The organism is Citrobacter sp. MGH106 (assembly GCF_001037495.1).
In the GTDB taxonomy this organism is placed as follows: Bacteria; Pseudomonadota; Gammaproteobacteria; order Enterobacterales; family Enterobacteriaceae; genus Citrobacter; species Citrobacter murliniae.
The window spans coordinates 2,281,403-2,512,088 of record NZ_KQ089822.1 but is presented as its reverse complement, the minus strand read 5'-3'; the positions used below and the strand labels follow the sequence as shown (position 1 = coordinate 2,512,088).

General features: G+C 50.2%; 218 protein-coding genes, 2 tRNA genes, 1 other RNA gene, 7 pseudogenes and 1 other annotated feature (1 of these 229 only partly in view). Of the genes and pseudogenes, 120 read left to right on the top strand and 108 right to left on the bottom strand.

Going from position 1 to position 230,686, the window contains the following annotated elements; all coding sequences use genetic code 11:
- A protein-coding gene (gene yeaG, locus SK36_RS11850; protein ID WP_045441971.1) for a protein kinase YeaG crosses the window boundary here: on the bottom strand, nucleotides 1-345 show its beginning. The gene continues 1,590 nt to the left of window position 1, outside the view; 345 of the gene's 1,935 nt are visible here — the first part of the coding sequence; its start codon is at nucleotides 343-345; its stop codon lies beyond the left edge, outside the window.
- 433 nt (nucleotides 346-778) lie between these two features.
- On the opposite strand from yeaG, the gene SK36_RS11845 reads away from it, so the two are divergent.
- Nucleotides 779-1,522 (top strand): MipA/OmpV family protein, encoded by a 744-nt coding sequence (locus tag SK36_RS11845; RefSeq protein ID WP_048221617.1) that lies wholly within the window; start codon nucleotides 779-781, stop codon nucleotides 1,520-1,522.
- Nucleotides 1,523-1,813: 291 nt separating this feature from the next.
- Nucleotides 1,814-2,668, top strand: coding sequence for an aldo/keto reductase (locus tag SK36_RS11840; RefSeq protein WP_048221616.1), 855 nt, complete (start codon nucleotides 1,814-1,816; stop codon nucleotides 2,666-2,668).
- A gap of 58 nt (nucleotides 2,669-2,726) precedes the next feature.
- Here the strand turns inward: SK36_RS11840 and SK36_RS11835 are convergent, their stop codons facing one another.
- Together SK36_RS11835 and gapA are read right to left on the bottom strand one after the other, a co-directional pair.
- On the bottom strand, nucleotides 2,727-3,611 hold the full coding sequence (locus tag SK36_RS11835) for a D-hexose-6-phosphate mutarotase (protein ID WP_048221615.1): 885 nt from the start codon (nucleotides 3,609-3,611) through the stop codon (nucleotides 2,727-2,729).
- Nucleotides 3,612-3,879: 268 nt separating this feature from the next.
- Entirely contained in the window at nucleotides 3,880-4,875 is a 996-nt protein-coding gene (gene gapA / locus SK36_RS11830; protein WP_045441983.1) for a glyceraldehyde-3-phosphate dehydrogenase, read from the bottom strand.
- A 341-nt stretch (nucleotides 4,876-5,216) separates the two neighbouring features.
- Here gapA and msrB point away from each other — a divergent pair, with 341 nt between their 5' ends.
- The gene (gene msrB / locus SK36_RS11825; protein ID WP_045441986.1) at nucleotides 5,217-5,630 is read left to right on the top strand and encodes a peptide-methionine (R)-S-oxide reductase MsrB; all 414 of its coding nucleotides are present in this window, start codon (nucleotides 5,217-5,219) and stop codon (nucleotides 5,628-5,630) included.
- A gap of 41 nt (nucleotides 5,631-5,671) precedes the next feature.
- The gene (locus SK36_RS11820; RefSeq protein ID WP_045441989.1) at nucleotides 5,672-5,947 is read left to right on the top strand and encodes a YeaC family protein; all 276 of its coding nucleotides are present in this window, start codon (nucleotides 5,672-5,674) and stop codon (nucleotides 5,945-5,947) included.
- A 43-nt stretch (nucleotides 5,948-5,990) separates the two neighbouring features.
- Here SK36_RS11820 and yajD read toward each other — a convergent pair whose 3' ends face one another.
- The 5 genes from yajD to sppA form a co-directional block, all read right to left on the bottom strand.
- Complete coding sequence (gene yajD, locus SK36_RS11815; RefSeq protein ID WP_003832478.1) at nucleotides 5,991-6,335, bottom strand: HNH nuclease YajD; 345 nt, start codon at nucleotides 6,333-6,335, stop codon at nucleotides 5,991-5,993.
- 97 nt (nucleotides 6,336-6,432) lie between these two features.
- Nucleotides 6,433-7,686, bottom strand: a complete 1,254-nt coding sequence (locus SK36_RS11810) for a chitinase ChiD (RefSeq protein ID WP_048221614.1) — start codon at nucleotides 7,684-7,686, stop codon at nucleotides 6,433-6,435.
- Between the two features lie 232 nt (nucleotides 7,687-7,918).
- The gene (gene pncA / locus SK36_RS11805) at nucleotides 7,919-8,557 is read right to left on the bottom strand and encodes a bifunctional nicotinamidase/pyrazinamidase (protein ID WP_048221613.1); all 639 of its coding nucleotides are present in this window, start codon (nucleotides 8,555-8,557) and stop codon (nucleotides 7,919-7,921) included.
- A gap of 14 nt (nucleotides 8,558-8,571) precedes the next feature.
- Nucleotides 8,572-9,588 carry an asparaginase gene (ansA, locus tag SK36_RS11800; RefSeq protein ID WP_048221612.1) on the bottom strand — a complete coding sequence of 339 codons (1,017 nt, stop codon included), beginning with the start codon at nucleotides 9,586-9,588 and terminating at the stop codon, nucleotides 8,572-8,574.
- 57 nt (nucleotides 9,589-9,645) lie between these two features.
- Entirely contained in the window at nucleotides 9,646-11,502 is a 1,857-nt protein-coding gene (gene sppA, locus SK36_RS11795) for a signal peptide peptidase SppA (RefSeq protein WP_048221611.1), read from the bottom strand.
- A gap of 175 nt (nucleotides 11,503-11,677) precedes the next feature.
- Between sppA and SK36_RS11790 the strand changes: the two genes are divergently transcribed.
- The 3 genes from SK36_RS11790 (at nucleotide 11,678) to topB (ending at nucleotide 15,343) form a co-directional block, all read left to right on the top strand.
- Nucleotides 11,678-12,229, top strand: a complete 552-nt coding sequence (locus SK36_RS11790; RefSeq protein ID WP_048221610.1) for an NAD(P)H nitroreductase — start codon at nucleotides 11,678-11,680, stop codon at nucleotides 12,227-12,229.
- A gap of 116 nt (nucleotides 12,230-12,345) precedes the next feature.
- Nucleotides 12,346-13,389 (top strand): selenide, water dikinase SelD, encoded by a 1,044-nt coding sequence (gene selD / locus SK36_RS11785; RefSeq protein ID WP_045442004.1) that lies wholly within the window; start codon nucleotides 12,346-12,348, stop codon nucleotides 13,387-13,389.
- Nucleotides 13,390-13,393: 4 nt separating this feature from the next.
- Nucleotides 13,394-15,343, top strand: a complete 1,950-nt coding sequence (gene topB / locus SK36_RS11780) for a DNA topoisomerase III (RefSeq protein ID WP_045442006.1) — start codon at nucleotides 13,394-13,396, stop codon at nucleotides 15,341-15,343.
- A gap of 39 nt (nucleotides 15,344-15,382) precedes the next feature.
- Here topB and gdhA read toward each other — a convergent pair whose 3' ends face one another.
- Complete coding sequence (gdhA, locus tag SK36_RS11775; protein ID WP_045442009.1) at nucleotides 15,383-16,726, bottom strand: NADP-specific glutamate dehydrogenase; 1,344 nt, start codon at nucleotides 16,724-16,726, stop codon at nucleotides 15,383-15,385.
- A 237-nt stretch (nucleotides 16,727-16,963) separates the two neighbouring features.
- Between gdhA and SK36_RS11770 the strand changes: the two genes are divergently transcribed.
- Complete coding sequence (locus SK36_RS11770; protein ID WP_045442011.1) at nucleotides 16,964-17,239, top strand: YnjH family protein; 276 nt, start codon at nucleotides 16,964-16,966, stop codon at nucleotides 17,237-17,239.
- Here the strand turns inward: SK36_RS11770 and SK36_RS11765 are convergent.
- Nucleotides 17,199-17,615 (bottom strand): pyrimidine (deoxy)nucleoside triphosphate diphosphatase, encoded by a 417-nt coding sequence (locus tag SK36_RS11765; protein WP_136345532.1) that lies wholly within the window; start codon nucleotides 17,613-17,615, stop codon nucleotides 17,199-17,201. The genes SK36_RS11770 and SK36_RS11765 overlap by 41 nt on opposite strands.
- 76 nt (nucleotides 17,616-17,691) lie before the next feature.
- Between SK36_RS11765 and SK36_RS11760 the strand changes: the two genes are divergently transcribed.
- Together SK36_RS11760 and SK36_RS11755 are read left to right on the top strand one after the other, a co-directional pair.
- Nucleotides 17,692-18,261, top strand: a complete 570-nt coding sequence (locus SK36_RS11760) for a carboxymuconolactone decarboxylase family protein (protein WP_045442014.1) — start codon at nucleotides 17,692-17,694, stop codon at nucleotides 18,259-18,261.
- Nucleotides 18,254-18,877 carry a CDP-alcohol phosphatidyltransferase family protein gene (locus SK36_RS11755; RefSeq protein ID WP_045442017.1) on the top strand — a complete coding sequence of 208 codons (624 nt, stop codon included), beginning with the start codon at nucleotides 18,254-18,256 and terminating at the stop codon, nucleotides 18,875-18,877. Before SK36_RS11760 ends, SK36_RS11755 begins: the two co-directional genes overlap by 8 nt.
- Before the next feature lie 7 nt (nucleotides 18,878-18,884).
- Here the strand turns inward: SK36_RS11755 and SK36_RS11750 are convergent, their stop codons facing one another.
- From SK36_RS11750 to xthA, 7 genes are all read right to left on the bottom strand, one after another.
- Nucleotides 18,885-20,192 carry a sulfurtransferase gene (locus SK36_RS11750; RefSeq protein WP_048222712.1) on the bottom strand — a complete coding sequence of 436 codons (1,308 nt, stop codon included), beginning with the start codon at nucleotides 20,190-20,192 and terminating at the stop codon, nucleotides 18,885-18,887.
- 87 nt (nucleotides 20,193-20,279) lie between these two features.
- Nucleotides 20,280-20,912 carry an ATP-binding cassette domain-containing protein gene (locus SK36_RS11745; RefSeq protein WP_045442020.1) on the bottom strand — a complete coding sequence of 211 codons (633 nt, stop codon included), beginning with the start codon at nucleotides 20,910-20,912 and terminating at the stop codon, nucleotides 20,280-20,282.
- Nucleotides 20,912-22,447, bottom strand: a complete 1,536-nt coding sequence (locus tag SK36_RS11740; RefSeq protein ID WP_048221609.1) for an ABC transporter permease family protein — start codon at nucleotides 22,445-22,447, stop codon at nucleotides 20,912-20,914. Before SK36_RS11740 ends, SK36_RS11745 begins: the two co-directional genes overlap by 1 nt.
- The gene (locus tag SK36_RS11735) at nucleotides 22,420-23,589 is read right to left on the bottom strand and encodes an ABC transporter substrate-binding protein (RefSeq protein WP_048221608.1); all 1,170 of its coding nucleotides are present in this window, start codon (nucleotides 23,587-23,589) and stop codon (nucleotides 22,420-22,422) included. The genes SK36_RS11740 and SK36_RS11735 overlap by 28 nt, the downstream gene beginning before the upstream one ends.
- Nucleotides 23,590-23,621: 32 nt before the next feature.
- Nucleotides 23,622-24,329, bottom strand: a complete 708-nt coding sequence (locus SK36_RS11730; RefSeq protein ID WP_413814480.1) for a TVP38/TMEM64 family protein — start codon at nucleotides 24,327-24,329, stop codon at nucleotides 23,622-23,624.
- Complete coding sequence (locus SK36_RS11725; RefSeq protein ID WP_197086140.1) at nucleotides 24,329-25,000, bottom strand: TVP38/TMEM64 family protein; 672 nt, start codon at nucleotides 24,998-25,000, stop codon at nucleotides 24,329-24,331. The genes SK36_RS11730 and SK36_RS11725 overlap by 1 nt, the downstream gene beginning before the upstream one ends.
- Before the next feature lie 210 nt (nucleotides 25,001-25,210).
- The gene (gene xthA, locus SK36_RS11720) at nucleotides 25,211-26,017 is read right to left on the bottom strand and encodes an exodeoxyribonuclease III (protein ID WP_045442034.1); all 807 of its coding nucleotides are present in this window, start codon (nucleotides 26,015-26,017) and stop codon (nucleotides 25,211-25,213) included.
- Between the two features lie 444 nt (nucleotides 26,018-26,461).
- Here xthA and astC point away from each other — a divergent pair, with 444 nt between their 5' ends.
- From astC to ves, 7 genes are all read left to right on the top strand, one after another.
- Nucleotides 26,462-27,682, top strand: a complete 1,221-nt coding sequence (gene astC / locus SK36_RS11715) for a succinylornithine/acetylornithine transaminase (protein ID WP_045442036.1) — start codon at nucleotides 26,462-26,464, stop codon at nucleotides 27,680-27,682.
- Nucleotides 27,679-28,713, top strand: a complete 1,035-nt coding sequence (gene astA / locus SK36_RS11710) for an arginine N-succinyltransferase (RefSeq protein ID WP_045442043.1) — start codon at nucleotides 27,679-27,681, stop codon at nucleotides 28,711-28,713. The genes astC and astA overlap by 4 nt, the downstream gene beginning before the upstream one ends.
- Entirely contained in the window at nucleotides 28,710-30,188 is a 1,479-nt protein-coding gene (gene astD, locus SK36_RS11705) for a succinylglutamate-semialdehyde dehydrogenase (RefSeq protein ID WP_048221605.1), read from the top strand. The genes astA and astD overlap by 4 nt, the downstream gene beginning before the upstream one ends.
- Entirely contained in the window at nucleotides 30,185-31,516 is a 1,332-nt protein-coding gene (gene astB / locus SK36_RS11700) for an N-succinylarginine dihydrolase (protein WP_048221604.1), read from the top strand. Before astD ends, astB begins: the two co-directional genes overlap by 4 nt.
- Before the next feature lie 3 nt (nucleotides 31,517-31,519).
- A complete protein-coding gene (gene astE, locus SK36_RS11695) occupies nucleotides 31,520-32,485 on the top strand; it encodes a succinylglutamate desuccinylase (protein WP_048221603.1) in 966 nt (321 codons plus the stop codon).
- Nucleotides 32,486-32,851: 366 nt separating this feature from the next.
- The gene (spy, locus tag SK36_RS11690) at nucleotides 32,852-33,337 is read left to right on the top strand and encodes an ATP-independent periplasmic protein-refolding chaperone Spy (protein ID WP_048221602.1); all 486 of its coding nucleotides are present in this window, start codon (nucleotides 32,852-32,854) and stop codon (nucleotides 33,335-33,337) included.
- Nucleotides 33,338-33,679: 342 nt separating this feature from the next.
- Nucleotides 33,680-34,255 (top strand): environmental stress-induced protein Ves, encoded by a 576-nt coding sequence (ves, locus tag SK36_RS11685; RefSeq protein ID WP_045442055.1) that lies wholly within the window; start codon nucleotides 33,680-33,682, stop codon nucleotides 34,253-34,255.
- Here ves and cho read toward each other — a convergent pair.
- The gene (gene cho / locus SK36_RS11680; RefSeq protein WP_048221601.1) at nucleotides 34,215-35,102 is read right to left on the bottom strand and encodes an excinuclease Cho; all 888 of its coding nucleotides are present in this window, start codon (nucleotides 35,100-35,102) and stop codon (nucleotides 34,215-34,217) included. The genes ves and cho overlap by 41 nt on opposite strands.
- 139 nt (nucleotides 35,103-35,241) lie before the next feature.
- Nucleotides 35,242-36,072 carry an ammonia-dependent NAD(+) synthetase gene (nadE, locus tag SK36_RS11675; RefSeq protein WP_048221600.1) on the bottom strand — a complete coding sequence of 277 codons (831 nt, stop codon included), beginning with the start codon at nucleotides 36,070-36,072 and terminating at the stop codon, nucleotides 35,242-35,244.
- 336 nt (nucleotides 36,073-36,408) lie between these two features.
- Here nadE and osmE point away from each other — a divergent pair, with 336 nt between their 5' ends.
- From osmE to cedA, 8 genes are all read left to right on the top strand, one after another.
- Nucleotides 36,409-36,750: an osmotically-inducible lipoprotein OsmE gene (gene osmE, locus SK36_RS11670; protein ID WP_045442064.1), complete on the top strand. Its 342-nt coding sequence runs from the start codon at nucleotides 36,409-36,411 to the stop codon at nucleotides 36,748-36,750.
- Between the two features lie 298 nt (nucleotides 36,751-37,048).
- On the top strand, nucleotides 37,049-37,369 hold the full coding sequence (gene chbB, locus SK36_RS11665) for a PTS N,N'-diacetylchitobiose transporter subunit IIB (RefSeq protein ID WP_003832547.1): 321 nt from the start codon (nucleotides 37,049-37,051) through the stop codon (nucleotides 37,367-37,369).
- A gap of 86 nt (nucleotides 37,370-37,455) precedes the next feature.
- Nucleotides 37,456-38,814 (top strand): PTS N,N'-diacetylchitobiose transporter subunit IIC, encoded by a 1,359-nt coding sequence (chbC, locus tag SK36_RS11660; protein ID WP_045442068.1) that lies wholly within the window; start codon nucleotides 37,456-37,458, stop codon nucleotides 38,812-38,814.
- A gap of 54 nt (nucleotides 38,815-38,868) precedes the next feature.
- On the top strand, nucleotides 38,869-39,216 hold the full coding sequence (gene chbA / locus SK36_RS11655; RefSeq protein ID WP_045442078.1) for a PTS N,N'-diacetylchitobiose transporter subunit IIA: 348 nt from the start codon (nucleotides 38,869-38,871) through the stop codon (nucleotides 39,214-39,216).
- 10 nt (nucleotides 39,217-39,226) lie between these two features.
- Nucleotides 39,227-40,069 (top strand): transcriptional regulator ChbR, encoded by an 843-nt coding sequence (gene chbR, locus SK36_RS11650; RefSeq protein ID WP_136345518.1) that lies wholly within the window; start codon nucleotides 39,227-39,229, stop codon nucleotides 40,067-40,069.
- Nucleotides 40,070-40,191: 122 nt separating this feature from the next.
- The gene (locus SK36_RS11645) at nucleotides 40,192-41,547 is read left to right on the top strand and encodes a 6-phospho-beta-glucosidase (protein ID WP_048221599.1); all 1,356 of its coding nucleotides are present in this window, start codon (nucleotides 40,192-40,194) and stop codon (nucleotides 41,545-41,547) included.
- Nucleotides 41,548-41,559: 12 nt separating this feature from the next.
- Nucleotides 41,560-42,318, top strand: a complete 759-nt coding sequence (gene chbG, locus SK36_RS11640; RefSeq protein ID WP_045442084.1) for a chitin disaccharide deacetylase — start codon at nucleotides 41,560-41,562, stop codon at nucleotides 42,316-42,318.
- A 166-nt stretch (nucleotides 42,319-42,484) separates the two neighbouring features.
- Nucleotides 42,485-42,748, top strand: coding sequence for a cell division activator CedA (gene cedA / locus SK36_RS11635; RefSeq protein ID WP_075261779.1), 264 nt, complete (start codon nucleotides 42,485-42,487; stop codon nucleotides 42,746-42,748).
- 63 nt (nucleotides 42,749-42,811) lie between these two features.
- On the opposite strand, the gene tcyP is transcribed toward cedA, so the two are convergent.
- From tcyP to hxpB, 3 genes are all read right to left on the bottom strand, one after another.
- Nucleotides 42,812-44,203 (bottom strand): cystine/sulfocysteine:cation symporter, encoded by a 1,392-nt coding sequence (tcyP, locus tag SK36_RS11630; RefSeq protein WP_048221597.1) that lies wholly within the window; start codon nucleotides 44,201-44,203, stop codon nucleotides 42,812-42,814.
- Between the two features lie 135 nt (nucleotides 44,204-44,338).
- A complete protein-coding gene (locus tag SK36_RS11625; RefSeq protein WP_136345517.1) occupies nucleotides 44,339-44,938 on the bottom strand; it encodes a metal-dependent hydrolase in 600 nt (199 codons plus the stop codon).
- Nucleotides 44,939-45,083: 145 nt separating this feature from the next.
- On the bottom strand, nucleotides 45,084-45,752 hold the full coding sequence (gene hxpB, locus SK36_RS11620; protein WP_045442101.1) for a hexitol phosphatase HxpB: 669 nt from the start codon (nucleotides 45,750-45,752) through the stop codon (nucleotides 45,084-45,086).
- 169 nt (nucleotides 45,753-45,921) lie between these two features.
- On the opposite strand from hxpB, the gene SK36_RS11615 reads away from it, so the two are divergent.
- On the top strand, nucleotides 45,922-46,458 hold the full coding sequence (locus SK36_RS11615; protein WP_048221596.1) for a YniB family protein: 537 nt from the start codon (nucleotides 45,922-45,924) through the stop codon (nucleotides 46,456-46,458).
- Nucleotides 46,459-46,533: 75 nt separating this feature from the next.
- On the opposite strand, the gene SK36_RS11610 is transcribed toward SK36_RS11615, so the two are convergent.
- Together SK36_RS11610 and pfkB are read right to left on the bottom strand one after the other, a co-directional pair.
- Nucleotides 46,534-47,394 (bottom strand): fructosamine kinase family protein, encoded by an 861-nt coding sequence (locus SK36_RS11610; RefSeq protein WP_048221595.1) that lies wholly within the window; start codon nucleotides 47,392-47,394, stop codon nucleotides 46,534-46,536.
- Nucleotides 47,395-47,664: 270 nt separating this feature from the next.
- Nucleotides 47,665-48,594 carry a 6-phosphofructokinase II gene (gene pfkB, locus SK36_RS11605; RefSeq protein WP_048221594.1) on the bottom strand — a complete coding sequence of 310 codons (930 nt, stop codon included), beginning with the start codon at nucleotides 48,592-48,594 and terminating at the stop codon, nucleotides 47,665-47,667.
- 287 nt (nucleotides 48,595-48,881) lie between these two features.
- Here pfkB and SK36_RS11600 point away from each other — a divergent pair, with 287 nt between their 5' ends.
- Nucleotides 48,882-49,640 (top strand): DUF481 domain-containing protein, encoded by a 759-nt coding sequence (locus tag SK36_RS11600; RefSeq protein WP_045442110.1) that lies wholly within the window; start codon nucleotides 48,882-48,884, stop codon nucleotides 49,638-49,640.
- A 132-nt stretch (nucleotides 49,641-49,772) separates the two neighbouring features.
- On the opposite strand, the gene yniD is transcribed toward SK36_RS11600, so the two are convergent.
- A complete protein-coding gene (gene yniD / locus SK36_RS24705) occupies nucleotides 49,773-49,880 on the bottom strand; it encodes a small membrane protein YniD (RefSeq protein ID WP_136345516.1) in 108 nt (35 codons plus the stop codon).
- 305 nt (nucleotides 49,881-50,185) lie between these two features.
- Here yniD and thrS point away from each other — a divergent pair, with 305 nt between their 5' ends.
- The 14 genes from thrS (at nucleotide 50,186) to selO (ending at nucleotide 63,121) form a co-directional block, all read left to right on the top strand.
- Nucleotides 50,186-52,114 (top strand): threonine--tRNA ligase, encoded by a 1,929-nt coding sequence (gene thrS, locus SK36_RS11595; RefSeq protein ID WP_048221593.1) that lies wholly within the window; start codon nucleotides 50,186-50,188, stop codon nucleotides 52,112-52,114.
- A gap of 3 nt (nucleotides 52,115-52,117) precedes the next feature.
- Entirely contained in the window at nucleotides 52,118-52,660 is a 543-nt protein-coding gene (gene infC / locus SK36_RS11590; protein WP_071828920.1) for a translation initiation factor IF-3, read from the top strand.
- Nucleotides 52,661-52,756: 96 nt separating this feature from the next.
- The gene (gene rpmI / locus SK36_RS11585; protein ID WP_003030583.1) at nucleotides 52,757-52,954 is read left to right on the top strand and encodes a 50S ribosomal protein L35; all 198 of its coding nucleotides are present in this window, start codon (nucleotides 52,757-52,759) and stop codon (nucleotides 52,952-52,954) included.
- A 55-nt stretch (nucleotides 52,955-53,009) separates the two neighbouring features.
- Entirely contained in the window at nucleotides 53,010-53,366 is a 357-nt protein-coding gene (rplT, locus tag SK36_RS11580; RefSeq protein ID WP_045442118.1) for a 50S ribosomal protein L20, read from the top strand.
- Nucleotides 53,367-53,486: 120 nt separating this feature from the next.
- Nucleotides 53,487-53,611, top strand: a sequence feature (Phe leader region).
- On the top strand, nucleotides 53,492-53,536 hold the full coding sequence (gene pheM, locus SK36_RS24875) for a pheST operon leader peptide PheM (protein ID WP_001386830.1): 45 nt from the start codon (nucleotides 53,492-53,494) through the stop codon (nucleotides 53,534-53,536). Its footprint overlaps the feature before it by 45 nt.
- Before the next feature lie 165 nt (nucleotides 53,612-53,776).
- Nucleotides 53,777-54,760, top strand: coding sequence for a phenylalanine--tRNA ligase subunit alpha (gene pheS, locus SK36_RS11575; RefSeq protein WP_045442121.1), 984 nt, complete (start codon nucleotides 53,777-53,779; stop codon nucleotides 54,758-54,760).
- Between the two features lie 15 nt (nucleotides 54,761-54,775).
- The gene (gene pheT, locus SK36_RS11570; RefSeq protein WP_048221592.1) at nucleotides 54,776-57,163 is read left to right on the top strand and encodes a phenylalanine--tRNA ligase subunit beta; all 2,388 of its coding nucleotides are present in this window, start codon (nucleotides 54,776-54,778) and stop codon (nucleotides 57,161-57,163) included.
- 4 nt (nucleotides 57,164-57,167) lie between these two features.
- Nucleotides 57,168-57,467: an integration host factor subunit alpha gene (gene ihfA / locus SK36_RS11565; protein WP_003030571.1), complete on the top strand. Its 300-nt coding sequence runs from the start codon at nucleotides 57,168-57,170 to the stop codon at nucleotides 57,465-57,467.
- 222 nt (nucleotides 57,468-57,689) lie between these two features.
- The gene (gene btuC, locus SK36_RS11560) at nucleotides 57,690-58,670 is read left to right on the top strand and encodes a vitamin B12 ABC transporter permease BtuC (protein ID WP_045442126.1); all 981 of its coding nucleotides are present in this window, start codon (nucleotides 57,690-57,692) and stop codon (nucleotides 58,668-58,670) included.
- Nucleotides 58,671-58,744: 74 nt separating this feature from the next.
- Complete coding sequence (locus tag SK36_RS11555) at nucleotides 58,745-59,296, top strand: glutathione peroxidase (protein ID WP_048221591.1); 552 nt, start codon at nucleotides 58,745-58,747, stop codon at nucleotides 59,294-59,296.
- Complete coding sequence (btuD, locus tag SK36_RS11550; protein WP_045442133.1) at nucleotides 59,296-60,045, top strand: vitamin B12 ABC transporter ATP-binding protein BtuD; 750 nt, start codon at nucleotides 59,296-59,298, stop codon at nucleotides 60,043-60,045. Before SK36_RS11555 ends, btuD begins: the two co-directional genes overlap by 1 nt.
- Before the next feature lie 77 nt (nucleotides 60,046-60,122).
- Nucleotides 60,123-60,587 carry a C40 family peptidase gene (locus SK36_RS11545; protein WP_045442137.1) on the top strand — a complete coding sequence of 155 codons (465 nt, stop codon included), beginning with the start codon at nucleotides 60,123-60,125 and terminating at the stop codon, nucleotides 60,585-60,587.
- A gap of 316 nt (nucleotides 60,588-60,903) precedes the next feature.
- The gene (locus SK36_RS11540; protein ID WP_048221590.1) at nucleotides 60,904-61,617 is read left to right on the top strand and encodes an EAL domain-containing protein; all 714 of its coding nucleotides are present in this window, start codon (nucleotides 60,904-60,906) and stop codon (nucleotides 61,615-61,617) included.
- Nucleotides 61,618-61,678: 61 nt separating this feature from the next.
- Nucleotides 61,679-63,121 (top strand): protein adenylyltransferase SelO, encoded by a 1,443-nt coding sequence (gene selO, locus SK36_RS11535; protein WP_048221589.1) that lies wholly within the window; start codon nucleotides 61,679-61,681, stop codon nucleotides 63,119-63,121.
- On the opposite strand, the gene SK36_RS11530 is transcribed toward selO, so the two are convergent.
- From SK36_RS11530 to ppsR, 8 genes are all read right to left on the bottom strand, one after another.
- Nucleotides 63,118-63,897, bottom strand: a complete 780-nt coding sequence (locus tag SK36_RS11530; protein WP_048221588.1) for a heme ABC transporter ATP-binding protein — start codon at nucleotides 63,895-63,897, stop codon at nucleotides 63,118-63,120. The two genes, selO and SK36_RS11530, sit on opposite strands and share 4 nt — an antisense overlap.
- On the bottom strand, nucleotides 63,890-64,882 hold the full coding sequence (locus SK36_RS11525) for a FecCD family ABC transporter permease (RefSeq protein ID WP_045442149.1): 993 nt from the start codon (nucleotides 64,880-64,882) through the stop codon (nucleotides 63,890-63,892). Before SK36_RS11525 ends, SK36_RS11530 begins: the two co-directional genes overlap by 8 nt.
- Nucleotides 64,882-65,703, bottom strand: a complete 822-nt coding sequence (locus SK36_RS11520) for a heme/hemin ABC transporter substrate-binding protein (RefSeq protein WP_045442151.1) — start codon at nucleotides 65,701-65,703, stop codon at nucleotides 64,882-64,884. The genes SK36_RS11525 and SK36_RS11520 overlap by 1 nt, the downstream gene beginning before the upstream one ends.
- A complete protein-coding gene (chuS, locus tag SK36_RS11515) occupies nucleotides 65,700-66,731 on the bottom strand; it encodes a hematinate-forming heme oxygenase ChuS (RefSeq protein ID WP_048221587.1) in 1,032 nt (343 codons plus the stop codon). The genes SK36_RS11520 and chuS overlap by 4 nt, the downstream gene beginning before the upstream one ends.
- A 47-nt stretch (nucleotides 66,732-66,778) precedes the next feature.
- Nucleotides 66,779-68,764, bottom strand: coding sequence for a TonB-dependent hemoglobin/transferrin/lactoferrin family receptor (locus tag SK36_RS11510; RefSeq protein ID WP_045442155.1), 1,986 nt, complete (start codon nucleotides 68,762-68,764; stop codon nucleotides 66,779-66,781).
- Between the two features lie 74 nt (nucleotides 68,765-68,838).
- A complete protein-coding gene (gene hemP / locus SK36_RS23670; protein ID WP_071828921.1) occupies nucleotides 68,839-69,027 on the bottom strand; it encodes a hemin uptake protein HemP in 189 nt (62 codons plus the stop codon).
- 169 nt (nucleotides 69,028-69,196) lie between these two features.
- Nucleotides 69,197-70,243 (bottom strand): 3-deoxy-7-phosphoheptulonate synthase AroH, encoded by a 1,047-nt coding sequence (gene aroH / locus SK36_RS11505; RefSeq protein WP_045442157.1) that lies wholly within the window; start codon nucleotides 70,241-70,243, stop codon nucleotides 69,197-69,199.
- 126 nt (nucleotides 70,244-70,369) lie between these two features.
- Nucleotides 70,370-71,203 (bottom strand): posphoenolpyruvate synthetase regulatory kinase/phosphorylase PpsR, encoded by an 834-nt coding sequence (gene ppsR, locus SK36_RS11500; RefSeq protein WP_045442159.1) that lies wholly within the window; start codon nucleotides 71,201-71,203, stop codon nucleotides 70,370-70,372.
- A 329-nt stretch (nucleotides 71,204-71,532) separates the two neighbouring features.
- On the opposite strand from ppsR, the gene ppsA reads away from it, so the two are divergent.
- A complete protein-coding gene (ppsA, locus tag SK36_RS11495) occupies nucleotides 71,533-73,911 on the top strand; it encodes a phosphoenolpyruvate synthase (RefSeq protein ID WP_045442162.1) in 2,379 nt (792 codons plus the stop codon).
- A 52-nt stretch (nucleotides 73,912-73,963) separates the two neighbouring features.
- On the opposite strand, the gene fadK is transcribed toward ppsA, so the two are convergent.
- The 5 genes from fadK to SK36_RS11470 form a co-directional block, all read right to left on the bottom strand.
- Nucleotides 73,964-75,601, bottom strand: a complete 1,638-nt coding sequence (fadK, locus tag SK36_RS11490) for a medium-chain fatty-acid--CoA ligase (RefSeq protein WP_048221586.1) — start codon at nucleotides 75,599-75,601, stop codon at nucleotides 73,964-73,966.
- 81 nt (nucleotides 75,602-75,682) lie between these two features.
- Entirely contained in the window at nucleotides 75,683-75,976 is a 294-nt protein-coding gene (locus SK36_RS11485) for a ferredoxin family protein (RefSeq protein WP_048221585.1), read from the bottom strand.
- Nucleotides 75,973-77,262: an FAD-dependent oxidoreductase gene (locus SK36_RS11480; RefSeq protein WP_045442169.1), complete on the bottom strand. Its 1,290-nt coding sequence runs from the start codon at nucleotides 77,260-77,262 to the stop codon at nucleotides 75,973-75,975. The genes SK36_RS11485 and SK36_RS11480 overlap by 4 nt, the downstream gene beginning before the upstream one ends.
- Nucleotides 77,263-77,318: 56 nt before the next feature.
- Nucleotides 77,319-78,254 (bottom strand): electron transfer flavoprotein subunit alpha, encoded by a 936-nt coding sequence (locus SK36_RS11475; protein WP_048221584.1) that lies wholly within the window; start codon nucleotides 78,252-78,254, stop codon nucleotides 77,319-77,321.
- 21 nt (nucleotides 78,255-78,275) lie between these two features.
- Nucleotides 78,276-79,040, bottom strand: a complete 765-nt coding sequence (locus SK36_RS11470; RefSeq protein ID WP_048221583.1) for an electron transfer flavoprotein — start codon at nucleotides 79,038-79,040, stop codon at nucleotides 78,276-78,278.
- Between the two features lie 508 nt (nucleotides 79,041-79,548).
- Here SK36_RS11470 and SK36_RS11465 point away from each other — a divergent pair.
- Nucleotides 79,549-80,439, top strand: a complete 891-nt coding sequence (locus SK36_RS11465; RefSeq protein ID WP_045442176.1) for an AraC family transcriptional regulator — start codon at nucleotides 79,549-79,551, stop codon at nucleotides 80,437-80,439.
- Between the two features lie 54 nt (nucleotides 80,440-80,493).
- Here SK36_RS11465 and SK36_RS11460 read toward each other — a convergent pair whose 3' ends face one another.
- From SK36_RS11460 to ydiK, 9 genes are all read right to left on the bottom strand, one after another.
- A complete protein-coding gene (locus SK36_RS11460; protein WP_045442178.1) occupies nucleotides 80,494-81,645 on the bottom strand; it encodes an acyl-CoA dehydrogenase in 1,152 nt (383 codons plus the stop codon).
- 13 nt (nucleotides 81,646-81,658) lie between these two features.
- Nucleotides 81,659-83,254, bottom strand: a complete 1,596-nt coding sequence (locus SK36_RS11455) for an acyl CoA:acetate/3-ketoacid CoA transferase (RefSeq protein WP_045442181.1) — start codon at nucleotides 83,252-83,254, stop codon at nucleotides 81,659-81,661.
- 278 nt (nucleotides 83,255-83,532) lie between these two features.
- On the bottom strand, nucleotides 83,533-84,291 hold the full coding sequence (aroD, locus tag SK36_RS11450; protein ID WP_048221582.1) for a type I 3-dehydroquinate dehydratase: 759 nt from the start codon (nucleotides 84,289-84,291) through the stop codon (nucleotides 83,533-83,535).
- A gap of 35 nt (nucleotides 84,292-84,326) precedes the next feature.
- Nucleotides 84,327-85,193 (bottom strand): quinate/shikimate dehydrogenase, encoded by an 867-nt coding sequence (ydiB, locus tag SK36_RS11445; RefSeq protein ID WP_048221581.1) that lies wholly within the window; start codon nucleotides 85,191-85,193, stop codon nucleotides 84,327-84,329.
- 21 nt (nucleotides 85,194-85,214) lie between these two features.
- A complete protein-coding gene (locus SK36_RS11440; RefSeq protein ID WP_048221580.1) occupies nucleotides 85,215-86,450 on the bottom strand; it encodes an MFS transporter in 1,236 nt (411 codons plus the stop codon).
- 241 nt (nucleotides 86,451-86,691) lie between these two features.
- Nucleotides 86,692-87,912, bottom strand: coding sequence for an MFS transporter (locus tag SK36_RS11435; RefSeq protein ID WP_048221579.1), 1,221 nt, complete (start codon nucleotides 87,910-87,912; stop codon nucleotides 86,692-86,694).
- A gap of 143 nt (nucleotides 87,913-88,055) precedes the next feature.
- Nucleotides 88,056-88,412, bottom strand: coding sequence for a YdiL family protein (locus tag SK36_RS11430; protein WP_045442192.1), 357 nt, complete (start codon nucleotides 88,410-88,412; stop codon nucleotides 88,056-88,058).
- A 195-nt stretch (nucleotides 88,413-88,607) separates the two neighbouring features.
- Nucleotides 88,608-88,715, bottom strand: an RNA gene (rprA, locus tag SK36_RS23665) — antisense sRNA RprA.
- A gap of 184 nt (nucleotides 88,716-88,899) precedes the next feature.
- The gene (gene ydiK, locus SK36_RS11425) at nucleotides 88,900-90,009 is read right to left on the bottom strand and encodes an AI-2E family transporter YdiK (protein WP_045442195.1); all 1,110 of its coding nucleotides are present in this window, start codon (nucleotides 90,007-90,009) and stop codon (nucleotides 88,900-88,902) included.
- Nucleotides 90,010-90,220: 211 nt separating this feature from the next.
- Here ydiK and ydiJ point away from each other — a divergent pair, with 211 nt between their 5' ends.
- The 3 genes from ydiJ (at nucleotide 90,221) to SK36_RS11410 (ending at nucleotide 93,950) form a co-directional block, all read left to right on the top strand.
- On the top strand, nucleotides 90,221-93,277 hold the full coding sequence (gene ydiJ, locus SK36_RS11420; protein ID WP_048221578.1) for a D-2-hydroxyglutarate dehydrogenase YdiJ: 3,057 nt from the start codon (nucleotides 90,221-90,223) through the stop codon (nucleotides 93,275-93,277).
- Nucleotides 93,274-93,684: a 1,4-dihydroxy-2-naphthoyl-CoA hydrolase gene (menI, locus tag SK36_RS11415; protein WP_045442199.1), complete on the top strand. Its 411-nt coding sequence runs from the start codon at nucleotides 93,274-93,276 to the stop codon at nucleotides 93,682-93,684. The genes ydiJ and menI overlap by 4 nt, the downstream gene beginning before the upstream one ends.
- A 77-nt stretch (nucleotides 93,685-93,761) precedes the next feature.
- Nucleotides 93,762-93,950, top strand: coding sequence for a YdiH family protein (locus SK36_RS11410; RefSeq protein WP_045449579.1), 189 nt, complete (start codon nucleotides 93,762-93,764; stop codon nucleotides 93,948-93,950).
- Nucleotides 93,951-94,017: 67 nt separating this feature from the next.
- Here the strand turns inward: SK36_RS11410 and SK36_RS11405 are convergent, their stop codons facing one another.
- The gene (locus SK36_RS11405) at nucleotides 94,018-94,869 is read right to left on the bottom strand and encodes a Vmh family MBL fold metallo-hydrolase (protein WP_048221577.1); all 852 of its coding nucleotides are present in this window, start codon (nucleotides 94,867-94,869) and stop codon (nucleotides 94,018-94,020) included.
- 124 nt (nucleotides 94,870-94,993) lie between these two features.
- Here SK36_RS11405 and SK36_RS11400 point away from each other — a divergent pair, with 124 nt between their 5' ends.
- From SK36_RS11400 to ldtE, 8 genes are all read left to right on the top strand, one after another.
- Entirely contained in the window at nucleotides 94,994-95,869 is an 876-nt protein-coding gene (locus SK36_RS11400) for a LysR family transcriptional regulator (protein WP_048221576.1), read from the top strand.
- A 475-nt stretch (nucleotides 95,870-96,344) separates the two neighbouring features.
- Nucleotides 96,345-96,713 (top strand): Fe-S cluster assembly scaffold SufA, encoded by a 369-nt coding sequence (gene sufA, locus SK36_RS11395; RefSeq protein ID WP_048221575.1) that lies wholly within the window; start codon nucleotides 96,345-96,347, stop codon nucleotides 96,711-96,713.
- Between the two features lie 8 nt (nucleotides 96,714-96,721).
- Complete coding sequence (gene sufB / locus SK36_RS11390; RefSeq protein WP_045442211.1) at nucleotides 96,722-98,209, top strand: Fe-S cluster assembly protein SufB; 1,488 nt, start codon at nucleotides 96,722-96,724, stop codon at nucleotides 98,207-98,209.
- A 16-nt stretch (nucleotides 98,210-98,225) separates the two neighbouring features.
- On the top strand, nucleotides 98,226-98,972 hold the full coding sequence (gene sufC, locus SK36_RS11385; RefSeq protein ID WP_045442214.1) for a Fe-S cluster assembly ATPase SufC: 747 nt from the start codon (nucleotides 98,226-98,228) through the stop codon (nucleotides 98,970-98,972).
- Nucleotides 98,947-100,218 carry a Fe-S cluster assembly protein SufD gene (gene sufD, locus SK36_RS11380; protein WP_048221574.1) on the top strand — a complete coding sequence of 424 codons (1,272 nt, stop codon included), beginning with the start codon at nucleotides 98,947-98,949 and terminating at the stop codon, nucleotides 100,216-100,218. The genes sufC and sufD overlap by 26 nt, the downstream gene beginning before the upstream one ends.
- On the top strand, nucleotides 100,215-101,435 hold the full coding sequence (gene sufS, locus SK36_RS11375; RefSeq protein ID WP_045442219.1) for a cysteine desulfurase SufS: 1,221 nt from the start codon (nucleotides 100,215-100,217) through the stop codon (nucleotides 101,433-101,435). Before sufD ends, sufS begins: the two co-directional genes overlap by 4 nt.
- A 12-nt stretch (nucleotides 101,436-101,447) precedes the next feature.
- Nucleotides 101,448-101,864, top strand: a complete 417-nt coding sequence (gene sufE, locus SK36_RS11370) for a cysteine desulfuration protein SufE (RefSeq protein ID WP_045442222.1) — start codon at nucleotides 101,448-101,450, stop codon at nucleotides 101,862-101,864.
- A gap of 123 nt (nucleotides 101,865-101,987) precedes the next feature.
- Entirely contained in the window at nucleotides 101,988-102,992 is a 1,005-nt protein-coding gene (gene ldtE / locus SK36_RS11365; protein ID WP_048221573.1) for a L,D-transpeptidase LdtE, read from the top strand.
- 70 nt (nucleotides 102,993-103,062) lie between these two features.
- On the opposite strand, the gene lpp is transcribed toward ldtE, so the two are convergent.
- The 3 genes from lpp to ynhH form a co-directional block, all read right to left on the bottom strand.
- Entirely contained in the window at nucleotides 103,063-103,299 is a 237-nt protein-coding gene (lpp, locus tag SK36_RS11360) for a murein lipoprotein Lpp (RefSeq protein WP_003029373.1), read from the bottom strand.
- A 309-nt stretch (nucleotides 103,300-103,608) separates the two neighbouring features.
- The gene (gene pykF / locus SK36_RS11355; protein ID WP_045442228.1) at nucleotides 103,609-105,021 is read right to left on the bottom strand and encodes a pyruvate kinase PykF; all 1,413 of its coding nucleotides are present in this window, start codon (nucleotides 105,019-105,021) and stop codon (nucleotides 103,609-103,611) included.
- A 7-nt stretch (nucleotides 105,022-105,028) separates the two neighbouring features.
- Nucleotides 105,029-105,259, bottom strand: coding sequence for a protein YnhH (gene ynhH, locus SK36_RS25255; RefSeq protein ID WP_420808585.1), 231 nt, complete (start codon nucleotides 105,257-105,259; stop codon nucleotides 105,029-105,031).
- Here ynhH and SK36_RS11350 point away from each other — a divergent pair.
- The 4 genes from SK36_RS11350 (at nucleotide 105,206) to SK36_RS11335 (ending at nucleotide 108,114) form a co-directional block, all read left to right on the top strand.
- Complete coding sequence (locus SK36_RS11350; protein ID WP_048221572.1) at nucleotides 105,206-105,442, top strand: hypothetical protein; 237 nt, start codon at nucleotides 105,206-105,208, stop codon at nucleotides 105,440-105,442. The genes ynhH and SK36_RS11350 overlap by 54 nt on opposite strands.
- Nucleotides 105,443-105,596: 154 nt before the next feature.
- Nucleotides 105,597-106,619, top strand: a complete 1,023-nt coding sequence (locus SK36_RS11345) for a methionine ABC transporter ATP-binding protein (RefSeq protein WP_045442234.1) — start codon at nucleotides 105,597-105,599, stop codon at nucleotides 106,617-106,619.
- Entirely contained in the window at nucleotides 106,612-107,280 is a 669-nt protein-coding gene (locus SK36_RS11340) for a methionine ABC transporter permease (protein WP_048221571.1), read from the top strand. Before SK36_RS11345 ends, SK36_RS11340 begins: the two co-directional genes overlap by 8 nt.
- Before the next feature lie 21 nt (nucleotides 107,281-107,301).
- Entirely contained in the window at nucleotides 107,302-108,114 is an 813-nt protein-coding gene (locus SK36_RS11335; protein ID WP_045442239.1) for a MetQ/NlpA family ABC transporter substrate-binding protein, read from the top strand.
- Nucleotides 108,115-108,157: 43 nt separating this feature from the next.
- On the opposite strand, the gene ttrA is transcribed toward SK36_RS11335, so the two are convergent.
- The 3 genes from ttrA to ttrB are packed head-to-tail and all read right to left on the bottom strand — an operon-like array spanning nucleotide 108,158 to nucleotide 112,973.
- The gene (gene ttrA / locus SK36_RS11330) at nucleotides 108,158-111,223 is read right to left on the bottom strand and encodes a tetrathionate reductase subunit TtrA (protein ID WP_048221570.1); all 3,066 of its coding nucleotides are present in this window, start codon (nucleotides 111,221-111,223) and stop codon (nucleotides 108,158-108,160) included.
- Entirely contained in the window at nucleotides 111,216-112,238 is a 1,023-nt protein-coding gene (gene ttrC / locus SK36_RS11325; RefSeq protein WP_048221569.1) for a tetrathionate reductase subunit TtrC, read from the bottom strand. The genes ttrA and ttrC overlap by 8 nt, the downstream gene beginning before the upstream one ends.
- Nucleotides 112,239-112,973 (bottom strand): tetrathionate reductase subunit TtrB, encoded by a 735-nt coding sequence (gene ttrB / locus SK36_RS11320; protein ID WP_048221568.1) that lies wholly within the window; start codon nucleotides 112,971-112,973, stop codon nucleotides 112,239-112,241. It abuts the gene before it with no gap.
- 179 nt (nucleotides 112,974-113,152) lie between these two features.
- Here ttrB and ttrS point away from each other — a divergent pair, with 179 nt between their 5' ends.
- The 9 genes from ttrS (at nucleotide 113,153) to ydhT (ending at nucleotide 122,145) form a co-directional block, all read left to right on the top strand.
- Complete coding sequence (ttrS, locus tag SK36_RS11315) at nucleotides 113,153-114,934, top strand: tetrathionate respiration histidine kinase TtrS (RefSeq protein WP_048221567.1); 1,782 nt, start codon at nucleotides 113,153-113,155, stop codon at nucleotides 114,932-114,934.
- Complete coding sequence (gene ttrR, locus SK36_RS11310; RefSeq protein ID WP_048221566.1) at nucleotides 114,909-115,493, top strand: tetrathionate respiration response regulator TtrR; 585 nt, start codon at nucleotides 114,909-114,911, stop codon at nucleotides 115,491-115,493. Before ttrS ends, ttrR begins: the two co-directional genes overlap by 26 nt.
- A 92-nt stretch (nucleotides 115,494-115,585) precedes the next feature.
- Nucleotides 115,586-115,795 (top strand): fumarate hydratase FumD, encoded by a 210-nt coding sequence (gene fumD / locus SK36_RS11305; protein WP_003029345.1) that lies wholly within the window; start codon nucleotides 115,586-115,588, stop codon nucleotides 115,793-115,795.
- A gap of 481 nt (nucleotides 115,796-116,276) precedes the next feature.
- Entirely contained in the window at nucleotides 116,277-116,903 is a 627-nt protein-coding gene (locus tag SK36_RS11300; RefSeq protein WP_003029338.1) for a ferredoxin-like protein, read from the top strand.
- 120 nt (nucleotides 116,904-117,023) lie between these two features.
- On the top strand, nucleotides 117,024-119,126 hold the full coding sequence (locus SK36_RS11295; protein ID WP_048221565.1) for an aldehyde ferredoxin oxidoreductase: 2,103 nt from the start codon (nucleotides 117,024-117,026) through the stop codon (nucleotides 119,124-119,126).
- A 10-nt stretch (nucleotides 119,127-119,136) separates the two neighbouring features.
- Entirely contained in the window at nucleotides 119,137-119,814 is a 678-nt protein-coding gene (locus SK36_RS11290; protein ID WP_048221564.1) for a YdhW family putative oxidoreductase system protein, read from the top strand.
- Nucleotides 119,815-119,878: 64 nt separating this feature from the next.
- Nucleotides 119,879-120,547 carry a 4Fe-4S dicluster domain-containing protein gene (locus SK36_RS11285; RefSeq protein WP_045442282.1) on the top strand — a complete coding sequence of 223 codons (669 nt, stop codon included), beginning with the start codon at nucleotides 119,879-119,881 and terminating at the stop codon, nucleotides 120,545-120,547.
- Nucleotides 120,544-121,329 (top strand): thiosulfate reductase cytochrome B subunit, encoded by a 786-nt coding sequence (gene phsC, locus SK36_RS11280; protein ID WP_045442284.1) that lies wholly within the window; start codon nucleotides 120,544-120,546, stop codon nucleotides 121,327-121,329. The genes SK36_RS11285 and phsC overlap by 4 nt, the downstream gene beginning before the upstream one ends.
- A gap of 3 nt (nucleotides 121,330-121,332) precedes the next feature.
- Nucleotides 121,333-122,145, top strand: a complete 813-nt coding sequence (gene ydhT / locus SK36_RS11275) for a protein YdhT (RefSeq protein ID WP_048221563.1) — start codon at nucleotides 121,333-121,335, stop codon at nucleotides 122,143-122,145.
- Nucleotides 122,146-122,154: 9 nt separating this feature from the next.
- Here the strand turns inward: ydhT and SK36_RS11270 are convergent, their stop codons facing one another.
- Genes SK36_RS11270 through SK36_RS11255 form a run of 4 tightly spaced genes read right to left on the bottom strand, consistent with a single transcriptional unit; the run spans nucleotide 122,155 to nucleotide 125,260 of the window.
- Nucleotides 122,155-122,832, bottom strand: coding sequence for an amino acid ABC transporter permease (locus tag SK36_RS11270; RefSeq protein ID WP_045442290.1), 678 nt, complete (start codon nucleotides 122,830-122,832; stop codon nucleotides 122,155-122,157).
- Nucleotides 122,822-123,607 (bottom strand): amino acid ABC transporter permease, encoded by a 786-nt coding sequence (locus SK36_RS11265; protein ID WP_048221562.1) that lies wholly within the window; start codon nucleotides 123,605-123,607, stop codon nucleotides 122,822-122,824. The genes SK36_RS11270 and SK36_RS11265 overlap by 11 nt, the downstream gene beginning before the upstream one ends.
- A complete protein-coding gene (locus SK36_RS11260; RefSeq protein ID WP_048221561.1) occupies nucleotides 123,607-124,425 on the bottom strand; it encodes an amino acid ABC transporter ATP-binding protein in 819 nt (272 codons plus the stop codon). The genes SK36_RS11265 and SK36_RS11260 overlap by 1 nt, the downstream gene beginning before the upstream one ends.
- Nucleotide 124,426: 1 nt before the next feature.
- Entirely contained in the window at nucleotides 124,427-125,260 is an 834-nt protein-coding gene (locus tag SK36_RS11255) for an ABC transporter substrate-binding protein (RefSeq protein WP_048221560.1), read from the bottom strand.
- 248 nt (nucleotides 125,261-125,508) lie between these two features.
- Between SK36_RS11255 and SK36_RS11250 the strand changes: the two genes are divergently transcribed.
- The gene (locus tag SK36_RS11250) at nucleotides 125,509-125,688 is read left to right on the top strand and encodes a hypothetical protein (protein WP_045442302.1); all 180 of its coding nucleotides are present in this window, start codon (nucleotides 125,509-125,511) and stop codon (nucleotides 125,686-125,688) included.
- Between the two features lie 180 nt (nucleotides 125,689-125,868).
- Here the strand turns inward: SK36_RS11250 and SK36_RS24695 are convergent, their stop codons facing one another.
- Nucleotides 125,869-126,009: a hypothetical protein gene (locus SK36_RS24695; RefSeq protein ID WP_003832695.1), complete on the bottom strand. Its 141-nt coding sequence runs from the start codon at nucleotides 126,007-126,009 to the stop codon at nucleotides 125,869-125,871.
- A 247-nt stretch (nucleotides 126,010-126,256) separates the two neighbouring features.
- Here SK36_RS24695 and SK36_RS11245 point away from each other — a divergent pair.
- Nucleotides 126,257-127,737: pseudogene (locus SK36_RS11245) on the top strand (APC family permease).
- A gap of 20 nt (nucleotides 127,738-127,757) precedes the next feature.
- Here the strand turns inward: SK36_RS11245 and SK36_RS11240 are convergent.
- Nucleotides 127,758-128,456: a cache domain-containing protein gene (locus SK36_RS11240; protein WP_045442326.1), complete on the bottom strand. Its 699-nt coding sequence runs from the start codon at nucleotides 128,454-128,456 to the stop codon at nucleotides 127,758-127,760.
- A 24-nt stretch (nucleotides 128,457-128,480) separates the two neighbouring features.
- Nucleotides 128,481-129,206 (bottom strand): FadR/GntR family transcriptional regulator, encoded by a 726-nt coding sequence (locus SK36_RS11235; RefSeq protein ID WP_048221559.1) that lies wholly within the window; start codon nucleotides 129,204-129,206, stop codon nucleotides 128,481-128,483.
- Between the two features lie 292 nt (nucleotides 129,207-129,498).
- Here SK36_RS11235 and SK36_RS11230 point away from each other — a divergent pair, with 292 nt between their 5' ends.
- The 4 genes from SK36_RS11230 to SK36_RS11215 all read left to right on the top strand — a co-directional run bounded on the left by SK36_RS11230 (nucleotide 129,499) and on the right by SK36_RS11215 (nucleotide 134,575).
- Nucleotides 129,499-130,926, top strand: a complete 1,428-nt coding sequence (locus SK36_RS11230; RefSeq protein WP_048221558.1) for a gamma-aminobutyraldehyde dehydrogenase — start codon at nucleotides 129,499-129,501, stop codon at nucleotides 130,924-130,926.
- An 11-nt stretch (nucleotides 130,927-130,937) separates the two neighbouring features.
- Nucleotides 130,938-131,411, top strand: a complete 474-nt coding sequence (locus tag SK36_RS11225; protein WP_082138877.1) for an ester cyclase — start codon at nucleotides 130,938-130,940, stop codon at nucleotides 131,409-131,411.
- 80 nt (nucleotides 131,412-131,491) lie between these two features.
- Nucleotides 131,492-133,384 (top strand): flavin monoamine oxidase family protein, encoded by a 1,893-nt coding sequence (locus SK36_RS11220; protein WP_048221556.1) that lies wholly within the window; start codon nucleotides 131,492-131,494, stop codon nucleotides 133,382-133,384.
- Between the two features lie 3 nt (nucleotides 133,385-133,387).
- The gene (locus SK36_RS11215; RefSeq protein ID WP_048221555.1) at nucleotides 133,388-134,575 is read left to right on the top strand and encodes a c-type cytochrome; all 1,188 of its coding nucleotides are present in this window, start codon (nucleotides 133,388-133,390) and stop codon (nucleotides 134,573-134,575) included.
- 53 nt (nucleotides 134,576-134,628) lie between these two features.
- Here the strand turns inward: SK36_RS11215 and pdxR are convergent, their stop codons facing one another.
- Entirely contained in the window at nucleotides 134,629-136,101 is a 1,473-nt protein-coding gene (gene pdxR, locus SK36_RS11210) for a MocR-like pyridoxine biosynthesis transcription factor PdxR (RefSeq protein ID WP_048221554.1), read from the bottom strand.
- Between the two features lie 106 nt (nucleotides 136,102-136,207).
- Here pdxR and puuE point away from each other — a divergent pair, with 106 nt between their 5' ends.
- The 4 genes from puuE (at nucleotide 136,208) to SK36_RS11190 (ending at nucleotide 140,486) form a co-directional block, all read left to right on the top strand.
- Nucleotides 136,208-137,473 carry a 4-aminobutyrate transaminase gene (gene puuE, locus SK36_RS11205; RefSeq protein WP_048221553.1) on the top strand — a complete coding sequence of 422 codons (1,266 nt, stop codon included), beginning with the start codon at nucleotides 136,208-136,210 and terminating at the stop codon, nucleotides 137,471-137,473.
- Nucleotides 137,474-137,690: 217 nt separating this feature from the next.
- Complete coding sequence (locus SK36_RS11200) at nucleotides 137,691-138,746, top strand: ABC transporter substrate-binding protein (protein WP_048221552.1); 1,056 nt, start codon at nucleotides 137,691-137,693, stop codon at nucleotides 138,744-138,746.
- The gene (locus SK36_RS11195) at nucleotides 138,733-139,737 is read left to right on the top strand and encodes a FecCD family ABC transporter permease (RefSeq protein WP_048221551.1); all 1,005 of its coding nucleotides are present in this window, start codon (nucleotides 138,733-138,735) and stop codon (nucleotides 139,735-139,737) included. The genes SK36_RS11200 and SK36_RS11195 overlap by 14 nt, the downstream gene beginning before the upstream one ends.
- Nucleotides 139,734-140,486 carry an ABC transporter ATP-binding protein gene (locus tag SK36_RS11190; RefSeq protein WP_048221550.1) on the top strand — a complete coding sequence of 251 codons (753 nt, stop codon included), beginning with the start codon at nucleotides 139,734-139,736 and terminating at the stop codon, nucleotides 140,484-140,486. The genes SK36_RS11195 and SK36_RS11190 overlap by 4 nt, the downstream gene beginning before the upstream one ends.
- Here SK36_RS11190 and SK36_RS11185 read toward each other — a convergent pair.
- The 3 genes from SK36_RS11185 to SK36_RS11175 form a co-directional block, all read right to left on the bottom strand.
- Entirely contained in the window at nucleotides 140,455-141,195 is a 741-nt protein-coding gene (locus tag SK36_RS11185) for a substrate-binding domain-containing protein (protein WP_048221549.1), read from the bottom strand. The two genes, SK36_RS11190 and SK36_RS11185, sit on opposite strands and share 32 nt — an antisense overlap.
- 100 nt (nucleotides 141,196-141,295) lie before the next feature.
- On the bottom strand, nucleotides 141,296-142,903 hold the full coding sequence (locus tag SK36_RS11180) for an FAD-NAD(P)-binding protein (RefSeq protein ID WP_048221548.1): 1,608 nt from the start codon (nucleotides 142,901-142,903) through the stop codon (nucleotides 141,296-141,298).
- A 98-nt stretch (nucleotides 142,904-143,001) separates the two neighbouring features.
- Nucleotides 143,002-144,525 carry an EAL domain-containing protein gene (locus SK36_RS11175; protein ID WP_045442358.1) on the bottom strand — a complete coding sequence of 508 codons (1,524 nt, stop codon included), beginning with the start codon at nucleotides 144,523-144,525 and terminating at the stop codon, nucleotides 143,002-143,004.
- A 269-nt stretch (nucleotides 144,526-144,794) separates the two neighbouring features.
- Between SK36_RS11175 and dgcJ the strand changes: the two genes are divergently transcribed.
- The 9 genes from dgcJ to arsC all read left to right on the top strand — a co-directional run bounded on the left by dgcJ (nucleotide 144,795) and on the right by arsC (nucleotide 162,094).
- Complete coding sequence (gene dgcJ / locus SK36_RS11170) at nucleotides 144,795-146,312, top strand: diguanylate cyclase DgcJ (RefSeq protein WP_223306986.1); 1,518 nt, start codon at nucleotides 144,795-144,797, stop codon at nucleotides 146,310-146,312.
- Nucleotides 146,313-146,448: 136 nt separating this feature from the next.
- The gene (locus SK36_RS11165; protein WP_048221547.1) at nucleotides 146,449-147,471 is read left to right on the top strand and encodes a hypothetical protein; all 1,023 of its coding nucleotides are present in this window, start codon (nucleotides 146,449-146,451) and stop codon (nucleotides 147,469-147,471) included.
- Between the two features lie 421 nt (nucleotides 147,472-147,892).
- Nucleotides 147,893-155,539, top strand: coding sequence for a retention module-containing protein (locus SK36_RS24690; protein ID WP_053069240.1), 7,647 nt, complete (start codon nucleotides 147,893-147,895; stop codon nucleotides 155,537-155,539).
- A gap of 2 nt (nucleotides 155,540-155,541) precedes the next feature.
- The gene (locus SK36_RS11155) at nucleotides 155,542-157,617 is read left to right on the top strand and encodes an Ig-like domain-containing protein (protein WP_048221546.1); all 2,076 of its coding nucleotides are present in this window, start codon (nucleotides 155,542-155,544) and stop codon (nucleotides 157,615-157,617) included.
- A 161-nt stretch (nucleotides 157,618-157,778) separates the two neighbouring features.
- Nucleotides 157,779-158,132, top strand: coding sequence for an As(III)-sensing metalloregulatory transcriptional repressor ArsR (arsR, locus tag SK36_RS11150; protein ID WP_045449582.1), 354 nt, complete (start codon nucleotides 157,779-157,781; stop codon nucleotides 158,130-158,132).
- Nucleotides 158,133-158,179: 47 nt separating this feature from the next.
- A complete protein-coding gene (gene arsD, locus SK36_RS11145; protein ID WP_045442366.1) occupies nucleotides 158,180-158,542 on the top strand; it encodes an arsenite efflux transporter metallochaperone ArsD in 363 nt (120 codons plus the stop codon).
- 17 nt (nucleotides 158,543-158,559) lie between these two features.
- Entirely contained in the window at nucleotides 158,560-160,311 is a 1,752-nt protein-coding gene (arsA, locus tag SK36_RS11140) for an arsenical pump-driving ATPase (RefSeq protein WP_048221545.1), read from the top strand.
- 46 nt (nucleotides 160,312-160,357) lie between these two features.
- Entirely contained in the window at nucleotides 160,358-161,647 is a 1,290-nt protein-coding gene (locus tag SK36_RS11135; RefSeq protein ID WP_048221544.1) for an arsenic transporter, read from the top strand.
- A 12-nt stretch (nucleotides 161,648-161,659) separates the two neighbouring features.
- Nucleotides 161,660-162,094 (top strand): glutaredoxin-dependent arsenate reductase, encoded by a 435-nt coding sequence (gene arsC, locus SK36_RS11130; RefSeq protein ID WP_048221543.1) that lies wholly within the window; start codon nucleotides 161,660-161,662, stop codon nucleotides 162,092-162,094.
- A gap of 166 nt (nucleotides 162,095-162,260) precedes the next feature.
- Here the strand turns inward: arsC and SK36_RS11125 are convergent.
- The 7 genes from SK36_RS11125 to SK36_RS11095 all read right to left on the bottom strand — a co-directional run bounded on the left by SK36_RS11125 (nucleotide 162,261) and on the right by SK36_RS11095 (nucleotide 165,707).
- Nucleotides 162,261-162,337, bottom strand: a tRNA-Val gene (locus SK36_RS11125).
- A gap of 12 nt (nucleotides 162,338-162,349) precedes the next feature.
- Nucleotides 162,350-162,426 (bottom strand) — tRNA-Val (locus SK36_RS11120).
- Nucleotides 162,427-162,603: 177 nt separating this feature from the next.
- A complete protein-coding gene (locus SK36_RS11115; protein WP_048221542.1) occupies nucleotides 162,604-163,116 on the bottom strand; it encodes a GNAT family N-acetyltransferase in 513 nt (170 codons plus the stop codon).
- A 139-nt stretch (nucleotides 163,117-163,255) separates the two neighbouring features.
- Nucleotides 163,256-163,573, bottom strand: coding sequence for a quaternary ammonium compound efflux SMR transporter SugE (gene sugE / locus SK36_RS11110; protein ID WP_048221541.1), 318 nt, complete (start codon nucleotides 163,571-163,573; stop codon nucleotides 163,256-163,258).
- A 148-nt stretch (nucleotides 163,574-163,721) separates the two neighbouring features.
- Nucleotides 163,722-163,922 (bottom strand): hypothetical protein, encoded by a 201-nt coding sequence (locus tag SK36_RS11105; protein WP_048221540.1) that lies wholly within the window; start codon nucleotides 163,920-163,922, stop codon nucleotides 163,722-163,724.
- Nucleotides 163,923-164,054: 132 nt separating this feature from the next.
- A complete protein-coding gene (ndhC, locus tag SK36_RS11100) occupies nucleotides 164,055-164,462 on the bottom strand; it encodes an NADH-quinone oxidoreductase subunit A (protein WP_048221539.1) in 408 nt (135 codons plus the stop codon).
- A gap of 900 nt (nucleotides 164,463-165,362) precedes the next feature.
- Nucleotides 165,363-165,707, bottom strand: coding sequence for a DUF1294 domain-containing protein (locus SK36_RS11095; RefSeq protein ID WP_048222706.1), 345 nt, complete (start codon nucleotides 165,705-165,707; stop codon nucleotides 165,363-165,365).
- Between the two features lie 164 nt (nucleotides 165,708-165,871).
- Here SK36_RS11095 and SK36_RS11090 point away from each other — a divergent pair, with 164 nt between their 5' ends.
- Nucleotides 165,872-166,171 (top strand): hypothetical protein, encoded by a 300-nt coding sequence (locus SK36_RS11090; protein WP_048221538.1) that lies wholly within the window; start codon nucleotides 165,872-165,874, stop codon nucleotides 166,169-166,171.
- A 186-nt stretch (nucleotides 166,172-166,357) separates the two neighbouring features.
- Here SK36_RS11090 and SK36_RS11085 read toward each other — a convergent pair whose 3' ends face one another.
- The 3 genes and pseudogenes from SK36_RS11085 to SK36_RS11070 form a co-directional block, all read right to left on the bottom strand.
- Nucleotides 166,358-166,933, bottom strand: coding sequence for a hypothetical protein (locus SK36_RS11085; RefSeq protein WP_045442383.1), 576 nt, complete (start codon nucleotides 166,931-166,933; stop codon nucleotides 166,358-166,360).
- Between the two features lie 360 nt (nucleotides 166,934-167,293).
- Nucleotides 167,294-168,933 (bottom strand): annotated as a pseudogene (locus tag SK36_RS25050) (methyltransferase domain-containing protein).
- A 7-nt stretch (nucleotides 168,934-168,940) separates the two neighbouring features.
- Nucleotides 168,941-169,198, bottom strand: coding sequence for a YjhX family toxin (locus SK36_RS11070; protein ID WP_048221535.1), 258 nt, complete (start codon nucleotides 169,196-169,198; stop codon nucleotides 168,941-168,943).
- Between the two features lie 546 nt (nucleotides 169,199-169,744).
- Here SK36_RS11070 and SK36_RS11065 point away from each other — a divergent pair.
- The gene (locus SK36_RS11065) at nucleotides 169,745-170,197 is read left to right on the top strand and encodes an SgcJ/EcaC family oxidoreductase (protein WP_045442394.1); all 453 of its coding nucleotides are present in this window, start codon (nucleotides 169,745-169,747) and stop codon (nucleotides 170,195-170,197) included.
- Between the two features lie 731 nt (nucleotides 170,198-170,928).
- On the opposite strand, the gene SK36_RS11055 is transcribed toward SK36_RS11065, so the two are convergent.
- Entirely contained in the window at nucleotides 170,929-171,312 is a 384-nt protein-coding gene (locus SK36_RS11055) for a cupin domain-containing protein (RefSeq protein WP_048221534.1), read from the bottom strand.
- A gap of 223 nt (nucleotides 171,313-171,535) precedes the next feature.
- On the opposite strand from SK36_RS11055, the gene SK36_RS23660 reads away from it, so the two are divergent.
- Entirely contained in the window at nucleotides 171,536-171,727 is a 192-nt protein-coding gene (locus tag SK36_RS23660; protein ID WP_045442408.1) for a hypothetical protein, read from the top strand.
- Between the two features lie 68 nt (nucleotides 171,728-171,795).
- The gene (locus tag SK36_RS11050; protein WP_048221533.1) at nucleotides 171,796-172,836 is read left to right on the top strand and encodes a hypothetical protein; all 1,041 of its coding nucleotides are present in this window, start codon (nucleotides 171,796-171,798) and stop codon (nucleotides 172,834-172,836) included.
- A 22-nt stretch (nucleotides 172,837-172,858) separates the two neighbouring features.
- Here the strand turns inward: SK36_RS11050 and fos are convergent, their stop codons facing one another.
- From fos to SK36_RS11025, 5 genes are all read right to left on the bottom strand, one after another.
- Nucleotides 172,859-173,257 (bottom strand): fosfomycin resistance glutathione transferase, encoded by a 399-nt coding sequence (fos, locus tag SK36_RS11045; RefSeq protein WP_045442412.1) that lies wholly within the window; start codon nucleotides 173,255-173,257, stop codon nucleotides 172,859-172,861.
- 31 nt (nucleotides 173,258-173,288) lie between these two features.
- Nucleotides 173,289-175,073 (bottom strand): diguanylate cyclase, encoded by a 1,785-nt coding sequence (locus SK36_RS11040; RefSeq protein WP_048221532.1) that lies wholly within the window; start codon nucleotides 175,071-175,073, stop codon nucleotides 173,289-173,291.
- Between the two features lie 117 nt (nucleotides 175,074-175,190).
- A complete protein-coding gene (locus tag SK36_RS11035) occupies nucleotides 175,191-176,300 on the bottom strand; it encodes an AI-2E family transporter (RefSeq protein WP_048221531.1) in 1,110 nt (369 codons plus the stop codon).
- 177 nt (nucleotides 176,301-176,477) lie between these two features.
- Nucleotides 176,478-177,539, bottom strand: a complete 1,062-nt coding sequence (locus tag SK36_RS11030; protein WP_048222703.1) for an FUSC family protein — start codon at nucleotides 177,537-177,539, stop codon at nucleotides 176,478-176,480.
- 509 nt (nucleotides 177,540-178,048) lie between these two features.
- A complete protein-coding gene (locus SK36_RS11025) occupies nucleotides 178,049-178,339 on the bottom strand; it encodes a Bor family protein (protein WP_048221530.1) in 291 nt (96 codons plus the stop codon).
- Between the two features lie 295 nt (nucleotides 178,340-178,634).
- On the opposite strand from SK36_RS11025, the gene SK36_RS11020 reads away from it, so the two are divergent.
- Complete coding sequence (locus SK36_RS11020; protein WP_048221529.1) at nucleotides 178,635-179,333, top strand: RluA family pseudouridine synthase; 699 nt, start codon at nucleotides 178,635-178,637, stop codon at nucleotides 179,331-179,333.
- A 42-nt stretch (nucleotides 179,334-179,375) separates the two neighbouring features.
- Here the strand turns inward: SK36_RS11020 and mdtK are convergent, their stop codons facing one another.
- A complete protein-coding gene (gene mdtK / locus SK36_RS11015; protein WP_045442423.1) occupies nucleotides 179,376-180,749 on the bottom strand; it encodes an MdtK family multidrug efflux MATE transporter in 1,374 nt (457 codons plus the stop codon).
- A 335-nt stretch (nucleotides 180,750-181,084) separates the two neighbouring features.
- Between mdtK and SK36_RS11010 the strand changes: the two genes are divergently transcribed.
- On the top strand, nucleotides 181,085-181,732 hold the full coding sequence (locus SK36_RS11010) for a riboflavin synthase (protein WP_048221528.1): 648 nt from the start codon (nucleotides 181,085-181,087) through the stop codon (nucleotides 181,730-181,732).
- Between the two features lie 42 nt (nucleotides 181,733-181,774).
- On the opposite strand, the gene cfa is transcribed toward SK36_RS11010, so the two are convergent.
- Both cfa and punC read right to left on the bottom strand, forming a co-directional pair.
- Nucleotides 181,775-182,923: a cyclopropane fatty acyl phospholipid synthase gene (cfa, locus tag SK36_RS11005; RefSeq protein ID WP_048221527.1), complete on the bottom strand. Its 1,149-nt coding sequence runs from the start codon at nucleotides 182,921-182,923 to the stop codon at nucleotides 181,775-181,777.
- A 285-nt stretch (nucleotides 182,924-183,208) separates the two neighbouring features.
- Complete coding sequence (punC, locus tag SK36_RS11000; protein ID WP_048221526.1) at nucleotides 183,209-184,414, bottom strand: purine nucleoside transporter PunC; 1,206 nt, start codon at nucleotides 184,412-184,414, stop codon at nucleotides 183,209-183,211.
- Between the two features lie 112 nt (nucleotides 184,415-184,526).
- On the opposite strand from punC, the gene punR reads away from it, so the two are divergent.
- Complete coding sequence (gene punR, locus SK36_RS10995) at nucleotides 184,527-185,450, top strand: DNA-binding transcriptional activator PunR (RefSeq protein ID WP_045442431.1); 924 nt, start codon at nucleotides 184,527-184,529, stop codon at nucleotides 185,448-185,450.
- Between the two features lie 5 nt (nucleotides 185,451-185,455).
- Here the strand turns inward: punR and purR are convergent, their stop codons facing one another.
- Nucleotides 185,456-186,481: an HTH-type transcriptional repressor PurR gene (gene purR / locus SK36_RS10990; RefSeq protein ID WP_003832757.1), complete on the bottom strand. Its 1,026-nt coding sequence runs from the start codon at nucleotides 186,479-186,481 to the stop codon at nucleotides 185,456-185,458.
- 297 nt (nucleotides 186,482-186,778) lie between these two features.
- Between purR and cydH the strand changes: the two genes are divergently transcribed.
- On the top strand, nucleotides 186,779-186,868 hold the full coding sequence (gene cydH, locus SK36_RS24685) for a cytochrome bd-I accessory subunit CydH (protein ID WP_072036634.1): 90 nt from the start codon (nucleotides 186,779-186,781) through the stop codon (nucleotides 186,866-186,868).
- A 177-nt stretch (nucleotides 186,869-187,045) separates the two neighbouring features.
- The gene (locus tag SK36_RS10985) at nucleotides 187,046-188,215 is read left to right on the top strand and encodes an MFS transporter (RefSeq protein WP_048221525.1); all 1,170 of its coding nucleotides are present in this window, start codon (nucleotides 187,046-187,048) and stop codon (nucleotides 188,213-188,215) included.
- 40 nt (nucleotides 188,216-188,255) lie between these two features.
- Here SK36_RS10985 and sodB read toward each other — a convergent pair whose 3' ends face one another.
- Both sodB and SK36_RS10975 read right to left on the bottom strand, forming a co-directional pair.
- A complete protein-coding gene (gene sodB / locus SK36_RS10980; RefSeq protein WP_048221524.1) occupies nucleotides 188,256-188,837 on the bottom strand; it encodes a superoxide dismutase [Fe] in 582 nt (193 codons plus the stop codon).
- A gap of 127 nt (nucleotides 188,838-188,964) precedes the next feature.
- Nucleotides 188,965-189,792, bottom strand: a complete 828-nt coding sequence (locus tag SK36_RS10975; RefSeq protein WP_048221523.1) for a C40 family peptidase — start codon at nucleotides 189,790-189,792, stop codon at nucleotides 188,965-188,967.
- 333 nt (nucleotides 189,793-190,125) lie between these two features.
- Between SK36_RS10975 and grxD the strand changes: the two genes are divergently transcribed.
- A complete protein-coding gene (grxD, locus tag SK36_RS10970; protein WP_045442441.1) occupies nucleotides 190,126-190,473 on the top strand; it encodes a monothiol glutaredoxin 4 in 348 nt (115 codons plus the stop codon).
- Nucleotides 190,474-190,683: 210 nt separating this feature from the next.
- Here grxD and tpx read toward each other — a convergent pair whose 3' ends face one another.
- Nucleotides 190,684-191,190, bottom strand: a complete 507-nt coding sequence (gene tpx / locus SK36_RS10965; RefSeq protein ID WP_045442444.1) for a thiol peroxidase — start codon at nucleotides 191,188-191,190, stop codon at nucleotides 190,684-190,686.
- A 114-nt stretch (nucleotides 191,191-191,304) separates the two neighbouring features.
- On the opposite strand from tpx, the gene ycjG reads away from it, so the two are divergent.
- On the top strand, nucleotides 191,305-192,270 hold the full coding sequence (gene ycjG / locus SK36_RS10960) for an L-Ala-D/L-Glu epimerase (protein WP_048221522.1): 966 nt from the start codon (nucleotides 191,305-191,307) through the stop codon (nucleotides 192,268-192,270).
- Here the strand turns inward: ycjG and mpaA are convergent.
- On the bottom strand, nucleotides 192,245-192,973 hold the full coding sequence (gene mpaA, locus SK36_RS10955) for a murein tripeptide amidase MpaA (RefSeq protein ID WP_045442451.1): 729 nt from the start codon (nucleotides 192,971-192,973) through the stop codon (nucleotides 192,245-192,247). The two genes, ycjG and mpaA, sit on opposite strands and share 26 nt — an antisense overlap.
- Nucleotides 192,974-193,157: 184 nt before the next feature.
- Between mpaA and mppA the strand changes: the two genes are divergently transcribed.
- The 7 genes and pseudogenes from mppA to SK36_RS10930 form a co-directional block, all read left to right on the top strand.
- On the top strand, nucleotides 193,158-194,771 hold the full coding sequence (gene mppA, locus SK36_RS10950; protein WP_045442453.1) for a murein tripeptide ABC transporter substrate-binding protein MppA: 1,614 nt from the start codon (nucleotides 193,158-193,160) through the stop codon (nucleotides 194,769-194,771).
- A gap of 701 nt (nucleotides 194,772-195,472) precedes the next feature.
- On the top strand, nucleotides 195,473-197,701 hold the full coding sequence (locus tag SK36_RS25140; RefSeq protein ID WP_053069239.1) for an autotransporter outer membrane beta-barrel domain-containing protein: 2,229 nt from the start codon (nucleotides 195,473-195,475) through the stop codon (nucleotides 197,699-197,701).
- Between the two features lie 267 nt (nucleotides 197,702-197,968).
- Nucleotides 197,969-198,067, top strand: a pseudogene (locus SK36_RS25250) (bacteriophage antitermination protein Q); the annotation flags it as partial.
- Nucleotides 198,068-198,069: 2 nt separating this feature from the next.
- Nucleotides 198,070-198,304: pseudogene (locus SK36_RS23650) on the top strand (bacteriophage antitermination protein Q); the annotation flags it as partial.
- Between the two features lie 259 nt (nucleotides 198,305-198,563).
- Nucleotides 198,564-199,097 carry a hypothetical protein gene (locus tag SK36_RS10935; protein WP_136345581.1) on the top strand — a complete coding sequence of 178 codons (534 nt, stop codon included), beginning with the start codon at nucleotides 198,564-198,566 and terminating at the stop codon, nucleotides 199,095-199,097.
- Between the two features lie 676 nt (nucleotides 199,098-199,773).
- Entirely contained in the window at nucleotides 199,774-200,022 is a 249-nt protein-coding gene (locus tag SK36_RS25160; protein WP_075261778.1) for an HP1 family phage holin, read from the top strand.
- A gap of 75 nt (nucleotides 200,023-200,097) precedes the next feature.
- Nucleotides 200,098-200,381, top strand: a pseudogene (locus tag SK36_RS10930) (terminase small subunit); the annotation flags it as partial.
- 45 nt (nucleotides 200,382-200,426) lie between these two features.
- On the opposite strand, the gene SK36_RS10925 reads toward SK36_RS10930, so the two are convergent.
- Nucleotides 200,427-200,990 carry a MarR family winged helix-turn-helix transcriptional regulator gene (locus tag SK36_RS10925; protein WP_045442471.1) on the bottom strand — a complete coding sequence of 188 codons (564 nt, stop codon included), beginning with the start codon at nucleotides 200,988-200,990 and terminating at the stop codon, nucleotides 200,427-200,429.
- A 116-nt stretch (nucleotides 200,991-201,106) separates the two neighbouring features.
- Between SK36_RS10925 and SK36_RS10920 the strand changes: the two genes are divergently transcribed.
- On the top strand, nucleotides 201,107-201,337 hold the full coding sequence (locus SK36_RS10920) for a glutaredoxin family protein (protein WP_045442474.1): 231 nt from the start codon (nucleotides 201,107-201,109) through the stop codon (nucleotides 201,335-201,337).
- Between the two features lie 121 nt (nucleotides 201,338-201,458).
- Here the strand turns inward: SK36_RS10920 and SK36_RS10915 are convergent, their stop codons facing one another.
- Complete coding sequence (locus SK36_RS10915; protein ID WP_048221521.1) at nucleotides 201,459-202,229, bottom strand: DeoR/GlpR family DNA-binding transcription regulator; 771 nt, start codon at nucleotides 202,227-202,229, stop codon at nucleotides 201,459-201,461.
- Between the two features lie 122 nt (nucleotides 202,230-202,351).
- Here SK36_RS10915 and SK36_RS10910 point away from each other — a divergent pair.
- Nucleotides 202,352-202,735, top strand: a pseudogene (locus SK36_RS10910) (VOC family protein).
- Nucleotides 202,736-202,895: 160 nt separating this feature from the next.
- Here the strand turns inward: SK36_RS10910 and SK36_RS10905 are convergent.
- Complete coding sequence (locus SK36_RS10905; RefSeq protein ID WP_045442480.1) at nucleotides 202,896-203,927, bottom strand: mechanosensitive ion channel family protein; 1,032 nt, start codon at nucleotides 203,925-203,927, stop codon at nucleotides 202,896-202,898.
- A gap of 249 nt (nucleotides 203,928-204,176) precedes the next feature.
- Between SK36_RS10905 and SK36_RS10900 the strand changes: the two genes are divergently transcribed.
- The gene (locus tag SK36_RS10900; protein WP_045442483.1) at nucleotides 204,177-204,437 is read left to right on the top strand and encodes a DUF2534 family protein; all 261 of its coding nucleotides are present in this window, start codon (nucleotides 204,177-204,179) and stop codon (nucleotides 204,435-204,437) included.
- A gap of 48 nt (nucleotides 204,438-204,485) precedes the next feature.
- Here the strand turns inward: SK36_RS10900 and uspE are convergent, their stop codons facing one another.
- Nucleotides 204,486-205,436, bottom strand: a complete 951-nt coding sequence (gene uspE / locus SK36_RS10895; RefSeq protein WP_005126626.1) for a universal stress protein UspE — start codon at nucleotides 205,434-205,436, stop codon at nucleotides 204,486-204,488.
- Nucleotides 205,437-205,785: 349 nt separating this feature from the next.
- On the opposite strand from uspE, the gene pspE reads away from it, so the two are divergent.
- From pspE to tyrR, 4 genes are all read left to right on the top strand, one after another.
- Nucleotides 205,786-206,103 carry a thiosulfate sulfurtransferase PspE gene (gene pspE, locus SK36_RS10890; protein ID WP_048221520.1) on the top strand — a complete coding sequence of 106 codons (318 nt, stop codon included), beginning with the start codon at nucleotides 205,786-205,788 and terminating at the stop codon, nucleotides 206,101-206,103.
- Nucleotides 206,104-206,249: 146 nt separating this feature from the next.
- On the top strand, nucleotides 206,250-207,647 hold the full coding sequence (locus tag SK36_RS10885) for a YcjX family GTP-binding protein (RefSeq protein WP_048222698.1): 1,398 nt from the start codon (nucleotides 206,250-206,252) through the stop codon (nucleotides 207,645-207,647).
- Nucleotides 207,644-208,705, top strand: a complete 1,062-nt coding sequence (locus tag SK36_RS10880; protein ID WP_048221519.1) for a YcjF family protein — start codon at nucleotides 207,644-207,646, stop codon at nucleotides 208,703-208,705. Before SK36_RS10885 ends, SK36_RS10880 begins: the two co-directional genes overlap by 4 nt.
- Nucleotides 208,706-208,851: 146 nt before the next feature.
- A complete protein-coding gene (gene tyrR / locus SK36_RS10875) occupies nucleotides 208,852-210,396 on the top strand; it encodes a transcriptional regulator TyrR (RefSeq protein ID WP_048221518.1) in 1,545 nt (514 codons plus the stop codon).
- 149 nt (nucleotides 210,397-210,545) lie between these two features.
- Here the strand turns inward: tyrR and rnt are convergent, their stop codons facing one another.
- From rnt to SK36_RS10855, 4 genes are all read right to left on the bottom strand, one after another.
- Nucleotides 210,546-211,193 (bottom strand): ribonuclease T, encoded by a 648-nt coding sequence (gene rnt, locus SK36_RS10870; protein ID WP_045442497.1) that lies wholly within the window; start codon nucleotides 211,191-211,193, stop codon nucleotides 210,546-210,548.
- Between the two features lie 94 nt (nucleotides 211,194-211,287).
- A complete protein-coding gene (gloA, locus tag SK36_RS10865; protein WP_045442499.1) occupies nucleotides 211,288-211,695 on the bottom strand; it encodes a lactoylglutathione lyase in 408 nt (135 codons plus the stop codon).
- Nucleotides 211,696-211,849: 154 nt separating this feature from the next.
- The gene (locus tag SK36_RS10860; RefSeq protein ID WP_048221517.1) at nucleotides 211,850-212,947 is read right to left on the bottom strand and encodes an alkene reductase; all 1,098 of its coding nucleotides are present in this window, start codon (nucleotides 212,945-212,947) and stop codon (nucleotides 211,850-211,852) included.
- Nucleotides 212,948-213,005: 58 nt separating this feature from the next.
- Nucleotides 213,006-213,605 (bottom strand): TetR/AcrR family transcriptional regulator, encoded by a 600-nt coding sequence (locus SK36_RS10855; RefSeq protein WP_045442505.1) that lies wholly within the window; start codon nucleotides 213,603-213,605, stop codon nucleotides 213,006-213,008.
- Nucleotides 213,606-213,706: 101 nt separating this feature from the next.
- On the opposite strand from SK36_RS10855, the gene SK36_RS10850 reads away from it, so the two are divergent.
- The 3 genes from SK36_RS10850 to sodC all read left to right on the top strand — a co-directional run bounded on the left by SK36_RS10850 (nucleotide 213,707) and on the right by sodC (nucleotide 215,496).
- Nucleotides 213,707-213,946: a DUF1289 domain-containing protein gene (locus SK36_RS10850; RefSeq protein WP_045442508.1), complete on the top strand. Its 240-nt coding sequence runs from the start codon at nucleotides 213,707-213,709 to the stop codon at nucleotides 213,944-213,946.
- Between the two features lie 50 nt (nucleotides 213,947-213,996).
- On the top strand, nucleotides 213,997-214,893 hold the full coding sequence (locus tag SK36_RS10845) for an aldo/keto reductase (RefSeq protein WP_048221516.1): 897 nt from the start codon (nucleotides 213,997-213,999) through the stop codon (nucleotides 214,891-214,893).
- Nucleotides 214,894-214,974: 81 nt separating this feature from the next.
- On the top strand, nucleotides 214,975-215,496 hold the full coding sequence (sodC, locus tag SK36_RS10840; protein ID WP_045442513.1) for a superoxide dismutase [Cu-Zn] SodC: 522 nt from the start codon (nucleotides 214,975-214,977) through the stop codon (nucleotides 215,494-215,496).
- On the opposite strand, the pseudogene SK36_RS10835 reads toward sodC, so the two are convergent.
- From SK36_RS10835 to SK36_RS10825, 3 genes and pseudogenes are all read right to left on the bottom strand, one after another.
- Nucleotides 215,439-217,512, bottom strand: a pseudogene (locus SK36_RS10835) (FUSC family protein). The gene sodC and the pseudogene SK36_RS10835 sit on opposite strands and share 58 nt — an antisense overlap.
- On the bottom strand, nucleotides 217,509-218,372 hold the full coding sequence (locus SK36_RS10830; protein WP_048221514.1) for an efflux RND transporter periplasmic adaptor subunit: 864 nt from the start codon (nucleotides 218,370-218,372) through the stop codon (nucleotides 217,509-217,511). Before SK36_RS10830 ends, SK36_RS10835 begins: the two are co-directional and overlap by 4 nt.
- Before the next feature lie 2 nt (nucleotides 218,373-218,374).
- Nucleotides 218,375-218,611, bottom strand: a complete 237-nt coding sequence (locus SK36_RS10825) for a DUF1656 domain-containing protein (protein ID WP_045442519.1) — start codon at nucleotides 218,609-218,611, stop codon at nucleotides 218,375-218,377.
- A 192-nt stretch (nucleotides 218,612-218,803) separates the two neighbouring features.
- On the opposite strand from SK36_RS10825, the gene slyA reads away from it, so the two are divergent.
- The gene (gene slyA / locus SK36_RS10820; protein ID WP_019076732.1) at nucleotides 218,804-219,244 is read left to right on the top strand and encodes a transcriptional regulator SlyA; all 441 of its coding nucleotides are present in this window, start codon (nucleotides 218,804-218,806) and stop codon (nucleotides 219,242-219,244) included.
- A 46-nt stretch (nucleotides 219,245-219,290) separates the two neighbouring features.
- Here slyA and slyB read toward each other — a convergent pair whose 3' ends face one another.
- A complete protein-coding gene (gene slyB, locus SK36_RS10815; RefSeq protein WP_045442526.1) occupies nucleotides 219,291-219,758 on the bottom strand; it encodes an outer membrane lipoprotein SlyB in 468 nt (155 codons plus the stop codon).
- Nucleotides 219,759-220,032: 274 nt separating this feature from the next.
- Between slyB and anmK the strand changes: the two genes are divergently transcribed.
- The 5 genes from anmK to pdxY all read left to right on the top strand — a co-directional run bounded on the left by anmK (nucleotide 220,033) and on the right by pdxY (nucleotide 224,613).
- On the top strand, nucleotides 220,033-221,154 hold the full coding sequence (anmK, locus tag SK36_RS10810) for an anhydro-N-acetylmuramic acid kinase (protein ID WP_048221513.1): 1,122 nt from the start codon (nucleotides 220,033-220,035) through the stop codon (nucleotides 221,152-221,154).
- Between the two features lie 87 nt (nucleotides 221,155-221,241).
- Nucleotides 221,242-221,571, top strand: coding sequence for a C-type lysozyme inhibitor (gene mliC / locus SK36_RS10805; protein ID WP_136345584.1), 330 nt, complete (start codon nucleotides 221,242-221,244; stop codon nucleotides 221,569-221,571).
- 59 nt (nucleotides 221,572-221,630) lie between these two features.
- Nucleotides 221,631-222,287, top strand: a complete 657-nt coding sequence (pdxH, locus tag SK36_RS10800; RefSeq protein WP_045442541.1) for a pyridoxamine 5'-phosphate oxidase — start codon at nucleotides 221,631-221,633, stop codon at nucleotides 222,285-222,287.
- Nucleotides 222,288-222,413: 126 nt separating this feature from the next.
- Complete coding sequence (gene tyrS, locus SK36_RS10795; RefSeq protein WP_045442543.1) at nucleotides 222,414-223,688, top strand: tyrosine--tRNA ligase; 1,275 nt, start codon at nucleotides 222,414-222,416, stop codon at nucleotides 223,686-223,688.
- A gap of 64 nt (nucleotides 223,689-223,752) precedes the next feature.
- Nucleotides 223,753-224,613 (top strand): pyridoxal kinase PdxY, encoded by an 861-nt coding sequence (pdxY, locus tag SK36_RS10790; protein WP_048221512.1) that lies wholly within the window; start codon nucleotides 223,753-223,755, stop codon nucleotides 224,611-224,613.
- A 41-nt stretch (nucleotides 224,614-224,654) separates the two neighbouring features.
- On the opposite strand, the gene gstA is transcribed toward pdxY, so the two are convergent.
- From gstA to SK36_RS25035, 7 genes are all read right to left on the bottom strand, one after another.
- Nucleotides 224,655-225,260, bottom strand: coding sequence for a glutathione transferase GstA (gstA, locus tag SK36_RS10785; protein WP_045442550.1), 606 nt, complete (start codon nucleotides 225,258-225,260; stop codon nucleotides 224,655-224,657).
- 105 nt (nucleotides 225,261-225,365) lie between these two features.
- Nucleotides 225,366-226,871: a dipeptide/tripeptide permease DtpA gene (gene dtpA, locus SK36_RS10780; RefSeq protein ID WP_048221511.1), complete on the bottom strand. Its 1,506-nt coding sequence runs from the start codon at nucleotides 226,869-226,871 to the stop codon at nucleotides 225,366-225,368.
- Nucleotides 226,872-227,483: 612 nt separating this feature from the next.
- Nucleotides 227,484-228,119, bottom strand: a complete 636-nt coding sequence (gene nth / locus SK36_RS10775) for an endonuclease III (protein WP_045442555.1) — start codon at nucleotides 228,117-228,119, stop codon at nucleotides 227,484-227,486.
- Nucleotides 228,119-228,811, bottom strand: a complete 693-nt coding sequence (locus tag SK36_RS10770) for an electron transport complex subunit E (protein WP_045442557.1) — start codon at nucleotides 228,809-228,811, stop codon at nucleotides 228,119-228,121. Before SK36_RS10770 ends, nth begins: the two co-directional genes overlap by 1 nt.
- A 3-nt stretch (nucleotides 228,812-228,814) precedes the next feature.
- A complete protein-coding gene (gene rsxG / locus SK36_RS10765; protein WP_048221510.1) occupies nucleotides 228,815-229,435 on the bottom strand; it encodes an electron transport complex subunit RsxG in 621 nt (206 codons plus the stop codon).
- Nucleotides 229,436-229,444: 9 nt separating this feature from the next.
- Nucleotides 229,445-230,497, bottom strand: a complete 1,053-nt coding sequence (rsxD, locus tag SK36_RS10760) for an electron transport complex subunit RsxD (RefSeq protein ID WP_048221509.1) — start codon at nucleotides 230,495-230,497, stop codon at nucleotides 229,445-229,447.
- The coding region (locus SK36_RS25035; protein WP_048222820.1) for a hypothetical protein at nucleotides 230,498-230,686 on the bottom strand (189 nt) is incomplete at its 5' end.

Below are 230,686 nucleotides of genomic sequence, written 5' to 3'. Positions count from 1 at the left end.
CCCACCCCCAACAGGCCCCAACAGATACAAAATCTGTTTCTTCTCTTCCAGCCCCTGAGCCGCGTGTTTCAGATAAGAGACAATCTGTTCAATCGCGTCTTCCATGCCGTAAAACTCTTCAAACGCGGGATAACGAGCGATCACCCGGTTAGAAAAGAGTCGAGAAAGTCGAGGTTCATGGGCAGTATCGACCATGACAGGCTCACCAATAGCCATTAATAGCCGCTCTGCCGCGTTGGCATAAGCACTGCGATCTTGCCGACAAGTGGTAAGAAACTCCTGCAGCGTGAACTCTTCGTCCTTGGCAGCTTCATAACGCTGGCGATAGTGATCGAATATATTCATGGTATGCCGTCCTTTCGTTTTTTAGCACATGTTAAGAGCCGTTCATATGAATAGTAGAGGCCCCTGAAGAGGTAAACTGAACGACGTCGCTGCTGAAGAAATAAGCAACTCTCATGCCATTTTGGTGGTCAGGAGATCAACGTATTCGGTGATACACCTTCTAAAATTAAGCGTAGATGGCATTTGCAAAACTTGCCTGTGTGCGCAAACGAATTTCAATGGCATATCAATAACTCATCAGCAAAAAAAGCACATCTTATGTAAAGAAATAGGGTTGGATTCATGCGGTATTCATCGTTCTGCAAGCAAAATGTCATCACTCGCAGAGAAATTAGGGGGTTACATTACGTGGCTAATACGTAAAATAGTTGGGCTGTAACGTAATGACGGTTACACTTCTGTTGCTATACATTTGAATAAGGAATTATGGATTGTGACCAAACTCAAACTTCTGGCACTTGGCGTGCTTATCGCCACTTCCTCTGTTGCGCAAGCAGAAAGCAACCTGACGCTGGGCGCAGGCGTTGGTGTGGTTGAACACCCCTACAAAGATTATGATACTGACGTTTATCCCGTTCCTGTCGTGACCTACGAAAGCGAGAACTTCTGGTTCCGTGGTCTGGGCGGTGGCTACTACCTATGGAATGACAACACAGATAAATTATCAGTCATGGCGTACTGGTCGCCAATGTACTTTAAGCCGGGCGACAGCGATGACAGCCGCCTGCGCAGCCTTGATAAGCGTAAGAGCACCATGATGGCTGGTCTGTCTTACGTTCACAATACGCAATATGGTTTCCTGCGCACCAGCCTGGCGGGAGACACGCTGGACAACAGTAATGGTATCGTATGGGATCTGGCGTGGTTGTACCGTTACACCAAAGGTGGTCTGACGCTGACACCAGGTATTGGTGTTGAGTGGAACAGCGAAAACCAGAACGATTACTACTACGGTGTATCGCGTCACGAATCTTCCCGCAGTGGTTTGCGCAGCTACGATCCTAACAGCAGCTGGAACCCGTACCTTGAATTAAGCGCAAACTACAATTTCCTTGGCGACTGGAGCATGTACGCCACTGCGCGTTATACCCGTCTGTCTGATGAAATTACCGACAGCCCGATGGTGGACAAATCCTGGACGGGTCTGATCTCAACCGGTATTACTTATAAATTCTGATTTCACTAAATGAAGAACAGATGATTACATGGAAGCCCGCAGAAATGCGGGCTTTTTGTTTTATCACCATGGGTAAGCTTCGATACTTATTTTTAAACGAGGAAAGTTGTCTTTTATTCACTGCGCGTGAATCACACTATTAACGCATATTCTGTATCTGGCTGCAGACATCTTGTCACTCATGATCCGCGTAAAAATCAGTCCAAACTATGATGGTGCAATTTGTGCACCATTACAGGACACACCCGCGTTGTTTTGCTTTACTGTGGTGCATAAACACAGGAGGGTGTGATGACAAACAAGCAGGTGATTTTTGCTCAGCAGATTGCGCTTCCAGCTATCGGGCAGGGTACATGGTATATGGGCGAGAATGCCAGCCGCCGTCGTGATGAAGTAAATGCGCTGCGGGCAGGGCTGGATCTTGGTTTACAGCTTATTGATACGGCCGAAATGTACGCTGATGGTGCAGCGGAAGAAATCGTTGGCGAGGCATTGACGGGGCGACGCGAACATGCGTTTTTAGTGTCAAAAGTTTACCCATGGAATGCGGGCGGCCAAAAAATGATTGCGGCCTGTGAAGGGAGTCTGCGTCGGCTGAACACTGACTATCTGGATCTCTATTTATTGCACTGGATGGGGGATTACTCATTTGAAGAGACCGTGAGTGCAATGGAAACATTGATTGCGCAGGGGAAAATCCGTCGCTGGGGAGTCTCTAATCTAGATTACGATGACATGCAGGCGTTATGGCAGGTTACGGGTGGGCAACAGTGTGCCACTAATCAGGTGCTGTATCATGTGGCATCGCGGGGTATTGAATATGATTTACTCCCCTGGTGTCAGCAACAGCAGATGCCGGTCATGGCCTACAGCCCGCTGGCCCAGGCAGGGCGTTTACGCAGTGATGTGCTCACGAACACCGTGGTTAACGATATCGCGAGAGCTCGCAATGTCAGCGCCGCTCAGATTTTGCTGGCGTGGGTTATTCGTCATCAGGGGGTAGTGGCGATTCCAAAAGCGGCAAACGTGGCACATGTGGAGCAGAATGCAGCCGCGCTCGCGATTACGCTATCCGCCGACGAGCTGAAATTGCTGGATAAGGCATATCCTGCCCCGAAAGGTAAAACTGCGTTGGATATGGCCTGATTTTACCGGATGGTTGTCCGCACACTTTTTCGGTCAATCATCCGGTATTAATTATCGCTTATCGTTTAGCAACACGAATAGTTTGTGCCAGACGAGAAGGTTTCTCTGCCGTTGTTTTCTGCGTTTCGGTGGCATAAGCAGTTTCTACGCAAACAAACGTTTTGTAACCATCATCCGGCATATCTCCCATGCTGACAGACAGCGCCGGGCCTGGGTTCCAGCCGACTACATTCAGATGGTGGTGATGCACAACGTCGATATTGCGGTTCAGTGAATCATCGTGAATGACGCTGCATGCTTCCGGGTTCAGATACACACGATCGGTACGGTCCGGGAACGTCTGGATACCATCAGCCAGTACATCTTCTTTTGCATCGTTAACTTTATCGATCAGGCGGTCGCCAAGGCCACTTACTTTCACCGCTGCGATATCTCCTACATTAAAGTAGGTGTGGAGTGCAGAAGTGGTTTCAAACTCACCATGGGCTTCCAGCTCGATCTCACAGGTTTTACCCACTTTGAAGCGTGCTAACAGCGTAAACTCATGCGGCCAAAGCTGACGCGTTTCAGCATTGCCTTGCAATTCAAATGTCAGAACAGCGCCGTTGTCATCTTCATTGTGCGCTTTCAGCGTCCAGGGCAGGTTACGGGCAAAGCCGTGAGAAGGTAGACCCTGCTGGGCAGCCGGACCGAACCACGGCCAGCAAATTGGAACACCGCCACGCAATGCGACGCCCGTCTTAAACGGTGTGTTGTTGCTGAGCCAGAGGACTTCTTCTTCGCCGTTTGGTTTCCAGGAGAGGAGATGAGCGCCCTGCAGCGCGAAAGAGGCTTTAACCTGCGGGTGATCGACAACAATGATTTCAAGATCATCAAGCTGGCGACGAGAGAGGACAGGGGTAATTTGCTCGATTACCGGAAGTGCAAAAATTTTATTAATCATTACGCAATCCTTTTTTACCCTGAATAATTCGAATTACAGGAAGTGGCAAGTGAACGACAAATTCGTCAGGAACGAATTTGAACAACCGAAGGCAACCTTCGGCCAGGACATGAATGCCCCTGATTCATCCCGATGAGCTTACTGTTGTAAGCGAACAGGGGGAGATAACGTAGCCAACACACCTGCAAGTTGAAGTATGGCGGGTATATCTTCAGGCAAAAAAAAGAGCGACCTGAGTCGCTCTTACAGATTACTGTCTCATCTCAACTTATTTGGAGATGTGAGCAATCAGATCCAGAACCTTGTTGGAGTAACCGGTTTCGTTGTCGTACCAGGATACCAGTTTCACGAAGTTGTCGTTCAGTGCGATACCAGCTTTAGCATCGAACACAGAAGTGCAAACTTCACCGTTGAAATCGGTAGAAACAACGTCGTCTTCGGTGTAACCCAGAACGCCTTTCATCGGGCCTTCGGAAGCAGCTTTGATTGCTTTCTTAATTTCTTCGTAAGAAGCAGCTTTTTCCAGACGTACGGTCAGGTCAACAACGGATACGTTCGGAGTAGGAACGCGGAACGCCATACCAGTCAGTTTGCCATTCAGTTCTGGCAGTACTTTACCTACAGCTTTAGCAGCGCCGGTAGAGGACGGGATGATGTTCTGAGCTGCGCCACGGCCGCCGCGCCAGTCTTTGTGAGACGGGCCATCAACGGTTTTCTGAGTAGCGGTGGTTGCGTGAACGGTAGTCATCAGACCTTCGATAATGCCGAAGTTGTCGTTGATAACTTTAGCCAGCGGAGCCAGGCAGTTAGTGGTGCAGGATGCGTTAGAAACGATGTCCTGACCTTCGTATTTGTCAAAGTTAGCGCCTTTAACAAACATCGGAGTGTTATCTTTGGACGGACCAGTCAGAACCACTTTTTTCGCGCCAGCAGTGATGTGCTTACGAGCGGTTTCGTCTGTCAGGAACAGGCCAGTAGCTTCAGCTACTACGTCAACACCAACTTCGTCCCATTTCAGGTTAGCCGGATCACGTTCAGCGGTAACACGGATTTTTTTACCGTTTACGATCAGATGACCGTCTTTCACTTCAACGGAACCGTTGAAACGGCCGTGAGTGGAGTCATATTTCAGCATGTAAGCCATGTAGTCAGCGTCTAACAGGTCGTTGATTGCAACGATCTCGATGTCAGAGCGTTCTTGAGCAGCACGGAAAACAATGCGACCGATACGGCCAAAACCGTTGATACCTACTTTGATAGTCATATATTCCACCAGCTATTTGTTAGTGAATAAAAGGTTGCCTGTAAAATTACAAAAACCTTACGCAGCGTCAAGCGGAATCGTGTCAATCATTGCGACAAATCAATCTGCTGCCTAAGCTTTGCGCAACTGACTCGCCTCACTCTTCCTTTGGGCTTGAAACCACATGGGGGCGGCGGCCCGAATTTTAAAGGGCAATCAAGATAAAAACGTGATTGTGATCACGATTAACAGGCTGCCATTTCGCAAGTATCAAGTTTAGAACAAAAGTTCGCACTACGGTGTTAATGTTTTGTTAGAATCTGTCTCGCGATGTGAGTATAGATAAAGTGAGATGTGAGCAAATGGCTAATCAACCTTCTCCAGAAGAACTGAAAAAAAATTTGTCCGAAATGCAGTTCTACGTGACGCAAAATCATGGGACAGAACCGCCATTTACCGGGCGTTTGCTGCACAATAAGCGTGATGGCGTCTACCATTGCCTGATCTGCGACAAACCGCTGTTTCGTTCAGATACTAAATACGATTCCGGCTGCGGTTGGCCCAGTTTTTACGAGCCTGTTAGCGAAGAGGCCATTCGTTACATAAAAGATACGTCACACGGTATGCAGCGCATCGAAATCCGCTGCGGAAACTGTGATGCACACCTCGGACATGTCTTCCCTGATGGTCCAAAACCTACCGGGGAACGTTACTGCGTAAATTCGGCGTCTTTGAACTTCACCGATGATGAAAATGGTGAACAAATCAAAGGCTGAGGAAACGATTCAGCAAATTATTCTACGGGAATGGATTTAACATGAATCTTGATGAGATGATCAACAGCATGACGCCGGAAGTGTATCAGCGCTTATCTACTGCCGTTGAGCTGGGAAAATGGCCGGATGGCGTCGCGCTGACGGCAGAACAAAAAGAGAACAGTTTGCAGTTGGTGATGCTATGGCAGGCACGCCACAATGTTGATGCGCAACATATGACTATCGACACGAAGGGTGAGATGGTGATGAAGAGTAAGCAACAGCTGAAAGTTGAGTTTGGTATTACGCCAGAGCCCATTGCGACGTTCAAATCCTGAGTCACAGGCCCGGTAGCACATCACGCCGGGCCTGCTGTATTTGTTATTTCTTGTTCATCATCGCTTTAAGATCGGCAAACGGGTTATATTTCGCTTCGCCGACAGCCTTCTGCGCATCTTCTCCGGCAACCACCGTTGAACCATACTGGTCCGCTTCCGTATATTTGGAATGCTCGTGATCGTGACAATACAGGCACAACATTTCCCAGTTGCTACCATCTTCCGGGTTATTGGAGTGATCGTGATCGATATGGTGCACTGTCAATTCACGCAGGTTGGAATAGACAAACTCACGGGAACAGCGTCCGCAAACCCAGGGGAAGAGTTTAAGTGCCTTTTCCCGGTATCCGACTTCCAGACGGGCATAATTTTTAGGGATAAAAGCCATAACGCTTCATGCCTCCTGTAGAAAATAAAAAGCCGCACCAGAGCAGCCTGGTGCAGCGGATTATGATAATCATAACCTATTGTGCCAGGCGTTGGGATCAGTGTTTAATCCCTAACGACTCGGCCAGCTGCTTCGCTAACTGATTTTTATCATCTGCGCCGTACTCCCAGAACATAGCCCCTCCCAACCCCTTGCTCTTGATATAGTCCGCTTTGATGGCGACCGAACGCGGGTTTTCAAAAGAGAGGGCGAAAAGTGCTTTACCGTTGGCAGACTGTACTGACAACCACGGCACTTTGGCCTCATCATCCCAATGCTGACTAAAGCGCTTTTGTGGATCGTTGATTAACTTAGCCACGATATCGTTGTACTTCACATAGGTATCTTTGCTCAGATCAACCCCCAACGATTTGAACAACTCAATGTGTTGTGGTTCGAAGTAGGGTTGGGTTGCCGGATTTTTCTGGGCATCAGGTTTGCTCCAGTCAATACCAGGTTCGATGGCGCGTTTTGGTACCCGGCCGTAGAAGCCAATCCCGAGATTCATCTGACCTGGTTTTAATCCTGCGGCGAGATAGTTATTGACCACAAAATCGGCGCTGTATTTATCTGCTGCAGCCACCGTTGGCCACTGGGTCGAATCATACAGGTTTGAGTTGAAGTACTGAGTACCGTAAGCCATGTCGTAGGTCATCAGGTTGATATAATCGAGCAACGGGGCAATCGCTTTCACATCTACCCAGCTTTTCGGACTTTCAGCGTTCGCTCCGACGGCGATAGTGACCAGCTTATTATGGCCAAATGTGGCGCGTAGCTCTTTCAGTAACGCGGTAAAGTTATCGCGGTCAGCCGGTTGGCTTTCGACCAGCCCCCATGCGCCGTTGACCGGATATTCCCAGTCGAGATCGATGCCATCCAGGCCATATTTCTCAACAATCGCCTGTGCAGACTGAATAAACACCGTGCGGGATTCCTGCGTAGCCGCCGCGCCAGAAAATCCGCGCGCCCCCCAACCCCCAACAGAAAGCAGAACTTTAAGGTTTGGGTTTTGCTTGCGTAGCACCGGAATTTTTTGCAAATCAGCCTGTACTTTTTCTGACAGCCAAATCTGGTGTAGCTTGCTGGCGTCTTTCAGGGCGTCATTGGTTTCGTCTTTTTCATTGTTGTAGACAAGACCAAACGAATAGTTGAGATGGGTTATCTGGCGGACATCCAGCTTATTGATATCACCGCCAGGGCCGGCAGTAACATCGCCACCGCCGTTAAAGTAGCCGACAGACATCAGGGAGTTTGCGGAAACAACGCTTGCACAAAGCAGGGGTAATGCTGCCAACAAAGGCAATAGTTTCATCGGTGTTCCTCTTTGACATTTAAAAAAGCAAACACGCCACGCCAGTGGGTGGCGAAAAAAACAGCTCTTGCAGACTAACAGTTTAAAAAAAGGAAAAATGCGAAGCTGTTCACGCCATGCTGGCGAAGCGGCGAAAGCGATGTGTCGGGTCTCGCGGGGATACCAGAGAAGGCCGAGAGGGGAAGTTAATAGGGGACCTGGTGACGACATAAGTTCCGCCACCAGGCATGGTTTAACGCTGGGTTTCTTCCCAGTCTGCCAGCGTGTACAGCGTTGCACCCGCTGCCGCCATTTCCATAAAAGCATGCGCGCTATCTTGCGGCTGAATGTTCACACCACGACAGCCATCAGTAATGATGTTGACGGTATAGCCAAGATCCAGCGCATCAAGAACAGTAAATTTAACGCAATAATCAGTTGCCAGGCCCATGATGATGAGTTCAGCAATACGATTCTCCAGTAGCCACGCATTCAGCGCAGTTGCCTGTCGACGGCCGTTATCAAAAAACGCGCTGTAGCTGTCGACCAGCGGGTTCTCGCCCTTACAAAAGGTCTTATTAATTGCGAGTTGGTTCAGCAACGGATGCAGGGCTGCACCCTCAGTATTCTGAACACAGTGATCCGGCCAGAATGTCTGCGGCAGACCGTCAAGTTGTCCCTGACTGTAGGGCGTGACATGATGCTGGCTGGCAAAACTACCGTGATTTGCCGGGTGCCAGTCCAGACTGGCACCTATCACGTCACCACGCGATGTACACCAGTCAATAAGACGATTGGCGACATCCACGGTGCTATCTCCCTCAGGGACGGCGAGAGCACCGCCTGCACAAAAGTCGTTTTGTAAGTCAACCAGCAGTAATGCTCTGGCCATTATCGTTTACTCCTCTATTCGTCCGGCGTGAGCTCACCACGCAGGTTTTGCGTCATCGCCGTGCGAATGGCCTGCGTATCCAGCCCCTGGCTCAGCAAGTAATGCAGCTTGGTGAGCGTTGCTTCAACGGTCATATCTGCGCCACCAATAACCCCGGCATGCGCCAGCGCATTCCCCGTTGCGTAACCGCCCATATTCACCTTGCCGGACATACACTGGGTGAGGTTAACCACCACAATGCCACGCGAACTCGCATCTTCAAGCTCTTTCAGGAACTCTTTATTTTGCGGCGCATTACCCACACCGTAGGAGCGAAGAATTAATGCTTTTACCGGTTGGCGCAGGAAATTGCGCACCACGTCAGCGGAAATGCCAGGGTAAATAGTGACGACGCCAATCGGCTGCGGGGTGATAGGGTGAACAATCAGTTCGCCTGCCCCGTGTGGCGCTGGTGGCGTTCCCAGGCGGCGGATATGGATCCCGGCTTCCAGCAACGGGGCAAGGTTTGGTGAGGCGAAGGCGTCAAAACCGTCGGCATGGGCTTTGGTTGTACGGTTACCGCGAAACAGTCGATTGTTGAAAAACAGGGTAACTTCGTTGATTGGGTAATTCGCTGCGACGTATAGCGCATTCAGCAAATTGATTTGTCCGTCAGAACGAAGCTCTGCCAGCGGTATTTGTGACCCTGTCACAATTACCGGTTTACCCAGATTCTCCAGCATAAAAGAGAGCGCTGAGGCAGTAAACGCCATGGTGTCGGTGCCATGAAGGATCACAAAACCATCGTAATCGTCGTAGTGCGTTTTAATGTCTTCAGCAATATGCTGCCAGTCTTCTGGCGTCATATCGGATGAATCCATCAGCGGGACGTATTCGTGGATAGTGAAATCAGGCATCTCGGGGCGGTGGAATTCAGGCATCAATGCCAGTTGGCGCTGAAGATGGCCGGAGACCGGAATATAACCTTGTTCTGAGCGCTGCATACCAATAGTACCGCCGGTATAGGCAACGTAAATCGATTTCTTCTGCATGACTTTTTCTTCTGTCTCAAAGAAAAACCCCTCTTCATCCCGAAGAGGGGTCAAGAGTTAGCGAACGTTGGCGCAGGTCAGACAAAACGCATAACGGTTCTGCGGATCGTTAAACGCCGCCAGCTTATCGCCTTCGGCTTTTACCGCACTGGCAGCAGAGGCCAGCGGTGCCGGAAGCATTGCCTGGATGGCTTGTGGCAGTATGGCGCGAACTGAACCCGACATACTGTCCATAACCATATCGACGAATGTCGGTTCGTCCTGATAATACTCAATGTGCCATTGTTTCAGTTTGGCAAGCTCTGCCGCTTTTGTCACCGCATCGTCAAAGTCGCCCAGACTGTCCACCAGACCGTTAGCTTTCGCATCCTGACCGGTCCAGACGTGGCCCTGAGCAATCTTATCAATCTGCTCTGGCGTAGTCTTACGTGCATCCGCAACCAGCGTGATAAAGCGCTTATAGCCATTCTCAATGCTCAGTTGCATCATCTGCTGGACTTCTGGCGGTAACGCTTTGGTGATAGAAATATCAGCCAGCGGCGAGGTTGAAACGCCATCAGTATGGATGCCAATGGAATCCAGGCTGTTTTCAACGGTGTTGATAACGCCAAAAATACCGATTGAACCAGTCAGAGTACTGGGGTTTGCCACAATGTAGCTTGCCGGTGTGGAGATCCAGTAACCCCCTGAAGCCGCCATACCGCCCATAGAAACGACCACCGGTTTACCCGCAGCCTTAGCTGCAGCCAGTTCAGAGCGAATCACTTCAGAGGCGCTGACGCTACCGCCAGGACTGTTAACGCGCAGAACAATCGCTTTCACTTTTGGATCGAGGCGTGCTTCACGGATCTGTGCGGCAGTAGTGTCACCGCCTACGTTCCCTGGTGTTTCTTCCCCGTCCATAATTGCGCCATTGGCGAAGACCACGCCTATGCTGTCGCCGGTCTCAGCCGGGGTTTTCAGCGAGTAATCGTAATAGCTGACGGCGCGGTAATTTTTGTCCGCTTTGCTCCAGCCAAACTGTTTAGTCAGCAGTTTTTCGACTTCAGCGCTGGAGGCGAGGGCGTCGACAAGTTTGTTATCGAGGGCATACTTCGCGGTATCGCCATCCACTTTCGTCAGACCGTCCAGCATCGCCTGCGCGCCCGGGAACACCTGCTGGGCCGGGATCTGGCGATTGGCCGCAACGGTGTCGAGATAGTTTTGCCATAACTCGCCAATCCAGCGGCTGTCGGCTTCACGTGCGGCCGGGGACATATCGTCACGAATAAACGGCTCAACGGCGGATTTATAGGTCCCGACACGGAATACGTGGGTGGAGACTTTCAGCTTATCCAGCAGTGACTTGTAATACAGGCCATTGGTAGCAAAGCCGTGCAAGTCAACCGAACCTTGTGGGGAGAGCCAAATTTTGTTGGCAAAACTGGCGAGGTAATACTGACCCTGGCTGAAGTTATCGCCGATGGCAAAAACGGGTTTCCCGCTGTCGCGGAATTCACGCAGCGCTTTACCGATGTACTGCATGGAAGGCTGATCGGCCCCGGCAAAGTTTTTCAAATCCATTACGATGCCGGTAATGTTGCGGTCATCTTTCGCCTGGCGAATGGTATTCACGATGTCGAACAGAGAGTTTTCCTGTAGACGATCCGAGCTGGCGCCAAACAGCTGGCGACCAATGACGCTTAAGCGACTGGTACTTGAGGGCTTGTCGACAATCACCCCTGAGATATCGAGCAGCAATGCGCCACGTCCGGCCTGTTCGCTGGTATTAGTGCTACTGACCTGCATCCAGATACCGACGCCAACCAGCACCAGAAAGATAAAGAACAGGTTAAGCACAAATTCACGGACGAAATTCAGTAATCGCCACGTCCATTTAAAAAATCCGGCAATGAATCGCCACAGGGTTCGCATGTATTCTCCCTACAGATTAACAACACGCCTCCCCGTTAGATGGGAGAAAGGCGTTAAGATGTGGCTATCGTAATGACCCGACAGGCACTTGTCAGCAGGAATCACCGCCTGTGCTGTAACAAAATCCACTCACGTGTTAATTTTGTGAACAAATTTCATTGTTGGAGTTAAGCAAATGGATGCACTCGAATTACTTTTAACTCGTCGTAGCGCTTCTCGCCTTGTCGAACCGGCCCCGACGGGGGAGCAGTTACAAAACATTCTGCGGGCGGGGATGCGTGCGCCTGACCACAAATCTTTGCAGCCATGGCGTTTTTTTGTGATAGAAGGCGATGGTCGCGAGCGTTTTAGCGTTGCGCTGGAAAAAGGTGCGATTGCCGCACAGGGTGACGAAAAAGCGGTAGAAAAAGCGCGTAGCGCGCCGTTTCGTGCACCGCTAATTATTGCAGTAGTGGCAAAATGCGAAGAAAACGGCAAGGTTCCTCTCTGGGAGCAGGAAATGTCAGCCGGTTGTGCGGTAATGGCTATGCAGATGGCGGCGATTGCACAAGGCTTTGGCGGGATCTGGCGTAGCGGTGCCTTAACGGAAAGCGCGGAAGTGCGTGAGGCTTTTGACTGTCGACCACAGGATAAAATTGTTGGTTTCCTCTATCTGGGTACACCGCAGCTAAAAGCTTCCACCTCGATTAGCCTTGCCGATCCGACCTCATTCGTCCGTTATTTCTGATATCAACAGCAAAACTGTCTGGATTATGAGCAAAGACACCCTAATTCAGACAGTCACTCTTACCACATCATGGAATGAGCGCTACCATATCCGGATTGCAATGACAGGAGATGTCCATGAGCGAGCAAGCTATTCGTTTAACGCAATACAGCCACGGAGCCGGTTGCGGTTGTAAAATTTCCCCCAAAGTGCTGGAAACCATCCTGCACAGTGAGCAGGCGAAGTTCGTCGATCCGAACTTACTCGTGGGTAATGAAACCCGCGATGATGCGGCAGTGTACGATCTGGGAAATGGCACCAGCGTTATCAGTACCACCGATTTCTTTATGCCGATTGTCGATAATCCGTTTGATTTTGGCCGTATCGCTGCGACCAACGCTATCAGCGATATCTTCGCGATGGGCGGCAAACCGATTATGGCAATCGCTATTCTGGGCTGGCCTCTCGATAAGCTGGCACCGGAAATTGCCCGTGAAGTCACCGAAGGCGGACGCTTCGCCTGTCGTCAGGCGGGTATTGCCCTGGCGGGCGGTCACTCTATTGATGCTCCGGAGCCGATTTTTGGTCTTGCGGTTACAGGCGTCGTTCCTACCGAACGCGTGAAGAAAAACAGCACCGCCGAGGCGGGATGCAAACTGTTCCTCACCAAGCCTTTGGGAATTGGTGTGCTGACTACCGCAGAGAAAAAATCGCTGCTCAAGCCTGAACATATTGGGCTGGCAACGGAAGTGATGTGTCGCATGAACGTCGCGGGTGCAGCGTTTGCGGATATTGAGGGCGTGAAAGCCATGACCGACGTGACCGGTTTTGGTCTGCTGGGACATCTGAGTGAGATGTGTCAGGGCGCGGGTATCCAGGCGCAGATCGTTTATCAGGACATTCCAAAACTCCCTGGCGTTGAAGAATATATTGCGCAGGGCGCAGTACCGGGTGGTACGCAACGTAATTATGCCAGCTATGGGCATTTGATGGGCGAAATGCCGAAGTCGGTACGTGACCTGTTGTGCGATCCGCAAACTTCGGGTGGTTTGTTGCTGGCGGTAACGCCGGAGGCCGAAGCCGAAGTCAAGGCGGCGGCTGCGCAGTTCGGTATTGAACTCACTGCGATTGGTGAACTGGTGGAAGCTCGTGGCGGTCGCGCCATGGTTGAGATCCGTTAACTTGATGCGGTTGTTTATTGCCGAAAAACCGAGTCTGGCTCGCGCGATTGCGGATGTGCTACCTAAACCGCATCGCAAAGGTGATGGTTTTATTGAATGCGGAAATGGGCAAGTGGTGACCTGGTGCATCGGCCATCTGCTTGAACAGGCGCAGCCAGATGCCTATGACAGTCGCTATGCTCGCTGGAGTCTGGTCGACTTGCCGATTGTCCCGGAAAAGTGGCAGCTACAGCCGCGTCCCTCGGTGACCAAACAGCTCAACGTGATTAAGCGCTTTTTACATGAAGCAAGTGAAGTTATTCACGCGGGAGACCCCGATCGTGAAGGGCAACTGCTGGTGGATGAAGTGCTTGATTACCTGCAACTCGCCCCAGAGAAACGTCAGCAGGTACAACGTTGCCTGATCAACGATCTTAACCCACAGGCGGTAGAGCGGGCGATTTCCCGCCTGCGCGCTAACAGTGAGTTTATCCCGCTATGCGTGTCGGCGCTGGCGCGTGCGCGTGCGGACTGGCTGTATGGCATCAATATGACGCGAGCCTACACCATTCTTGGGCGTAACGCGGGCTATCAGGGGGTGCTCTCCGTTGGTCGCGTACAAACACCGGTTCTCGGACTGGTGGTTCGCCGTGATGAAGAGATTGAAAACTTCGTCGCAAAAGATTTCTTTGAAGTGAAAGCACATATCGTGACGCCTGCCGATGAGCGGTTCACCGCTATCTGGCAACCCAGCGAAGCGTGTGAGCCGTATCAGGATGAAGAAGGACGTTTGCTTCACCGCACGCTGGCAGAACACGTGGTAAATCGTATCAACGGCCAGCCTGCAATTGTCACCAGCTATAACGATAAACGGGAATCAGAATCCGCACCGTTGCCGTTTTCGTTATCGGCGTTGCAGATTGAAGCGGCTAAACGCTTCGGTTTAAGTGCGCAAAATGTGCTGGATATCTGCCAGAAACTGTACGAAACCCACAAGCTGATTACCTATCCACGTTCCGATAGCCGCTATCTGCCGGAAGAGCACTTTGCCGGACGTCATGCGGTAATGAACGCTATCAGCGTTCATGCGCCGGATTTGTTACCGCAGCCAGCGGTCAACCCCGATACGCGTAATCGCTGCTGGGACGATAAAAAGGTGGATGCGCACCACGCCATTATTCCCACAGCGCGCAGTTCATCCATCAATCTGAATGACAACGAAGCGAAGGTGTATAACCTGATTGCGCGTCAGTATCTGATGCAGTTCTGCGCAGATGCAGTATTCCGTAAGTGCGTCATTGAACTGGACATCGCGAAAGGGAAATTTGTTGCCAAAGCGCGTTTCCTCGCCGAAGCAGGATGGCGTACGTTGCTCGGCAACAAAGAACGCGATGAAGACAACGATGGCACGCCGCTGCCGGTAGTGGCAAAAGATGATGAGTTGCTGTGCGAAAAAGGCGAAGTCGTTGAACGCCAAACCCAGCCGCCGCGCCACTTTACCGATGCTACGTTGCTGTCGGCGATGACCGGGATTGCGCGGTTTGTGCAGGATAAAGATCTGAAAAAGATCCTTCGTGCAACCGACGGTTTAGGAACGGAAGCCACGCGCGCCGGGATTATCGAACTGCTGTTTAAGCGCGGATTTTTGGTGAAAAAGGGCCGTTATATACACTCAACGGACGCCGGAAAAGCGCTGTTCCATTCGCTTCCTGAAATGGCGACGCGCCCGGATATGACCGCGCACTGGGAGTCGATTCTGACACAAATCAGTGAAAAACAGTGTCGTTATCAGGATTTTATGCAGCCGCTGGTAGGGACGTTGTATCAGCTTATCGATCAGGCTAAACGTACGCCGGTGCGCCAGTTCCGCGGGATTACCGCTCCGGGTGGTGGTGAGAAGAAAAAGAGTGCGCCGCGCAAACGCTCGGCGAAAAAAAGCCCGCCATCAGTTGAGGCGGGCGGAGATACTGCGTAAGCCTGATGAGCTCAGCATCATCAGGCAGAAGGGGCAAGATCAGATAACACCCTGACCCAACATCGCGTCGGCAACTTTCACAAAGCCCGCGATGTTGGCACCGCGCACGTAGTTGGTCTGTTTGCTCTCGCCACCGTACTCGACGCAGGCATGGTGAATATCCAGCATGATGTGGTGCAGGCGCGCATCAACTTTCTCTGCTTTCCAGCCAAGACGCGCAGCGTTCTGCGCCATTTCCAGACCTGACGTCGCCACACCGCCAGCGTTGGCCGCTTTACCCGGTGCAAATAATACGCCCGATTCGAGGAACAGATCGGTTGCTTCGATGGTGGTCGGCATATTTGCGCCCTCAGCGACGGCTTTCACACCGTTAGCGATCAGCACGCGAGCGGCGTCGACATCAAGTTCGTTCTGTGTGGCGCACGGCAGAGCGATATCTACCGGCACAGACCACGGCTGCTTGCCTTCCAGATAAGTCAGACCAAATTCACGGGCGTAATCCGCCACGCGTCCGTCACGACTGTCTTTGATCGCGCACAGACGTGCCAGTTTTTCTTTGGTGAAGCCGCTTTCGTCTACCACGGTGCCGCTGGAGTCAGAGGCAGTAACCACTCGAGCCCCGAACTCCATCGCTTTTTCAATGGCGAATTGCGCCACGTTACCGGAACCCGAGACGGCGACACGCATGCCTTCAAAACCCAGGCCATGACGTTTAAGCATGGCTTCGGTAAAGTACACCAGACCGTAACCGGTCGCTTCCGGGCGGATCAGGCTGCCGCCAAAGGAGAGACCTTTACCGGTAAAGACGCAGGCGCTGTTGTTGGACAGTTTTTTCATCATCCCGGCCATAAAGCCAACTTCACGACCGCCTACGCCTATATCGCCCGCAGGCACGTCGGTATCTGGCCCTAAGTGGCGGAACAGCTCGGTCATCAGTGCCTGGCAAAAACGCATCACTTCGCCTTCACTTTTGCCTTTTGGATCGAAATCGCTCCCGCCTTTACCACCGCCCATCGGCAGCGTGGTGAGGGCGTTTTTAAAGGTCTGCTCGAAGCCGAGGAATTTCAGGATCGACAGGTTTACCGACGGATGGAAACGCATGCCGCCTTTGTAAGGACCAATTGCAGAACTAAACTGCACGCGCCACGCACGGTTTACCTGTACCTGATTCCGATCGTCAAGCCAGACTACGCGGAACTGAATCACGCGCTCAGGCTCAACCAGACGTTCCAGCAATGACATTTGACGATAGCGCGGGTTTTGTTCAAGAAATGGCCACAGCGTGGTCATTACTTCACGAACGGCTTGCGCGAACTCCGTTTGATTCGGGTCGCGCTTTTGTACATGGTTGAGAAATGACTCCAGAGAACGTGTCTGATCCATAGATATAAAAACCTCTTATGTATTGATATGGTTATATTTTTGATATTTGTGTTAAGTGTTTTGCAGTTTTTGACTATACCATCAGCCATGTGACGAAACGCAAGAAAAAATTAACCCCGCTAAGGAAATTAATATTGCGACGTGGGTCATAACCAAAAACGATGATGGAAGGGACTAAAGTTTCTGCCGGTATCTACCGTTATACTGAGCATTGATGTCAGTTTAAAAGGAAAGAGTATGCGCCGTCTTATTATGGCTGGAGTGCTGGTGATGTTATCCAGCGCGACACTGGCAAATCAGTTATATCGTCCGGATGTGCAAGTGAATGTTCCGCCAGAGGTGTTTAGCTCCAGCGGACAACGTGCACAACCCTGTAATCAGTGCTGTATTTATCAGGATCAGAATTACTCAGAAGGGGCGGTGATAAAAGCCGATGGTGTACTGTTACAGTGTCAGCGCGACGAGAAAACCATCAGCACGAATCCGCTTGTCTGGCGTCGCGTAAAAGGATAAACGCCTCCAACAACGGAATGTCAGCAGGCGCCAGCGGATAACGCAGCGCGTCCTCTGGCGTACACCAGACCAAATCCTGATGCTCATGAGCCTTCAGTTCGCCCTGATAAGCAGGAACATGCCAGGCATGCAGATGTATCAATCGGCCTGATACTTGGCGCTGATGGCTGGCAACGTATTGCCCAATGACTGCCTCGATACCCAGCTCCTCCCGCAGTTCACGAATCAGCGCCTGCGGTTGGCTTTCTCCTGGCTCAACCTTACCGCCGGCAAACTCCCACATTCCTGATTGGTCGGCATGCTCCGGGCGTTGAGCGAGTAAAATATTGCCATCATGTTCAATAATAGCGGCGACAACGTCGAGGGTTTTCATCATATTCATCAAGATTCAACATCAGAAGATGACATACTATCGCTATCTTTGTTTTATCTGAAGTATTCAGGAGTCACCGTTGAACGATCCTCAGTCGTGGGTAAAGCCGTTAACGCGTATCCCTTCCAGTTTAAAACCGCTTGTGGCCACACAGAAAAAACACTATGGCGATGTATTACATCCCACGCGATGGTGGGGGCGGGTGCCGTTTCTGTTCTGGTTGGTAGCGTTGTTTGTCGGATTTCTGGAGCGAAAACGCTCGCGATTAACGCCGGTGATGCGGGCGCTATTGATGACACGGGTTTCTCAGGCGTGCCACTGCGCTTTTTGCATTGATGCCAACAGTTTACGTCTCGCCGAACGTTGTGGCGCCCTGGATAAAGTGTTGCAGGTCGCAGACTGGCAAGCGTCAACGCTGTTCAGCGAAGAAGAGCGTGTGGCACTGGCCTATGCGGATGCGGTTACCGCCACGCCGCCACAGATTGATGATGGACTGAAGGCGCAAATGAAGCAGTATTTTACCGACGACACGATTACCGAAATGACTGCGCTAATCGCCTTTCAAAATCTCTCGGCGCGCTTCAATGCCGCGCTGGATATACCCTCACAAGGATTATGCGACAATTTGAAAGGACACCCGCATGCTTGACCGTCATCTTCACCCGCGATTAAAACCACTTCTGCACCAGTGCGTACGGGTTATTGATACACCCGCTATCACGCCGGATGGCCTGACGCTGGTCGGTTTCGCTATTGGCGTACTGGCTTTGCCATTTCTGGCATCAGGCTGGTATCTGGCCGCGCTGGTGGCCATTGTGCTCAATCGTCTGTTTGATGGTCTGGATGGGGCGCTGGCGCGTCGCAGAGGATTAACCGATGCGGGGGGATTCCTCGACATTGCGCTCGACTTCCTGTTTTACGCCTTAGTACCGTTTGGCTTTATTCTGGCGGCACCGGAGCAAAATGCGCTGGCGGGTGGCTGGTTGCTATTTGCTTTTATTGGCACCGGCAGCAGTTTCCTGGCCTTTGCGGCACTGGCAGCGAAACACCAGATTGATAACCCTGGCTATGCACATAAATCATTTTATTATCTGGGTGGACTGACCGAAGGCACTGAGACAATTATGTTGTTTGTTCTGGGCTGCCTTTTCCCTGGATATTTTGCAGTGATGGCCTGGGTGTTTGGCGCGCTGTGCTGGATGACAACCTTTACGCGGATCTGGAGTGGCTACCTGACGCTGAAGTCACTTCAGCGTCAGGGCTAGCGAGAGGTTACTGACTGCTTTCCGGGCCGCGTTCACCGCTGGCGACCGGGTTTTTCGGATGGCTGCTCCACTCGTACCAGCCGCCGTCATAGACGGAGACGTTTTTCCAGCCCATCGCGCGGGCATACATAAACGTCTCAGAGGCGCGCCAGCCGGTGCCGCAATAGAAAGAGACCTGCTGATCCGGCAGGATATTCCACTGCTTCCACATTGCGGCGATGTCATCCGCGCTACGCATGGTGCCGTCCGGGTTATGGAAATCTTCCATATGCGTGGAGTCGCTCCCTGCGTGGCCCCAACGAGCGCCTGCAATCTCACCTTTTGGCTTAATGTAGCTGTATCCGCTGGTGGTGCCGACAAACTCTGGCCACGAGCGGATGCTGACCAGCGACGCGTCCTGGCGGTGCAGCAGGCCACGCGCCTGTTCCATATCCAGCATTAGCTGCGGTTGGGCAGGGATCGTTACGCCGAAATTCGGTTCTGGTTTCACCGTTGGCGCAGTACCGCGTTCAACCGGTAATCCTGCATCGGACCAGGTTTGCCAGCCACCGTCGAGCAGGCGAACGTCTTTTACACCCGCGTACAGCATGATTTGTGCGACACGTGCTGCGGCGTAAACATCGCGGCCATACAGAATGACCGTTGTGTCGTGGCGAATTCCATGTTTTGCCAGCATCGCTTTTAGCTGAGCGTCCGAGACTTTATTCCACAGCGGTTCGCTTTCGACTTCGTTAGTATCAATGTATCCGGCTCCCGGGATGTGGCTGAGCAGATAGAGTTTCGGCGCCCCCCAAGCGGCCTCGATCACTTTCCAGTCGCCAGCCGGTTTAGCTGTGACCTCTTTACCCTGTTGAAGGTCGTGCAGCCACTGCGGATAGACCAGTTGTTCGAAGTGCGGCAGGCGTTGCAAGCGAGCTGGATCCTGCAGCGCATCGCTGAGCGTTGAAATATGGCTAAAGCCGGCCTTTTGCAGGCGATTTTTGACGGCCTGCATATCAGTGTCGTTGCCATAGAGTGCAACCGGGGCATCGGTTTTTAACTGATGTTGATGAACCCAGGCGGAGAGTTGCTCATCATTCATCTTGTCGAGCCATGCGGCAGACAGATTCAGGGCGGAAGGTTCATGTCCAGAAGGGCCATTAAGCGATTGCGGCCAGCCGTTATAATAAGCGCTCTGACGGGTATCGATTGCCGCGCCTTGTTTTTGCTGTAACTGGTTGAAGGTGAGCGTCTGCGCGGTTTCAGCAGCCCAGGAAGAAGCGCAAGCCAGCCCTAAAGCCAGTGCCAGCGCGGTCATTTGAGAAACACGTTTCATCGAATAGCCCGACGTTGAAAAAAGAAGACGACATTCTGTGCCGCCAGTTAAGTAAAATCCTTGCGTTAACGCAGCATATCGCCACATTCACGTCCACTGCACCATCTGCAAAACAGAACCCCCAGGCGGCACGTCCTGCGCGTCATGGGTAACCTGTACCACGGGAATACCCTGCTGATGAACTTCGTTAAACACCCACTGACGAAATGTGTCGCGAAGCGACGTATCCAGGCGACTGAACGGTTCGTCCAGTAGTAGCGCCTGTGGCTGTGCCAGCAGCGCGCGCAGCAGCGCGATACGCGAGCGCTGTCCCCCGGACAATGACGCCGGATCGCGGTGAAAAAAACCGGCCAAATCTGCACGTTTAAGAGCGTGTTCAACTTCATCGCGTCTGGCGGAGCCTTTCAGGGAAGCCGGTAATGCCAGCAGTAAATTTTGCCCAACGCTGAAGTGGTCGAACAGCAGTGCATCCTGGAACAGGATGCCAATCTGACGTTGTGCTGTGGGCAGTGAATCAATGCGTTTATCGTTGAGCCACAGTTCGCCAGACGCCTGAAGTTGAGGCGAAAGGGCTCCAACCATCCATGAAAACAGCGACGACTTGCCGCTGCCCGATGGGCCCATAATAGTGACAATGTCACCTTTCTTAACCTGGAAATTGACTGCTTTTAGCAGCACGTTCGCACCCTGACATAGTGAAACGTTTTTCACGATAAGCATTAACGGAGTCCTTGTCGTAAGCGGCCAATCCACGCAGAGAGTAATGCCGCCAGTGCGAAAACCAACAGAGGCAACAGAAGCTGCCATAACGCCTGTGTTGCAAGCATAGCGGTGCTACCGCCACTGCTCAATGCCACGGCTTCGGTGGTAAGCGTGGGAAAACGCCCGGCGCCTAACCACAGGGTGGGCATGTACTGGGCGATGCTGACGGAGAATCCTACTGATAAGGCGATCAGCGCCGGGCGCAATAACAGCGGGCATTTTACCTGCAAGAAGATGCGGCCCTGCGTCCAGCCAAGAGTTTGGGCGATCAAAATCAGTCGCGGATCAATACGCTGCCACGCCGGTTTGAGCACAAACAGCATCCATGGCGTTACCCACAGCAGATGCCCCCAGATAACCGTCAGGAACAGACCATCCAGCTCCGCGTGTAGAGCCAGCGTATATTGCCCGGTGACCAGGGGTAGCGCAGGCAGGATAATCGGCAGCCACACCCAATTATTCCCACTTTGTGGTCCCCATTCCAGCCATAAGAAAAGTGTTATTAATGCCAGTACACTGGAGATTAATCCCATCTGCAGGCTGGTCAATAGTGTCTCAGGAACCACCGAAGAGAAGTCTGCAACCCATACCAGAATCCCTGCACATAACACACCGCTAACGGGCAGTAGTTGTGCCAGTGAGCGCCCGGATGAACAGGAGGACAAACGTTGACGTACTCCGCTTATCGCCGGGATTGCTCGTTGCCAGCATCGCCAGAAAAGAAAACCGATCAGTGCGAAAATGGCCAGTAACAGCACCAGTAGCAAACTGGCAAGCGCACCTTTCGTCTGCTGGTCGCTGTCTCCCTGACTGAGCCATTGCCAGCTCAATACAGCAAGCGTCGGCGGATTGCCAGGTCCGAGGATTATCGCCACATCAACGACGGACAACGACCAGGCAACTACGGCCAGCATAACTTTACCTAATGCCGGGGCGATGGAGGGCAATACCAGCCAGTTCAGGCATTGCAGTCGGCTATAGCCCAGTGAGTCCAGGACGATAACCTGCTGCGAGAGCTGTTTTTCGCTCAACAGAGCGGAGAGGATCCATAATACAAAGGCGCTCTCTTTAACCGCCAGCGCAATGCCAAGGCCAATTCCGTAGCGGTCGGTCTGCGGGGTAAGAAAGGGCAGTGCGCGATAGAACATACCGCCCTCAGCAAATAGTAACAGGACGCTGGTGGCAAATGCCACGTGTGGAATGGCCAGCAACCAGGGGAGTCGGGTACACAGACGAGCCCAGCCCGCGCCGGGCCACAATGCGAGGAGCGCCATCAGTGCAATGACCAGCGCAACAGTGGCTGCCAGGGTAACGGAAACCAGCGTCGCCAGTAGTGCCTGCGGTAACTGTGGATCGGCAAAAAGCACCAGCCAGTTGAGGCTGGTAAGCGCAGGTGTGATGAGATCGAAAGCAGCGGGCACCAGCGGCAAATAGATTGCCGCCATGATGCCCCATATCAACAGGATTAATGCGTACCGTAACGGCGTAGCCATTCTTGTTCCAGTGCGTTTACCCAGGCTGCATGGGGTTCAGGAAGTACAGCGGGCAGGCCTTTTGGGATCCGTGCCAGTAGCGCTTCACGCTGCTCAGCGGGTAGTTTTTGCGGGTCAAGCACCGAAGGATCGCCCCAGTAAGTGGGATCGGCCTTACGCAGTTGCGCTTCGGGAGAGAGCAGGAAATTAGCGACGACTTGCGCCCCGGCGCTGGCCCGTGCGTTAGCCGGAATAGTGACAAAATGCACATTGCCAATCATCCCTTGTGAAAAGCCAAAACTGTAGCTGTTTTGAGGCAATTCACCGCTGGCCACTTTTTGCTGGGCGTGCGCGGGATTAAAGGTCAACGATAAACGCAGCGTTCCGCTATTCAATAGTGCATCCATGCGCGCAGGAGTGGGAGGAAAGTCTTTACCTTCACGCCATAACATGGGATGTAATGTATCAAGATACTGCCACAATGGGGCGGTAACGTCGGCAAACGTCGCAGGTTCGGGCGCAATTTTCAGCGCTTGTGGCTGAGTGGTGAGCATAATTAACAACTGTTCGAGAAATGCTGTACCGGTAAAATCAGGGGGACGCGGATAGGTCACCGTACCGGGATAGGCTTTAGCAAACTCCAGTAATGCCTGCGGGGTTTGTGGTGGTTGTTTGCTAACATCGCGATTGGCGATAAAGGTTAACTGCGCGCCGCCCCACGGCGATTCAGCCCCGTCAGTCGGGATGGAGAAATCTTCGCTCACAGGCTTCAGGGTATCAACGTAGCGCCAGTTGGGCAGCGTTTGCGCCCAGTGCGTGTGTAGCAGATTAGCCTCTTTTAGCGTACGGAAATTTTCGCCGTTAACCCACAGCAAATCGACTGAGCCGCCGGTTTTACGCCCGGAAGCGGCTTCCGTTTGAATGCGTTTAACGGCATCGGCTGCATCTGCCAGACGTACGATTTTCAGGTTAATAGCATAATGTGTTTTCATCTCACCGCTAACCCAGTCGAGATACTGGTTAACCGCGTTATCGCCTCCCCAGGCGTTAAACCAAACCGTTTGCCCTCGGGCTTCGTTTTTGATCTGCTGCCAGTTCGCATCCTGCGCAAAAGTTGCCAGGGGGAAGAGCAGTAAACCAAGGCACAATAAGCAGTAACGCATAATATTTCCTTGATAATGAGTGAATGCAGGCTTCAGGACTGTTTCCTCTGCCGCTCAAGATAGAGGCTTCGCGCGACCGGGATAACCACGGTCAGCGCAAAAAGCACAAACAGCCCGGTAACAAACCAAAATGCGCCTCCGGTTAACAGGCTCCCGGCCCATGAATAGACGATGGTAGCGGGCAACTGACCAATGCCGGTGGCGAGGAAAAAGTGGCGAAAGCGGATCGATGTCAGGCCTGCGGCATAGCTTATCGGGTCAAAAGGGACGAAAGGGAGGAGGCGGCACACGAGAATAGTATGTTTGCCGTAACGCTCAAAAAAGGCATCCATATTTTTCAGCACCGTTTTTCCGGTCAATTTTTCCACCGCACTACGGCCTAAAATACGGGCAATAAAAAAGCATAACGTCGCACCCGCCATGGCACTGGTCCAGGACAGTACGCCTCCCCAGAATGCGCCGAACAGTGATGCGTTCGCAAATGTGATCAGGAAGGCCGGAAGCGGGGCGATAATTGCCTGCAAGATCATCAAAAAGAAGGAAACTACTGCTGCCTGAGTACCCCAGGAACGAATGAAATTCTCAAGCGCATGCTGATCAACCGTGGCAAATGCCGCCAGGCTTTGTCGGAGAAAGTCGCTTACGGCAGGTATCCATACCCACGCCATCAGCGCCAACAGCAGCAGTATAATCAGCCCGATCCGGCAAAACTTTATGAGGTGCGCTTTATTTCGCTTCATCATTTACCTGTTTGCTCACGATGGGCAGAGGGATCGACACGTTTACACCGGGCCCAGGCTTTTGCCGCCTGTACCAGGGCGAATAATGCAATGCCTGCACCACTGAGTTTAATGATAAATGCCAGGGTGATGCCTTCCTGGGCAAGCTCGTGCGACATCAGGGTATAGATAAAGATACCGGGCAAGGTGGTAACGGCTGAAATAAAGGTAAACGACCAGAAAGAGATTGCGGTCAACCCGTAAGCATAATTTTGAATATTATATGGAAATAGCGGAACGAGCCGGGTGAGGATCAAAAAGTCAATCCCACTATGGGCAATGCCTTTTTCGATTGCCTGAAAGGTGGTGGTATGACCGGCATATTTCAGCAGCAGATCGCGGCCAAGCCAGCGGGCCAGTAGAAACGACAACGCCGAGGCTACGGTGGCCGCTACCAGGGAAATAAGGGTGCCAACCAGTGGGCCAAAGAGGATCCCGCCGACGATCACCAGAATACTGCCGGGGATCAGACATAGCGCCGCCACGATAAAAAGCAGGATATATAACGTGTAGCCAAAGATACCGCTCTGACGGATGGCGTCTTGTAGATGATGGAAATTAGTTATCAGGTCAGTCAGACCGTAATAATGGACAGCTCCCGTCAGAACGCAGAATAATGCGGCGACAATCAGTAGCCTGTATTCTGCCTTATGCGAACTTCTTTTTCATAGGGGCACTCCTGTAAACCATGTGCGATGACGCGTTTTCGCAAGCGAAAAGTGGGCGGAAGATATAATAAATTCCCGGACGTAACAATGTATTACCGTTATTTTATTGATTTTGCTCAGGATATATCCGCTCTCCAGAGCGGCGATGCTCTGGAGAAAACGCGATGGTATGGATTACACGCGGAATTTTGCCCACACCGGTGCGTGGTCGGATGGTTTTTCCATGCTGCGGATCTCATAGTCGATCCCGGTTTCTTCGCAGCGCTCTGCCAGCGGAGTGCTTGCCAGCAGCAGGTCGATACGCAGGCCACGGTTGTCGTCGAAGCCTTTTGAACGGTAATCAAACCACGAATACTGGTCGTTTGTTTCCGGATGAGCATGACGGAAGGTGTCCACCAACCCCCAACCCAGCAGGCGCTCCATCCATTCACGCTCTTCCGGCAGGAAAGAGCATTTTCCGGTACGCAGCCAGCGCTTGCGGTTCTCTTCACCGATGCCGATATCCAGATCGGTTGGGCTGATATTCATGTCTCCCATGATCAGCACTGGATTGTCGCGCTTCAGTTCGGTATCCAGATAGTTTTGCAGGTTCTGATAGAACGCTGCTTTGGCCGGGAATTTGGTTTCATGGTCACGGCTTTCACCCTGAGGGAAATAGCCGTTGATGACGGTGATGTTACCCAGAGATGAAGGAATTTCCGCCATGATAATACGGCGCTGGGCTTCTTCGTCATCGTTCGGGAAGCCACGACGTACAGACACCGGGGTTTCTTTCGTCAGTAACGCTACGCCGTAATGCCCTTTCTGACCGTGATAGAAAACGTTGTAACCCAGCTTTGCTACCTCTTCGAGAGGGAACATATCATCATGAACTTTTGTCTCCTGCAGGCCAATAACATCGGGTTGGTGTTTTTCGACAATAGCTGCCAGTTGATGAGGACGGGCGCGCAGGCCGTTGATATTAAAAGAGACAAATTTCATAGTCGCTGCCACTTTGCAAGGTGAATAGTGCAAGGATGGTAGCAGAATTTCTGCTGGCTGACTGCCACTTGTCACCTGATTCCAACAATGACTGCTAAAGGTGTTAACGATGGGGCAAAAACTGCACTGTTTTGGCGCGGAGTGCGTCAGAATAGAGCAATAATTTCCGATAAATTTCGTATATGATCACAATTCCAGAATTATATTTGGCAACTGAATAATATTTCGCTTTTTCCTCTGTTTAGTCGCCCAGTGCGCAAACATATTCACTTTATATGCACGTACAGTGAATATCGCTGGGTTGTAACCTGTTGATATTCCGTTCCCTCACTCCGTTTATGCATTTTTTTCGCTGGCTGGCACGAACCCTGCAATCTACATTTACAGCGCAAACACTATATTATTTAACATATAAATAACTTTTTATTTACCGTTGAGGTCGCTATGTCTCTGTCAGTTACGCGTGAAAATTTTGATGAATGGATGATGCCCGTATACGCTCCGGCGCCTTTTATTCCGGTTCGTGGTGAAGGCTCGCGTCTGTGGGATCAGCAGGGTAAAGAGTATATCGATTTCGCGGGAGGCATTGCGGTTAATGCGCTGGGGCACGCACATCCGGCGTTACGTGAAGCATTAAACGATCAGGCGAGTAAATTCTGGCATACCGGAAATGGCTATACCAACGAGCCGGTACTGCGGTTGGCGAAACAACTGATTGATGCAACTTTTGCCGAGCGCGTTTTCTTTTGTAACTCTGGTGCGGAAGCTAACGAGGCCGCACTAAAACTGGCGCGTAAATATGCTCACGATCGTTTCGGTAGCCAGAAAAGTGGCATCGTGGCCTTTAAAAATGCCTTCCACGGTCGCACGCTGTTTACCGTAAGCGCCGGGGGGCAGCCAGCCTATTCGCAGGATTTTGCACCGTTGCCGCCGGATATCCGCCATGCCGTGTATAACGATCTGGATTCTGCCAGCCAGTTGATTAATGACGCAACCTGCGCGGTTATCGTGGAACCAGTCCAGGGCGAGGGTGGCGTGATACCGGCAACGAAAGCATTTTTACAGGGGCTGCGTGAATTATGCGATCGACACAATGCGCTGCTTATTTTCGATGAAGTGCAGACCGGAGTCGGTCGTACCGGCGAGCTGTATGCCTATATGCATTACGGCGTGACGCCGGATCTGCTGACGACGGCCAAAGCGTTGGGCGGTGGTTTTCCTGTTGGCGCGTTATTGACGACTGAGCAATGCGCCAGTGTGATGACGGTGGGCACACACGGTACCACTTACGGCGGAAATCCGCTGGCCTCTGCGGTGGCCGGGAAAGTGCTGGAAATTGTTAACACACAGGAAGTATTGAACGGCGTCAAACAGCGTCACGACTGGTTTGTGGAGCGTATCAACGCCATTAACGAACGTTTTGGATTATTTAGTGAAATTCGTGGACTTGGCCTGTTAATCGGCTGCGTACTGAATGAAGAGTTTGCCGGGAAAGCCAAACTGATCTCGCAAGAAGCCGCCAGTGCAGGGGTGATGGTTCTGATTGCTGGTGGGAACGTAGTGCGTTTTGCGCCAGCGTTGAACGTCAGCGAAGAAGAAGTTGCCACCGGACTGGATCGCTTTGCACTGGCCTGTGAACGCATTACAGCAGGAGGTTCATCATGATGGTGATCCGTCCCATTGAACGCGCAGATATTACGGCGTTAATGCAACTTGCCAGTAAGACCGGTGGCGGATTGACGTCGCTTCCGGCGAATGAAGCCACTCTTATGGCGAGAATTGAACGTTCGCTGCAAACCTGGCAGGGCAAGTTGCCGAAAAGCGAGCAGGGGTATGTTTTTGTGCTCGAAGACAGCGCCACAGGTACGGTAGCAGGAATTTGCGCAATCGAAGTGGCGGTTGGACTTAATGATCCCTGGTATAACTATCGGGTGGGTACCCTGGTGCATGCCTCGAAAGAGCTGAACGTTTATAACGCGCTGCCGACGCTGTTTCTCAGTAACGATCATACGGGAAGCAGTGAGCTGTGTACCCTGTTCCTCGATCCGGACTGGCGAAAAGAAGGCAACGGCTATTTACTGTCGAAATCGCGTTTTATGTTTATGGCCGCGTTCCGTGACCGGTTTAACGAAAAAGTAGTGGCAGAAATGCGCGGAGTGATCGATGAACACGGTTACTCCCCGTTCTGGCAAAGCCTTGGGAAGCGCTTTTTCTCAATGGAGTTCAGCAGGGCTGATTTTCTGTGTGGAACAGGGCAAAAAGCATTTATTGCTGAATTGATGCCCAAGCATCCTATTTATACCCATTTCTTGTCGGACGAAGCGCAAAGCGTGATTGGCGAAGTGCATCCGCAAACCGCACCTGCCCGCGCGGTGCTGGAGAAGGAAGGGTTTCGCTATCGTAACTATATTGACATTTTCGACGGTGGGCCGACGCTGGAATGCGATATCGACCGGGTTCGGGCTATTCGCAAAAGCAGGTTGGTGGAGGTTGTTGAAGGACAACCGGCACCAGGCGAATATCCGGCCTGTCTGGTTGCCAATGAAAACTATCACAACTTCCGCGTCATGCTGGTTCGCGCCGATCCGCATACTCAGCGCCTGGTGTTAACGGCGGCGCAGTTGGATGCCCTGAAGTGCCACGCGGGCGACAAGGTCCGTTTAGTTCGTCTTTGTGCAGAGGAGAAAACAGCATGACATTATGGATAAATGGCGACTGGGTAACGGGTCTGGGTGAACGTCGGGTGAAAACCAATCCGGTGAGTGGCGATACCCTGTGGCAAGGAAATGATGCTGATGACTCGCAGGTGGCCCAGGCATGTCATGCAGCGCGTGCAGCTTTCCCAGGTTGGGCAAAACAGCCTTTTGCCGCACGTCAGGCGGTTGTGGAGAAATTCGCCGCCTTGCTGGAGAGCAATAAAACAGAACTCACAGCGATTATTGCACAGGAAACCAGCAAACCACGCTGGGAGGCCGCGACAGAATTGACGGCGATGATCAATAAAATCGCTATCTCCGTAAAAGCCTATCATGTACGTACCGGTGAGCAACATAATGAGTTGCCAGATGGTGCTGCGACGTTGCGTCACCGTCCCCACGGCGTGCTGGCGGTTTTTGGTCCGTATAACTTCCCCGGTCATTTGCCCAACGGTCATATTGTTCCGGCTCTGCTGGCGGGTAATACACTGATTTTCAAACCCAGTGAACTGACCCCGTGGACCGGTGAGGCAGTAGTAAAATTGTGGGAGCAGGCAGGATTACCGCCAGGCGTGCTGAATCTGGTGCAGGGCGGGCGCGAAACGGGGCAGGCGTTGAGTGCGCTGGAAGACCTTGACGGCCTGCTGTTTACCGGTAGCGCCAATACGGGCTATCAGTTGCATCGCCAGTTATCCGGGCAGCCGGAAAAAATCCTCGCGCTGGAGATGGGGGGCAACAACCCGCTGATTATTGAAAATCCGGAAGATATTGATGCGGCAGTGCATCTGACTATTCAGTCGGCGTTTGTCACCGCCGGGCAACGTTGCACCTGCGCTCGTCGGCTGCTGGTAAAAAAAGGGGCGCAGGGGGATGCATTCCTGGCGCGCCTGGTTGAAGTCAGTCAGCGTCTGGTTCCGGGAAACTGGGATGACGAGCCGCAACCCTTTATCGGCGGGCTTATTTCCCAACAAGCGGCACAGCACGTATATGATGCCTGGCAACGTCTTGAAGCCCTTGGCGGTCGCACTTTGCTGGCTCCACGGCGAGTGCAAGTGGGTACCTCCCTGCTTGCACCGGGGATAATCGAACTGACCGATGTGGCAAACGTGCCGGATGAGGAAGTCTTCGGTCCGCTGCTCGGCGTGTGGCGTTACGACAACTTCGACGACGCCATTCATCTGGCCAACAATACCCGATTTGGTCTGTCGTGTGGGCTGGTGTCGCCGGATCGCGTTCAGTTTGATCAGCTCCTGTTGGAAGCGCGGGCCGGAATTGTCAACTGGAATAAACCCTTGACCGGTGCGGCAAGCACTGCGCCATTTGGTGGGGTAGGCGCATCCGGGAACCATCGCGCCAGTGCCTGGTATGCCGCAGATTACTGCGCCTGGCCGATGGCAAGTCTGGAGTCACCGCTATTAACGCTGCCTGCAGCCCTTAGTCCGGGACTGGATTTTTCACGCGAGGGTAAAATATGAAAGCGCGTGAGGTCAATTTCGACGGGCTGGTAGGGCTGACGCATCACTATGCTGGGTTGTCATTTGGCAATGAGGCTTCGACGCAACACCGTTTTCAGGTGTCGAATCCCCGTCTGGCGGCAAAGCAGGGTCTGTTAAAGATGAAAGCGCTGGCGGATGCGGGATTTCCTCAGGCGGTGATCCCTCCCCATGAACGTCCGTTTATTCCGGCGCTGCGCCAGCTTGGGTTCAGCGGCAGCGACGAGCAGGTGCTGGAAAAGGTGGCGCGCCAGGCGCCTCACTGGCTCTCCAGCGTCAGCTCCGCATCGCCAATGTGGGTGGCGAATGCGGCAACGGTTTGTCCTTCTGCTGATTCGCTGGATGGGAAAGTGCATCTGACGGTTGCCAACCTGAATAATAAATTCCACCGTTCGCTGGAAGCACCGACCACTGAGTCGCTGTTGCGGGCGATTTTCCGCGATGAGAAAACCTTTTCTGTTCACGGTGCGCTGCCGCAGGTCGCGTTGCTGGGCGATGAAGGGGCGGCGAACCATAACCGTCTCGGTGGTGACTACGGCGGGCCTGGTGTACAGCTGTTTGTTTATGGCCGCGAAGAGGGAAATGCTACGCAACCGAAGCGCTATCCGGCGCGGCAATCCCGCGAGGCCAGCGAAGCCGTGGCGCGGTTGAATCAGGTTAACCCGCATCAGCTAATTTTTGCCCAACAAAACCCGGATGTCATCGATCTCGGAGTCTTCCATAACGATGTTATTGCGGTGTCGAATCGTCAGGTGTTGTTTTGCCATGAGCTGGCGTTTGCCAGACAGCAAGCGTTGTTGAGTCAGCTACGTACACAGGTGGCTGGATTTACTGCGCTGGAAGTGCCCTCAGCGGAAGTTTCAGTGCAGGATGCGGTAGCGACATACCTGTTTAACAGCCAGTTGTTGAGTTGTGATGATGGCTCGATGATGCTGATTTTACCGCAGGAGTGCCGGGAACATGCTGGCGTATGGCGTTATCTGCACCATGTGCTGGAAGGTGATAACCCGATCAACGATCTGCGGGTATTTGATCTGCGGGAAAGTATGTCTAACGGCGGTGGTCCTGCTTGTCTGCGCCTACGGGTAGTATTAACCCCACAAGAGCTACAAGCTGTTAATCCGGCGGTTATCATGAATGATACGTTATTCAATACGCTGAATAACTGGGTCGACCGTTACTACCGGGATCGTCTGACCGCCGCTGATCTCGCCGACCCGCAACTGCTGCGTGAAGGCCGCGAAGCGCTGGATTCGCTGACACAATTACTGAACCTCGGTTCTGTTTACCCCTTCCAGCAGGAGCTGTGAGCTATGGAAAATTTTCTTGCCCTGACGCTCGCGGGTACTGCGCCGGATACTATCCAGGGTAAAGCACATGGTTTTAACTGGCAGTGGCGCGGACATGGCATTCTGGAACTTACGCCTCTTGCTCCGGTTGAACGTTCGCTGGTGCTTTCCGCTGGTATACATGGCAATGAAACTGCACCGGTAGAAATGCTTGATGTGTTGTTGTCAGGATTGTTTAGCGGCAAGCTGACTTTAACCTGGCGAATGTTGGTGATACTGGGTAATCCGCAGGCGCTGACTGCGGGTAAGCGCTATTGTCATAGCGATCTGAATCGCATGTTTGGCGGTCGATGGCAGATATTTGCCGCAAGTGGTGAAACGCTGCGAGCCCGTGAGCTGGAGCTGTGTCTGGAGGATTTTTATTCACGTGCAACAGAGACGGTGCGTTGGCATCTGGATCTCCATACCGCTATTCGTGGTTCACATCATCTGCGCTTCGGTGTATTGCCGCAGCGCAACGTGCCGTGGGACGAAGGGTTTCTGTCCTGGTTGGGGGATGCGGGGCTGGAGGCGCTGGTTTTCCATCAGGCGCCGGGCGGAACGTTCACTCACTTTAGCGGGGAGCATTTTGGTGCGCTGGCTTGTACGCTGGAACTGGGTAAAGCATTGCCGTTTGGACAAAACGATCTGACTCAATTTGCGCAGACAGCAGATGCGCTGGCCTGTTTGCTGAAGGGGGAATGTAGTGGTGCAGAGGACACATTCCCGGTGCGCTATCGCGTGGTGTCGCAAATTACACGGCGTAGCGACGATTTTATTTTGCATATGGATAACCAGACGCTGAACTTTACGCCATTCAGGGAGGGGACGTTGCTGGCACAGGATGGCGATGAGCGTTTTATTGTCACCCACGATGTTGAATATGTTCTCTTTCCAAACCCCAATGTGGCTTGTGGCTTACGTGCCGGGTTGATGCTGGAAAGGTTGTGACAGAAATATTTGCCCCAGGAACCAGATAATCAGGTAACTGGGGTAAGCCAGAGCAGCTACAAAAATATAATTTGGAAGATAAAGGATATATTACAGATTATTCCTGGTAAGTTGCTTTCTTAATAATCAGAGTTCAGGTATAGTTCTTCATAATCCTTTCAAAATCATCTTGTTGTAATTTTTTATTTCAACTCTCCGCAATTTATTCTTTTTTTCTTCATAATTGATGAAAGTTTGTTTTTTACACTTTCATTGTTTTACCGTTGCTCTGATTAATTGACGCTAAAGCCGGTAAAGTTAGTCTCGTCAACACGACATCACATTGCATGAGTGTCGTAAGAATAACTGAAAGGAAGGACAGAAATTATGCGTAAACTGACTGCTTTGTTTGTTGCCTCTACCCTGGCGCTGGGCGCCGCGAACCTGGCACATGCTGCTGATACTACAACTGCTGCACCGGCAACTGCCAAACCTATGATGCACCACAACGGTAAGTTTGGCCCACATCACGACATGATGTTTAAAGACCTCAATCTGACCGATGCACAGAAACAACAGATCCGCGACATTATGAAAGGTCAGCGCGATCAGATGAAACGTCCTCCGCTGGAAGAACGCCGTGCAATGCACGATATCATCGCCAGCGATAGCTTCGATAAAGCGAAAGCTGAAGCGCAAATTGCGAAGATGGAAGAACAGCGTAAAGCCAACATGCTGGCGCACATGGAAACCCAGAACAAGATCTACAACATTCTGACGCCGGAACAGAAAAAACAGTTTAATGCCAATTTTGAGAAGCGTCTGACAGAACGTGAAGCGCAGAAAGGTAAAATGACAAAGGCTGCTGAGTAATCGATCAGCGTCTACACTAAATCATTCGCGTTGTGTCTGATACGGCGCGAATAAAAACTCAAGACCGCCGGTCTTGTCCACAACACGTTTAACGAGGTGGGCAGGATCGGCGGTTTTTTCTTTACTGCCTATTGCACCTCGCAACCGACACGCTATTCTCCTGAAGCCCGCGAAAATTCTACCTGGATCAGCGCGTTAATCTTTTTTGCAAAACGCCAGGTTCATCGCTAAGGCAAATCAACTCTGCTGCCGATAACAACAATGTGCAGGGTGAATGATAACTACGATGATTAGGGTGCCTGTGTGCGGCATACTGGCGTACTGCGCCTTTCTGGAGAGATGATGGAATACTTTGATATCCGCAAAATGCCGGTCAATCTTTGGCGTAATGGTGCGGGAGAAACGCGTGAGATTTGTTGTTTTCCGCCTGCAACACGTGATTTCCACTGGCGGGCGAGTATTGCCTCTATTGCCGCGAACGGCGAATTTTCACTTTTCCCTGGGGTCGAACGCGTGATTACGCTGCTGGAAGGGGGGGAAGTCACTCTGGAAGGCGTGAATGCTTTCACGCATACGCTCAAGCAGCATCAACCGTTTACCTTCGCGGGGGACAGGGTGGTAAAAGCCAGGCTGACAGAGGGACAGATGTCGATGGATTTCAATATCATGACGCGTCGTGATGTCTGTCAGGCGAAAGTCAGAGTTGCTGATCGTACTTTTACAACCTTTGGTTCGCGTGGCGGCGTGGTGTTTGTGATTAGCGGAGCCTGGCAACTGGGAGATAAATTGCTGACAGTTGACCAGGGCGCATGCTGGCACGATGGCAAGCACACGTTGCGACTACTAAAAGCGGAAGGGAAGCTGTTATTTAGTGAGATTAACTGGATGCCGGGGCATTCTCCGGATCCAGTTCAATAATTTCATATTGCCCTGACATGACCGGCCGGCAGAGGATTTTATAACCATCATGATCAAAGCCGGCAGGCATGCGTGCCAGCGTTGTGGCCTCATCCAGTGTTGACACAGCGCCGAGCCACAGCCAGTTATTGATGATGTGGTACTGCGTCAGTTCCGCCGTGCTCTCTTTCAGTGCAATTGCACTTTTCCACGGCCAGCAGATTACGCGTAGTCTTTCCAGCGCTTCCTGTAGTCGCAACTGATGCGCGTCGGGACTCTCCTTTCCGCAACATGCTCCGGCGCAGCGTTTAAGCGCTGAACGGAAGCAGGCTCGTCCGCGACTCAGCGGTTCCAGTCCGAGTAAACCGTAGCAAAGCTTCTGTTCATCAGCGAGGCTTTGCAGCGCCTGTAGCGCGGCGCGGCGATGAGCAAACAGGCCGAACAGATGGGGCGTTTGTGAGAAATCAACTTCGCGTGCATAGACAACTTGAACAGTTCGGTCGGTTAATTGCAGGGAACAGAGCTGGCGCGTACGCCGCAGTCGTTTGTTAAACAGGGGTTGTTGCTCTTTGATCAGCCGGGCTTCCAGCAGGAGCGCGCCGATTTCCCCGGCTGTACAAATCCAGGTAATACGTCGGGACTGGCGCAACATTGCCGCTTCGTCGGCTGTACGCAGATGCGATAACACCCGGCTGCGAATATTCACACTTTTGCCGATATAAAGCGGCATCGTATCGCTATCGCTGTGAAACAGATAAACGCCAGGTACCGCTGGCAGCTCGCGCAGAAACGGGCGCAAGTGCTCGGGGTATTCATAGATTGCTGCTGGTTCAAACGAAAGACGAGGTGCTGATTGACGCCGTACCACTTGTGACTCCGGATGCTGGTTATTCATCCAGTGTAACAAAAGTGTTTCGCTCAAAAAAGAGGCTGGGATGATGTTTCCAGTTCTTGTGCCGGACAGGACATAAATTGTCGCTATCCGGCATCATGCTGGAAGAATTGAGTTACGGTTTTTTCCAGAAGTCGTCAAACACCGTAATTGGTGGGCGACGTTTATGCTCTGTCTTCACATACCAGCCTTCGATTTTATTTGCCACCGCGGCATCCAGTGTTTTCCCTTCCAGGTAATCATCGATGTTGTCGTACGTCACGCCTAATGCGGCTTCATCAGGCAGAGAAGGACGATCGTCCTCGAGATCGGCGGTTGGTGCTTTCTGATAGAGATGCTCAGGGCAACCCAGCGCGGCAAGAAGCTGTTTCCCCTGACGCTTGTTGAGGCGGAAAATAGGGTTAATGTCGGTGCCGCCATCGCCATATTTGGTGAAGAATCCGGTGATAGCTTCTGCCGCGTGATCGGTACCAACGACAACACCGCTGGTCATCCCGGCGATACTGTACTGTGCCTTCATACGTTCACGGGCTTTCTCATTACCTCGCACAAAATCACTTAGTTCGATACCCGCTTCACGTAATGCTTGCTCACTGGCAAGTACCGCGCCCTTTATATTAACGGTTAACACGCGATCCGGCTGGATGAATGCTATCGCATCCTGGCAGTCCTGTTCATCGGCCTGAACGCCGTAAGGCAGACGAACGGCAATAAACTGCAGTGCGTCGTTGCCGGTTTCTTCACGCAGTTCAGAAATCGCCATTTGGCATAATTTTCCGGCCAGGGTTGAGTCCTGGCCACCGCTAATCCCTAACACCAGTGATTTCAGAAAGGGGTAGGTTTGCAGGTACGATTTCAGAAAATCCACGCTGCGGCGAATTTCCTCTTCTGCATTAATGTGCGGTTTGGCGCCAAGCGCCTGGATTATCTCTTGTTGCAGAGTCATTTAACCCCCTCCGAAAAATAAAATGATCAAAAATAATGATGTGTTAAAGCTAACGCGTTGACGCCCAAACGACAAGGGATGCGGCCGGATATAACATCATTTTGTTTTAATAGAATTTTCCGAAAGGGTTTAAGTATCAACTGTCAGCTTGAAAAATGAGTTGTTGTGCTCCAGGCTTATATAACACGCTGAAATATACGGCATCATTCAAATCGTCTCTTTGCTGGCTGCCTTTGCTCACCTCAGTCACTTACTGATGTAAGCTCCTGAAGATTTGCTCAGTTGCCGCTTCGATGTATTTTGAATGATATTGTGTACCAACAAGAGGAAGAAAAAATGAACAAGAATCTAACAGGAATTCTGGGTGCAGCGGCGGTAATGACTATGCTGGCAGGTTGTACGGCCTACGACCGTACGAAAGACCAATTTGTCCAGCCCGTGGTGAAAGATGTGAAGAAAGGGATGAGCCGGGCGCAGGTTGCGCAGATTGCTGGTAAGCCTTCATCTGAAGTGAGCATGATTCATGCGCGTGGAACTTGTCAGACTTACATCCTGGGTCAACGAGATGGTAAAGCTGAGACCTATTTTGTTGCATTGGATGATACTGGACACGTGATTAATTCTGGCTATCAGACATGTGCAGAGTACGACACAGACCCACAGGCGGCGAAGAAGTAACAACTGTATATTGCCTGTGCGTTCTGGAGAACCGGCCATCGCGCCGGTTTTTTTGTCTCTAGCGATCTTAATTATTGTCGCGAATTATTTGCCCGAAATGTGAGGGGTGTCATAACGACAGGTCAAGGAGAAGCAATTTTGTTGGTCAAGGAAATACCATCCTCCAGTGCAATCCCGTATACTCATTTCAGCCACCTAAAAAAGTAATTTAGCTGACGCAAGTTACCCAGAGCATGGATGCAGGTTATGGCTTGCGGACTGTCTGGTTGACAGATAATCGCATATGAGGATCGTTTTTATGGAAAAGAAACACATTTATCTGTTTTGTTCTGCGGGCATGTCGACTTCCTTGCTAGTATCGAAAATGCGCGCGCAGGCTGAAAAATACGAAGTACCGGTTATTATTGAAGCGTTTCCTGAAACGCTGGCCGGAGAAAAAGGTCCCGTGGCCGATGTCGTTTTATTAGGCCCACAAATTGCTTATATGTTACCCGAAATTCAGCGTTTGTTACCAAACAAGCCTGTAGAAGTGATTGACTCGCTGTTGTATGGCAAAGTCGATGGTTTAGGCGTGCTTAAAGCTGCTGTTGCAGCAATTAAAAAAGCCGCAGCAAATTAATTATTTTATTTTAATTTTCCCGTCAAAGAGTTATTTCATTAACATTCACCGCAATTTTTTATTGCGGTATTTAAGGGTATTTTTCTATGAGTAACGCTATTGCTTCACTTGAAAAGGTACTCCTTCCTTTTGCTGTAAAAATTGGAAAGCAGCCACACGTTAATGCAATCAAAAACGGTTTTATTCGTTTAATGCCGTTAACCCTCGCAGGGGCCATGTTTGTATTAATAAATAACGTTTTCCTGAGCTTTGGGGAGGGGTCCTTTTTTTATTCAATGGGCATTCGGCTTGATGCTTCTACTATTGAGAGTCTCAATAGTTTAAAAGGCATTGGTGGAAACGTCTATAACGGTACGCTGGGTATTATGTCATTGATGGCGCCATTCTTTATAGGTATGGCGCTAGCGGAAGAACGCAAAGTCGATTCACTGGCGGCCGGATTGTTATCTGTTGCAGCATTTATGACCGTAACTCCATATAGCGTGGGCGAAGCCTATGCCGTTGGTGCAAACTGGTTGGGTGGTGCGAATATTATATCCGGTATTATTATCGGTTTGGTTGTCGCGGAAATGTTTACCTTTGTTGTCCGTCGTAATTGGGTGATTAAATTACCTGATAGCGTGCCGACATCCGTTTCGCGCTCATTCTCTGCATTGATACCGGGCTTTCTTATCCTCTCCGTTATGGGGATTATTGCCTGGGCGTTGACGACTTTCGGCACGAACTTCCACCAGATCATCATGGACTCAATTTCTACTCCGCTGGCATCACTGGGCAGCGTGGTGGGCTGGGCCTACGTGATTTTTGTCCCGCTGCTGTGGTTCTTTGGTATTCACGGTTCACTGGCGCTGACTGCGTTGGATAGCGGTATCATGACGCCATGGGCGCTGGAAAACATCGCGATTTACCAGCAGTTTGGTTCTGTCGACGCTGCACTGGAAGCCGGTAAAACGTTCCATGTCTGGGCAAAACCAATGCTTGACTCCTATATTTTCCTTGGGGGTAGCGGAGCAACGCTGGGTCTGATTATTGCTATCTTCCTGGCATCCCGCCGTCCGGACTATCGTCAGGTGGCAAAACTGGCACTGCCGTCAGGCATCTTCCAGATTAACGAGCCTATCCTGTTCGGCCTGCCAATTATCATGAACCCGGTGATGTTTATCCCGTTCATTCTGGTTCAACCAATTCTGGCAGCGATTATGTTGGCCGCCTATTACACAGGCATTATTCCACCGGTTACCAATATTGCACCGTGGACCATGCCAACCGGGTTGGGTGCTTTCTTCAACACTAACGGCAGCGTCGCCGCGTTGTTAGTCGCACTGTTCAACCTTGGGATTGCAACGCTGGTGTATCTGCCTTTCGTGGTTGTTGCCAACAAAGCGCAGAACGTTATTGACCAGGAAGAAAGCGAAGAAGATATCGCTAACGCATTGAAATTCTAAATTTAATCCGGCATGTCTACCCGGGCATGCCGGACTGAACCAGAGGAAAAGAGTATGTTGGATATCGAAAACATCGTAGGTACGCCGTCAGAGGCTGAAGAGCTGGAAGAAGTGGTGATGGGACTTATCATCAATTCAGGTCAGGCCCGTAGTCTGGCATATGGCGCGCTCAAAATGGCCAAGCAGGGGGATTTTGAGTCGGCGAAGACGATGATGGAACAGTCTCGCATGGCGCTTAACGAAGCGCATCTCGTACAAACGAAACTGATTGAAGGCGATCAGGGTGAAGGTAAAATGAAGGTCAGCCTGGTTCTGGTTCACGCGCAAGATCATCTGATGACGTCAATGCTGGCGCGCGAACTGATTACAGAACTGATTGAGCTTCACGAGAAGCTGAAATAGTGAGGAGTGCATGATGCAACTACAGATTAACGCACCGGAAATCAAGACCGTCTATGAGCAGCAGCTTTTTAATGGCAAAAATTTCCATGTGTTTATCTATAACAAAACTGAGAGTATCAGTGGACTGCATCAGCACGATTACTACGAATTTACCCTGGTATTAACCGGGCGTTATTATCAGGAAATCAACGGGAAGCGCGTACTGCTCGAACGTGGAGATTTTGTTTTTATCCCTCTGGGATCGCATCACCAAAGTTTCTATGATTTCGGCGCGACACGGATCCTTAACGTCGGTATTAGTAAACGTTTTTTCGAACAGCATTATCATCCTTTATTACCGTTTTGTTTTGTCGCTTCACAGGTGTATCGGGCTAATAACTCATTTCTCACCTACATTGAAACGGTTATTGCATCGTTGAATTTTCGCGAGAGTGGTCTGGATGAATTTGTAGAAGTGGTCACCTTCTATATTATTAATCGGTTACGGCATCATCGTGAAGAGCAAGTGCTGGATGATATTCCACAATGGCTTAAAACCACCGTGGAGACTATGCATGACAAAAGACAGTTTAGTGAAAACGCGCTGGAAAACATGGTTCGCCTGTCCGCAAAGTCTCAGGAGTATCTGACCCGCGCTACCCAGCGTTTTTACAGTAAAACACCTATGCAGATTATTAATGAAATCCGCATTAACTTTGCTAAGAAACAGCTGGAGATGACTAACTACTCGGTAACCGATATTGCATATGAGTCTGGTTACAGCAGTCCTAGCCTGTTTATTAAAACGTTTAAAAAACTGACGTCGTTTACACCTAATAGCTATCGAAAGAAATTAACTGAATTTAATCAGTAAACAATATTCATCAATTACTAATTTTAACGCTTGCCCTAAATAATGCCGGGACTGCCGCGTTATTCCTGACGAACGGGCAGGGCGTAATACACGTCAGTGTTTTTACACTGAAGGGAGAAATTATGAATCAGAAATTAAAAGTCGTCACTATTGGTGGCGGAAGCAGCTACACCCCTGAGTTACTTGAAGGCTTTATTAAGCGTTATCATGAATTGCCGGTTTCTGAACTGTGGCTGGTGGATGTCGATGGTGGAAAAGAGAAGCTGGATATTATTTTTGACCTGTGCCAGCGAATGATCGACAAAGCTGGCGTGCCGATGAAGCTGTATAAAACGCTGGATCGCCGTGAAGCCCTGAAAGACGCTGATTTTGTCACAACACAGCTGCGAGTTGGTCAGTTGAAAGCGCGCGAAAAGGATGAGCGAATTCCGTTAAGTCATGGTTATCTGGGACAGGAAACTAACGGTGCTGGCGGCCTGTTTAAAGGTTTACGTACTATTCCGGTCATTTTTGACATCGTGAAGGATGTGGAGGAACTGTGTCCGAACGCATGGGTGATTAACTTTACTAACCCGGCCGGGATGGTGACTGAAGCGGTTTATCGCCACACTAATTTCAAGAAATTTATTGGCGTGTGTAATATTCCCATCGGCATGAAAATGTTTATCAGCGATGTGCTGGCGCTGAAAGAGAGCGATGATTTATCCATCGATCTGTTTGGCCTGAATCATATGGTCTTTATTAAAGACGTGCTGGTGAATGGGGAGTCGCGTTTTGATGAACTTCTGGACGGCGTGGCTTCTGGTCGGCTTAAAGCCTCTTCGGTGAAGAACATTTTCGATCTGCCGTTTAGCGAAGGACTGATTCGCTCACTGAAACTCTTACCTTGCTCTTACTTGCTGTATTACTTCAAGCCAAAAGAGATGTTGGCGATTGAAATGGGTGAATACTATAAGGGCGGTGCACGTGCTCAGGTGGTGCAGAAAGTCGAGAAACAGCTGTTTGAACTCTACAAAAACCCTGAGCTGAATGTTAAGCCGAAGGAGCTTGAGCAGCGCGGTGGGGCCTATTACTCCGATGCGGCTTGCGAAGTGATTAACGCCATCTACAACGACAAACAGACCGAGCACTATGTCAACATCCCTCATCATGGCCATGTCGATAATATTCCCGCAGACTGGGCGGTTGAAATGACCTGTACGTTGGGACGTAACGGTGCGACACCGCACCCGAGAATTACCCATTTTGACGAGAAAGTCCTCGGCCTTATCTATACCATTAAAGGCTTTGAAGTGGCGGCGAGTCAGGCGGCGCTGAGTGGTGAGATTAATGATGTGCTGTTGGCGCTAAACCTTAGTCCATTAGTACATTCTGACCATGATGCCGAGATTCTGGCTCGGGAATTAATTCTCGCACACGAGAAATGGCTGCCTAACTTTGCCGGTTGTATCGAGAAACTCAAAAGCGAACAACATTAATCGAGGTTGGCTATGGAACGCGTACTGATAGTTAATGCTGATGATTTTGGCCTGAGTAAAGGACAAAACTACGGCATTGTGGAAGCCTGTCGCAATGGTGTTGTGACCTCGACAACGGCGCTGGTCAATGGCGAAGCGATTAACCACGCGGAGCAGCTCAGCCGCGATTTACCCGAACTGGCTGTGGGAATGCACTTTGTTCTGACGCTGGGAAAACCGTTGACGCTTATGCCGGGGTTGACTCGTGACGGGCTTTTGGGGAAATGGATCTGGCAGATGGCTGAGGAAGATACTTTGCCGCTGGATGAAATTTCACAAGAGCTGACCGCTCAGTATCAGCGTTTTATTAACCTGTTTGGGCGGGAGCCGACGCATCTGGATAGTCACCACCATGTGCATATGTTCCCGCAGATCTTCCCAATCGTAGCTAATTTCGCTGCGCAACGGGGCATTGCGCTGCGTATTGATCGCCAGACGGTGATTCAGGCGTCTGACATACCGGTAACGTTGCGTACCACCCAGGGGTTCAGCAGCGAGTTTTATGGCGAAACTATCTCTGAGGCGCTGTTTTTACAGGCTCTGGATGCATCTGCTGAAAGAGGGGAGTCTTCGCTGGAAGTGATGTGTCATCCGGCCTTTATCGATAATATTATTCGGCAAAGCGCCTATTGTTACCCCCGTTTAACTGAACTCGATGTGCTGACGTCTTCGTCATTGAAATATGCTATTGCGGAGCGCGGTTATCGTCTTGGCAGTTTTCTGAACGTGTAATTCCTGAGTTTGCGGCGCTGAGATGCGCCGCACTTTTTTTGTCTATCATTCCAGCCCCGGCAACCTGCCCGTAATCCTCGATTTGCCATTATTTTAGCGAACAAACTGTTTTTACAACGCCCGATAAGAAAATCAGCTAAGATAGCGCTTTTCAGTTTTTTAGAATTTGTCTTTAGTGAAGCAACTGATTATGAAACCTCTTCGCCAACAAAATCGTCCGGTTATCAGCTATGTTCCGCGTGTGGAGCCTGCACCACCTGAACATGCGATCAAAATGGATGCGTTTCGTGACGTATGGATACTGCGCGGGAAATATGTCGCTTTTGTCTTAATGGGGGAGGCGTTTCAACGGTCGCCTACGTTTACAGTGCCGGAGTCGGCACAACGCTGGGCGAACCAGGTTCGCCAGGAAAATGAACTGAGCGATTAACCGGACATAAAAAAACGCCGGAGCATTACTCTCCGGCGGTTTTTTACATTTCAGGCAACAGGGTTAGCGGTGTGCCAGTTCGGCATTATCGTCGTTATCCAGAATCGTTTTATCGGTTTGCTTCAGCCATTGGCTGGTGAGCGTACCGGCGGTCATGGAACCGCTGACGTTCAACGCGGTACGGCCCATATCGATCAGTGGTTCAACGGAGATCAGCAGAGCGACCAGTGTCACCGGCAGGCCCATCGCAGGCAGCACAATCAGCGCGGCAAAGGTTGCGCCACCGCCCACACCAGCCACACCTGCGGAGCTGACGGTGACGATACCTACCAGCGTCGCAATCCATATTGGATCCAGCGGATTAATACCGACAGTCGGTGCAACCATCACGGCCAGCATGGCAGGATACAGGCCGGCACAACCGTTTTGCCCAATCGTTGCGCCAAAAGAAGCCGCAAAGCTTGCAATGGACTCCGGTACACCCAGACGACGAGTTTGTGCTTCAACGTTCAGCGGAATAGACGCGGCGCTGGAACGGCTGGTGAATGCGAAAGTCAGTACAGGCCAGACTTTACGGAAATATTTCAGTGGGCTAACACCGTTAATGCCCAGCAGGATACCGTGAACCACGAACATAATACCCAGGCCGAGATAAGAGGCCACGACAAAGCTACCGAGCTTAATGATGTCCTGCAGGTTTGAACCCGCAACGACTTTGGTCATCAGTGCCAGCACGCCGTACGGCGTCAGTTGCATAACCAGACGAACCAGTTTCATCACCCAGCTTTGCAGGGTATCGATAGCGGTTAATACACGTTCGCCTTTCGGGGCATCATCTTTCAGCAGTTTAAGCGCTGCAACACCGAGGAATGCCGCGAAAATAACCACGCTGATAATCGAGGTCGGGTTAGCACCGGTCAGATCGGCAAACGGGTTTTTCGGGATGAACGACAGCACCAGTTGCGGAACGCTGAGGTCAGCGACTTTGCCAGCATAATTGGTTTCAATGGCGTTCAGACGTGCGGTTTCAGCACCGCCCTGCACCAGACCTTCTGCCGTCAGGCCGAACAGGTTGGTGACCAGCACCCCTACCAGAGCAGCTATCAGCGTGGTAAACAATAACGTTCCGATAGTCAGGAAGCTAATTTTACCCAGTTGGGAAGCGTTATGCAGACGTGCAACGGCGCTAAGGATAGAGGCAAACACCAGCGGCATAACAATCATTTGCAGTAGTTGGACATAGCCATTGCCGACAATGTTGAACCATTGTACGGAATCTTTCAGCACCTGGCTGTCAGAGCCGTAGATGGTGTGCAGGGCAAGGCCAAAAACCACGCCCATGACAAGACCAACCAGTACTTTTTTGGCCAGACTCCACTGTTTGTGACGGGTTTGCGCCAGCAGTAACAGCAGTATGGCGAACACGATAATGTTCGCGATTAATGGAAAGTTCATCCCCGTTCTCCTGATCTTTTTATATATATCACCGTGCTACAGTGATTCTGTTGGCGCAAGATTAGCAGAATCTGTGATGTGCCTCTTATATTCAAATGGAATTGTTTATTCCGAAATGACATTTTGGCTGAATTATTAATCAGCCTGGTGTTTTATAAACCGATTAAATTGCATTTGCAGCGTGTTAATCATCTGCGATGACCAGCGTACGGCACTATTCTCTGGCATTGTTTGTGGCATCCAGATAGACCATGCGAACAGCGCCATGCATAAAAAACGCTCCAGTTGATTACCTTTTTGCGGCACGAGGATCGGCAAGCGAAAGCGCCAACGGCAAGGCCAGAGCAGGGGAACACCAGCGGGCGTCAACATATCCGCCACAATGTGGCTGAGATAACCAAGTACCATCCCTTGTAACGCATCAGCCGGGATTATCCAGGTATCGGGTACTTTCAGATAAAATGTTGTCAACAGGGCAAAGACTGCCAGCAGGCTGTGTGTAAATCCACGGTGGCCAAACGCCCGGGCAATTGGTTTTGATATCCATTTCAGACGCTGACCAAGCAGAGATTTAGGATGATCAATATCGGGCAGCAGGCACGTCAAAATTGCTGAAGGAACAATATGCCACCAGTCACCCTGAGCGAGAACGGGCGTCAGCTCGGCATTTTTGGCAAATACCGCACAGGCTATAGAAAAAAGAAGGTGGCCTTCCGCCGTCATGATAAAACCCAATAAACTGTCAATTCATACAGTATAGGGGTTTTATACAGTAGGCGGAAGAGGTGACGTTGTAACCCTTTGTCACAATTATGCTCTCAGCGTGCGCTGGAACACGATCGACAATCTGCGGGCAATGCTGCCATTGCCCGTTGGATGATTACTCGTGCAGATGCACGGCGGTAAGTTCGGTCAGTGATGTCAGTTTGACGTCGGCAAGAACAAATCGCGGATCGTCCTGATTCTCATGCGCCGGTACGACAATGGAGCGCATTCGTGCCGCTCTGGAGGCGATCATGCCGTTCACGGAGTCTTCCAGTGCCACACAGGATAATGGATCAACGCCCAGCTTGGCTGCGCAGTCGAGGTAAACCTGGGGATGCGGTTTGCTGTAGGGCAGTTTTTCAGCAGAGGCCAGCGCATCGAAGCTGTCGCGGAGATCAAACATTGCCAGCACTTTTTCCAGCATGTGCAGCGGTGAGGCAGACGCAAGCCCAACCAGCAGCCCCTGGGATTTACACAGCGCGACAGCTTCACGTACGCCGGGTAACAGAGGCCGGGTCTCTTCAACCAGCGAAATAGCCCGGGTGATGATACGATCCGTGACTTCCTGGCGTGAGGGGCCGTTCCATGGTTGCTGGGCAAACCAGAGATCAACAACCATGTCGATACGCAATCCCAGTGTATCCGGAAGCTCATGGCGGCGAGTGATATCTACGCCTAAACTTGCGATGACATCCAGTTCGGCCTGATCCCAGAGTGGCTCTGAATCGACCAGTAATCCATCCATATCGAAAATTGCAGCAAGAATTTGACGCGGGGTTGACATCACAACCTCTCCTTTGAGAATTAAACAGCGGGATTAAGAGCGTAACTGAACTCGCTCTAAGCGTTCATTATGGCTAATCCTTTATTATATCGCCTTTAAAGATCAGGCGAAAACAGTTATCAACGGGTAAACTTAGGCCAAAATGACACGTCTTAATCAAGGGGAACTCATGACGTATCAACAAGCTGGACGCATTGCTGTCTTGAAAAGGCTGGTGGGGTGGATAATCTTTATCCCGGCGCTGATTTCAACGCTGGTTTCAGTACTGAAGTTTATGTATGCGCACAGTGAAAAACAGGAAGGCATTAACGCCGTAATGCTCGATTTTGCTCACGTTATGATTGACATGATGCGGGTGAATACACCATTTCTTAATGTGTTTTGGTATAACTCGCCGACGCCAGATTTTCAAAGCGGCATGAACCTCGTTTTCTGGCTAATTTTTATTCTTATCTTTATCGGCCTGGCGTTGCAGGATTCTGGTGCCAGGATGAGCCGCCAGGCGCGCTTTCTGCGTGAAGGCGTTGAAGACCAACTGATTCTGGAACAGGCTAAAGGAAGTGAGGGGCTGTCACGTGAGCAAATTGAATCGCGTATTGTCGTACCGCACCATACGATCTTTCTACAAATCTTCCCGCTCTATATTTTGCCGGTGATTGTCATCGTAATCGGCTATTTCTTCTTTTCGTTACTGGGCTTTTTGTAAGTAATGTCTTATCAGGCCTACAGTTCTGGCGTGGGACTGTAGGCCTGATAAGCAGAGTGCCAACAGGCAATTGTTTTAAGCAGCCAGTAACCGTTCCATCGCTTTCTGCGCGACTACCAGATGCTGACCACCGAACAAAATCGCCCGGTTGAGCAGCGTGTACAACTGGTAGATGGGCTGACGATCCAGAAAATCCAGCGGCAAAGGCGAGACAGACTGATAGCCATCATAAATCTGCGGCGGTTGATCGGTATGTAACGGCAGCATCGCCAGATCGCATTCTCTGTCCCCCCAATAACAGGCGGGATCAAAAATGTAAGGGCCGTTGGGGCCGAGAGCACAGTTTCCTGACCAAAGATCGCCATGTAGCAGCGAGGGCTGCGGCTGATGTGAGGAGAGTCGCTGTTGAACATGTTCTACAATTGCGTCAATGTTACCAAACGCAATGCCTTTTTCAGCGGCCAGTTCCAGTTGCCAGCCAATACGTTGTTCTGCAAAAAAGGTTGACCAGCGACGTTGCCAGGTATTGGGTTGCGGAGTGGTGGAGAGTGCATTATCGAAGTCGAGACCGAACTGCGGTTGATCGCTCCATTCATGCAGATGTGCCAGCTGTTGTCCCAGAATAAAGGCGTTGTGAGCATCAAGTGGGCGCGGAGGAAGGAAATCCATCACCAGAAAACTGTAGTCCCTGTCTGCACCTACCGCCCAGACTTTTGGAACTGAAACAGTATTACTCCGGGAGAGCAGTTCCAGTTGATCGGCTTCCGCCGTAAAGCCGGATAACAGCTCCCTTTCATCGCATTTGACGAAAAAATCGCGCCCCGCATAGCGTAAATGCCATGCGGCGTGGATCTCTCCGCCAGGCAGTTCATTACGCAGCTCGATTTCGCCTTCACCTAATTGCTCGCTTAAAAGACGACTGATTGCCTGCCACATGATGTCTCTCCCCATGTTGTCTGCCAGATCATAAGGTTAGCGCAATAATGCGGAAAAAAAACACGAACTGACGCACACCCTGAACGCGTCATTACTGGAAAGGCACTTAATGTTTGTCGTTCTTCCACACCTCCCTGAGATAGGGCGACTTTCGGCTTCACGTGATTCACTTCTTTGTAATCACGTGATTTTTTATCATAGACGTATAACACGTATGCTGACAGCTTTGTGGGTAAATCCCCCTTATTTTCTATAAGGGGGAGAGGGCTATCATTGAGAAAGATAAGAATATATTTTTTGCGTATCGTTTAAAGAGCACAGTCGCGTGCCCTGATTTAGCGTCGCTGCGCTGCCTGCAGCTACGCCAAAACGAACAATATCCTCAAATGTCGCGTTTTCAGCCAGTTTAAGCGTCATGGCGCCGACCATACTGTCGCCCGCGCCAACGGTACTTTGACTTTTCACCGGAGGCGGAACCACCTGAACGCAGGTTTCACGATCAACGCCTAATGCCCCTTGTGGGCCAAGAGAGACCACTACGCGATGGGCTTTACCACTCTGCACTATCTCCTGTGCGGCTTTACGGACATCATCAGGCTGCGTGAGTTCACGATTAACCAGGGCGCTCAGTTCTTTAAGATTGGGTTTGACCAGTTCGATATTGCCAATAGCTAACGCCGCTGTTAGTGCGTCACCGGAGCTATCAATGATGCAACGGATACCCTGCTTTTGTGCCGTGGTGACCAGTCGGGTTAATTTCTCAAGTTTTACACCGGGGGGCAGGCTACCGCTAATGACCAGTAGCGCACCTGATTCAATTTCCAGTACCTGATCCTGAAGCTGGTGAAATTCGTCATCAGTGAGCGCAGCGCCGGGCATAACAAAACGATATTGTTCGCCGCTGGACTCCACATGGACATGAAGATTTTGTCGGGTCCAGTCTTTGGCTTCTATCGTCGATACTGGAACATTTTCATCAGCGAGTAACGACACCAGGTGTTCACCAGTGGCGCCGCCTGCCGGGAAAATCGCTGTTGCGCTACCGCCAAGATGCGCGATGGCGCGAGCCACATTGATGCCGCCACCACCAGGTTCAAAAACTGGTGAGGTGCAGCGAAGTTTACCTTCGGGGTAGATTTGTGGGGTGATTGTTGCGCTATCGAGAGAGGGCGCGAGTGTTAACGTATAGATACGTACCATCTTTACCTCCTGTTAGGCTGACCTCAGTCTGGCACTTAACGTCACGAAAGTGAAGCAATTAACAACATGATTTATCGCATCTTTATTTAAAACTATCCCTCTATTTATATATAAATAAAATTATGGTTTAAGAACGCTCTTATTCAAAAAATGAAATAAGAATATATTGCTATGTTATTCGAGTCTTTTTATAATTTGTTACCTTTCCTGGGTCTTTTGTCATTGATCCATATGAAAGTTTCCGAGACCGTAATGGTCTCTTTTTTTGTTGTACGGACTCTTTATAAATGAAGCTTTTGAAGACAGTACCCGCAGCATTCGTGCTGACGGGGTGCGTGTTTGCGTCAATGCATGCCGCCGCCGATGATTCCGTTTTTACTGTCATGGATGACCCTTCCAGCGCGAAAAAACCTTTTGAAGGTAACCTGAACGCGGGATACCTCGCCCAGTCAGGCAACACAAAAAGTTCTTCTTTAACTGCAGATACCACCATGACCTGGTACGGTGAAACCACGGCGTGGTCTCTGTGGGGTAATGCCAGCAATACCTCCTCGAATGATGAGCGCTCTTCGGAGAAATATGCCGCGGGCGGTCGTAGCCGTTTCAACATGACCGACTATGATTACTTGTTTGGGCAGGCGAGCTGGTTGACAGACCGTTATAACGGCTATCATGAGCGTGACGTGCTGACCGCAGGTTATGGTCGTCAGTTCCTCAGTGGACCGGTGCACAGCTTCCGTTTTGAATTTGGTCCTGGCGTTCGCTATGACGAGCACACTGACGGTAAGACTGAAACTCAGCCGTTGGGTTATGCGTCTGGCGCCTATGCGTGGCAGATGACGGACAACACCAAGTTTACTCAGGGTGTATCGGTGTTTGGTGCTGATGATACAACGCTCAACTCTGAATCAGCCTTAAATGTTGCTATCAATGAACACTTCGGGTTGAAGGTGGCTTATAACGTTACCTGGAACTCTGAACCGCCGGCAACAGCGCCGGAACATACCGATCGTCGTACAACTGTTTCTCTCGGCTATCGTATGTAGTAATAGGCCAGGTCAATTAAATGACCTGGCTTTTCTTTTTATTATTGAGCGTAATGACTCTTTAAATATACTTTCTACTTTAACTTATAAAAAAATGAAAACGCCTGGCGAATGTCAGTAACGTTTTTCAAACTAGCCCCAAATTATTGCCGCCCAGCGTAACATCAACATTGCCGCACAAATTACGAGCAATACCACAACCATTTTCCAGTGTTTTTTTGCAGAGCGATTTGTTGGCATGGTTCTTTTCCTGCTCAGATCAGACTATTACTGCACAGTGTAACAAAGGCTGCAGGTCGTCAGTGAATTGATTTAAATCATAGATGGCGCGTTGATTGCTGCTTTGAACGGCTCGTAATGCCGTGTACACTGTCAGACGGTGTTATCAAAAAGCGGGTGTAGGTTACGTTGTTGCCAGTCCGGTGATACGTGACATATTTCGCAGAGTGAAGCGGGAATCAGCCCACACCTTTTTGGTAATTTTAAATATTGAAACTTTGTATGTGATCTTACGTGTGGGTCACCACTGCAAATAAGGATATAACATGCCTGTTATTACTCTTCCTGATGGCAGCCAACGCCATTACGACAACGCTGTAAGCCCCATGGATGTTGCGCTGGACATCGGTCCAGGTCTGGCGAAAGCCACCATCGCAGGCCGTGTAAATGGTGAACTGGTTGATGCTTCCGATCTGATTGAACATGATGCGAAGCTCTCTATCATCACCGCTAAGGATGAAGAAGGTCTGGAGATCATTCGTCACTCCTGTGCGCACCTGTTAGGGCACGCGATCAAACAACTCTGGCCGCACACCAAAATGGCGATCGGACCGGTTGTTGACAACGGTTTTTACTACGATATCGATCTTGACCGTACGTTAACTCAGGAAGACGTCGACGCGCTCGAAAAGCGGATGCACGAGCTCGCTGAGAAGAACTACGATGTCATTAAGAAGAAAGTCAGCTGGTACGAAGCGCGTGAAACGTTCGTGAAGCGTGGCGAGACCTACAAAGTCTCTATTCTTGATGAAAACATCGCCCATGATGACAAGCCAGGCTTGTACCATCATGAAGAATATGTCGATATGTGCCGTGGCCCGCACGTGCCAAATATGCGTTTCTGCCATCACTTTAAACTGATGAAGACCGCTGGGGCGTACTGGCGCGGTGATAGCAACAACAAGATGCTGCAGCGTATTTATGGTACTGCATGGGCAGATAAAAAAGCCCTGAGCGCCTACCTGCAACGTCTGGAAGAAGCGGCCAAACGCGACCACCGTAAAATTGGTAAGCAGCTTGACCTGTATCATATGCAGGAAGAAGCACCGGGTATGGTGTTCTGGCATAACGATGGTTGGACTATTTTCCGTGAACTGGAAGTCTTTGTTCGTTCGAAACTGAAAGAATACCAGTATCAGGAAGTTAAAGGTCCGTTTATGATGGACCGTGTACTGTGGGAAAAAACAGGACACTGGGACAACTACAAAGATGCGATGTTCACTACCTCTTCTGAGAACCGTGAATACTGCATCAAGCCAATGAACTGCCCAGGTCACGTACAGATCTTCAATCAAGGTCTGAAATCCTATCGTGACCTGCCGCTGCGTATGGCTGAGTTTGGTAGCTGCCACCGTAACGAACCATCTGGTGCGCTGCACGGTCTGATGCGTGTACGTGGTTTCACGCAGGATGATGCACACATCTTCTGTACTGAAGAGCAGATCCGTGATGAAGTTAACGCCTGCATCCGTATGGTCTACGATATGTATAGCACTTTTGGCTTCGAGAAAATCGTCGTCAAACTGTCCACTCGCCCCGAAAAACGTATCGGTAGCGATGAAATGTGGGACCGTGCTGAAGCGGACTTAGCCGTTGCGCTGGAAGAAAACAACATCCCGTTTGAATATCAACTGGGTGAGGGCGCATTCTACGGTCCGAAAATTGAATTTACCCTGTATGACTGCCTCGATCGTGCATGGCAGTGCGGTACTGTACAGCTGGACTTCTCCCTGCCGTCCCGTCTGAGCGCCTCTTATGTTGGCGAAAACAACGAGCGTCAGGTGCCGGTTATGATTCACCGCGCAATTCTTGGGTCGATGGAACGTTTTATCGGTATCCTGACTGAAGAGTTCGCTGGCTTCTTCCCGACCTGGCTTGCGCCAGTTCAGGTTGTGGTCATGAACATTACCGATTCGCAGTCTGAATACGTTAACGAATTAACGCAGAAACTACAAAATGCGGGTATTCGTGTAAAAGCAGACTTGAGAAATGAGAAGATAGGCTTTAAAATCCGCGAGCACACTTTACGTCGTGTCCCTTACATGTTGGTCTGTGGCGACAAAGAGGTAGAAGCAGGCAAAGTTGCCGTGCGTACCCGTCGTGGCAAAGACTTGGGCAGCCTGGACGTAAATGAAGTTATCGAGAAGCTGCAACAAGAGATTCGCAGCCGCAGTCTTCAACAACTGGAGGAATAAGGTATTAAAGGCGGAAAACGAGTTCAAACGGCACGTCCGAATCGTATCAATGGCGAGATTCGCGCCCTGGAAGTTCGCTTAACAGGTCTGGAAGGCGAAGCTTTGGGTATTGTGAGTCTGAGAGAAGCTATCGAAAAAGCTGAAGAAGCTGGAGTAGATTTAGTTGAAATCAGCCCTAACGCCGAACCGCCAGTTTGTCGTATTATGGACTACGGCAAGTTCCTTTATGAAAAGAGTAAGTCTTCTAAGGAACAGAAGAAAAAGCAAAAAGTTATTCAGGTTAAGGAAATTAAATTCCGTCCTGGCACCGACGATGGCGATTACCAGGTAAAACTCCGCAGCCTGGTACGCTTTCTGGAAGATGGCGATAAGGCTAAGATCACGCTGCGTTTCCGCGGTCGTGAGATGGCCCACCAACAGATCGGTATGGAAGTGCTGACGCGCGTCCGTGACGATCTGAGTGAACTGGCAGTAGTCGAATCCTTCCCTACGAAGATCGAAGGCCGCCAGATGATCATGGTGCTCGCTCCTAAGAAGAAACAGTAAGGCCTTCAAGTAGCAATGTCTGTGGAGCCTACGGGTTCCACAGCCGTTGTTCGCCTACGTTTCGTTTATTAACAATGCGAAGTGGAAGTTATTAAAATGCCGAAAATTAAGACCGTACGCGGTGCTGCTAAGCGCTTCAAAAAAACCGGTGGTGGTGGATTTAAGCGTAAGCACGCAAACCTGCGTCATATTCTGACCAAAAAATCTACTAAGCGTAAACGTCACCTGCGTCCAAAAGGCCTCGTTTCTAAAGGCGATCTGGGTCTGGTTATCGCGTGCCTGCCGTACGCATAAGCCGTTAACGTTTAATTAATTTTTTTACTAAGAATATAGATACAGGAGAGCACATATGGCTCGCGTAAAACGTGGTGTAGTTGCCCGTGCACGTCACAAGAAAATTTTGAAACAAGCTAAAGGCTACTACGGTGCGCGTTCTCGCGTATACCGCGTTGCCTTCCAGGCTGTTATCAAAGCTGGTCAGTACGCTTATCGTGACCGTCGTCAGAAAAAGCGTCAGTTCCGTCAACTGTGGATTGCGCGTATCAACGCAGCAGCACGTCAGAACGGTATTTCTTACAGCAAATTCATCAACGGCCTGAAAAAAGCCTCTGTTGAAATCGACCGTAAGATCCTGGCTGACATCGCAGTATTCGACAAAGTAGCGTTCTCCGCTCTGGTCGAAAAAGCGAAAGCAGCTCTGGCATAAGCCGGTGAAAAGAGGGAGCCTGGCTCCCTCTCTTTTATTTCTAATCCAATCAATTGGTTGACAATTTACCCGTAAGCCTTTTCAATAAAGGTTGTACGGTTTTTACCACACAAGGTAACGCAAGCATGAATGCTGCTATTTTCCGCTTCTTTTTTTACTTTAGCACCTGATTCCAGGAGGCTAGCGCGTGAAAGAAGAAACGGAAAACAGCGCCTAAAAGCCTCCCTGGTGGAGGCTTTTTTTATACACGTCATCCTTCACGCTGCCTTTGCGTTGGCTGCATTCGTTTATCTCAGTCACGTACCTATGTACGCTTCTGAGGATTTGCTCTCTTGCAGCCTTGATGCAAGTTGAATGATTTTGTGTATATACGTGCGACTAATGAATATCGCCACATAACGAGGAAAACCATGTCACATCTCGCAGAGCTGGTTGCCAGTGCAACGGCCGCCATAAACCAGGCTTCAGATGTTGCCGCGTTAGACAATGTCCGCGTCGAATATTTGGGCAAGAAAGGGCATCTGACCCTTCAAATGACTACCCTGCGCGAACTGCCGCCAGAAGAGCGTCCGGCAGCAGGTGCGGTTATCAACGAAGCAAAAGAACAAGTACAGCAGGCGCTAAACGCGCGTAAAGCTGATTTAGAAAATGCAGCGCTGAATGCACGTCTGGCTGAAGAAACCATCGATATCTCCCTTCCAGGGCGTCGTATCGAAAACGGCGGGCTGCACCCGGTAACGCGTACTATTGATCGTATTGAAAGTTTCTTCGGTGAGCTGGGCTTTACCGTGGCGACGGGGCCGGAAATCGAAGACGACTATCATAACTTCGATGCCCTGAATATTCCTGGCCATCACCCGGCGCGCGCTGATCACGACACTTTCTGGTTTGACGCCACGCGTCTGCTGCGTACCCAGACCTCTGGCGTGCAGATCCGTACCATGAAAGAAAAACAGCCACCAATCCGTATTATCGCCCCGGGCCGAGTGTATCGTAACGACTACGATCAGACGCACACGCCAATGTTCCATCAGATGGAAGGGCTGATTGTTGATACCAATATTAACTTCACCAACCTGAAAGGTACGCTGCACGATTTCCTGCGTAACTTCTTTGAAGAGGATCTTCAGGTTCGTTTCCGTCCGTCCTACTTCCCGTTCACGGAGCCTTCTGCGGAAGTCGATGTAATGGGTAAAAACGGCAAATGGCTGGAAGTGCTGGGTTGCGGTATGGTCCACCCGAATGTGCTGCGTAATGTGGGCATTGATCCGGAGATTTACTCTGGTTTTGCATTTGGCATGGGTATGGAACGTCTGACCATGCTGCGTTACGGCGTAACCGATCTGCGTTCTTTCTTTGAAAACGATCTGCGTTTCCTCAAACAGTTTAAATAAAGGCAGGATAAAACAATGAAATTCAGTGAACTGTGGTTACGCGAATGGGTTAACCCGGCGATTGATAGCGATGCGTTGTCAAACCAAATCACTATGGCTGGTCTGGAAGTCGATGGCGTTGACGCCGTCGCTGGTGAATTTAACGGCGTTGTCGTTGGTGAAGTAGTTGAGTGCGGTCAGCACCCTAACGCAGATAAACTGCGCGTCACAAAGGTGAATGTAGGCGGTGAGCGTCTGCTTGATATCGTCTGTGGCGCACCTAACTGCCGCCAGGGGCTGAAAGTCGCGGTGGCTACTATTGGCGCCGTTTTGCCGGGTGATTTCAAAATCAAAGCCGCGAAGCTGCGTGGTGAACCGTCAGAAGGGATGTTGTGCTCTTTCTCTGAGCTGGGTATTTCTGACGATCATAACGGTATTATCGAGCTGCCTGCGGATGCACCGATTGGTACTGATATCCGTGAATACCTGAAGCTTGATGATAACACTATCGAAATTAGCGTAACGCCGAACCGTGCAGACTGCTTAGGCATCATCGGTGTGGCGCGTGATGTCGCTGTACTGAACAAAGCTCCTCTGGTAGAGCCAGAAATCGCGCCGGTTGCTGCAACCATTAACGACACACTGCCAATTACCGTCGAAGCTGTTGAAGCGTGCCCACGCTATCTTGGCCGTGTGGTAAAAGGCATTAACGTTAAAGCGCCAACGCCGTTGTGGATGAAAGAGAAACTGCGCCGTTGCGGGATCCGTTCCATTGATGCCGTGGTTGATGTAACCAACTATGTGCTGCTTGAACTGGGTCAGCCGATGCACGCATTCGACAAAGATCGCATCGAGGGCGGAATTGTTGTGCGTATGGCAAAAGAGGGGGAAACCCTGGTATTGCTGGACGGCTCCGAAGCGAAACTGAATGCGGATACGCTGGTCATCGCTGACCACAATAAAGCGCTGGCAATGGGTGGTATTTTTGGTGGTGAACACTCTGGCGTGAATGACGAAACGCAAAACGTTCTGCTGGAATGTGCGTTTTTCAGCCCGCTGTCAATTACCGGTCGAGCACGTCGTCACGGTCTGCACACCGATGCCTCTCACCGCTATGAGCGTGGTGTTGATCCGGCACTGCAGTACAAAGCGATGGAGCGTGCTACGCGCCTGCTGATTGATATTTGCGGTGGGGAAGCTGGTCCGGTTATCGATGTTACAAACGAAGCCACTCTGCCAGAGCGTGCAACCATTACTCTGCGTCGTAGCAAACTGGATCGTCTGATCGGACACCATATTGCTGATGAGCAGGTGAGCGATATTCTGCGTCGTCTGGGCTGTGAAGTGACAGAGGGTCAGGATGAGTGGAAAGCGGTAGCGCCGAGCTGGCGTTTCGATATTTCAATCGAAGAAGACCTGGTCGAAGAAATTGCTCGCGTATACGGTTATGACAATATCCCGAATATGCCAATTCAGGCGGGTCTGGTCATGGGTACACACCGCGAAGCGGATTTATCCCTGAAACGTGTTAAAACCATGTTGAATGACAAAGGCTACCAGGAAGTTATCACCTATAGCTTTGTTGATCCGAAAATCCAGTCACTGCTGCACCCAGGCGAAGAAGCACTACTGCTGCCAAGCCCAATCTCTATTGATATGTCGGCAATGCGTCTGTCGCTGTGGACGGGGCTGCTGTCAACGGTAGTTTATAACCAGAATCGCCAGCAGAACCGCGTACGTATTTTCGAAACGGGTTTACGTTTTGTTCCCGATACACAGGCTAACCTGGGGATCCGTCAGGATCTGATGCTGGCAGGCGTTATCTGCGGTAACCGCTATGATGAACACTGGAACCTGGCAAAAGAGACTGTTGATTTCTATGATCTAAAAGGTGATCTGGAAGCGGTTCTCGACCTGACCGGCAAGTTGGGTGACATTCAGTTTAAAGCTGAAGCCAATTCAGCTCTGCATCCGGGTCAGTCTGCGGCGATTTATCTGAAAGGTGAACGTATTGGTTTCATTGGGGTTGTTCATCCTGAGCTGGAACGTAAACTGGATCTGAACGGTCGCACTCTGGTGTTTGAACTGGAGTGGAATAAGCTCGCAGACCGCGTGGTGCCTCAAGCGCGTGAAATTTCTCGCTTCCCGGCGAACCGCCGTGACATCGCAGTCGTTGTCGCAGAAAACGTTCCCGCTGCGGATATTTTATCCGAATGTAAGAAAGTTGGCGTAAATCAGGTAGTTGGCGTAAACTTGTTTGACGTGTACCGCGGTAAGGGTGTTGCGGAGGGTTATAAGAGCCTCGCTATCAGCCTGATCCTTCAGGATACCAGCCGTACACTTGAAGAAGAGGAGATTGCCGCTACCGTTGCCAAATGTGTAGAGGCATTAAAAGAGCGATTCCAGGCATCATTGAGGGATTGAACCTATGGCGCTTACAAAAGCTGAAATGTCAGAATATCTGTTTGATAAGCTTGGGCTTAGCAAGCGGGATGCCAAAGAACTGGTCGAGCTGTTTTTCGAAGAGATCCGTCGTGCTCTGGAAAATGGTGAGCAGGTAAAACTCTCTGGTTTTGGTAACTTCGATCTGCGTGATAAGAATCAACGTCCGGGCCGTAACCCGAAAACGGGCGAAGATATTCCCATTACAGCACGGCGCGTGGTGACCTTCAGACCCGGGCAGAAGTTAAAGAGTCGGGTCGAAAACGCAACGCCCAAAGAAGAGTAATTTAACTATACGCTAGATTATTTGTGCTGCATCGCGGTGACAGGTGAGGAAACCCCGGAAGCATAGCGTGCTATGTGACCGGGGGGCTGAACGTAGCTACCAAAGAAGCGGCATAAAGGATGACGCGTATAACTAAAAAGGCCGCTATGCGGCCTTTTTCCTTTCCACTGCCGAATCGGCACCGTAGAATCATCCCCATCTTTTTTCAGCAGAATGGAAAACATGCTGACTTTCGCTCATCAACAACAGCGACGAAATGTGCGCTGGATACTGTCTCTGTCAGTACTGATGTTGCTGGCAACAATTCTAAGCTTGTGCGCAGGAGAACAATGGATCGCTCCCGGCGATTGGTTTAGCGCTCGTGGCGATTTGTTTGTCTGGCAGATTCGACTTCCTCGCACGCTCGCTGTTTTACTGGTAGGTGCTGCGCTGGCGCTATCCGGCGCGGTGATGCAGGCGCTATTTGAAAACCCGCTCGCGGAGCCAGGCTTACTGGGTGTGTCTAACGGTGCAGGGGTTGGGCTAATTGCTGCGGTGTTACTGGGGCAGGGGCAGCTTCCTGGATGGGCATTGGGCTTATGTGCGATTGCGGGGGCGTTGATTATCACGCTCATTCTTCTGCGTTTTGCCCGTCGTCATCTGTCCACCAGTCGTCTGCTGCTTGCGGGCGTGGCGCTGGGTATTATCTGTAGTGCACTGATGACATGGGCTATCTACTTTTCCACCTCTTTTGACCTGCGCCAGCTCATGTACTGGATGATGGGGGGCTTCGGCGGCGTAGACTGGCAACAGACCTGGCTGATGATTGCATTGCTCCCTGTTTTGCTGTGGATTTGCTGTCAGTCGCAGCCAATGAATATGCTGGCGCTGGGCGAGACTTCTGCGCGACAACTGGGACTGCCTTTATGGTTCTGGCGTAACCTGCTGGTGGTCGCGACAGGCTGGATGGTGGGTGTCAGCGTGGCGCTTGCCGGCGCGATTGGTTTTATCGGGCTTGTCATCCCTCATATTCTGCGACTGTGTGGGCTGACCGATCACCGTGTTTTACTGCCTGGCTGCGCGCTGGCAGGGGCGATAGCGTTACTGCTAGCGGATGTTGTTGCTCGTTTGGTGCTGGCTTCAGCCGAGCTGCCTATCGGCGTAGTGACAGCCACCATGGGGGCGCCTGTTTTCATCTGGCTATTGTTAAAGTCCGGGCGCTAGAATGCCCCAGTTCGGTCTATGATTAAAAACTGAAAATTGAACGCTTACTATCCACCTGTTGTTCTGGAGAGGCTATGCAAAATACTATTTTCAATACAGAAGTGACGACCATCGATGGGGAAGTTATCACATTGCAGGCGTATGCCGGAAAAGTGTTATTAATTGTCAATGTTGCTTCGAAATGTGGATTAACGCCGCAGTATGAGCAACTGGAGAATCTCCAGAAAGCCTGGCATGAACAGGGATTCACCGTACTGGGTTTTCCCTGCAATCAGTTTCTTGGGCAGGAGCCTGGCAGCGAAGAAGAAATTAAGACCTGGTGCACGACCACGTGGGGCGTTACTTTCCCAATGTTCAGTAAGATCGACGTCAATGGCAAAGCGCGCCATCCGCTGTATCAGAAGCTGATTGACGCTATACCGACAGCTACTGCACCTGCTGACAGCAGTTTTTTGGCGCGTATGGTGAGTAAAGGCCGCGCTCTGCTCCACCCGGGCGATGTCCTGTGGAATTTTGAGAAGTTTTTAGTCGGGCGAGATGGACAGGTGCTGCACCGTTTTTCACCGGATATGAAGCCTGATGATCCGGTCCTTGTGCAAAGTATTAAGACGGCGCTGGCAAAATAATGTCTCTATTGATGCAGCTACAGGATGTGGCGGAATCGACCCGGCTCGGCCCACTATCCGGTGAAGTAAGAGCGGGGGAGATCCTGCACTTAGTGGGGCCAAACGGTGCCGGTAAGAGCACGTTATTGGCGCGTATGGCGGGTTTAACCAGTGGAGAGGGAACCATCACCTTTGGTGATATGGCGCTTGATGACTGGCCCGCAGCAAAACTGGCGCGATACCGCGCTTATCTTGCGCAGCAACAAAACCCGCCGTTTGCGATGCCGGTCTGGCATTTTCTGACGCTGCATCAGCCCGACAAATCGCGTACTGACCAGTTACAAGAGATAGCAGATGCGCTTGGACTGGGAGATAAGTTAGGACGCGGTGTTAACCAGCTTTCAGGTGGTGAATGGCAGCGCGTGCGTCTTGCAGCGGTTATCCTGCAAATTTGCCCACAGGCTAATCCGCATGGTCAGCTTTTGCTGTTAGATGAACCGATGAACAGCCTGGATGTCGCGCAACAAAACGCGCTGGACAGGCTATTGGGCCAGCTTTGTCTGCAGGGGATAGCGATTGTAATGAGTAGCCATGACCTTAATCATACATTACGTCATGCGCATAAGGCCTGGTTACTCAAGCGAGGGAAGCTGCTGGCCAGCGGCTCTCGCGATGTGGTGCTGACGCCTTCCAACCTGTCTCGGGCTTATGGCGTAAACTTCCGTCGTTTGGATATTGAAGGCCACAGAATGCTCATATCAACCACTTAAGTTAAATGGGTTCTTGAAAACCACATAATTTCCACGCTAAATTGGCACAAAAATAAAAATCAGAGGATTCGTCCTGAATGCGTTTTTGGCTCATTTTCATCACAGCACTGTTTTTAGCAGGGTGTAGCAGCCATCGCGCTCCTGCGCCAAATGCCCGATTGTCGGATTCTATCGCCGTCATCGCTGGTCTTAACGACCAGCTACAAACCTGGCATGGAACACCCTATCGTTATGGCGGCATGAGCCGCAGCGGTGTGGATTGCTCTGGATTTGTACTGATGACGATGCGCGACAAATTCGATTTACAACTGCCACGCGATACACGCACACAATCGAAGATTGGTACGGAAATCGATAAAGATGAATTGCTGCCTGGCGATCTGGTTTTCTTTAAAACCGGCTCGGGAGAAAGTGGTCTGCATGTCGGTATTTATGACACCAATAATCAATTTATTCATGCGTCAACCAGTCGTGGGGTGATGCGTTCGTCACTTGATAATGTCTACTGGCGTAAAAACTTTTGGCAGGCACGACGTATTTAATCTCAAGGATGATGAGGCTACCGGCGAGTGAGTAGCCTCACCATCATCATTTAAAAGCTAACTTTCATTTATGACTTCCAGTCAGCAATAACCTTGCGCAACAAGAGTGTATTTTACTAAAAATATGATTTATGGCGAGTTATTAAAAAGTACAAAACTGGATATTCGTTTATAATCAGGATAAGCTAAAAAAAAGGATTCGATTTACTGGCTAAAAGGGAAAAATGAAAGGGCCTCTATTTGCATCTGAAATGACGTATTTTTCCATCCTTTGCTACAGGATGCCGGATAACACCCATGCTGCGGGGCTGGCACAATGATTGTTTCACTGGATAATATTTATCATTCTGAGTTCTCTTTTCTTCCTGCGAGAAGCGAAAATGGCGACCTTGAGTTCGTCGATATCATCACAAATTTTGTCAGCCAGGATGGGGTCGTACACATGCCAACTGAGCTGGTCTTACCTCGTTTGTCGGATGATGAACAATGCCGTTTATTTGCCGAAAAACTTGAATTAATCGAAACGTGCCAACACTTTTTTATTCAGCGCGGAATTTCTGCCTGGATTAATTTAACACCGGCAGTTGCTAATTCTTTATTATCAGATACGGAATATGCATCACGTGTTGAACGATTTTCATTTCTTGAACTGGCGATTAATGAAAGTTATCCAGAGTTAAACAACGGAAAAGAAAATCAAACACTGGCAGCATTAGCTACGCGCTTTCCATTAATACTGACAAATTTTGGCGCCGGAGGCATATCAACACGGGCCATTTTTGATGGTCTTTTTAAACGAGTTGTGCTGGATAAAAACTTTGTGCAACAAAGGATTGCGCATATTTCGTTTGAGCCGTTTATGCGAGCTATCCTGGCGCAAATATCCCCAAGTTGTGAATCAATCATTATTAGCGGGGTTGATTCGCAGGAGATGTTGACGCGAGTATTGCCTCTGGGGTTTAACGCCATGCAGGGCGCACTGTGGCCTGCAGTATCTCCCGCGAAGATAATCTCGCTGGTGAAGGGATAACCCTGTTCTTTGCTGGTGTTTAACAGACCATTAACAGTCTACACTAGTGACAGGAGGCCCTATGACCCTGTCTTTTACCACCCGCTGGCGTGATGAATTACCAGCAACCTATACCGCACTTTTACCCACCCCTTTGAGAAATGCGCGCGTAATCTGGCATAACGATGTGCTGGCTGAACAATTAGGCATTTCTGCAGACCTGTTTGATATTCCAGATGGCTCTGGCGTTTGGGGGGGAGAGGCGCTTTTTGCCGGCATGTCGCCTTTAGCACAGGTTTACAGCGGGCATCAGTTTGGTGTTTGGGCCGGCCAACTTGGCGACGGACGCGGGATCCTTCTCGGCGAACAGCAGCTCGCAGATGGTTCAATACTTGACTGGCACCTCAAGGGCGCCGGGTTGACGCCATATTCCCGCATGGGTGATGGACGCGCAGTGCTACGTTCTACGATTCGGGAAAGTCTGGCCAGCGAAGCGATGCACTATCTTGGGATACCGACTACACGAGCGCTGTCTATTGTTACCAGTGACACGCCGGTACAGCGAGAAACCACGGAAGCGGGCGCGATGCTCATTCGTGTGGCACAAAGCCATATGCGCTTTGGGCATTTTGAACACTTTTACTATCGTCGCGAACCGGAAAAAGTCCGCCAGTTGGCAGACTTTGCTATTCGCCATTACTGGTCGCAATGGCAGTCTGAATCAGACTGTTATCAACTGTGGTTTCAGGACGTCGTCACGCGTACCGCGACGTTGATCGCTGACTGGCAAACAGTGGGATTCGCGCATGGGGTGATGAACACCGACAACATGTCGATTCTGGGGCTGACGATGGATTACGGTCCGTTTGGTTTTCTGGATGACTATGTGCCTGACTACATCTGTAACCACTCCGATCATCAGGGGCGATACAGTTTCGACAATCAACCGGCGGCAGCTCTGTGGAATTTACAGCGTCTGGCACAAACCCTGTCGCCTTTTATCCCGGTCGATGCGCTAAACGATGCGCTGGATAGCTATCAATTGGCGCTGCTCACACGTTACGGGCAACGGATGCGGCAAAAACTGGGCTTCTTTAGCGAGCAAAAAAACGATAACGAGCTGCTTAGCGAACTGTTTAGTTTGATGGCGCGTGAAGGAAGCGACTATACGCGAACGTTTCGTATGCTAAGCCAGACGGAGCAGCACAGAGCATCATCTCCACTGAGAGATGAGTTTATCGATCGCACCGCATTTGATGACTGGTTCGCACGCTATCGGTCGCGTTTGCAACAGGATAATGTTGATGACGATATCAGACAGGCGCAGATGAAAGCGGCTAACCCGGCACTGGTTTTACGTAACTGGCTGGCGCAGAGGGCAATCAGCCTGGCAGAGAAGGGGGATTACACAGAGTTGCACCAATTGCACCTTGCTCTACGTACTCCCTTTGACGATCGTAATGATGATTATGTCAGCCGTCCACCTGACTGGGGTAAACGGCTGGAAGTGAGTTGTTCAAGCTAAGGTGTGAGAAAAACGTGGGGAGAATCGTTGGCCGGGTGCTGGCCAACATGAATTTGGGCGCCGTACCAGCGCATCAAATCATCGGCCTGCAATACGGCGTCCGGTGCCCCCTGCGAAACAATATTACCGTTATGGAGCAACACGATTCGGTCAGCCCACAGAGCTGCAAGGTTGAGGTCGTGAAGTACGATACAAACATGCAGATCGCCCTGAATTGCCAGTGTCTTCAGCAGCCTCAGCAGATGCTGTTGGTGGTAGAGATCCAATGCTGAAGTGGGTTCATCAAGGAATAACCAGCCACGTGGCGCGCCGTTACGCCATAGCTGCGCCAGTGCACGCGCAAGCTGGACGCGCTGCTGCTCACCACCAGATAGCGCGGTGTAGTGTCTACCGGCCAGCGTTAAACAACCGGTCATTTCCATCACCTGGGCGATAAGTGCAGGTTCGGGCTGTTGGGTCCAGGGGGCACGCCCCATGGCAATAACGGCTTCTACCTGCCAGTCGAATCCTACCTGTGTTTGCTGACGCATGACCGCGCGATGGCGCGACAGTGCTTGTGTACTCCAGTCACCAAGCGTTCTCCCGTCCAGTAAACAACGCCCGGCATCGGGTTTAAGAAATCCGGTCAGCAGTCGTAGCAAAGTCGATTTTCCTGCGCCGTTAGGCCCGATCAGCGCGACCAGTTCGCCCCTGGCGAGGTTGAGCGAAACGTCGCGAATAACCGTTCGGCCAGCAACGTGGTAGCTCAGCCCTTCGGCAATTAAATATTCAGCCATGCGGCCCTCTCTGACGAAAAATAAGCCACAGAAACCAGGGCGCACCGAGAATACTGGTTAACAGACCGACCGGCATCTCAGCAGGCGCAACGGCAGTGCGGGCGAGGGTATCGGCAATCAGCAGCAAAAAAGCGCCAGCCAGGACTGAGCCGGGGATCACGGCGCGATGATCCGGACCGAGCCACATACGTAGTAAATGCGGAATAACCAGTCCGATAAATCCAATCACACCGCTAACCGCCACTGCGGCGGCAACTAACAGTGCGCTGCAGAGCAGCAAAATACGCTGAACCATGCGCACATCGACGCCGAGATAGTGAGCTTCCTCTTCCCCCAACTGCAGCAGGTTCAGCGCCGGGGCCAAACGCCAGATGACCAGTACAGTCGGCAGCATTAGCGATGCTACCGCCAGCAGAGTAGACCACTGCGCGGAGCCCAGGCTGCCCATTCCCCATAGCGATAGCTGGCGCAGTTGGGCATCATTGCTGACCCACGACAAAACGCCCACTGCGGATCCACAAAGTGCATTGATGGCAATACCGACCAGCAACAGACGCGACAGCGAACTGTCACGTTGTTGGCTGAGGATAAAAATCACCACCGTTGCAGCGAGCGCACCGAGAAACGCCGCCAACATTGGCGCATACAGCATCAGCAGAGCGGGCAACGTGATCGGCAATACCACCCACAATGCGACGGCGCAGGCAGCACCGCTGCTGATCCCCAGCAATCCTGGGTCGGCAAGTGGGTTACGAAATAGCCCCTGCATCACACAACCCGCCAGAGCCAGCGAACCGCCAATCACTAGCGCCAGCAGTACGCGGGGAAGTCGAATGGTTAGCCAGATTTGACGCAGGGCATCATCGCCATCGCGCCAGAAAAGACTCACCGGCAGACGCAACGCGCCAAAACCGGTAGCCAGAACTGTCGTCAATGCCAGCGTAAAAGCCAGTATCCACAGAGAGCAGGTGATATGCCGTGACATCAGGGCAATTGCTCCGCTTTGGTACGAAGTTGCTGGATTGCCTGCGGAGTGCGGACGCTGAAGCCCAACAATGCCATATCGTCAATCTGTAACACCTGTTTATTGCGACCAGCCGGTGTTTGCGCAAGTCCCGGTAGCGACCACAGGTTAGCTTCTCCGCCCATTGCCTTGACGCCATCTTGCGAGATCACCACCAGATCTGGCTGGCTGGCGATTACACCTTCTTGCGACAGTGGCTGGTAGCGGTTGAACCCCTGCATCGCGTTTTGCAAACCAGCGGCACGGATGGCAGCGTCAGCTCCGGTTTGTTGCCCGGCGGCCATCGCGGTCATCCCACCGTGATTGAGAATGAACAGTACGCGTTTATTGAGTGTCGATGATGGCAGCATCGCCAGTTCCTGACGCAAGGTTTGACGCAGCGCTTCGCCTTGTGACTCGCGATGTGTAGCCTGCGCAATTACCTGAACTTTCTCATCAATCACGCTCAGTTCGTTACTTGCAGGCACCGTGACAACACGGACTTTGCTTTGCCCGACCTGTTTAAGCACCAGAGACGGCTGTGCCTGCGCGCTGGCAAGGACCAGCGTTGGGCGAGTTGCAAGGATCCCTTCGGCGTTGAGTTGGCGTAAATAACCCACATCAGGTAATGCGGTCGCTTCTTCAGGCCATTGGCTGGTGCTGTCTCGTGCAACGAGGGATGACTGTGCACCCAGCGCATACACAATCTCAGTGACATCACCGCCAAGAGAAACTATTTTTTCCTCGGGTGTAGCCAGCGCCGCAGCAGGCAGGAGTGCAATCAGGACGAGCAGTTTTTTCATGCGGCCAGCCCTTTTGGCGTTAATGCGTCAATTTGCGCACGCCATTGCTTCTGCTCTGGTTCACCTTCTGTACGCTGACCATAGAGCTGAGCGATTTGCGTCCCATCTGCGGCAAACAGTTCCAGACTGGTCACGTGGCCATCCGCAGTGGGTTTGCGCGTTACCCAGGTTTCTGCAATGGTTTCTTCCAGCAGATGCAGGGTAAAGGTTGGATTGAAAATATTCAGCCAGCCTTTCATTGGCACCAGTTTTTCTACAACACCGGTAAAAATCTGCACGCAGCCGCGGTTGCCAACAAATACCATAATTTCGTTACCATCCTGACGTGCTGTTTCCAGCAGTTGTGCCAGTGCCCCATTGGTGACTTTACAGGCCAGATCGTCGCCCACCAGGCTAAATGCCTGTTGACGCGTAAGGTTGTGACGTTTCAACAAGCCGAAGAACTGATGCACATCGGTCATAGCGCGCCACTCTTTATCAACGGTCTCAGCGTCTACCGCAACCACGGCAGGGGCAGCATTCTCAATGGATTGCAACTCCAGCGGCGGGTTTTCGGCGAAGATGAAGCGGGTCAGCAGCGAGCCCCATTCCGCGACGTCGGTATTCTCCGTGGTGTAGACTTTTAACAGCGCATCACCCTGATTATCAAAAAATTGAATGCTCTGGCGCTCTCCGCGGGCGGTCGCTTCGCTGATATGAAACGCACTTGCCCACTGGTTCAGAAACAACCGCAGGTCGAGGGCGCGGGGATTCAGCACCAGTCCGGCATGTCCATTAAGGTGCTGATTGGTGAATGCGCCAACTTGCTCATGAACGGCGTATTCGTTACGGCAGATACATTTAGTTTCCCCTACGGCTTCCAGTGCGCCCAGGATCTCGCGTACTTCGCCACGTAAACGCCATGCGTCATGACCGACGCGTGCAAAGGTCAGCTCAGCTTCACTGATGTTCATCAGACCCGCGATGTCACGCGCATATTTTCCAGGATTTTCTTTTTTCAGTTCCAGCCAGCGTGTGTAATGATTCATTGCCTCTTCCTTCCAGATTGCTGCCCCGGCGAGCCGGGGCAGGGTGATTACCACTGATAACTCACGAAAATTTTGCCGTTACGACCATCCTGCGGAATGCCCTGCGGAGACCAGTATTCTTTGTCGAAGGCGTTACCCAGAACCAGCGTAGTGGTCACGCCTTTCAGTGCCTGTTGGCCCTGATAGCTCACATAGAAGTCGTTTACCGCATAGCCTGGTTGTTTAGTGTAGCTACTGCTGATATGAGTGGAGCGATCGGCAAAGGTACCGAGCCAGCCGACTGAGAAGCCGCTGTGTGCTACAGGAATGTTTAGTTTGCTGGTGACCGTGTCCGGGTTAATGCTGGAAATGTATTCACCGGTGTCAGTATCTTTGCCGCGCGTACGGTTATAGGCCAGATCCAGACTGAACAGGTCGGTGGTGTATTTCGTCATGACGTCCCAGCCCCAAATTTTGGCGTTGGGTACGTTGTAGGACATCGTTGTCGCAGCGGCAAAATCGACGCTGGTGGAGATGTAATCTTTTGCTTTGGTATCAAAATAGCTGGCTTTAAATTCGAGGGCGTCGTTCGCCAGCATCAGATCATCAAAGCGCAGGCCAAAACCATACTCCTGGGTTTCGTTGGTTTCCGGGCGCAGGTTAGGGTTTGGCACCCAGTAGTTGGTGTAAAACCGACCGATGGAGAAGTGTTTCGCATCGTTATACATCTCACCCATAGTCGGTGCGCGGAAGGCTTGCGCCCAGGAGCCAAACAGCATCAACCAGTCAGCAGGCGTAACGGTCATTCCCGCGCGAGAGGACCATTTATCCGCATCAACATCCGCATAACCCTCACTGCTGCCGCGGTAAGAGTCATAACGAGTGCCACCCAGTATCGTTATCGGCAGGTCTCGCAAGGTGATCTCGTCCTGTAGCCAGCCGGAGCTGAAATCAATTTTTGCCTGCGGGAAACCTGTGGTCGAGCCACCTGGACGTTGCTCCTGGCGATAATACTCACCGCCATAGGTCAACAGATGAGAGCCCGGGGAATCGGTAAACAGGCGACTGCGGTTATCAATTTTCCCGCCTTTGGTCGTTTGTTTGCGAAACTCGTTGGTTGCATCGGGGTTCTGCGCGTTAATGCGTGCTTCAGACCAGTAAATGCGAGCATCAGCATTCAGCCAGTCATTATCCGCTGGTGCGAGGGTATACGTCAGTTGGGCATCACGCTGGATAGTCGAACGATCGGTCATAGGATTGCTGCTGCTATCCGCATCACTGGCCTGTGGATTTTTAGGTTCCTGCGCATCATTGTTGTAATAACGTAGCGAACCTGCCAGTGTCTGGGCGCTGTCAAGTTTCCAACTGCCTTTTGCCAACATATTGTTAATCGTTTCGTCGTTCGGCGCGGTGGTACCGTTGCTCTGACGCAAATCACCACGGTCACGGCTGGACCAGGCGAGCAGTCCGTCCAGCGTATCGCTGCGACCATATGCGCTGGCTCCCATTCCGAGGCTGTGATCGCCCGTTGCTGCGGTACCAAATACGCGGTAGCCGCTGTTTTTGCCGACTTCCAGGAGATCTTTAGCATCTGCGGTTTCGTACGCGATCACGCCACCCAGCGCACCGCTGCCATACAGCAGAGCAGACGGGCCGCGAACCACTTCAATTCGTTTGATGAGAGCAGGGTCGAGGAAGGTGCTATTCAGGTGCCCGGTATCGGTACCCTGACGTACACCATCAACCAGGACCAGAACGCCGCGTCGGTCGTAACCGCGCAGATTAACGTCCTGTCCATTAGTACGCCCCGTACCGTCCAGAGTCAGACCAGGTACTTTACGTAACAGATCGGCAGCCGAGCTGGCGGTTTGGTTTTCCGGTGCGCTGGCGTCGATGACGCTGACCATCATCGGCGCTTCAAAGGCGCTACGGGCATTGCCGGTGGCGGTAACGGTAATATCATCAGTCGCGGCATAAGCGGTTGCGGACAGATGACTCATGATCGCCAGCGCTAAAAGTGATGGGCGCAAAGCCGCGGTGTGCAGGTATGGCATAGCAACTCTCCATTAGGAAATCGAAAAGCGCTGGCTGCCTGGGGATCACCTGGGTGGCTGGCGAAATGTGTTGTTTATTTAGTCAGAATCAGTTTTCCGGCATGCGTTTGTCTCAGCAGGTAATGCTGTCCGTCATGCTCGATAATCACCCGACCCTCGTTTCCGAGCAGACTTTTGCTGTCAATTCGACGCTCAGTTTGAACGGGAGAAGGTGGTGTATTGTCTTTTACGGGTGTTGCCGTGGTGTTATCCATACGTGACATAGTGTTTAAAAATAACAATCAATGTAACAATGATAATCATTATCAACAAACTAAAATTTTGCGGCAAGCCTTTTTGTGAAAAAATTGTGACGAGAATATTTTTTGAGCAAAAATGAAGGGAAAAACAAGGGATTGTCACCGGGCGAAGCTATTCCACCCGGTGAAAAGGTCAGAAACGACTATCAACGGCAGAGGCGAGTTTTTCGACCAGCAGTTCAGTATCTTCCCAGTTCAGACATGGGTCGGTGATCGACTGCCCATAGACCAGCGGTTGGCCACTGACGATTTTTTGCGTGCCTTCACGCAGGAAACTTTCCGCCATAATCCCGGCGATAGCCGTCGAGCCATTGCGAATTTGCTGACAAACATCATCGCAAACCTCTAACTGACGACGGTGCTGCTTCTGGCAATTGCCGTGACTAAAATCGACTACCAGATGCTCCGGTAAGGAGAACTCATGCAGGGTATCGCAGGCGGCGGCGATATCAGCTGCAGAGTAATTCGGCTTTTTACCTCCGCGCATGATGATATGTCCATACGGGTTACCGCTGGTCTGATAGATGGTCATCTGCCCGGTTTTATCCGGAGAGAGGAACATATGACTGGCTCGGGAAGCGCGAATAGCATCGACGGCAATACGTGTATTACCATCCGTCCCGTTTTTAAACCCTACCGGACAGGAGAGCGCAGAGGCCATCTCTCGGTGGATCTGGCTTTCAGTTGTACGCGCGCCAATGGCCCCCCAACTGATTAAATCGGCAATAAACTGGCCGGTAACCATATCGAGGAATTCCGTTGCCGTTGGCACCCCAAGCTCGTTAACCTGCAGCAGTAATTTACGCGCCAGCTCAATACCGTGGTTGACGCGGTAGCTGCCGTTTAAATCCGGGTCAGAAATTAAGCCTTTCCAGCCAACAACGGTGCGCGGCTTTTCAAAATAGGTACGCATCACGATTTCCAGACGCGCCTGGTGCCTGGTACGCAACGTCTGTAAACGAGTGGCGTACTCCATAGCTGCGTCAAGATCGTGAATCGAGCAGGGCCCAACGATCACCAGTAAACGGGGATCTTCACCATTCAATATTTTTTCTATCCGGCGTCGGGAATCCGTCACATGACGGGCGACGGAGGACGAAACAGGATGCCGCTGCGCAAGCTCTGCTGGAGTGACCAGGTTGTCAATACGCGCAGTACGGAGTTCATCGGTTCTGTTCATTACTTGTCTCAGAAATTTGTTGCTTCAACGGCAGGACTACCGGGAAGTGATGTACATCACAATAACACACTCATCCTGCCTACTGGCGAGCATAATAACAAAAAATTGAACCAATGCACTAGCGTTCTAGTACATTCGGCGATTCAGCCCCATAATATCGAGGATCTTAGTGGCAATTTCTTCTACCGAATAATTAGTACTGTTTAACCACGGGATCTGATTCTTCCGGTACAGCGCTTCTACTTCTGCCACCTCCATCCGGCACTGGCGCAGTGATGCGTAACGGCTATTTTCCCGGCGCTCTTCACGGATCGCCGTCAGGCGTTCAGGGTCGATCGTCAGGCCAAATAATTTATGCTGTAACGGTTTCAGTGATGCCGGTAGCACGAGATTATCCATATCATCGGCAATAAAGGGGTAGTTGGCCGCCCGGATCCCAAACTGCATCGCCAGATACAGGCTGGTAGGGGTTTTACCGCAGCGGGAAACGCCGAGCAGGATCACCTGAGCCTGATCGAGGTTGCGCAACGAAATACCGTCGTCATGAGCGAGCGTATAATCAATCGCCGCGATGCGTGCGTCGTACTTGATGAGATTACCCGGATTAAGACCGTGCGTGCGATGGGCAATCGGCGTGGGGTCGAGCTTCATCTCATGTTGCAGGGGAGCGACCAGTGCCTGCACGATATCCTGGCAGAACCCTTCACTTTGCAAAATAATAGAGCGGATTTCCGGCAACACGATGGAGTAAAACACCAGAGGGCGCACGCCAGTTTGTTGATAAATGGCGTCTATCTGGTCTTTTACCGCGCGGGCCCGACTCTCATTTTCCACAAACGGCAGCGTGATACTGCTGATCGTAACTGGAAACTGCGACATTACCGCGTGGCCTAATACCTCTGCGGTGATGGCCGTACCATCAGAAATATAAAATACATGACGATCAACAGCATTATCCATTTTGCTCATCCTGGGGGCTGACATAATTCTCTGAAAGCATAAATTAAAATTCGCCAGAAGCGAATATAACGATACTTATTTTATAAAATGAAACGGTATTTTTATATTTAATGAAAAGTACATTTCATTTTTCGGAACAAATGTTTATACCGACAGTTTTTGTGGTGATCCCGTGCCGCTCGCGGGTTTGCGCAAATGCGTAAACAATCTTAAAAAATAAAAAATAAAGTTGCTTGAACGATTCACCGTTTTTTTCGCTGAAGTAAATATGCAAAGATAATTACGCAAAATTGAGTTTCCTAACCTCGTTCATATATAAGGATTGTTCGATGTCCAACAATGGCTCGTCACCGCTGGTGCTTTGGTATAACCAACTCGGCATGAATGATGTAGACAGAGTTGGGGGCAAAAATGCCTCCCTGGGTGAAATGATTACTAACCTTTCCGGTATGGGTGTTTCCGTACCGAATGGTTTTGCAACGACCGCCGATGCGTTTAACCAGTTTCTGGACCAGAGCGGTGTAAACCAGCGCATTTATGAGCTGCTGGATAAAACGGATATTGACGATGTTACCGCGCTTGCGAAAGCCGGTGCGCAGATCCGCCAGTGGATTATCGACACTCCTTTCCAGCCTGAGCTGGAAAATGCCGTCCGCGATGCCTACGCGCAGCTTTCCGCGGATGATGCTAATGCCTCTTTTGCCGTGCGTTCTTCTGCAACCGCAGAAGATATGCCAGATGCTTCATTTGCCGGTCAGCAGGAAACTTTCCTCAACGTCCAGGGTTTTGATGCGGTGCTGGTGGCAATAAAACACGTATTTGCTTCGCTGTTTAACGACCGGGCGATCTCCTACCGTGTTCACCAGGGTTATGACCACCGTGGGGTGGCGCTCTCTGCGGGTGTCCAGCGTATGGTGCGCTCTGACCTTGCGTCTTCCGGCGTGATGTTCTCTATCGACACCGAATCCGGTTTCGACCAGGTGGTATTTATCACCTCAGCCTGGGGCCTGGGAGAAATGGTCGTGCAGGGCGCTGTCAACCCTGATGAATTCTACGTGCACAAACCGACGCTGGCCGCTAACCGCCCGGCAATTGTGCGTCGCACGATGGGTTCGAAAAAAATCCGCATGATTTACGCGCCGACGCAGGAACACGGTAAACAGGTTACGATTGAAGATGTTCCGCAAGATCAACGTGATATTTTCTCGCTGACGAACGAGGAAGTGCAGGAACTGGCGAAGCAGGCGGTACAGATCGAGAAGCACTACGGTCGTCCTATGGACATCGAATGGGCTAAAGATGGTCACACCGGCAAGCTGTTCATTGTGCAGGCTCGTCCGGAAACCGTACGTTCTCGCGGCCAGGTGATGGAGCGTTATACGCTGCATGCTCAGGGTAAAATCATTGCTGAAGGCCGTGCTATCGGTCATCGCATTGGCGCGGGTCCGGTGAAGGTGATTCACGACATCAGCGAAATGAACCGCATTGACCCAGGCGACGTACTGGTCACCGACATGACCGACCCAGACTGGGAGCCGATCATGAAAAAAGCGGCAGCGATTGTCACCAACCGCGGCGGTCGTACCTGTCACGCGGCGATCATCGCTCGCGAGCTAGGGATCCCGGCTGTCGTAGGTTGTGGTGATGCTACCGAGCGCATGAAAGATGGCGAGAAGGTGACTGTCTCCTGCGCCGAAGGCGATACCGGCTATGTGTATGCTGACATGCTCGACTTCAGCGTGAAAAGTTCCAGCGTGGAGACCATGCCGGATCTGCCGTTGAAGGTGATGATGAACGTCGGCAACCCGGACCGGGCTTTCGATTTCGCCTGTCTGCCGAACGAAGGCGTTGGACTGGCGCGTCTGGAATTTATCATCAACCGCATGATTGGCGTGCATCCTCGCGCACTGCTGGAGTTTGATGATCAGACGCCTGAGCTGCAAAAAGAAATCCGTTCAATGATGAAAGGGTTCGACTCCCCTCGCGAATTCTATGTTGGTCGTCTGACCGAAGGGATCGCGACCTTGGGTGCGGCGTTTTATCCAAAACGTGTCATTGTCCGTATGTCGGACTTTAAGTCCAACGAATACGCCAACCTGGTCGGCGGCGAGCGTTATGAACCGCATGAAGAGAACCCGATGTTGGGCTTCCGTGGCGCGGGTCGTTATGTTTCAGATAGCTTCCGCGACTGTTTTGCCCTCGAATGTGACGCGGTGAAACGCGTGCGCAACGAAATGGGACTGACGAACGTTGAAGTGATGGTACCGTTCGTACGAACTGTGGCCCAGGCAAAAGCGGTGGTGGATGAGCTGGCGCGTCAGGGGCTGAAACGTGGCGAGAACGGGCTGAAGATCATCATGATGTGTGAGATCCCATCCAACGCCTTGCTGGCTGAGCAGTTCCTTGAGCACTTCGACGGCTTCTCTATTGGCTCTAACGACATGACGCAGCTGGCGTTGGGTCTGGACCGTGACTCTGGCGTTGTTTCTGAGCTGTTTGATGAGCGTAACGACGCGGTGAAAGCACTGCTGTCGATGGCGATTCGCGCTGCCAAGAAACAGGGTAAATACGTTGGTATTTGCGGTCAGGGTCCATCTGACCACGAAGACTTCGCTGCCTGGCTGATGGAAGAGGGGATCGACAGCCTGTCGTTGAACCCGGATACCGTTGTACAGACATGGCTGAGTCTGGCTGAACTGAAAAAGTAATATCAACCAGGATGGCGGCGTTCGCGTCGCCATCCTGTCATCTCTGCCACACTTATACCTCAACACATTCAGCCAGCAGGCGCTGAATAATATCCTGACGTAACAAGAACTTCTGAATTTTACCGGACGCCGTTCTGGGTAATTTTTCGATCACCACAAGATGTTCCGGATATTTGTACTTTGCCACCCGTTTACGACTAAAAAAAGCCACCACAGATTCCAGCGAAAGCGAGTGATGCGGGGACTTGAGCACTACGTAGGCGCACGACCTCTCCCCTAATCGATCGTCTGGCATGGCAACAACACAGGCATCATGTATGCGCGGATGCTGCAATAGAATGTCTTCAACCTCACGACTACTGATATTCTCGCCACCTCGCACGATAATATCTTTCTTACGTCCGGTAATTTTTATGTATCCCGCGTCGTCCATTCGGCACAAATCACCACTGTAGTACCAACCGTCGCTATCCAGCGCTCTGGCAGTCATTTCTGGCTCATCAAGGTAGCCCATAAAGACGTTGGGCCCGCGCGAAGCTTCTTCACCTTCTGTGCCTGGTGGCAGCGTTTTTCGCGTTTCATCGACCACTTTTATTTCGACGCCAGCGGCGGCGTAGCCGTCGGTATTCATCATGCGGGAAAGTGAGTCATCAAGGTTTACTACTGCATGCGGTGAACTTTCCGTCGAGCCATAGACGCTTAACAGTTTGATGCCGAGCTGTTGACAGTCGCGGGCAATTTTTCTCGGAATAGTTGTGCCACCGCATAAGAAGAAGCGCAGTGATGAGAGATCGTAAGGTTGCTTTTCGACACAGCACAGGATGTCATAGACGAAGGGCGTTGCGCCGAGTACGCAGGTACAACGCTGTTGCTGCAATAGTTCGAGGCAGGCTGTTGGGGTAAAAATATCCAGCAGCACGCTGCGCGCACCAATTAAAAACGGCGCTGTTACGCCATGCAGAAAACCGGTGGCGTGCCCAAGCGGAGCAGGCATTAAAAACACATCCTGCCAGTTGAGGTTGAGGCGGGCGCAGTAAGCGCGCTCGCTGGCAAGGATGTTGTTATGGGTCAGCATCACGCCTTTCGGCATCCCTTCAGTACCGGAGGTAAAAAGCACTGCGGCCAGTTCGTCGGCATGAACGCTAATCGCTTTGGTTAACGGTGGGGTCGTAAGTAGCTGACTGAGCGCTAATGATGCCGTTGCAGGGGCCAGTTTATCCACGGCGACAATCTGTTGCAGATGCGGTAACTGATTTTGTAGGGGCAGGATCAGATCGACAGGCCGGGTCTGTTTAAACAGGGTCGGCGCGAAAAAGATCTTCGCTTTACATTTGTTCAGTACCCACACCAGTTCTGCCTCGCGCCAGGCGGGTAACAGGGGAACGGAAACGGCCCCCGTTTTCAGACAGGCCAGATAAATAAGAGTAAATTCGCACCAGCCCGGCAGTTGAAAAGCAATACGATCGCCAGGTTGGATCCCGCAGGATAAAAACCAGGATGCCAGGCTGTTGGCTGCACTGTCGAGTGCGGCATAGGTATATGAATCGCCCTGATTATCGACTACAGCGATTTTGTCCGGCACGGCCTGAGCAGTTTGGTGCCAGTAGTCGCCGAGTGAGGCATCCCCCCAAAATCCCTGCTGTCGGTATGTTTTTCGACGCTCGGCATTAAACGTTAGCGTGACTTTCATTGTTTGTCCCTGGATTATTTTCGGCATACTTCTTGCCGGACGGCAGTAGCATCCGATCCGGCCTGTAAAATGCAAAATCCGTTAGCCGTAGCGGAACTCCACACCAAATGTCCCTGCCGGGTATCCCCATTGTTCGAGGATTGTTTCACCGCAAAGTACCCGACAAGTCCCACACTCCAGACACCCTGCAGAATCAAAATGAATATTTCCGCTTTCGTCCTGCTTATACAGTCCGGCGGGGCAGGCTTTCAGTAATTTGCGAAATTCATTAACGTCAGGATGATCGGTCAGAATAATATGCGGATGGCCTTCATCGACATTGAATTTGTTGACGCCCAGTTTGACGTCAACGTTAACGGTATTGTCCTGACTCATAGCGCTGTTGCTCCCTTAATGCCGTCTTTGAGTAAGTTCATTAACCCAATCTGTTTTGCATGGGACATAAATATCTTGCGAACCGGTTGATTCGGACGTCCGTCAACGGTGAACATATCGCTCATGATATCTGCCACCATGCGTGGGTATTGGGTAAACAGACGCGGGTTTTCCATCAGCGCCGGGATCTTGCGAAAATGCTGTAAATCGCGCATTACGCAACTCTGTTCGAGAGCGTGCTTGTAGTCCATCAGGCTGTTGGCGGAGTAATCTTGCCGTTCTTTCGCGGCAATCGCTGTTTTAGCTGCCGCCTCCGCAGAAGCAATGGCTAAATCCATGCCGCGTACCGTATACCCCAAATTCAGACAGAAACCGGCGGCATCGCCGACGATCATCACGCCATCATCGAACAGTCTGGGCACCATTGCCAGACCACCTTCAGGCACCATATGTGCCGAGTATTCTCGCAATTCACCTCCTTCAATCAGCGGGCGAATAGTGGGATGCTGCTTAAAATCTTCCAGCATTTGCGGAATACTTTTTGTGGCGTGGTCTATGTCCCCCAGGCCGCACACCAGCCCCAGAGAAACAGAGTCATGGTTGGTATACAGAAAACCACCGCCCATGAGTCCGTTAGATGGCGAGCCGGCAAACAGCCAGGCCGCACCTTCATTGCCCGAAAGATTGAAACGATCTGCAATAACAGAGGGAGACAAGCCGATCAGTTCTTTTACACCGACGGCATAATGATGTGCTGAGGAGGCGGGGACTAAGCCCAGTGAGCGGCCCAGCATGGAATTAACACCGTCGGCAAGGATGACAATATTGGCTTCGAGGATATCGTCACCAGCCTGTACACCGGTAACTTTATTGCCCTCGCGGATCAGCGCATCGACGCGAACGCCAGGAATGAACTGCGCGCCTGCTTGTTCGGCTTTTTCCATCAGCCAGGGATCAAGACGGTTGCGCAAAACGGTATACGACTCCTGCGCTGGGGCATCGGTTTTTTCACGGTGAAAGTCCAGGGTCACGGCACTTTCTTCGGTCAGGAATGAGATTTTTTCGCGGGTCACTTTACGTTCGATGGGCGCTTGCTGAGCGAATCCAGGCATGATGCTTTCAAGGCTATGTGCGTAGAGCCGGCCACCGGTCATATTTTTACTGCCAGCGCTGTTTCCACGCTCAATAACCAACACGTCCAGTCCTGCACTTGCCATCACATAGCCTGCTACCGCACCGGCCACGCCAGCACCGACCACAATGGCATCAAATTTTTCATCTGACATGCTTTATGCTCCCTTCCCGCCGCGAGGGCGGCGGGATCTGTGCGTTAAATAGGGGGTTAGCGGCTTAGCTGTTCGATAAGGGCTGGAACAACTTTGTAGATATCGCCCACCAGACCGTAATCGGCGTAATTAAAGATGGGGGCTTTTTTGTCTTTGTTGATGGCGACAATAATTTTCGCACCGTTTCCGCCGACCATATGTTGAATTTGCCCTGAGATGCCCAGCGTCAGGTAAAGATCAGATTTCAGCAATACGCCTGAAACGCCAATATAGCGTTCGCGCTCCATCCAGTTTTCACCTTCAGCAATCGGTCGTGAGCATCCCACCTCAGCGCCCAGTACAGCAGCCAGGTTATGCACCATTTGTAAGTCGTCCTGTGCAACCAGGCCACGACCAACACCCACGACGCGTTTGGCTTTACTGAGATCAACACTGCTAAGTGGTTTGGTGCGACGCTCCTGGCAGATAACTTCATGGTGCGGAGTGATATACGTTGCGGAAGTAACCGGACAGCTGTTTTCCCGATTCTCTTCTACCGGCTCCAGCACTCCGGCGGCGATTGTGATAATCGCCAGAGCACTGTTGAGTTTTTCTTTGCCGAATGCGAGACCGCCATACATGCGGTGCTCAGCGAAAAGCGCCCCGGCATCAAGACTTACCGATGTGGCATCGTTCACCATCGCTGCATTGAGTTGAATACTCAGACGCGCACCGAGGGCCTTGGCGCGTTTGGTGGCAGGCATCAGCAACAGGCCAGAGTGTTCTTTTATCAGGGCGACGAGGGTCTCCGCATAGTTTTCAATACGCTGCAAGGGGGAGATTTGTTCGAGGACGATTATTTCATCGGCACCCAGCCGCTTAGCCCTGCTTGCCTGTTCGCTACCTTGCACAATGATGTGCACCTGCTCACCCCATTGGCGAGCACCGGTCATTAACTCTGCATAGCGTTCTACGTTATCGCTGAACACCCAGACGTTGGCTAATTTACTCATGATAATCTCTCTCCGTTGGGTTTAGTTCAGGGCTTTTTTCAGATGTTCAGCCAGTTCGGCAATGGCTTCTGGCGAGTCGTTTTCCAGAATGATGCGCTTGCGCTCGGCTTGCGGCGGAACCACGATCTCAACCAGCTCTGCTAATGGTGGCGTTGGTGTCCAGCCAATATCACTGGCCTGCCACTGCGTAACGGGTTTTTTACCCGCGCCAAGAATGGCTTTCATCGAAGGAATACGCGGTGTATTGATATCTGACGTGACGCAAAGCACGGCGGGAAGGGGGAGGTCGATGACTTCAATTTCATCTTCAAGCGCGCGCTCAACCAGAACATGGCCGCCGTTACGTTGAATGCTGCTTACTGCGTTAATAATGGGAAGTTGTAGCAATTCTCCCACCAGCAAGCCCACCTGCTGCGCGTAGAGATCGCCTGATCCTTCACCAAATATCATCAGGTCAAATCCAATACTTTTCGCGGCGCAGGCTAGGGCCTGAGCAGTGTCTCTGGGCAGTGAATGTTCCAGTTGCGCATCCTGTACCAGAAACAGACTATCCGGACCGCGGGACAACACGTCTTTCCGCATTTTAGAGTTCTGTAACAATGAACCTCCGACCGTTAAGGCGACGATCTCATCACCCTCAGCGGTTAGTTGTGCAGCGGCTTCCATCGCGTTCAAATCAAACTGGCTGATTTTGGCTTCGGCTCGGTCAAAGTTAAGCGAGCGCTCCTGGGTAACAACAATGTCCTGTTCTTCAGGTACCAACTTAAAGCAGGTTATTATTTTCATGGTATCTCCAGTGGGTCACGTTCGGATGATGACGGAGTGCGTCATCATCGGCAGTAGGTAAAATTTGACTGAAAATAGTGTGCGGTAGATGTAATGTGTTTTCGACGGGGCAATCTGTTTTCATTCCTAACAATCTTGCAAAAAAAAATGAGATCAGAGTGCAACGTTGATCAGAATGGAAGGAAAACGGATTGTGGAAGAAATAATTGGACCAGGCAAACTGTAGGAGATCTTTGCGAAGTGCATCATATTTTTATTCACTATTGAGCGATATTTGTTTCCGTTATGTAAATTATTGCCTCTAAAGAAATAACATTTATCCTTTTCAATAAATTTAAAATGCAAATAAATAGTGGGGATGATTCACTCCAACCGGGAGTATCATCTTGCAGTTGGCACAAATAATTTTGTTTCGCTAGTATGGATTATCATTGTATAACATGGCTCATCGCTTTAATTTGTCATTATTAAATGTTCCTAAAATTACTGTCTTAAGGTGGAGGTTGTCATGTATCAACGATGTTTTGATAATGCGATGGAAACCCTTTTTGAGCAGGGGAAAACGCCCAGATTTTCACGCTTCGTCATTAGTGATGATCCTAACTGGGAGTCTGGCCACCATGTTCATGACAATGAAACAGAGCTCATTTATGTCAAAAAAGGGGTCGCCAGATTAATTATTGATTCTTCACTGTATGTCGCGCATGCCGGCGATATTGTCGTGATAGAACAAGGGCGGCTCCATGCTGTCGCCTCTGACAGCAGCTCGCCTGCGACCACTTATACCTGTGCATTGTACGGCTTCCGTTTTGAAGGCTGGCAGGAGAATCAGCTATTGCAAGGGCATTCATGTCCGGTCATCAGCGCCGGGCAAGGAAAGGAGGTCATTAAAAGTATCTTTAATGAACTTAGCATCATGCTCCCGCAGAGCAAAAATAATCTGACCTCCGCGGCTTATGATGCTTTCGCTTATGCTTTAACCGTTTTATTTTATGAAAACTTTAAAAATGCTTATCGTTCGGAGCAAGGGTATATTAAAAAAGATATCTTAATTAAAGATGTACTGGTTTATTTAAATAACAATTTCCGCGAAAAAATAACGCTGGATCAGTTGTCCAAAAAATTTCGTGCCAGCGTCAGTTATATCTGCCATGAATTTACCAAAGAGTATCGTATTTCACCGATTAACTATGTTATTCAGCGACGGATGACAGAGGCGAAATTCTCCCTGACAAATACTGAGGCTTCGTTAGGTGAGATTTCGTGGCGGGTGGGATATGAAAATGTCGATCATTTTGCCAAACTCTTTCAACGGCATGTGGGGTGTTCACCCAGCGACTATCGTAAGCAGTTTAAAAACAATCTGATTGAGCAGGAATGCCTGCTACCGGAAGTCTGATCCCTGGCATAAGCCCGGATAGCATTTATACGCTATCCGGGTTGCTACCATCACTTATTTGTTTTGATAATCTTTCAGGATCTGACGACCAGCTACGTAAATCATGATCTCATCGGTGCCGCCACCAATACGTTCGCAACGTACGTCTCGCCAGAATCGGGAAACGCGCGCTTCATCGGTATAACCCAGGCCACCCATAATCTGAATTGCGTCGTCGATCACTTCCATCGCAGTGCGAGCACAGTAGAGTTTTGCCAGTGCTGCGCTGGTACGCAGCGATTGTTCCTGGTCGGCCTGCCAGGCGACTTTCAGTACCATATTGCGCATGTTCTCGATTTTAACCGCCATGAGTGCCAGTTTCTCCTGGATCATCTGGTTATGCCCAATGGGCTTGCCGAATGCAATGCGCTGGTTGGCGTAACGTGCTGCGTCTTCGAAGGCACACTCCGCAAAACCGGTGCTGCGTGCAGCGTTGATCAACCGTTCCATTTCAAAGTTATACATCACGTTGAGGAAGCCCATGCCTTCTTCACCGACCATGTCGCTTTCGTCAACTTCGACATCGTCGAGATAGACTTCGCAGGTACTTAACATGTGCCAGCCGATTTTGTGTAACGGGTTAATCTTGATGCCGGGTTTACTGGAGTCAACCCACCACAGCGTAAAGGCTTTCTTCGGATCTTTAGGCTCCGGATCACGCGCCAGTACCAGCATGTATGGATACTCTTTGGCTCCGGTAATGAACGTTTTTTGTCCGTTCAGGTACACCTTGCCATTTTTACGCGTATAGCTGGTCGTGGCACTGTTGTTGTCGGACCCGGCGCCAGGTTCGGTCAATGCCAACGCATACGCTGGATCGCCCGTTTCCATTGTGCTTTCTGCTGTTTTACGTAGTTGCTCGGCTGAACCAAAACGACGCATGCTGTGAATGCACTGACCGTTGGTAATTAAAAATGCGGGAGCTCCACATTTTGACACTTCCATCAGAGCCAGCATCTGTGTGACGTAGTCAGCCGGTATACCGCCAAACTCTTCCGGTACACCCAGCATCGAAATACCGTTATCCGCAAGGGCACGCATAAATTCTCTGGGGTAGGTGGCGGTCTGATCGCAGGTACGGAAATACTCTTCCGGGAAATTACTGGTAATCAGATCCCGAATACTGGCAAGCAGCAGCTCTTGTTCTTCAGTTAATGAAAAGTCCATCTGGGTACTCCTTTTAATTGGCGGCGTCGGGCAATACAAAACCCATCGAAGAATCAATAAATAATCTTTCGTCCATCAGTTTCAGGTTCGGAGAAATAACGGGTGTGAAATCCATTTTGTCCAGAATGTCTTCTTGCAGAGAGACTCCTGGTGCAATCTCAACTAAATGGAGGCCGTCTTCTTTTAACGTAAACACGGCGCGTTCGGTGATATAACGCACATCAAGTCCGCGTTCGAGGGCAATTTTTCCGCTGAAAGTTATTTCGGGTAATTCATTAACGAATTTCTTCACCCGACCTTCCTGCACGATATTTAATTTACCATCGGTCACTTCTGTTTTCAGACTGCCGGCGGTTAATGTGCCGCAGAAAATAATTTTCTTCGAGGTGGCGCTAATATCGATAAAACCGCCAGTGCCCATAATCTTGCCATTAAATTTATGTACGCCAACGTTGCCATGCCGATCCACCTCAGCAAAACTTAAATAGCACACATCCAGTCCGCCACCGTGGTAGAAATCAAACTGGGAGGTCATATCCATAATGGCGCGGGTATTAACGTTAGCACCAAAGGCAATGCCTTGAGAGGTAATGCCACCAACCGGGCCGGTTTCGACCGTCAGAATAAAGTCGTCGGCACATCCTTCTTCGCGAGCGACAAGGCCAATACCATCGGCAATACCTACACCAACGTTACCGACAGCGCCTTTGCGCATTTCGAAGAGAGCGCGTCTGGCAACAAGCTTACGCTGGTTGAGGGGCAGGGCGGTCTGGTGGCTGTCATCAAGGACAAAATCACCTGAAATAAAGCGGTTAACTGGCGCACCGCCGTACAGCTGAGTCTGATCGGGATCAACCACCACAATGTCCACCAGATAGCCCGGAATACGAACCGCTTTAGGATGCAGGGTGGCTTTCTTAACCATCTTTTGCACCTGCATCATGACGATGCCACCGTTGTTGTGAACGGCCTGGGCAATGACCAGCGCATCGAGATACATCACTTCATCTTCAAAGGTGGCGTAGCCTTCGCTGTCACAGGTAGTCGCGCGAATAAAGGCGATATTTGGCGCGATGGCCTTATAGTAGAGGTACTCTTTGTTATCGATCTCCACCAGTTTAATTAAATCTTCAGTGGTCACTTCATTCAGCTTGCCACCCTGTTGGCGAGGGTCAACAAATGTGCCAAGGCCGATATCGCTTAAAATACCTGGCTGGTGGGCCGCGCAGGCGCGTAACGTTTGAGTTAATACCCCCTGTGGGTAGTTGTACGCAGCGATTTTGTTCTGTTCGGCTAAATCGGAGATCCGTGGTGATTGTCCCCAATGCCCGCAAAGCGCCCATTTAACTAAACCTTCCTGCGCCAGCGGGCTAATCCCCCGGTCTGCCCGATCTCCTAATCCTGTCGGACTGATCAGTGATAAATTACGCGGGGACTGGTTGTTTTTATATTTATCAGCCAATGCAGTAATTAATTTGGTAGCTTCAAGAATACCGCCACCTGCACCTAATACGCAAAGAGTCGCTTCATCAGGAATATAATTCACTGCGTCCGCTGCCGATAATACCGGTACCCGACCTTGAATACGTTCAGGTCTTTTAAGTTTCATATAAACTCCAGATTATATGTGTGCGAATACCTATCGATATATTCGATGAAATAGTATTCACTTTAATAATGCTTAGCTGATTGCCAGATATACGCTGTTAAACGAATATCTGAGCCAGCGAGTTATTTATATTTATACCCGTGATCCTGCAAGCTGCTTCTGCGTTGGCTGCACGCTCCCACCCGAATCACTTACCTTAAGTAAGCTCATCGGGATTCGCTTATTTACTGCCTTGATGCAACTTGAATGATTTTGTGTATCGTGGAAATATTTTGTTATTAAGCCTGATGTAATATTGTCAGTACGGTACGCAGATCGGTAACGGAGATCTGCCCCGGGGCTGAAGCTTTTTTTACTGCGCCAAAGGTTGCAGCTGAGCCAAAGACTTCACCTGCCAGACGTGAAATAACGCCAGTTTTGGCCATTGACATAGTAATCACCGGGCGATCGGCGTAGCGTTCCTGCATCTCCAGCGTGGCGCTGAGTAACGTCAGAACATCCGTTTTACTTTGCGGCATCAGCGCAATTTTAGGAATATCTGCGCCAAGTTCCTGCATTTTGCGCAGACGCTGAATAATCTCTTCTGCCGCCGGTGTTTTATGGAAATCATGATTAGACATAATCACAAAGACATTTTTCGCATGCGCGTGTTCGACGGTTGCTTTAACCTGCTCATCGCCGGTGAAAAGTTCCAGATCGATCATATCCACCAGACCGCTGTCTACTGCCGCACGGTTAAGCGCAAGGTACTCTTCTACAGACAGCGTCTGTTCGCCACCTTCTTTCGCGCTGCGGAAGGTAAATAACAGCGGTTTGTCGGTCATCACATCGCGGATTGCGCGGGCGGCTTCCAGTACGGCGTCAATTGATGAAACATCCGCAAAATGGTCAACGCGCCACTCCAGAATGTCGAAGTCTGCTTCATGATAGGCCAGCGCTTCGCTTTTTACCGTTGAGATGTCTTTACCCATCAGCGAGACAATGATCTTCGGTGCACCCTCGCCAATAACGAGGTTTCTTACGGTTACGGTTTTCATTGATTACCCTTTAAATATTTACTGATACTTGCCCGTCAGGCTGCAAACCCCATAACCTGTTTAACGTACTCCAGCGGGAAATCTTTTCCTGTCCAGAGCTTGAACTGCTCAGCTCCTTGCCATAACAACATGCCGTAACCGTCAATCGTTTTGCAACCTGCAAGTTGTGCCTGTTGCAGCAATTTGGTCATATGCGGGTTATAGACGCATTCGGTTACCAACAGATCCGGACGTAGCAAAGAGACGTCGGTGACGATGGATTCATTTTCCAGTGGCTTCATGCCGACTTTAGTGCCATTAGTCAAAATATCCGCACTGGTCAACGCTTCTGCAAACGCCTGCTGGTCAGCGAGATCGATAACGGTCACCACGCAGTCAGTGTTTTCATTCACGCGTTTGGCGAACTCAACCGCTTTTGCGAAAAACTCATCTTTACGGTTAAAGAGTTTAATCTCTTTTATACCTTCAATTGCCGCTTGCGCACCGATAGCCGTAGATGCGCCACCTGCGCCCAACAGTACCATGGTTTTACCTTTAATATCGAAGCCGCTTTCTTTAATTGCGCGAATATGTCCGGTACCGTCCGTGTTGTAGCCACGAAGGTAGCCGTCATCATTGACGATGGTATTGATCGCGCCCACCAGTTTGGCGGCGGGGGTTAATTCATCAACATACTCACATGCCAGCTGCTTGTTGGGCATAGATACCCCAGTACCGCGCATTTTTAATGCTTTCAACCCGGCAATCGCATTGGCAAACGTTGAATTATCAACTTCAAATGCCATGTAGGTAAACGGTAATCCTGCTTTTTCTAATGCTTTATTCTGCATTTCGGGCGACAGACTGTGCCTGATAGGATAGGCCATCAGACCGATCAGTTTATATTTTGCAGTTACGTCCATTTGAAACTCCTATTAAACTGTTTATTGAAAATAACGTTCGCCCAGGCGCACATCGTTTTGGGGAATATTGAATACGCGGTAGTAACGGACAAAGACGATAATGGCAGTGATAAATGCCAGCAGAGCAAATGCGAGGTCCAGCAAAATAATGTATTGCAGACCAATGTTAGAAAGGTATCCGGTGATTAGTGGGATAATAAAGTTGGCGACACCTCCCATCATCATATAAACACTGGTGACTTTGGCTTTGCTCTTGGGGAAAAACTCTGACATCACGGAAACACCGAGCTGTAAAATACCGCCTGCCGCAGAGAATCCGATGAGAAATGAGCCTGCATTACACACCAGCGGTGAGGGGTACAGATAGATAACCGCCGCCGTAATGGTTGCCAGACCCGCGTTAAAAACGTTGGCCCAGATAGGACGAACCATTTTCTTCAGTAGCGCAGCAAAAATAAAGACGCAGACCAGCGACCCCATACTGTAGTAGGAGATAGTTTTCAACGCGTCGGCTTCCGCCATACCGGCAAACGCCATGGCGTATTTGGGCATCCAGACCACGATGACATAAAACGTTGAAAATGCGGCAACCCCAAACATCACGGATGCCACTCCCTCCAGCCAGACCAGTGGCTTGCTGTTCATTTGCGGCAAATCTTTCGCGACGCCAGCATCCACTATCTGACTCGGGAAGCGGCTTTTTAATAGCATTAGAGTAATCAGGACGAACAATACGCCGGGGATAATAACCGCATAGCCGTACCAGATATGATTAAGCAGCAGGGTACTGACGATGATGGGGTAGATCATCTGTCCAAATGACACCATGGCTTTCACCAGAATAACGGCTGAACCTGATGCTTTGGGAAAACATTCCATTAACGCCGGATAGCCGCCTGTATCGAGGGCTGAGTTTGCCACGCCGACACAAACAGCCAGAATAAATGCAATCATTAAATTTGGGCTGGCAGGAATACCGAAGAAGAAGAACATATACAGAATAGCGCCCAACAGGATGATGGCCCGACGGCCAAATTTATCTGAGAGAACGCCAAAAAATAGAATGCTGACCAGCCGCCCAAGGCCAATTCCCGAAATTAAATAGGCAATGCCTGCATTATCTGTTGAGAATTTTTCTGCCAGGGATGTCATGTTTTGCGCCAGCGTAATGACACTAATGCCGTGTAAAAAGTAGCTTAAATAAATACAGGTTATCGCCAGAAGAAATGGCGTATTAAAGGCCTTGTGTTGAGACATTTTTCACAACTCCTTGCGGATGTTAAAATTATTATATTGTCGTCGCTATGATTTAAATGACGGCGTTCATGTTATTAATATACCGAGAGGGTGTCATTTCACCCACATAGCATGGCGTTTTAGTTACCAGGTATATTGCATGCTAATTTGTGAAACCCAATTCTTACTGCCGTTGTTTTACTGATGTTTTAAAAATTAACCCAATTATTTTGCAGCAAGTATGAACAATATTGCAGTGGTGCTATTCCACCAGCGATGCCATTTTTAACTGATATCTGGACTCAACACGGCTGCGATAGCCAATAAACAGCGCCAGCACGAAACCAATGGCGGCTATACCGGTATCAAACCACATGATGTGGGCAATGCTGGTTTGCGAAAGCTTTGCCGTGATCAGTGGGATCGTGAAGGTAGCAATGCTGCCCGCGCTGTAATAAATGCCGGTTGCTTTTCCTTTTGCATGCGGAAAACGGGCCGCCATTAACGTTAAGCCAATTTGTACGACGCCGCCGGCGGAAGAAAACCCGATAACAAACGCAAATACGACCACTACGTAAGGGGTGGGGTGCAGACAAACCGTCAGCAGGGCAATAAATGAAATTAACGTGTAAAGCATCAACAGCGGTGTCGCGCGGTCTGGTTTCCTCGCAAGCGGCGCGGTGATCAGCACGCACAGTAGCGAACCGCAGGTGTAGATACTCAACAGCTTAATCGCCGAGGTGTACGGCATTCCGGCGACGAACTGACCATACTGAGCCAGCCACTGGCTGATCAGGTAAAATGTCGCCATAGCAATGTAGCCATACAGGGTGTAGCTGACCAGGTCGATAATGGAACACCGATGTTTAGGTAGAGGGCCTTCCTGTGCGGGAGGTGATGTCCTGACGAAAGGTTTAGGCCCGGGATGTGCCGGGAATTGGCAGCGAAATAAAAACACGCCGTTGACAATCATAATCCCCGCAGCGAACAGGAATGACCAGCCAAACCAAAGCTCAGCCCACACCAGAACACTGATGACCATCGGTAAAAGAAACTGCCCGCCGGACACAAAAGCTTTAATCAAAATATTGGCGGTGCCAGGGGTGCGGGGAAACGCCTCCATCAGGCTGGGATAGGTCCCGGCATCAAGAAAACTGTTAGACATACCCGCCAAAAAGCCAAATGCGTAGGCTATGAAAATACTGTGAGTATTGATAATGCCAAAAAAGAAGAGCAGATAGCAGAGCATGCCGAAAATGACGAATGGTCTACGGCCATAGCGATCGGAAAGTAAGCCCGCCAGTAATAAGACGCTTAATCGACCGATGCCGAGAGATGAGATGACAATTGACACACCTGCTGCATCGGTTTGCCACTGTTGTTCAAGCGAGGACATGTTGAGGCTTATCAGAATAACCCCCATGCCGTGTACAAGGTAATTAAGGTACAGCCCTATCGCAGTGGAGAAATAGGCGTTTTTCATAATGTGTTACTCAGCGAAGAGGCTAAATGGAAATTTTGTATTTCGAGTCGAGTGTACAGGCCATAGCAATATGCCGTATTCGCATCAGCGTGGGCATTATATCAGTTACTAATAGTACAAAGTTATAATGGTCAGATTTTCTCCTAACACAAACGCTCAAGATCGTGCGCATAGAGTTCAACAGCAGTCGATTGATAGAGTTTCCATTCGAGAAAATTTTCACTGTTATAAACCGCCTGAAAAGAGGCGAGGTTAGGAAAAAAACGCATGGTGTTATTACCGATACGGTTGTTTATTTTTTCAATGATCGCGTTAATTCTTAACTTTCGTTTTGCTAACATTTCTGAACATTGACGAGAGATGTTCTCCGGGATTTCGTGTTCGCCGTTTTCCCATTGTTGCCAGGCGGTAACGTTGCCATCAGCAGCGATATAAGTTGCGCTTTCTTCAATCGTCATAGCAAAAACATGCCGGAATGCCTGCAATTCAAATGCGTTCATAATTTCATCACCTTAAAAGACGGTGGAATAGTAATAGCATTACTGTGGATATTTCGGCTTGAAGAGAGTCACAGTATCTTGTGCAATATTATTTGTTAATAATGAGTGAATGGGCGCATTTAACCAACCGGATGGCGTATAAAAGGGCCGGGTGGTTGAAGGAGGAGCTGTACTTCAGGTGGTGTTGTTTGAAGAATAAAAAAAAGCCCATCGTGGGAGATGGGCAAAGACTACACACAGCAATTCGTTGTTTCACTCAGGGGATTTCCATGCTTATAAATCAATGTGTTGATCTAAAGCCTTGAGCTAATAGTAGGCATGCTGGTTTTTTACGTCGATCGGATTCATCTCAATAGTTTAAAGGCCGTGAAGAATTTGCGACGCAAATGTGTCTGTGAAGACGGAATATGTTGAATTCAGATAACAGGAAATACGGAATTGATTAGCAATGTTAAACAATCAGGCGGCGGCGCCGCCTGAGCTGGGGTTATTTTTTATCTTCTATTTCGGCGATCTCTTCGAGGATCTCGTCCGGGTCGTTGCCGGGTACCGGGGCTTCGTTCACCCAGGCTGAGAACAGACGCCAGGAGACAGCCAGTACAACCGGGCCGATAAACAAGCCAATCATGCCGAAGGCAATCAACCCGCCGATAACGCCGGAGAGAATGAGGATCAGCGGTAAATCAGCCCCCATACGAATCAGCATTGGACGGATAACGTTATCCAGCGTACCCACCACGCCGCTCCATACCAGCAGCACTGTGCCCCAGGTTGAATCACCCGACCAGTAAAGCCAGATAATGGCCGGGATCAGTACTGGTAAGGGACCCAACTGTACCAGGCAGGAAAGGATCATCAGTACCGCCAACAGCGTCGCGTATGGCACACCTGTCACCGCCAGACCAATACCGCCGAGGACAGCCTGTACCAGAGCGGTAACAACAACGCCCAACGCTACCGCACGGATTGCTTGTGCAGCCAGCAGGACGGCAGCATCGCCGCGTTTAGATGCCAGACGGCACGCGAAATGGCGAATACCTAACGCAACCTGCTCACCTCGCCAGTACAGCAGGGCGCTGAACAACAACATCAGGCCACAATGCATCATAAAGCGACCAATATGCGCGGCCTGACCGACAAACCAGGTGGTGGTGGTGCCAATATAAGGACGAACTTTGGCCATAATGGCCGAACCGCCCATATCAAGCAGGCTGTGCCATGCGGCATAAATTTTTGCGCCAACCAACGGAATACTGTTCAGCCATGCAAGGTCCGGCAGTGTCATATCTCCTGCTGTCACGGCATGGATTAACGGTCCACTTCCATCAACGATGCTGTTCACCAATAACGCGATGGGGATGATAAACAAAAGAACCAACAGCAGGGTCATTACCAGGACGGCCAGCGAACGGCGTCCCCACAACAGTTTCTGTATGCGTAGTAAAATGGGCCAGGTTGCAATAACGACTGTTCCCGCCCACGCAAAACCGAGAATAAAGGGCTGCACAATCCACAGACATGCCACAATCATGATGGCCAAAAACAGCACCGATAGCATCACTTGCGCGATATTGCTGGGCTGACGAAAATTTACCATAAATACTTTTCACCTTTTTTGTGCGTCAGACCGTTGACGCGACGTGAACACTTAAATCACACCCTATAATGATGAGCAATTTCAGCGGTTTTTAACAGGCCGATTCTGCCTGTAATTGTGTTGGGCGTATTAGAAAAAAATGTGATACAACAAATAACGCAACACGCAAACGATAACTTCACAATACAGACCGCAGGAAAGGGTCACTATAATGATTCCACAAATTTCTCAGGCACCCGGTGTTGTTCAACTGGTGCTCAATTTTTTGCAAGCGCTGGAGCAGCAAGGATTCACGGGCGATACGGCAACGAGCTATGCCGATCGTCTGACAATGTCGACGGATAACAGTATCTATCAGCTTCTTCCAGATGCCGTGGTTTTTCCGCGTTCGACGGCAGATGTGGCGCTTATCGCCCGCCTGGCGGCTGAACCTCTTTTTTCCTCGTTGATTTTTACCCCTCGCGGCGGCGGGACAGGAACAAACGGTCAGGCTCTGAATCAGGGCATCATCGTCGATATGTCCCGCTATATGAGCCGCATTATTGAAATTAATCCGCAAGAGGGGTGGGTGCGGGTGGAAGCCGGGGTGATAAAAGACCAGCTCAATCAGTATCTGAAACCCTACGGCTATTTCTTCGCACCAGAATTGTCCACCAGTAACCGGGCGACGCTTGGCGGGATGATCAACACCGATGCGTCCGGGCAAGGGTCGCTGGTTTACGGTAAGACCTCCGATCACGTACTGGGTGTACGTGCGGTGCTAATGGGCGGCGACATTCTTGATACCCAACCCATGCCGGTTGAACTTGCTGAAATGCTCGGCAACACGAATACCTCCATTGGTCGCATCTATAAGACGGTATACCAGCGCTGTCGCGAAAAGCGCCAGTTGATCATCGATAAATTCCCTAAGCTCAATCGCTTTTTAACCGGCTACGATCTGCGGCACGTTTTTAACGACGAGATGACCGAGTTTGATTTAACCCGCATCCTCACCGGCTCTGAAGGCACGCTGGCGTTTATCACCGAAGCCCGCCTGGATATCACGCCGTTGCCGAAAGTTCGACGCCTGGTAAACGTCAAATACGACTCTTTTGATTCGGCGCTGCGTAATGCGCCAGTGATGGTTGAAGCGCGTGCGTTGTCGGTGGAAACCGTCGACTCCAAAGTTCTTAATCTGGCGCGTGAAGACATTGTCTGGCACTCCGTTAGTGAACTGATTACCGATGTACCGAATAAAGATATGCTGGGTCTGAACATCGTGGAGTTTGCGGGTGACGACGAAGCTTTGATTGATACGCAGGTTAGTGCCCTTTGCGAGCGCCTTGACGGGTTAATCGCCCGCCAGGAGGCCGGCGTGATTGGCTGGCAGTTGTGTACCGAACTGGCAGGTGTTGAGCGTATTTACGCGATGCGAAAAAAAGCGGTTGGTCTGCTGGGTAATGCAAAAGGCTCCGCAAAACCGATTCCGTTTGCGGAGGATACCTGCGTACCGCCAGAACATTTGGCTGATTATATTGCCGAGTTCCGCGCATTACTCGACAGCCATGGCCTGAGCTATGGCATGTTTGGTCACGTGGATGCGGGTGTACTGCACGTCAGACCGGCGCTGGATATGTGTGATCCGCAGCAGGAAGTGCTGATGAAACGCATCTCTGATGATGTAGTGGCACTGACGGCAAAATACGGCGGTCTGCTGTGGGGTGAGCACGGAAAAGGGTTCCGGGCAGAATACAGCCCGGCGTTTTTCGGTGATGAACTGTATAGCGAACTGCGCAAAGTGAAGGCGGTGTTTGACCCGCAAAACCGTCTGAATCCTGGCAAAATCTGTCCACCAGAGGGCGTTGATGCCCCGATGATGAAAGTGGATGCGGTTAAACGCGGCACTTATGACCGCCAGATCCCGCTGGCCGTAAGGCAGGAATGGCGTGGAGCAATGGAGTGTAATGGCAACGGGTTATGTTTTAACTTTGATGCGAAAAGCCCAATGTGCCCGTCGATGAAAATCAGCCTCAACCGTATTCACTCGCCAAAAGGGCGGGCAACGCTGGTACGTGAATGGCTGCGTCTGCTGGCCGATCGCGGGATCGATCCTGTTAAGCTGGAAAAAGAGTTACCGGAGAAACGTGCCAGTTTGCGTACCCTGATTGCCCGAACCCGCAACAGCTGGCATGCGCGCAAGGGCGAGTATGATTTCTCACATGAAGTGAAAGAGGCGATGTCCGGGTGTCTGGCCTGCAAGGCATGTTCCACGCAGTGTCCGATTAAAATTGACGTACCGGAATTCCGTTCGCGCTTCCTGCAGTTGTACCACACGCGCTATCTGCGCCCGCTACGCGATCATATGGTGGCGACCGTCGAAAGCTATGCGCCGTTAATGGCTCGCGCTCCGAAAACATTTAACTTTTTCATCAACCAACCGCTGGTGCGCAATCTGGCTAAAAAGCATATCGGTATGGTGGATTTACCATTGCTGTCAGCTCCGTCGTTACAACGCCAACTGGTAGGACACCGTTCCGCCAACATGACGCTGGAGCAGCTTGAGGTATTGAGTCCGGAACAGAAGGCTCGCACGGTACTGGTGGTGCAGGATCCGTTTACCAGCTACTACGATGCGCAGGTGGTGGCGGATTTCATCCGCCTGGTGGAAAAACTAGGGTTACAGCCGGTACTGCTGCCGTTCTCGCCCAATGGCAAAGCGCAGCATATTAAGGGCTTTTTAAACCGTTTTGCTAAAACCGCGAAAAAGACATCCGAATTCCTTAATCGTGTGGCGAAGCTGAAAATCCCGATGGTTGGCGTCGATCCGGCGTTGGTGCTGTGCTATCGCGACGAGTACAAACTGGCACTGGGCGAGCAGCGGGGTGATTTCCATGTACAGTTGGTTAACGAATGGCTGTCGACTGTTCTTGAATCGCAGCAACCGACTGCCTTCGGCGGTGAACCGTGGTACTTCTTTGGACATTGCACCGAAGTGACGGCTTTACCCGGCTCACCTGCACAGTGGGCGGCCATTTTTGCCCGATTTGGGGCAAAACTGGAAAATGTCAGCGTAGGTTGTTGTGGGATGGCGGGGACGTATGGTCACGAAGTGAAGAATCACCAGAACTCACTGGGGATCTATGAGCTATCATGGCACCAGGCAATGCAGCGATTGCCGCGTAACCGTTGTCTGGCCGCAGGATATTCTTGCCGCAGCCAGGTTAAACGCGTTGAAGGCACGGGCGTTCGCCATCCATTACAGGCACTGCTGGAGATTATAGGATGATCTGGAAACGTGAAGTCACACTCGAGGCCCTGAATGCCATGGGTGAGGGGAACATGGTTGGGTTGCTTGATATTCGTTTTGTGCATATCGGTGACGATACTCTGGAAGCGACAATGCCGGTGGATCATCGCACGAAACAACCATTTGGCCTGTTACATGGAGGAGCCTCCGTGGTGCTGGCTGAGAGTATTGGATCGGTCGCCGGATATCTTTGCACTCAGGGTGATCAAAAAGTGGTGGGACTGGAAGTAAACGCCAACCACATTCGTTCTGCGCGTGAAGGACGCGTCAGAGGCGTTTGTAGCGCTCTGCATACCGGTTCTCGTCACCAGGTCTGGCAAATCGAAATCTTCGATGAACAGGGGAGATTGTGCTGCACTTCGCGTCTGACGACAGCGATACTGTGACGCATTTTGCTTTTGGTCATAATGTGTGCAGAGGAAGGTGCTATACTGTGCAGGTTTTGAACACAAGCGAGGATGATATGTCTACCCAATTAGACCCGGCCCTACTGGCAATAGAATTTTTACGTCGTGATAAAACCGATCTTTCACCGGCTCAGTATTTGAAAAGACTGAAACAACTGGAGCTGGAGTTTGCCGATTTACTGACGCTCTCTTCGACTGAACTGAAAGAAGAGATCTATTTTGCCTGGCGCCTGGGCGTTCATTGATTCCAGTATGCTAATCGTGATAAAACCCCGACACCTGTTCGGGGTTATTTTTTGCGTTAAATCTTGTTTACCACTTCATCTCACCTGTATTTACTTTCGCACTCAATTCCAGAGAGCTGGCATCCGCAAGGCCGGGCCAGGCGGCAGTCATCGTTTTAATCACGTAGTCTGAGCCTTTTTTAGCTCCAAGTGCCTGTTCAAACGACTGTAAGTAATCCTGGGTGAAGCGAATCGCTTTATCGCCCGCCGGCAGTTCGCCAATGTAATGGCCTGGAATGACCTGAGTTGGCTGCAAAGCCTGCATTTCACTGAGTACATTACGCCATTGCGCACGTTGTTCAGAGGACTGAGTATCCGCCGTCCAGACATGAATACCAGAAGCTACACCGGTTCCACCGAGGATTGCGCGATTGGTTGGGATCCAGACGTAAGCGGCATAATCATCAGGATGGCGGAGTTCCAGGGTTTCACCATCAACGGTAAAACGCGTTTGTGTTGTGGCTTGCGGTACGGTGAGAGACGCTGGCGCACCGTCTTTCATCTGGGGGCCCCAGAATTGCAGTTTGGCCTCTTTAGTGGCGCGAATATGATCCACCACGTGAGGCGTTGCCAGTATTTTTACGTCAGGGAACGCTTTTACAATCGGTTCAAGGCCAAAATAGAAATCCGGATCGCCGGAGGTAATTACGATAGCTTTGAGTTTTTTTCCGCTGGCGTGGATCATCTGCACCAGCTTTTCGCCATCTTTGGTGCTGAATTGCGCATCAAACAAAATGGCCTCTTTCGGACCAGACACCAGCGTTGAGGAGACAGGGAAAATAGCTTTTTCCTGCGGGTTGTAAACATCAAGCTGGAGTGGGGCAGCAAATACCGGGGAGGCGAACAGTGGCAACAGCAGGGCCAGGTTTTTAACTTTCATAATGGAATAACCTTTTGCAGATGAAATTGTCTTTTGCACGTCTCTTATTTTAAGGAAATTCGGATCTGTTAGAATTCCTCTATCAGGACATGCTGAGTTTCATAAAACGATCGGATGGGATGCGATGGACAGAGTCATGGCGGCAACAGTATTTAATCATATTTGTGATTTGGGCAGTCTGAGTGCCGCCGCGCGAGCGCTGGGTCTTTCCAGACCGATGGTCAGTCGCTATCTCGATGAGATGGAGAAATGGGCCGGTGCACGGTTGATCCACCGTTCATCTCGTCGGTTAACGATCACGCCTGCCGGTGAGGAGGCGTTGGTGAAAACCCGCTCGCTGGCGCAATTGTCGCTGGATATTGGTGCCGCCAGTGCGACCGAAGTTCCTTCCGGAACGTTACGGGTGGCCTGCGCACATTTCACCGCTATGCATATTCTTGCCCCGGTGCTGCCCGCTTTTCTGGCGCGTTATCCTGAACTCCGTATTGAGGTTGAAATTAATAATCAACCGGTTAGCCTTGTGGGGGAACGTATTGATGTGGCGATCCGTATCACGGACAATCCCGAGCCAGGAAGCATCGCCCGTCGGTTAGGAGACTGTGAGTCGGTGCTATGTGCCTCTGCTGATTATCTTCGTCTGCATGGCACTCCCCACACGGTTGCAGAACTCGCACAACATAATTGCCTCTACTACAGCGGATTTGCCGGAAAATCATGGCATTTTCAGAATGAGAACGCCGAGGTTGTCTCGGTGGCAATAAAAGGGAATTTGAGCGCGGGTATCTCTTCGCTTTTATGCGAGTCGGCGCTGGCGGGAATGGGGATCGCGCTGGTACCAGAGCAGGAGGCGAGAGAAGGCCTGGCGCAGGGACAATTGGTGCGACTACTGCCACAGTTGCAGCCGAGACGCTTGCCGATTTACGGATTATACCTTTCGCGTGAGCATCAGCCTGCAGGGCTGCGTCTGTTGCTGGATGCCCTCAATCAGACACAAAATTAAAAATGTGAAGTGAGCCAGATTATAAAACAGGCGAATCGCAGTTTGTGTTAAAAATGGCTCACCGGGATATGAGACTATTCCTAACGCCCCTTCAAGAGCTAAGCCATCGTGAGTGCCGGAGATAAGCGCCGGATGGGGCCGGAACCCTTAAGCCTGCTAACCAGCAGCCTTAAGGGTTTTTTATTGCCTGTTTTTACCCGCATCTAATTCTTCTCCTATTCCTTAAATAGACATTATCTATACATCTTTTCGTGTTTGACCTGCCTGAACGATTTGGTTTTCATAATCTATTATTTATCAATGCATTGAACAAAATAATCCATCTCTGTGAACCCTCGCCGCAGGGTCTATGCTTAATAAAAGTAGCCAAAAAGGGCGGTTAACCCGAATGCCCCTGCTGTTGAGGGGTTGAAGTGATAATCATTATCACTAACATGATGTTATAGCTTGAAGGCTAATTACTCGAGGTAACCCTATGGAATTGCATTCAGGAACATTTGATCCGGACGACTTTGCATGGCGTGGATTGACGTTAACGCCCGCCGCTGCGGCACATATTCGCGAGCTGGTGGCAAAACAGCCCGATATGTTGGGCGTCCGGTTAGGCGTGAAGCAAACGGGATGTGCGGGATTCGGCTATGTGCTGGGCACCGTCAGTCAACCGGATAAAGACGACCTGCTATTTGAAACGGATGGCGCCAGACTCTACGTAGCGTTACAGGCGATGCCGTTTATCGACGGAACTGAAGTCGATTTTGTTCGTGAAGGATTAAATCAGTTATTTAAATTTCATAACCCGAAAGCACAGAACGAATGCGGCTGTGGCGAAAGTTTTGGGGTATAGGCGGTACTATGTCTCGTAACACTGAAGCAACTGACGATGTCAACACCTGGTCTGGCGGACACCTCAATTACAAAGAGGGGTTCTTCACCCAACTAAAAACCGATGAACTCGCGAAAGGAATCAACGAAGAGGTGGTTCGCGCGATTTCCGCGAAGCGCAACGAGCCTGAGTGGATGCTCGAATTTCGTCTTAACGCGTTCCGAGCGTGGCTGACGATGGAAGAGCCGCACTGGCTAAAAGCGCATTACGAAAAACTGAATTATCAGGATTACAGCTATTACTCTGCACCTTCTTGCGGTAATTGTGATGAAACCTGCGCGTCGGAGCCGGGAGCGGTGCAACAGACGGGCGCGAATGCGTTTTTAAGCAAAGAAGTTGAGGACGCGTTTGAACAGCTTGGCGTGCCGGTCCGCGAAGGTAAAGAAGTGGCGGTAGATGCCATTTTTGACTCGGTATCGGTTGCTACGACCTACCGCGACAAGCTGGCAGAGCAGGGTATTATTTTCTGTTCGTTCGGTGAGGCCATTCACGATCACCCGGATCTAGTGAGGCAGTATCTCGGTACTGTCGTTCCGGGTAATGACAATTTCTTTGCCGCGTTAAATGCGGCGGTAGCTTCAGACGGTACGTTCATTTATGTGCCGAAAGGCGTGCGCTGTCCGATGGAGCTTTCCACGTATTTCCGTATTAATGCGGAAAAAACCGGGCAGTTTGAACGCACGATTCTGGTGGCGGATGAGGGCAGTTACGTCAGCTATATCGAAGGTTGTTCGGCACCAGTGCGTGACAGCTACCAACTGCATGCGGCGGTGGTGGAAGTTATCATCCATAAAGATGCTGAAGTGAAGTACTCGACGGTACAAAACTGGTTCCCCGGAGATGGAAATACAGGCGGCATCCTGAACTTCGTCACCAAACGTGCGCTGTGTGAAGGTGAGAACAGCAAGATGTCCTGGACGCAGTCGGAAACCGGCTCGGCTATCACCTGGAAATACCCGAGCTGTATTTTGCGCGGGGACAATTCTATCGGTGAGTTCTATTCCGTCGCGCTGACCAGTGGGTATCAGCAGGCTGATACCGGCACCAAAATGATACACATTGGCAAGAACACCAAATCAACCATCATATCGAAGGGAATTTCCGCCGGGCACAGCCAGAACAGCTATCGCGGTCTGGTGAAAATCATGCCGACCGCCACCAACGCCCGTAACTACACCCAATGTGACTCCATGCTGATTGGGGCGGACTGCGGGGCGCACACCTTCCCGTATGTCGAGTGTCGTAACAACAGCGCCCAGCTTGAACACGAAGCTACAACCTCACGCATCGGTGAAGATCAGTTGTTCTATTGCCTGCAGCGCGGTATCAGCGAAGAAGATGCCATCTCAATGATCGTCAACGGTTTTTGTAAAGACGTGTTCTCTGAACTGCCGCTGGAATTTGCTGTGGAAGCGCAAAAACTTCTCGCCATTAGTCTTGAACACAGCGTCGGCTAAAATTTAAGGAAAGCACATGTTAAGTATTAAAGATTTACAGGTCAGTGTGGAAGATAAGGCGATTCTGCGTGGGCTTAGCCTTGAGATTCGCCCCGGCGAAGTGCACGCCATTATGGGACCAAATGGTTCAGGGAAAAGTACGCTGTCTGCGACGCTCGCCGGGCGTGAAGATTATGAAGTGACCGGTGGCACGGTTGAATTCAACGGAAAGGATTTGCTGGAACTGTCGCCTGAAGACCGCGCCGGAGAAGGCATATTTATGGCATTTCAGTATCCGGTGGAAATCCCGGGCGTCAGCAATCAGTTTTTCCTGCAAACGGCACTTAATGCGGTGCGTAGCTACCGCGGAGAAGAGGTTCTGGACCGCTTTGACTTCCAGGATTTGATGGAAGAAAAAATTGAGTTGTTAAAGATGCCGGAAGATTTGCTCACCCGTTCGGTGAACGTGGGCTTCTCTGGCGGTGAGAAAAAGCGTAACGATATTCTGCAAATGGCGGTACTGGAGCCGGAGCTGTGCATTCTCGATGAGTCCGACTCCGGGCTGGATATTGACGCGTTGAAGATTGTCGCGGATGGCGTGAACTCGCTACGGGACGGCAAGCGGTCGTTCATTATCGTCACCCACTATCAGCGCATCCTGGACTATATCAAACCCGATTACGTTCACGTTCTCTACCAGGGGCGAATTGTGAAGTCCGGCGATTTCACACTGGTCAAACAGCTGGAGGAGCAAGGATATGGCTGGCTTAGTGAACAGCAGTAATGTGCTACAACAGTGGCACCATCTGTTTGAGGCGCAGGGCGAAAATCGTTCGCAACACGCGCAACAGCACCTGCAACAGATGCTGCGTCTGGGGCTGCCTACGCGCAAACATGAGGACTGGAAATATACCCCGCTGGAAGGATTAACCACCGGACAGTTTGTCAGTCGTTTTTCAGAAATTAGTTCGACACAGTGCGAGGCGCTGTCGACAGGTATCGATGCCATCCGTCTGGTTTTTGTCGATGGACAGTTTTGCCCGACGCTCAGCGACAGCGTGGACGGCAGCGGTTTCGACGTGAGTATTGACGACACACGCCTGGGGCTACCGGCGCCGATTCAGCCTGAAGTGTTTCTGCATCTGACTGAAAGCCTGTCTCGTAGCGTGACACACATTCACGTCAAGCGTAATCAGCGCCCGACGAAACCGCTATTACTCATGCACATTACCCAGGGACTGGCGGGAGATGAGATCAATACAGCGCATTATCGTCACCATCTTGAACTGGCGGAAGGCGCGGAAGCCACTGTCGTTGAACATTACGTCAGCCTCAACGATGCGCGTCATTTTACAGGCGCACGCTTAACAATGAACGTGGCGGCAAACGCCCATTTGCATCACATCAAGCTGGCGTTTGAAAACCCGGTCAGTCATCACTTCGCTCATAACGACATACAGTTGGGGGCGGATGCGACGGCCATAAGCTACAGCTTTTTGCTCGGCGATGCGGTATTGCGTCACAACACCAGCACTCAACTGAACGGCGAAAATACCACGCTGCGGATTAACAGTCTGGCGATGCCGGTAAAAAATGAAGTCTGCGATACCCGTACGTGGCTGGAGCATAACAAGGGCTATTGCAATAGTCGTCAGCTACATAAGACGATCGTCAGCGATAAAGGTCGGGCAGTGTTCAATGGCCTGATCAATGTGGCGCAGCATGCCATCAAAACCGACGGGCAAATGACCAACAATAATTTGCTGCTTGGTAAACTGGCGGAAGTGGACACCAAGCCGCAACTGGAAATATACGCTGATGACGTGAAATGTAGTCATGGTGCGACGGTAGGGCGGATCGACGATGAACAGATGTTCTATCTCCGATCCCGCGGGATCGGCCAGCAGGATGCTCAACAGATGATTCTCTATGCGTTTGCCGCTGAGCTAACAGAAGCCCTGCGCGATGAAACGCTGAAACAACAGGTTCTGGCGCGGATCGCTCAACGCCTGCCGGGAGGCGTAGCATGACATTTCCGATTGAAAAAGTGCGGGCTGACTTTCCTGTCCTGACGCGTGAAGTGAACGGTTTGCCGTTGGCCTACCTGGACAGCGCCGCCAGTGCACAAAAGCCGAATCAAGTGATTGATGCCGAGGCTGAGTTTTACCGCCATAGTTATGCTGCCGTCCACCGGGGTATTCATACGCTCAGCGCCCAGGCCACGGAGAAAATGGAGAATGTGCGTAAGCTGGCTTCTCTGTTTATTAACGCCCGTTCAGCCGAAGAACTGGTGTTTGTGCGTGGTACGACGGAGGGTATTAACCTGGTAGCCAACAGTTGGGGCAGTAGCAATGTGCGGGCAGGTGATAACATTATCATTAGCGAGATGGAGCACCATGCCAACATTGTTCCGTGGCAGATGTTGTGCGCCCGCGTAGGCGCAGAGCTGCGCATTATTCCTCTCAATACTGATGGCACGTTGCAACTGGATCTGCTGCCGACGCTGTTCGATGACCGCAGCAAACTGCTGGCTATTACCCATGTATCAAACGTGCTGGGGACAGAAAACCCGTTGTCGGAGATGATTGCGCTGGCGCATGAGCACGGCGCGAAAGTGCTGGTGGATGGCGCGCAGGCTGTGATGCACCACAAAGTGGATGTACAGGCGCTGGATTGCGACTTTTATGTCTTTTCCGGGCATAAACTTTACGGCCCAACCGGCATTGGCGTGCTGTATGCCAGGGAATCTCTGCTGCAAGAGATGCCGCCGTGGGAAGGCGGGGGATCGATGATAGCGACAGTTAGCCTGACCCAGGGGACGACATGGGCTAAAGCCCCCTGGCGCTTTGAGGCTGGAACACCTAACACCGGGGGGATTATCGGTCTGGGAGCCGCTATCGAGTATGTCAGTGCGTTAGGGCTCGAGGAAATCAGCGAGTATGAGCAGTTCATGATGAGCTATGCGCTTGAGCAACTGGCGAGCGTCCCGGACCTGATCCTCTATGGACCTAAAGACCGACTGGGCGTCATTGCGTTTAATCTTGGTAAGCATCACGCGTACGACGTCGGCAGTTTTCTTGATAACTACGGGATTGCCGTGCGGACGGGACATCACTGCGCCATGCCGTTGATGGCGTACTATAACGTTCCCGCAATGTGTCGGGCTTCGATTGCCATGTACAACACCCATGAAGAAGTGGACCGTCTGGTGACGGGACTGAAACGTATTCATCACTTACTGGGTTAATAGAGAGGCGTTATGGCTGCGCTACCGGATAAAGAAAAATTGTTGCGTAATTTTCTGCGTTGCGCTAATTGGGAAGAGAAGTACCTGTATATTATTGAATTGGGTCAGCGTTTGCCGGAATTAAATACCGACGATCGCTGTCCGGAAAACAGCATTCAGGGATGCCAGAGTCAGGTATGGATAGTAATGCGTCAGAATGCTGACGGTATTATTGAATTACAGGGCGACAGTGATGCGGCAATTGTGAAAGGGCTAATCGCCGTGGTATTCATTTTGTATAACCGGATGACAGCCCAGGATATTGTGAATTTTGACGTGCGTCCGTGGTTTGAAAAAATGGCGCTCGCACAGCATCTCACACCGTCTCGTTCACAGGGGCTTGAAGCGATGATTCGCGCTATTCGTACGAAAGCTGCAACTCTTAGCTAAACTGATAAAACATATCATCCTTCAGGTTGACCCGGATGATTATGTACAGAGCAACGCAGTGACTCGTAGGCCGGATAAGGTATTCACCAGTATCCGGCAATAACGCCAGGGGGGTGAGTGAGTATGAAACGCGCGTCTATTATTACTCTAATGCTGATCGGCGCTTACAGCGCTATACAGGCCGCCTGGGCGGTCGATTATCCTTTGCCCCAGGCAAACAGTCGTCTTGTTGGGCAGAATCAAACCTATACCGTGCAGGAGAGCGATAAGAACTTACAGGCAATAGCCCGTCGGTTCGACACCGCGGCGATGCTGATCCTCGAAGCCAATAACACCATCGCTCCCGTACCGAAACCCGGAACCCTGATTACTATTCCTTCGCAATTGCTGTTACCGGATGCCCCGCGTGAAGGCATTATTGTAAATCTGGCGGAACTGCGTCTCTATTACTTCCCGCCGGGAGAAAATATTGTTCAGGTTTTCCCGATTGGCATCGGTCTGCAGGGGCTGGAAACTCCGGTGATGGAAACCCGGGTCGGGCAAAAAATACCTAATCCCACCTGGACACCTACACCAGGCATTCGTAAGCGTTCTCTTGAGCGTGGTATTACGTTGCCTCCTGTGGTACCCGCTGGGCCAAATAACCCGCTAGGACGCTTTGCACTGCGTCTGGCGCATGGAAACGGTGAATACCTTATTCACGGAACCAGCGCACCTGACAGCGTTGGCCTGCGCGTGAGCTCCGGATGTATCCGCATGAATGCGCCGGACATCAAAGCCCTGTTTGCTCAGGTCAGAACGGGAACACCGGTCAGAGTGATTAATGAGCCGATAAAATATTCTGTTGAACCAAACGGTATGCGGTACGTGGAAGTGCATCGTCCATTATCGCCGGAAGAAGAACAGAACGTTCAGACCATGCCGTATGTGCTGCCGGCTGGTTTTACTCAGTTCAAGGAAAGTAATGCAGTAGATCATAGTCTGGTGGAACGCGCGCTTTATCGGCGTGCGGGATATCCGGTCACCGTAACGGCCGGACAGACGCAAGAGACCACCAACGGGGTGGAAGTTAAATCTGCGCAGAATGGAATGCCTGGCGCGGGAGAGGAAATGCGCACAACGCAATAACAGGGAAGCGTAAATTAAAGGCAAAAAAAAATGGCGCACAATGTGCGCCATTTTTATTACACAGATACTATTACTTACGGTATTTAGTAGCTGCGTTGTCCAGACGCTGGTTAGCGCGAGCTGCGTCATCTTTAGCAGCCTGAACGTCGGAACGCATTGCGTTCACGTCGTTGCTCAGCTGGTCAACTTTAGCGTTCAGAGTCTGAACGTCAGAAGACAGCTGATCGATTTTAGCGTTGCTGGAGCAACCTGCCAGCAGAGTAGAACCCAGGATTACCGCGCCCAGTACCAGTTTAGTACGATTCATTATTAATACCCTCTAGATTGAGTTAATCTCCATGTAGCGTTACAAGTATTACACAAAGTTTTTTATGTTGAGAATATTTTTTTGATGGGAATGCACTTATTTTTGATCGTTCGCTCAAAGAAGCATCGAATTGTGCAAAAACGGCTAAAAAACCGTGTGAAAACAGAAAGCTTCCATCGGATTCATCTTAGATAATCTCTAATTAGATAGTGAAATCCGATTTGATTTTTTATTAATCATGACTATTGATAAAATAAAAAAAGCGCCACCAGGGCGCTTTTTTTAGCAAATTAATTCACGTCGGAATTATTACAGCACGTGAACAGATGCAGTATTGGTCGTGCCGCTTGGTACCAGCGCGCCGGAAACCATCACCACAACGTCGCCTTTCTGTGCCAGACCGCTTTCCAGTGCAACTTCTTTACCCAGACGGTAGAAATCATCGGTAGAGCTGATTTCTTTCACTACCTGCGCAACTACGCCTTTGCTCAGCACCAGTTGACGGGCAGTAGTTTCGTTGGTGGTCAGCGCCAGGATGGTGGCATCCGGGAAGTATTTACGTACTGCGCGTGCAGATTTACCGCCCTGGGTAGCCACTACGATCAGCGGAGCGTCCAGTTTTTCAGCAGTTTCAACTGCGCCACGGCAAACGGCTTCAGTAATGCGCAGTTTGCGGCTGTCGTTGTTGAAGTCCAGACGGCTGGTCATTACGCGGTCGGTACGTTCACAGATGGTAGCCATGATGGTCACAGCTTCCAGCGGGTACTTACCTTTAGCGGATTCACCGGACAGCATTACTGCATCGGTACCGTCGAGGATGGCGTTCGCTACGTCGCCAGCTTCAGCACGGGTCGGACGTGGGTTTTTGATCATGGAGTCCAGCATCTGGGTCGCAGTGATAACGACTTTGCGCGCGCGGATACATTTTTCGATGATCATTTTCTGTGCGAAGATAACTTCTTCTACAGGGATCTCAACGCCCATGTCGCCACGAGCAACCATGATACCGTCAGATGCTTCGAGGATTTCGTCGAAGTTGTTCAGACCTTCCTGGTTTTCGATTTTGGAGATGATCTGGATGTTTTCGCCGCCGTGCGCTTTCAGGTGCTCACGGATTTCGATAACGTCAGAACGTTTACGGATGAAGGACGCTGCAACGAAGTCAACGCCTTGCTCGCAACCAAAGATCAGGTCTTGTTTATCTTTTTCAGCCAGTGCTGGCAGTGCGATGGAAACGCCCGGCAGGTTAACGCCTTTGTTTTCGCCCAGATCGCCGTTGTTCAGCACTTTACAAATAACTTTGTTACCTTCAATAGCGGTAACTTCCATGCCGATCAGACCGTCGTCAACCAGCACAGTGTTGCCTACGGACAGGTCTTTGGTGAAGCCTTCGTAGGTAACAGCAACGATTTCGTTATTACCAACAACAGATTTGTCGGTAGTAAAAGTGAAGGTCTGGCCCGCTTTCAGAGAAACGTCATTGCCGCCTTCCAGTTTAATGGTACGGATTTCCGGACCTTTAGTGTCGAGCAGGATGGCTGCTTTTTTGCCAGTTTTGCTCATCACGTTGCGCAAATTCTTGATGCGCTGACCATGTTCTTCGTAGTCACCGTGGGAGAAGTTCAGACGCATGACGTTCATGCCCGCGTCCAGCATTTTGGTTAACATCTCTTCGGATTCGGTTTTCGGACCGATGGTGCAAACAATTTTCGTCTTTTTCATGACAGTCTTAGTCTTTAAGTTGAGAAGGATATGGAAATCTGGCTTCCGTCGCGCACGGCCGGGAAGCTAAACCTGAGTTGCGAAAGTTGTGATGCCTCGCTCTAAGGATAGGTGACATCAATAAAGCGTGCAGAGGAATGTGTGCTTGCGTTTCAGCCCAACGGGAAGGTGAGTTTTGTAGTCGTTGAGTATTACAGGTCAATGTGCTGAAACCATTCAAGAGACAATTGGCGCGCATTATACGCTGAAAATTATCAAAAAGGAAAATGGAAACAGCGTTTCAAAAGAGTTCTGTGCAGTTTCACAAAAAATATTCACGCATTTGTTCATCGGTATGGATAAAGAGGTTGGTCACGGGCGTGGTTTGTTGCGCAACAAGCTACATTTGTCGTCTGAAATGGCTGTTTTCTGTACATGGTAATGTGATTTTTCTATATTTCTAAAAGTTATATCAAATTCGTTTTAATTCATTTTAAAAGCTAACTTCACTGATTACACTCGTTTGGACATCCATACTGCTAAACAGCTAAAGGCACTAGCAGGATAACGATAAGCAGCAGCGGATACCAAACGACATGATTGTCCTGAAAAATATTTCAAAAGTGTTTACGCCAGGCAGGCTTTCCATAACCGCTGTCGATGACGTCAATCTGACGGTTGAACAGGGACAGATTTACGGAATTATTGGCTACAGTGGTGCCGGTAAGAGCACCCTGATACGCCTGCTTAATGGACTCGAAAAACCGACATCCGGCAGTGTGATTATTAATGGTCATGACATCTCAGCAGCAAGCGGAGAATCTCTGCGTCAGGCGCGACTGAAGATCAGCATGGTTTTTCAGCATTTCAATTTACTGTGGTCGCGAACCGTTTTCGAAAACATTGCGTTCTCGATGCAAATTGCCGGCGCTCCGAAAGCGAAAATTAAAGCACGGGTTGCCGAACTGATTACGCTGGTTGGGCTGAGTGGCCGTGAAAATGCTTATCCGTCGCAGCTCAGCGGTGGTCAAAAGCAGCGCGTTGGGATTGCACGGGCGCTTGCGAACAATCCGGACGTGCTGCTGTGTGACGAAGCCACATCGGCGCTGGATCCGCAAACCACCGATCAGATTTTAGATCTACTGCTCGATATTAACCGCCGCTTCAAATTAACGATTGTGCTGATTACTCATGAAATGCATGTGGTGCGCAAAATCTGCGATCGCGTGGCAGTGATGGAGAACGGCAGAGTTGTTGAAGAGGGCGATGTACTTAGCGTCTTCACCCATCCGCAGCAGCCGATTACACGCCAGTTTGTCCGTCAGGTAAGTCAGTATGCTGAGGAGGATGAGTTTAACCCACAGCTGGCAAGCGAACTTGGCGGGGTAGTAATCAAATTAACCTTTACCGGAAACCGCACACACCGGCCTGTTGTTGGGGAACTGACTCTGCGTTACGGCCTGCCATTTAACATTTTGCACGGCAAGATGACGCAAACCGCCCACGGCACATTTGGTCAGCTATGGGTGCACGTTGTGGCCACCGAAGAACAGCTCAGCAATATTCTGGCCGATCTGCGCCACAGCGACATCGACGCGGAGGTAATTCAACATGGTTGAAAATCTGTTTCCCCATCTGAAATGGGACCAACTGTTTGCCGCGACCCAGGAAACGCTCTACATGACCGCGCTGTCCGGCGTGGCGACATTTGTGCTGGGGATTGCGCTTGGACTGGCGCTATTTCTGACGGCTCGTGGAGGTCTATTCCCGAACCGTGCGTTGTACAGCGCCATTTCACTGGTGGTGAACATCTTCCGCTCGATCCCGTTCATCATTCTGATCGTGCTGTTGATCCCGTTTACCAAAGCGATGGTTGGCACCATTCTCGGGGCCAATGCCGCGTTACCTGCACTAATTGTTGGCGCTGCGCCGTTTTATGCACGCCTGGTCGAAATCGCTCTACGTGAAGTGGACAAGGGTGTCATTGAAGCGACCCGCTCGATGGGCGCGCGTCTGAGTACGCTTATTTTTCGGGTTTTACTGCCTGAATCATCACCGGCTCTGGTGTCCGGGATCACCGTGACGCTGATTGCGTTGGTTAGTTACAGCGCGATGGCTGGTGTGATTGGTGCAGGTGGTTTAGGGAATTTGGCTTATCTGGAAGGATTCCAGCGCAACCACAGCGACGTCACGCTGGTGGCGACGGTGACCATACTTGTCATCGTCTTCATTATCCAGCTTTGCGGCGATGTGATCACCTCTCTGTTAGATAAACGCTAATAAAATACGGAAACCATAATCATGAAAAAATCACTGACATTACTCGCTGCAGCAACCCTTAGCGCCCTGAGCTTTGCCTCGTGGGCAGATACCCTGACCGTTGGCGCGTCTAACGTGCCGCATGCTGAAATTCTTGAGCAGGCGAAGCCTATTCTGGCGAAGCAGGGGATCGAACTGGAGATTAAACCGTTCCAGGATTACATTTTGCCGAACACCGCGCTTGCAGGCCGTGAGATTGATGCTAACTACTTCCAGCATATTCCGTATCTGAATAGTGTATTGAAGGATCATGCAGGCGATAAAACTTATGATTTCGTCAGCGCCGGAGCGATTCACATTGAGCCAATCGGTATTTACTCCAAAAAGGTGAAATCGCTCAAGGACCTGCCGGAAGGTGGCAAGGTCATCATGCGTGACGCAGTTTCTGAAGAAGGTCGTATTCTGTCGATTTTCGAAAAAGAGGGCGTGATTAAACTTAAGCCCGGGGTGGATAAAGTCACTGCACGCATCAGCGACATTGTTGATAATCCGAAAAAGCTGAAGTTCCTGCCTAACGTGGAAGCGGCACTGTTACCGCAGATGTATAACAATGACGAGGGCGACGCGGTCGTTATTAACGCTAACTACGCCATCGACGCCGGTCTGGATCCGGTTAAAGATCCGATTGCCGTTGAAAGCGGTGAAAATAACCCGTATGCCAACATTATTACCGTACATCGTGGCGATGAGAAGAAGAAGGATATCGTGGCACTGGTTGATGCGCTGCATTCTAAAGAGATCCAGGACTGGATCCGCACCAAATATAAAGGTGCGGTGATCCCGGTAAATAACTAATCCAGACTGTGCCGGATGGTTTAGCCACCATCCGGCACACGGATCACACCCGTTCGATTTTCGCCGGAAGCCCCTGACGTACCGAGGCGCCAGAAACCCAGTCCAGCCAGGTATTGGCGACCTGACGTGTCGGATCGGCAAAGCCGAGATCGTTAATATTGATTCCTGATTTTATCTGGGTGTCAGACGCCATCAGCTCGCCATCAAGCGTATGCTGCGCCGCGCCCATTTCTCTGTGTCCGTAACCATGCTCAATCGCGATCACTCCAGGCATTACGCCATTGAGCAGACTGATCTGCGCCTGTGCCTGACCGCCAGGGGTCGTAATACGAACTACATCGCCATGGGACACCCCAAAACGCCGACCATCTACCGGATTTAGCGCTACCAGATTCACCGGTTTAAGATGATGCAGGCGAGGGATCACCGCCGACGCGCTGGACATGGTATTGGATTTAAATGAAATCAGCTTCAGCGGCCACTCCCGTTCAGGGAATAATTCATCAATGGAACGACCGTCACTGAGGCGCGCAGGATACCAGGCCGGACATCCGCTATAGCGTTCACCGGTAATCGCATGACGGTGCGCGGCAACGTCCGCATTCCAGATTTGCAGTGGTTTCTCCCACGCATTACCGACGCGGTTTTCCACCCGACCACTCTTGTCCGGAGCAAAGCGACCACCGCGCGAATAGACAAACGCGACACGGCTTATTTCATCGGCTTTCAGCGTTTGCGTTATTACAGGGAGGATCCGCGTCACGCCAGTTAGCGAGATATCGTCAGGTGTGGCTTCAGCGACAGGCGCTTTTCCCATAAACGCAATGTTTGCGGCGACCCTGAGGTAGTAATCTTCTGCGCGGTTAAGTGGGTAGTGGTTACCTTGCGGATCGGTGATCGCGTTGTCACCAAAGCCCGGCAGCCCGATGCGTTTGGCTACTGCAATGCAGAAAGACTCCATCGACGCTGGTTGACCGTCCTCGGTTTTACTGGTCGCTGGTGCAACTACCGGCCAGCGCGCGGTTGTGGCTTTGCTGGCAACGCCAGCCCACGGTGCGCTGAATCCCCAGCTTTCGAAGTTGTGCGTATCCGGTACGATGTAATCCGCCAGTGCGGTTGTTTCGTTCATGAAGGCGTCAATTGCGATAAACAGCGGCAGACGAGCAGGATCTTTGAGTTTTTCTTCCGCTACGCCGCGCAACCCTGCCACACCGTAGAACGGGTTGGTCATGTTGGAGATCCACGCTTTCAGCGGGTAAGGGTAACCTTCAAGCGCCGAGGCGAGTAATTCGGTCAACTGACCTGCAACAAACGGATACCATGGGGCTTTGGCCGGGAAGGGCGATTGCCCGGCGGCGACTTTATTACGGTACTCTTCAGAGGATTCATAGGCGGTTTTACTGCGTGCGATGCTTAGCCCTTTTGGCTTCACCTTTCCGGCGAAACTGTCCATATTGTAGCGAGGACCATCGGTCGCACCATTGAATTTGCCTCCACCAACAAACACGCCGCCTTCCAGGCTGAGGTTGCCAATCAGCGCATTTAGCATCATCACCGCCCAGGCATTATAAAATCCGTTGCCTGCCATCATCCCGCCGTGGGTGATCACTGCGGCTTTACGCCCGTGACGGGTGAATGCGTCGGCCAGGACGCTTATTTTCGCTTCCGCCACGCCGCACTGCTGGCTGTATTGCGCCATCGAGAGTTTTTCGGCGGACTCTTTCAGACACTGGAACCCGCTTTTTACCGTTACCGTTTGTCCATCAGTCAGCGTAACCTGGCGTGTCACAAACAGTTGTGCGCGTTGGCAGTCGCTGGCGGCTACACACTCTCCAGCCTCGTTAACAACCACCGGTTCACTGGTCGCGCCTGTGTGTAAATGCGCAAGGGTTAAATGCTGTCCGGCAAGCGTTGGGATTTCATCGGTGATCACCAGATGCGTGGCATTGGTCCAGCTTTTTTCCCCGGCCTGTTGCATCGCCTGTACACCGGGAATGGTGAGGTAATCGGCGTTGTAGCGCTGGTTGTCGATTATCCAGCGGATCATCCCCATCGCCAGCGCGGAGTCGCTTCCTGGACGCACGGGTTGCCAGTGTCCACGATCATCAGCCAACACCGTGGTTAACGGTAGGGCGGGCGCAACCACGACATACTGAAAATCGTTGCGTAAACGGGCGCTGGCAAGCTGCCGGGCCTGGCGCTTAAACGGGTTGCCGGACTGTGCCGGAGAGGTGCCCATAAACAGCGCGAATTCGACATTGTCCCAGTCAGGTTTGACGTGGGTATTCTTATCCAGATCGCCCATTAACGCGCCAGATCCAGCCCGATATGCCAGCCCACAGTAAGCGCCGTGTGCGCCGAAGTTTTTACTGCCGAAACTGTTAAGGGCAAAGCGACGTAAAAACGTATCGCGCCCCTCATCGCTGGTATTGGTGACCAGTAACTGATTTGATTTCGGACCAAAGCCGGGATGACTGGCATCAATTGGTGTATTGGGATCGTGTATTGCCCGTAGACCGTCAACATGGCCCTCACCAAACAGATCGCCACCTTCCACGACCTCTTTGATCAACTGTTCGAAGCTAATGCGCTGCCATTTACCCTCGCCACGCTTACCAACGCGCTTCATCGGCTCCAGAATGCGAAGTGGACTGTACAGGCCTTCAAGTAAAGTTGCGCCACGAGCGCAGGCGGTTGAACGTGCGTCAAGACCGCTTTCACCCGCCAGTTGTTCCATAGCGGTGGCAAAGGGTACAGAAGAATCAATGTGGTGTTCGTGAGATAACGGATGATACGGGTTGCCCGCAATACGCAACACTTTCCCTTTTTCGCTGTCGACGCGAACGCGTACACCGCATTGAGTCCAGCAACCGAAGCATTGCGTCATTGAGATCACCTGTTGCGGATTCTGCTGCCAGCGTGACCGGGCGTTGGCTTCGGGGATTAATGCGTTGCCAATGATTCGATCGCGGGTGATTTTTCCTGAAGATCCATCAAGTAAACCGTCAATTGCACGTTTTGCCACGTCCCGGTAACTCAGCCCAAAGGTTACCATCCCTCCAACGGTGAGACCGACTTTAAGCCACTGACGACGGGTTAAATTAGCCATGTTGCATTCTCCTTGCGATCGCATTCAGGACTTCACGAACAATAATGATAAGTGCTATCCACAGGCCAAAGGTGCCGAGTATGGCAAGCCAGCCATCCGTGCCGGCAGGCAGGGAGTATGGGTTAAACTGCGCGTTAAACTTGGGTATGGTTTGGACCTGAATCAGGAGTGTCCAGCGCATCAGCCAGCACAGCGCCATTGCACTTAAAGCCAGCAAAACGCGCAGCGGAAGTGACAAAGGATGACGCAACACCAATCCACAAAAGCACAGAGAAACAACCCACAGCACCACCCAGCCGATGGCGTAATGGCGTGCTGAAGACGCAATATCCAGCCAGTAGCGGATAGCCGAACCTGAAAGCGTATTGCCGCTTACCCAGATAACCATCACCATCGCCAGCGCGATTAACGCCGCGCTTTGTCCCCATGCCAGCTTGCGCTGCAATGTGCCTTCACTTTTCGATGCGGCGATCAGCAGAGCTAAGAAGGTCTGTAGCGCACTCAGGAACATCGCGACCGGGAAGGCATAACTGAACCAGATGGGGCGCGCCTGAACCACCGATACTTCACGACCGGTGTACACCAACAACCCGATTGCAGAAAGCGCGCTGCCGATGGTTAACCATTTGGTGACACTGTAACTTTTGAGCGTAAACTGTTTGATGTGTTGTGCCAGAAACCATAGCCCAAGAAACCCGGTGAACAGTGGTAAAAATAGCGCCCCCCAGGGCATCCATGACCACGGCGTTGGGTAAGCGTAGAAATGCCAGACGCGGGCGGTTTGGTGTAAATCCGCTGTAAGCGCCAGTGGGGCGGTGATCGCACAGGTCAATGCGATAAGCAGAGTGAGGTTTTCTAACTCCGGCTGCTCTTTTTTTCGCCAGTAGAGAACGCAGGCGAAGAGCGCGGCGCAGGCGGCAATACCGATAAAAAAGAAGTATTGTACAGCCCACGGTAGCCAGCTTACGTCCTGTGGATGCGCCAGAACCTCTTCAATAACCAATGAGTGGGTCATTTAAACCTCCTGCCAGAGAGCGGGTTGAGCACGTCCCATCAACGGGGTAACAAAGGCTTCATCCAGTCCGAGATAGAACACGTGGGGCGAAGTGCCGCTTTCGGGTTTCAGGACTTTGATGGCGTCATGATGATCGTGCAGCATCTGCGAAATCCGACTGTGTGGATCTTTTAGATCGCCAATGATTCGCGCACCACCAACGCAGGACTCCACGCAGGCAGGGAGCAATCCGGCTTCCAGTCGGTGAACGCAAAAGGTGCACTTATCGGCGGTTTGGGTTTCATGGTTTATAAAGCGTGCATCGTAAGGACACGCCTGTACGCAGTAGGCGCAGCCTACACAGCGCGTGTTGTCGACCACCACAATGCCATCTTCACGTTGGAAGGTGGCCTGCACCGGACAAACGGGAACGCAGGGTGGATTATCACAATGGTTACACAGGCGCGGCAGCAGGACGTTGGTTACGCTTTGCTGGCCTTCAAGCTGCACCTGATACTGGTTAACGTGGGTACGAAACTCCCCCTGAGGTGTCTGGTTTTCAATAGCACAACTGACGGTGCAGGCCTGACAGCCGATACACCGCCGCAGGTCAATCAGCATGCCGTAGCGGTGCTGAAGAGAGCCTTCATGCCGTTCAGGTGAGAAAGGGAATTGTGCCTGAGCCAGGGGAACCAGTGATGCGCCAGCGGTCAGGACACCCAGTTGCTGGAGAAACTGCCGTTTACTGCTGTCCATATTTTCTCCCGTCACGATGCAACAACGAAACATTGGTCACGCCGTTGGTTTGCGTATGATGAATAAAGAATGTTGATGATTTACAGTGTAAAAATCGCGGCGGGGGAAGCACTATTGTGGTTAACCACATACCCGGCTTGTTGTTGATCTAAAACAACATAATTGACAGGGATAATTGCGTGGGATGTAAAGTCGTACGACGCCTGGCGTTGTTGGTATCCGTATGGATATTTAGCAGTGTAACCTGGGCAGATACATGGAACATTGGCATTTTGGCGATGCGTGGTGAAGTATCTACACGAAACCACTGGCAACCGCTTGAAACCCTGTTGAATCAGCAAATCCCCGGTGAGCGCTTTCATATTCAACCTCTGGATTTGCATCAAATGCAGGATGCAGTCAATCGGGGAGACGTACAATTTGTGGTGACCAATCCGGCGCAATTCGTGCAGCTAAACAGCCGCTCTGCGCTACGCTGGCTGGCCTCTTTACGTTCCACACGCGGCGGGAAAGCGACGAGTAATGTGATAGGCAGTGCGATCCTCGTCAGACGTGACAGCGGGATAACTTCCCCACACGATCTGATAGGTAAAACAGTCGGCGCGATTGATGCTCAGGCGTTTGGTGGTTATTTACTGGGGTTTAAGGCGCTCAGCGATGTCGGGCTGCGCCCTGAGCGCGATCTGCGTCTGAGATTCACTGGATTTCCCGCAGATGCCTTATTGTATTTATTACGCGAAAAAGCCGTTCAGGCGGCGATCGTACCCGTCTGTTTACTGGAAAAAATGGACGAAGAAGGGTTGATCCATAAAGCGGATTTTATCGCAGTGCTCAATTATCCCACCTCCATTCCCTGCTTATCCAGCACGCCGCTCTATCCTGACTGGTCATTTGCGGCACTGCCGGTGGTGAGTGATGAACTTGCCGATCGCGTCACACGGGTACTGTTTAACGCGCCGCAAAGTGCTACTTTTCGCTGGGGCGCGCCTGCGTCTACCCGTGAAGTTGAGGCATTGCTACGCGACGTTCGGCAGCATCCGCAGCAGCGGCATCTGTGGTTAGATGTCAAAAGTTGGTTTATTCAACACCGGCTGGCAATGGGGGCTGTGGTTGTCATGCTGTTGTTGCTCACGCTCAATTATATCTGGGTCATGCTGCTGGTCCGCAGGCGCGGACGAGAGCTGGAACGCAACAATGTGCTGTTGCGCAAGCAGGAACAGGCACTGGAAACGGCCCGGCAAATGAGCGTCCTTGGAGAGATGACGTCCGGATTTGCCCATGAAATCAATCAACCTCTCTCGGCCATCCGCCACTATGCGCAAGGCTGCCTGATTCGCCTGCGCGGACAAGATCAACAGCATCCACTGTTGCCCGCACTTGAACAGATTGATGTCCAGGCGCAACGGGGAGCAGACACATTGCATAATCTTCGTTTGTGGGTCAGCCAGGCGCAGGGAAACCCGGTGATGGCTGATGACTGGAAGTCGATTAACGTGCGTGACGCCATTCACCATGTATGGCAATTATTACGCATGGCGCAGCAGTTCCCGGCAGTGACGCTACAAACGAAGGCCAGTCATGCGTTAATGGTGACACTACCGTCCGTTTTGCTCGAGCAGGTGTTGGCGAATCTGGTGCTGAATGCGGCCCAGGCAGGGGCCAAAACGGTGTGGTTTACGGCCCAGGATGAGGATATGGGGATCAGCATCATGGTGCAGGATAACGGCGGAGGTATTGATGAAGCCCAGCTCTATCAGGCTTTTCAGCCCTTCATGACCACCCGCAAGGAAGGTATGGGGCTGGGACTGGCAATTTGCCAGCGACTGGTTCGTTACGCAGGCGGTGAGATTACGATTAAAAACCAGACAGCCCCTGACGGGCAGGCGGGTGTCAGGGTGACATTATATTTTAAGCAGACACAGGAAGGAGGGCGCTGTGGCGATAATTCATTTGCTGGATGACGACGTTGCCGTCACCCAGGCCTGCGCATTTTTACTGGAAAGTTTGGGATATGACGTTCGATGCTGGGAGCAAGGCGAAACCTTCCTGGCTCAGGCCTGTCTGCATCAACCTGGCGTATTGTTGCTGGATATGCGTATGCCGGTACTGGACGGGCAAAGTGTACATGAGGAGATGCTGCGACGCGGAAGTACGCTGGCAGTTGTGTTTCTCACCGGGCATGGAGACGTACCAATGGCGGTTGAGCAAATGAAGCGCGGAGCGGTCGATTTTTTGCAAAAGCCGGTTTCAGCCGAACCGCTGCAGGCCGCGCTGGAGCGCGCACTGGAGGTATCCGCAGCGGCTTGCTCGCGACAAGAGATCGTCAACTGCTATCAACAACTCACTCCCAAGGAACGTGAACTGGCGACGCTGGTGGCGACAGGGTTGATGAACCGGGAAATCGCTGACGCCATGAACATCGCCGTGCGTACGGTTGAGGTCCACCGGGCAAGGGTGATGGAAAAAATGCAGGCCGGGAGCCTTGCAGAGTTGGTTAACCGACTGCAACGGGTGCTGTAGATTTATGACATTTCATTGATTTTCATTGATTTTTGTCTAACGGGGCAGAGTGATATATGCTGTTGGTTTGAGTCAATGACGAGCAGGCAAATATGGGAAATCAGACTAAAGACGACGAGCTGTACCGTGAGATGTGCAGAGTAGTCGGGAAAGTAGTGCTGGAAATGCGCGATCTGGGGCAAGAGCCTAAGCATATCGTCATTGCTGGGGTGCTGAGAACGACTCTCGCCAATCAGCGTGTAAAGCGCAGTGAGTTAGAGAAACAGGCCATTGAGACCGTGATTAAAGCACTGGCGGGTTAATGCAGAAAAGAGGGCGGCGGAAATAATCTGCCGCCCTCTTATTTTAATCACAATAATCTTCCAGTTAATATAATTTAGCTTTGTCACTAATGTTGTCAATGTCGTTATATATTTAATTACATATCGAATTGTATATTGCACTGTATTTTGAAGCATAGTCACAAATATTTGTTGCGCATATAAAATACTATTTCAAATTTCCTTAATGATAATAAATATCACTCCACATTAATTATTTTTCTTCCGTTTTTTAATTGATAACGATCAAAGTTATAGGGGGAGAATAACCACATTATTCATATGCCTAACCCTAAAGGATTAGATTCATTCAGTTTAACCGCCGTCATTTATGCGATCAGGTTAGGGCAAATAATCACGTGTTGTTGGCAACATGAGTGGCCCGAAATGGCCTGACCTGCGCTCATTAATATTAGCCTGGAAGTGTTGCTGCTACAGCGTTTGCGAAGAGGATGCGAAATAAATGAACCAGGTTGATCGTCCATTTTTAGATTGTGGTTTAACGCGGCTTGAATTTCTGCGCATATCAGGGAAGGGGCTGGCGGGATTAACCATTGCACCCGCGCTGCTATCGCTTTTTGGCTGTAAACAGGAAGATGTGGATAGCGGCACTGTGGGGCTCATCAACACCCCAAAAGGGGTGCTGGTGACTCAGCGAGCTCGTTGCACCGGATGCCACCGCTGCGAAATTTCTTGTACAAATTATAACGATGGCGCTGTGGGTACCTTCTTTTCCCGCATTAAAATTCATCGAAACTTCTTTTTTGGCGACGATGGCGTAGGCTCCGGTGGTGGCTTGTATGGCGATTTAAACTATACCGCCGACACCTGTCGTCAGTGTAAAGACCCGCAATGTATGAAAGTCTGCCCGATTGGCGCAATTACCTGGAAACAGGAAGATGGCTGTATTGCGGTAGATCATAAACGCTGTATTGGTTGTAGCGCCTGTACCACGGCTTGCCCATGGATGATGGCAACCGTAAATACCGAAACGAAGAAATCCTCAAAATGCGTTTTGTGTGGGGAATGCGCCAATGCTTGTCCGACTGGAGCATTAAAAATTATCGAGTGGAAAGATATTACTGTTTGATTGATAGCAGGGATGTCTGATACGCGTCACTAATTGCCAGAAATATCGCAGTTTTGAATGAAAAAGCTGCCTGCAAAGTGACGGGTATATCTATCGAACCTTCTTGCAAAGGAATATATGATGGCTAATGGTTGGACGGGTAATATTTTACGGGTCAATCTCACTACGGGTAATATCACCGTTGAAGATTCCAGTAAATTTAAAAAATTTGTCGGTGGGATGGGCTTTGGTTATAAAATCATGTACGACGAGGTCCCGCCAGGTACCAAACCTTTTGATGAAGGTAATAAACTGGTTTTTGCCACCGGACCACTAACTGGTTCTGGTGCGCCTTGTAGTTCCCGCGTCAATATCACCTCCTTATCGACCTTCACAAAAGGTAATTTAGTGGTTGATGCCCATATGGGCGGATTCTTCGCTGCGCAAATGAAATTTGCCGGCTATGACGCCATTATTATTGAAGGAAAGTCGCCATCACCTGTCTGGATCAATATTAAAGATGACAAGGTGAGCATCGAAAAAGCCGATTTTCTGTGGGGCAAGGGCACGCGTGCAACGACCGAAGAAATCTGTCGCGTAACCAGCCCGGAAACCTGCGTCACCGCTATCGGCCAGGCTGGTGAGAACCTGGTTCCGCTCTCCTGCATGATCAACAGCCGTAACCATAGTGGTGGTGCCGGAACTGGTGCAGTGATGGGGTCGAAGAACCTGAAGGCTATTGCGGTCGAAGGGACAAAAGGGGTCAACATTGCCGATCGCAAAGAGATGAAGCGGCTGAATGACTATATGATGACCGAGCTTATTGGTGCTAACAATAACCACGTTGTGCCGAGTACCCCGCAGGCATGGGCAGAATACTCCTCACCAAACTCACGCTGGACGGCGCGTAAAGGACTGTTCTGGGGCGCAGCGGAAGGTGGACCTATCGAAACGGGTGAAATTCCCCCTGGCAACCAGAATACCGTTGGCTTCCGTACCTATAAATCCGTATTCGATCTCGGCCCTGCGGCTGAAAAATACACGGTCAAAATGAGCGGGTGCCATTCATGCCCAATTCGCTGTATGTCTCAGCTCAATGTCCCGCGAGTTAAAGACTTTGGCGTACCGAGTACCGGCGGTAACACCTGTGTGGCGAACTTTGTGCACACCACCATTTTCCCGAACGGCCCTAAAGACTTTGACGATAAAGACGATGGACGTGTGGTGGGGAATCTGATTGGCCTGAACCTGTTTGACGATTACGGCATTTGGTGTAACTACGGACAACTGCATCGCGACTTTACGTACTGCTACTCCAAAGGCGTCTTTAAGCGCGTACTCCCGGCTGAAGAGTATGCGGAGATCCGCTGGGATCAGCTGGAAGCGGGCGATCCTAACTTTATTAAAGATTTCTACTACCGCCTGGCGCATCGCGTCGGTGAACTCAGCCACCTCGCAGATGGCTCTTACGCCATTGCTGAACGCTGGAATTTGGGTGAAGAGTACTGGGGATATGCCAAAAACAAACTGTGGTCGCCGTTTGGCTTTCCTGTTCACCATGCCAACGAAGCCTCGGCACAGGTGGGGGCGATTACCAACTGTATGTTTAACCGCGACTGTATGGCGCACACCCATATCAACTTCATTGGTTCTGGTTTGCCACTGAAATTACAACGGGAAGTGGCGGGCGAACTGTTCGGTTCGCAAGATGCCTACGACGAAACCAAAAACTACACCCCCATCAATGCGGCCAAAATCAAATATGCCAAATGGACGCTGCTTAAGGTCTGCTTGCATAACGCCGTGACGCTGTGCAACTGGGTCTGGCCAATGACGGTTTCACCTCTGAAAAGTCGAAACTATCGTGGGGATCTGGATCTGGAGGCGAAGTTCTTCCAGGCCGTAACTGGTGATGAAACGACGCAGGCGAGTCTGGATTTAGCTGCGGAGCGTATCTTTACCCTGCATCGTGCTTATACGGTAAAACTGATGCAAACCAAAGATATGCGCAATGAACACGATCTCATCTGCTCCTGGGTATTCGATAAAGATCCTAAGATTCCGGTCTTCACAGAAGGGACGGACAAGATGGACAGAGAGGATATGCGCCAGTCACTTACGATGTTCTATCAGGAAATGGGCTGGGATCCGGAACTGGGATGCCCAACTCGCGAAACCCTGAATCGACTCGGTCTTGAAGATGTGGCAGCCGATCTGGCTGCGCAGGATCTGCTGCCGGCGTAAGGAACGTGAGATGACTAACGTGAGCAACGTTCTGGTGCCTGTTGAGGAAGCGTCTGGTGCGCTTCCTGACGAGGTCGACAGCCAAAAGAGACAGTGGCTGCATGTGTTACATCAGCCTGTAGAACACAGGAATGCGCCGCAGATCCAGGAGCCCGCTACCCCGGAGTCAATTGTGGCGGATTTTATTCGCCAGCACTCCGCAGCGGGTCAACTGGTGGCTCGCAATCTCTTTTTGCTGCCGCCTTACTCGGTTCCAGAAACCGACCTGGCGGCGCTTCTGGACACGATGTGTCAGCATGAGTCCGGGGCGGATATTGCCAGTGTGCAGGGGGCTGAAGATACGTATTTCTACTCGACGCAAACCATGGCAGAAAACTACGCCAGCATGTGTGTGCAGGTGGTTGAAAACGATATCTGCCGCGCGATCGCTGAAGCGGTACGTTTTGACTGTAAAACGTATCCTCGCCCTTATAAGGTCGCCATGCTGGAACAGCCACCTTATCACTTCGAGCCTCAGCAGGTCGCCGCAGCGCTCACGGCAATGGAAACGCATCCTGATTACGCAGACATACGCACTGTGGAATCGTCGAATGCGGAACCTTACCTGTTCAGCGAGCGCTTTATGAGTTACGGCAAAGCGTACGGCTTGTGCGAATGGCTTGAAGTTGAGCAGTATCAGAACCCCTGAATTCTTCAGGTTGATGTCATGGAATGTGTGGACGATCACTGTCACAGTATTAGAGGATAACCCGATGTCCTTCACCCGACGAAAATTTGTCATTGGCATGGGGACGGTGATTTTTTTCACCGGCCCAGGTCAAAACCTGTTAGCGAGTACCAAGGCAACCAAAGATGTTCGTTACGTTATGATCCATGATGAATCATTGTGCAACGGATGTAATATTTGCGCTCGTGCGTGCAGGAAAACGAATCATGTTCCCGCTCAGGGGAGCCGTTTATCGATAGCCCATATTCCGGTATCGGATAACGACAACGAAACGCTGTATCACTACTTCCGCCAGTCCTGTCAGCACTGTGACGATGCGCCGTGCATTGAGGTATGTCCGACCGGGGCTTCCTGGCGTGATGAGAATGGGATTGTGCGTGTAGACGCTTCTCGCTGCATTGGATGTAGCTACTGTATTGGTGCGTGTCCGTACCAGGTGCGTTATCTCAACCCGCAGACCAAAGTGGCGGATAAATGCGACTTCTGCGCCGAATCTCGTCTGGCGAAAGGTTTCCCTCCGATCTGTGTTAACTCTTGTCCGGAGCATGCGCTGATCTTTGGTCGCGAAGACAGTCCGGAAATTCAGACATGGTTACGGGAAAACAAGTATTACGAATATCAACTTTCAGGCGCCGGGAAACCCCATCTGTATCGTCGGTTCGGTCAACATTTGATTAAGAAGGAAAATGTATGAACGCGTCGCAGAATGCTGAGCAGTTTCACGCACAACTAGCGCAGTATGTCCCCATGTTTTCGCCGGACTACTGGCCTGTCTGGTTGGTGATCGCGGGATTAATGCTGGTGGGGATGTGGCTGGTACTTGCGCTACACGCCATGCTGCGCTTCCGTTCAGCCAATAAAGCATCAGCCGGGCATGGCGAAAAGGTGTATTTATACTCGAAGGCCGTCAGGTTGTGGCACTGGTCGAATGCGCTGTTATTTCTGCTGCTGCTTGTCAGCGGTCTGGTGAACCATTTCTCTGCGGTCAGCGCATCGGTGATGAAAAGCTTACTGACCGTACATGAAGTTTGCGGCTTTTTGCTGCTCGCGTGCTGGATTGGTTTTGTGCTGATCAACCTGATAGGGGGGAACGGACATCATTATATTATCAAACGTCAGGGCTGGGTCGGAAGGGCGCTAAGACAGACGCGGTTTTATCTGTTTGGCATTATGCAAGGTGAGTCACACCCGTTTCCTGCATCTACGCGTTCAAAATTCAATCCATTACAACAGGCTGCTTATGTCGGCGTGATGTATGGCTTGTTGCCGCTGTTGCTGATATCGGGTCTGTTATCGCTCTACCCACAGGTGGTGGGCGATGTATTCCCTGGCGTGCGTTACTGGTTGCTACAGGCACACTTTGCCCTGGCGATTGTCAGTCTGTTTTTTATTTTTGGACATCTTTATCTCTGTACCACGGGGCGCACACCGGGCGAAACCTTCAAATGTATGGTCGATGGCTATCACCGGCATTAAGAGATGATGATTACTCGCAGTGACTTACGGGCCTGGCGCGTTGGGTCCGTAATGTATCGTTGGTTTTTACGCGCTTTTCCTGAGGGGGGGAGCTATGCAGATGTGCATCGCGCTCTCCTGCGGGAGGGGTATATTGATTGGGCAAACAGCCTTGTGGAGTACGCCTGGTCAAAATGGCTGGGTGAGGAGAGTTTTGTTCAGCAGGATATTTGCGCCATGGATAGTATTGCCGGTGCGCAAACAGCAGGTGAAAACGGCAGGCAACTGGCGAGTGCCGTGGATAGCACCAACTTTAGCTGTGCGGGCGATAACGTCAAAATCGCCAGTGCCGGATATGCCGCGCAGATTGCCAGTGCCGGACACAGCGCACGTATTGGCAGCGTCGGATATAACGCGCACATCGGTAGCTCCGGGGATCGTGCCAGGGTAGCAATCGCGGGAAATTCCTCACGTATCAGCAGTGTCGGTGATGGCACGCGCATCGCAAGTACCGGCATGCGTGTACGTATCAGTTCTCTGGGTGACAGAAGTCGTATTGCCAGTAGCGGCGATTTGACGCAGATCGCCAGTTTTGGCGCAGAGTCGAAAATCGTAAATTGCGCTGACAACATCCATATTAATGCCTGCGGCGAAAATGCTGTTATTGCCAGCACCGGTGTTGTCGATTCGATCATTCTCGGCCCTGGCGGATGCGCGGCGTTAGCCTATCATGACGGCGAAAGAATGCGCTTTGCGGTTGCCATTGAGGGGGAAAACAATATCCGGGCGGGCGTGAAATACAGGCTCAACGAAGATCACCAGTTTGTAGCTTGTTGAGCCGTAGGATTATCTCAAGGCAAACCGACGCCGGGTAATTTTCTCCAGCCCAAAACACAACAGATAATAGACCAGCCCGGTGAAGATAAAAATCGCTGCCGGGTAAATTTGCACCCGACTGTTAACCTGACCGGCTACCGTTGTCAGTTCAGGAACGTTAACGATAAACGCCAGCGACGTATCCTTCAGCAAGCCAATAAATATCCCTGTTAGTGAAGGCAGAATGTTCCGCAGCACCTGCGGCAACATGATGAGCCATAATGCCTGAAACGGGCGAAAGCCCTGAACCACCGCTGCATCATATTGCCCTGCAGGGAGTGCATTTATCCCGGCATAAACTGAGTGCATCACTGAGGCTGCGGTAAACCAGGCCAGAGCCAGCGTGACGGTAACAGCACCAGGAAGATCGCTTCCGCTCAGCATTGGTAGCAGATACCACATCCAGAAGATCACAAAGATCAACGGAATACCGCGAATGAACTCCGCCCAGATAAACAATCCTTTGCGAACCACTCCCGGAAAACGCCAGGCACAGCAGGCCAGTATTATCCCCGCAGGAAGGGCCAGAATTGCCGCGCCAATTGCCATCAGTAGTGTAAGCAGAACGCCACCCGGTTGACCGTCCGCTATGCGTCCCCACAGGAGATAGTCCAGATTGTCGGTAATGACCGAAATATTAGCGATCATGCTGTGGACTCCTGAGACTGAATACGCGCGTTTTTCTGGCAAATGCCCTGGCTGGCACAGGGGCCGGGCCAAGACGCGTTAACAACATACCCAACGCAATGCCGGTCAGCAGATAGAGCGCGGTACCGACGGCAAATGCTTCCAGCGCGTGCGCGTTATAGCTTTCAACTTGTCGCACCTGGTAGGTCAGCTCGGCAAAACCGATACCACTGGCTAGCGAAGAGAGCTTCATCAGGTTGAGATATTGCCCAACGATCGGTTGCCAGGCGTTCACCAGCCCCTGAGGAAGCAATATGTGACGCAAAGTGGCCCATGATGAAAAGCCCTGCGCAATGGCGGCCTCTCGCTGCCCGTCAGACACGGCCTGTAAACCTGATGCGATTTCCTCAACCAGAAAGGCAGAAGTAAAGACCCCCAGGCCCCAGGCAGAGCAGATAAATTCGGGTGTTAGCCACCAGACGTCTCCTGGCAGAATGGACCAGCCATGCTCTGCATTGACGAATGTAATAACCCCCCTGGGTAGCAGATTCCATGCGGCGAAATACCAGAACATCAGTTGCACAAGTAACGGTGTATTGCGAAAAACTGAAACCCATACGTTAACCACACCGATGCCAAAGCGGTTGCCCGTAAGACGCAGGCTGAGCAACAAAATAGCCAGCAGTGTGGCGAGTACAATACCTGCCACTGTGACCCATAGCGTGGTCAGAAAACCTGAAATTATCCATTGCAGAGGTTGCCCGCTCAGCACTCCCTGCCAGTCCATTGCATGCATTATAACGGTGACTCCTGATGTAACGGGTCGAGCACTTTTTTCAGGAAACGCTGGGTTCTGGGGTGCTGTGGACGGGTGAAAAAATCTTCTGGCGGTGCCACTTCCAGAATATCGCCGCCATCAATAAAGACCACCCGGTCAGCAATCTCTCTGGCGAAATGCATTTCATGGGTAACGACGATCATGGTGATACCGCTGTGTGCTAGATTTTTCATCACCTGTAATACTTCTCCGATCATCTCAGGATCCAGCGCAGAGGTGGGTTCATCAAAAAGGATAATTTGTGGTGAGGAGGCCAGAGCGCGGGCGATAGCAACACGTTGCTGCTGCCCGCCGGAAAGCTGGGCGGCATACGCATCAGCTTTCTCTCTCAGCCCGACCTGATCCAGCAGTTCAAGCGCGCGGTGTTCTGCGTCCGCTTTGTTCCATCCGTGAACATATTCCAGTGCCAGCGTGATGTTTTGCTGTGCCGTCAGATGGGTATACAGATTGAATTGCTGGAACACGAAACCAATACGACTGCGTAACTGACGTAATGCCGCACCGCGAAGCTGGCCAATCGGTTTGTTATCAATGTAGATATCGCCGCCGCTCAGTGACTCAAGCTGATTAATCAGGCGAATCAGCGTGGATTTGCCTGAACCTGAGGGGCCGAGGATGGTGACCACTTCACCGGGCTCAACGGACAGACTGACACCGTTCAAAACGGTGTGCGCGTCATATTGTTTAACGACATTGCGCAGTTCAACGCGAGCCTGGCGCAAATGTGTAAAATCCGCAGCGGGAGCTGCGGAACGAGGAAACAGACCTGAGAGCATATTACTTCGCTTCTATTTTAAAGGCGCGCGGCTGTGGGTTTTTGGTTTCAGGGCCAAACCAGACGTCATAGATTTTGGCTGCCTGACCCTCAGATTCGAGTTTCAGTAGCTCATCATTTACCGCTTTTAACAGCGCTGATTCGCCTTTTTTCACCCCAACGCCGATCTCTTCTTTGCTCAGCAGGTCGGGCAGGATTTTGAAATCCGCTTTATCCGGCGCGCCGCTCAATAAACCCGCCAGAATAGTGCTGTCCTGCGTGATTGCCTGGACATTACCGTTACGCAGTGCAGTTAATGCCAGCGGAATATCGTCATAGGCCAGCACCCGCGACTGCGGGAATCGCTGATGCAACGCCTGCTCACCCGTGGTGCCTTTCACCGCACCAATTCTGGCGCGGCTGTAATCATCAAGTTTGTCCGGAGACTTTGCCGGAACGAGAAATTGCTGGCCGGTGACAAAGTAGGGGACGGAGAAATCGATAACCTGTGCCCGTTCAGGGGTAATCGTGATATCCGCCACGATTAAATCCGCCTTCCCGGATTGCAATAGCGGGATACGGTTTGCCGGATTGGTCGCTACCAGTTCAAGTTTAACGCCGAGGGATTTGGCCAGCGCTTCGGCAAAATCAACGTCGTATCCGACAATTTTGTGACTTTTCGCATCGACTGAGCCAAACGGCGGGTTAGCGTCGAATGTCGCGACTTTTACCACACCTGCGGCTTTAATATCTGCCAACTGGTCGGCCTGAGCCTGCGTGGCGGTAACACCCGATGCCAGCAGTACGCTGAGAGCCAGCAGAGTTTTTTTAGCGCTGTGAATTTTCGTTGCCATCATTTTATGAAATCCCTGTAGTTATTGGTTTGTGCTTTTTACGCTCCCATAACTTAGGGTTGTCACCAAATATGAAAAAATTCTTATCTATATACAAAAAGATATTAGTGACGGGGGTGTTAATAACGGGTAAATGCAATGAGCGAGTGAAATGCAAAATTGTGCAAAACCTTGGCAATAATTCGCATTTCATTTTTAGGCGAGAGTGCGCTGGAATAAAACGCATCCGACATACAGAGGAGGCGGAGAAGATGAAAGGGCTGAAACAGCTTTGGCTGAACGTAATAAAACGGCGTCCACTGACCCCACAATATGGTGCAGAGTCTAATCTTCAGCGTGTTGTGGAGTCTGTTCTTCCTGTCGCCAGCCTGTATGGGGTGGATATCGCCAATATTGATCCGGAGTGGTTCCGTGATAAAACAACACGCTGAACTTCGCCTGACGCGCGAGATGTACTGGAATGAGGTGTGCAACGTCGCTACCGGATGGCAATTCAGATCGTAACAGCACACTGCAGTATTCGCGCAACGGGTTGAAACATTGTGCCATTTGATTTGGCGCGGGCAGGATGAACCGAATATAAAAAAACCGGCATTACGCCGGTTCAGAGATTAGATCTTGCAGGCGTCGCCGCAGTCATTATCAGCAATAATTTCCTGCGCTTTTTTGTCAGCATCTTCCAGACGTTCAGCATTACGCTCTTGCGCTTCTTCCAGTCCATCAAAGACCAGATTATCGAGATCAATTTCCATCATTCACCTGTTCAGGTTCGGCGTTAAACATCTCCCTATTATATTGCAAATATGTTGCTTAACAGCAGCGATTCTTGCGTTTTTTCAGTTCAGATGCCGCTTAACGGTGCGCTGTGTCTTCTCTCATTAGTGGAAATCATACGATTTTATTTAACAAATATGTGACAAAATCACTATACATATAACTTAATATCTTTTATACATTAATCGTTCACCCCTGCGACTATTCCACAAAAGAGAAAGATATATGGAACAGACACCTGATAAGAAAAACGATAGTTTTCATAAAGATGGCAAAGAACAGTTCAACCGGTCGATCGGACTTATCTCTAACTTTGCGTTGGGTTTTACCTACCTGTCGCCACTTACTGCTGTTTATTCTCTGTTTGCTCTGGCAGTGACTCTGGCTGGGCCACCCGCGGTATGGTGGATTTTGATCGTCGCGTGCGGACAGCTTCTGGTGGCATTGGTATTTGGTGAAGTGGCATCCCAGTATCCTATTACCGGTGGACTGTATCCCTGGGCCAGAAGGTTATGGGGGAAAAAGTATGCATGGATCGCGGCGTGGATTTACCTTTGGGCGTTGGTTGTCACCATAACGTCAATCGCTGAATACACTTCGACTTTTGTAGAGTCTCTGTTCCACTATGGTCAAACGCCCGCCACTATGCTGCTGACATCTGTCGTGCTGCTGTTTTTGATGATGGCGGTGAATATGTCAGGGACGAAGAATCTTGCCCGCGTCGCCAAAATTGGTTTCTGGTGTGAAATTGTCAGCGTTATTGCGCTGGGAATATATCTGCTGATCTTTCATCGCTCACAACCGTTCTCGGTCATCTTTGATTCGATGGGCGTACTTGCTCAGGACGGAAGTTATTCCACCGCATTTATGTCAGCCGCGCTGATGGGCTTGTTTATGTTCTTTGGCTTCGAGGCATGCGGTAACGTCGCGGAGGAGGTGAAGAACCCAAGCAAAAAAATCCCGGTAGCTATGATTTTGAGCATCGTGTTTGGCGCGATCTCCGCCATCATCTCTGTGATGGGCTATCTGCTTGCTTCACCAAACCTGGTCAGCATTGTTAACGGTAAAACGGCCGATCCGATCCCGGCTATCCTTAATGAGGCTCTGGGGGAAACGGGCGCAACAATCTTTATTGTCGTGGCGATTATAGCCATGTTGTCGTGCATTCTGTCCCTTCAGGCTGCGCTGAGCCGCCTCATCTTTTCCTTCTCCCGTGACAAAATGCTACCGGGAAGCGAGTGGATGCAAAAATTTCCAAAAACGGCGTACCGGATAATGCCATGGTTGTTAGCTGCTTACTGCCGGTGATCATTTGTATCTGGGTTTATTTTCAGCCGGATAATCTGTCGCGCATTACCGCGTTTGCCGTCATCGGTATTTACATTTCGTTCCAGATGGTGGTGCTGGCCGCGTTGCGTCAGCGTCTGAAGGGCTGGAAACCAGCGGGTGAGTGGACCATAGGTGGTTGGGGGACTCTCGTCAACGTGCTGGCGTTAGCCTATGGGCTGTGTGGTATCTGGCTGCTGGCGCAGCCTGCCGACAGCAGCGACTTCATTGATCGCTGGACGGTGTTGTTTGGTCTGGCGATTGTCGTGGGCTCAGGGCTGGTCTATATGTTCCTGACCCGTCCGTTCGGTCGCTCCGCTGCGCCTGAAAATGATGCTATTGCCTACGCAAACAAGCTAACTATGGGGCAGGACAACTGAAAACAAGGGCCTTCAGGCCCTTAGTTTTGATAGTGATAAAGGATAAAGTAGTCGCTCTGATAAACAAGGGTGGTGTTCGTCGGCGACAACAATTCACCTACGCGATAACGCGGCCAACTGGAGAAAATAATTCTGTTTTCCAGATTCGTCAGAATCACATAATCAGGCTGGGGGCAGGAAAGCAATTCAGCTTCAATCTGGCTGACCAGCAGATCGACAGCGGCGACACCAAGAAACTGATCATTGAAGTAGACGGGTACAGCTGACGTCAGTGTGTAAGAGATGTTGCAAATATAATCGACATACGGGCCGTGAATATAAGCTTCGCCGGCTGGTGGGGAGTGTTTAAACCACTCGAACGTTCTGAAATCCAGCCGCTGCTGTGTGGCCTGATCCAAATCCAGATTTGCCTGACTCAAACCATTATCTTTTTTATACCACCATTCCAGATGCCAGTACTCTCTCGTTGTCGGCGTGCTCTCAATATGGCTGGCGAATCCGGCACCGGAGCAATAGTGATTGTCATTGAGTGTACGTTTAATGTGCTGCTGAACGGTTGCTCTTACAGCAGGGTCGAGGACCACCTCCGCTGAGCCTTTTTGCACACCGGCAATAGCCTCATGGATACTCCTCGCCAGCGCAACGGTAGAATCTACGGTAGAAGCAGTAATATCATCAATTTTACGGATTAATGCGCTTAAGGATGTCGAAGAGGTCATTGTCTGTCCTGCCTTCACTGATTGTTAATTCGAATTATATTTCAGCTTTTTTTCTATAAGGTAATAGGTAAATGTGTCGATAATCTGCGTGGCGAACTGTACGGATTCCACCTCGTTATGGGCAGCCAGCGCGTCGGCCAGCGCCGAATAGAGCGCAATAATTTCTGCATGAATATTGCCAGAGCGATAAAGTATGGCAACCAGTGAGGCCCATTCAGCCTGTACCTGCAATTCCTGATTGGCCAGCCGCGCCGAATGGGAACTGGCTGCTATTGCCAGCAGGCAACGCATATCGGCCTGTGTCATTAATTCTGGCGAATCCGCTCTTCTTAACACCTCAACAAACTCGCGAAATTTAGAGATATCGGCACCGGTCATACGCCTGGAAGCGAGTCTTGCGCTGTGGCTAATAATAGCGCAATGCATTTCCCCTAAATCGGAAAGGTAATCTGTACTGATCGATTTGAACGGATGCAGGGCGCTATTTTTGCCGTCGATGTTTTCGCAAACAAAACTCCCGCCATTGCGACCACGAATCGTATGGATAAGATTATTAGCCCGAAGCGTGTTTAGTGCTTCTCTGATTGTGATATGTGAGACACCCATCATCTTTGCCAGATCGGTTTCGTTTGGGAGCTGCTCTTTTGGCTCCAGTAATCCCGTAATAATGGCGTTCGAAAGGCGCTGCACTATCTGGTCAGAACGACTGACCTGCCCGATAGGCGCAAATATGACCGCATGAGTAATCATAATCTTTTCTGCACTCAATTCCCTGAAACAACGACCATTTCTAACACAAGCCCGTCAGGCAAGGAAGGTCAGAATGGTCGCGTTATTTTACATGCCCGCGCGTGATGCCATTGCACAGACGGATGTGTGTTCCGATAGCGTCTACTGATAATGAATTGCCTCTCACTTGTAAATGTAAAATATAAGTTAAAAATGCGAGGCTTATCATAGTGTCAATGTTGCGCATTTGAAAAAGTTTTACAATATATATATTACATAAGATTCTTTATGTATTAAATGGCAGGAGACACGCATGAAAACCCTGAAGCACTTTATTAACGGGCAATATGTCGCGGGTAGCACAGATGAAACCTTTGAACTGGTGAGTCCGGTTGATGGTGAAACGTACGCATTATCTCCCAACGGCAGTGCGGTTGAGGTGGATCTTGCTTACTCGGCGGCGGCAGTAGCGTTTAGTATCTGGAAAAAATCGACGCCCGCGCAGCGGCAAAAAGCGCTTCTGGCGCTGGCTGATGAAATAGAACGAAACGTAGAACGTCTGGCGAGGGCGCAAAGCCAGGAAACTGGTCAACTGCTGCATTTTATTGAGAAAGAGGAAATAGCCGCTTCATGCGATGCAATTCGCTTTTTCGCCGGTGCAGCACGCTGTCTTGAGGGAAAGGCCGCCGGAGAATATTCCACAGGTTTTACCTCTACTATTCGTCGTGAACCGCTGGGTATTGTCGGGCAAGTCACACCGTGGAATTACCCGTTTATGATGGCGGTGTGGAAGATTGCTCCAGCGCTGGCGGCGGGTAACACAGTAGTACTAAAACCGAGTGATACCACCCCGGTCAGCACGTTGTTGCTGGCGGAACTGGCTGCACCATTGTTCCCGAAAGGAGCATTCAACGTGGTATTGGGAAAAGCCAATACCGGTTCGCTGGTGGTTTCTAACCCAACGGCTTCACTGGTTTCTATTACCGGTTCCGTCCGTGCGGGTTTGCAGGTCGCGGCATCTGCGGCTGCAAACCTGACTAAAGCCCATCTGGAACTTGGCGGAAAAGCACCTGCCGTCGTTTTTGCCGATGCGAACATAGACAAGGCTATTGACGCGATCACCACGGCGGGCTTTTTCAATGCCGGTCAGGATTGCACGGCCGCCACGCGTATTCTGGTGGAACAGTCCATCTACCCTGCGTTTCTGGAAAAACTGATCCAAAAAACAAAGCAGATAACATTTGGCCCTCCTGAAGACCAAGAGGCTCTGTATGGCGCGCTGAACAGCCGAAATCAGCTTGAGCAGGTAAAAGGCTTCATTGCACGTCTGCCAGCACATGCAAAAGTTGAAACGGGTGGAAGAGCAGGAGCAGGGCCGGGTTTCTACTTTGAACCGACCATCATCTCTGGCCTGCATCAGCATGATGAAGCCATCCAACACGAAGTGTTTGGTCCGGTGGTGGCCATTCAGCCGTTCTCAACTGACGAAGAGGCGCTGGACAAGGCTAATGATGTTGAATACGGCCTGGCTGCCAGCGTCTGGACCAGCAACCATGGTCGCGCGCAACGTTTCAGCATCGATCTTGATTTTGGCACGGTGTGGATTAACAGCCATATTCCGCTGTGTGCTGAAATGCCACACGGCGGCTTCAAAAAGTCGGGTTACGGAAAAGATCTCTCTTCTTATTCTCTCGATGAATATACCCGTGTGAAACATATCATGACCGATATTTCTGAATAGCAGGTAATATGATGAAAACATTGAAAATAGCTGTGCTTTCACTGGTGATGTTCTCGGGCCTGAGCATGGCGGCAAGTACCTCGCTGAGTACTGTGAAAGAGTATATGGCGGCATGGAATGCGCACAATGCGCCACTTGCTGCACAGTACCTGGCAAATGACGTGGTTTATTACGATGCGGCGGCGGGTGAGCCGGTAAACGGCAGAGAAAACGCCGAGAAAGAGGTCATCGGGGCATTTATAAAAGCGGTTCCTGATTTAACCTGGAAAATGATTGGTAAGCCCGTTTATGACGAGGATACCGTCGCTTTCCGGTGGGAATTTTCAGGCAAAAACAGCGGTGAATGGGCCGGAAGTCCGGCAACAAATAATCCGATCAAATTTGAAGGTGTCAGCTATATTCATGTTAAAGCAGGAAAAATTACCTGGCAGGGTGATTATTATGATTCGAAAAAACTGGATGAAGAACTGAAGCCAGTGAAGTAGTCGATTGTCTCTCCCTCAAAAAAGAGGGGGAGACTCTGATTTTTTTAGGGCAGTGTGCAAGTGGCAAAAGGACAAAGTTAATGGCAATTACCAGACGTGATTTTCTCAACGGCGTGGCGGTCACTATCGCTGCGGGACTGACTCCTCTGGATCTGGTCAGGGCGGCAGGAAATGGCAACGAATTCATTAATGGAAGTTATTATCCGCCTGCGTTGACTGGTCTGCGGGGTAATCATCCAGGTTCGTTCGAGATGGCTCATGCATTGGGCCGTGAGCATAAACGTTTTGACTTAAACGCTCTCCCCATCGAGGAGGAGTACGATCTGGTTATCGTCGGTGGCGGCATTAGCGGACTGGCTGCCGCGTGCTTCTGGCGTGAACTCGCCGGGCAGAGCAGCAGGATCCTTATCCTCGACAACCATGATGATTTTGGCGGGCACGCCAAACGTAACGAATTTAATTCCGCGGGCAAAAAACTTCTTGGCTATGGCGGCAGCGAGTCATTTCAGTCACCAGCGCACAATTTTAGCCCCGTGGTCCAAAAACTGATGGAGACAGTTGGCGTTAGTGCTACGCGTCTGAAAGACAGTTTTGACGTGAATTTCTACCCTGACTGGCAACTTAGTCGCGGCGTATTTTTCGACAAAAAGAATTTTGGTGAGACCAAAATAGTCAGTGGCGATCCGGGGCGGGCCGTCTCCGATGATATTCCACCGGACAGACTTAATGGGCGAAATATCGAAGCGTTTATCAACGACTTTCCATTAAGTGAAAGTGACCGAAAGGCGCTCATCGACCTGCATGTGCGCCCGGTCGATTATCTTCAGGGCATGACGGTGGACGAAAAAAGCGACTGGATGGATGCCCACAGCTACAGTGAATTCCTTGCAACAAAAGTCGGATTGAGCAAAATGGCGCTGCTCTATTTTCAGCAGCGTTCCAATGATTTCTTTGCTATTGGTATCGAGGGAATTTCCTGCAGTGATGCCAGAGCCTGCGCACTACCTGGTATGGAGGCATTAGGGTTACCGCCACTGGACGGGGAGTCGCTGGCCGATCTCGAAGAGCCATATGTCTATCATTTCCCGGACGGCAATGCCGGTCTGGCGCGACTACTGGTCAGACACCTGCTGCCCGACGCGCTGCCAGGCAATTCAATGGAAGATTCAGTCCTCGCAAGGCTGCATTACGAAAAGCTGGACCAGCCGGAAAATACAACCCGTCTGCGCCTGAACAGTACCGTGATCAACGCGGCGAACGTGCCGGACGGCGTTGCCATAACCTGGTTACGTGATGGCAAGATGCATCGCGTTCGCGGTAAGAATGCCATCATGGCGGGCTATAACATGATGATCCCATACATTGTGCCTGAAACGCCGGAACAGCAAAAAGCAGACCTCAAACTGAACGTAAAAGCACCGCTTGTGTACACCAACGTGGTGGTCAAGAACTGGAATGCGTTTAAGCAGCTTGGTGTGCATGAGTTTTACTCTCCCGCTGCGCCTTACAGTCGGGTGAAGCTCGACTATCCGGTTAGTATCGGAGGTTACCAGCATCCGGCGACACCGGACGAACCAATGGTTATTCATATGGTCTATGTGCCTACTTATCCGGGCAGTAATCTGTCAGCCAGGGAACAGTTCCGCCTGGGGCGGGCATGGTTACTTGGTACCACGTTTGCGGCGCATGAAGAAATGATTCGCGCCCAGTTGCAGGAGATGTTCGGTTCTACGGGTTTTGATAATCAACGGGATATTTCAGCCATTACGGTTAACCGTTGGGCGCATGGTTATGCGTATTACCCCACGTCGCTGTTCGATGATATGGACAAAATGCCCGAGATTATTGACCGGGCGCGTAAACCAGTCGGTCGAATTGCCATTGCTAACTCGGATTCTGACTGGAGTGCTTATGCGCATGCTGCGATCGATCAGGCATGGCGTGCGGTCAACGAACTCAAGGATATGGGGTGATCTATGCGTAACGTAACCTTTCTTATCGCTTGTTTATTTAGCGTCGGTGTCTCTGCTGCTGAATCTAACGGTGAGTACATCGCGCGAATTTCTGACTGTGTGGCATGTCACACCGCTGAGGGCGGAGCGGCGATGGCGGGGGGCAAAAAGTTTCCCACGCCCGTTGGTGATATTTATTCGACGAATATTACCCCCGACAAGACCCACGGTATTGGCAACTACTCTTACGACGAGTTTGAAAAAGCGGTGCGCCAGGGTATTGCCAAAGACGGTCATCCACTTTATCCGGCGATGCCTTATCCGTCTTATGCGAAGCTTTCCGATGAGGATGTTCAGGCGCTGTACACCTATTTTATGCATGATGTCACCTCATCTGCAGAACCCAATAAAGAGAACGCCATCCCCTGGCTCCTCTCGGCCCGATGGCCGCTGCATATCTGGAACTGGTTGTTTACCGACGCACCTGAGAGCAAAAAAACGGATGTAAATACTGAGCTGGTCAATCGGGGGGCTTATCTGGTTGAAGGGCCTGGTCACTGCGGTTCGTGTCATACCCCAAGGGGGATAGCGATGCAGGAAAAAGCGTACACCAGTAGCGATGATGAATACCTGAGCGGCGCGATGATCGACGGCTGGTACGCACCATCACTCAGAGGGACCGCCTTGTCAGAGCAGGAGTTAACGTCGCTGTTACTGACAGGAAAAAGCAAACATGCCGCGGTTTCAGGATCAATGGCCGAGGTTGTGAGTCAGAGTACTCAGTATCTGACGGATGATGACGCTGCGGCGATAGCGCAGTATTTGCTGAGTCTGAAGCGCGATAAGGCTGCCCCGACGCGCCCGACGGCTACGTGGTCAAATTCGCCTGAAGCGGGCAAGGTTGTCTATAACCGCTATTGCTCAACCTGTCACGGCCTGGAAGGCAAAGGAACGGATGATAATGTGCCTTCTTTGATCAAAAACCCGCTGGTCATGATTGACGATCCGACCCCGCTGTACAGAGTGATTACGCAGGGGGCGGAAACACCCACGATGCGGGGAAATGTCTCCTTCAAAATGCCAGCGTATGAGGGAATGATGACTAAGGGTGAAATGCGCGACGTTATCAACTATGTGCGTAAAAGCTGGGGCGAAGGTAATGGCGAGATAACTCAGGAGGATCTGGCCGGACTTAAAAAAGCCACACACTAGCAGAACGCCGGATGGGGGGGCAAACCTCATCCGGCGTACAAATCCGACGTTCGTCAGCTATGGGCTTTAATAATCCCGGCCAGTCTGGAAAACGCCGATGCCATCTCATGTTCTTCAATGCTGGCAAATCCCAGCAACAGACCGCGGCGTTTCTCTTCACTGATGTAATACCGCGACAGCGGTCGAACCAACAAACCTTCGGCATTTGCCAACCGTGCAATGGCAACGTCATCGCTATCGGCTGGCAACTGTAAAATCAGATGCAGCCCGGCGTTACTGTTGAAGGAACCCAGATAATGTTCACCGAGCATCCTGGTGATCAGTTCAACCAGCATATGGCGACGGCGGCTGTAGAGCTGACGCATTTTGCGGATATGGGCCGCGTAGTAACCCTCTTTAATAAACTCAGCCAGCGCGGCCTGAATCAGAAGATGACCACCGCGATAGAGGTCAGTATGAACTTTCTTCAGTGGGGTAGCGAGTGCCTTGGGCAGGACGACATAACCGAGTCGGAGTGCGGGATAAAGTGTTTTGCTGAACGTGCCGATGTAAATGACTGGACTCTCTTCCTCCAGTCCCTGTAATGACGGAATGGGCTGACCCGAGAAGCGAAACTCACTGTCGTAATCATCTTCCACTATCCAGCTTCGTGTTTCACGCGCCCGAAAGAGGAGCTGCCGCCGCCGGCTGAGGCTCATTACCGAACCGAGGGGATATTGGTGTGACGGTGTCACAAAAATCAGTTTCGGCGCAACCTCTGATGCTCCTGGCGGAACCATACCTTGTTCATCAACGGGGATCGCCGAAAAGTTAACAGCGTTGATACGCAGAATGTTTTTTATTCCCCAGTAGCCGGGTTCTTCAATCCAGACGTTATCACCTGGGTCACACAGAGTGCGGGTCACCAGATCCAGCGCCTGATGAATGCCTTCGGTGATCAGTATCTGTTCGGGAGAGCATCTGACACCGCGCGCGGTACGCAGGTAATCGGCCAGCGCCTCTTTCAGCTCACTTACGCCGCCTGTAGCATCGTAGGTAAGAAACTCCGGGCGCAACCGTCTTGCCAGCCGGTCCTGAATCTTTTTGAGCGTGCGGTGAGGAAAATACTGTACGTCAGGTACGCCTGGGATAAAAGCTCCCCACTGTCGGGGGCTCGCGCTGGCGTAACCCAGCAGTTCAAGACAACGCGCTGATAAGCTGGTGTGGTCTTCTTGCGTGGGTGAGGTGGGTTCCCTGTCGGTGCGCAGGTTGAGATTATCCAGTACGCTGTCAGTAACAAACGTCCCGCTGCTGGTGCGTGCAGAAATATACCCCTCGGCCTGTAACTGCTCATATACCCGTAATACGGTGTTGCGAGATAGCGCCAGCTCACTAGCCAGATCCCGCGAAGGGGGCATGCGGGTTGCTGGTTTCAGGTTACCTTCAAGAATACAACTGCAGATGGCGGCATACAGACGACGATGAAGCTTTTCGTCAGTCTGCTGGCTAAATGCTTGCTTGATCACATCTCCGGCAAGTGAACGCATTTGGATCCTTAAAATAAAACGATTTGGCTCTCGATTAAAGTACCAGATGGCGTCTAAATTTAAAGGGTAATTCAACCCGGATATGTTTATGGACAAGGTGTAGATAATGAACAATAAAAACCTGCAACAACGTCGTTTGGATGCCACCCCGCGTGGCGTAGGTGTGATGTGTGATTTTTTCGCTCAGTCAGCGGAAAACAGCACAATTACCGATATCGAAGGCAATCAATATATTGATTTCGCTGCCGGAATTGCCGTGCTGAATACCGGACACCGTCATCCTCGTATGGTGCAGGCAGTCGAGGCTCAGCTTCAGGCTTTTACTCACACGGCATACCAGATAGTCCCGTACGAGAGCTATGTTTCTCTGGCTGAGAAAATCAATGCAGTTGCGCCTGTTGATGGGCCGCGTAAAACCACATTCTTTACTACCGGAGCAGAGGCGGTAGAAAACGCGGTTAAAATTGCCCGCGCACACACAGGTCGGCCGGGTGTTATCGCCTTTGGCGGCGGTTTTCACGGACGCACATACATGACCATGGCACTTACCGGTAAGGTCGCGCCGTATAAAAAAGGATTCGGTCCGTTCCCTGGATCTGTTTACCATGCGCCTTATCCTTCTGAACTACAGGGTATTTCCACCGCAGATTCGGTTAAAGCAATTGAGCGGCTGTTTAAAGCTGACATTGACCCCAGCCAGGTGGCGGCGATTATTTTCGAACCCGTGCAGGGCGAAGGGGGATTTGTTGTAGCTCCGCCTGAATTTGTCGCGTCTATCCGTCGCATCTGTGATGAGCACGGCATTGTGATGATTGCCGATGAGGTGCAAAGTGGTTTTGCCCGTACGGGTGAGTTGTTCGCTATGGATCACTACGATCATAAAGCTGACCTGATGACCATGGCGAAAAGTCTTGCTGGTGGTATGCCGCTGTCAGGTGTGGTCGGTAAGGCCGAGATTATGGACGCACCAGCGCCGGGTGGTTTGGGCGGCACTTATGCCGGAAACCCGTTGGCTGTGGCAGCGGCCCACGCGGTGCTTGATATTATTCATGATGAACAACTGTGCCAGCGTGCAGAAGCACTTGGTGAGCAACTGCGTGCGGCCCTGAACGATGCTCGTGCAGGGTGTCCGGAGTTGGCCGAAGTACGCGGATTAGGCTCAATGATTGCTGCTGAATTTTGTGATGCAACAACGAAGGAGCCAAGCGCTGCCGTCGCGCAACGCGTGCAGAAGAAAGCGCTTGAGCAGGGGTTACTGCTGTTAACCTGCGGTCAATACGGCAACGTGATCCGCTTCCTCTATCCGCTGACTATTCCGCAAGATCAGTTCGCCAAAGCGTTAGATATCATCAAAATGGTCATTAAATCGTAATATCTGACGCGCAGTACGCACGCAGGCCGACGGTAGTGATTGCCGTCGGCTTTTCTTTTATCGCCGTAAAGTCCAGCGTGACGTAACACGATCCTGCCTGTTTCACGTCATAAATTGATCTTCATCTTTTGAATGGCTCGATTTATAGATAATGGGTTGCCAGTCACATCGTTATATAATTTAATGCATATCGTTTTTCCCTTTCCAGATGGTATCTATGTTAACTCTTCGTTCTTTTGTGCTGGTTTGTGCCAGCCTGTTGTTTGCGTTTTCCGCGCAGGCAGACCGCAGTGTCACCGATCAGCTAGGCCGTCAGGTCACGTTACCAGACCACGTCGATAAGGTGGTTGTGCTGCAACACCAGACGCTGAATATTCTGGTTCAGTTGGATGCTCAACAGTCAATTGTTGGTGTCATGTCGAGCTGGAAAAAACAGCTTGGCCCTGAGTTTGCCCGCTTTATGCCAACGATTACCTCATTGCCAACGCCTGGCGATCTCACCAGCGTGAATATTGAAAGTTTGCTGGCGATTCATCCGCAGGTGGTGTTCGTTGCCAACTATGCGCCAGCGGAGATGATCCAGCAGATCCAGAATGCCGGTATTCCGGTGGTGGCTATCTCGTTACGCCAGGATATTGACGGGCAGCAGAACAAAATGAACCCGACAATGGCCGACGAGGAACAGGTCTATAACGAAGGGTTAAAGCAGGGCATTCGGCTGATTGCCGATGTGGTTGGGCGCAAATCCCAGGCTGAATCGCTGATTAACTACGTTTTTGCGGCGAGGGAAAAATTTAATGCACCGGTCGCTAATATTCCTGAAGCGCAAAAAGTCCGTATCTATATGGCTAACCCCGATCTCATGACCTATGGTTCCGGAAAGTACACCGGGCTGATGATGCAGCACGCTGGCGGGCTAAACGTTGCGGCTGCGAGTGTTAAAGGGGCGCGGCAGGTTTCGCTTGAGCAGGTATTACAGTGGAACCCGCAGGTTATTTTTGTTCAGGATCGCTATCCGCAGGTGGTGGCTGAGATCCAAAACGATCCCAACTGGCAGGGAATTGATGCGGTGAAAAACCATCGTGTCTGGCTGATGCCTGAATACGCTAAAGCCTGGGGATATCCGATGCCGGAAGCACTGGCGATTGGTGAGTTATGGATGGCAAAAAAACTCTACCCGGATGCCTATAAAAACGTGAATGTTGATGCGCAGGCGCAGGAGTACTACCAACGTTTTTATCGTGTGAACTGGCAGCCTGATGCTGGTAAGTAAGCGCATTTTATCCTGGCAACCGATCCTCATAACGGCTGTGCTGTTGCTGGGAGTGGGCTCGCTGTGTCTTGGACATTATCCATTGTCATTGGGCGATGTGTTTTATCAGCTTAGCCATTATTCCGACACTCAGGGCATTGCAAATCAGGTCATCTGGACTGTCAGACTTCCGCGTATTCTGATGGCATTGTTAGCGGGGGGAGCCCTTGGGCTGTGTGGCGCCACCTTGCAAGGGGTGTTTCATAACCCGTTGGTTGACCCACATATTATTGGGGTAACTTCCGGTTCAGCTTTTGGCGGCACGCTGGCTATTCTGCTCGGGCTGGATCCGTGGCTGATGATGGGTTCAACGTTCTTCTTCGGTCTGGCAGCCTTAATCCTGGTGTACGCCATTGCCGCGCTCCAGGGACTGGAGAATACGCTTGTTCTGATCCTGTCAGGTATCATTTTGAGTGGTTTTTTTGCGGCACTGGTGAGTCTGATTCAATATCAGGCCGATACCGAAGAAACATTGCCTAATATTGTGTTCTGGCTACTGGGTAGTTTTGCGACGGCCAACTGGCATAAAGTGCTGATGCTGACCGTTCCGGTCAGTATCGCGGCGACAATTTTGTACCAGTTGCGCTGGCGGATAAACCTGTTATCACTCAATGATAAAGACGCTAAAGCGCTCGGCGTGGCGGTGATTCCTCTGCGACGCAGTGTGCTGGTCTGCTGCGCGTTTTTAGTCGCGGCGCAGGTATCTGTCAGCGGCAGCATTGCCTGGGTTGGGCTGGTTATTCCGCATCTGGCGCGACTGCTGGTGGGTGTCGATCATCGTCGATTACTTCCCTGTGCCTTCTGGGTGGGGGGCGGTTTTATGATTGTGGTAGATGATATTGCGCGTACCTTGATGTCGGCGGAAATACCTCTGGGGATCATAACCGCATTGCTCGGTGCGCCGCTATTTGCCTTTTTGTTAATTCAGTCCAGTCGTCGGGGAAAACGATGAAATCTGCGGCTCTGTATGTTGATCAACTGGCATATGGTTACCAAACGCCGTTATTTGAGCCACTCACATTTCGTTGTGAGAAAGGTGATATATGGGCCGTACTGGGGCGTAATGGGTTGGGGAAAAGCACTCTGCTGGACACGTTAACCGGTACGTTGCCTGCGCTTGGTGGAAGTATAGAAAGTGAAGGTGGAATCGGGATTGTCGCTCAGCATTCCCATCTACCATTTCCCTATACGGTGAGTGATGTCGTGCTTATGGGGCGAGCACAACATGTGAAGCTGTTTGCCCAACCCCGTCATCAGGACAAGCAACGGGCGGCTGAGGCGCTGGAACAGTTAAACATTGCGCATCTTGCTGCGTGTTCGTTTAGCTCGCTCTCCGGTGGGCAGCAACAGCTGGTGATGATCGCCAGGGCACTGGTAACCGATTGCCAGACGTTGTTGCTTGATGAACCCTGTTCTGCACTGGATTTAGCCAATCAGCAGGTAGTGTTGCAACTCATCAGCGATCTGGCCCATCGACAAGGATGCAGTATTCTCTTTTCCACTCACGATCCGCTGCATGCACTGCAAATAGCAACCCATACGCTGTTGCTGTTACCGCAGGGGAAATGGCTTGCCGGTCCTACAGACAGCGTTGTGACGGAAGATAATCTGTACAGGGCTTATGGATTGCCGCTGCGAAAATTCAGCCTGGAAAATCATCCGACGCCGTTTATTGCGCCCCTGTTTGCGATCCATCGCTAAGGGGTAAAAATCCGGCGGCGGTTAAAAATTCCTGACCGCCGCTGGTGAGAATAAATTCAACCAACGCCATGACCTCCTTAGACGCGTCGAGAATGGCAAGCTGATATTCGCACTGAACGTTGTGTTCTGGCGGGATTGCAACACAACGGACATCGGGCTGCCCACACAGCGTTTTCGCATAGTGCGCGTAACCAATGAACAGATCGGCAAGTCCCTGACGAATAACCCATGCGCTGGCCAGTTCGCCTTTTGGCACGTTGAGACTGTCGCGACCTCCAACCAGCGCAGTGGCGCGTTCGCGCAGTTGTTGCCCAAGACCCGCTTCAAGCAAATCCAGCTTCTCGAAAAAGGCCCAGGTATAATCGCCACAGGGATCGCATCCGGGGGTTGATGTACCGATACGCAGGGTGGGGTCACGCAGCAAATCCAGCCATTCGCCGGGACGAGCGGTGGTAAGACTCAGTTGATTACGGCTAAACGTCTGTACGGATACGGCTTTACGACTGGACAGTAACTGTTGGGGATGTGCTCGATTTGCCGAAGCAAAAAGTGCGCACGGTTCACCGGCCTCAATTCGCTCCCGCAATAAACCTGCCGGGCCATATTCAACAGTGAAATCTATTCCGCTCAGGCGGGTGAAATGGCTTATCAGCGGGGTTAATGCCGGCCGTAAACTGCCAGCAGCAAAGAGGGGAACAGAAGCGGACATAAGATCAGATCTCTGTGATAAAGAAGATGGTGGAGACAACTATACCTGCTTACCACCTCGCGATAATGCTTCTTTTGATGGTAATAGCAGTGTGTTTTAGTCATGTCTCATAGAACGGCAAACGTCGACGAAAACGGACTGCCGGTTGCACAATAGCTTTCGCAATACAGTCGCCTATTTCCGCGCAGGCAGTAAGACCTTGTACGAACGGTTGATCGTGCATCAGCCAGGGAATGGCGGCAAGTGCAATACGACCACGAACAATATCCGGTGCCTGCAAGGTGTAGTCTTCACCGACATCTGGTAATTCCTCGCCTGTGGACTGAAGCTGTTTTCGTAACGTCGGAAATGGCAGATCTTTTGTTTTTAGTGGTTTTTGTCCTCTGGCGTCGATAAACACGTCAAATTTATACGCCTTATCGTTAGCGGAGATTACGGTTGCTGTACCTTGCTGCTCCAACTGGTAATCCGGGCCGAGGGCGAGAATACTCACTATCCCGGCTTCACGCAGTGCCAGTAATCTGCGAATTGACTGTGAGGGGATGGCGGCATAATTATCGATAAAGACGCGCGCAAGTCCGTTGTTGAAGCGTTTTCTGTCCTTCTCATTGAGTGAGGGAACAATCTCCTGCACGGCCTCATGCAAGCGAAGAATAGTGTAGCGCCAGGCGACAGTTCGTCGGTCACGCTTATTACGCTCAACTTCTTCAAGGTTAGTTTCGGCCCACTGAAAAGGGTCGTGTTTTTTGCGTGCGGCAAACCAGGCCTGCGTAAAACTGTCCGCATTGAGCGATGACAGAGCGATCTGTTGGCTCCATACAGGGTCAGTATGTCCAATTTCTTTTACTATCAGCGCAAAGACCCGGTCGAGCAGGCCTTCTGAGCCGTCGGCTATCTGTTTTTCCAGTGCTTCCCCGGTAACAAAACACAGCGGTTCATAGGGGATAGGGCAGTAAAAATCGGCTTCCGGTAAAATGCCAGAGCGGGACATGAGTGCAATGTGCAGATCCCGACTTTTGTCATCTTTTTCGAAGCGAATATGCTGCCCGTTATCGGACACAAATCTGCCATGCTGCGCCACGACAGCCATTGCCGCATCAAGAGCGCTCAAAGACGTGCCCATTATCCCTATCTGGCATGCCGGGATTTCTGCATCCATCAGACCGGTCCACGGGCTGGGAAAAAAGGTGCGAGTTAGCGCCTCCTCATCAGGCCAAACGTGCCCCGTTGCTATGACGGCGAGGTCAAATAGTTCAGGTGCAGCCTGCTCAGTGCAAACAACAATGCCCTCCGCTGTTGCCTGGATGTCGTTTACCAGGCAGGATTCATTCACTTTGATATTAAACCCCTGTCTTTCCGCCAGGCTGACAAGTTGTAAAAACTGGTCACGGAAATATTCACCAAGAAGAATGCGCGGCAGAAACTGGCGGACGTGCAGTGAGCCATGTTCAACGCCATAACGCGCTAAATGTGCTTCACTTTGCTGGCGTAACCAGTCGATATAGGGCGAGATAATGGGGGGAATTTCAATGCTGGCGATATTTGCCAGCATCATCCTTGAATTTTCTTCGTCGCTGTAGGGCATACCAACCCCGGCTTCTTTGGCTTGTTCATAGAGGGTAATTGACAGCGGTGTTTGATGCTTAAGCAGCGCGAATAACGTATAAATACCAGTAGGTCCCGCACCAACGATTGCTATCTTTTTCATCATTCTCCGCCTGTTTTTATTTAAACCTTTCGAATAATGCTGTTTGCTATGCCTGTGTTGAATCAGTGACATAGAATTACAGTTAATCGGTTATACGTTTACTCGACAATCACCTTAGCTCTGGCTTTTGACAGCAGAATTTTGACCAGTCCGGTGAAGGTTACCGGTTTGTAGAAATAGTAGCCCTGCAGGAAGGTAATGTTATTTTGGTTCAGGTAGTCGAGTTGCTCTTTCGTTTCGACCCCTTCGGCGACAATGCTTAACGACAGTTTACGAGCCAGATCCAGCACACAATCCAAAATGCGGGTTGAATCCGGATCGGCATTTACTCTACCAACGAAACTCTGGTCAATTTTAATATAATCAATATGCAGATCATGAAGATAAGAAAGTCCTGAATAGCCGGTGCCGAAATCATCCAGGGCAATTACGAAACCATTTTCGTGCAAGACATTAAGTCGCTGAACGAGGTGTTCATCCACATGTAAGGGTTCACGTTCGGTTACTTCAATAACCAGATGTAAATCATTTCGTCTGAAACTGTCCCTGTATTTCAGACACTCCTCAACAAATGTGGGGGAGGTGATATGGGATGCACTAAAGTTAATCCCGACATGAAATCCCTCGGGCAACTTACTGGCAATGACATTCATCTGCGTCACGACCTGTGTCATCAGACTTTGAGTCAGGGGAATTATCAGACCGGATTTTTCGGCAACTGGAATGAATGACGCCGGGGAGATATATCCGGCTCTCGGGTGTTTCCATCTGGCTAATACTTCAACACCGCGCAGCGTCAACGTTTTGCCGTTAACGATCGGTTGATAAAAAGGTACGATCTCTCCGTTGCTGATTGCCTTGCGTAACGTCTCTTCAGGCGTCGCATTCTTGTTCAAATATTTTTCCAGTGCGTAAGCCGCGATACCGGATATCAGCAGGATGAATATCAGTATGCCTGAACCTTTAGTGACCAGTCTGGCTAAGCTGAACAGCGGCGGTTGATTGTAAATTATACTGTAATGATATTTAGCCGAGTCAATTCGCCCGGTTAGTGGCGTATTTGCGTCTATTGTTGCCACATCTCCCGACAGGCCGATGGTGTTATTTCCCACGAGTAGTGAATACGCAACCCTCTTCAACGGAACATTCAGCGCTCCGCGGATATGCTGATCGCTGATGGTGACCAGAATACGGCTCGTTGCAAAAAGTGTCTGGTATAGCAGTACCGGCAGGCCGTTGACGGTGTTTTTGGCGGGTGCCAGCAGTAAGTTTGTTTCAGGCACAACGGGAATATGGGTCAATAACACGCGATTACCCGGCAGCGATGAACACCATACTGCCCCATTTTTGATGATAAGAATGGTCCGCAGGTGAGGCTTCAGAGCAGCTTCTGTGCCGAGCTGATATTGTTCTTCCAGATCGCAACCCTTCACGACGATGTCCTTAGCCGTTTTGGTCGCCAGAGTAGCCTCATCGAGTATATTGTTTATGTTGTTTTCTGCATATTTAGCGCCAGCAAGGCTATCGGCCCTTGATGAATACCAGAGCTGAATATTCAGGACAGAAACGCCGAAAACAAAAAGACACGCTGCGAGTGTTAGAGGAAGCAGTATGCTGCGCATTGTCGTGTCCTCGGCCAAAAGACGTAATCTCTGGGGATGAGTGGTTCGCTTAACTGACGAGTAGGCAAAGCATGGTAGACAGAATAAAAAATATCCATAACCCCATCGACATTTCTACTCTATTTCTTATCGTTTGAGTTATGTATCACGCGGCCATCGTGCCGGATTGACAGCGCCACGCTGTGTTGTACCTATCCGCAGGCCACGAGGGATGGATTGATGCTATACTTGAGCTCATTTCTTGGAGGTACAACAAGGAGTTAGCCATTTTGTCGAGACAAAAATATATTAGTGCGATTATCTTGACTGTGGTTTGTACCACCTTAGTGTTCATCGCGCTGGCCGTGCATGAAGCGCGAAATTTACAGAATTATATGGGATATGTCGCTGAAAATGGCAAATCGGCACTATTCCATGAAGAGTCAATTAATCAGAATATCGCCAGTCGGCTTTCGCGGGAATTCTATTCCAGAACATCCTCCGATAACCTTACCGATAGTGAACTGGCAGAGATCTGTCGACATGTAGAAAACGAGGGCAACATCTACGGGTTTAACCTTCTGTCTAAAACTATGAAAAACCTTGAAGGGACCTTACAGACTCAGAATAAAACGTGTACAGAGTGGGGGCGTGATATTGGCGCGATGTCCATAATTCAAAGTCCAGGGAGTACGGTCTCACAAAAGTACAGTTTTTCAAACTATACCGGCTATGCTTTCAGGAATATCAGATACTACATAGATCTTTCACATAACTATATTTACATCAATAAACTGGTTAATACCCGTGACTATACCTTTAGTAACTGGTTAGTTAATAATGGTCGCAGCATTAATATCGCGCGTAGCGCACATACTATTACCATCGATGAGAACGCTCTGGATGACCTGATACGAGGGGAAAGCATTGTGTCTCATATTTACCAGGATGGTTATACTCAAAATAATATTATCAGCATGCTTACTCCAGTGTTCCTGGGAGATAAAGTGAAAGGCATTCTGATTACAGATATCAATATTAACGATCTTATCGTTTCATTCGAAACAGTTGACCGGCCGTTGCTATGGAAATTCCTGTCTCTGTATGTTACGGATAATGCAACCGGTGCGAATATTATTTTTCATAACCCGGATCTCAAATCTTTTGGTTTGATCAGTTACCAGGACAAAATCACCCAGTATTACACTCTCCATGTCAAACTGGATGCTATCTACGTCATCATCGCTAATCTGTGGCTATTTATTTTGTATGTTCTGGGGACCTGGACATTATGCCGATATGCGCATAAGCAGTTAATCAGACAGGAATCGCTTTCGCGGGATAACGTGACGGATGTGATGACTGGCCTGTATAACAGAAAAGTTATTACACCTGAACTTGAGCAAAAAATACGCGCGCTCGTTGATCGCAACATCCCTGTCACGATCATCGCGATTGACAGCGATGGACTCAAAAAAATAAATGATACGCTTGGCCACCATATGGGTGATAAAGCGATACAGGCACTGGGTTTGGCGCTGGGAAATACTATTCGTAAAAGTGATTATGGCATACGGCTGGGGGGGGATGAGTTCTGCCTGGTTCTTATCGATTATTCACTGAATAAGTCGCGTGATGTTATCGATCGCGTGCAGGAACAATTGCTCACTATTGATCGCGATAAACTGGTGGCGTTCTCCTGGGGAGCGCACCAGATGCAGCCAGGCGATACGCTTGAAGTTGCAATGTTGAAAGCGGACGAATTACTGTATCAACACAAACGTAGCAAATATGCGGAACGCCGATAGTGATGGGTGATAAATACCGTTTTCGTAGGCTGTGTAAAGGGCAAGGAAGCGACTGATTTCGACGTGATAACTCACCATAATCGCTTCTCTTTTTTATCGTAAAGTAGTGCTAACGCTACTAATTTGCAGGTTTTTTATGGCTATTATTTCCCCTAAATATCAACGTGCATACCAGCGAGAATACGAAAAAGAGGCTGTAAAAAATGCCCTTGTCTGGATGAGCATGAATGACTATTTAGCTGAGTGCCTTGCTATTCATGATGAGTGCCACGAAGGTTATTCCCTTCATGAGCAGGTAAGTTCATGGCTTTTTATGCTTCGCATGAAAGGTAAGCCAGAGTTATTGGGGTACAAAACCGCGATACAGTCAAAGGACATGGAACTTCTACATTCAGCCCTGCGTCAGTCTGCCATGGTCAGGCACGTGACGTTGGGTGTGGATTCCGGATGCGATCACTGCATCAATATATGGACGACCCTGGATATTCTTGCCGCCGGCATGTTTTATCGTGTGTCACTTCTTTTACCTGAAAAGTGTGGTCTGAGTGACAATGGTCATCCTGTTACAATAGCGATTACCAATTTAGTTATGGCTTTATGGTACAAACGTACTGACTTTGAAACAGATGCAAGGGAAGGCGCAAAAAGGGTACTTGCGACTAAGCAGGCCACTCACGATCTCCTGGCTATTCGATACCTGATTGCACTTCTTGATGGAAACGTTGCCGAAGCGGGAACACTACTCGATCTATATTGTAAAAGTGTTCCACAAGTAAGGGAGTTTGGTGTCACTAAGCTCAATAAAATGTTCTGGCCATATGCACATGGGTTGTACAATCTTGCTTTTATTGTTTTAGGTCACGATAAAGCCAGCGCAATACCAAAACCAGAGTCGGATTGTTTCCTGAACGAATTGTCCGAGTGGCAACTCACCCATAATTATTGCTCCGGCTCGCTGTTTTTTGAATATCCGCAGCCAGTTGGAATAATTAACTCAATTATCTCGTGTACGCCTCCAGAATGTTTTTTACATCAACCCGATCGGGATACAAGTAAAAATTATAAAGAAAAAAGATATCTGCATGCAGAGCATTTTGAACAACAGGTAATTAAAACAGTTCTGGATAACATGACAAATAAGTCCAGCATCGAGATATAACGGTCACTACAGGAGAACCTACAGGGGTTGATTTGTTGTAGTATTGTCGTGTTTTTTGCGGCGCATGTTTTAATGTTGACTTGTTTATAATTTAACTTTCAATTAATCAAATGCCCATTAATGGACATTTGTCGCGCTCCCTATCTGTTTCACAGGTAAGTATAATATTTTTATGCACGGCATCCTTCAAGCTGCCTCGGCGTTGGCTACGTTCGTTCGCCCGAATCACTTACCAGAGTGAGCTCATCGGGATTCACTCACTTGCCGCCTTGATGCAACTTGAATGATTTTTTGTATATACCCATCATACTTAAACCGCTTAGGTGTTGGCTGCCTTCCTGCAATTCAAGTTATTTAGGGTGTGGCTATTTAATATATTTATTTTTTATAAAAATAATGATGTTCTCCAGGAGAGAAAGCTGTGAGTAATTTACTCGGTGTGATTAAAACGATAGTTGGCCAGGTTTATGTCATGGAAGCGGATGGCTCGCAGCGCCTCCTGAAAGAAGGTGACAGAATTTACAGCGGTGAAGAGGTTATTACCGGCAGCAACGGTGCGGTTAGCGTAGCGCTGTCTGATGGCCGAATCCTGGATCTTGGACGAAACAGTCAATGGGGCGAGAATGGCCTGCACACCGTAAACTCCGATGATCATAACAATCAGGATGTTGCATCGTTACAGAATGCGATTGCATCAGGTGAAGACCCGACTAAATCATTTGAAGCGCCTGCCGCCGGTAATGAACCTCCAGTACAGATTGAAGGTGGCGGCGGTGGACATACTCTGGTGCAACTGGAGCTTACCGGGCAGATAGTGAACCCGACGGCTGGTTTCAAAACGCGGGGGATCGGTGAGCCAGAATGGGAGCGTAGATTACCTGATAGCGGCGTCGCAGCAAGCGATTCAGCTGGTGCCCTCCATGTTCTTCCTCCCGTGGTTCACATTGATGATTTTGCGGGTAACGATGGCTACGTAAGTAAAAATGAAATAAATCATGCCAGCGTTAGCGGTACCAGCAACCAAAATCATGTCACGCTCATTTTCACTGATAGCCAGAAAAACACATTAATCATCGATGTAGCTGTGACTGACGGTCACTGGGCAGCACGGCCTGATTTAAGCCAAATGGTTGAAGGGCGTATTACCGTAGAGGCAACGGCTACAGACGTTTCGGGCCGTACTGCGCAAAGTACCTCTGTCGCAGTTATTGACACCATCGCTTTGCATGACAGCATCACCATAGACAGTGTTACGCCAGATAACGTTATCAATATCGCGGAGTCCCATAATCGGCAGACGCTAATTCACGGTATTGTTGCGGGTGATGCAAAGATTGGCGATAAAGTCATTTTATTGGTAGACGGGCAGACCTATACCAACACTGTTATCGATTTGGGTAATGGTAAGCTGGGTTATCAAATCAACGTCTCCACTCAGGGATTGCTCTCCGATCCCCATGTTCAAGCCACTGTGACGTCGACGGATGCTGCAGGTAATACATCGCAAGCCTCAACCCGCCATCATGTTGATATCGATCTGGATATTCATAACACCGTCACGATTGGTACTGTTGCTGACGATAACATCGTCAATTCAAATGAAGCCCGCATGCCCGTTATGATTACTGGTTTCGTCGGTGGCGATGCCAAAGCGGGGGATCAGGTGACGGTGACTGTTGGGGGGCATGATACCCATGGGGTTGTCGTCAGTGATAACGGTCAGTTGCGTTACGAGGTTGTTGTCCCGACAAACCGGCTTCGCGAAGGTGAAAACGATGTCCTGGTCCAGGTTATCAGTCATGATGCTGCTGGTAATGAAGCTATTGCTACTGAGCACAAAATTGTCACCCTCGACAGGTTTGCCCACAACGAGCTAAGCATTAACACCGTTGCTGGCGAAGATGTGGTAAACGCGATGGAAAACCGTATGCCAACGTTTATCAGTGGTGTTGTGACCGGAGATTCTCAGGCCGGAGACCCTGTGGTGGTCAGTGTTAACGGATTACCGTTTTACGGTACGGTGAGTGATGAAAACGGCACACTGCGATACAACGTCGCTGTACCGAACGGTACGTTAAACGAAGGTCGTAATGATGTAGAGGTGATGGTTTCCGGCGTTGATTCATCTGGCAACTCGTCGATTTCAGTAGTGTACAAGACAATCACGCTTGATACGCAGGCTGATAATTCTCTGACCATCGGAACCGTGGCTGGCGACAACACAGTAAATGCCATCGAAAATCGTATGCCGACAGTCATTAGCGGAGATGTCGCTGGTGATGCGCAGTCAGGGGACCGTGTGATAGTCACGGTTAACGGAATGACGTTTTACGGCAAGGTGTTGGATGACAACGGTCATCTACGTTATGCCGTCCCTGTACCAGGCCATGCGCTGGGTGAGGGCCACAATAACGTGCAGGTCATGGTGGTGAGCCATGATATGGCGGGCAACGAAGCGATAGCTGTCGAGCACAAAAATGTGACGCTGGATACTTACGCCTTTAACACCGTGGATATCAGAACGGTCTCGGGCGATAACGTAGTGAATGCGGCGGAATCGCAGCATGACACTTATGTTACCGGTGTAGTGAGCGGGAAGGATGCCAGAGCGGGCGACAGGGTTGTGGTGCATGTAAACGGAAAGGACTTCGTGGGCGAAGCGTTTGCCCATGCTGGAGGCCAGTTACAGTATAAAATCGCAGTAACGCCGGGCGTACTTCTGGACGGTGACAACGACGTCCAGGTTAAGGTGACCAGTCACGATAAAGCAGGCAACGAAGCGATCGCAGTAGCGCACCATAATGTGGTGCTGGACACCCATGCCGATGCCACGATAAGCGTGGATGCAGTGACAAAAGATAATGTACTGAACCACGATGAGCTGGATGCGAAGCAATGGGTTCATGGCAGCGTAGGCGGGGATGCTCGTCCGGGAGATCGAGTTGATATTGATATCCGTGGGCAGCATTTCACCGGAGACGTTATCGTCCTGAACGACGGTTCGCTGGGTTACCGCATCCCGGTGGATGCCGGCGCATTGGGTAATAACGGCGGTGAAGTAAATGCCGATTTGAGGTTCACTGTCAGCGTCACCGCCCATGATAAAGCCGGTAACGTTGTCACTCAGACGACAGAGCACACGGTCCATCTTGATAACCATGCCGAAAATGCTGTGGTTATCAGAACGGTCTCGGGCGATAACGTAGTGAACGCTGCGGAATCACAGCATGACACCTTTATTACTGGCGTAGTGAGCGGGAAGGATGCCAGAGCGGGTGATCGGATTGTGGTGCAGGTACAGGGGCAGAGCTTTGCCGGTCGGGTCGTTGAAGATGGCCACGGGCAACTGCATTATAAAGTCGCGATTTCGCCGGGTCTCCTTCAGGAAGGTGACAACGACGTCCTGGTCAACGTGATCAGTCATGACAAGGTGGGCAACGAAGCGATTGCGCTGGCGCATCAAAACGTCGTGCTGGACACCCATGCGGATGCTTCCGTCAGCGTTGATCGCGTGACGAAAGATAACACACTAAGCCACGCAGAAATGAACGCGCAAAAGCAGATAATTAGCGGAACAGTCGGTGGGGATGCTCGTCGCGGCGATGTCGTGACTCTGGATATTAACGGGCATAAATTCATCGATAACGTTGTCGATCTCGGTGATGGAACGCTGGGATATAAAATCTCTGTGGATCCTGCGGTATTTGGTGATAATCACGCCATGATTGACGGAGATATTAAATTCACCGCCTCGGTCACCTCTCATGACGCCGCTCACAATGAAGTCACCGTCATTACCGAACATACGGTTCATATTGATAACTTCGCGTCTAACGAGGTGCATATTGGCACGGTTGCGGGCGATAACATCATTAATATGAATGAATCTCGTCTGCCAACCTTGATCAGTGGCAATGTCGGTGGTGACGCTCAGGCAGGCGATCCGGTCGTTATTACTGTGAATGGCCGGGATTATGCTGGTGAAGTGGCGGGTGTTGCCGGTCATCTGTATTACAGCGTGCCTGTACCGACCAGTGTGCTGCACGAAGGCAAGAATAATGTGAAGGTCATGTTGACCAGTCATGACCACCTGGGAAACGAAGCGGTTGCTTATGAGCATAGGGTCATTACCGTTGATCGTCATGCGCATAATGAGGTGACGATCGGTATCGTGGCGGGAGATGATACCGTCAACGCCCATGAGTCTGCGGAAATTAGCGGCACTGTTCGTGGTGATGCACAAGCAGGCGATCCTGTCGTGATCAGCGTAAATGGCAACAGTTATACAGGCTTAGTTTCAGAGGTAAATGGCCATCTCGGCTATCATGTCACCGTGCCGCATAGCGCGCTTGTTGAAGGCAAAAACGATGTGCAGGTGATGGTTACTGGCGTCGATAACGCCGGGAACACGGCTATTGCCGTTGAGCATAAAACTATCATTCTGGATAGCCATGCCAACAACGCGCTGAACATTGATACGGTGGATGGGGATAACATCGTGAATGCCAGCGAGTCCCGTATGCCGATGATTATCAGTGGCAAAGTCAGTGGCGATGTACATGCGGGCGATCCTGTTGTTGTGAGCGTCAACGGCCATACTGTTAATGGCGTAGTGGTGGTCGATAACGGACATCTGCGTTATGAGGTTGCGGTGCCAACACATTACCTCCGTGAAGGTAAAAATGATGTGCAGGTGACGGTAACGGGTAATGATGATGCAGGAAACACGGCGAGTTCAGTTGAGCATCACCAGGTCACTCTTGACAGACAGGCCCACGCCACAATTTCCATTGGTGCAGTGACGAATGACAACGTACTTAACTACAGTGAACTGGAGACACCCAAACAAACTCTCACTGGCATTGTGGGGGGCGATGCGAAGGTGGGTGATGATGTCGTGCTCAAGATTAACGGATATCACTATTCCGGGCATGTCGTGGAGTTACCTGACCATCAACTGGGCTACAGTATTGCGGTTGATTCCTACGCATTCAGCGATAATCGCGGACATATCGATTCGGACGTTAAAGTTACCGCGACGGTAACTTCGTTTGATCACGTGCAAAACGAAGTCATCCAGACCACCGAACACATTGTCCATATTGATAACCACGCGGATGTGAGTATCACTGTTGATCCAGTGACGGGTGATGACATCATCAACCATTCAGAGTCGAGAGAGCATTTCACTAAAGTATCCGGAACTGTGAGTGGGGAAGATGTCCATGCGGGCGACAAAGTTGTCGTCACGGTGAACGGGCGAAACTATGAGACGGTTGTGGCGTCGCTTGCACATCAGAATGGGACGCTGGGTTACAATGTCGATGTGCTGACAAGAGACATGCTTGCCGATCCACATCATACGATAACAGCGCATATTACGGGTCAGGATGCGGCTGGTAACAGACAGCTCGTGGAGGCGTCGAAAGAATTAGTGGTCGATCTGAATGCGGAGGCGACGATTACCATCGACCCGGTGACCGCTAATCATGACAATATGATCAACGCCGCAGAGTCGGGACATGAGTTCACAACCATTACCGGGACGGTAAGTGGCGACGCGAAAGAAGGCGATTTGGTGACTCTGCATGTTAATGGCCTTGATTTAACCGGTCGTGTGGACGCTAACCTTCATTACAGTATTGATGTCAGCACCTACGATTTGATGAGTGATCCGCACCTCAGAGCCTCGATTTCTGTCACTGATAACGCCAATAACACGGCCCTCATTGAAGCTAAGCAGGATATTGTTGTCGATACACATGTTGATGCCACCATTACGGTGGATCCTGTGACAGCAGATAACACGCTAAACGATGAAGAGCTTAATCACCGCTTTACCCTGGTAACCGGCAATGTAACCGGCGAAATGCACGTCGGTGATCCGCTGACATTGACAGTGAATAACCATGTTTATCACGGGACAGTGGAAGACCTGGGGAATAACCAGATGGGCTACCGTATCGCGGTGGAAACCACGGATATTCATTCTGGCGATCATAAAATATACGCCAGTATCGGCGTGACAGATGCAGCGCAAAATAGTGCAGTGGTAGCGGCTGAACACCTTGTTGGCATTGATGATCACGCGGATGCTACGGTGACTATCAATATTATTTCAGGCGACGATGTCCTTAATCAGCTGGATCAATCGTCACCGACCACTGTCATTAATGGTTTGGTCACCGGAAATATTAACGCGGGAGAATTCGTGCATCTTACGGTGAATGGTCATACGTACGATGTTGAAGTGAAGCCTCAGGCATATCTTGATAACAAGCTGGGATATTCCTTTGCCGCCAGTACTGCAGATTTGCTTGCTGATCCGCATATTGTTGCAACGGTTAATGCCAGCGATGCAGCAGGCAATACCATAACAGCCGGGGCGACACACGATGTATCAAGGGATGATCGTGCTTATGCAACCATTACGATTGACTCTGTTACTGACGATAACGTCATTAACAATACCGAAGCGCATCAGGAATATACGACTGTCACTGGTCTTGTTAGTGGCGATGTCCATAGTGGCGATCGGGTTGAGTTAATTGTAAATGGACAGCATTATTTTGGCTGCGTTAGCGATCAAGGTGGTGGTCTTCACTACAGCATTGATGTCAGTACTGCAGATTTAATTTCAGGTGATAGTAAGCCCGTGATCCACGCTTCTGTAATGGGTTACGACGCAGCAGGTAATACCGTTCTGGCTGAGTCTGATCATACTATAAATATTGATACACGGGCTGATGCGGAAATAAAAGTGGGGTCATTAACACTTAACGGCTCCCGGGATTTTTGGGTCATTGAGGGAACGGTTGGTGGTGACGCAAAAGAAGGCGATGTGGTTAAAATCTTCGCCAACGGGAAAAACTATGAAACGGCGGTGCAGAAATATTCTGATGGTCATCTTGGATTTAACGGCGATCGCCTTATTGATGCTGCAACCGGCAACCCTGTTTATATTAACGCGCACGATTTAGATAATAATGCCGATGTCAGAGTAGAGATAACCAGCACCGATCCTTACGGTAATAGTGAAACGGCAAGCGCTCAGATACATGCTAATGTTCCGTGGCCAGCGACCAGCAATAATGGCAACACCACCACGCAACCTCATAACGACCAACCACATGCCGTTATCACCTTAAATCCGGTTGCAGGTAACGACATTATTAACCAGTCGGATTCGCAGTCACCGCACACGGTTATCCGCGGCACAGTCTCAGGCGATGTGAACCTGGGTGATGAGGTGACCTTACATATCGGAAAAGACAGCTATACCGGCTATGTTACTGAACGTCCTAACTTGCCGGGCGAGTACGGTTATGAGATTAGCGTTGATACGCAAAATCTCATTAATCATCCGGATATTACAGCGACAGTCACGGCCCATAATGATCATGGCAGCCAGATTGTTACTGTGTCTAAACCACTGATTATTGATACTGATGTCAGCGCCACAATTAAGCTCGATGATATAGCCGGTGACAATGTTATTAATAGTGTGGAATCCCGGTCTGGCACGACGACCGTTAGCGGTACCGTAACCGGTGACAATGTACATACGGGAAGCAACGTAACATTGACCGTTAACGGCCACCAAATTACGACGCAGGTGTTTGAAGATGCCAGTCATGTACTGAGATTCAGCAAAGAGATAAGCATTGACGACTTACGTCACGACCCTGTTATTGCCGCCAGCGTGACCGGCAACGACGATCATGGCAACGTAATGACGGTAACGGATGGTAAAACGATTGCCGTTGATACCGACGTTAAGGCGACGGTAACGATCAATAGTGTTACGGATGACAACGTCCTTAACCTGTCAGAAACAAAGAGTCCTGTCACACAAATAACCGGTACCGTGTCAGGCGATGTGAATCCTGGCGAATATGTCACGCTGACGGTTAATAACCACAAGTATCATGCCAAAATTGCGCCGGATATGGCTTTCAAAGCAGATATCAGGACTGTCGATCTGCTGGCCGAACACCGTATTGATGCGAAAGTGACCGGGAATGATACAGCGCAAAACTCGATTGATGCTTCGCGGACCGCACTATAGGTGTGGATACGACTGCCTCGGCAACTATCACCGTTAATACCGTTTCAGGTGACAATATCCTCAGCGCGAAAGATCTCAGTTCCCAGCAGACTGAAATTAGTGGTGTGGTTGGTGGTGACGCCCGGATCGGTGATGACGTGAAAATCATGCTCAATGGTCATCTGACTGTTGGCAAAGTCATCGAACTGCCTGGCATGAACGGACAGCCTGGCTACACGATGAAAGTCGATACGGCAGATTTAAAAGCAGAGCTGACGGCTGAATTAAAAGCCCATCCAACCGACACGCCAACGATTACAGTGACTGTTTCCGGCACAGACGATGCAGGAAATTCCTTTAGCCAGCGTGCCGTCAGAGCGGTGGCTATCGATGATCATGCTGATGTGGAGCTGCATATCAACAAAGTCTCAGATGACAATGTGCTTAATCTGGATGACAGCCAAAAACCGACGACGGAGATCAGCGGCACAGTTACTGGCGATGTGCATGCGGGTAATAACGTGATTGTGCATGTTAACGGCAATGATCTGAACGCGATAATTGAACATGGTCCGAGCGGTGAATTAACCTTTAAAGTACTGGTTAATACCTCTGAACTGCTTCAGAACCCGGAAATTACCTATACGGTCACAGGAGTTGATGCTGTTGGAAATACGGTAACCTTGTGCGAAGCCAATAAACTGATCATTGACCAACATGCGGAAAACAGTATTCACGTTAATACGATTGCGGGCGATGGCAAAGTTAATTTGTCTGAACTGATGTCAGGGAAGACGGCAATTATGGGGAGTGTGCAGGGTGATGTTCATGCTGGTGATACGGTAACGCTCGCCGTTAATGGTCATACTTATACTGGCATTATCGTTGAACATACTGACAAGCATCATAGTTCACTGACCTATGACATCCCCGTTGATAGTAATGTCCTCAACGAAGGTGAAAATAGCGTTACGGTTACCGTTAGCGGTAAGGATGCTGCTGGTAATACGGCAACCTCGACCACAACTCAGACTGTCATACTGGATACGCATGCTGATGCTTCCATCAGCATGGATCCCGTCGCGTCGGATAACATCATCAATGCGGCAGAATCTGGTCATATTTCTGTCAGCGGCGTGGTTGATGGTGATGCAAAGGATGGCGATATTGTCACGCTGTTGGTTAATGGTCACGCTGTTCAAACTAAAGTGGTCACCGTCGGCAATCACCTGGGCTATGACGTTGAAGTGAAGAAAGGGTGGTTGCATGAAGGAGACAATGATTTCACGGTGAGTGTGCGGGCAACAGATGGTGCGGGCAACAAAGTCACACCGGCCTGGCATCAGAACGTGGTGTTGGATACTCATGCTGATGCCACGATCATTGTGAATAAAGTGACGGGTGATAACCGTATCGATTGGCATGAAGCGCGCAACCCGTTCAATCACATTACGGGTTTTATAGACGGGGATGTACACAAAGGCGATCACGTTAGCGCGACGATTAACGGTAAACAATACGATGCAAGATTGCATGAAACTCATGGGCATCTGAGCTATGACATTCCGGTTCAGACCGACAGTCTTCTTAGCGGACACAACGACGTGATTGTTTCGGTGATGGCGCATGATGACCATGGCAATGTGACACGGCAATCACAGCATGTTGATGTGATAGTCGACGCCCCCATTCATCATGGAAAGCAGGAGTTTCATATTGCGGATAAAAACCATCATGCAGCACGGCACGACAGTGGATTAGGCAAGCTGTTTGATGATAATCATGATTCGTTTGCTTTCAATTTTCATCATGGTGAAGCAGGTCAACCCGATGAAAAAGGTCATAGCATCTTTACCGGTAAAGAAAGCGGCGAGCATGGGAAAGTGGATCTTAGCGATCTGGCGCATGAGTTACATGAAATCGCCGACATTACCCTGTTGATGAAAGTTGGCGAAACTCATCATGGGACAATTGCTGCAGCACCTGCAAATCCAGGACATGCCGGTGATACCTCACAGATTCCGTTAAGTGACTCGTATGTTACCTCTACGTATTCGCTGGATCATCTTATAGCCAAACCTGAAAATTACTCGCACTAATGGATCCCCACCGCTGCTGGTACAAGCGGTGGGGGCTTCATTTCAAGATGAATTTTCAGAGAGGGGCTTCTTTGAATATTGAAAACATATTCGATAAAAAGAATATGTTTTTGACTTTTCATCTACGCAGAGAGAAACTTACCCCATGGCAGGAGGTTATTATGTCGCAAATTTCATCCCTACAGTTGTTCAAAAACCTTTCTGACGAGACCCGTCTCGGTATCGTGCTATTACTCCGGGAGATGGGGGAGTTGTGCGTGTGCGATCTCTGTACGGCATTGGATCAGTCGCAGCCTAAGATTTCACGTCATCTGGCGATGTTGCGAGAAAGTGGATTACTGTTGGATCGCAAGCAGGGGAAGTGGGTTCATTACCGCTTATCTCCGCATATTCCTTCGTGGGCGGCGCAGGTTATCGAGCAGGCCTGGTTAAGCCAACAGGACGACGTACAAGCTATCGCCCGTAAGCTGGCATCGGCAAATTGCTCTGGTAACGGCAAAGCTGTTTGTATCTAAAAAATTTTCCTAAACATATATGTTTTTTCGAATGTGAGGTGTTGAAGATGAAAACGTTAACGGTGTTTGATCCGGCTATGTGTTGCAGTACCGGCGTTTGTGGAAGCGATGTCGATCAGGTTTTGGTCGATTTCTCTGCCGATGTGCAATGGCTGAAACAACGCGGGATTCAGGTTGAGCGCTACAACCTCGCGCAACAACCCATGAGTTTTGTACAGAACGCGAAAGCAAAAACATTCCTTGAGGTTTCAGGTGCTGAAGGACTTCCATTGCTATTACTGGATGGAGAAACGGTGATGGCAGGACGTTATCCAAAACGTGCTGAACTGGCTCGCTGGTTTGGCATTCCACTGGAGAAGGTGGGATTAGCACCGACAAGCTGCTGTGGTGGTAAGAGTTCCTGTTGTTGAGTATGTCAGGAGGACGTATGCGTTTCTTACAGAATATCCCGCCTTATCTGTTTTTTACTGGTAAGGGCGGAGTGGGTAAAACCTCCATTTCCTGCGCGACGGCTATCCGTCTGGCTGAGCAGGGCAAGCGAGTTTTGCTGGTTAGCACGGACCCCGCCTCGAATGTTGGTCAGGTATTCGATCAGACTATCGGCAACACCATTCTTCCCGTGAAGTCTGTGCCGGGATTGTCTGCTCTGGAGATCGATCCGCAGGCCGCCGCTCAGCAATACCGGGCCAGGATCGTCGATCCTATTAAAGGGCTTCTGCCTGATGATGTTGTTAACAGCATCAGTGAGCAGCTCTCGGGGGCATGCACGACGGAAATCGCGGCATTTGATGAGTTCACCGGCTTGCTGACTGATGCGGATCTGCTGACCCGCTTTGATCACATTATTTTTGATACCGCGCCGACAGGCCATACTATCCGCCTGCTGCAACTTCCCGGCGCCTGGAGCAGCTTTATTGAAAGTAATCCGGATGGTGCTTCCTGCCTGGGGCCAATGGCCGGGCTGGAAAAACAGCGCGAACAATATACTCATGCTGTTGAGGCGTTGTCCGATCCCGAGCGTACCCGGCTGGTACTGGTCGCACGATTGCAAAGTTCAACATTACGTGAAGTTTCACGTACTCATGAGGAACTCGCCGCGATTGGTCTTAATAACCAGTATCTGGTCATTAATGGCGTATTGCCAGAAACCGAAGCGGTAGGCGACACATTAGCCGCAGCTATATGGCAACGGGAGCAGCAGACTCTGGCAAATCTTCCCGCCGGTTTATCTGGCCTGCCGACAGACACCTTATTTCTTCAACCGGTGAACATGGTTGGCGTATCCGCGCTGAAAAATCTTTTCACTATGCGTGCTGAGGCTGCATCGATACCTGAACAGGTTAATCAGTACCAGCCTGAGAATTTGTCTCTCTCTGAGATGGTCAATGATATCGCCCGCAGTGAGCACGGTCTGGTTATGCTTATGGGGAAAGGTGGCGTCGGTAAAACAACGCTGGCGGCTGCTATAGCCGTCAGGCTTGCGGACATGGGATTTGATGTGCATCTCACGACATCAGATCCTGCCGCACATCTCAGCACAACCCTCAACGGCAGCATCAATAATCTGCAGGTCAGCAGGATCAACCCGCACGATGAAACCGAACGCTATCGCCAGCATGTTCTTGAGACAAAGGGCAGGAGTCTGGATGACGCCGGGAAGCGACTGCTGGAAGAAGATTTACGTTCTCCCTGCACTGAAGAGATTGCGGTATTCCAGGCATTTTCCCGTGTGATCCGCGAAGCAGCAAAGCGGTTTGTTGTCATGGATACGGCTCCTACAGGACATACGCTTTTACTTCTGGACGCTACAGGGGCTTATCACCGCGAGATTGCCCGGAAAATGGGGAATAAAGGACACTTTACAACGCCAATGATGCAGCTTCAGGACCCGGAGCGAACCAAAGTGCTACTGGTCACGTTGCCTGAAACGACTCCGGTGCTGGAGGCCGCAAATTTGCAGGCCGATCTTGAACGGGCGGGGATTCAGCCCTGGGGCTGGATTATCAACAACAGCCTCTCTATTGCAGACACGCGCTCGCCACTGCTGTGTCAACGTGCCCGGCAGGAGATACCGCAGATTGAGGCTGTCAAGCAACAACATGCTACGCGTATAGCACTGGTTCCATTACTTGCATCAGAACCTGGCGGCATCGAAAAACTCAGAGGTCTGGTGGGTTAATTGAAAGTATTTACAGGGCAACTCTGTCGCCCTGTCTGGAGGATTTATGTTACTGGCAGGCGCTATTTTTGTCCTGACCATTGTTTTGGTTATCTGGCAGCCGAAGGGATTAGGGATCGGCTGGAGCGCCACATTCGGCGCTGTACTCGCACTGATTTCTGGCGTTGTACAAATCGGTGATATTCCGGTGGTGTGGAATATCGTCTGGAACGCAACAGCGACATTTATTGCTGTTATTATTATCAGCCTGCTGCTCGATGAGTCCGGTTTTTTCGAATGGGCTGCACTGCACGTTTCTCGTTGGGGCCATGGTCGTGGTCGTTTGCTATTTACGTATATCGTTCTGCTTGGTGCGGCGGTCGCAGCGCTGTTTGCCAATGATGGCGCGGCGCTTATTTTAACGCCTATTGTTATCGCCATGCTGCTGGCTCTGGGGTTCAGTAAAAGCACTACACTGGCATTCGTTATGGCTGCCGGATTTATTGCTGATACGGCCAGTCTGCCGCTTATTGTGTCGAACCTGGTAAATATCGTTTCGGCAGATTTCTTCGGGCTTGGATTCTCGGAATATGCGTCGGTCATGGTGCCAGTGGATATCGCTGCTATTGTTGCCACGCTGCTGATGCTGCATCTGTTCTTCCGCAAGGATATTCCACCCACTTACGATCTGGCCCGGCTGGAGGTCCCTGCAAAGGCGATTAAGGACCCGGCAACATTCAGAACGGGCTGGATAGTTTTGATCCTTCTTCTGATTGGCTTTTTCATTCTTGAGCCGCTTGGTATTCCGGTTAGCGCAATCGCGGCAGTTGGGGCAGCCATCTTGTTTGCTGTTGCTAAACGGGGCCATGCCATTAACACGGGTAAAGTGTTACGCGGCGCACCCTGGCAGATTGTCATTTTCTCGCTGGGAATGTATCTGGTGGTCTATGGTTTGCGTAATGCCGGGCTGACGGAGTCTCTCTCCGGGCTACTGAACGTGCTGGCGGACAGAGGGCTCTGGGCAGCTACCTTGGGTACAGGTTTCCTGACAGCGTTTCTGTCTTCCATTATGAACAATATGCCTACTGTGCTGGTTGGCGCGCTGTCTATTGATGGCAGTACCGCAACAGGGGTGATTAAAGAAGCGATGATTTATGCCAACGTTATTGGTTGCGATCTGGGGCCGAAAATTACACCGATCGGTAGCCTGGCAACGCTGCTCTGGCTGCATGTTCTCTCACAGAAGAATATGACAATCACGTGGGGATATTACTTCCGCACCGGGATTATCATGACTTTGCCTGTGCTGTTTGTCACGCTGGCTGCACTGGCGTTACGCCTCTCTTTTACTTTGTAATGAGATACTGAAATGAGCAATATTACTATCTATCACAATCCGGCATGCGGTACGTCGCGCAACACCCTGGAGATGATCCGTAACAGCGGTACTGAGCCGACCGTTATCCATTACCTTGAAACACCGCCATCGCGTGACGAACTGGTCAAACTCATTGCAGAGATGGGGATTGCGGTACGGGCACTGCTGCGTAGAAACGTTGAACCGTATGAAGTGTTGGGGCTTGATGAAGATCGTTTTACTGATGAACAGCTCATCGAGTTTATGTTGCAGTATCCGATCCTGATTAACCGTCCAATTGTGGTGACACCGCTGGGAACGCGTCTGTGCCGACCGTCGGAGGTCGTGCTGGATATTCTTCCACAGCCACAGAAGGGGGCTTTTACCAAGGAAGACGGTGAGAAGGTTACTGACGCCAGCGGAAGACGACGCATCGACAGTAAGTAAAATTCAATCAATGGAAGGGCTGATCCTGTAGCCCTTTCATCGTTCTCATCTTTTCCGGCAATACAGGGTAGGGGACATTTCCCTGTGCTTAAAACAGGACAACGTATAACCAAGTTTATATGTGTTCTGGTTTGGGAATATTAGGAAATTCAGGGATATAACTGAGTGGTGCGTCCGAATGGACTCGAACCATCGACCCCCACCATGTCAAGGTGGTGCTCTAACCAACTGAGCTACGGACGCACAAATTTGGAATGGTGCGTTCAATTGGACTCGAACCAACGACCCCCACCATGTCAAGGTGGTGCTCTAACCAACTGAGCTATGAACGCAATGTTGTAGGTGACAACGGGGACGAATATTAGCGGCAGAGGCCGAATGAGGCAAGAGGGAAATGCTATTTTTCTTCATGTTTTCACGCGATTGCAGAGTAATTAAGCAAGTTGATTATATTTTGTTGAGTTTGCAGCGTGTTTTTCGTTCATCCCAACCGGTAATAGGGCACAAGTCTACAGAGATATTCCCATGATCTTAAGAATGCTCCGCTGCGAAGCTGTTTCGAAAACGATCGCTTTAATAAACTGCATGCCCTGTTTGTCGTAGAATTTGCGAGCGCGTTCGTTCTGTTCAAGAACTTCCAGCCATAAAAAATCTTTTCCATTACTCCGGGCAAGCTCTTTAATTCTTTCGAACATTAACTGACCGTAGCGTTTACTTGTCTCAGCAGGACAAAGGTAGAGCTTGTTAAGCAGCACGCCTGAAAGCTCCGTCTCAGGTATTGTGCTTTGCCATGTCAATTTCGCAAAACCAATTGGGCGGTCGGTTTCGGCCACATACCAACTGACACTACGGTCTCTCAGGCTCTTTTCAAGCGTGGACAGAGAGTATTCACTTACTAAAAAATCGTTCATCTCCGCTTCAGACACCCACATATGCTGAAAGTGAGCACGATAGATGCGAAACCCCATCTCATTGAGCAACACCGAATCGGCCAGCGTGGCCTGGCGTATTTGTAATGTCATGGAACGGAACCTGTCTCAGTGGAAAGGTTTAAAGATATCTGATTGTGAGAGAAATATCTCTTCCCGGCCTGCCGGTATGCGGTATTCGCCTTGATCACTTTGCCTGAAGGCGTTGTTGTCTGACCGGCAGGCGCAGGGTTTATTTGGTGGCGAGTTTGAGGAGCACTACACCGGAAATGATGAGCCCGACAGCGAGCAGACGAGTAAAGTTAACAGCTTCCCCAAATAGGGTAATTCCGACGAAAAACGCACCTACTGCACCGATGCCGACCCAAATAGTGTAAGCCGTTCCCAGAGGCAAGGATTTCATGGAATAGGCCAGGAGACCAAAACTGAGGAGCATAAACAACAGGGTAAGAACACTGGGTATGAGACGTGTAAACCCGTGCGATTCTTTCATTGCTGATGCCCATACCACTTCAAAAATACCTGCCAGAAACAGAGATAACCAGGCCATTGTAATATCCTTACATACGGGTCGTCCCATTGAGATTAATAAGCGGCAGGTCGTCCTGCATAGAGTCCGGAATGCCCGGCATCGCTATTTATCAATACACGAAGTGAGTTGCGTTCCCGCTCCGTGATGCACATACCTTCAGGATGTGTTAATTCATATCGGTTTTTAAAACGATCCACCTGAAGAAATGGCCCGCGAGATATCCCAGACAACCCATTCCCAGGGAAAGCGTTACGTTTACCCACGGCATCACACTGGTGGGGAAGACGGATATCTGTGCAAGCAGTTGGCTGATGACAAATCCAGAAAGAAAACCAGCCAAAGTTAATAACCACACGAGTTTACGCATAATAACACCTTATAGTTCTGTGAAGGGGCGTCCCTTTATTTAACTGAACACGACGGGTCGTCCCGGCGCTAAATATCCGGTACCGTGTTACCGGCCCTGCATTCTCATTTTGCATATAGTGGTTTTTAGTGCTTACACCTCTTTCTGACGCTTATTTTTCTGCCCCTGACCGCCATTCAGAACACCCATCCGTGATTCGTAAATGAGCCCGACGAGGAGGATCAACACAAATATGCTTGCCGCAATAAAACCGCTCCAGCCTGCTTCCCTCACCGCTATGGCATAAGCAAACAGGAACAACGCTTCAGCTTCAAAAATAATAAAAAGGAGTGCGACCAAATAAAATTTTACAGACAGTTTCAAACGGGCACTGCCTACTGGCAATACCCCGGATTCGAAAGGTTCATGTTTACTATGTCCGCTGGATCGTCCGCCCATAAAACGGGCTAGCAGAAGTAGTAATGCACCAAGGCCGATCGCTCCGATTATAAATATCGCCAGTGACCAGTGATGGGAGAGATTAGCGATATCCGGGCTCATTCAGATGTCCTCAGTGGGTCATTTGAATGGTATCCCGACGGGCAGGCCTGATATGGCTGGTATTCTGGCAGGGAGCAGGAACCAAAAGCATCTGAGGCGTGTAATATAAGTAATGGAGTTACTGAACTGCAGAGACATGAACGGTCCATAAAATCTTCCTACAGAAGAATGGGCCGTCCCGGTTGATGGATCGTACCTGAGGTCGTCCTCAGGTAGATATAATGTCAAATTTCAAATCACTATAGCACCACTTTTTTTGCTGCCCAGTATTTATCGCAATAAATACCGCATTATTCACCGCAAAATGGTAGGTAAACATGGATATATACATTAAATAATTCAAGTTGCAGGAAGCCAACACACCTGCAACTTGACGTATGACGAGTATAGCTATTTCTTAAATACCGTGACCATTAGGCCGGTAATTATTTATTTTATTGGTTTAAATATTAGTAACCAGCGGCCTTGTTAGCGGCTTTTATGCGATTGCTTCTGGTGTCTTTTTCGTGTTGGTCTTTAGCTTGCATTATGCCACCTGCAGCATCAACCCAATCACTTGCGGTACAACTGGATAATCCCACAGTTAACATAAGGGCAAATACATACTTCATTTTAGCTCCATCATCTTATTATTTGTATAAATAACGTCCATGTAATACGCAAAGTATTTGACGTTGATTTTTTGACTTTAACAAAAAGTCACATTATGGGCAAGGTACGGAATTTCACTGTATAACACTTAATCTATAATCCAATTAATTTAAGGGCAGGGTGGATAATAGATCTGATTCCAAAAATAGCCACCCTCCCGGACATCATCCTGTAACTATAAGATGTGAATGATCAGAACGACAAAGTCCGTGATGGAAATTGACCGGATAGTGCGCACATAGCTGACGCTCAGGAAAGTGAAAACGGATAGAACTGATAAACCGCCGCCATTGCTGAGACACTCAATATCACGCTGATGATGAAGTATGTTTTGAATGGCTGTTTTTGTGTTTTATGGCGGAAGAGTTGCTGCCCAATAATCGCGCCAGCCCACCCACCTACAACGCCAAACACCAGCAAAGTGAATTCTGGCACTCTGCGCCAGGCCTTACGTGCTGCTATTTTGTCCACGCCGTAAATTACCAGCGTCAGTATGTTGGCGAGCAGGAACCACATGACTAAAGGAGACGACGTAAAAAAGCTTCCGATCGCCGCGACGATCAGTAGGAAATAACAACAGCGATTGAGAGTCATATCATTAGCCACGGCAATTTTCAGAGTTTATCGCAGCGCATTATACGCAATCATCGCCATACCGATAGTTCCTGCTGTTTCCCACGAGGCGCTGGTAAACGTGGCGATACATTTTTACACTAATGCTCTGACACTGTAGGTAACCTCTTGCGCAAGGATACATTTTGAAAAGAAAGCTTCGTCAGCGCAATCAGCGCTGGCTATCCATTCAACTGCGACGTGCGAAAAATGAGGGACTGCCATTTAGCTTTTTTATTCATTTCCCTTCCATGCGGGCTGCAACATGCAATGGGGAGCGGCTCAAGCGGCGTGGTCTCATTAGGCCAGACTGGCACCGGGCACTGTTTCATCAGGGATGGGGAGAAGTGCCGATGGTAGGTCCTGGCGGTGATATTTACTGGTTTATAGGTTTCGATAAAGAGCAAGTTCCCATTGAGTTTCAGTCAGTGCGGCGGGACGAGTAGCTTCTCTTGATTCTCTTCTCACGAGCCAATCTTCTGCTTTTTAGCAGACTCATTAAGTCAGCTCGAATAATTTATACTGCGGGCGTGAAATAAGCTTCCATCCCAGCCATTGTTGGATTATCTCCGCGTAATGCCCGATAGATTTTATCGACGTCCGCTCCTGACATTTTGCTGCCATGAGATTGCTTATGCTGCGCGGGCCAGAACCCAGGCCCAATCGGAACTGCAGAGAATGCGATAGAAGGGCTTCACGCGGCATTTTACAAATTCAAGAATGTCTGCTTCGCTCATCGCTGAGGCCTTAGAAGGATATTCAGGTCCCCAATCATCATAGAGTTCGTCGTATATGCTGTAAAACTTCCAGCAGATGTTGCTAAAGATACGGGAGCTCGGAGATAAGTGAAACGCTGGGATTTGATGCAGCCGTAACTCTACTTCTTTGGAAGTACCGGCATTCATTAGAAACCAGGCTTTGATCCTTAGCCACGTAATAGCACTCGCGCTGATGCTGGGTATAACTATGTTTTTTTCAAGCATATATGCATGAAGGTAGCGCTCAATTTCATCTGAATCAGGATGTTTATCTAAATTGAGGGAGGCTAAAATTAATAATGATTCAGAACTATTGCCGGAGAGTAGTTCTCTTTCTGCCCACTCAATGATCATTTTGTCGTAATCATCGACGCGATAAGCTTCGAAAGCTTCACCAACCGTTTTCAAACAAAGAATTTCGTGTAGGTCATGTTTGTATTTATTTTCCATAACATCATTTAATCCATGTTGTTAAGAGGGGTAAAAGTATGCTTTCGTTGAGATGATCCGGTACAAAATGAGCGTACTTTATTGTCACCCTAATGTCTGTATGTTCAAGTGTAGTGGTCGCCAAAATTAGGCCTCGGCATGAGAGATTTCTAGAACTACTAAAATCTGCTATTGGTACGAAGCGAACAAGTTACCTGAGCTGAAGGTCCGCAGTGAGCAAATAGCAGATGTTAGTGTTGACTGTGGGTTAGCATACCAACGCCATCTTAAATGACTCTGAGGTGTCTGCTAAACCAGGGCGATTCACTTGCCTGCGTCAACTGGTATAGCTTTTCAGCTATACCAGTGTCCTCCTTCAAATTAACGTGGCATTAATGCAAACACGCCCCAACCCAAATACTCTCTCGTCCATCTAACATGGCGTATGGGAGCTATCGTCAGTTCTGCCCGAACGTCTTTCGCAAAGTCATCGTCTGGGTTTTCTTCCAGCCACCGGCGCATGGTCATCCACTTCGCGGCTTCATACCTGTCCCAACCATCCTGGTCCGCCAGCACCATTTCTACTACGTCATAGCCTTGTTCATCAAAAGACGATACCAGTTCGGGAAGAGGGAGAAAATCAGCCATGGACGAGACGCCACAGGCTTCGGCGATCTCCTCCGTGGCTGGGACATGACGCCAGTACGGTTCCCCGATGAGAATAATTCCTCCAGGCCTGAGGCTCTTTGCCAGCAATTTAATCGTCCCGACGACGCCACCTGCAATCCAGGTGGCACCGATGCAGGCCGCTATGTCACATTTTGTATCAACAACGTAACCGGCCGCGTCGTTATGAATAAAATGGACTCGTTCGCTGACGCCGAGTTCATCTGCACGTCGTTTTGCCTGCGCGGTGAAGAGGGGACTCATGTCAATGCCGACGCCGGTAATACCATAATCGCGCGCCCAGGTGCAGAGCATCTCACCCGAACCGCTGCCGAGATCGAGAATACTCGTACCCGGCTTCATACGTAACATGTGGCCCAGTGTGGCATACTTTTCTGGTGTGAACGGGTTATGAATGCGGTGTTCACTTTCGCTAATGGTAAAAATACGTGGGATATCCATTAGTTAATTCCTTTTATCGATGGCGTATTCAGCGGGTTTTGTTCACAGGGGTTAGCTTTTTCAGCCAGCAGAGCAAATAGCTTGCCAGCAAACGTCTCGCTGACCGGCCACTCTGCACTGTCCGGGCACTGTTTTATGCTAAGGCCCGCGTTAGCGAGCAGGCTGGTATATTCATCACCATGCCAGGCCTTCATTTGACTGCCGAACCGGGTAGCTCGACCATTCGCCTCTATTGCCCAGAACCGTGTTGAACTGATTTGCGCCTCTTCATCCCAACTGTTTTCGGTCAACAACAGATGAGGAACAGCAAGGAACAAGCCCTGTGGACAACGCTGCCAGTTCGCAGGCGCCATACCCTGACGTTTAACCTCATCGTAGGTATGAACCTCAATGAGCATCCTGCCACCTGGTACCAGCCATCGCCCACAGTTGCTGATGAGGTAGCAAGTGTCTGATGCGCTGAATACGTTCAGTTCCCCAAAGGTCATCATGATGAAATCGAACGGATCATCCGGGCTGTATGTTCGGATATCCTGTTGGATGTATTCAATATTCAGACCGGAGATTTGCGCCTGCTGGCATGCCCATTGGATGGATGCCGGTGAAAAGTCCACTCCTGTGCAGCTAAAACCGCGCTCCGCTAACAGGCGGGTATAAAAACCAGGGCCGCAGCCGAGATCAAGAATGCGTGCCCCATCAGGTAACTGGCGGGCAATCCACGCTATCTGTTGTTCAATTACGGTCAGTCTGCGGCTTGCCCAGTCATGTTCCTGCGACAAATGATTTTCCAGCATACGCTGGCTAAAAGCGGGTTCGTCCCAGGGGATTTTGTCTTCATCCGGTGACAGCTGTATGTGACCCGCGGTAAAAATAATGCTATCGATATCCATCATCCTCTCCTTAACGGTTATCGGACTGGGCGCGAACATTGTTCAGCCCGGTGGTATTAATGCGGTAGGGCTGACCATTGACGGATTTAATCAGTTTTTTTGTTTTGAGTTTTTTGAAGACGGCAAGCGTACAGTCTGCGAGCAAAAGTCCTTCGCGACTGTAGCATTCAACAGAGGTAACGCGGCCTGACGAATCACGGACGTGCGCAATACGCCCACCTTTGGCGAGAATGTGTAAGGTACGTTGTTCCTGACGGGATAAATTCATACTGGAAAACCTGTTTAATCATCATGTGCAAAACGTGCAAACACACAGCGGTGTCCGCATACAATTTCGGCGCATTGATAATCAGTCCGGCCTGAAAAGGTCGGGAAGCTGATTATCGGATGATTACATTCTCCAGCATCAAAGCCTCGGATTGAGTTGATAGGTATTTACGGCGTGAATGATAACACCTGGTTTTTGTAAGTGAATAACCAGGTCTGAAAAGTGTGATCCCGAAGGGAGCCTGTAGTTCATTCAAGCCAGTGGAGTGTATGAACCTGCTGAATATGTTCAAACGCGCGGGCGCTCAGAAAGCGTGCAATTGCTGAACTATAATAATGAAGGTAGTTAAACCACGCTATACAAGCGATGTTAACCAGAAATCTCTAAATATTTCATTGTATTAAATACCTTTCCCCTTCATGGGAACGTTATCTATCTCTCTCCGTGTCTGCTGATGATTTCCACTGGAATGGCATGCAGTTTGATTTTCAACCTGGTTATCAATGACGTTTTCATTGTCGTATAACCGCTAATGGAATGATTAGTATGAATAAATTACCAGGTCTTGCAGTTTCACTTACTATTCTGACAGCTCCCGTTTTTGCTGCACCAGCTCCCGACTGTGTGAAGGTGAATGAAGCTCAAATCGAAGCCCTGTTTGATAAGTGGAACGAGTCGCTGAAAACGGGCGACGCGAAGACAGTTTCTGAAAACTATCTTAGTGATGCGGTATTGTTACCTACAGTATCCAATAAAGCCCGTTTAACGGATGCTGAACGCATTGATTATTTTGAACATTTTCTTGCGAAGAAACCGACCGGGAAAATCGACACTCGTACCATTCGTCTTGGCTGTAATAAGGCGATAGACACCGGAACTTATACATTTACCTTCGCGGATAAGTCCACAGTTTCAGCGCGTTACACTTTCACCTATGCCTGGGATGGTAAAGAGTGGAAAATTTCTACGCACCATTCTTCGGCTATGCCTGAGGGGTAAAAGACGGAGCAGGGGACGGGAATTGACCGTTCCCTGCAGTGAAACTGATATCCAGGTGATGCACCTGGTTTCCGGGAGCTATAGGGATTGAGTGATGAGAGTTATTGGGGATCGTGCAGAAATTTGTTACGGTTTCAGAGTTGCGAGAAAAACTAATCAGCGATTACCTTACATTCGCTCATCAATCTATTGGAAAATTAAGCGATGGACAACCTGGCCGACTATGTAAATGCAATTAAAAATGGGAAAAATGTCATTTGCATTGAAGAGCTCTGGAATCGAGATGATTTGGCGGAAGTAGAGATCTCCCATATGACCTGGCATCATGATTCAGGGGTCGTTATCAGTTGTATTTGCGAAAATGAGTTGGTTCAACCGCTATCAGACATATGCCCGGAATGCTGTATCAAATGGGGGATTGTTGATGCGGCGGGTCGGGATATCAGACCGCGGGAGAAAACTTTTCGCAGTAAATGCCAGGAGTCGTACTGGCTAAAAATGAATCGCTAAAATTCGCAACCCGTATCAACAACATGTGCGGTATTTTGCGAGTATGGCGGATGGCGGTAATAACCGTGCTGCGGTGAAAATAATCAACTCTATAACACCGCGGCTTTCACTGGCTCAGAAAGGACCATCCGGGGGTTAAACAACGTGCCTGGCTATTGCTGAGTACAGGCTGCATCATTCAACACCCGCTGGTGATACAAAATTCCTCCGTGTCTTTTACGTTATGGCGAGTCGTTACAGGCGATGTCTTTATGCCTGGCCCAGTCCACCATTCCCTGGAAATCAACGATGACTACAGATTCATCCCCAACCACCCAGGCATCGTGACCCGGGGGGATGCGTGACAAGTTACCGGGCAGACAATCGAATTCACTACCATCATCCATCTTCACCCGTAGCACCCCGGCAACGTGATACTGAAAGTGAGGGGCTTCACAACTCTTCGTACCTGCGATGGGTTGAACGGATGTTGCCCAACGCCAGCCTGGTTCCAGTACTGCACGACCGACGATCGCTCCTCCTATATTGAGAAGCTCCAGTCGTCCATGTGGAAATTCGCGAATTTCGTCTGGAATACCGAATGACTTCACTTCTGCTTTGTCCATTGCGCACCTCCTTAGATTGAATACGCGCATGGTCGCACTTAAATTATATCTGCTTTGGTTGTTTTTTGTTCTATTTCTCGAGGGGACAACGTGGTGACGGGATGGTAAATGATTCCTGTCGGGGGCTGGTTTTGACCGTGGTGTTAGTAATGCCAGCGCAGATAGTAGTAAAATATTGCCCTGGTGCTGCTACTGCACGGATTCACTAAACAAGGTTAACTCGATGAAAAACAAACATGCGCTCTCTCTGATGTGTTATCAGATGCTGGAATCTGGCGCGTCTCGCCGTACAGTGAAAAGAGCGCTCACATCCCATCGTGTAAAAGGTCGCCAGGCAGTAGTACTGCTCTGCAAGCAAGAGATGGCGCTGTTGAGATCCGGGAAGATAGCAATACAAAGCACGACAGCCCGGTGAGCCGCCGGTAACTCGTCGGCAGGGTGAACGCCTTAAAATAATTCGCATAATTATCAGGGAAGAAGACCATGACGGAGTATTGGTGGCAGGATCTTTGTGATCGCGATAATAACTGGCAAGGCCTGGAGTTTACCCTCAAGAAGAGTCATAAAGCCGGGCCGGTGATGGATATGCTAAGTGGCCGCTACGGTCGGATGGCGTTGCAGATCTCTGGAGAGACATTATTCTGGGCTTCAATGCTGGAAGATCATTCTGGTGTCTGGGTGGTGTTTAATTCGGAACATTCAGGCCCGCAGGCGTTATTACCTTGCGTTACGTCTGAAGATATTGAACGGATCAAAAGCAAAGGGAAAAGGGCATGGACGAGTGAATGGTGTCGTTATTTTTCTCGTCAATTAATGAATGCGCCAGCGCCACTACTGTCACCTCGACGTTGGTTACTCAGTCCAATGGAGTTGACCCGACGTTCATCGCCATACTCATTACAACAGTCACTTCCTGTTAAAAACTGGCGTTTTGACTCTCCTGAAAGTAGCGGTAATTTTGGCTGTCGCTGGACGCTTTACGGTGAAGATTTTCCCGATCTTGTCCAGCCGGAAAAAGTCAGACTAGTCGACTGGTGGTGGGGAAACCATCTGCTACTTGGGCGTTACCCCGTAAGCCCGGATGCCGGCAGGGTTAAATGGTGGCGTAAAAAATCTCGCGAGGGAACATTGCCTCCAGTGCTGGTCTGGTATATCGGCGGGCTGGGAGCGTTTGTGATCCTTGATGGTCATTACCGTTTGCAGGCTGCAGTTAAAGAGGAAATTGCGCCGTCTTTCTTAGTGTTGAGTGAACTAAATGAAAGAGAGTTCCCCTCAGATCCTGTTCACCAGCAACGAATTATGCGGGCGCTGGAAAAGCAACAGCTCAATAATCCTGAACATCGAATTGCAGCGATAAACCAGACGCTGATAAATCTCTACGATACAGGCTATTTTTATACATCAACGCATAGCCGCGCTGTTCTTGGTGAGGGGATACGATGGGCTCAGGAGGTTGATGGCTTTTTGCAAAAATATCACCTGGAAGCCTTCCGGGAAAAGATATTTAAACGGACAAACACATAGATGGATTGGCGCACGAGTTGCATCAGAAAAACTCCATTTTTTCATAAGGATGTGCTTTGCACTCGTTGAGCCGACTCTCTAAACTACCAATATGTACTTCCAGCTTGTGTCCATCCGGATCCAGAAAGTAAATGGATTGGCCTTCGCTCTTGTTCGACTTCCATTCGACAATGCCGGATGACCGCAGTTTCTCAACGAAAGGGGCAAATTTATCGGATTGGATGCTGAATGCGTAGTGGGTATAGTCCAACTGAGGTTTAACGACATCGGCGGAAAGGCATAACCATAGCTCTCCCAGTGAAAGATAGGCCCCGCGACTCCACCTGGCCTGAGGGACAAAACCAAGCTCGTTCACGTAAAAATCAAAACTTCTTGCTACATCACTAACAGCAAGAGTGAGATGGTTTAGTCCTGTCAGCATGTTAAACCCTCATTTCAGGATGGAGAATATTTCAGCCTGCTTCCAGCATACCAAAGCTCACAATACGCGAACGACCCAACTCTTTTGCGCGATAGAGCGCCACGTCTGCGGCACGTAGCAGGTTGTCGCTTTGCGCGTGTTGCGGGTAACTGGCAACGCCGATAGAGACATCAACATGGCCAATATCCGACACGCCAAAACGCAGTGACAGTTCGCGTACGCCGTTGTAAATATCCGTCGCGAGTCGGTTCGCGGCCTCTTCACCCATGCTGGTCAGCAGGACCAGGAACTCTTCGCCGCCGTAACGAAAGGCCATTCCATTGTCGTGTACAACGCGCTGAATAATGGCTGCGACGCTTTTGATGACGCCGTCACCCGCTTCGTGACCAAAACGGTCATTTATGTTTTTGAAGTGATCGATATCGATCATCAGGCAACTGAGTGGCTCCTGATTGCGTATTGCCTGGCTCATCTGGGTTCGCAGGGTATCTTCCAGATGATGACGGTTGCGCAGACCGGTCAGGGGATCATAGAGCGCCTTTTCCAGCAATGCGTCGCGTAGACGCTGGTTGGCTAAGGCCAGGCCGAGTGCCTCCGCCATCAGTTCCAGATAGGCTCGGGAAGGTGCGCTTTCCTCGCTTAGATTCTGGAATGAGAGCAGACCAATCGCTTCGCCCTGGGCAATCAGCGGCACACACAGCGAGTGATTTTGGCACGATTCCGGCAGATGGTAGCAGGCGATATCCGGCTCACCGTGTACCGGTGGATGGCTCTGCCCACGACGAACTGCCCAGCATTCATCCGGGTGGAAAGCATCCGCTTTGCCCTCAGATGAAAGCCATTCAGCGACACAGCGCATCTGCCAGGGATCCCGATCAAGGATGTAGAGTCGACCAGCAATCCCGGGCGCAATGTTTGGTGCAAAAAGCTCCGCTACGTTGATCACATCCGCAAAATTCTCGCAACCTTGTAAACGCTGCGTCATACGTGCCAATAATTCGCGTATCGCCCAGTCTGCATCACGCTCTTTCTCCAGTCGCTGTCGCACCAGACCGTTCTCGCGAAAAATTCGGATTGCCTGCGCCATATCTCCGATCTCATCAATCTGGTTGAAATTGGGCGTTTCAACGGCGTAATCCTGTGAAGCCAGTCGGTGAACAACGTCACTGAGGCGCACGACGGGGCGTAGCACGCGGCGTTTTAGAATAAATCCGAGGACAAACAAAAATAACAGCGCCGTCAGTCCAACCATCACTTCTGACAGCGTGCGCAGGGTGCGGGATGCCTGAGTAGCTTCCTGAATCGTGTCGCGAACACGATTGTCGAGTATCTGCCGAAAATGGTCTATCCGATCCTGCGCTCGCTCCAGTTCCTGTTCATAGGCTTTACTGGAGAGCAGGGCGATGGCTTGCTGATCTTCTCCGCGCGCCACGCTGGAAAACGCCATCGCTTGCTCTTCCTGCAATGTATCAACGATTTGTAGCCCTTCATGCAATAGCGCCAATTCTTCGCCCGTTGCCCCGGCGTCTTTCAGGTTCGCCAGCCGGTGCTCAATCTCTTTTAGCGACGTTTCCTTCTGGCGATAGGTGTCCAGGGTGTCAGGGTTTTTAGTGACAGCGTACAAACGGGCCAAATCAGACAGCGACCAGGCGTCGGTTTCCACCTCCCCGGTCAGTTTGTCGAATACATACCGCTGCTCTACCGCCTGGCGTTCGGTATTATCTGCGTTGGACGCCATCAGCATGACGACGCCGGAGACAATGGTCAGACATACCGTCGCGCTATAGGCCCAGTTAGTTATTGTGGCGATTCGCACCTGTGAGTTCCTTTTGCGACGATTAATGAATAAGCATGATTGAAATTATAGGAAACGTATGATTTTGCGTGATAATAAAAAGGCGACCATTGGCCGCCTTTTGTTATCGTCACACCATTACAAATCTGGAGGATTTTTTCCTTCTTCCATAAACGCTTCGTCGATTCCTTCGGCATTTCCTTCGTGGTCACGACCGGAGAACAGGTTCCAGCTGGCAAGGAACAGCGCAGCAATCAGAGGGCCGATAACAAAACCGTTGATTCCGTAGATCTCCATCCCGCCGAGTGTGGAAATCAGAATCAGGTAGTCAGGCATTTTAGTGTCTTTACCCACCAGTAGCGGGCGCAGGATATTGTCCACCAGACCGACAATAATCACGAAAAATCCGACGATAAACAGTCCCTGCCAAATTTGCTGTGTGGCGAAGAGGAAAATGGCTGCTGGCACCCAGACAATCGCTGAACCAACCGCGGGAACCAGTGAAAGAAACGCCATCAGCGCGCCCCACAGAATGCTACCGTCAATGTCGACTATCGCAAAAGCAATACCCCCCAGCGTACCCTGAACAACGGCAACCACCGCAGTGCCTTTTACCGTCGCCCGCGTAACGCCGACGAATTTGGCGAACAGATGCTGTTTGGCAAAATCTGAGAGTGGTAACGAATCCAGAATCTGTCGAACCAGATACGGCCCATCCTTCAGCAAGAAAAACAGTAAATACAGCATAATGCCAAAACTGATGGCAAAGCCGAAGGTCCCCTTACCGATCAGGAACGCGCTACCAGCGAGGTACTGCCCGCCCTGTAACGCAATGTCAGAGAGTTTTTTCTGGATCTGCGTGACATTATCGAGATTGTGTTCCGCGAGGAACGTTCTGGCCCAGTCCGGAATGTACGACAGGATCGAGCTAACCACTTCCGGGAACTGCGTATTGTTCTGTTGCAGCTTGGTGTAAACCACATTCAGTTCAATCGCCAGCGATGACAGGATCACCATCAGAGGGATAAAGACAATCAGACAGATAATACCGATGGTAATCAGCGATGCCAGCCCGTTGCGATCCCCCAGTGCGCTGCGAAGTTTATTTTTCACCGGGTTAAAGATTGTGGTTAATATTGCGGCCCACAGAATCGCGGAAAAGTAGGGGGACAGCACGTCGAAGAACGCCCATGTGACGAGGGCAAGAATGAAAATGAAGAAACCTTTGGTCAGTCCGTTAAATCGCATTAGTGAATCCTGTAACTGAGAAGCAGCCTCGACTATAGAACCGTTCAGCAAATTTACCAACTTTCACTGCGAATACCCGCTAATTTGTGGGGGGATAGGACGTGTGCCAACAGCTATATTATTTCTCGGTCATTTTCCCGGTGAAGAAACTAAATTCATCATTATTGATATATTCAGTCATTTCTCTGTAAGCGCTCTGTTGATTAAAGAAGACAATGTCTCAAGCTGAACAGTGAGTTGTATACTTAACCAGACGTATCCGTGAACCGCGCTTTCCATGACTTCATCACTTTCACAAGAAAGTAAAAGGTCATGTAATTCTTGAGTGATTTCATTCAGACGTTCACTGTTTGAGGCTATTGGTGAGGGGTTTCCTTTATGCAGGGCATGAGCTAGTGCTCTGAGCGTGTGTTGAGTCATTTCCTGCATATCGGAAAGAGCATGGGAGTTTAGAATCAAAAAGCGACTTCTGCGTGAGGCCCAGTGAGCGTTGAGCTGAAATTTTTGTGCGGCAACCATATCACGGGTTATTGACTGAATTTCTTCAAGCAGTTTTATCGGTATCCGGGTTTCATTATTTACTGGCGTGATCAGATTGCGCATTTTGACGACTTTATTCAATGCCCGGGTTTGCAGACTGGTCATTCTGGGAGGATAAAGCACGTTACGCGAGACGCCCGCAGTATTGATTTTTAAATAATCAGATAAAAAATCGGCCAGCTGAATACGCCAGTTAATGAATGCCCTTTGGGGAAGTATGCTGGTAAACAGCATCGCCAGAATACAGCCTAAAATGATATTGGTACTACGCCATAGCGCTGTTTGTATATCTCCGGCAGGAGCACTGCTAACTACTGCCAGCGTTATCCCTACCAGTAAGGCTGCATATGGACGTTTGCTGATAGCCAAAAAACCACAAAAGAAAGCAGCGCAGCCGCACCACAACAGCATTAAGGGTAGAGAATAGACTTCAATGTGTAGTGCGATGATCCCCAGAATCGCTCCCGTTACGGTACCCGCCATGCGTTCAAACGCTCTGGGAATTACGTTGCCCATGTAGCTGACAGGCCCCATAACGACGATAAGTGTAATAAGGGGCCACGAATGATCGGGTAACTTCATCATTCTTATAAGTAAAAAAGTCAAAACAAATGCCACAGCAATGCGTATTCCATGAACCACACGATAGTTGCGGTAAATCTTTAACTCGAGTGAACTAATGGGTCTGTCTCGTTGCACTGAAAAGAATGATTTCGTCATTTCATGTGAGCTTATAAGCGAAGATCATACGCTAAAGAGTATTCATATTTGTTCTGGTTTTTTTACCAGGGAACTGTATACAGATTTGAACTGCATTCATTTTTATATAATGCAGGCAATCAATTGACAATATGTATTAACGAAATGCCAGTATGTAAATGACCAGTGCAATTGCGAGGAATACCCAATATTGCGAGTGATAATGGAAATATTTTTGCATTGAAAGCCTCCTTCTGAGTTGGTCCTTAAGTAATGACAGAACTAAATGTCAACATCAAATATAAAATGGCGATACTCAAATTCTAAATCATTACATAATGTTTCAACTATGAACTGAATGAGAGTAACGAACAAAATAGTTTGTCAACATTGTAATTCTGTTATCAGAAGATCTGGCATTAAACCGCGGGTTAACAAAAGGAGTAAGCTATAGCGGCACCGAACTGCAAAAGTGCAGCAGGCATTCCAGGAATGCCTGCTGACAGGGATCATTTGGAGCAATAGACTCTGGCTTCTTTAGGGGTATAGATACCAATAGTGATGATTCGTAAGAAAACATCCATACCTGATTCCTGTACTTCGGTACGAATAACTTTATCAGCACCGCCACAAACCCGCGCTGCATTAATGGTTTGCGACTGTCCAATACCGTTAACAAAAAAGGTTTGTCTGGTTTCTTGAGTTGGTTTCTCAGAAATTCCATGATTTATTTCAAAGGTTTGTTGTGCGCAGCCTGATAATGCTGTAGCGACAACCATTGCCGTCATTAACTTTTTCATTTTTACCATTTCATCGTAAGGGAAAGGAGTCGCATATTCTTATTTATTGCAATGGACTCATATCCGACCAGTTACTAATTTTATGTTTATAATAAACTCGTTTAGTCATTGTTTATTTATAGGGGGTGGCGTGTATTTTTGAATTTTGCGCATCAGCGTGGAATAGTAAGCCATAGCGTTTAGTCTCCGGTTAAAGTCTATATTAATATTTTGCTAACCATTAAATTTAACCTGGATTCGCCAGCAGGCTTAAAATTCGTTATGATCCACACCCACACTCCATCCGGGCAGCCTGATGTCTACTATTTTCGATACCTTTATTGCCCCGCCGTGCCATGATGAGATAGAGACGCTCTATCAGGATGAACACCTGGTGCTTATCAACAAACCCGCCGGGTTACTCAGCCTTTCCGGGAAAAATCCGCAAAATCTCGATTCAGTGCATCACCGGCTGGTACAGATTTTTCCCGGCTGCACTTTGGTCCACCGTCTTGACTTCGGAACATCCGGGCTAATGGTCATTGCGCGGAATAAAGCTATCAACGCCGCACTTTGTCAGCAATTCAGCCAGCGAACGGTGACTAAAATGTATAGCGCCTTACTCTGCGGGCATCTGGATCATGACGAAGGGGTAATCGATGCGGCGATAGCCAAAGATCCAGCACTGTTTCCGCTGATGACGATTTGCCCTGTGAACGGCAAGCCTGCGCGCTCGCATTACCGGGTTGTCGAGCGCTTTTATCACGAAGTGGAGCAAGGGACGTTATTGCCATTGACGCGGGTGCAGCTCAGCCCGGAGACCGGACGCACACATCAGTTGCGCATTCATTGCCAGCAGTTGGGGCATCCTATTTTAGGTTGTGATCTGTATGGTGGTCGCTTGTTGCCCGGTACTGAACGAACGCCCCGGCTGATGCTACATGCCAGTGAATTGAATTTTGTGCATCCCATTAGCGCAAAGTTGATCAATGCCCGTAATGCCAGTCCATTCTGAAACTGGTAAAAAAATAGCCACCAGGCGGTGGCTATTTGCGTGTTATCGGGCGGCGCGTTGCAAAATAATGGATGACGGCTGGCGTTGCAGATAGCGCATCCGCAGCATCATCAACACTGCAGCGGAGGTCAGGCCAATAATAAAGCCTATCCAGAAGCCTGCAGGCCCCATGCGATCGACAACCAGATCGGTCAGCGCAAGAATATATCCACTCGGTAAACCCAGCAGCCAGTATGCCGTCAGGGTAATAAAGAAAATAGAACGTGTATCTTTATAACCACGTAAGACCCCGCTGCCGATGACCTGGATAGAGTCTGAGATTTGATATACGGCGGCCAGTAACATCAACTGGGCGGCCAGCGTCACGACTTCAGGGTTATTGTTGTAAAGCAGGGCAATTTGCTCACGCAATGTGACGGTGAAGATTGCGGTTATCATCGCCATGCAAACGCCGACCCCTAAGCCTGTTCTGGCGGCGGTTTGCGCATCCAGCGTAGAGCCCTGGCCCAGACGATAACCGACGCGGATCGTAACGGCGGCAGCCAGCGACATCGGCAGTACGAACATTAACGAGCTAAAGTTCAGTGCGATTTGGTGTCCGGCGACATCAACAATTCCCAGTGGGGAAACCAACAGTGCGACTACGGCAAACAGTGTGACTTCAAAAAATAACGCCAGCGCAATGGGTAAACCCAACTGGACCAGACGTTTCATTACTGCGGTGTCTGGTTTCTGGAAGCCACGCACATTACGGATATCTCGCATTGATCGTGCATGTTTGACATAAGAGAGCATGGCGATAAACATCACCCAGTACACTGCCGCCGTCGCTACGCCGCAGCCAACGCCGCCGAGTTCCGGCATACCCAAATGTCCATAGATGAAAACATAGTTAACCGGAATGTTCACCAGCAGGCCGAGAAACCCCATTACCATCGCCGGTTTGGTTTTGGCCAGCCCCTCGCACTGGTTACGGGCAACCTGGAAGAACAGATACCCCGGTGCTCCCCACAACAGCGCACGCAGGTAACCGACTGCTTTATCTGCCAGCGCCGGATCGATGTTATGCATGGAACGGATAATGTATCCCGCGTTCCACAGCACCACCATAATCAAAATGGATACGCTGCCCGCAAGCCAGAATCCCTGGCGTATCTGATGGGCAATGCGATCGCGGCGACCAGAGCCATTGAGCTGCGCAATCACTGGCGTTAATGCCAGCAGCAGTCCATGACCAAACAAAATGGCCGGTAGCCAGATGGAGGTCCCGATGGCAACGGCCGCCATGTCCGTCGCGCTGTAACCTCCAGCCATGACGGTATCGACGAATCCCATTGCGGTTTGGGCGATTTGCGCAAGAATCACCGGAATTGCCAGAGCTAATAACTGACGCGCTTCTATTACATACTTTTGCACGTTTACACCTTATTACTCTTCATACTCCAGGCTGCAGGTTTGTTGGTTGCGTTCGTTTGCCCCGGTCACACAGCGGTTTATGTCCCGGACCTTACTCACCGCTTCCCTGCAACTCGAATTATTTTGAGTATCTATTGTTGTTATTTAAGAGACAAAAAAGCCGCCTTAAATGGCAGCAAGGAGAAAATGCTGAGGAAATTGCAGTCTATTGTAGCGAGGAATGCATAATTCTCCAGTGAAAAAACAGGTGGGGGCGGTGCATTGCTGGCAACCTGTTTTTTCACCTGCTATTGTGCTCAGCAGAGATGTCTTAATTGAGTTCAGGAGTTACAGGTATGTTTACGGGTATTGTGCAGGGCACCGCAAAACTGGTGTCTATTGATGAGAAACCAAATTTTCGCACGCATGTAGTGGAGTTACCTGAATACATGCTGGAGGCGCTGGAGACCGGCGCATCGGTTGCACATAACGGTTGCTGTCTGACAGTGACTGAAATTAATGGCAGCCGCATCAGCTTTGACCTGATGAAAGAAACACTACGTATTACCAACCTTGGCGATCTGCGGGTAGGTGACCTGGTAAACGTCGAACGTGCAGCAAAATTCAGCGATGAGATTGGCGGACATTTGATGTCGGGTCATATTATGACCACCGCGGAGGTGTCAAAAATTCTGACCTCCGAGAATAATCGGCAGATATGGTTCAAGGTCCAGGATACGTCGCTGATGAAATACATCCTGTATAAAGGATTTATCGGTATTGATGGTATCAGCCTGACGGTAGGCGAAGTGACGCCGACGCGCTTCTGCGTGCATCTGATCCCGGAAACGCTGGAGCGTACTACGCTTGGCAAGAAAAAGCTTGGCGCGCGGGTAAACATTGAAATCGATCCACAAACACAGGCTGTTGTTGATACCGTTGAGCGCGTACTGGCCGCGCGAGAAGGTGCGATCAGCAACATCACCGGTGAGGCTGGGGCCTGAGTCATGATGAAAAGCCCCCGTCGCGAACGGGGGCCGAAAGAACTAGCGGGGAACGCGCAGGCCGTGTTCCACACCGCGAGAGAAAACCACCTGCCAAAGCTGAATATCACGTGCGCGAAACGCACCGGCACAGGCGTTGAGGTAATAACTGAACATGCGTTTAAAACGCTCAGTATAATTATCGGCAATCTCCGGCCAGCTCTCCATGAAACGCTCATGCCAGGCCATCAACGTGGTATCGTAATCCGCACCAAAATTGTGCCAGTCCTCCATCACAAAATGTGACTCGCTGGCGTTGGCAATCTGGCGTACCGATGGTAAACAACCATTCGGGAAGATGTATTTGTTGATCCATGGGTCAACGTTATTGTCAGTTTTCTTAGAACCGATACTGTGCAGCAAAAACAGACCATCTGGCTTTAAATTGCGATCAACCACGTCAAAGTAGGTGTTGTAGTTTTTTGGCCCCACATGCTCAAACATACCGACGGAGACAATGCGGTCAAAGCGGTCGTTCAGGTCGCGGTAGTCCTGGAGTAAAATAGTAACGTCCAACCCTTCACAGCGCGCCTGCGCCAGTTTCTGTTGTTCCGCTGAAATCGTCACGCCCACCACACTCACGCCGTATTGTGCTGCCATAAACTGGGACAGGCCTCCCCAGCCGCAACCAATATCGAGCACGCGCATTCCTGGTTTCAACTGCAGTTTCTCACTAATCATTCTGAGCTTCGCCTGCTGGGCAGCTTCCAGGGTGTCGGCATCTTTCCAGTAGGCGCAGGAATACTGCATATAGGGGTCGAGCATGCGGGTAAAGAGATCGTTGCCAAGATCGTAGTGCTCTTTGCCGACAACCCACGCGCGCTTTTTAGTCTGTAGATTAAACAGACGCGCCGTTGCGATACGGAGAGTATCTTTGAAATGGCGGGGGAGTTGGCTTTCCAGATCTGCGCGTAAGACTTTGGTAAAAAACATATCCAGACGATCGCATTCCCACCAACCATCCATATAGCTTTCACCTAAACCCAGCGACCCTTCCTGCAGGACACGTTTGAAAAAAACGGGGTTTTTAACGCGAATATCCGCCGGCGCAGAACCATTAATCGTAATGCCCGCACGGCTTAGTAATTCATTGGTGATTCGGTACCAGTTATCATCCGGTACGCTGACGTCTTCTATACACGATGAACTCATAGCTTCTCCATCACTGGTCGGTGATCAGAACCTTAAAACAGCGTAGACGCTTTTTGGGTCTTGTGAGAAATTTCACGGAATTAATCCGTAATCTATTATCCGACGTAGAACAGAGGAAGGGAGAACCCCTTGCCGAAAAGACCATCCGTGGAAAAACGGGAACAACCTTGTTCCCGTTAACACAGAATAATTATCGTAATTTTAACAACTGGAAATCAGTATAGGCCTGAATATTTGGTGATTCAACCGAAAATTGTTAGCCAGCTAATTAAGTTATGACGGTTATTAATGTGACTCACCATGTGCAATCTGAGAGCCCTCATTCGCCAGGGAATCATTCTCTTTTTGCGACTGCATTTTATATCCAAGCGCAGCCAGGAACACCGTTGACAGCATTACGCTGGTGGTTGTGAGCAACGGAGTACTGATTAACCACGACACCACAAGGCTTGCCAGGAAGCATAAACCCAGTTGTAGCGTGTTCTGCATCGCCGCTGCGCGTCCTGTTGCCTGCGGGAAAGGACGTAGTGCCTGAGCGACGACAATCGGATAGATCGCGCCGTTCGCTATCGCCATGACGCAGAATGGGATCAAGATTTCGGCCAGTGCAACGTGGTGAATAAAACCGGTTGCCCATGTGGCAATAACGCTGATTGCATACAGGATCAGTAACCATGGCAGCAACTGGCTACCCTGCCATTTTTGCAGTGCGGCGCGGCAACCGTACCCGCCGATCAGGAAGGCGATAGTTTGTGGAACATAGCTCAGTCCAATTACTGCCGGGCTATAGCCCATCTCGCTCAGGATAAACGGTGAGCCGGTCAGCCATGCGAAAAAGCTCGCAGAACATGCCGCATAAATCAGTACATTTCCACGGTATGTTTTAGAACGCAGTAGCGTCGCGAACGTCAACGCGTCCTGACTATCGTCACGCGCATTTGCTGTCGGTTTTAACCGCAGGGCAGGCAACATCAGGATCAAGGTAATCGCAAACAGGGTGGCAAAAATGGCCTGCCAGGAAAAATGTACCAGGATCCAGCTACCTAATAAGGGCGCGAGAGCAGGTGATAAGCCGACCAGCGGCATAATGGTGGCAAAGATACGGTTAACTTTTTGCGAGGGATAGTAATCGGTAACCAGCGCCTGCCAGATTACTGATGCGGCACAAACGCCGACGGCCTGGACGAAGCGCAGCACCAGCAAGCCGGTGGCGTTTTCAACCCATAGCATCCCCAGACTACCCAGGGCGAAGATGGATAATCCCAGCAATAAAATTGGCTTACGACCATAGCGGTCGGAGAGCGGCCCCCACAGAAGCTGCGCAACGGCAAAACCGGCTAAGAACAAACTAAGGCTGGCGCTGACGGCAGACGCAGGGGTTTGCAGATCGGACTGAATAGCAGCAAAGGCGGGCAAATACATATCCGTTGCCAGAAAGCCGAGCACGCTAAGACCGGCCAGCCAGACTAAAAACCCTTTTCCAGGTTGCATCATCATTTCTCTTTTTAAGCAGTAAAACAGTGTCGCAGAGTGTAGTGAGTGAAATTCTCGCTGTGAAACGCTAATATTTGTTTACTGATTTCAAAATTTTTGTAGGCAGACTATGTGGTCGGAATATTCACTTGAAGTCGTTGATGCTGTTGCGCGTAACGGCAGCTTTAGTTCGGCTGCGCAGGAGTTGCACCGTGTACCTTCGGCGGTAAGCTACACCGTTCGTCAACTGGAGGAGTGGCTTGCAGTTCCGCTTTTTGAGCGACGTCATCGGGATGTTGAACTAACACCCGCAGGGGCGTGGTTTTTAAAAGAAGGTCGGTCTGTTATCAAAAAAATGCAGATCACTCGCCAGCAATGTCAGCAAATCGCCAACGGCTGGCGAGGGCAGCTCGCGATTGCAGTCGATAATATTGTGCGACCGGAACGCACCCGGCAGATGATTGTGGATTTCTATCGTCACTTCGATGATGTGGAACTGCTGGTTTTTCAGGAAGTGTTTAACGGTGTCTGGGATGCGCTATCGGATGGTCGCGTCGAACTGGCGATCGGTGCAACGCAGGCGATTCCGGTGGGGGGACGTTACACGTTTCGTGATATGGGAATGCTGAGCTGGAGTTGCGTGGTGGCGAGCCATCACCCGCTGGCTTCGATTCCCGGGCCATTAAGCGATGACACGTTGCGCAACTGGCCGTCGTTGGTTCGTGAAGATACTTCGCGCACGCTACCGAAACGAATCACATGGCTGCTGGATAACCAAAAACGTGTCGTGGTACCGGACTGGGAATCCTCTGCTACCTGTTTATCGGCTGGGCTATGTGTGGGCATGGTGCCAACACATTTTGCTAAACCGTGGATCGATAGCGGTAAGTGGGTTGCTTTGCAGCTGGAAAACCCTTTTCCTGATGCCGCATGTTGTCTGACCTGGCAGCAAAATGATACGTCGCCAGCACTGCTCTGGTTGCTGGACTACCTGGGAGATAGCGAAACGCTGAATAAAGAGTGGCTACGGGAGCCGGAACAGGCTCCCGTATAACAGGTTTAACGACGGTAATCGCGGAATGGGCCGTCGGCAACGGAGCGACGCTCCACCAGTCGAGGATGGACCTCAATAGATTGCGACTCTTCGCGCTTGTTTACGATACGGTCTAACAGCATATTGAAGGCAGTCTCACCTAACGAATCTTTCGGCTGGTGAATCGTGGTCAACGCTGGCGTGAAGAAGCGGGCGTTGCGCACGTTGTCATAACCGATCAACGACACATCCTGCGGTACACGCAAACCCATCTCGTCAGCGGCGCAAAGAGCACCCATCGCCATAATATCGCCACCGCAGAAGACGGCCGTCGGACGATGCGACTGGGAGAGGATTTGCTGCATGGCGCGATATCCGGATTCTGGTTCAAAATCGCCCTGTACGATCCAGTTTTCAGGTACTTTAATCAGCGCTTCTTCCATCGCTTTCATAAATCCTGCCAGGCGTCCGGCGCCGGTGTTGCGCTCCATAGGGCCTGGGATCACGCCAATCTCGCGGTGGCCGCGTTCTACCAGATATCGACCCGCCATATAACCGCCTTCGAAAGCGTTATCAATGACCGTGTCGGTAAAGTCGGCTTTCGCTTCGCCCCAGTCCATGACGACCATCGGAATATGGCGATACTCTTCGAGCATGGAAAGCAGTGATTCCGGATACTCAGAGCACATTACCAGTAAGCCATCGACGCGCTTTTGCGCCATCATTGAGAGATATGCCTGCTGCTTTTCGAGGCTATTCCATGCGTTACCCAGAATCAGCGTGTAGCCTTTCTGGAAACAATTTTTCTCAACGGCTTCGATAATTTCCGCGAAATAGGCGGCTTCGCTGCTGGTCGCCAACAAGCCGATCGACTTGGTGTGATTTACCTTCAGGCTGCGCGCAACTGCGCTGGGAGAGTAGTGCAACTCTTTAATGGCTGCCCAGACAGCATTACGCGTTTCTTCCGCGACAAAGCGCGTCTTGTTAATTACATGTGATACGGTTGTAGTGGAAACGTTTGCTCGCTTCGCTACATCTTTAATTGTTGCCATTACATCTCACTCCAGACCATATCCTAAGCTCCTGAGAATACTCCAGGTAAACGTTTGCCTTTACACACCCTTAACGCAACGTCAGGGTTGCGGCACGCCGGGAAAACGACACGGAACGTCAGGAAGGGGTCAATGGCCGGTACGCTAATCAAGTAAGCGTGGAATTTTGTCTGATCTTAACGAAAAGGGGAAGAGTTAAAAGCATTTATCAATATAAATCGTGAGAGATTTTTGCGTTCAAGTATGCAAAAATGCGCAATATCACTTTTTGTGTGGGAATAAAAAGGAGAAAACTTGATGAGCACCGATCTGAAATTTTCGTTAGTCACCACCATTATTGTTCTGGGCCTGATTGTAGCAAGTGGTTTGACCGCAGCACTGCATTGATTTACTCCGAGGGAGAGCAATCTCCCTCATCCCTTCAGCACGTTTTTCCCGTTCTATTATTTGCGAATTTGCAAAAGTCTTTTGCAAATTTGTTAACTTTATTATTTTTGCGATCAATGTCATGCTTTTGACTCTTATTACGTGTCGTGCCACGGCTCGACGTTATGGAGTCGAAGTATGAAAATAAATTATCCGTTACTGGCACTGGCGATTGGTGCGTTCGGTATTGGCACGACCGAATTTTCTCCTATGGGATTATTACCCGTCATTGCCCGGGGTGTGGATGTCTCGATTCCTGCTGCCGGAATGTTAATCAGCGCATATGCGGTTGGCGTGATGGTGGGTGCTCCGTTGATGACATTGTTGCTTTCTCATCGTGCGCGCCGTAATGCGCTTATTTTTCTGATGGTGATATTTACACTGGGTAATGTGCTTTCGGCAATTGCACCGGATTACACGACTCTCATGCTGTCACGTATTTTGACCAGTCTTAATCACGGCGCTTTTTTTGGCCTTGGTTCTGTTGTGGCGGCGAGCGTGGTGCCAAAACACAAGCAGGCCAGCGCGGTTGCTACCATGTTTATGGGCCTAACGATCGCCAATATTGGCGGTGTCCCTGCGGCAACCTGGCTGGGCGAGACCATCGGCTGGCGAATGTCATTCTTGGCGACTGCGGGTCTGGGCGTGATTGCGATGATCAGTCTGTTCTTCTCGTTACCTAAAGGCGGGGCAGGAGAGCGTCCTGAAGTGCGTAAAGAACTTGCGGTGCTGATGCGTCCGCAGGTTGTCTCGGCGCTACTGACCACCGTATTGGGGGCTGGTGCGATGTTTACGCTTTATACCTATATCTCACCCGTGCTGCACAGTATTACCCATGCCACACCAGCATTTGTCACCGGGATGTTGGTGTTAATTGGCGTTGGTTTCTCTATTGGTAATTATCTTGGTGGTCGGCTGGCAGACAAGTCGGTCAACGGCACGCTGAAAGGCTTTTTATTACTGCTGATGGTCATTATGCTGGCAATTCCATTTCTGGCGCGTAATGAGCTGGGAGCGGCTATCAGTATGGTGGTCTGGGGCGCGGCGACGTTTGCGGTAGTCCCGCCTTTGCAGATGCGCGTGATGCGCGTTGCCAGCGAAGCGCCAGGATTATCTTCATCGGTTAATATTGGGGCATTTAATCTGGGCAATGCCCTCGGGGCTGCGGCTGGTGGCGCAGTGATATCCGGTGGGTTAGGTTATAGCTTTGTGCCGGTGATGGGGGCGATTGTGGCGGGGCTGGCTTTGCTGCTGGTCTTCATCTCAGCGAAAAAACAGCCTCAGGAAGCGTGCCCGACTGCAAATTGACACTAAAACGCAGAAGGGGATCCCTTCTGCGTTGTCATTTTTATGCTGCGAAGTTTTTCGCAACAAACTCCCAGTTTACCAGCGCCCAGAAATGCTCCAGGTAGCCAGGACGTGCATTGCGATAGTCGATGTAGTAGGCGTGTTCCCAGACGTCAACGGTCATCAGAGGTGTCGCATCGGTGGTCAGTGGTGTACCTGCGTTAGAGGTGGAAACGATAGCCAGTTTGCCATCCGTCCCTTTTACCAGCCAGGTCCAGCCGGAACCGAAGTTCTTAATTGCGGCATCGGTGAATTGCGCTTTGAAGTCTGCGAAGCTGCCAAAGGATGCAGTAATGGCTTCGGCCAGTTTTCCGGTCGGTTCGCCACCAGCGTTTGGTGCCAGACAGTTCCAGTAGAACGTGTGGTTCCATACCTGAGCTGCGTTATTAAATACACCGCCTTCAGAGCTACGTACGATCTCTTCCAGTGACTTGCCTTCAGACGCTGTGCCTTTAATCAGATTGTTCAGATTGGTCACGTAGGTTTGATGGTGTTTGCCATAGTGGTATTCCAGCGTTTCAGCAGAAATGTGCGGTGCCAGAGCATCTTTGGCATACGGTAATGCAGGTAATTCAAACGACATTGCTTCTCTCCTTATTATTTATATTGAGTACACACAATAACCTCATTGTGCGTAAGGATAGGGTAGCAAATTGAAAGGTTATGCAAAAGAAGAACTTACCCTACAGCACACGCTGTAGGGTAAGTTTTTAGCGAATTGTTTTAGGCGTCATTACGCGTCGAGCGCCGACATAGTGGCGCTGCCAGTAATCTTCGCTCAGCGAGGTGATTTGAATTTCCTGACCGCTGCGAGGAGACTGGATAAATTTGCCGTTGCCAACGTAGACACCGACGTGATCGGCGGTACCCCGGCCCTGTGTCCGGAAGAAGACAAGATCGCCGTTTTTCAGTTCGCCACGTTCGATAGGTGCTGCGTCCCGCAGGTGGTACATTTCATTGGCGGTGCGCGGAATGCGAAACTTCACCAAATCTTTATACGCGTAATACACCAGACCGCTGCAATCAAAACCGGTCCTTGGTGATGTGCCACCCCAACGGTAAGGTTTACCGATTTGGTTCATCAGGGTGGACATGGCGGTTTTGGTCGCTTTTTGCACTTTAACTTTATGTGTCTCAGCAAGCGTTACAGGGGTTGTCGACTTCACTTTCACACAGCGCGGTTTATGACCTTTACGCGGGGTGCATTTTTCAGTCCAGGTGACGGCGGCGGTTTGTGCTGTGGCTGCTTTGCCCCGACGGTTTGCGGTTTTAGCCGATTTTGCTGGAGTGGTTGTGCGTTTTTTTACTGAGGCGGTTTTACTGCTGGTTTTGCTGGTGGATTTTTTAGCCGTCTTCTGAGTGGTTTTGGTTGTTTTTTGACTGGCTGTTGAGCTTTTCTTTTTATCTACCGTTTTGATGGTGTGCGAAACAGTAGGTGTCGTCCTGGCTTGCTTGGAAGCATGGGCCATGGGCGTAAAAGGCAGTGTGGTAAAAAGTAAAGCACAGAGCGTGATCGAGATTCGGTTTATCCGCGCCACTGAGCAGTCCTCTGGTAAGGCAGGTCTATCGTGCCTGCGTGTGATTTACAAAACTTGATGATTCTAATCTATAGAAACGGGAAACTTAATAGCTTTTTTCGTTTAAAACTATGTTTCGTTACCGACCGCAAAAAAAAACAGCAAATAAAGATAAAACTGGTGAACAGATAATCAAATCCACACCCTTTAAGGGGATAAGTGAGATTGTGAATGCAACTTTTAGCGACAGGGGATAAAATAATAAGGCGTAATGAAAATGTTATTTTCCGTTGCCAGCCTGACCCGCTACAATGTCAGACTACTGCCGTAAAAGAAGTTTAAGGAAGCAAGATAATGAGCACCACTATCGAAAAAATCCAGCGCCAGATCGCTGAAAACCCGATTCTCCTGTACATGAAAGGTTCTCCAAAACTGCCAAGCTGCGGTTTCTCCGCACAGGCCGTGCAGGCGCTGTCAGCCTGTGGTGAACGCTTTGCTTATGTCGATATTCTGCAAAATCCGGATATTCGCGCCGAGTTGCCGAAATACGCAAACTGGCCAACCTTCCCGCAGCTGTGGGTTGATGGTGAACTGGTTGGCGGTTGCGACATTTTAATCGAGATGTACCAGCGCGGTGAGTTGCAGACTCTTATCAAAGAGACTGCGGCGAAGTACAAAACCGAAGAACCAGACGCTGAATAATCAGCAGATATAAAAAACAACATCATCGTTGGTGACCGCCAGGCGGTTGGCCGAACAGATGGTTGTATAAGAATCCGGAAATGTTCATTCGTTTCCGGATTTTTTTGTCTGTAGCTTCCGGCAATATCTGGGGGCTATAAACAAAAAAGCCAGCCAGTTTTTCAACTGACTGGCTTTATGCCAGCGAAGACGTTGTGTCTTCAAAAGAACTTAGGCTTTCAGTACGTCCAGTGCGGCAGTGTAGTCTGGCTCGTTGGTAATTTCGTTGACCAGTTGGCTGAAAATAATGTTGTCATTTTCATCAATAACTACCACGGCACGTGCGGCCAGGCCTTTCAACGGGCCTTCGGAGATTTCAACACCATAGTTTTTCAGGAATTCAGCATTGCGCAGAGTTGACAGCGTGATAACGTTGCTCAGACCTTCCGCGCCGCAGAAACGAGAGTGGGCAAATGGCAGGTCGGCTGAAATGCACAGCACGACGGTATTGTCGATTTCTGTCGCCAGTTGGTTAAACTTACGTACCGATGCCGCGCAAACGCCGGTATCGATGCTTGGGAAAATATTCAGCACTTTGCGCTTGCCTGCGAACTGGGCCAGCGTAACGTCAGACAGGTCTTTAGCCACAAGAGTAAAAGCCTGAGCTTTGCTACCAGCCTGAGGAATGGAGCCGGCGACTGAAACCGGGTTGCCCTGGAAATGAACGGTTTGTGACATGGTTATCTTCCTGTTTACATATAGTTAACGTCGTGGCTAGTTTATGCCATCAACAGTTAACACGGCAAACGCTATTTGCGGATATCCGCTTCCGGGATTACATAAGGAAAATAAATGAGATCAGTTAAGGTATATGAGGAAGCCTGGCCGCTACACACTCCCTTTGTGATTGCCCGAGGCAGCAGAACAGAAGCACACGTCGTGGTGGTTGAGCTGGAAGAAAATGGCGTAAAAGGCATCGGGGAATGTACGCCTTATCCCCGTTATGGCGAAAGTGATGCTTCGGTACTGGCACAAATTATGAGTATTGCCCGGCAACTGGAAAGCGGGCTGACCCGCGAAGATTTACAGAAACTGTTGCCTGCAGGGGCTGCGCGTAATGCGATTGACTGTGCTTTATGGGACTTGAGTGCCCGGCAACAGCGACAAACTCTGGCTGAATTTATTGGCACTGAGCTGGATGCAGTTGTGACGACGGCCCAGACCGTGGTGATCGGTACCCCAGAGCAGATGGCGGCAAACGCAGCAGCTCTGTGGGAGAATGGCGCGAAATTACTGAAAGTTAAACTGGATGCCCGCCTAATCAGCGAGCGGATGGTCGCTATCCGTGCGGCAGTTCCAGACGCCACGCTGATTGTCGATGCCAACGAATCCTGGCGTGCCGAAGGGCTCGCAGCACGTTGTCAATTGCTGGCAGATTTAGGCGTCGCAATGCTGGAACAGCCGTTACCTGCTCAGGATGATGCCGCTCTGGAGAATTTTATCCATCCGTTGCCCATCTGTGCAGATGAAAGCTGTCACACCCGCAGTAGCCTGAAAGCATTGCACGGGCGTTATGAAATGGTGAACATCAAACTGGACAAAACGGGCGGCCTGACGGAAGCGCTGGCGCTGGCGGCCGAAGCGCGCGAACAGGGATTTGCTCTGATGCTGGGATGCATGCTGTGTACTTCCCGGGCCATTAATGCCGCATTGCCGCTAACACCGCAGGTCAGCTTTGCCGATCTGGATGGCCCAACCTGGCTGGCCGATGACGCAGAGCCAGCCCTGCATTTTACGACCGGGCTGCTCCATCTCTAGGATGCCAACGCAGCAGATTAGACATCGCCAGCAGATATTTTTCGCTGGCCTCATCTGAAGAGATGGGCGGAAACTCAGCGGTAATGCAGTGTAAGTTCAGATCGGCGCACCAGCTGCCAAAAGAGCCGGGCGTTTCATAACCTACGCTGGTGACCAGGGGTAATTCAAACGTCTGCGCCAGCCACTCGCCTAATTCGCTGTGTCTGGGATCTTCAATACAGGCCAGCGGATCGTGAAAAGAAACCACCCAGGCGGGATGAATGCGGTGAATAAGCTGACACAGTGCCTGAGTTTCTGGTTCAGACCCCGGATGTTCACCGGTTAACAACACCACATCGCGTTCTTCTGCACTACTGTTCCAGCGATATACTGTTTCTCCCGCTTTCCAGTTTGCCGCCGGAAAATTACGATTGAGATCCACACCATTAGCATTCGCGCGCAATCCAAGCTGGCAACCGTCAGGGTTAACCGCCAGCACAATATGATGGCGGCGCAGCGAAGGGTTAAGCGTACGCAACGCGCAGGAAAGGGTAACCACTGAAGAGTTTTCATCACCGTGAGTTCCCGCCAGAATCAGACCACTCTCGCGATCGGCCGCGGGGGCGGGAAACCAGATTAACGGTGCGCCCAGCAGTGAACGTCCGTAATGTTCGGTTCCCGGTGGAAATGCGCCGCGCTCGGCACGAGGACGGGTAACGGTCATAGTCTTCTCTGAAAGCATGAATTGTTACTCGCAGTGTTGTGCAAAATGTCTGGATAATCAAATCGTTTTCACACACTTATCTTTTCAGGTGTAATATCACTTTCTTGTCGGAAGTTAATTGCATTTCCTGCTGGCGATACAAATAATTACACATTCACTTAATGGCCGGATCTGAGGGTATTTTATGAGGCATTCTGTTTCAGTAACCTGTTGTGCGCTGTTGGTTAGCAGCATTTCTTTATCGCATGCTGCGGATGTTCCCAGCGGAACGGTACTGGCAGAAAAACAAGAACTGGTGCGTCATATAAAGGATGAGCCTGCGTCGCTGGATCCGGCGAAAGCTGTAGGACTGCCTGAAATTCAGGTTATCCGCGATTTATTTGAAGGGTTGGTCAACCAGAATGATAAAGGTGAAATCATTCCCGGTGTAGCCACGCAGTGGAAGAGTAACGATAACCGCATCTGGACATTTACGCTACGCGATAACGCGAAATGGGCCGACGGTACGCCGGTAACGGCACAGGATTTTGTCTATAGCTGGCAGCGACTGGTTGATCCAAAAACACTTTCCCCGTTTGCATGGTTTGCAGCTTTGGCTGGTATCAATAATGCACAGGCGATTATCGACGGCAAAGCCACACCCGATAAACTGGGAGTTAGTGCGGTAGATGCCAGGACATTAAAAGTTCAACTGGATAAACCACTGCCCTGGTTTGCCAATCTGACGGCGAACTTTGCGTTTTACCCGGTACAAAAAACCAATGTTGAAAGCGGTAAAGAGTGGACAAAACCGGGTAATTTGATCGGCAACGGGGCCTATGTATTGCAGGATCGTGTCGTTAACGAAAAACTGGTGGTTGTGCCGAATACACACTATTGGGACAACGCCAAAACCGTATTGCAAAAAGTGACGTTCCTGCCAATTAATCAGGAATCTGCGGCAACAAAGCGTTATCTCGCCGGTGATATTGATATTACGGAATCCTTTCCGAAAAACATGTATCAGAAATTGTTGAAGGATATTCCGGGGCAGGTTTACACCCCACCTCAGCTCGGTACTTATTATTATGCGTTTAATACGCAGAAAGGGCCGACGGCAGATTCGCGTGTGCGCCTGGCGCTCAGTATGACTATCGATCGCCGTCTGATGGCGGAAAAAGTCTTGGGTACCGGGGAAAAACCAGCCTGGCATTTCACGCCGGATGTCACTGCAGGCTTTGTACCTGAGCCTTCTCCATTTGAGCAAATGAGTCAGGAAGAGCTGAATGCTCAGGCGAAAACGTTGTTACGTGCAGCGGGCTATGGGCCGCAGAAACCGCTTAAACTGACGCTGCTGTACAATACTTCGGAAAACCATCAGAAGATCGCCATCGCCGTTGCTTCTATGTGGAAGAAAAATCTCGGTGTTGATGTGAAGTTGCAAAACCAGGAATGGAAAACCTATATCGACAGCCGTAATACCGGTAATTTCGATGTGATCCGCGCCTCCTGGGTAGGTGATTACAATGAACCATCAACGTTCCTGTCGTTATTAACATCGACTCATTCCGGGAATATTTCCCGGTTTAATAATCCTGCATACGATAAAGTGTTGACCCAGGCCACGATGGAAAACACGGAAAAAGCACGTAATGCGGATTATAACGCCGCAGAAAAAATCCTGATGGAACAGGCTCCCATTGCGCCTATTTATCAGTACACCAACGGGCGTTTAATTAAACCATGGCTGAAAGGGTATCCCATTACCAACCCTGAAGATGTGGCCTATAGCCGTACAATGTATATTGTGAAGCACTAGTTGAATACATGCTCCTGATAGCCTTCGTTAACCTCATCTAAAACCAGAGCTGGCGCGGATTACAGCGCCAGCACCTCTCGTGAACCTTTGTTAACCGCATCAGGAAACCTCATTTTTTTGACGGTATAAATGACGTATTAAACGAATTACCGTTACGGTAAAACCCAGTTTTTACCGTCATAACCTATCACCCATGACGGTATTTATTAATACTGGATACCGTCAATGCTTACCGGTACAAAGCTCAAAAACCTGAAACCTAAAGAAAAAATGTATAAGCAATCAGACCGTGATGGCCTCAGGCATTTGACGTGCTTGTTGCGTTAAATGGGTTGTATTCCAGGGCTGATTTTATTCATCAAACCCTGCCGTGGACTATTTATTGGAGCAATAGAGTTGTACTACGCGAATATTGCCGCAATGGCTGGGCGAAGCTCGAGATAATCTGTGCAATAGTGGAATCAGGGCAGCGGCACTGAGGCTGACTAGCTATATATTTTTCGGAATCACCTTAATTTTATCATACAAATTTCATGCTAACTGCATGTTAAAATATTATCAATAATTTCATGTGGTTGCCCTACAGTAATGGCTGGGTTAAATAATAATTAAATTTGTCCCCAATATGTTTCATGTAATTATGATGTGTTTAATCTCATTGAAATAGTGTTTATCAATAGTAATGGTGAAGTGAGGAAAAATTGAATAGCAAAAAAAAATTAATTGCCCTGGTTGTTTCTGGTGCTGTATTTGGCCCTGCAACCACACAAGCCCAAATGATTATTAATGATAATATATCTGTCAAAGATACATGGGGGGTCTTTAATCCCGGAGGTGCCGGTTTGTATTTAATTGATAATACAACCATTAATGTTGAAGTTACAGGAAATGGTTCGCAGGCCCATGGGATATTAGTGAATGCTTCTCCTACAGAGAGCACCGGTGATACCAAAACAATAGTTAAAAACAGCACTATAACTTCCCAAGGAAATGGGGCTTATCTTGTTGGTGGTTATACCCAATTTGATAACTCTAAAATCATCTCTTCTGGCAATTATGGTATTGTCACAAAAGGTGGAATTGTTCAACTTGAAAATGGTAGTTCTATTAATACTAAAAATAACACTATCGGCCTCTATCTGACTAAGGGTTATGATGGTACCTATGCCGATAATGAGGTTACACTAAACAATTCATCTATCGCGACCGAAAATGGCCCCGCAATAGCGGTAGGTGCTGATGCTACTGCACATATACATGTATATAATTCTAAAGTTGACAGCGGTAATGATATATTACTCACTACCAGTGATAATTCTGTTGCTGATATGGACTTTAATGGAAGCGTAGCTACAGGTAATATAATCGCAGCAGGAAATGCAGCGATTGATGTTTTATTGTACAATAAATCATGTGTTTATGGTTCAATGAATAATGTTAACAGCCTTAACATTGATTCGTCTTCAGAGTGGAAAGTCTTCGGAGACTCAGATTTAAACACCTTGATAAATTCCGGCGCAGTTAATCTTTCAAACGCAAGTACTGTCGGTACAATACTAACCATTAAAAATAATTACAAAGGTGATGGCGGCGTAATCATTTTTAACTCAAAACTATCTGATGATAACTCGCTTACCGATAAACTGGTGATTAATGGTGATAGTGAGGGGGATACTAATGTTATTGTTAACAACCTTGGTGGTACCGGCTCCCAGACACAAAATGGAATTGAAATAATAACGGTCAAAGGAAACTCAAATGGTGTTTTCACGCAATATGGACGTATTGTTGCAGGAGCCTATGACTATAATTTAATAAAAAACGGTAATGACTGGTATTTAGTCAGCACTATCCCACCGGTTGATCCCGTAGAGCCGCCGGTGGACCCTGTCGACCCTCCCGTTGATCCTGTAACACCGCCGGTTGACCCCTCTGATGAAACACATGTTAACCGCCCTGAAGCAGGTAGCTATCTTGCAAACATTGCGGCTGCGAACACGTTATTCAACACCCGTCTGCACGACAGTCTGGGGGAAACGCAGTATGTTGATGCTCTGACCGGTGAGAAGAAAGTTACCAGTCTGTGGCTACGCCAGGTCGGTAGTCATAATAACTGGCGTGATGGCAGTGGTCAGTTGAAAACACAGAGCAACAGTTATGTCGCACAGTTGGGTGGCGATGTTGCGCAGTGGTCAACCGATGGTCTGAACAGAGGCCACCTGGGTCTGATGGCGGGTTACGGTAATAACCACAGTTCTACCCGTTCTTCCGTCACGGGTTATGGTTCAAAAGGTTCGATAAACGGTTACAGCGTTGGCGCTTACGGCACCTGGTTTGCCAGCGATACGGATAAAGCAGGGCTGTATGTGGACAGCTGGCTTCAGTACAGCTGGTTCAACAACCAGGTTAACGGGCAGCAACTGGCCAGCGAATCTTACAAATCGAAGGGCTTTACGGCCTCGCTGGAAACGGGTTACACCCAGAAACTGGGCGAGTTTGCTGGCAGCAAAGGGACGCTTAATGAATGGTTTATCCAGCCACAAGCCCAGGTCACCTGGATGGGTGTGAAAGCAGACAACCATCGTGAAGCCAATGGAACCCGCGTTAGCAGCGGTGGCGACGGTAACGTACAAACCCGCCTGGGCCTTCGTACGTACCTGAAGAGCCATCATGCGATGGATGACAACAAAGACCGTACTTTCGAACCGTTCATTGAAGCCAACTGGTTGCATAATACGCGCAGTTATAACGTGAACATGGATAATGTCCACATCAGCCAGGCTGGCGCCCGCAACATTGGCGAAGTCAAAGTGGGTGTTGAAGGACAGATTAACCCTCGGGTCAATCTGTGGGGCAATGTCGGCGCCCAGCTGGGGGATAAAGGATACAGTGACACCAATGCCATGGTGGGTATTAAGTATAACTTTTAATGCTGCGCTAACCGGGGGATTATCCCCGGTTTTTATCTGAAGAAATCTCCTATCCAGTATGTTGTGGACGAGGTTATTTCCGAAGCAGTGGTGTTGAGGATAAATGTAATTTACCGCGCCTAAGCTGATTAACTGCTCATAACTTGAGCAATAAAAATCTTAAAACCTGAGAACCCGCTATGGCGGGTTTTTCTTTTTTACGCCTGACAGGAAATTAACAATTTGTGCTCTTAAGACATTGATCATCTCTGAGCACAGTTGTGCTGTATGAACACTCAATTTCTCGAATACGTGCGCCAGCAACTGCTGGTTGCCACCGCCGATTTAAGAGGTGCGACGAAAGGTCAGTTGATGACCTGGCTTGAGGGTTGGCGGCGCAGGATGTGAAAGCGGAACTGGCTGGTCGTGATGTTTTTCAGCAAAGGACTTAGCCGCTATGCGTGGTGTCAAACCGGACAACTGGAGCCACTACTATGCGGACTACTGCGAGTTTTGTGCAGCATCTTCAAGGGGCTCGATAGCGAATCGCTGCTTTGTACGGTGAGAACGCGATCACAACAAAAGACGTCTTTTTCGCAGCAGGGTATTGCAAAAGTCAATTAAATAGCATGCATTTCGTGTGAATATGATATTGTGCCATTGTTGTATGTACTGGCAGTAAATTAGTTTTCGAGCCCGAGGTTAACGCCTTGGGCTTTTTATTTGCCTGTAGGTAAGCTGTAAAGCACTCAAGTCATAATTGAATGCTCGCTGGTTAGATCCCTGTCAGGCGCGCCAAGTCTAAGCCCACTTCGAGGTATCAAAGGTAGTTATCAATTTGATATATTTCACTTCAAGGAAGATGAGAAATGGATTAATGATAATGAGGTTGCCAACAAAGGTAGAGTTGATTTCATTCTGCTTCGCAGTCATTTGGGTTATTTGGTGTGCATGGGCAGACAAAACAACTCACGACACATACCTTTTTGATGGGGTGCTTTATAAGTCAGTTATTGTTGGGACTTCCTTCCTGATAGGAATGTTCATTGCTTGGCGTGTGTACCTAAGTAATAAGGTCGCAGCAGGTATGGTTAAGAGGCTTTTCGGCGTTTGCCTTACTGTTATGATGTGCCTGACATTTACTTTTTGGAATGTTCCAGAGTTAATAATGATCTCATCAGCTAATAAGCATGTGAGTGACAATTACCGATTCAAGATGAGATATCCCACACAATCTGGAGGAAAAACCAGGCCATGTAAGGCTCGTGTTATCTACTATGACACATATCTGAAGCGTGAAATCGCACTCTGTCACTGGGATGATGCTCCATCTTTTTTCTATACGGATTATATTCGAGTAGATAAGCTGATTTCAGGTATGGGCGGGCAGATTATTTATCACGAAGCCGTTCATTGAGAAAATCCTATTCAAAGTTTAGAGGTCGCCATATGACGGCCTTTTTCATTTCAGGCTCACGGGAATCAACCACTACGTGCTTTGTTGATAAATCCAGCCCGTGAAGATAGAACTCTTTTCTCCCATCGTAAATGTGTCTAAGAAAGTATCATTTCTACAGCTATAACCAATAAATTATGGTTGGTATCATTTTGTAAAACATTTTTATAAAATCTTTTGACCGTTACTCTGAAGACGAATGCAGAATCACAGTGACGTTTACACTGTTGTACTATTTTCTACTGTTTTATCCCACCGGAAGGGTTGTAAGTGATTGATTTTAAATTATGTGTGTTTGCAGTTTTTCTCCTCTTTGGCTGTAGTTCTGATGTTGTCATCAAATCACCTGCTAAACCTGTCTACAGGTCGATGCCTGAAATTACCCAGTCAATTACACCTTCACAGCAGAGGGCAATTATGACTGGCGCACGACCTGACTGGTCAGAAAGAACACCGGTTAACACAATTAAGCGATATTAATTAGCACTTTTCACCGAGTTAAGGCTGCCATCTGGCGGCCTTTTTCATTTAAGGGTTCATGGGAATCATCCGCTACGTGCTTTGTTGATAAATCCATCCCGTGAAGCCTGACCCTTTAATCACCCACAGCGCCATCCGAAAAATCGGAGGTGAGGCTATGACCAGAATGAGCACCATTTACAGCAGACTTTCATATGGAACAGGCACCACGCTGACCGGCTGCGGTGTATCAGCGAAGGCATATGCCGAAACACCTAAAACAGCAAAAGAGTTGCCCAGGATGTTGGCCGACAGAATTGCAGGATTAAGCCTGAGTGACCGGGCAATTATTGTCGTTATCGCATGCACCGTTATTACCTGTTCAGTGAACTGGTATTTTCACAGGAAGCGAATGCAAAGGCCGTAGCCCGTATGATTGAACAGGGGCGAACAATTCCCGAGATGAGGTTGTTAAAGATGCTCAAGCTCAAGCAGCGCGTGTCAGGCAGCGATTCGTGTGGGGTACAGCGCTAAAACTGCTACGGTACTGCTACAAAATTGCTGTCAAAAGCTGTCATTCAAAACAGGATTGCCGAACTTAAAGCCAGGCGCAACGAAGATGTGGGCATTGATGCCGATTATGTGCTCCGGCGCTTGGTTGAAATCGACCAGATGGACGTGCTGGACATCCTTAATGACGATGGCAGCCTAAAGGCGATTAGCCTTTGGCCCAGGTCGTGGCGGACGACACTCACTGGACTGGATATCAGCACGACTATCCAGAACTGATATATAGGCTGGTGCGTAAACGTGTGCCAGCCTCTGCTGTTATTACTCTTCCGGGGGCTGATGTTCCCGACAAATCAGTTTTGAATCATCCTCACTCAGCGGTTCTTTCGTGAGATTACAAAATCTCTGGCCATTATTTTTTAGATGGAACTGACAGCTATGGCAAAGACCGAAGCCAGGAACATTGTTGGTTCTCTGGATTTCACGCAAAAGTTCGAACAACAACTCTTTTAACAAGTCAGAACGTTTCCCCATCGCAGACTCTCCCGCCACCAAAAATGAGGGGGGAAGTAGGGCATCGAGTAAGGTTTTCGCTGACTCAGAGACCTGTAAATGGACGCTGCGTTTATCCCGAACGTCCTGGGTTCGCACAATCAGTCCTTTTGTTTCCAACAACTTTAGCGATTGTGAAACGGTTCCTTTGGTGAGTCCAAGATAGTCCGTCACGCCTAGCGGCGTATTGGAATAGCGGTTACAGCGAGCGAGATACATCAACGCGCTGAGCTGTACCGGTTGAATATCCGCCAGTAAAGGATGCTGGCGAAACCACATCCGCGTCAGGCTGGAAAGCCTGTCCAGTACGTCGAAAAGTGACATGTCGTGCATAACGAAATCCTCCTTGACATATAGTATCGATTAAAAACTAAATTGACAAAGCATTAAAGCAGCGTAGTATGAATTATAGTATCGAATCGATACTATAATTCAAAAGGAGATATATCATGACAAAGGCTACCTATTATCATGCCGGTTGCCCGGTTTGCGTTTCCGCGGAAGAGGCTCTGCTTCAGCATCTGTCCCCAAATGTGAAAGTCGATATTATTCACCTGGGTGAACAACCTGATCGAGTCGCTGAGGCTGAACGGGTTGGTGTGAAGTCTGTTCCGGCATTGGTGATCGACGGCAATGTGCTACACATCAACTTTGGTGCGCCAATTGAAGCACTGAAATAACGTCTGGCGTTCGGGAGGTCGCTCCGGCTATTTCCCGAACAAGCGTTCAAACGGAGGAGGGGGCTACGTTTATCATCGTTATATTTATTTGATTATATGAAATAATTTTTAGGTACAGACGTTATACCGTATAAATCCGGATGTCATGCGCCTGAAAGGCGGTTGCGTACTCTTTGCTGATATTTTCCTCTACAACAATGACATCAATGTTGCTGCTTTCGGTAACAACATACCGGGCTACTGCCGGGATTTTATCTGCCGTCAGTGCGACGATAGTTTCATTGCACTGTTTAATCACCGCTTTTTTAAACTCACAATCTGCGTAATCAAACCCCGTCAATCCTGACTCGGGCGCCATTGCGCATCCGCCAATAAATCCCTGATCGAATAAAATGCCCTGCAACTGAGATATCGCCGTGGCTCCAACACAACCACCTGACGATCTCTGTACCTGGCCACCCAGAGTAATGACCTCAAACAGTGGTTTCTTTAGCAGAACGGCGGCAATTTCTGGCGCATTAGTCACTACTGTTAGTGCAAGCTCGGCGGGCAGGGCTTCAGCCATCGCCAGGTTAGTGCTACCCGTATCGATGAAAATGCAGCTCCCGGATTTAACCAGCCGGGCACATCTTTGCGCGATGTTGCTCTTTTTCTCCGCATTGATGTTCTTACGAACGGCGATCTCCGCTGATTCCGGCAATGAAATAATGGCTCCGCCATATACCTTCTTGCATACACCTTCTTTACTAAGTTCATGTAAATCACGGCGAATTGTGTGTTCTGAAACGCCTAATCGTCCGGCGAGTTCGGAGCAGACCACTCTACCGTTTTCCTGAAGGATCTGATGAATTAGTGCCTGTCGCTGTTGTGGGAATGCATCGTAATCGAGCATAAAAACTCCTGAATAAATAAAAATCGAGCAATACTAAGCATGATCGTGCATTATGATTAGCGTTGTCAATGTCCCGTTAGTACGGAATGTATAATTATGAATAAAACCAGTGGAGGTTCGCGATGAAGGTTGCCCATATGGCATTGTGGACACAGGATCTCTAGCGACAAGCTCATTTCTGGGGCACTTTTTTTGGTGGAGAGATTAACGAAAAATACTGCAGTAAAACGAATCCGGGGTTTGAGTCCTATTTCGTCAATATTGGTGATGGCATTGCGATTGAATTGATGACCAAGACTGGACTTACATCCTGTTCGCCCGACAACAACACGGTTGGATGGGTTCATCTGGCCATCTCCGTCGGCAGTGTCGAGAGTGTTGACGCAATGGCGATGCGTGCCCAGGAACAGGGGATTTTAGTATCAGCCCCACGCACTACTGGTGACGGATATTATGAAGCCGTGATACGCGATCCTGATGGTAATTTAATCGAGATTGTTGCCTGATTTTTAGTCTGCCCGAGACAATCGAAGACAGGAAGTTAAAAGTGCTGTTTGCCCACTATCTGTGGCATGTCAGGCCACAATAACTTGGCTGTTTTTAGCTCTCGGGGCAGAACCATGCTGGTCTGAGTAAATAAGACGCGAAATTTCGCGTCTTATTCTTTTAGTGTGAAGACGCTTGTGCTGTGGCATCTTCCATATACAGCGTCTGGCTTGGGAAGGCAAAATCGGCTCCGTTTGCCTGGACGATAGTAATAATCTTTAAATAAACATCCTGCTGAACGGCGAGCCACTCCTGCCATACGGTCGTTTTTGTAAAGCAATAGACCATAATATTCAGAGAGGAATCCGCAAACTCATTAAAATAAACCAGCAAGGTTTGCTTCTGGTCTATACCGGGATGGTTTTGCAGCATCTGTCTTACTGACTCGACAATTGTACTTATTTTATCGGCATCTTCATAACGTAACCCGATCACCGTTTTTATCCGTCGGTTAGTCATTCTGCCTGGATTTTCTACACTAATTGACGAGAAAATTGAGTTCGGCACATACAGAGGACGATGATCAAAGGTGTTTATTTTGGTCATTCTCCAGCCAATTTCTGTTACTGTGCCTTCGATATTTCTGTCCGGGGAACGGATCCAGTCACCGATACTGAACGGTCTGTCGAAATAGAGCATAATTCCGGAAAAGAAATTACTCAGGATGTCTTTCCCCGCCATACCAACAGCTATACCGCCGATGCCTCCAAAGGTTAGCAGTCCGGATAAACTCATTCCAAAATGTTCGCCATACAGCAGAATGATGACGACAACGATAGTTATCTTAATAATTCGCGACAGGATCCGGGCACTGGTGATATCTCTGCCTTTGCTGATCTGTGATTTTTCAAACTGGTTGATCACCAGAAAGAGTTTTATGGTCAGAATGAGCGCAATCAAAGAGGTACAGAGGAAGTCGACAACGCTCGGGGATATAAATTTCAGCCTGTAGCTTTCAATCACATTATTGGCGATGCTGCCGAATGTTCCAATGATAATGGCATAGACGAAAAATTGCGCCGCGTGGAATATGAATCCTTTTTTACGTTTCTCGCAGCGATGAAACCAGACGCTCATCAGGACTAATGCCGCACAGCAACTGAGAATTACCGTCAGATTAAATGCATTGTTCATAAACAGTTCAGCGATCATGATTCTCCCAGGCTACTCCGTGTTAGCTAAATATCATCTGACATATCCAGTCCAGATATTTTATCCAGTTCAGGGTGTCAGATCATTAAGCATAAAGAGAGAGAAATAAGATAATCAGCGCTGTTTTCAGGCGAATAATGCTGAAGGCAACCTTTTAGCGAGTCTTATGTAGCAGACAATGAGCTGATGTCATGGTATTGTTATTGCAAAGTAACAAGGTATTCATCTGCAAATGAAAAGGACGATACTATGGTCATGGCTAAGCTGAAAACAGCGAAGGGAAGGAAATTTCTGTTGTGTCTGCTTGGGGTGTTCATCATCGCAGCATCGGTGGTTACGCGAGCCACAATCGGTGGGGTAATTGAGCAGTACAATATTCCGCTTTCAGAGTGGACCGCTTCAATGTATGCCATTCAATCTGCAATGATTTGCGTCTACAGCATGGTGTTTACTATTCTGCTGGCGATCCCGCTTGGGATCTATTTCCTTGGCGGGGAAGATAAGCGCTAAGTGTTTTTAATGCCGGATGACGTCGCCATCCGGCATTTTTCTGTGCGGTTAATCGTCTTCTTCGTCGTCCAGTTCAACCGGGGTCTGATATTGATCGGGTTTGATAACCAGTAGGTCACAGCGTAGATGGTCGATGACTTGTTCCGCTGTATTTCCGAGAAACGCAGCTGAAATACCGGTACGCCCAACCGTTCCTAATACCACGATACCTGCCTGTAAATGTTCAGCTAAATCAGGGATAACCTCTTCAGGTAATCCTTTTTCAACGTGGGTGACTTTCTCGTCGATACTGAACTTTTGGCGCAATGCTTTCATTGCCAACAAGTGCTGCCCACGGATGGCGTCGTTATAGACGCTGGGGTCAAATTCAGGCAGCTCAATGGCGATGTTGATAGGTGTGACTGGATAGGCTCCAACCAGATGCACTTCGGTATGGTTAACTTGCTCTGCGAGTTGCAGTGTCTCCTTAACGAGTTTTTCGTTGAGGGCGTTGTGATATGCCTCTTCACTTGCCAGGTTAACTGCAACCAGCGCTTTACCACCTTCCGGCCACGGTTGGTCTTTAACCATCCATACCGGGCTTGGGCATTTACGCAGTAAATGCCAGTCAGTAGGTGTGAAAATCACGGCTTCCAGACGGTCGTGTTGGTGCGCCATTTTCAGGACCAGGTCATGCTTAGCACTGATAACTTCCTGGATGATGGCTTCAAACGGACGGTTGTGCCAGACCACTTTTATATCAAGAGGAATACCTGCCTCGATATAGTATTTTGCTTGTTCACGTATCCATGCTGTTCGCTGGCTGATGACACCCTGACGCATTGCTGTACGCTCATCTGGTGACAGCAGGGTGGTCATCTCATAGGAAAAGTCATAGATCGGCAAAAAGGCTTTAATTTTGCCACCAATCCGTTGATGCAAATAAACAGCGCGCCGTAATGCTGGTTGATCGTCCTGGTTAGGATCGATGACTACCAGCATGTTTTGATACATAGCCATACAGGGTCTCCTTACAACTGTCACCGCAGTTTGTCATTAAAAGAGTAACCCAATAATGTGGATTGAAACAGGGGATAACCTCCTGCCAGATCAATAAATTGGGAAAATATATTCTATTTGCCCACATCCGGCTAAATTTAAACAACTTTTGTCGAGGTATGCACCCTGAGGACTACGCAAAGGGGCGGCCTATTGCGCGTTTGTTCATTCAACGGATACTGTCATCTCCTGATTAGAACCGGAAGCAAAGTGTTCGGGTGTCTTATATGATGATAGGGTGATCGCAATATTTTCTTAAGATCTGGCATATAGTCTTTCTTCCAATTAAGCCACTATTCAGGATGATAATATGTTGAAAAAAGGGGTACTAGCTTTAGCGTTGTTCATCGGTATGCCGGTTTTTGCCGCAGAACATTGGATTGATGTTCGCGTGCCTGACCAATACCAGCAGGAGCATATTCAGGGAGCGATCAACATTCCGTTGAAAGATCTCAAAGCGCAAATCACCTCCGTTGTTCCGGATAAGACCGACACGGTGAAACTGTACTGCAACTCAGGACGGCAGTCAGGGCAGGCGAAGGATATGCTGATTGATATGGGATATACGCAGGTGACGAACGAAGGGGGGATCAAGCAGATTGACCTTCCAAAAGTAGAGCAAAAATAATCCGCGCGGTTTTCATCTGTAACAGGCGGCATACATAAATGATGTCGCCTGATATTTCTCAGGTGGTTGATAAATAAGAATTGCCCCCAATCTTTACTTCCTGTTTGTTATAATTTCTACGGCTCCTTCAGCATAACGGGATGGCGATGAAGCGACTTAAAAATGAACTCAATTCGCTGGTTAATCGCGGCGTGGACAGACATCTGCGTCTGGCTGTCACCGGGCTTAGCCGCAGCGGTAAGACAGCATTTATCACCGCGATGGTAAACCAGCTACTCAATATTCACGCAGGTGCGCGTTTGCCGCTGCTCAGCGCAGCGCGCGAAGAGCGCTTGCTCGGCGTTAAACGGGTTCCACAGCGCGATTTTGGCATTCCTCGCTTTACCTATGATGAAGGGCTGGCCCAGTTGTATGGTTCTCCACCGACCTGGCCTACGCCGACGCGTGGTGTAAGCGAAATTCGCCTCGCGCTGCGCTACAAGTCCAACGACTCTTTACTGCGTCATTTTAAAGATACCTCCACGTTGTATCTGGAGATTGTGGATTACCCCGGTGAGTGGCTGCTTGATTTACCGATGCTGGCCCAGGACTACCTGAGCTGGTCACGACAAATGACCGGGCTACTACAGGGGCAACGGGCTGAATGGTCGGCAAAGTGGCGGCAGTTGAGCCAGGGATTAGATCCATTATCCCCCGCCGATGAGAATCGTCTGGCGGAGATTGCGGCTGCCTGGACGGATTATCTGCATCAGTGTAAGCAGCAGGGACTGCACTTCATTCAACCTGGGCGTTTTGTCCTGCCGGGTGATATGGCTGGCGCGCCGGCACTGCAGTTCTTCCCGTGGCCGGATGTGGATGCCTGTGGTGAGTCCAGGCTGGCGCAAGCGGATAAACACACCAACGCAGGTATGCTACGTGACAGGTTTAATTACTATTGCGAGAAGGTGGTGAAGGGGTTTTATAAGAATCACTTCCTGCGCTTCGATCGCCAGATTGTGTTGGTTGATTGCCTGCAACCGCTCAACAGCGGACCACAAGCATTCAACGATATGCGCCTGGCATTAACTCAGCTTATGCAAAGCTTTCATTATGGTCAGCGTACGCTGTTTCGGCGGTTGTTCTCGCCGGTTATCGACAAGCTGTTGTTTGCCGCGACTAAGGCAGATCACGTGACGGTCGATCAGCATGCCAATATGGTGTCACTGCTTCAGCAACTGATACAGGACGCGTGGCAAAATGCGGCGTTTGAAGGCATCAGCATGGATTGCCTGGGCCTGGCGTCGGTACAGGCAACCACCAGTGGGCTGATTGATGTGAAGGGCGAGAAGATACCGGCACTGCGTGGAAATCGCCTGAGCGATGGCGCGCCGCTGACGGTCTATCCGGGAGAAGTGCCTGCGCGTTTGCCAGGGCAGGCGTTCTGGGATAGCCAGGGCTTTCAGTTTGAAGCGTTTCGCCCGCAGGTTTTAGATGTGGATAAGCCTTTACCGCATATTCGTCTTGATGCTGCGCTGGAGTTTTTAATAGGAGATAAATTGCGATGAGCGAGCCGTTAAAACCGCGTATCGATTTCTCAGGTCCGCTGGAAACGGAAAATAATCCGGCGTTTAAAGCGCAGCAGATGTTTAACGAAACGGAAGCGCAGACGTTTGCTCCGGCTACGCTGGATGTACCGTTGGAAGATGAAGGCCAGGCAGAAGCCGTAATTGATGCAGCTTTACGTCCCAAACGTAGCCTGTGGCGCAAAATGGTTATGGGCGGGCTTGCATTGTTTGGTGTCAGCGTGGTCGCTCAGGGTGTGCAGTGGACAATGAATGCCTGGCAGACTCAGGACTGGGTCGCAATGGGCGGATGCGCCGCCGGGGCGCTGATTATCGGTGCGGGTATCGGTTCTGTCGCAACCGAATGGCGTCGCCTGTGGCGTCTGCGCCAGCGAGCCCACGAGCGCGATGAGGCACGGGATTTACTGCATAGCCATGGTACAGGGAAAGGGCGGGCATTTTGTGAAAAACTGGCACAGCAAGCGGGGATTGATCAGTCTCATCCGGCGCTGCAGCGTTGGTATGCTTCAATTCACGAAACACAAAATGATCGGGAAGTGGTGAGTTTGTATGCCCACCTGGTGCAACCGGTGCTGGATGCGCAGGCCAGGCGCGAAATCAGCCGCTCAGCGGCTGAATCGACGCTGATGATTGCCGTCAGTCCTCTGGCGCTGGTGGACATGGCATTTATCGCCTGGCGAAATCTGCGTTTAATTAACCGCATCGCGACCCTGTATGGCATTGAACTGGGTTATTACAGTCGCTTACGTTTATTCCGGCTGGTGTTATTGAATATTGCGTTTGCCGGGGCCAGTGAACTGGTGCGGGAAGTCGGTATGGACTGGATGTCGCAAGATCTGGCAGCCAGATTATCCACGCGCGCTGCACAGGGGATTGGCGCCGGATTGTTAACTGCGCGTCTGGGGATTAAAGCGATGGAACTGTGCCGCCCACTCCCATGGATAGACGATGACAAACCGCGGCTTGGTGATTTTCGGCGTCAGTTGATTGGACAGGTCAAGGAGACCTTACAGAAGAACAAATCCCCCCACGAAAGCTAAGACTAAAAGGGCTCCGATCGTATAACTTTACGCCTCGGTGCCCAATTTTCCAGCGTGCTGTCAATATTTGTTGACAGAGTCCTTCCTGCTAACGGAATACTGGCTTATCATCTTACATATGATCCATTGTTTAGGTGAAGGTTCCCATGCGTCTGGAAGTCTTTTGTGAAGACCGACTTGGTCTGACTCGCGAATTACTCGATTTACTGGTGCTTCGAAGCATTGATTTACGCGGTATCGAGATTGACCCCATCGGGCGAATTTACCTTAATTTTGCGGAGCTGGAGTTCACAAACTTCAGCAGCCTGATGGCTGAAATCCGCCGTATTTCAGGGGTGACGGACGTTCGCACCGTACCCTGGATGCCTTCCGAACGTGAACATCTGGCGCTTAGCGCGCTGCTTGAAGCGCTTCCGGAACCGGTCCTTTCTCTGGACATGAAAAGCAAAGTTGAAATGGCGAACCCCGCGAGCTGCCAGCTTTTTGCGCACACTCAGGATCGTATGCGCAACCACACGGCCGCACAGTTAATCAATGGATTTAACTTCCAGCGATGGCTGGAAAGCAATCCTCAGGATTCTCACAGCGAACATGTCGTGATTAATGGACAAAATTTCCTGATGGAAATTACACCGGTCCATTTACAGGGTGAAAATAACGAACTGATGTTGACCGGCGCTGTGGTGATGCTGCGTTCCACCATTCGTATGGGGCGTCAGCTGCAAAATATGACCACTCAGGATCTGAGCGCGTTTAGTCAGATTATCGCGGTCAGTACCAAAATGAAACACGTCGTGGAGCAGGCGCGCAAGCTGGCTATGCTGAGTGCGCCATTGCTGATTACCGGGAATACCGGTACGGGAAAAGATCTTTTTGCACGAGCCTGCCATCTGGCGAGCCCACGTGCGGAGAAACCATACCTGGCGCTGAACTGCGCTTCGATTCCTGAAGATGCGGTTGAAAGTGAGCTGTTTGGCCATGCACCGGAAGGCAAGAAAGGCTTCTTTGAACAGGCTAATGGCGGTTCGGTTCTGTTGGATGAAATTGGCGAAATGTCGCCGCGTATGCAAACAAAATTGCTGCGTTTTCTTAATGACGGAACGTTCCGCCGCGTCGGCGAAGATCATGAAGTCCATGTGGATGTGCGAGTGATTTGTGCTACGCAAAAAAATCTTGTGGAACTGGTACAGAAAGGCCTGTTTCGTGAAGATCTCTACTATCGTCTCAACGTACTGACGTTAAACCTGCCGCCACTGCGCGATTGCCCGCAAGATATTATGCCGCTCACTGAGCTGTTTGTCGCAAAGTTTGCCGACGAGCAGGGCGTACCGCACCCGAAACTTTCCGCCGATCTCAGTACAGTGTTAACCCGCTATGGTTGGCCGGGTAACGTGCGTCAGTTGAAAAATGCTATCTATCGGGCGCTAACCCAGCTTGAGGGATATGAACTGCGTCCGCAGGATATTTTATTGCCGGATTATGATGCGGCGACGGTTGCTGTTGGAGAAGAGGTTATGGAAGGCTCGCTGGATGAAATCACCAGCCGCTTTGAGCGCTCAGTGCTTACGCAGCTCTATCTGAATTATCCCAGCACACGTAAACTCGCCAAACGACTGGGCGTCTCGCATACCGCGATTGCCAATAAATTACGTGAATACGGTCTGAGTCAGCAGAAGAAGAGCGAAGAGTAACGAAGTAAATAACAATGCTCGTCTGGCGTCATGCCGATCGGTTAAGACGCGCTTAACCGATCGGAGGCGCATGTTACGGAACAGATTTTGAGGCGGATATATGCATTTTGCATCAATTCCGCCCCCTCAGCATTTGAGAAGTGAGCCAGTTACGCTCCTTCAGGCACCGGAAGAGGCCAGCCGCCCAGGCGCTTCCAGCGGTTAACGATTTCGCAGAACAGAACTGCAGTACGTTCAGTGTCATACAGCGCAGAGTGCGCCTGAGTTCCATCAAATTCCATTCCAGCCGCAAGGCACGCTTTTGACAGCACGGTTTGTCCCAGAGACAGACCGCTCAGCGCCGCTGTATCAAAGGTAACGAACGGGTGGAACGGATTGCGTTTCAGTGAGGCACGCTCCGCTGCCGCCATCATAAAGCTGTGGTCGAAAGTGGCGTTATGCGCAACCATGATCGCCCGATTACAACCACTGTCTTTGATGCCTTTACGCACCATTTTAAAGATTGCGTGCAGAGCATCGTATTCGCTGACAGCTCCGCGTAGCGGATTGCTCGGGTCGATACCGTTGAACGCGAGTGCTTCCGGCTGTAAATTTGCCCCTTCAAAGGGTTCGACGTGGAAATGCAACGTCATGTCCGGCATCAGCCAGCCTTGTTCATCCATTTTCAGCGTGATGGCTGCAATCTCGAGCAGCGCATCGGTTTTGGCATTAAATCCTGCAGTTTCTACATCAATGACGACAGGATAAAAACCACGAAAACGGTCACACAGACCGGAAAGTTGAGCGTTATCGGACATCTGGGTCTCTTAATACGGGAAAATTGCAGCGCGTATTATGGCAAAATGATGAGTATAAAACTACGGGCACAGACGATCTGCGCCCGACGGGAGATTAGTCACCCAGGCCGCGACCTGCGTCTTTTTCTTCGATCAGTTCAATTTTATAGCCGTCCGGATCTTCCACAAACGCGATAACCGTCGTACCGCCTTTAACCGGACCCGCTTCACGCGTCACGTTACCGCCGTTCTGACGAATACGCTCGCAGGCTTCTGCCGCATTGTCTACGCTCAGGGCAATGTGACCGTAAGCAGTACCCAGGTCGTATTTGTCGACGCCCCAGTTGTAGGTCAGCTCAATGACGGCTTCGCTGGTTTCAGGGCCGTATCCGACAAACGCCAGAGAGTATTTGTATTCAGGGTTTTCACTGGTACGCAGCAGCTTCATGCCGAGTACTTTGGTATAAAAATCGATGGAACGTTGCAGGTCGCCCACGCGTAGCATGGTATGAAGTAAACGCATCTTTTCTTCCCCTTCAAAAATGGCTAATACATTCAAAATGTTGTTTTAGTATAGCGGCGTTGTGACGCCGCTATCAATGCAGGATTATAACCGCTCTCTTTGAGACCACATTTTATTGGCGGCAACTCAAAACCCAGTGCTATCGTCAGGGCAGTTACAGAGTCGGATAATCAGTGTAACCTTCAGCGCCACCGCCATAGAAACTCTCAGCGCGCTGTGGATTCAGTTCAGCTTTATGCTGCAGACGAGCGACCAGATCCGGGTTAGCAATATAGGCACGGCCAAAGGCGACCGCATCGATCAGGCCTTTTTCAATCAGCGCTTCAGCTTTCTCTGGCGTGTAGGCTCCCGCTCCAATAATTGGACCATGGAATCGAGCACGAACTTTCTCGCGGAACGCATCGCTATACGGCTCACCACCGGCCCAGTCCGGTTCGGACATATGCAGGTAAGCGATCCCGCGTTTGCCGAGTTGTTCTATCAGATACAGTGCATCGGCTTCTTCATTCGGGCCGTTATCCACGTTCTGGAAAGAACCAATAGGGGAAACCCGAATACCAATACGGTCTGCGCCCCATTCTTTGATCCCGGCATCGACGACTTCCAGTACGAGACGCGCACGATTCTCTACGCTGCCACCGTATTGATCGGTGCGGTGGTTAGAAGTAGGGGACAGAAACTGATGCAGCAAATAGCCATGGGCGGAGTGCAACTCTACCAGGTCAAAGCCCGCTTCACGCGCGTTAGCTATTGCCTGACGGAAATCATTGACGATACCTGGAATTTCTTCGGTTTCCAGTGCGCGCGGCATAGAGGTGTCCACTCGCGTCGCCAGTCCGTTTGCATCGCGCAGTGAAGTGCGGGTTCCTGCGCTGATGGCAGAAGGTGCAACCGGTGGCTGTCCATTTGGCTGCAGGCTTGAATGAGAGATTCGCCCGGTATGCCACAATTGTACGGCGATATGACCCTGCTCAGCATGAACGGCATGGGTGATTTTTTTCCACGCTGCAATTTGCTCTGCGCTGTGTAATCCTGGCGCACCCGCATAGCCTTTTGCCTGCGCGGAGATCTGCGTGGCTTCACTGATGATCAGACCTGCACTGGCCCGTTGGCGATAATATTCGGCCATGAGCGGAGTCGGGATGTCGCCAGGTTCGATGCTGCGCAGACGCGTCAGTGGTGCCATGAATACGCGGTTTGCGGCTGTGATAGCACCCACTTTCAGCGGGGAGAACAGTTTTTCAGATGACATAATAACTCCAGATATGAATAGACCGGTCGTCTAGTGATAATTTAAATAAAAACGCCTGTTAAACGTCAGGCGTTGTAATGACGGTTTTAACGTGTGCCAGCGCATTTTCCAGCGGTGTGGCACTGCGAGAAATCTTAGCCTGCAGGTTGGCCCCCAGCCACAGCGCATACAGCACCTGCGCCTGCTGTAAAGGTTCGCCAATGAACGACAAACAGTGGCAGTCCCGTCCTTTTTCCAGCGCTTGCGCTAACAGCGTAATAATATGTCGCGCGCCTTTATCCATCGCCGTACGCATGTCTTCAGAGAGATCGCATACTTCGGCGGACAATTTGACGGTCAGGCATCCGCTAATAATGCCATGCTGGCTAAACTGATTCAGGGTTTCCTGATAGTAGGCCAGGATCCGGTCGCGGTAATTACCAGCACCCGCATCAAAATGCGCGCCGAGTCGCTGATGATAGGCCGCATAATGGCGTTCCAGCATAGCCACACCAAATGCTTCTTTTGAGCGAAAATAGTGATAAAACGAACCCTTGGGAACCTCAGCGGTTTTCAACAATTCGCTTAAACCCATACCGGTGAATCCGCGTTGCATGCAAAGCTGCTCGCCGGTCGCCAGAAGATGTTCGCGCGTGTCGTGTTCAGTTACTTTGTTCATGCGAAGGAGTGTAATAGACCAGTCGGTCTAATGCAATAGCGCTTGCCAGAAATTCAGTTAACGTCTTCAATAGGTATATCGAACTTATTTAAGGAGGGGATGTGGCCGAACAGCTGGAGTTTTTCCCCGTCCAGAGCCCATGTCGTGGGATCTGTCAGTCTGACGAACGCGGTTTTTGCCGCGGATGTTTTCGCAGCCGGGATGAGCGTTTTAACTGGCAAAAAATGAGCGACGCCGAAAAACAGGATGTGCTGCGGCTTTGTCGCCAGCGGCTTATGCGTAAATTACGTGCAAACAAAACCAACCCGCCGGAAGAACCGCAACAACCCTCACTCTTTTAAAATCGCAATTGCGTATACTCGATACACATTCACTTATTAAGGAAGCTGCTATGGTTCAGCGTATCACTATTGCGCCGCAAGGCCCGGAATTTTCTCGCTTTGTCATGGGGTACTGGCGGCTGATGGACTGGAATATGTCCGCGCGCCAGTTAGTCAGCTTTATTGAGGAACATCTGGAACTGGGCGTAACTACTGTCGATCACGCGGATATTTATGGCGGATACCAGTGTGAAGCTGCGTTTGGCGAGGCACTGAAGTTGGCTCCACATCTGCGGGAAAAAATGCAGATTGTGACCAAATGCGGTATAGCTACCACGGCGCGAGCGGAAAATACACTTGGTCATTATATCACCGATAGCGCTCACATTATTGCCAGCGCAGAACAGTCTCTGAAGCTTCTGGCGACCGATTATCTTGATCTGCTGCTGATCCACCGTCCCGATCCGTTGATGGATGCAGACGAAGTGGTTGATGCCTTTAAAAAGCTGCACCATAGCGGCAAAGTGCGCCACTTTGGGGTATCAAACTTTACACCCGCTCAGTTTTCGCTGCTGCAATCGCGTCTGCCATTTACTCTGGCGACTAACCAGGTCGAAATATCACCGGTACATCAGCCGCTCTTGCTGGATGGCACCCTGGATCAGTTGCAACAGTTGCGCATCCGGCCGATGGCCTGGTCCTGTCTGGGCGGTGGTCGACTGTTCAATGATGACGCTTTCCAGCCGCTGCGTAATGAGCTTGCTGCGGTAGCGGAAGAGCTGAATGCCCAGTCTATTGAGCAGGTGGTGTATGCGTGGATTTTACGTCTGCCATCACAACCGCTGCCTATTATTGGTTCTGGCAAAATTGAGCGCGTTCGTGCCGCCATTGCAGCTGAATCGCTGACAATGTCTCGTCAACAATGGTTCCGAATTCGTAAAGCGGCGCTGGGATACGACGTGCCTTAATCGTGTTTTCTGCGCTTCGTCGTTCAAATTTTCGGCACTGGTTTACACTTATCAATCAAGTACCTGTTCGAAGGAGGATGTATGAAGCGTTTGAGTTTGGCCGTGATTACCTTACTGGCCTGTGCGGGTGCACAGGCAGCCAGTGAGCAAGTTGAGATGAACCTGGTGACGTCACAAGGCGTCGGGCAGTCGATTGGTTCAGTGACCATTTCTGAAACGGCGAAAGGGCTGGAGTTTACGCCAGATTTGAAAGCTCTGCCGCCGGGAGAGCATGGCTTTCATGTGCATGCTAACGGCAGTTGTCAGCCAGCTATTAAAGAAGGTAAAGCTTCGGCCGCCGAAGCGGCAGGTGGACATTTTGACCCGCATAAAACCGGTAAGCATGAAGGCCCCGAGGGTGGTGGACACATGGGAGATCTCCCATTGCTGATGGTTAATAATGAGGGGAATGCCACGACGGCTGTCGTCGCTCCGCGACTGAAATCGCTGGATGATGTCAAAGGCAAGTCGCTGATGATACATGTGGGCGGAGATAATATGTCCGATCAACCCAAACCACTCGGTGGTGGCGGGGCGCGATACGCCTGTGGTGTTATCAAATAATCAGCGGGTCAGCGTACCTGGCGGTGGTGCTTGTTCAAGCTGAGAGAGCGAACAGTGTAATCGCCAGATTAGAGCTGCCAGCTCTTGTGCGGCAGACTGATGGTGATGGGCAAGTGTATCGCATATACGTTGTAGTTCATTAAGCGTGGCATTCAGCGGACGTTGCTGCACGCCACGCTCGCTCATTACATCGCGAAGTAATGAGATGCACACATCCCTGACGCGAGATAACGGATCTGAGCGTGCCTCCCAGGCGCGCAACTGCCATACCACATGTGAGCAATTTAGTAGTACCACTCCCCACCGTAATAACCAGCGCCGTGCCAGTGCATCCTGGCTGTTGCTGAGCTGACTGACATGATGATAGGTCAACGACTCAAATTCATTTTCGCTGAGCGACGGATGTCGGCTGAGCTGATCGACAAAATCCCGGCGCAGAGCGCGAATGTGGCGCCGACTCTTCCTGGCGTCTGAACCAGGGCGCAGAATGGCAAAGGCCAGCCATGACAATGCCACGCCGGTAATTTTTGCCATATTGTCATTCAGAAAATCAGCAAAATCATAGACGGGAGGATTGGTCACGGCGATGAACGATCCCATGAACACGATCAACTGTCCCCAAAGTCCCGCCAGCGCTGGCATCTGCAATTTTAATAACTGCATGGTGGCAAGCAGTGGAAAGAGGAACAGAATGAATTGCCAGAGGTCGGTGATTTGCACCATCAAGCCAAATTTAACCACAAAGCTGAATAATGACAGCAGGACCAGCGTTCGCATCAACAATGAGAGTGATTTGAACGGGGTGGCAACGGCGGAATACAGCACACAGCTGATGGCGGCAAGCGTCAGTGCGCCGGAACCCGATTCCCACTGTGCGCCGATGCTCCATGCACCGATTACCATCAGCGTGCAGAAAGTACGTAATCCGCTCCATACCGCTTCCGCATTGTCAGTATGACGGGCAAGTCCAGGTGTTCGATTCACGATAATGCGATCAACGGTTACGCCATTTTCCAGCAAATGCAGGTAGTGACTGCTTTGCAGGTAGATACGGCAGAAATAACGCAGCCGCTGCCAGAAGGCGATATGTCGATAGTCGCTTTGGTCCCGCGGGCGCAGGGGGGCAATAATACGCGCCACGGTATAGCTGTCGGTGTTTGCTTTCACCAGCGCATTCAATAGTTGTTCGATGATATCCCGGGTATTCGCAGGGGGATTGGGCCAGTTCAGCAGCATCCTGCGCAGACTGGAAATCACGCTGGTCATACGAAGCTGCTGGTGTAACAGTGAATTGAGCAGTGCATTCTGGCGGCGAAAGCGATAGTGACTCCAGAACGCCTGGATCCGCAACAGATTCATGGTCAGAATTTGGCCGATTACGCCCTCGTGAGCCGAACGAATCGCATCAGTGGTTTCTGGTTGCCAGAGTAAACTGGCATGTTCCAGCAAGCGTGCGTGCATGTTTTTCAGTGCGGTCAGCAGTGTTGTACCATCGGATGTGCTTGGCAGGATCATCATCATCATCCCACCACAGAGTATCCCGACGAGGACTTCGCATACACGGGCCTGGGCGATATCCCACAATTGAGTTATCTCAACGGTATTCACCATTGGAAACGCGATGATGGCTGCCGTGTAGCCAGCCAGTTGAAAAGCGTAGGCTACGTTATTGGTAAAATGTGCGCAGGCCCACGTGCATAAGCCAATCCACGCCGACATGCTCAGCAGAAATAGCCAGGGTTCATTGAGGGTATGGCCCGCAATGATCAACGCCGCCGTTGCCCCGAGTAAACTGCCGGCAACACGCCCCAGACTCTTACTGATAACACCACCGACGGTGGGGAAGCTAACCACGGCGGCAGAGGTCATCGCCCAATAAGGTTCATCCAGGTTCAGATAATAGGCGAACGTTAATGCCAGACACATTGCAATGGTATTACGCAGAGCGTAACGCCACTGTCCGGCCGTGGCTTTAAACCACGGCAAATTACCTGGCGTCAGATGAAACCGTTTCATTGATGCTGACCAATGGAGACGCTACAGGTCGTTCCTGAAACCAAAGTGACATCGTGAGGGAGGGCGTTAAATTCGATGCGAACAGGAACCCGTTGCGCCAGACGAACCCATGGCACGTTAGGTTTGATATCGGGAATGAGGCCGGAATCACTTTCAACACTCTGATCGTAAATAGCACGGCCAATACTTGATACGTGACCCTGTAACTTCACGTTGCCGCTGTACAGTGTAATAAGAGCCGGTGCGCCTTCGCGAATGTGGCGTAGCTTGGTTTCTTCAAAATACCCCATCACATAAAAAGAGTGGCTGTCGACAAGGGCAAACAGCGGCTTGCCCGTGGAGGCGTAGTCTCCGGTTCGGGTCGAAAGATTGGTCACCCATCCCGCAACAGGGGCTTTAACTTCCGTTTGTGTCAGTTGCCACTGCGCCTGGCGCAATATGGCCTGAGCGGCTTCGACGCTGGCCTGCATCGCTTTAACGTTAAGGTTCGCCGTATCAAGATCCTCTGCGGAGATGTAATTTTGCGACAGATGACGGCGACGGTTGGCTTCGTTATTGGCTTTTGCCAGGTCGGACTGTGCTTTGGCTAACTGAGCCTGTGCATTCAATTCGGCGATATGAAACGGTGTCTTGTCGATAACCAAAAGCACATCACCGGCGTCAACGAACTGGTTATCCTTTACGTTGAGTTTGCTGATACTTCCGGAGACCTGCGGCGTAATGCTGACCTGCTCAGCGCGGACTTTGCCGTCGCGCGTCCACGGTGACTGCATGTAATAATTCCACATCCACCATCCCGCGAGGACCGCAATAACAGCGACTATAATTGTGGAGAAGTATTTAACGGTTTTAAGCGACATAATCACCACGCAATTAGCAGATAGAAGCCCAGGCATACGCAAAGCGTAAAGAGAGACAGATCCATTAACAGGGGATGCCATATTTCGCCGGAGTAGATCCAGTCGCGTAGTAGACGATGAGCAACCAGCCAGAGAATGAACCCCGCGACAAACGCCTTGAAAATAGGGGGGAAATAGACAGATGCGCCGATCATTAAATCTTGTAAGGGCAATCCTGTTGCATTAAACATAAACTTCACGGGCAAAATCCTTGGCGGAAGAGAGCATTGCTATAGGTTTAGCAAAAAAGGGACAATGAGTCTCTTTAACACAGAATGTCTGAAAAAATGTCATCCGGTAAGCAAATTTGGCAATACATTTGTTTTGAGAATACAAATGCTGCACACTATTCTAAAATCAGTATAATAACTTAGCAAGCTAATTATAAGGAGATGAAATTGGAATCGCCACTAGGTTCTGATCTGGCACGGTTGGTGCGCATTTGGCGTGCTCTGATTGACCATCGCCTGAAGCCTCTGGAGTTGACGCAGACACATTGGGTTACGCTGCACAACATTCATCAGTTGCCGCCGGATCAATCGCAGATTCAGTTGGCTAAAGCGATAGGTATTGAGCAGCCTTCACTGGTGCGTACGCTTGACCAACTGGAAGAAAAGGGACTCATTTCGCGACAGACTTGCGCCAGCGATCGTCGGGCAAAGAGAATAAAACTTACTGAGAAAGCGGAACCGCTAATCGCAGATATGGAAGCGGTAATCAATAAAACGCGCGGAGAAATTCTGGAAGGGATCTCGGCCGAGGAGATTGATTTGCTGATTAAACTGGTTGCCAGGCTGGAACACAATATCATTGAGCTACAGTCTCAGGGCTGATGTGAAATTTAACGTGTGGCCAGAGCCTGACCACACGTTAATTCGATTAGCGTGGGGAAACGGTAACTTCTCTGCCGTTGCTTGCCATTACGACACGCTGGCCTGCGGCGAATTTGGTTGCGCCCTGTTTCTGCACTACCATGATGGTATTACCGTCATCCTTACGGATTTCCAGTTCCACACCCTGGGTTTTATTCATTGCACCCTGCACGCCCTGGCCAGCAACGCCGCCAGCTACAGCGCCTGCAGCAGTTGCTAATGAGCGGCCAGTACCACCGCCAACGGTGTTACCGAGGAACCCGCCGAGTACCGCACCACCGATAGCGCCAATTACGTTTGCGTCATCACCACCCTGAATTTGAACCGGACGAACATGAACAATCGTGCCATAGGTTACGTTCTGAACCTGTTTTGCTTCGGATGCGGTATACACGTCACCTGAAAGGCTGTCATTGTTAACGCAACCGGCTAAAGATACGCCCATTAATGAAATAATAAGCACACGTTTAATCATTTAAAAATCTCCTTGTCACCACGAAACGCTGAAAAAAACACCCTTCATGGTAAAATTATATGGCATTTGTGAGCCTAAGGTCACATGTTCTACTGGAACAATATGAAAATCATAATTGGGTCCGGGTTAACCGAGTATAAACGAACCACTCATCAAATCGATTGAAATGATGACCTGTTGCCATCAGTAACCCGCAAAAATCATCAATGAAGCATGGAATTACGCGGCACTTTATGGTTGAGTGTCAAGGCTAACATGCTTAAAAGGATGACATATGAAATCGGGCCGTTTTATCGGTGTTATGTCTGGAACCAGCCTTGATGGTGTTGATGTTGTGCTGGCGGCAATAGATGAAACGATGGTTGCGCAACAGGCGAGTCTTACCTGGCCCATCCCCATCCATTTGAAACAAGCCATTCTGGACATTTGCCAGGGGCAACAACTCACGCTTTCTCAGTTTGGTCAGTTGGACACCCAACTGGGACGTTTGTTCGCTGAGGCGGTGAATGCGCTCCTGTCGCAGCAAAAATTAAAGCCGCAGGATATCGTTGCTATTGGTTGTCACGGACAAACTGTATGGCATGAACCTACAGGCGCCGCGCCTCATACGCTGCAAATTGGTGATAACAATCAAATTGTGGCGCATACGGGGATCACTGTGGTCGGGGATTTTCGCCGGCGTGATATTGCGCTGGGTGGGCAGGGGGCGCCGCTGGTTCCTGCTTTCCATCAGGCTTTGCTGGCGCATCCGACGGAACGCCGGATGGTGCTGAATATCGGTGGGATTGCCAATTTGTCACTGCTCATACCTGAAAAACCTGTAAGAGGATATGACACCGGACCGGGCAATATGCTGATGGATGCCTGGGTCTGGCGGAAATGCGGTCGACCTTACGACAAAGATGCGCAGTGGGCCAGCGAAGGGACGGTGATTATTCCTCTGCTGCAAAATATGCTTAGCGACCCCTATTTTTCTGCACCCGCGCCAAAAAGCACTGGTCGCGAGTATTTCAATTATGGCTGGATAGAACGTCACCTGGCGCAGTTTCCGGGGATTAACCCGCGCGATGTGCAGGCGACGCTTGCCGAACTGACGGCGGTGACCATTTCAGAGCAAGTCTTGCTGAGCGGTGGTTGTGAGCGACTGATGGTTTGTGGCGGCGGAAGCCGTAATCCGCTTCTGATGATGCGTCTGGCGGCGTTGTTGCCGGGAACAGAAGTAACATCAACGGATGAGGCAGGCATTAGCGGTGATGATATGGAAGCGTTAGCCTTTGCCTGGCTGGCGTGGCGTACCTTGGCTGGATTACCGGGTAATTTGCCTTCGGTGACCGGTGCGGCAGAGTCCAGTGTTTTAGGGGCGATTTTCCCTGCAAACCCACGATCTCAGAGTTAACTGAAATTATCCTCGCCTGTATGCCGGTAAACTAGGGAAGTTAGGGAGGGTGTCATTGCCCTCCGGGACCAGGAAAGTCTTCAGGATATGGCTATGAAAAAACTGTTAATTGTCTGTCTGCCCGTACTGCTTAGCGGTTGTAGTGTTTACAATCAATTTGTCGAGCGCATGCAAACGGATACACTCGAATACCGCTGTGATGAAAAACCGCTTACTGTGAAGTTGAACAATACTCAACAAGTTGCGAGCTTTGTTTACGATAATCAGTTAGTGAAACTCAAACAGGGTGTGTCGGCATCCGGTGCGCGTTACACGGACGGCATCTATGTCTTCTGGTCTAAAGGAGACAATGCAACGGTCTATAAACGCGACAGAGTTGTGTTAAATAACTGTCAGTTACAGAACCCGAAGCGTTGAGATTTTCACCTGGGCGGCGCACAATAGCGTCACCCACTGACAATCCGTAGCCCAACATCATGTCTGATAACGACGAATTGCAGCAAATCGCGCATCTGCGCCGTGAATACACGAAAGGCGGTCTTCGCCGCCGCGATCTTCCCGCCGAACCCCTTGCGCTTTTTGAGCGTTGGCTGGGGCAAGCCTGTGACGCCAAACTGGCGGATCCTACTGCGATGGTTGTCGCAACCGTCGATGAAAATGGTCAACCCTACCAGCGTATCGTGTTGCTCAAACATTATGATGACAAAGGGCTGGTTTTTTATACCAACATGGGCAGCCGCAAGGCGCATCAGATTGAGAATAATCCCCGCATCAGCCTTTTATTCCCCTGGCATACGCTGGAACGGCAGGTCATGGTTATCGGTAAGGCTGAACGTCTTTCCACGCTTGAGGTGGTGAAGTATTTCCATAGCCGCCCACGCGACAGCCAGATTGGTGCCTGGGTCTCTAAACAGTCAAGTCGGATCTCCGCACGCGGTATTCTTGAAAGTAAATTTCTTGAGCTGAAGCAGAAGTTTCAGCAAGGAGAAGTTCCGTTACCTAGCTTCTGGGGCGGTTTTCGCGTGAGTATTGAACAAATGGAGTTCTGGCAGGGCGGTGAAAACCGTCTACACGATCGTTTTTTATACCAACGTGAAGATAACGCGTGGAAAATTGATCGCCTCGCTCCGTAAAGATGCAAAATTCTTGTTTTAAGCGCTGGTACTGATGAATCCGGCGCTTTATTCTATGTCTCTTTCGCATCAGGCGAAAAGTCGTGTACCGGCAAAGGTGCAGTCGTTTTATACATGGAGATTTTGATGGCAAGCAGTAACTTGATTAAACAATTGCAAGAGCGGGGGCTGGTGGCCCAGGTGACGGACGAGGAAGCGTTAGCAGAGCGACTGGCGCAAGGCCCGATCGCGCTCTATTGCGGCTTCGATCCTACCGCTGACAGCTTGCATTTGGGGCATCTGGTTCCATTGTTATGCCTGAAACGCTTCCAGCAGGCGGGCCATAAGCCTGTCGCACTGGTAGGTGGTGCAACGGGGCTGATTGGTGACCCGAGCTTTAAAGCCGCCGAGCGTAAACTGAACACCGAAGACACCGTGCAGGAGTGGGTGGATAAGATCCGCAAACAGGTTGCGCCGTTCCTCGATTTCGACTGTGGCGACAACTCTGCGATTGCTGCGAACAACTACGACTGGTTTGGCGGTATGAACGTACTGACTTTCCTGCGTGATATCGGCAAACACTTCTCCGTTAACCAGATGATCAACAAAGAAGCGGTGAAGCAGCGTCTTAACCGTGACGATCAGGGGATCTCTTTTACCGAGTTTTCATACAACCTGTTGCAGGGTTACGACTTCGCTTGCCTGAACAAATTGCACGGCGTTGCGTTGCAAATCGGTGGTTCTGACCAGTGGGGTAACATTACCTCTGGTATCGACCTGACACGTCGCCTGCATCAGAACCAGGTGTTTGGCCTGACGGTTCCACTGATCACCAAAGCAGACGGTACCAAATTCGGTAAAACAGAAGGTGGCGCAGTATGGCTGGATCCGAAAAAAACCAGTCCGTATAAGTTCTACCAGTTCTGGATTAACACCGCTGATGCTGATGTGTATCGCTTCCTTAAATTCTTCACCTTTATGGACATTGAAGAGATCAACGCTCTGGAAGAAGAAGATAAGAACAGTGGCAAAGCGCCTCGTGCTCAGTATGTTCTGGCTGAACAAGTGACACGTCTGGTTCATGGTGAAGAAGGGCTGGTGGCGGCAAAACGCATTACCGAAAGCCTGTTTAACGGTGACCTGGGCTCCCTGAGCGAAGCTGATTTCGAACAGCTGGCACAGGATGGCGTACCGATGATTGAGATGGAAAAAGGTGCCGATCTGATGCAGGCACTGGTTGATTCCGAACTGCAACCCTCTCGCGGCCAGGCGCGTAAGACTATTGCGTCTAACGCGGTCACTATCAACGGTGAGAAACAATCTGACCCGGAATATTTCTTCCAGGAGAGTGATATTTTGTTCGGTCGCTACACCTTACTGCGCCGTGGCAAAAAGAACTATTGCCTGATTTGCTGGAAGTAAGTAAAAGTCAGCGGGGGCGTGGGAAACTACGCCCCTTTATTATTCTAGGGTTGTGGTAAGTTAAATGAAGAATATCCTCGCCATCCAGTCCCACGTTGTTTTTGGCCATGCGGGCAATAGTGCAGCAGAATTTCCGATGCGTCGTCTTGGCGCGAATGTCTGGCCACTTAACACCGTTCAGTTTTCCAACCACACGCAGTACGGTAAATGGACAGGCTGTGTCATGCCGCCCAGTCACCTGACTGAAATCGTCCAGGGTATTGCTGATATCGATAAACTCCAGCAGTGCGACGCAGTTCTAAGCGGATATCTGGGGTCTGCAGAGCAGGGCGAGCATATTCTGGGCATTGTGCGCAAAGTTAAAGCAGCCAATCCACAAGCGAAATATTTCTGCGACCCGGTAATGGGCCATCCAGAAAAAGGATGTATTGTTGCGCCGGGTGTTGCCGAATTTCATGTACGCCATGCGCTACCGGCCAGCGATATTATCGCACCCAATTTGGTCGAACTCGAAATCTTGTGTGAGCACGCAGTTAACAATGTGAATGAGGCAGTGATAGCGGCTCGTGAACTGATTGCTCAGGGTCCGGAAATTGTGTTGGTTAAGCACCTTGCTCGCGCGGGTATCAGCACGGATCGTTTTGAGATGCTACTGGTGACTGCTGAACAAGCGTGGCATATCAGTCGGCCATTAGTGGATTTTGGTTCTCGTCAGCCTGTTGGCGTTGGTGATGTTACCAGCGGTTTACTGCTGGTGAAGCTGTTACAGGGCGCGTCTTTACAACAGGCGCTGGAACATGTGACTGCGGCGGTGTACGAAATTATGATCGCGACCAAAGAGATGCAGGAGTATGAGCTGCAGGTTGTTGCCGCTCAGGATCGTATCGCTAAACCGGAACACTACTTTAGCGCAACGCAGTTGTAATAAATGCCGGATAAGCGTTAGCGCTATCCGGCACTAAACAGTTAGTTTAACCCTTCAGCTTTTAGCGCCGCAGTCACTGCCGGACGCTCCGCCATACGCGCCATATACGCTTCGATATGGCTGAATCCTTCCATATTCAATTTCACTGCATATGCCCAGCGCAGCACAGTGAACAGATAGGCATCCGCAATGCTGAAACGTTGACCACAGATCCACGGATTGTCTTTTAATGACTCATTTACATATTGCATTTTTTTCTCCAGCAGAGCACGAACGGTTGGTTTGTACTCTTCTGGTGTATCGGGGCGAAACAGAGGGGTAAAGCCTTTATGCAGCTCTGTAGCAATAAAGTTAAGCCACTCGATTGTTTTGTAGCGGGAGAGGCTGCTGGTGGGGGCAAGGAGCTGACGGTCTGGCACAGAGTCGGCCAGGTACTGCATGATGGCAACGCCTTCGGTCAGTAGCGTTCCGTCATCAAGCAGCAGCGCGGGAACTTGTCCTTTTGGGTTTACCGCGAAAAAATCGTCGCCGTTTTCCAGACGTTTCTTCATCAGATCAACACCATCCAGCGTGAAATCTTTACCACTCTCACGCAGTGTGATGTGGGAAGCAAGAGAACAAGCGCCCGGTTTGTAGAACAGTTTCATCGGTAACTCCTTTTGGCTGAGGTATATCGTATGGTAGTGCTACCTCAGACAAAAAAAAAGCCGCTAACATAAAGTTAGCGGCCTTAAGATAAGTTTCCCTGAGAATTACGCTGTTGCGGCCTTAGAGGCTTTCTCGCTTACATCGTCGTCCTGAGTCATACGGTTCAGTTTCGGTGCTGTCAGCAGCATCAGAACAGCAATAACCGCTGTAGCAATACCAATCTGCAGGAACACACGTCCGTATACTTCAAGAGACATCAGTGGGTCAGTAACGTTTTCTGGAACTGCCATCATGTTAGCAACGTAGCCACCAATAATGTTGGCGCCTGCGGTAGTCAGGAACCAGCTACCCATGATAAAGCCCATCAGGCGCTGCGGAACCAGCTGTGCAACCATCGCCAGACCCAGACCAGAGATCATCAGTTCACCGATACTTTGCAGACCGTAGCAGATGATCAGCCAGTTAACGGAAACGATGCCCGCATCAGTTGCGAATTTCGCACCCAGCGGCAGGATCAGGAACGCGCCAGAACACAGAACCATACCAATAGCAAACTTGGTTGGCATCGGCAGGGTGTCACCCATCTTGTTATAGATGGCGGCAAGGATTGGGCTGCCAATGATGATCCAGAATGGGTTCAGTGCCTGGTACTGCTCAGGTTCGAAAGCGATGCCCAGAATAGAGTGTTCAACGTTACGAATCGCAAAGAAGTTCAGTGACGTCGGCATCTGGCTGTAAAGCACGAAGAAGATAATCGCTTCCAGCATCAGAATAAAAGCGACGATCATTTTACGACGCGCAGCACCGTGCATAGAGAACGCTTCTTTACCGAAGATAACCACGATGCCCATAGCGATAACGCCCAGAACCATACGTGCGATACCCTGGTTGTGCAGCAGCCATGTCGCGATAGCGATCAGAACTACAACGCCACCAATTGTCAGCAGCAGGTTACGGTAGTTGATTGGCTCGAAGTCAGGTTTAGAACCGTACTGTTTGACCCAACGCTGGCAGAATGCGAAGTTCACGACGGTGATCAGCATACCAACGACGCTCAGTGCGAACGCGGTGCTCCAGCCGTAACGTGCAGCCAGCCATGGAGTTGCCAGCATAGAGAAGAATGAACCGATGTTGACGGACATATAGTACATGGTAAATGCACCATCAAGACGCGGGTCATCTTTTGCATAGCAGGTAGACAGCAGGGATGATGGGTTTGCTTTGAACAGACCGTTACCGACCGCGATGGCCGCCATGCCCATATAAACGATACCCGCATCGTGACCAGACCATGCAACCAGTGCATAACCGATGGCCAGGACAATAGCACCCAGCATGATGACACGCTTCGTTCCCAGAACCTTGTCACCTAACCAGCCGCCAATGGCAACAAGACCATAAACCAGGGCGCTAAAGGATGAGAAAAGGGTGATGGAATCCGCTTCTGACATACCCAGTTGCTTCACCAGGTAGACGGCCATAATTCCTTGCAGGCCGTAATAGCCAAAACGTTCCCACAGCTCAATCGAGAAAATGAGATAGAACGCTTTTGGTTGTTTGAAGGCGTTTAAACTGACGCTTTCAGTTGGTTTATTGTTTGCAGTAGACACTTTTACCTCTTTTTTTACATCCCATATCAACGGGGGTGTTCAGGTACGTGATGAGTCAAGTTCATCCGTCCGATTGTTATAGTGGGAGGGGAAACGGCAAGTAATGTTCACTATCTTGACCATTCAGACAAGGGGTTTGTAATAATCTGTTACATATATCTGAACTGGTGAAATCATCCAGGCTAATAAATGTTATCTAGCGTTAAATTTCTTCAATTGAAAAATGGCAGATTTTTACACTGTCAGATAGGGGCGAAAACCGCAATGTGGCGATATGTTCTGCTATTCAAGGTTGAATCCAGTGATATAGGCCATTATCTTAAAAATAGCCAGTGTAATGTTTTGTATCGAATTGACGGGGTCAGGTCATTTGCTTGTCATTTTAACTACAAAATAAAAAATATTTTACATTGTGTTATCAGGGTGATCTTGATCACGGATGGATAGAAATTTCTATTACTAAAAAAACGATTAACCTGCTCAGGTGTTAATTCACAAGAATATTACATCAGATATGCCCGCGACTATGGCATCATTGACGGGAAATGAGAGATTAAGAAGTGCATAACTAATCGTTATGGAAGTGGGCAAGGGGCCTTGCCCACAAAATTATCAGATATCAACTTTCTCTTTGAATTCGCAGAGGTCTTCGATGATACAAGAGCCACAACGTGGTTTCCTGGCAATGCAGGTGTAGCGACCATGAAGAATTAACCAGTGATGGCAATCGACTTTAAATTCACTGGGAACAACTTTCAGCAGTTTTTCTTCTACCTGCTCAACGTTTTTACCCGGCGCGAATTGCGTTCGATTACACACTCGAAAAATATGGGTGTCGACGGCGATGGTAGGCCAACCAAAGGCGGTGTTTAGCACCACATTCGCTGTCTTGCGCCCGACACCGGGCAGTGCTTCCAGTGCAGCCCGATCTTCAGGTACTTCGCCATGATGTTGTTCCAGCAGAATACGGCAGGTTTTAATTACGTTTTCTGCTTTGCTGTTAAACAAGCCTATCGTTTTTATATACGACTTAACCCCTTCGACACCGAGATCCAGCATCGCGGCAGGGGTATTGGCGACGGGATAGAGCTTTGCAGTGGCTTTATTGACGCTGACATCGGTGGCCTGCGCCGACAGTAAAACGGAAATCAGCAACTCAAACGGCGAGGTAAAATTGAGCTCGGTTGTTGGATGCGGGTTGTTGTCACGCAGACGTGTGAGTATTTCCAGCCGTTTCGCTTTGTTCATTACACATTCCCTGTCTCGCCTGCCGGACTGTCCGTCACTGCAGCCTCAGCACGACGCTTTTTCATTCTTTCATCAATAAGATATTTAACTGCCAGCATCAGTCCCAGACCAATGAACGCTCCCGGCGGTAGCATGGCCAACAGGAACGGCGTATCCGTATGGAAAATCTCGACGCGCAGCACTTTGGCCCAGCTACCCAGCAGGCCGTCTGCGCCATCAAACAATGTCCCGTTACCAATGATTTCACGCAGTGATCCGAGGACAAACATCGCGCCGGTTGCTCCCATGCCGATGGAAAAACCATCGAGCGCGGATAAAGCGGGGCCTTTTTTAGCGGCAAACGCTTCTGCACGGCCAACCACAATACAGTTGGTCACAATTAAGGGAATGAAGATCCCCAGGGACTGATACAAACCAAAGGCATATGCGTTGATAAGCATCTGCACCGCACTCACCACTGAGGCGATGATCATGACATAAATCGGGATACGAATTTCAGGCGGTGTCCAGCGGCGCAGGGCTGAGATAGTCAGGTTAGTCAGCGTCAGTACCAGTGTTGTAGCAAGCCCCAGACCCAGGGCGTTGGTGGCGGTAGAGGTCACCGCTAACAGTGGGCACATGCCGAGTAACTGCACCAGGGCGGAGTTATTTTTCCATAGCCCCTGAACAATGACGTCTTTAATTTCGCTCATGGTTTATTCTCCACAGGCGGTAAGTTGAGGAAGCTGCGCAGGCAGCGTTTGCGCGTACAGACCAGCGCGTTTAACTGCATTAACTACCGCACGCGGGGTGATGGTCGCGCCAGTGAACTGGTCAAAGTCACCACCGTCTTTTTTAACCGCCCAGTGTGGGTCATTTTCAGTGCTGATTTTTTTGCCACTAAAATGGGTTATCCAGTCGGACAGACGCAGCTCTATTTTATCACCCAGCCCCGGCGTTTCATGATGTTCCGTTACGCGCGAACCCAGTACGGTACCATTGAAATCGACGCCGACCAGCAACTGAATAGCGCCAGAGTATCCATCAGGTGCGGTAGCTTCCAGAATTGCCGCTACCGGATGGTCATCCTGACGGGCAATATAAACGTGGTGTGTTCCTTTACCCAACGCCGGTGCATTAACCAGATAGCAGCTTTCAGGCAGATTATTATTGTAGCGATCGCCAGGCAAAACCTGATCGAACAGCGCCTTTTGCTGCAGTGCGGCCTGTTCATCAATGGTGGACTTGGTTAACTGATTAATGGCTGCCGTTAACCCCGTAGAGCCCGCAGCAAACAGTGCCAGAGTGATACCGTGTTTACGAATCGTTTTCAGCATATGTTGTCCTTAGCGATGTCCGTACACGCGAGGGCGGGTGTAATAATCAATCAGGGGAACAGTGATATTTGCCAGCAATACGGCAAAGGCCACGCCATCCGGATACCCACCAAAACTGCGAATCAGCCACACTAACAGACCTGCAAGCGCGCCAAAAATCAGGCGACCACGGTTAGTTGTTGATGCCGTAACGGGATCGGTAAGAATAAAGAATGCGCCGAGCATAGTTGCACCTGAGAGCAGGTGCAACTGTGGTGAAGCCAGTGAATCCGGGGAGAAAAACCAGCCTAACGTCGCACAGATGGCGAGCGATAGCAGAAAACTGACCGGGATATGCCAGCGAATTGCTTTTTGCCACAATAACACTACACCGCCAGCCAGCCAGGCCAGGTTCACCCACTGCCAGCCAGCGCCTGCGAGCATTCCGCTGTAAATAGGATACTGCATGACTTGTTCAACGGAGTGTCCTGCGTGTAACGATGTTTTGAACGTATCCAGCGGTGTGGCCTGACTGATGCCATCGATCCCCATGCGTAGAGCGTTCATATCACTGCCGCCCGCGGTATGTCCGGTAAATATTACGTTCAGGGCATCAAAGAAACCCGGCACCGTAGCCGCAATTTCATGCGGTGGCAACCAGCTGGTCATCTGCACCGGGAATGAAATAAGCAGGACGACATAGCCTATCATTGCGGGGTTAAATGGATTCTGCCCGAGACCGCCATACAATTGTTTGGCAATGATAACCGCGAATACAGTACCTAATACCACCATCCACCACGGAGCAAGCGGCGGAATACTGACAGCAAGCAGCAATCCTGTCAGCAACGCGGAGTTGTCTTTGAGAATTGCGACGACGGGCTGTTTACGCAGTTTTAGCACGCTGGCTTCGGCGGCGATAGCGCTGGCAGAGGCGAGAACTATCTGCAATAACGTTCCCCAACCAAAGAACCATAACTGAGCGCCAATACCCGGTAATGCGGCAATTAACACCAGCAGCATAATGCGTGATGTCTGGCGCTGATTATGGGTATAAGGGGAGCTTGCTATTCTGAATACCATTTATTCCTCGTTAACAACCTGCTGCTGTGCGGCTTTTTTAGCCTGCGCGCGTGCAATAGCGGCCGCGACAGCGGCTTTGCGTGGATCTACCGGTTCGGCCGTTTCAGCGACGGTCTGCTGCTCAAGTTTGCGTGCTTTAGCCCGGGCAATCGCGGCTTCGACAGCGGCTTTGCGCGGGTCTACTGGCTC

Coding starts and splice junctions, on each gene's coding strand:
- SK36_RS11840 (WP_048221616.1), top strand. CDS start 1,814: ATGACAAACAAGCAGGTGATTTTTGCTCAGCAGATTGCGCTTCCAGCT.
- SK36_RS11835 (WP_048221615.1), bottom strand. CDS start 3,611: ATGATTAATAAAATTTTTGCACTTCCGGTAATCGAGCAAATTACCCCT.
- gapA (WP_045441983.1), bottom strand. CDS start 4,875: ATGACTATCAAAGTAGGTATCAACGGTTTTGGCCGTATCGGTCGCATT.
- msrB (WP_045441986.1), top strand. CDS start 5,217: ATGGCTAATCAACCTTCTCCAGAAGAACTGAAAAAAAATTTGTCCGAA.
- SK36_RS11820 (WP_045441989.1), top strand. CDS start 5,672: ATGAATCTTGATGAGATGATCAACAGCATGACGCCGGAAGTGTATCAG.
- yajD (WP_003832478.1), bottom strand. CDS start 6,335: ATGGCTTTTATCCCTAAAAATTATGCCCGTCTGGAAGTCGGATACCGG.
- SK36_RS11810 (WP_048221614.1), bottom strand. CDS start 7,686: ATGAAACTATTGCCTTTGTTGGCAGCATTACCCCTGCTTTGTGCAAGC.
- pncA (WP_048221613.1), bottom strand. CDS start 8,557: ATGGCCAGAGCATTACTGCTGGTTGACTTACAAAACGACTTTTGTGCA.
- ansA (WP_048221612.1), bottom strand. CDS start 9,588: ATGCAGAAGAAATCGATTTACGTTGCCTATACCGGCGGTACTATTGGT.
- sppA (WP_048221611.1), bottom strand. CDS start 11,502: ATGCGAACCCTGTGGCGATTCATTGCCGGATTTTTTAAATGGACGTGG.
- SK36_RS11790 (WP_048221610.1), top strand. CDS start 11,678: ATGGATGCACTCGAATTACTTTTAACTCGTCGTAGCGCTTCTCGCCTT.
- selD (WP_045442004.1), top strand. CDS start 12,346: ATGAGCGAGCAAGCTATTCGTTTAACGCAATACAGCCACGGAGCCGGT.
- topB (WP_045442006.1), top strand. CDS start 13,394: ATGCGGTTGTTTATTGCCGAAAAACCGAGTCTGGCTCGCGCGATTGCG.
- gdhA (WP_045442009.1), bottom strand. CDS start 16,726: ATGGATCAGACACGTTCTCTGGAGTCATTTCTCAACCATGTACAAAAG.
- SK36_RS11770 (WP_045442011.1), top strand. CDS start 16,964: ATGCGCCGTCTTATTATGGCTGGAGTGCTGGTGATGTTATCCAGCGCG.
- SK36_RS11765 (WP_136345532.1), bottom strand. CDS start 17,615: ATGATGAAAACCCTCGACGTTGTCGCCGCTATTATTGAACATGATGGC.
- SK36_RS11755 (WP_045442017.1), top strand. CDS start 18,254: ATGCTTGACCGTCATCTTCACCCGCGATTAAAACCACTTCTGCACCAG.
- SK36_RS11750 (WP_048222712.1), bottom strand. CDS start 20,192: ATGAAACGTGTTTCTCAAATGACCGCGCTGGCACTGGCTTTAGGGCTG.
- SK36_RS11745 (WP_045442020.1), bottom strand. CDS start 20,912: ATGCTTATCGTGAAAAACGTTTCACTATGTCAGGGTGCGAACGTGCTG.
- SK36_RS11740 (WP_048221609.1), bottom strand. CDS start 22,447: ATGGCTACGCCGTTACGGTACGCATTAATCCTGTTGATATGGGGCATC.
- SK36_RS11735 (WP_048221608.1), bottom strand. CDS start 23,589: ATGCGTTACTGCTTATTGTGCCTTGGTTTACTGCTCTTCCCCCTGGCA.
- SK36_RS11730 (WP_413814480.1), bottom strand. CDS start 24,329: ATGAAGCGAAATAAAGCGCACCTCATAAAGTTTTGCCGGATCGGGCTG.
- xthA (WP_045442034.1), bottom strand. CDS start 26,017: ATGAAATTTGTCTCTTTTAATATCAACGGCCTGCGCGCCCGTCCTCAT.
- astC (WP_045442036.1), top strand. CDS start 26,462: ATGTCTCTGTCAGTTACGCGTGAAAATTTTGATGAATGGATGATGCCC.
- astA (WP_045442043.1), top strand. CDS start 27,679: ATGATGGTGATCCGTCCCATTGAACGCGCAGATATTACGGCGTTAATG.
- astD (WP_048221605.1), top strand. CDS start 28,710: ATGACATTATGGATAAATGGCGACTGGGTAACGGGTCTGGGTGAACGT.
- astB (WP_048221604.1), top strand. CDS start 30,185: ATGAAAGCGCGTGAGGTCAATTTCGACGGGCTGGTAGGGCTGACGCAT.
- astE (WP_048221603.1), top strand. CDS start 31,520: ATGGAAAATTTTCTTGCCCTGACGCTCGCGGGTACTGCGCCGGATACT.
- spy (WP_048221602.1), top strand. CDS start 32,852: ATGCGTAAACTGACTGCTTTGTTTGTTGCCTCTACCCTGGCGCTGGGC.
- ves (WP_045442055.1), top strand. CDS start 33,680: ATGGAATACTTTGATATCCGCAAAATGCCGGTCAATCTTTGGCGTAAT.
- nadE (WP_048221600.1), bottom strand. CDS start 36,072: ATGACTCTGCAACAAGAGATAATCCAGGCGCTTGGCGCCAAACCGCAC.
- osmE (WP_045442064.1), top strand. CDS start 36,409: ATGAACAAGAATCTAACAGGAATTCTGGGTGCAGCGGCGGTAATGACT.
- chbB (WP_003832547.1), top strand. CDS start 37,049: ATGGAAAAGAAACACATTTATCTGTTTTGTTCTGCGGGCATGTCGACT.
- chbC (WP_045442068.1), top strand. CDS start 37,456: ATGAGTAACGCTATTGCTTCACTTGAAAAGGTACTCCTTCCTTTTGCT.
- chbA (WP_045442078.1), top strand. CDS start 38,869: ATGTTGGATATCGAAAACATCGTAGGTACGCCGTCAGAGGCTGAAGAG.
- chbR (WP_136345518.1), top strand. CDS start 39,227: ATGATGCAACTACAGATTAACGCACCGGAAATCAAGACCGTCTATGAG.
- SK36_RS11645 (WP_048221599.1), top strand. CDS start 40,192: ATGAATCAGAAATTAAAAGTCGTCACTATTGGTGGCGGAAGCAGCTAC.
- chbG (WP_045442084.1), top strand. CDS start 41,560: ATGGAACGCGTACTGATAGTTAATGCTGATGATTTTGGCCTGAGTAAA.
- tcyP (WP_048221597.1), bottom strand. CDS start 44,203: ATGAACTTTCCATTAATCGCGAACATTATCGTGTTCGCCATACTGCTG.
- hxpB (WP_045442101.1), bottom strand. CDS start 45,752: ATGTCAACCCCGCGTCAAATTCTTGCTGCAATTTTCGATATGGATGGA.
- SK36_RS11615 (WP_048221596.1), top strand. CDS start 45,922: ATGACGTATCAACAAGCTGGACGCATTGCTGTCTTGAAAAGGCTGGTG.
- SK36_RS11610 (WP_048221595.1), bottom strand. CDS start 47,394: ATGTGGCAGGCAATCAGTCGTCTTTTAAGCGAGCAATTAGGTGAAGGC.
- pfkB (WP_048221594.1), bottom strand. CDS start 48,594: ATGGTACGTATCTATACGTTAACACTCGCGCCCTCTCTCGATAGCGCA.
- SK36_RS11600 (WP_045442110.1), top strand. CDS start 48,882: ATGAAGCTTTTGAAGACAGTACCCGCAGCATTCGTGCTGACGGGGTGC.
- yniD (WP_136345516.1), bottom strand. CDS start 49,880: ATGCCAACAAATCGCTCTGCAAAAAAACACTGGAAAATGGTTGTGGTA.
- thrS (WP_048221593.1), top strand. CDS start 50,186: ATGCCTGTTATTACTCTTCCTGATGGCAGCCAACGCCATTACGACAAC.
- rpmI (WP_003030583.1), top strand. CDS start 52,757: ATGCCGAAAATTAAGACCGTACGCGGTGCTGCTAAGCGCTTCAAAAAA.
- rplT (WP_045442118.1), top strand. CDS start 53,010: ATGGCTCGCGTAAAACGTGGTGTAGTTGCCCGTGCACGTCACAAGAAA.
- pheS (WP_045442121.1), top strand. CDS start 53,777: ATGTCACATCTCGCAGAGCTGGTTGCCAGTGCAACGGCCGCCATAAAC.
- pheT (WP_048221592.1), top strand. CDS start 54,776: ATGAAATTCAGTGAACTGTGGTTACGCGAATGGGTTAACCCGGCGATT.
- ihfA (WP_003030571.1), top strand. CDS start 57,168: ATGGCGCTTACAAAAGCTGAAATGTCAGAATATCTGTTTGATAAGCTT.
- btuC (WP_045442126.1), top strand. CDS start 57,690: ATGCTGACTTTCGCTCATCAACAACAGCGACGAAATGTGCGCTGGATA.
- SK36_RS11555 (WP_048221591.1), top strand. CDS start 58,745: ATGCAAAATACTATTTTCAATACAGAAGTGACGACCATCGATGGGGAA.
- btuD (WP_045442133.1), top strand. CDS start 59,296: ATGTCTCTATTGATGCAGCTACAGGATGTGGCGGAATCGACCCGGCTC.
- SK36_RS11545 (WP_045442137.1), top strand. CDS start 60,123: ATGCGTTTTTGGCTCATTTTCATCACAGCACTGTTTTTAGCAGGGTGT.
- SK36_RS11540 (WP_048221590.1), top strand. CDS start 60,904: ATGATTGTTTCACTGGATAATATTTATCATTCTGAGTTCTCTTTTCTT.
- selO (WP_048221589.1), top strand. CDS start 61,679: ATGACCCTGTCTTTTACCACCCGCTGGCGTGATGAATTACCAGCAACC.
- SK36_RS11530 (WP_048221588.1), bottom strand. CDS start 63,897: ATGGCTGAATATTTAATTGCCGAAGGGCTGAGCTACCACGTTGCTGGC.
- SK36_RS11525 (WP_045442149.1), bottom strand. CDS start 64,882: ATGTCACGGCATATCACCTGCTCTCTGTGGATACTGGCTTTTACGCTG.
- SK36_RS11520 (WP_045442151.1), bottom strand. CDS start 65,703: ATGAAAAAACTGCTCGTCCTGATTGCACTCCTGCCTGCTGCGGCGCTG.
- chuS (WP_048221587.1), bottom strand. CDS start 66,731: ATGAATCATTACACACGCTGGCTGGAACTGAAAAAAGAAAATCCTGGA.
- SK36_RS11510 (WP_045442155.1), bottom strand. CDS start 68,764: ATGCCATACCTGCACACCGCGGCTTTGCGCCCATCACTTTTAGCGCTG.
- hemP (WP_071828921.1), bottom strand. CDS start 69,027: ATGTCACGTATGGATAACACCACGGCAACACCCGTAAAAGACAATACA.
- aroH (WP_045442157.1), bottom strand. CDS start 70,243: ATGAACAGAACCGATGAACTCCGTACTGCGCGTATTGACAACCTGGTC.
- ppsR (WP_045442159.1), bottom strand. CDS start 71,203: ATGGATAATGCTGTTGATCGTCATGTATTTTATATTTCTGATGGTACG.
- ppsA (WP_045442162.1), top strand. CDS start 71,533: ATGTCCAACAATGGCTCGTCACCGCTGGTGCTTTGGTATAACCAACTC.
- fadK (WP_048221586.1), bottom strand. CDS start 75,601: ATGAAAGTCACGCTAACGTTTAATGCCGAGCGTCGAAAAACATACCGA.
- SK36_RS11485 (WP_048221585.1), bottom strand. CDS start 75,976: ATGAGTCAGGACAATACCGTTAACGTTGACGTCAAACTGGGCGTCAAC.
- SK36_RS11480 (WP_045442169.1), bottom strand. CDS start 77,262: ATGTCAGATGAAAAATTTGATGCCATTGTGGTCGGTGCTGGCGTGGCC.
- SK36_RS11475 (WP_048221584.1), bottom strand. CDS start 78,254: ATGAGTAAATTAGCCAACGTCTGGGTGTTCAGCGATAACGTAGAACGC.
- SK36_RS11470 (WP_048221583.1), bottom strand. CDS start 79,040: ATGAAAATAATAACCTGCTTTAAGTTGGTACCTGAAGAACAGGACATT.
- SK36_RS11465 (WP_045442176.1), top strand. CDS start 79,549: ATGTATCAACGATGTTTTGATAATGCGATGGAAACCCTTTTTGAGCAG.
- SK36_RS11460 (WP_045442178.1), bottom strand. CDS start 81,645: ATGGACTTTTCATTAACTGAAGAACAAGAGCTGCTGCTTGCCAGTATT.
- SK36_RS11455 (WP_045442181.1), bottom strand. CDS start 83,254: ATGAAACTTAAAAGACCTGAACGTATTCAAGGTCGGGTACCGGTATTA.
- aroD (WP_048221582.1), bottom strand. CDS start 84,291: ATGAAAACCGTAACCGTAAGAAACCTCGTTATTGGCGAGGGTGCACCG.
- ydiB (WP_048221581.1), bottom strand. CDS start 85,193: ATGGACGTAACTGCAAAATATAAACTGATCGGTCTGATGGCCTATCCT.
- SK36_RS11440 (WP_048221580.1), bottom strand. CDS start 86,450: ATGTCTCAACACAAGGCCTTTAATACGCCATTTCTTCTGGCGATAACC.
- SK36_RS11435 (WP_048221579.1), bottom strand. CDS start 87,912: ATGAAAAACGCCTATTTCTCCACTGCGATAGGGCTGTACCTTAATTAC.
- SK36_RS11430 (WP_045442192.1), bottom strand. CDS start 88,412: ATGAACGCATTTGAATTGCAGGCATTCCGGCATGTTTTTGCTATGACG.
- ydiK (WP_045442195.1), bottom strand. CDS start 90,009: ATGGTAAATTTTCGTCAGCCCAGCAATATCGCGCAAGTGATGCTATCG.
- ydiJ (WP_048221578.1), top strand. CDS start 90,221: ATGATTCCACAAATTTCTCAGGCACCCGGTGTTGTTCAACTGGTGCTC.
- menI (WP_045442199.1), top strand. CDS start 93,274: ATGATCTGGAAACGTGAAGTCACACTCGAGGCCCTGAATGCCATGGGT.
- SK36_RS11410 (WP_045449579.1), top strand. CDS start 93,762: ATGTCTACCCAATTAGACCCGGCCCTACTGGCAATAGAATTTTTACGT.
- SK36_RS11405 (WP_048221577.1), bottom strand. CDS start 94,869: ATGAAAGTTAAAAACCTGGCCCTGCTGTTGCCACTGTTCGCCTCCCCG.
- SK36_RS11400 (WP_048221576.1), top strand. CDS start 94,994: ATGGACAGAGTCATGGCGGCAACAGTATTTAATCATATTTGTGATTTG.
- sufA (WP_048221575.1), top strand. CDS start 96,345: ATGGAATTGCATTCAGGAACATTTGATCCGGACGACTTTGCATGGCGT.
- sufB (WP_045442211.1), top strand. CDS start 96,722: ATGTCTCGTAACACTGAAGCAACTGACGATGTCAACACCTGGTCTGGC.
- sufC (WP_045442214.1), top strand. CDS start 98,226: ATGTTAAGTATTAAAGATTTACAGGTCAGTGTGGAAGATAAGGCGATT.
- sufD (WP_048221574.1), top strand. CDS start 98,947: ATGGCTGGCTTAGTGAACAGCAGTAATGTGCTACAACAGTGGCACCAT.
- sufS (WP_045442219.1), top strand. CDS start 100,215: ATGACATTTCCGATTGAAAAAGTGCGGGCTGACTTTCCTGTCCTGACG.
- sufE (WP_045442222.1), top strand. CDS start 101,448: ATGGCTGCGCTACCGGATAAAGAAAAATTGTTGCGTAATTTTCTGCGT.
- ldtE (WP_048221573.1), top strand. CDS start 101,988: ATGAAACGCGCGTCTATTATTACTCTAATGCTGATCGGCGCTTACAGC.
- lpp (WP_003029373.1), bottom strand. CDS start 103,299: ATGAATCGTACTAAACTGGTACTGGGCGCGGTAATCCTGGGTTCTACT.
- pykF (WP_045442228.1), bottom strand. CDS start 105,021: ATGAAAAAGACGAAAATTGTTTGCACCATCGGTCCGAAAACCGAATCC.
- ynhH (WP_420808585.1), bottom strand. CDS start 105,259: ATGCGCGCCAATTGTCTCTTGAATGGTTTCAGCACATTGACCTGTAAT.
- SK36_RS11345 (WP_045442234.1), top strand. CDS start 105,597: ATGATTGTCCTGAAAAATATTTCAAAAGTGTTTACGCCAGGCAGGCTT.
- SK36_RS11340 (WP_048221571.1), top strand. CDS start 106,612: ATGGTTGAAAATCTGTTTCCCCATCTGAAATGGGACCAACTGTTTGCC.
- SK36_RS11335 (WP_045442239.1), top strand. CDS start 107,302: ATGAAAAAATCACTGACATTACTCGCTGCAGCAACCCTTAGCGCCCTG.
- ttrA (WP_048221570.1), bottom strand. CDS start 111,223: ATGGCTAATTTAACCCGTCGTCAGTGGCTTAAAGTCGGTCTCACCGTT.
- ttrC (WP_048221569.1), bottom strand. CDS start 112,238: ATGACCCACTCATTGGTTATTGAAGAGGTTCTGGCGCATCCACAGGAC.
- ttrB (WP_048221568.1), bottom strand. CDS start 112,973: ATGGACAGCAGTAAACGGCAGTTTCTCCAGCAACTGGGTGTCCTGACC.
- fumD (WP_003029345.1), top strand. CDS start 115,586: ATGGGAAATCAGACTAAAGACGACGAGCTGTACCGTGAGATGTGCAGA.
- SK36_RS11300 (WP_003029338.1), top strand. CDS start 116,277: ATGAACCAGGTTGATCGTCCATTTTTAGATTGTGGTTTAACGCGGCTT.
- SK36_RS11295 (WP_048221565.1), top strand. CDS start 117,024: ATGGCTAATGGTTGGACGGGTAATATTTTACGGGTCAATCTCACTACG.
- SK36_RS11290 (WP_048221564.1), top strand. CDS start 119,137: ATGACTAACGTGAGCAACGTTCTGGTGCCTGTTGAGGAAGCGTCTGGT.
- SK36_RS11285 (WP_045442282.1), top strand. CDS start 119,879: ATGTCCTTCACCCGACGAAAATTTGTCATTGGCATGGGGACGGTGATT.
- phsC (WP_045442284.1), top strand. CDS start 120,544: ATGAACGCGTCGCAGAATGCTGAGCAGTTTCACGCACAACTAGCGCAG.
- ydhT (WP_048221563.1), top strand. CDS start 121,333: ATGATGATTACTCGCAGTGACTTACGGGCCTGGCGCGTTGGGTCCGTA.
- SK36_RS11270 (WP_045442290.1), bottom strand. CDS start 122,832: ATGATCGCTAATATTTCGGTCATTACCGACAATCTGGACTATCTCCTG.
- SK36_RS11265 (WP_048221562.1), bottom strand. CDS start 123,607: ATGCATGCAATGGACTGGCAGGGAGTGCTGAGCGGGCAACCTCTGCAA.
- SK36_RS11260 (WP_048221561.1), bottom strand. CDS start 124,425: ATGCTCTCAGGTCTGTTTCCTCGTTCCGCAGCTCCCGCTGCGGATTTT.
- SK36_RS11255 (WP_048221560.1), bottom strand. CDS start 125,260: ATGATGGCAACGAAAATTCACAGCGCTAAAAAAACTCTGCTGGCTCTC.
- SK36_RS11250 (WP_045442302.1), top strand. CDS start 125,509: ATGAAAGGGCTGAAACAGCTTTGGCTGAACGTAATAAAACGGCGTCCA.
- SK36_RS24695 (WP_003832695.1), bottom strand. CDS start 126,009: ATGGAAATTGATCTCGATAATCTGGTCTTTGATGGACTGGAAGAAGCG.
- SK36_RS11240 (WP_045442326.1), bottom strand. CDS start 128,456: ATGACCTCTTCGACATCCTTAAGCGCATTAATCCGTAAAATTGATGAT.
- SK36_RS11235 (WP_048221559.1), bottom strand. CDS start 129,206: ATGATTACTCATGCGGTCATATTTGCGCCTATCGGGCAGGTCAGTCGT.
- SK36_RS11230 (WP_048221558.1), top strand. CDS start 129,499: ATGAAAACCCTGAAGCACTTTATTAACGGGCAATATGTCGCGGGTAGC.
- SK36_RS11225 (WP_082138877.1), top strand. CDS start 130,938: ATGAAAACATTGAAAATAGCTGTGCTTTCACTGGTGATGTTCTCGGGC.
- SK36_RS11220 (WP_048221556.1), top strand. CDS start 131,492: ATGGCAATTACCAGACGTGATTTTCTCAACGGCGTGGCGGTCACTATC.
- SK36_RS11215 (WP_048221555.1), top strand. CDS start 133,388: ATGCGTAACGTAACCTTTCTTATCGCTTGTTTATTTAGCGTCGGTGTC.
- pdxR (WP_048221554.1), bottom strand. CDS start 136,101: ATGCGTTCACTTGCCGGAGATGTGATCAAGCAAGCATTTAGCCAGCAG.
- puuE (WP_048221553.1), top strand. CDS start 136,208: ATGAACAATAAAAACCTGCAACAACGTCGTTTGGATGCCACCCCGCGT.
- SK36_RS11200 (WP_048221552.1), top strand. CDS start 137,691: ATGTTAACTCTTCGTTCTTTTGTGCTGGTTTGTGCCAGCCTGTTGTTT.
- SK36_RS11195 (WP_048221551.1), top strand. CDS start 138,733: ATGCTGGTAAGTAAGCGCATTTTATCCTGGCAACCGATCCTCATAACG.
- SK36_RS11190 (WP_048221550.1), top strand. CDS start 139,734: ATGAAATCTGCGGCTCTGTATGTTGATCAACTGGCATATGGTTACCAA.
- SK36_RS11185 (WP_048221549.1), bottom strand. CDS start 141,195: ATGTCCGCTTCTGTTCCCCTCTTTGCTGCTGGCAGTTTACGGCCGGCA.
- SK36_RS11180 (WP_048221548.1), bottom strand. CDS start 142,903: ATGAAAAAGATAGCAATCGTTGGTGCGGGACCTACTGGTATTTATACG.
- SK36_RS11175 (WP_045442358.1), bottom strand. CDS start 144,525: ATGCGCAGCATACTGCTTCCTCTAACACTCGCAGCGTGTCTTTTTGTT.
- SK36_RS11165 (WP_048221547.1), top strand. CDS start 146,449: ATGGCTATTATTTCCCCTAAATATCAACGTGCATACCAGCGAGAATAC.
- arsR (WP_045449582.1), top strand. CDS start 157,779: ATGTCGCAAATTTCATCCCTACAGTTGTTCAAAAACCTTTCTGACGAG.
- arsD (WP_045442366.1), top strand. CDS start 158,180: ATGAAAACGTTAACGGTGTTTGATCCGGCTATGTGTTGCAGTACCGGC.
- arsA (WP_048221545.1), top strand. CDS start 158,560: ATGCGTTTCTTACAGAATATCCCGCCTTATCTGTTTTTTACTGGTAAG.
- SK36_RS11135 (WP_048221544.1), top strand. CDS start 160,358: ATGTTACTGGCAGGCGCTATTTTTGTCCTGACCATTGTTTTGGTTATC.
- arsC (WP_048221543.1), top strand. CDS start 161,660: ATGAGCAATATTACTATCTATCACAATCCGGCATGCGGTACGTCGCGC.
- SK36_RS11115 (WP_048221542.1), bottom strand. CDS start 163,116: ATGACATTACAAATACGCCAGGCCACGCTGGCCGATTCGGTGTTGCTC.
- sugE (WP_048221541.1), bottom strand. CDS start 163,573: ATGGCCTGGTTATCTCTGTTTCTGGCAGGTATTTTTGAAGTGGTATGG.
- SK36_RS11105 (WP_048221540.1), bottom strand. CDS start 163,922: ATGCGTAAACTCGTGTGGTTATTAACTTTGGCTGGTTTTCTTTCTGGA.
- ndhC (WP_048221539.1), bottom strand. CDS start 164,462: ATGAGCCCGGATATCGCTAATCTCTCCCATCACTGGTCACTGGCGATA.
- SK36_RS11095 (WP_048222706.1), bottom strand. CDS start 165,707: ATGACTCTCAATCGCTGTTGTTATTTCCTACTGATCGTCGCGGCGATC.
- SK36_RS11085 (WP_045442383.1), bottom strand. CDS start 166,933: ATGGAAAATAAATACAAACATGACCTACACGAAATTCTTTGTTTGAAA.
- SK36_RS11070 (WP_048221535.1), bottom strand. CDS start 169,198: ATGAATTTATCCCGTCAGGAACAACGTACCTTACACATTCTCGCCAAA.
- SK36_RS11065 (WP_045442394.1), top strand. CDS start 169,745: ATGAATAAATTACCAGGTCTTGCAGTTTCACTTACTATTCTGACAGCT.
- SK36_RS11055 (WP_048221534.1), bottom strand. CDS start 171,312: ATGGACAAAGCAGAAGTGAAGTCATTCGGTATTCCAGACGAAATTCGC.
- SK36_RS23660 (WP_045442408.1), top strand. CDS start 171,536: ATGAAAAACAAACATGCGCTCTCTCTGATGTGTTATCAGATGCTGGAA.
- SK36_RS11050 (WP_048221533.1), top strand. CDS start 171,796: ATGACGGAGTATTGGTGGCAGGATCTTTGTGATCGCGATAATAACTGG.
- fos (WP_045442412.1), bottom strand. CDS start 173,257: ATGCTGACAGGACTAAACCATCTCACTCTTGCTGTTAGTGATGTAGCA.
- SK36_RS11035 (WP_048221531.1), bottom strand. CDS start 176,300: ATGCGATTTAACGGACTGACCAAAGGTTTCTTCATTTTCATTCTTGCC.
- SK36_RS11025 (WP_048221530.1), bottom strand. CDS start 178,339: ATGAAAAAGTTAATGACGGCAATGGTTGTCGCTACAGCATTATCAGGC.
- SK36_RS11020 (WP_048221529.1), top strand. CDS start 178,635: ATGTCTACTATTTTCGATACCTTTATTGCCCCGCCGTGCCATGATGAG.
- SK36_RS11010 (WP_048221528.1), top strand. CDS start 181,085: ATGTTTACGGGTATTGTGCAGGGCACCGCAAAACTGGTGTCTATTGAT.
- cfa (WP_048221527.1), bottom strand. CDS start 182,923: ATGAGTTCATCGTGTATAGAAGACGTCAGCGTACCGGATGATAACTGG.
- punC (WP_048221526.1), bottom strand. CDS start 184,414: ATGCAACCTGGAAAAGGGTTTTTAGTCTGGCTGGCCGGTCTTAGCGTG.
- punR (WP_045442431.1), top strand. CDS start 184,527: ATGTGGTCGGAATATTCACTTGAAGTCGTTGATGCTGTTGCGCGTAAC.
- purR (WP_003832757.1), bottom strand. CDS start 186,481: ATGGCAACAATTAAAGATGTAGCGAAGCGAGCAAACGTTTCCACTACA.
- cydH (WP_072036634.1), top strand. CDS start 186,779: ATGAGCACCGATCTGAAATTTTCGTTAGTCACCACCATTATTGTTCTG.
- SK36_RS10985 (WP_048221525.1), top strand. CDS start 187,046: ATGAAAATAAATTATCCGTTACTGGCACTGGCGATTGGTGCGTTCGGT.
- sodB (WP_048221524.1), bottom strand. CDS start 188,837: ATGTCGTTTGAATTACCTGCATTACCGTATGCCAAAGATGCTCTGGCA.
- grxD (WP_045442441.1), top strand. CDS start 190,126: ATGAGCACCACTATCGAAAAAATCCAGCGCCAGATCGCTGAAAACCCG.
- tpx (WP_045442444.1), bottom strand. CDS start 191,190: ATGTCACAAACCGTTCATTTCCAGGGCAACCCGGTTTCAGTCGCCGGC.
- ycjG (WP_048221522.1), top strand. CDS start 191,305: ATGAGATCAGTTAAGGTATATGAGGAAGCCTGGCCGCTACACACTCCC.
- mpaA (WP_045442451.1), bottom strand. CDS start 192,973: ATGACCGTTACCCGTCCTCGTGCCGAGCGCGGCGCATTTCCACCGGGA.
- mppA (WP_045442453.1), top strand. CDS start 193,158: ATGAGGCATTCTGTTTCAGTAACCTGTTGTGCGCTGTTGGTTAGCAGC.
- SK36_RS10935 (WP_136345581.1), top strand. CDS start 198,564: ATGAGGTTGCCAACAAAGGTAGAGTTGATTTCATTCTGCTTCGCAGTC.
- SK36_RS25160 (WP_075261778.1), top strand. CDS start 199,774: ATGACCAGAATGAGCACCATTTACAGCAGACTTTCATATGGAACAGGC.
- SK36_RS10925 (WP_045442471.1), bottom strand. CDS start 200,990: ATGCACGACATGTCACTTTTCGACGTACTGGACAGGCTTTCCAGCCTG.
- SK36_RS10920 (WP_045442474.1), top strand. CDS start 201,107: ATGACAAAGGCTACCTATTATCATGCCGGTTGCCCGGTTTGCGTTTCC.
- SK36_RS10915 (WP_048221521.1), bottom strand. CDS start 202,229: ATGCTCGATTACGATGCATTCCCACAACAGCGACAGGCACTAATTCAT.
- SK36_RS10905 (WP_045442480.1), bottom strand. CDS start 203,927: ATGATCGCTGAACTGTTTATGAACAATGCATTTAATCTGACGGTAATT.
- SK36_RS10900 (WP_045442483.1), top strand. CDS start 204,177: ATGGTCATGGCTAAGCTGAAAACAGCGAAGGGAAGGAAATTTCTGTTG.
- uspE (WP_005126626.1), bottom strand. CDS start 205,436: ATGGCTATGTATCAAAACATGCTGGTAGTCATCGATCCTAACCAGGAC.
- pspE (WP_048221520.1), top strand. CDS start 205,786: ATGTTGAAAAAAGGGGTACTAGCTTTAGCGTTGTTCATCGGTATGCCG.
- SK36_RS10885 (WP_048222698.1), top strand. CDS start 206,250: ATGAAGCGACTTAAAAATGAACTCAATTCGCTGGTTAATCGCGGCGTG.
- SK36_RS10880 (WP_048221519.1), top strand. CDS start 207,644: ATGAGCGAGCCGTTAAAACCGCGTATCGATTTCTCAGGTCCGCTGGAA.
- tyrR (WP_048221518.1), top strand. CDS start 208,852: ATGCGTCTGGAAGTCTTTTGTGAAGACCGACTTGGTCTGACTCGCGAA.
- rnt (WP_045442497.1), bottom strand. CDS start 211,193: ATGTCCGATAACGCTCAACTTTCCGGTCTGTGTGACCGTTTTCGTGGT.
- gloA (WP_045442499.1), bottom strand. CDS start 211,695: ATGCGTTTACTTCATACCATGCTACGCGTGGGCGACCTGCAACGTTCC.
- SK36_RS10860 (WP_048221517.1), bottom strand. CDS start 212,947: ATGTCATCTGAAAAACTGTTCTCCCCGCTGAAAGTGGGTGCTATCACA.
- SK36_RS10855 (WP_045442505.1), bottom strand. CDS start 213,605: ATGAACAAAGTAACTGAACACGACACGCGCGAACATCTTCTGGCGACC.
- SK36_RS10845 (WP_048221516.1), top strand. CDS start 213,997: ATGGTTCAGCGTATCACTATTGCGCCGCAAGGCCCGGAATTTTCTCGC.
- sodC (WP_045442513.1), top strand. CDS start 214,975: ATGAAGCGTTTGAGTTTGGCCGTGATTACCTTACTGGCCTGTGCGGGT.
- SK36_RS10830 (WP_048221514.1), bottom strand. CDS start 218,372: ATGTCGCTTAAAACCGTTAAATACTTCTCCACAATTATAGTCGCTGTT.
- slyA (WP_019076732.1), top strand. CDS start 218,804: ATGAAATTGGAATCGCCACTAGGTTCTGATCTGGCACGGTTGGTGCGC.
- slyB (WP_045442526.1), bottom strand. CDS start 219,758: ATGATTAAACGTGTGCTTATTATTTCATTAATGGGCGTATCTTTAGCC.
- anmK (WP_048221513.1), top strand. CDS start 220,033: ATGAAATCGGGCCGTTTTATCGGTGTTATGTCTGGAACCAGCCTTGAT.
- mliC (WP_136345584.1), top strand. CDS start 221,242: ATGGCTATGAAAAAACTGTTAATTGTCTGTCTGCCCGTACTGCTTAGC.
- pdxH (WP_045442541.1), top strand. CDS start 221,631: ATGTCTGATAACGACGAATTGCAGCAAATCGCGCATCTGCGCCGTGAA.
- tyrS (WP_045442543.1), top strand. CDS start 222,414: ATGGCAAGCAGTAACTTGATTAAACAATTGCAAGAGCGGGGGCTGGTG.
- pdxY (WP_048221512.1), top strand. CDS start 223,753: ATGAAGAATATCCTCGCCATCCAGTCCCACGTTGTTTTTGGCCATGCG.
- gstA (WP_045442550.1), bottom strand. CDS start 225,260: ATGAAACTGTTCTACAAACCGGGCGCTTGTTCTCTTGCTTCCCACATC.
- nth (WP_045442555.1), bottom strand. CDS start 228,119: ATGAACAAAGCGAAACGGCTGGAAATACTCACACGTCTGCGTGACAAC.
- SK36_RS10770 (WP_045442557.1), bottom strand. CDS start 228,811: ATGAGCGAAATTAAAGACGTCATTGTTCAGGGGCTATGGAAAAATAAC.
- rsxG (WP_048221510.1), bottom strand. CDS start 229,435: ATGCTGAAAACGATTCGTAAACACGGTATCACTCTGGCACTGTTTGCT.
- rsxD (WP_048221509.1), bottom strand. CDS start 230,497: ATGGTATTCAGAATAGCAAGCTCCCCTTATACCCATAATCAGCGCCAG.